Raw genomic sequence first — 229,062 nt, 5'->3', positions numbered from 1 at the left:
GGAAAACCGCTTCAACTACGAAATCATCGTCGCCGAGCGCACCGGGCCCGTGAATTACACGGCGGAGGAACTGTATTTCGGCCCGCTGCAGATGCAGGCGCGCAGCCCGGCGTTTCTGCTCAAGTGGCAGCGTTTATTGGGCAAGAAAAAGAAAACGCTGAACAACTTCGAAAGAGCACAGAAAGGCGTGAGCGAAGAAAAATGGCAGGAGGTTGCGCAGCAGATTCGCTGGATTAGCGCATTGCTGGCCTGAAAATCGAACTCATGCCCGAACCTGCTCTCAAACCCGCATGATCCGCAGTTCAGGCTTTTATGGCGCCTCAAGCTGGTGGTGTCAAAGTTGCAATGTGTGACGCGGAGCGTCACGAACTGCATTCCCACGTGGAGCGTGAGGAACGAGAGGTGTGCGGGAGATTACTTCTCGTGACCATGCCCGGCGCAGGGCAAATCAGCCTGGCGCGCCTTGTTTATCTCGCGCCAATGCTCTGCGTGAGGAACGAGAGGGGTTCGGGAGAACGCTTCTGGTGACCATGCCCGGCGCGGGCAATCAGCCCGGCGCGTTTTCTGTACAACCATCGAGGGGAGCAACACGACCATGTATTCAGACGTACTTTCCTGGGGACACGGACCTCGTCTGTTCGAAGTCTTCCTTGAGCCAACCTGCCCTTTTTCAGTGAAGGCGTTCTTCAAGCTCGATGAGCTGCTGGCTCAGGCCGGAGAAGACAGGATCACGGTCAAAATCCGCCTGCAATCGCAGCCCTGGCACATGTTTTCGGGCGTTATCGTGCGCTGCATTCTGGCGGCTGCGACGCTGGAAGGCGGAAAGGAAAGCGCCAAGGCCGTCATGACAGCGGTTGCCTCGCACCGTGAAGAGTTCGAGTTTGAACACCACGCAAGCGGCCCGAACATGGACGCGACGCCCAATGACATCATCGCGCGCATCGAGCGTTACAGCGGCCTTGCGCTGGCTGACGCATTCGCCAATCCCGAGCTTGAACAGGCCGTGAAATGGCATGCCAAATACGCTCGCCAGAACGGCATACATGTTTCGCCGACCTTCATGATCGACGGTCTTGTGCAGCCGGGCTTGAGCAGTGGCGACCCAGTATCGAAGTGGGTCGCGGAGATAGGCTGAGAGGCGAGCTCAACCCAGCGCGTCGATCCGCTCATTGATCCACTCGCGGCTGCGCACCAGAGCCTTGCGCGCCAAGGTAGTCGGGAAGTGGATGAAGCCGTGCGGCGACTCGGGCATGAGGTGCATTTCGACCTCTGCCGAGTCGGCCCAGCGCTCGGCCATTTGCAGTGTGTCATCCAGCAGAGGGTCGATCTCCCCGACGAACATCAGTGCAGGCGGCAAGTCAGTCAAGTCGCCATACAAAGGCGATAGTGGCGGCTCGCGGCGTTTATCGTCGCTTCGGTCGGGGGTGAGCGCGCGCATGGCGCCGACCATGCCCGGACCGTCCAGCACCAGCGTCTCCGGCCCTGCGGTACGCACGCTCTTGGTGCCTGTCAGGTCGTAGACGCCGTAGTACAGCACCGTCCCCACTATCCGCTCGAGCAGATCAGGTCGGCTTTTCAATTTCAGAAGCGTGGCTGCGGCAAGATGCCCGCCAGCGGATTCTCCGACCACGATAACCGGCAGGCCGGCGAACTCCTCGCAGTCTTTGCCCAACAGCCAGCAGGCGGCAGAAAAACAATCCTCCATCAGGCCCTCGATGGGGGTTGTTACAGCAAGTCGGTAATCAACCGAAACAATGGCTACGTCGCAGGCCTTGACCATGCCGACGTTGAGATCATCGTTCATCTGGGCATTACCGATCACCCATCCGCCGCCGTGGATGTCGAACACCACGCCCTTGGGTTTACCTTTGGGACGGATGATGCGCACGGGCACCGGTACGTTATCCGAACTGACTGTTCTTTTCTCGATGCGCAGGTCGTGGCCTCCCGGTTTCAGGGCGCTGCCGATCTGAGCTGCACGCAATAACGCCTGAATCAGCCGGGGTGTAACACGATTGCGAATCTGGAAACGCGGCATTCGCGCGAGGGTTTTATTAAACCGTCGCACTTCTGACAACTCCTGCTCACTGCAAGGCCAAGGCTGTTTTGTGTCCAATTTCTGCTCTCTTGTCAGGCTGACGTGTGCGGGGGCCGACAAAGCGCTTGCCCCTACCTGTACCTGAGAGGCTCTTAGTCGTAGAACGGTTCAACGGATGCCCGACTGCCCACGAAAAAACTGTCCGCGACCAGCCGCAACGGTTGCAGGTCCAGGTCACTGGCCTTGTTGCCGATCAACTGTTGGAAGTGTCGATACACCGCCGCGTACTCGCCCTCCTCCGAAACCGTCTGGCGCACGCCATCGATACTCAACAATGCGCCGCCGTTATCCAGGCGCAAGGTGCCTTCGGCGCAACGAATCTCGATGCTCCAGAGTTCGTGATGACCATGATCGAAGTCGAACTCGGCACGAATATCGAGATGGTGCGTGTCGGACATTTTTATAGAAGCGGCAATTGGCGACTGGCAGTTGCTCGGCACGCGCAGTTCGGCAGATTCGACGAACAACGGAAGTGGCAGCAGGTGGGTCACTATCGACAGGGCGTTGATGCCCGGATCGAAAACACCCAGGCCACCGGGCTGCCAGATCCACGCCTGACCGGGGTGCCATTTGCGCACATCTTCCTTCCAGTCGATCTGAACGCTGTGCAGAGTGCGGGTGGACAACCACTCACGCGCCGCTTCGATACCCTGCGCATAACGCGAATGCCAGGCGAACAGACCACTGACGCCCTGCTCCGACACGTGCTCCACCAACGCCATCGCCTCACCCAGCGTTGCACACGGCGGTTTCTCGACCAGCACGTGTTTGCCTACCGCCAGCGCCTGCTGCACAAGCGCAAATCTGCCTTGCGGCGGCGTGCAGAACGCAATAGCGTCAACCTGCACGCCACTCTCGAGCAACTCACCCAGCGACTTGAAGTTCTCCACCCCGGCGCACGGCTGCCCTTGCGTAGCGACAGCCACCAGCTCAAATGCGGGGTTGGCGTGGATCGCCGGGACGTGTTGATCCTGCGCAATCTTGCCGTAGCCCACCAGACCGAGACGAATCGGTTGCATACATGACTCCTGAGTTTTTGTAGTTATCGTGCGGCACAGTAAACCAGATGTTAATCGTGGTCGGTAAGGGGCATCGGCGCGGGAGCTGTTTCTCTGGTCAATCTCATCTTCAGCGCCTGCTCAGGCCCCTTCGTGAGCAAGCTCACTCCCACCACTGCGATGGCTCCGCATCCCATTTGGTTTAACTTAACGGCCGCAGAACCACGCCATCACTCAATAGTCTTAGCCTTGCAGCCATTGCCTTGTATAGTTGCCCTCTTCATCTCAGGAGCTTTCCATGCGCATTCCTTCTCGCTTGATCGGTGGCGTTCTGGTCGCCACGTTGCTGACTCAGATTTCTGCCTGCGGCAGTATTTTCTATCCTGACCGTCGCGGTCAGATTGATGGCAAGGTTGACCCGGCCATTGCGGCGCTGGATGCTTTCGCGCTGCTGTTCTATATCGTTCCCGGGGTGATTGCGTTTGCGGTGGACTTCGCGACGGGCGCTATCTATTACGCGCCCGGCGAGCATGCGCAGATCGATCCGCAGAAGCTGCAAAAGGCGATCAAGGCTGACGGCAGCGTCGACAACACCAAGCTGCAAGCCATCATTGAAACCGAGCTGGGCCGTTCCCTGCCACTGAACGACCCACGCCTGATTCAGCACAAAGGCAGCGTGGAACAACTGGCAGCTTTGGGCCTGGTCCCGGCAGCCTGATATCGATACGGTTCAAGGAAGCGTCATGAGCACCACTGCCGAACATTCCCGACTGCTGCGTCTGGCGACGCGGGCCTCGCTGGCGGTTGCCGTGACGCTGATCCTGGCCAAGGGCGTTGCCTGGTGGCTGAGTGGTTCAGTAAGCCTGTTGGCCGGTCTTACCGATTCGTTACTTGATGGCGCGGCCTCGTTCCTCAATTTGCTGGCGGTGCATTACGCATTGCGTCCAGCCGATGAGGATCATCGCTATGGTCATGGCAAGGCAGAAGCGCTGTCGGGTATGGCGCAGGCGCTGTTCATCACCGTCAGTGGCGTGCTGATCGCGGTTCAGGCGGTCGAACGCATCCAGAACCCGGAACCGCTGGGCGCGCCGCTGTTGGGTATGGTGGTGATGGTTATTTCCATCGCCCTGACGCTGGCACTGCTCACCTTGCAATACCGGGTGATCAAGGCGACAGGCTCGGCGGCCATCCGTGCCGACTCGCTGCACTACCGTTCCGACTTGCTGCTGAACGCCAGTATTCTAGTGGCGCTGACCCTTGCGTATTTCGGCTGGCAACAGCTGGACGCGTATTTTGGTCTGGGCATCGCGCTGTACATCTTGTGGAGCGCTTTGCAGATCGCCCGCGAGACAGTGTCGGTGTTGATGGATGAAGAATTGCCCGCCGATGTCAGCACGCGCATGCTGGCGCTGGCGTGCGACGTGCCGGGCGTGCTTGGGGCGCATGATCTGCGTACACGGATATCCGGCAATCACTGGTTTGTGCAGCTACATCTTGAGTTGCCGGGCACACTGACCCTGTCGGTCGCCCATGCGCTCTGCGACAAGGTCGCCGACGCTATTCACGAGCAATTCCCGAAGGCCGAAGTGCTGGTGCACGCCGACCCTCAGGAAGTCGTCAAGCAGGCCAATGTCTGATCAGCGTCAATTGACGCTGACGTTGTAGCCACGCCCCGCCAGACAGTCGCCCATCGAACGACGATAGGCATCCACCAGATCCGGCGGCGGCTGGCCGCTGACATTGGCCGGGTCGAAGCCGCTCTGCTGCGCAGCCTGCAAGTAGCACTGATAGTGATCAAGCTCGACCTGTTGCGGGCTCTGGCCATTGGCAGGGTAGGCAACCGGATCGTAGCCATTGACCTGCTGTCCAGCAGGGGCCTGATACACCGCCTCGTTCTGCGGCGGGTTGACCACCACGTAGTCCTGACTGTCAGGCTGGTAGGCATAATAAGTACCGGCTGCCAGAAACAGCAGGCTGCTGCCTATCCATACTTCCTGAGAGTAGGACGGTAGTCTGCTGACACGCACACCGTAAGGCGGTGTCACCACGACATAACGCGGGCCTTGCGGGCGATACCAGTAGCCACCCGAGTAGTAATAGTCCTGACCACGATAGGGAATACGCGAGTAGCCACCCGGTACGCGATCTATCGCATAGCCAGGCCGGTATTGCGGGCCGGGTCCCCAGCCGTTGCCACGCCCATCGGGGCGTCCTTCCCAGTGATCATTCGGGCGACCGTTACCGGCCTGCCAGTTGCGATTGTTGCCGCGTGGAATGTCCTGGTAATAGCCCTGACGCGGCGGCTGGGTTTGCCACGCCTCTTTCGGGCCGCTCTGAATCGGCAGGTTGTCCTGAGCCTGGCGCAACTGCTGACGCTGCTGGTTTTGCTGCTGCTGAATCTGACGCTGCTGATCACGTTGTTGCTGCTCGATCTGCTGTTGCTGCTGACGCTCGACGTTGCGCTGCTGGATCTGCTGTTGCTGGATCTGCTGCTGTTGCTGGCGCTCAACCTGACGCTGCTGGTTCTGCTGTTCCTGAATCTGGCGTTGCTGATTGATCTGCTGCTGGTTGATCTGTTGTTGCTGCTGACGCTCGACCTGGCGCTGCTGATTCTGCTGCTGTTGGATCTGACGCTGCTGATTATTCTGTTCCTGGAAGCGCTGCTGCTGCTGCTGACGCTGCTGCCCGTTTTCGCCAGAGCTGTTGTACAACTGATTGCGCGGCGAATCATCACGTTCGTCGGCCAATGCCTGTGCGCTGATGCTCAGACACAACAGACTTACACCCGCAAACTGCCAGATGCCAGATTTCATGCTTTCCTCACTAGAGCGCGGGTTGACGTCATTAAGACTGTTTAAGCGTAGCGCCGTTCTGCGCACTTTATCAGCAGACAAAGAAAAGGGGACCAAATGGCCCCCTTGAGATACTTCGCCCTGGCGCAACGCTTTTGACGTTGGCTCACCTCATGCCGTCTTCTGGACAGTATGTAGCCCGGGGGCCTGGCACACCCTGTTGGGTGGGAGGCCGCGACTGGCCTGATTCGGCGAGTCGCGCTGGACGCTGTGTCCGGGCAGTGATTCTGGTTAAAAGAATAGGCCTGAGGCTAAGGCAGAGGATTGCTAATATTGCGGATTAAAACATTACTTGCGCAATTTTTGACTTCAGATGAATAATCCAGCGCAATTGAATTGATAAAGGGGTGCATCGTGAGCAAGCTCGACAGATACGACCTGAGCATTTTGGCTGAATTGCAACGGGACGCACGCATATCCAACCAGGAATTGGCCGAACGCATCGGTCTGTCACCCTCACCCTGCTCGCGCCGGGTCAAGCAACTGGAGGACGACGGTTACATCGTGCGTCAGGTGGCCCTGCTGGATCGCAAGAAACTTGGCCTGAACCTCACCGCCTACGTGCTGATCGGCATGGACCGGCATACGCCCGAGCGCTTCGAGAATTTCGAGCAGCAAATCCGCAACCTGCCTCAGGTTCTGGAATGCAGCCTGGTGACCGGGATGGACGCAGACTATCAACTGAAGGTGGTGGTGCCGGACATGGATCACTATCAGAAGCTGCTGTTGGGCCATCTGACGCGGATCGAGGGCGTGACCAGCGTCAAGTCCAGCTTTGTGCTCAATCAGGTGCTGGCCAGCACCGAAATGCCGCTGACCCACTTGCGCAACTGAGCCGCTCGACCTCACAGCTTTGCGGCGACTTCCCGGTATTGGCCCTGATCCAGGCCGTCCAGCGTCCAGTCGCCAATTCTGACCCGCACCAGCCGCAGGGTCGGTAAGCCAACGGCAGCCGTCATGCGTCGCACTTGCCGATTGCGCCCTTCCTTGATCACCAGCTCCAGCCAGCTTGTCGGCACACTCTTGCGAAAGCGCACGGGCGGGTTGCGCGGCCACAGTTGCGGTTCATCTAGCTGCCGCGCTTCGGCGGGCAAGGTCGGGCCGTCGTTGAGCAGGACACCGTCGCGCAACTGCTGCAACTGCTCATCGGTCGGCTCACCCTCGACCTGCACCCAGTAGGTCTTGGCCAGTTTGTGTTTCGGGTCGGCGATGCGCGCCTGCAACTGGCCGTCGTTGGTCAGCAGCAATAAGCCTTCACTGTCGCGATCCAGGCGTCCTGCCGGGTAAATGCCGGGGATCTTGATGAAGTCCTTGAGCGTGGCGCGCCCTCCTTCGTCACTGAATTGAGTCAGCACATCGAATGGCTTATTAAAGAGGAACAGCTTCGGCTCGGCCGGTGGCGCTTTGGCGACACGCCGGGCAGCGCCTGCCGGGTTGGAGGCAGGACGGCGGGAAACGGGGCGTTGGGTGCGGGACATGGGGATAGGCAATCAAAAAACAGAAAGGGCCACTTTAGTGGCCCTTTGTGCAAATACCAATCTATTAACGGAATGCTATTAACGGAACGGCGGCTCGTCGAAGCTGCGCAGTTTGCGTGAGTGCAGCGAGTTGACCTCGGTACGCAGCAGGTCCAGCGCAGCGATACCGATTTTCAGGTGCTGGCTGACCGCACGTTCGTAGAACGCATTCGCCGAACCCGGCAGCTTGATTTCGCTGTGCAACGGCTTGTCGGATACGCACAGCAACGTGCCGTAAGGCACCCGCAGGCGATAACCCTGAGCGGCGATGGTGCCACTTTCCATGTCGACCGCGACTGCGCGCGACAGGTTGATCAACGGACGTTCCTGAGCCCAGCGCAGTTCCCAGTTACGGTCGTCATAGGTCAACACCGTGCCGGTGCGCAGGCGCTTCTTGAGCTCTTCGCCGCGCTCGCCGGTAATCTGCGCCGCCGACTCCTGCAAGGCCAGTTGCACTTCGGCAAGCGCCGGAATCGGGATATGCGGCGGCAGTACACGGTCGAGAATACCGTCGCGACGCATGTAGGCGTGCGCCAGTACGTAGTCGCCGATGGTCTGCGACTGACGCAGCCCACCGCAGTGACCGATCATCAGCCAGCAATGCGGACGCAGTACTGCCAGGTGATCGGTGATGTTCTTGGCGTTGGACGGGCCGACGCCGATGTTGACCAGGGTCACGCCATGACCGTCTTCGGCGATCAGGTGGTACGCCGGCATCTGATAGCGGTGCCAGACCACGCTGGCGACGATGGCCTGGGCTTCTTCCTGGCCCATGCTCTTGTCGACTACCACGTTACCCGGCAGGACCATGCGCACGAAACGCGGGTCTTCGCGGAGTTTTTCCAGCCCGTGCAGGATGAACTGGTCAACATAGCGGTGGTAGTTGGTCAGCAGAATCCACGGCTGCACATGACGCCAGTCGCTACCGGTGTAATGCACCAGACGGCGTAGCGAGAAATCCACCCGCGCGGCATCGAACAGCGCCAGTGGCAGCGGATCGACGTTGGCCCAGTCATAAAGGCCGTCGGCAATGCCATCGGTCGCAGCCGACAGGTCGGTACTCGGGAATACCCGCGCCAGCGCCGCTGCGGTAACACCGGTGCCGGCCAGCTCGTCGCCCTGCTCGACCACGTAAGGATAAGGAATGCTCTGCTCGCTCATGCCGACTTCGACCGTCACGGTGAAATCTTTCATCAGCGGGACAAGTTGTTCGAGCAGGTACTTTTTGAAGGCCTTGGGCTGCGTGACGGTAACGCTGTAAGTGCCCGGCAGCTGCACCTTGGCGTAGGCACGAGTGGTTACCGGCACTTCACCCTGGCATTTGTAGACCAGGCGCAGTTCCGGGTAGCTGAATTGCGCACGCTCCTCGGCAGTGGGCTCAACGCGGTCTTTCAGGTAGCGCTTGAGCGCCTGACTCAGCGCACTGGTCGCGCGTTCATGCAGCTCGGCGAGCCGCTCTACGGCCTGCTCGGCGGTGTCGACAACAACAAAGGCTTGGGTCACGATTCATGTCCTGTCTGATCTTGCAGACGTGCATCGTAACGGGTTCGCGTGCTCATGCCACCTGCGGCGAGGCCCTTTGCAGCAATGTTTCTACGTCAACACCCTTGGGCAAAGCGCCATACACCCGCCCGCCAGACACCAGTCGACCGGCAATGAAGCCGTCACTGACCGCTGCGTTACCCGCTTCCAGCAACAACTTGCCCTGCAAAGCGATGGCGATGTCTTCGGTCAGTTGGCGGGCGCGGTACTGAATGTCGCCGGTGTCCTGCAACGCCGCCTTGAGCTTGCCGATATGTGCCGCCAGTTGCCGGTCGCCATGTCCGTCGCCCAGTTCGTCGAACAGCGCATCGAGTGCGCCGGGCTCCTTGGACAGGGTTCGCAGCACGTCCAGGCATTGCACGTTGCCGGAGCCTTCCCATGTCGAGTTGACCGGCGCTTCGCGGTACAGCCGGGGCAGAATGCTGTCCTCGACATAACCGGCACCGCCCAGGCATTCGGCGGCTTCGTTGATCATGGCCGGGGCGCGCTTGCAGATCCAGTATTTACCCACCGCCGTGACCAGACGGACAAAGCGTTTTTCGTGATCATCATCGAGATGGTCCAGCGCACGGCCCATGCGCAGGGTCAGGGCCAGCGCGGCCTCGCTTTCCAGCGCCAGATCAGCCAGCACGTTCTGCATCAACGGCTGCTCGGCGAGCAACCGGCCACTGACCGCACGATGCGCGCAATGATGCGTGGCCTGCGTCAGCGCCTGACGCATCAAGGCGCTGGAGCCAATCATGCAGTCGAAACGGGTCATGGCGACCATTTCGATAATGGTCGGCACACCGCGCCCTTCCTCACCGATCATCCACGCCAGCGCGCCGCGAAACTCGACTTCGCTTGATGCGTTGGACCAGTTGCCGAGCTTGTTTTTCAGGCGCTGGATATAGAACTCGTTGCGGGTGTCGTCCGGCCGGTGGCGCGGCAGCAGAAAACAGCTGAGGCCCTTGTCGGTCTGCGCCAGGGTCAGAAACGCGTCGCACATCGGTGCCGAGCAGAACCACTTGTGTCCGACCAGCTCATAAGCCTGGCCAGGGCCACCTGCGCCTACCGGGAACGCGCGCGTGGTGTTGGCGCGCACGTCGGTGCCGCCCTGTTTTTCGGTCATGGCCATGCCGATGGTTGCGCCACACTTGTGCGCAATGCCCACGTTACGTGGGTCGTACTCAGTCGACAGCACCTTGGGCAGCCATATTTCAGCCAGATCCGGTTGCAGCCTGAGCGCAGGAACACTGGCGAACGTCATGGTCAGCGGGCAGCCGCTGCCCGGTTCTGCCTGCGTATGCAGATAACTCATGGTCGCACGCGCCACGTGAGCGCCGGGCTGCGGATCGGTCCACGGCAGCGACGGGATGCCGTGCTCGATGGCAGCGCTCATCAACTGGTGGTACGCCGGGTGAAATTCGACCAGATCGATGCGGTGCCCGTAACGGTCATGGCTGGCGAATGCAGGCTTGTTCTTATTGGCCAGAAAGCCCGCCTCCATCAGCGGGCCGCCTGCCAGCGCACCGTAAGCGTCGATACGCGGTTGCGCCCAGCCCGCACCGAAGCGGCTGCTCCACTCCTGAAGCGGCACGTCAATACGGTAGAGGTTCGCCCCGTCCAGCGGTGGCGGTTGATTGGTGACTTCGTGGGTTTCGGCGAATTGATTCAGGTTCATGAGTCATCTCCTGCCTGTGTGCACACGCAACATGCAGACAGTGAATCACGCGCCCGACACTTGCAAAAGTGCCGTAGCCGCCGAAATCTCGGCGCTTTTACCTGATGCGCACATCAAACGACGCTTTATATACCCCACTGGGCCTTGAGTTCTGGGGCTCTGCGCACTGCGCCCGGTACAACCATCAGCATCGGGACGTTCAAGGTAAAGCAACTGCCCTTGCCTGGCTCGGAACGATGACTCAGCTCGCCACCCTGCAACTCGACCAGTTTCCGGCAAATCGCCAGACCGATGCCCAGCCCGCCGTATTCGCGAGTCATGGAGCCGTCGACCTGAAAGAAGTGTTGATACAGTTGGGCTTCGTCCAGTCGGCTGAAACCGATGCCGCTGTCCATCACTTCAACCCGCAGGTACATGCGCTCCAGATCCTGCGGGTGCCCGCTGAAGCGCACTTGCACCGCGCCCTTACGGGTGAATTTGATCGCGTTGTCCATCAGGCACTCGATGCACTGGTAGAGCTTGCCGATGTCGCCACGCAGGCACGGCGGCAGCTTATCGTCCAGATCGAGCGTCAAAATCAGCCCCTTGGACTGAGCGGCGCCCAGGAAGCGATTGCGTAGCCTGTCGGCGAGGTCTTCGGGCGAAAAGGCATTGCAGTCGGCATACAGCACACCGGCTTGAAGTTCGGTGAGGGTCAGAATGCCGTTGATCATACTCATCATGTCCCGCGCGGAACTGGCAGCCGTTTGCTGATACATCTCCAGCTCGTCATCCATATCGAGTGTCTGCATCACTTCCAGCGACCCGATCACGCCGTTCATTGGCGTGCGCAGCTCATGGGTAAGCGTGGCAAGGAACTCATCCTTCAGCCGGTTGCTGTTGGCCAGTTGCTGGTTGAGACGCTCCAGATCCTGACCTGCCGCCAGCAGCGTTCGCGCCTGCTGGCACCGGGCATGGTTGATACGGTCGGCAAGCGCCATGGAAAGGAATGCCATTTCCAGCACCGTGCCGATGTGCGAGGCGTACATGGTCAGGAAAGTGTTGGGCAAATAGCCCAGCAGCATCAGCCCGAAGATCAACCCGCTGACCATGAAGACCGACCAGGCCAGCACAAAATAGCGCCCTACCCGCTCGCCTTTCATGATGGCGACAATGCCCGCCAGGTATATGGTCACGGCCCCTGTCATGACCAGTTGAGTGGCCCCGCGCAGGGCTGGCCCGTAACCGAGGAACAAGGCCATGCCCATCACCAGCACAGCAGCGCCGATGACTATCAGCAGCAAGCGGTCCAGCCAGCGCGCCAACTGTGCCGTACCCAGAAAACTGCGGGAAAACTGGCACGCGAACAGCGTGGCCAGCGCCATCAGAAAGGGCGTCGACGCATTTGCCCACCAGGGGCTGTCAGGCCACAGGTATTCAATTGCGACGCCGTTGATCGACATCTGGTAAAGCCCGAACGAGGCGACATACAGCAGGTAGTACAGGTAATCCACCTCACGGACGCTGAGGTAGATGAACAGGTTATAGACCAGCATGCCCAGCAGCACGCCGTAGATCAGCCCGAAGACGTAAACCTTGGTGGGCTGCGCCTCGAGGTAGGCGTGAGTAGACCAGAGATTGAGCGGAGCCTGAACCGACCCTTCACTGCGTATGCGCATGTACAGGGTTCGCGTCTGACCCGCTGGCAGGTCCAGCTGGAAAAGGTAGTTGTTCTGGGCGAACTGGCGGCTGGAGAACGGCAACATGTCGCCGGTCTGCCAGACCCGCCCGGGATTCCCGTCGGCATCCGGGACATAGAAATCAACGTGGTCCATTGGCGGATAGGCCAGTTCCAGCAACCAGTCGTTATGGATGCTGGCGTCTATCGGGCGATAGGTCAGCTCGACTTTCAGCCAGAAGGCGGAACGCGAGTACCCGGCGTTGAAGGTCCCGGCAGGCACGGACTGAAAGGCACCGGCGTGAGCGGCGGCGCTGACGCTTTCAATGGTCGCATCGCCGGTCGGGTCTTCGAATACCTGAATGGCACGACCCAACGGCAGAAAACGAGTGTTTTCATCAAACTCGACTGCATGACTCTGCAACGGCAGCCAAAGAGCCAGAATGATCAACAGATAGCGCATTGAAGCCCCAAGGTAGGTCGTCGCGTTCAATCCATCCATTGATTACGACGCCCCGCAATTTTCTGTCCTTGAAACAGGCTAATGATTCAAACAGACCATTGAACGTAGGGATGACCTGGCTGGCATCGGTATAAAAAACGATGCAAACCGTCGGTAATCGGTCTGACCACACAAGCATAGCCGCTAATAGCGTAAAGACAGTATCGCGATAAAAATCAAGGCAATAGCTCTACATCGGCTATTTCAGGCCAAACATGAGTATTTTTTGCAGGTTTGTCGAATCTGCGACAGTCGCCGACGGACCATCACCAGCAAGAAAAACCTGGCACCCCGCGGCCCGCGAAAGGTTTAGTGATAAGCTCGCGCACCATGAATATCTATAGCTCCCGCCCCGTTGTCCTTTGCCTCTCCGGCCACGACCCTAGTGGCGGTGCCGGTATGCAGGCCGATATAGAAGCCCTGCTCGCCCAAGGCTGTCACGCCGCTCCGGCGATTACTGCGCTCACCGTGCAAGACACTGTAAATGTCAGTGATTTTCGCGTGCTCGATCGCGAATGGGTCATGGCACAGGCCAATGCCGTCCTCAACGATTCGAACGTAGCCGCCGTCAAGCTGGGCATGCTCGGTTCGCTGGAGATGGTCGACACGGTCGTCGACCTGCTTCTCGCTCACCCGCATTTGCCAATGGTCTGCGACCCGGTGCTGCGTGCTGGCGGCGGCGGACGGCTGGGCAAGGACGAAGTCGGCTACGCCATGCGCGAACGGCTGCTGCCATTGTCGACCATCGCGACCCCCAATCTTCCGGAAGCACGCATTCTTGCCGAGCTGCCTGAGGGTACTGCGGACGAGTGCGCCGACAAGCTACTGCTGTTTTGTGAATACCTGCTAATCACTGGCGGTCATGGTGACGAGCAGCAAATCCATAATCGTCTTTATGTGCGTGGCGGCCAGACCCACACTTTCATTTGCGAACGTCTACCCGGCAGCTACCACGGTTCAGGCTGCACACTGGCCAGCGCACTGGCCGGGCGTATTGCCCAGGGAGAAGAACTGGTCAGCGCGGTAAGATCGGCGCTGGACTACACCTGGCGAACGCTCAGGGACGCCGAGCAGCTGGGCCGCGGGCAATTTGTGCCTCGTCGGTTGCCGCTGGATTTTTGCTCGTAACACATCGCCATGAGGCTCGATTCATGAAACTACGTGGCCTGTATGCCATTACCGACAGCCAGTTGCTGTCCGGCAAATTTCTCTCGTACGTCGAAGCTGCGCTGGATGGCGGCGTGACGCTGCTGCAATACCGCGACAAGACCAGTGACGAGTCCCGCCGTCTGCGCGAAGCGACTGAGCTGCTCAAACTCTGCGAGCGCTACAAGACGCGACTGATCATCAACGATGACGCCGAACTGGCGGCGCGTCTGGGCGTGGGTGTGCATTTGGGCCAGACCGACGGCTCGTTGCCGGATGCGCGTGCCCTGCTGGGGCACAAGGCGATTGTCGGTGCCACCTGTCACGGCAGTCTGGAACTGGCCGAGCAGGCAAAGGCTGATGGCGCGACGTACGTAGCATTTGGCAGGTTCTTCAACTCCCTGACCAAGCCTGGCGCCCCCGCAGTACCGCTGGACCTGATTGCTCAGGTGCGTGCCAGGGTTCACTTGCCGATTGCTGTGATCGGCGGCATCACCCTGGAAAACGCCCCGCAACTGGTCGAACATGGAGCAGACCTGCTCGCCGTGGTACATGGCCTGTTCGGCGCTGAAAACACCCAGGAAGTGACGCGCCGGGCAAAAGCCTTCATGGCGTTGTTGTAGAGCAGAATTGCTGTGGGAGTGACCGGGGCGGCGTTCCGCATTGCTCGCGAAGGCGATGGTTCAAAATGCTCTTTTTTCGGGGTCTGCACTGCCCCCTTCGCGAGCAAGCTCGCTCCCACGAGTACGTGGATCCTCCTTCATTTGATATAGTGCGCGCTCCTGCGCCTTCTCTGGCTCATGCCACCCAATAAAGCAGCCCACCCTGAAGCTGCCCGCCTCGGCTGACCCCAGCGTAGACACGAATTCCCCGTTTCAAAGCAGAGACCCGATCATGTCCCGTTCCGAAACACTGTTCGCCAACGCCCAAAAACACATCCCCGGTGGCGTCAATTCGCCGGTTCGTGCTTTCAAAAGCGTGGGTGGCACGCCGCTGTTCTTCAAACATGCTGCGGGCGCTTACGTGACTGACGAAGACGACAAACGCTATGTTGATTACGTGGGCTCCTGGGGGCCGATGATTCTTGGCCATAGCCACCCGGAAGTGCTCGATGCCGTGCGCAGCCAGCTGGAGCACGGCCTGTCTTACGGTGCACCGACGGCCATGGAAACCGAAATGGCCGATCTGGTCTGCGAACTGGTACCGTCCATGGAAATGGTCCGCATGGTCAGCTCCGGCACTGAAGCGACCATGAGTGCGATCCGTCTGGCCCGTGGTTTCACCGGCCGCGACAGCATCATCAAGTTCGAAGGCTGCTACCACGGTCACTCCGACAGCCTGCTGGTCAAGGCTGGCTCCGGTGCCCTTACCCTGGGCGTACCCAGCTCGCCTGGCGTACCGGCGGCGTTCGCGAAACACACCCTGACCGTACCCTTCAACAACCTCGACGCCGTGCGTGACCTGTTGGCTGAAGTGGGTCAGGAAGTGGCGTGCATCATCGTCGAGCCCGTTGCTGGCAACATGAATTGCGTGCCGCCTGCGCCTGGCTACCTGCAAGGTCTGCGCGACCTGTGCGACGAGCACGGCGTGGTGCTGATTTTCGATGAAGTGATGACCGGTTTCCGCGTAGCCCTCGGTGGCGCACAGGCTTACTACGGCGTGACGCCCGACCTGAGCACTTTTGGCAAAATCATCGGCGGTGGTATGCCGGTCGGCTGCTTTGGCGGCAAACGCGAAATCATGTCGCACATTGCACCGCTTGGCCCGGTCTATCAGGCGGGCACCCTGTCGGGTAACCCGTTGGCGATGGCTGCCGGCCTGACCACCCTGCGCCTGATCAGCCGCCCGGGCTTTCACGATGAATTGAGCGACTACACCCGTCGCCTGCTCGAAGGCCTGCAACAGCGCGCCGATGCAGCAGGCATTGCGTTCGTGACGACCCAGGCGGGTGGCATGTTCGGCCTGTACTTCAGTGACGCCCCTGAAATCGTAACGTTTGAAGACGTGATGACCAGCGATGCCGAGCGCTTCAAACGTTTCTTCCACTTGATGCTGGAAGGTGGCGTGTACCTCGCGCCGAGCGCGTTCGAAGCCGGTTTCACCTCCATCGCCCACGGTGATGCCGAGTTGAAACTGACACTCGATGCCGCTGAAAAAGCGTTTGCTGCGCTGAAATAAGCTCGTCAGACTCACCCGCGCCGGGTGTCATTGAACCGGCGCGAGTGATGCCTGTGAATGAAACGGAACGCTAAGTACGTATTTTGCTTCTACAATGCAGGGCGGATGCTGCAAACACAGGTCACTGGAAGTGTTGTTTCAGGTAATGCCCCCCTAAAGAAGGGCGTTTTCAACGCCGTGCAGCAGAAAATCCGTAAAGACTTTGTAAGGTTGGCTCTGCTTATTTCATAATGCGCAGCCAGCACGTTTAGCTGGCCGGGCATGCCCGCACCTTTTTCAGAGGTAAGTCGACTCCCATGAACCGCACCGGCCGCACCCTTGTATTGGGCTGCCTGTTGCTTGTCTATCCCCTGCTGGCGACTGCTGGCGGCAACTCGTTGTTAATCCCGGCGATGGGTCGTTGCACCCTCAATACCCAGCCAGAGAACCTGCCCGCTGCGCTTGAAACGTGTCAGCAGGCCGCCAAGGGTGGGGATGCGCAGGCGCAGTACGAGTTGGGTGAGTTCTATTACGAGGGCAAAAATGCACCTCGCGATTTGCCGCAGGCGCTGAATTACTTCGAGCAAGCCTCATTGCAGGGCCATGCTCAGGCGCAGTATCAACTTGGCTTGATGTTCAGCCGTGGTGAAGGGGTGCAGGCCAATAACATTCAGGCATATATCGTGCTGAAGATGGCCGCAGTCAATGGCTCTGAAGAGGCGCTGGACGCCGCCGACGAGGTGTCGGCAAAGATGCAGCGCGACGAACTGGAAGTTGCCACCCAGGTACTGGGGCAGATCTTCCGCAAATACCTGCTTGAACTGCAGACCGCCGAAGGGCGCAGCCCCTTCTCTCCGCTGCCCTGACCAGCAATAGCTCAGGGCACTTGCGATTCAGACTTATTTTTCCGGCATCGGCATGGGAAACGGCATTACGTTGCTGGTGCCACGCGCTTCGCTGATCTTCGGCGTGCCCATGCGCTCGACTTCGTCGATGCGCACAATCGAATGCATCGGCACGAAACTGCGCACCACGCCTTCGAACTGGGCCTTGAGCTTCTCTTCGCTCGGGTCCACCACAACCGTCGTGCGTTCGCCGAAAACGAATTCTTCAACTTCCAGAAAGCCCCACAGATCACTTTGATAGATCTGCTTGGCGTACATCTCGAACACCTGTCCCTGGTTGAGGAAAATCACCTTGTAGATTGGAGCTTCGCGTTTGGTCATAACGGGCGGGTAACGATCGGAGATGAAAAAGGGGCACGGACTATAGCATGTCCATCGGACAGCCAACGCTAGGAACCCGAGCCCTTCATCCTTATAATGCTCGGTTCACTGATACGGTTGATGATCACGCATGGCCAAGAAGCTTTATATCGAAACCCACGGTTGCCAGATGAACGAGTACGACAGCTCGCGCATGGTCGATCTGCTGGGCGAACATCAGGCCCTGGAAGTCACCGCTCGCGCGGAAGACGCCGACGTGATCCTGCTCAATACCTGCTCGATTCGCGAGCGCGCCCAGGACCGGGTGTACTCCCAGCTTGGCCGCTGGCGTGAACTGAAGCTGGCCAATCCGGAAATGGTGATCGCTGTCGGTGGCTGCGTTGCCAGTCAGGAAGGCGCAGCCATTCGTGATCGCGCGCCCTATGTGGACGTGGTGTTCGGCCCCCAGACCTTACATCGCCTGCCGGAAATGATCGACGCAGCGCGTATCACCCGCTTGCCGCAGGTTGATGTCTCGTTCCCGGAAATCGAAAAATTCGACCACTTGCCCGAGCCGCGCGTCGATGGCCCGAGCGCTTATGTATCGGTGATGGAAGGCTGCAGCAAATACTGCACGTTCTGCGTGGTGCCCTACACCCGTGGCGAGGAAGTCAGCCGGCCGTTTGACGATGTGCTGAGCGAAGTCATCCACCTCGCCGACAACGGCGTGCGTGAAGTCACCCTGCTGGGGCAGAACGTCAACGGCTATCGCGGCACCACCCACGACGGCCGCGTTGCTGACCTGGCGGACCTGATCCGCGTGGTTGCCGCCGTCGATGGCATCGACCGTATTCGCTACACCACCTCGCACCCGCTGGAGTTTTCCGACAGCCTGATTCAGGCCCATGCGGAAGTGCCGGAGCTGGTCAAACACCTGCACTTGCCGGTGCAGTCGGGTTCCGACCGCATTCTGGCGGCCATGAAGCGCAACCACACCACGCTGGAATACAAGTCCCGCTTGCGCAAGCTCAGGGCGGCCGTGCCGGGCATCAGCATCAGTTCCGACTTCATCGTTGGCTTCCCCGGCGAGACCGAAAAAGATTTCGACAACACCATGAAGCTGATCGAGGACGTGGGTTTCGACTTCTCGTTCTCGTTCGTCTACAGCCCGCGCCCGGGTACGCCTGCCGCAGATCTGAAAGACGACACGCCAGAAGCCCTCAAGAAAGAGCGCCTGGCCGCGCTGCAACACCGCCTGAACCAGCAGGGTTTCGAGATCAGCCGGCAGATGGTGGGCAGCATCCAGCGCATTCTGGTAACCGACTATTCGAAGAAAGACCCTGGCGAACTGCAGGGCCGCACCGAGAACAACCGGATTGTGAATTTTCGCTGTAACAACCCGAAACTGATCGGGCAGTTTGCCGACGTACACATTGATGATGCGCAGCCTCACTCTCTGCGTGGCTCGCTGCTACAGTAAACCTTGAATGTCGCCGCAGAAACGAATCGCCGAATGAATTCGGTTCTGCGCGGTCCCTACCATTGAGCACGGTGAATCCCTGGCGCGGCCTTTAACACGGCAAAGCTTTCACACAACCAGCGCCAGGGGTATTCTTCAATACATCTCAATTGCCGCCGGACGGCCATTAAACGACCTTGAACGCACCCATAGAACCTCATCGCTTCACCCTCGAGCCTTTCGAGGCCCATCGTTTCGCCAACCTGTGCGGGCAACTCGACGAGCACTTGCGCCTGATCGAGCAACGCCTGGACATCGAGATCCGCAATCGCGGCAATCAATTCGAGCTCATTGGCGACTCAAAACAAAATCACTCCGCCGAGAATCTTCTGCGCCGCCTGTACCGGGAAACCAAAGGTACCGAGCTGACGCCGGACATGGTCCACCTGTTCCTTCAGGAATCAGGCGTGGACGGCCTCGACAACCACCCTGCCGCCGAAGTCGGCGTCTCGCTGCGCACCAAAAAGGGCATGATTCGCCCGCGCGGCCTGAACCAGCAGCGTTACGTCAAGGAAGTCCTCAGCAACGACATCAACTTCGGCATCGGCCCTGCGGGTACTGGCAAGACGTACCTGGCGGTTGCCTGCGCGGTGGATGCGCTGGAACGCGAGCAGATTCGTCGCATCCTGCTGGTGCGCCCGGCGGTCGAAGCGGGCGAGAAACTGGGCTTCTTGCCCGGCGATCTGGCGCAGAAGATCGACCCGTACCTGCGCCCGCTGTATGACGCGCTGTACGAGATGCTCGGTTTCGAATACGTCGCCAAGCTGATCGAGAAGCAGGTCATTGAAGTGGCACCGCTGGCTTACATGCGCGGACGCACCCTTAATAACAGCTTCATCATTCTCGACGAGAGTCAGAACACCACTGTCGAGCAGATGAAGATGTTCCTGACCCGTATCGGCTTCGGCTCTACCGCCGTGATCACCGGCGACATCACCCAGGTCGACCTGCCCAAGGGCACCCGGTCGGGGCTGACGCATGTCATCGATGTGCTCAAGGACGTGCCGGGCATCAGCTTCACGCACTTCAAACCCAAGGATGTGGTTCGCCACCCGCTGGTGCAGCGCATTGTCGAGGCCTACGAGCGCTTCGATGATCAGCTCAGCGACGGTTCGTCGGGCAACAGCAGTTACCCACGGGACAAGAACCGCGATGCTTGAGCTGGACCTGCAGATTGCAAGCGAAACAAGCGCCCCCGACGAAGCCCGATTCCGCCTCTGGTGTGAAATGGGCTTGCGTCAGCGCAGTGCCGATTCCGAGCTGACCATCCGCCTCGTCGACGAAAACGAAGGGCGCGAGCTCAATCACACCTGGCGACATAAAAATTACGCTACAAACGTGCTTTCATTCCCGGCGGATGTTCCGGACGACATGCTGGACATCCCGTTGCTGGGCGACCTGGTCATCTGCGTCCCGGTGGTCAACCGCGAAGCCGCTGAACAAGGCAAGTCCGTTGACGCGCACTGGGCACACATGGTCATTCATGGCTGCCTTCATCTGCTGGGTTACGACCACATCGATGATGAAGAAGCCGAAGAAATGGAAGCACTGGAACGAACGTTGCTTGAGGAGCTGGGCTACCCCGATCCTTACGCCGAAGATGAAAGTGCCGACCACCCCCATTCAGACACACCAAGCAAGGACCACGAGTAAGGGCTATGAGCGAAGACCGATCGAGCAACGGGCAAAAGTCATGGTTGGGTAAACTGACCCAGGCCTTTGTCCATGAGCCGAAAAACCGCCAGGAGCTGCTTGAGCTGCTGCGCGAAGCCCACCAGAACAAACTGCTGGACAGCGAAGCGCTGGCCATCGTCGAGGGCGCCATTCAAGTGGCTGACCTGCAAGTACGCGACATCATGGTGCCGCGCTCGCAGATGATCAGCATCAAGGCGACCCAGACACCCCGTGAATTTCTGCCTGCGGTCATCGATGCTGCGCACTCGCGCTATCCGGTGATCGGCGAGAGCCACGATGACGTGCTCGGTGTGCTGCTGGCCAAGGATCTGCTGCCACTGATCCTTAAAGCCGACGGCGACAGCGACGACGTCAAGAAGCTGCTGCGTCCGGCTACGTTCGTGCCCGAATCCAAGCGCCTCAACGTGTTGCTGCGCGAATTTCGCGCCAACCACAACCACATGGCCATCGTCATTGACGAATACGGCGGTGTGGCAGGTCTGGTGACCATCGAAGACGTACTGGAACAGATCGTCGGCGATATCGAAGATGAGCATGACGTCGAGGAAGACAGCTATATCAAACCACTGCCCAGCGGTGACTTCCTGGTCAAGGCCCTCACGCCGGTCGAGAATTTCAACGAATTCTTCGACAGTGCGTTCTCCGACGACGAGTTCGACACAGTGGGCGGTCTGGTAATGAATGCCTTCGGCCATCTGCCCAAGCGCAACGAAATCACTGAAATCGGTGCATATCGTTTCCGCATCCTGAGCGCTGACAGCCGCCGCATTCATTTGCTGCGCGTGACTCCCATTTCACGTCCGTAACCACTTGATGCTGCTTTAAGGAATCTACATGCGCTGGATAACCCGCCCCGGCTGGCCCGGTAACCTGCTGGCCCTGGCGGCTGGCGGGCTCACGACCCTGGCCCTGGCACCATTCGACTTCTGGCCGCTGGTGCTGGTGTCGGTGGCCCTGTTCTATCTGGGGCTGCGCGAGCTAAGTCCGCGCCAGGCACTGGCTCGTGGCTGGTGTTACGGCTTTGGCCTGTACGGCGCGGGCACCAGCTGGATCTACGTCAGCATCCATACCTACGGTGGTGCTTCGGTACTGCTGGCCGGGCTGCTGATGCTGCTGTTCATCGCTGCCATTGCCCTGTTTTTCGCCCTGCCCGCCTGGGTCTGGGCGCGCTGGCTACGCCGCAACGAAGCGCCGTTGGCCGATGCACTGGCGTTTGCAGCGCTATGGCTGTGGCAGGAGGCATTTCGCGGCTGGTTCCTTACCGGTTTCCCGTGGCTCTATTCCGGTTACAGCCAGCTTGACGGACCACTTGCCGGGCTCGCCCCGGTCGGCGGTGTATGGCTTATATCGTTCTCACTGGGCCTGACTGCTGCACTGCTGTGCAACCTGCACCGCTTGCGGGCACGCAAATCGTTTCTGGCGACGGGCGTGGTGCTGTTGCTGGCGCCGTGGATTGCTGGCCTGGCACTCAAGGATCATGCCTGGACATCACCGTCCGGCCCGCCGCTGAAAGTCGCGGCGATGCAGGGCAACATAGAACAAAGCATGAAATGGGACCCGCAAAAGCTCAATGATCAGCTCGCGCTGTATCGGGACATGACCTTCCGTTCGCAGCAGGCTGACCTGATCGTCTGGCCGGAAACCGCCGTACCGGTGCTCAAGGAAAGCGCAGAAGGCTATCTGGCGATGATGGGCAAGTTCGCTTCGGACCGCGGCGCAGCGCTGATCACCGGCGTGCCGGTGCGTGAGCCGACCGGGCGCGGTGAGTATCGTTATTACAACGGCATCACGGTTACCGGCCAGGGCGACGGCACCTACTTCAAACAAAAGCTCGTACCATTCGGCGAGTACGTGCCACTGCAGGACCTGTTGCGCGGGTTGATTTCCTTCTTCGACCTGCCGATGTCGGACTTCGCCCGCGGCCCGAACGACCAGGCGCTGTTGCAGGCCAAGGGTTATCACATTGCGCCGTTCATCTGCTACGAAGTGGTCTATCCAGAGTTCGCCGCAGGCCTGTCGGCGCAAAGCGACCTGTTGCTGACCGTGAGCAATGACACCTGGTTCGGCACCTCGATTGGTCCGTTGCAACACTTGCAGATGGCCCAGATGCGCGCCCTTGAAGCGGGCCGCTGGATGATCCGCGCCACCAACAACGGCGTGACAGCACTGATCGACCCGTTTGGCAGGATTACGGTACAGATTCCGCAGTTCGAACGCGGCGTGCTGTACGGCGAAGTGGTGCCGATGCACGAACTCACGCCTTACCTGCGCTGGCGCTCATGGCCACTGGCAATTGTCTGCCTGCTGCTGTTCGGCTGGGCATTGATGGCCGCACGGATTGCCAAAACCGTCTGATTGCATGAAGCCGGTATCGCCTGTTTTCAGGCGATACCGGTTAAGGAGTCAGTGGCTGGCCGGATAAATCCAAGGATAAACCAGCCAGCCTGCCGCTTCGTTAAGCAACACGCCGCTTTGCGTGAACACACGACTTTCAGGCAGCCAGCCACCAAAGGGTCGGGCGTTGTCGACACCGAGAAAGCCGACCGGCGCACTCACCACGGTAAAACCCGCCTGTTCGAAACTCCAGCGCGCTCGTGGCATGTGCCAGGCTTGCGTGACCAGCACCACGCGCTTGATACCTAGCGGTTGAAGAACCGCAGCGGTCATTGTCGCGTTTTCCCATGTTGTACGGCTCAACCCTTCCTGCCAGCGTACCGTCACACCAAAATCATCGTGCAGCGACTGCGCCATGATCGACGCCTCGCTGGGCGGCTGGTCAAAGTGCAAGCCGCCGGTGGTCAGTATTGGCAGCCCGGACGTTTTCGACAACCGCGCCGCCAGACGCAGTCGCTCCAGCCCCAGCCCGGTCGGTGTATCTGTGCCCCACGTCGGAGAATTGCGCTCACGGCCATTGCCCAGCACCACAATGGCGTCCGCCTGCTGCGCCAGTGTTGCCCATTGCTGCTGCGGCAAGGGCGGGACCTGCTCAATTTTTCGGGCAGCGAATTCCACCGCCACCGGCAGGCTCATCAGCCATAACCCGCCGAGACCGACGGCAAAAAATGCCGTTGCCAGGCGCGGACGGGAGCGACGCAACCACCAGCCAAGAATGAGCAGAACAAACAGGATACCGGGCGGCAACAGGAGGGTTTTGAGCAGGTAGCGCAAAGGCATCGGGACATCTCCATGGATGTCCGCAGCCTAGAATGTTTGAAGGCAGGCGACAACGCCCGAAGTAAGCAGGCCCTTCGCCTGCGCGCAGAAGCGAGATTTTAAGTACTTAACTGTGGCGACCCAACCGTGCCAGGCCCCCGCCTCGTCGCCTGTCTTTCAGCCAGATGATAGTCGCTGACGCTCTGGAAGGCCTGCCGAGATCCGGCTGGAACACCAGGCGCTCCCTGACAGCGACGTCCGCAGCCCTCAGGCCTTTTTCCAGATAGGCTTCGATCAGCTGGAATTCGGCACTGCTCAAGCCCTTGAGCTCAAGCTCGGCTGGCGACTCGTTTCGTAGCCTGACTGAAGTACTTGCCGTCTCGAGCGCAAGCCCGAGGCGGTCGATCAGACGTTCATACAGCTCGGACAGGCTTATTACATGCTGCAACTCGGTCATCCGCTCACCTCATCGAAGATAATCATCACCCTCGAAATTGAGCTTAGCGCTGCTGTGCAAACCGGCATGGAACTGCGACCAACGGGCAGATGGGGCTGTCAGCCGGGCTTTGAGCCCCGCGAGGCGCAATCAGGGTTTCCCTCGATAGACAGCCCTCATGTATGCTACTGCGCTTCCTGTAATTCCACTTCCGTGCTCTTGAGCCCGAACGCACCGCACAGACAGTTGCAATTGTCCGCCACGCGGTGCCGACCTGACTCGGCGAAGCAATGAAGAGGTCAAGGGTCACTAATCTTTAGTAAAAAGTAGCCATGCACGAACTCTATCAGCCCCGCGAAATCGAAGCCGCTGCCCAAACATTCTGGGATGAGCAAAAGTCTTTTGAAGTCAGTGAACAGCCAGGCAAGGACACTTTCTATTGCCTGTCGATGTTTCCTTACCCGAGCGGCAAGCTGCACATGGGTCATGTGCGCAACTACACCATTGGTGACGTGATCTCCCGTTACCAGCGCATGCTGGGCAAGAACGTCCTGCAGCCGCTGGGCTGGGACGCGTTCGGCATGCCGGCCGAAAACGCCGCCATCGACAACAACGTCGCGCCGGCCAAGTGGACCTACGAAAACATCGCCTACATGAAGAACCAGCTCAAGAGCCTGGGTCTGGCGGTTGACTGGTCGCGCGAAGTTACCACCTGCAAGCCTGATTACTACCGCTGGGAACAATGGCTGTTCACTCGCCTGTTCGAAAAAGGCGTGATCTACCGCAAGAACGGCACCGTCAACTGGGACCCTGTCGACCAGACCGTACTGGCCAACGAGCAGGTCATCGACGGCCGTGGCTGGCGTTCCGGCGCGCTGATCGAAAAGCGCGAAATCCCGATGTACTACTTCAAAATTACCGCCTACGCCGACGAGCTGCTGGAAAGCCTCGACGAGCTGCCGGGCTGGCCTGAACAGGTCAAGACCATGCAGCGCAACTGGATCGGCAGGTCGCGCGGCATGGAAGTGCAGTTTCCGTACGATCAGGCCTCGATCGGCGAAGCCGGTGCACTGAAAGTCTTCACCACCCGCCCTGACACACTGATGGGCGCGACCTATGTCGCCGTTGCCGCCGAACACCCGCTGGCAACCCTGGCCGCTCAAGGCAACCCTGAGCTGCAAGCGTTCATCGATGAATGCAAAGGCGGAAGCGTTGCCGAAGCCGACGTTGCCACTCAGGAAAAGAAAGGCCAGCCGACTTCGCTGTTCGTCGAGCACCCGCTGACCGGCGAAAAACTGCCGGTGTGGGTCGCCAACTACGTGCTGATGCACTACGGCGATGGCGCTGTCATGGCCGTACCGGCACACGACGAGCGCGATTTCGAGTTTGCCACGCAGTACGGTCTGCCGATCAAGCCCGTAGTACGCACCAGTGCTGGCGACCAGACGCCTGCCCCATGGCAGCCGGCCTACGGCGAGCATGGCGAGCTGATCAATTCCGGCGAATTCACCGGCCTGAATTTCCAGTCCGCATTCGATGCCATCGAAGCGGCACTGGTGAAAAAATCCCTCGGCCAGTCGCGCACCCAGTTCCGCCTGCGTGACTGGGGCATCAGCCGCCAGCGTTATTGGGGCTGCCCGATCCCTATCGTGCATTGCGATACCTGTGGCGACGTCCCGGTTCCTGAAGACCAGTTGCCGGTTGTCCTGCCTGAAGACGTAGTGCCCGACGGTGCTGGCTCGCCTTTGGCGCGCATGCCCGAGTTCTACGAATGCAGCTGCCCGAAATGCGGCGCACCGGCCAAGCGCGAAACCGACACCATGGACACCTTCGTCGAGTCCTCGTGGTACTACGCTCGCTATGCTTCGCCGCACTACGAGGGCGGTCTGGTCGAGCCGAACGCTGCCAACCACTGGTTGCCGGTGGACCAATACATCGGCGGCATCGAGCACGCCATTTTGCACCTGCTCTACGCGCGCTTCTTCCACAAGCTGATGCGTGACGAAGGCCTGGTGACCTCGAACGAGCCGTTCAAGAACCTGCTGACCCAAGGCATGGTCAACGCCGAAACCTACTTCCGCATGGAAACCAGCGGCAAGAAGACCTGGATCAACCCGGCCGACGTGACCCTCGAAAGAGACGCCAAGGCCAAGGTGATCAGCGCGAAACTGACCAGCGATGGCCTGCCGGTGGAAATCGGCGGCACTGAAAAGATGTCGAAGTCGAAGAAAAACGGCATCGACCCGCAAACCATGATCGATCAGTACGGTGCCGATACCTGCCGTCTGTTCATGATGTTCGCCTCCCCGCCCGACATGAGCCTGGAATGGTCCGACTCGGGCGTTGAAGGCTCGCATCGCTTCCTGCGCCGCGTGTGGCGTCTGGCTCAGGCGCATATCGCTCAAGGCCCGTCGACCGGCCTGGACGTTGCGGCATTGTCCGATGAGCAGAAAGTCATCCGCCGCGCAATTCATCAGGCGATCAAACAGGCGAGCCAGGATATTGGCCAGAACCAGAAATTCAACACCGCTGTCGCGCAAGTGATGACGCTGATGAACGTGCTGGAAAAAGCCCCGCAGGACACACCGCAGGATCGCGCGCTGCTGCAGGAGGGTCTGGAAACGGTCACCCTGTTGCTGGCACCTATCACGCCGCACATCAGCCACGAGCTGTGGACGCAACTGGGCCACAATGAGCCGGTCATCGACGCTGGCTGGCCTGCATGCGATGCAAATGCGCTGGTTCAGGACAGCCTGCAACTGGTGATTCAGGTCAACGGCAAACTGCGCGGCCATATCGAAATGCCCGCCAGCGCCAGCCGCGAAGAAGTCGAAGCGGCCGCACGTATCAACGAGAACGTATTGCGCTTCACTGATGGCCTGACCATTCGCAAGGTGATCGTCGTGCCTGGCAAGCTGGTCAATATCGTCGCAAGCTGATTGGATCGGGCGCCAGGCAAACGCCGGGCGCCGAACATATTTCCAGGGTACGCACTGGCGGCCCAAACGGATTCAAGGGGAGCATCAAGATGATCAAACGCAATTTGCTGGTGATGGGCCTGGCTGTTCTGTTGAGTGCCTGTGGCTTCCAGCTGCGTGGCACCGGCACCACCGAGCTGGCGATCAAGGAGCTGGATGTCAGCGCGCGTAACGCTTATGGCGAAACCGTGACTCAACTCACTCGCCTGCTGACCAGTTCCGGCGTCAAGGTCTACACCGGCGCGCCTTACAAGCTCATGCTGACCAACGAAGCCGAAACCCAGCGCACCGTCAGCTACTCGGGCTCGGGCCGCTCGGCTGAATACCAGCTGACCACCACCCTGACCTATGAAGTGCATGGCGACAGAGATCGCTTCCTGCTCGGCGACAAGGTCAGCACGGACCGCTCCTACGTTCACGATGGCAACAACCTGACCGGTTCCGATCAGGAAGCCGCCCAGGTTCGTCAGGAAATGCGCAACGACCTGATCCAGAAATTGATGGCGCGCTTGCAGCAGATGACGCCGGCACGCCTGGAACAGCTGCAGGCCAAGGCTGACGCAGTTGCCAAGGCTGAAGCCGACGCACAGGAAGCCGCTCAGCGGATCCGTGACGAGACGCCTCAGCAGTCGCCTGTCGAAGTACCGGCCAGGTAAGTGTCCGGGGCCAGTCAGCTGGCCCCGACATGCTCTGACTCATGAAACTCGCCCCCGCCCAACTGGGTAAACACCTGCAAGGTGCACTTGCGCCTGTCTACGTGATCAGCGGCGACGACCCGCTGCTCTGCCAGGAAGCGGCTGACGCCGTGCGCGCCGCTGCGCGCCAGCAAGGCTTCGATGAGCGACAGGTGTTCAGCGCTGACGCCAGTTTCGACTGGGGTACGTTGCTTCAGGCCGGCGCCAGCATGTCACTGTTCGCCGAGCGCCGTCTTCTGGAACTGCGTTTGCCCTCCGGCAAACCCGGTGACAAAGGCGCTGCGGCGCTCATGGAATACTGCGCAAGGCCGGCCGAAGACACCCTGCTACTGATCAGTCTGCCCAAGCTCGATGGCAGTGCGCAGAAAACCAAATGGGGCAAGGCACTGGTTGAGGGTGCGCAAACCCAGTTCGTGCAGATCTGGCCGGTAGACATTGGCCAACTGCCGCAATGGATTCGCCAGCGCCTCTCTCAGGCAGGGCTTGCTGCGACCCAGGACGCTGTCGAATTGATCGCTGCCCGGGTCGAAGGCAACCTGCTGGCAGCCGCGCAGGAAATCGAAAAGCTCAAGTTGATGGCCGAAGAAGGCCAGATCACCGTCGAGACAGTACAGGCGGCCGTGGCCGACAGTGCGCGCTTCGATGTATTCGGTCTGACCGATGCAGTGCTCAACGGCGAAGCAGCCCATGCGTTGCGCATGCTGGAAGGCCTGCGCGGCGAAGGGGTCGAAACCCCCGTGATCCTCTGGGCCCTGACCCGCGAGCTGCGCGCACTGGCCAACATGTCCCAGCAGTTCAGCCAGGGCGTGCCGCTCGACAAAGTGTTCAGCTCAGCCCGCCCGCCAATCTGGGACAAGCGCAAGCCGCTGATGAGCAAAGCCCTGCAACGCCATTCGGCAAAACGCTGGAGCCAGCTGCTCATGGATGCACAGCGCATCGATGCGCAGATCAAGGGTCAGGCGGCAGGCTCGCCCTGGAGCAGCCTGAGCAGGCTGGCGCTGCTGATGGCCGGGCAACGGCTGGCATTGCCTGCGGAGTAGGCAGGTGCTGTCGACTCTCGTTCCCACGCTTTGCGTGGTAATGCCCTTCAGGACGCTCTGCGTCCTCTTGTGACGCGGAGCGTCACGAACTGCATGCCGACGCAGAGCATCGGCACGATAATCAAAGTGAGGCGCCTGCACTGCCCCCTTCGCGAGCAAGCTCGCTCCCACAGGTATTGCATTCAAGTCCGCGCTCAGCGTCATAGCACACGACTATTAGACACAAGCGCCGTTCTGCCCGATGATTTGCATCGCTTTACAACACCCATCAGGAGCACCCGCCATGAGCAAGCCAAAGCGGCCGAACAAGGCCAAATCCATTATCGCCCAGCCATTGTTCCGCAGTCGTCAGGAACAACCCGCCAAGGGCAAAGGCAGCTACCGCCGCGAAGCCTTCCAGTCTAAAAGCTGGGAGGCTTCCTGCTTTATGGCGGCCTGATATCGAGCAACATCTCCGAGGCGCTTTCAACCGCTTAGCCGTGTTATGGTCTGCACCTAACGGTAATACCCTTGGACTCAAGCATGCCTTCTCGTTTTACCCATCGCCCGCAGCTGCGCCAACTCATCGCTGCCTCCAGCCTTATTGCCTTGGTAGCCTGCGCAGAAAAACCCACTGCAGCCGATGCCACGCCTCTTCAATCCAGCAAAGCACAGACAAACGCTCCTGCCGTAGCCCCTACGCCTGCGCTGGTCGTTGATGACACCCTCACGATTCAACCCGCCGTCAGCTTCAGCGAATGGCAGGCCGGTTTTCGTGTTCAGGCGTTAAAGGCAGGTATCCGGGCGGATGTATTCGATCTGGCATTCGCCGGTGTCACTCCAGACATGAGCGTGGTCAAGGCCGACCGCAGCCAGCCTGAGTTCACCCGTCCGATCTGGGAATACCTGGACGGTGCCATCTCCGCCGCACGCGTGCGCAAGGGGCAGGCGCTGCTTTCGCAGTACGCTGACGACCTGCAGAAGATCGAGCAGCAGTATGGCGTGGATCGTCAGGCGCTGGTCGCGGTATGGGGCATGGAAAGTAATTTCGGGTCGTTCCAGGGCACGCAATCCGTCATTCGCTCGCTGGCTACGCTGGCCTATGAAGGCCGTCGTCCGGGTTTTGCACAGAGCCAATTGCTGGCCGCGCTGGAAATCATCCAGCATGGCGACATCACACCGGACAAGATGCTGGGTTCGTGGGCCGGTGCGATGGGCCAGACCCAGTTCATCCCGACCACCTACAACACCCACGCCGTCGACTTTGACGGCGATGGCCGCCGTGACATCTGGAACACTCCCGCCGATGCCCTGGCCTCCACTGCGCATTACCTGCAAAGCTCTGGCTGGCAACGTGGTCAGCCCTGGGGCTTTGAAGTGGTGCTCGGCTCCGGGTTTGATTACTCGCTGGCAGATTCGACAACCCGCAAGAGTCTTGCGGAGTGGCAGCAGTTGGGCCTGAAACAGCCGGACGGCTCGGCGATTCCAGTCGCAGCCAGCCAGCAGCAAGCCGCCTTGCTGTTGCCAGCCGGTTATCGCGGGCCAGCCTTTCTGGTGCTGGATAACTTCCGCGCCATTCTCAAGTACAACAACTCCACCTCCTACGCACTGGCGATCAGTCTGCTTTCTGACCGCTTCAAAGGGGCTGGCTACGTAGTAGGCGCATGGCCACGCGGGGACACTCCGCTGAGCCGCTCTGAACGCATTGAACTGCAAACCCTGCTCTCGGCACGCCAGTACGACGCAGGCGCACCAGACGGCATTATCGGTGCCAATACGCGCAAGGCCATTCGTAGCGCGCAGCAGTCATTCGGCTGGCCAGCCGATGGTTACCCGACGCATGAATTGCTGGAGGCCCTGCGCAAGCCTGCGGGGCAGTAATCGGGAGGACGCAGAGCGTCCAGAACGGCATGCCAACGCAGAGCATTGGCACGATAGTCCGCAGAGCATCGGCACGATAATCAACCGCAAAAAAAGGGCCAGGTATCGCTACCTGGCCCTTCTTCGTTTCAACGCTCGCTATCTATCAGAGCATCGCCTTGGCAATCTTGGCCTGTTCGTCAGCATGGTACGAAGAACGCACCAGCGGCCCGGATGCGACGTTCTTGAAGCCCATCTTGTAACCTTCCTCGGCGAACCAGGCGAAGGTGTCCGGGTGCACGAAGCGCTGCACCGGCAGGTGGTTACGCGATGGCTGCAGGTATTGACCCAGCGTCAGCATGTCGATGTCGTGCTCGCGCATGCGCTGCATGACTTCGATAACCTCTTCGTCGGTCTCGCCCAGGCCCAGCATAAGCCCGGATTTGGTCGGTACATGCGGGACCATCTGTTTGAAGCGCTGCAACAGGGTCAACGACCACTGGTAGTCCGAACCCGGACGCGCAGCCTTGTACAGACGCGGCACGGTTTCCAGGTTGTGGTTGAACACATCCGGCGGCTCGGCGGCGGTGATTTCCAGCGCCACGTCCATCCGGCCACGGTAATCCGGCACCAGCGTTTCGAGCTGTACGCCCGGCGACAGCAGGCGGATCTCGCGAATGCAGTCGGCAAAGTGCTGAGCGCCGCCGTCACGCAAGTCGTCACGGTCCACCGAGGTGATGACCACGTACTTCAGACGCAGGTCGGCAATTGCGATGGCAAGGCTCTTCGGTTCGTTGACGTCGAGCGGCTTCGGACGACCATGGCCCACGTCGCAGAACGGGCAGCGACGGGTGCAGATGTCGCCCATGATCATGAACGTTGCGGTGCCACCGGAGAAGCATTCGCCCAGGTTCGGGCAGGACGCCTCTTCACAGACGCTGTGCAGCTTGTGCTTGCGCAGCAATTGCTTGATACGGTCGACTTCCGGAGAAACGGGGATGCGCACGCGAATCCAGTCGGGTTTCTTCGGCAGATCTACCGTTGGAATGATCTTGACCGGGATGCGCGCAACCTTTTCCGCTCCGCGAAGCTTGACGCCCGCTTCGACTTTCGGACGGGCCACTCGCTCGGAAACATCCAGCGTCGGGATCAGGGTTTGCACGGTGTCAGTCATAATGGTTTATTCCGCCCGTAAGGGTCGCCTGCTCAGCGTAGTCGAGGTGTTTGACGAGCTGCGCACGCAGTCGGGCACTTACCTCGGAAAATTCTATCTGCCCTGCCTGATCGCTCAGTTGGGTCATGGCCAACCCAGCGTATCCGCAAGGGTTGATGCGGCGGAACGGCTCAAGGTCCATGTCGACGTTCAGCGCCAGACCATGAAACGAGCAGCCGTTGCGAATGCGCAGACCGAGCGACGCGATTTTCGCGCCGTCGACGTATACACCCGGTGCATCGGCCTTGGCGGCTGCCTTGACGCCGTAGTCGGCGAGCAAGGCAATAAGGGTGTTCTCGATCCGGGTTACCAGATCGCGAACGCCGAAACCAAGGCGCCTGACGTCCAGCATCAGGTAAGCCACCAGTTGGCCCGGGCCATGATAAGTCACTTGGCCGCCACGATCGACCTGTACGACAGGAATATTGCCCGGCAGCAGCAAATGTTCGGCCTTGCCGGACTGTCCCTGGGTGAAAACCGGGGGGTGCTGGACCAGCCAGACCTCATCGGCAGCCTCGCGGCCACGCCCATCGGTAAAGCGTTGCATGGCGTGCCAGGCAGTTTCGTAATCGATCAGGCCCAGATCACGAAAACCCAGCGCAGCCGTCATCAGAGCACCATGTGCACGAAACCCGTAGCGCGAAGGGCACTATTGATATCGCGCAATTGATCTTCGCCTGTAGCGACGATGTGCAACTGGACGGTGGTGTATTTGCCGTTGCTGCTCTGACGCTCGGCGAGCGTCTTGAGGTCGACCTGTGCGTACTTGTGCAGGACTTCCATGACAGCAGCAGTAAAGCCCACGCTGGTATCACCGATCACCTTGATCGGATAGTCATCGCAGGGGAATTCGATTTTGTGCGACTTGATGTCGGTATCAGTCATGGCAGTAAAGGTCTCACAAGCCGTGACGACGGACACGCAGCCCGCTCAGATCATGAGCAGGCCGCGAGAAGGTCGGCAGTAGTTACTGGAAGGTCAGTTGAACAAGCCGTAGAAGAACAGGCGGATGCTATCCCACACGCGGCGGAAAATGCCACCCTCCTCAACTGCATCAAGGGCAATCAGATTGGCGGTGTGAACCACCTGATCGTCTTTCTTGACCTCGACCTTACCGATCACGTCGCCCTTGGCGATTGGCGCAACCAGTTGCGGGTTCATGGTCATGCTGGCGGAAAGCTTCTTCATGTCGCCTTTTGGCATGGTCATGCTCAGATCTTCAGCCAGACCGGCCTTGACCTGACGCTCGGTGCCTTTCCAGACGGTTGCCTGAGCCAGCTCGGTGCCCTTCTGATAGAAGTTCTGGGTTTCGAAGAAACGGAAGCCATAGGTCAGCAGCTTCTGGGTTTCAGCCGCGCGGGCCTGCTCGCTGTTGGTGCCGAACACTACCGCGATCAGACGCATGCCGTCACGTACAGCCGAAGACACCATGCAGTAGCCGGCTTCGTCGGTGTGGCCGGTTTTCAGACCGTCAACGGTCTTGTCGCGCCACAGCAGCAGGTTGCGGTTAGGCTGCTTGATGCCGTTCCAGAAGAACTCTTTCTGCGAGTAGATCGCATAGTGAGCCGGGTCTTCGTGAATGATTGCACGCGCCAGGATCGCCATGTCGTGAGCCGACGAGTAGTGCTCGGGGTTCGGCAGACCGGTCGGGTTCATGAAGTGGCTGTTGGTCATGCCCAGGTCGCCAGCGGTCTTGTTCATCATGTCGGCAAATGCATCTTCGCTGCCGGCAATGTGCTCGGAGATCGCAACACTGGCGTCGTTACCCGACTGGATAATGATGCCGTGCAGCAGGTCGCTGACCGTCACCTGGCTGCCCACCTTGATGAACATCCGCGAACCGCCCGTGCGCCAGGCGTTTTCACTGATGGTCACCGGATCGTTCTCGCCGATCTGGCCGCGACGAATTTCCAGGGTCGCGATATAGGCGGTCATCAGCTTGGTCAGACTGGCAGGCGCCAGACGCTGGTCACCGTTGTTCTCGACCAGAACGTTACCGCTGGTGGCATCCATCAGTACGTAGGACTTGGCTGCCAGCTGCGGTGCAGCAGGCGTCATCTGCTCTGCCGCCCAGACGGTCGGGGTGATAATCAGTGGAACAAGCAGGCACAAACGTTTTGCAAAGGTGGTGATGTTCATCCGTCTCTCTAGAATCCTAATGGGCAAACATGCCCTTGCGGGCAAAACTGAACAGACCGGCGAGGCGAAAACGCCTCGGTACGGCTCGTGGCGCCAGGCTGTAACCCTGGCTGACAAAGTCGCCTGTTCGACACACGACCTTGTGGGCAGTTACCTGCAACGCGTGCCCTGATGGCAAAGCTGCGCCGCCTGCGACTGCATACCGTCCTCTATTGTTGCCGGAGAACGATTGTCGATAAAACTTACTGATCCGATGTCACTACGCTTGGCTGACCAAGATTGGCCGACCTGACGCTGTTTTGCAGTTGCTGGGCTTCACCCGGCGTGTCGATCGGTCCCATCCGGACCCGATAGAGCGTTTGCTGATTGCGAGCTATCGAGCTGACGAATACCGGCGCTCGAACCATCCCGCTCAGTTTCGACCTCAGGAGCTCCGCAGCGTCCGGGTTGGCGAAGGCTCCCACCTGGAGAAACAGCCCAGCGGCTTGTCCTGAAGCGTTTTTTTTTGCGTCAACCTGCAACGGCACGACAGGTGCGGCGTGTTGCTGCGGTGGCGGCGTGTATTGCTCGACGGTTCCGGTCGATGTCGACAGCGCGGGCGGCGTGGCCTGGGCCATCACTTGCGGCTGATTGAGCATCAGCGGTGCCGGACGGCCACGTTGGGCCCACCATTCCTGCGGGTCGATACCTTCGACCTTGACCCGGGCGGTGCCGGTTTCGGCATAGCCCAGCTTTTTGGCGGCAGCATAGGACAGGTCGATGATGCGGTCCGAATAGAACGGCCCGCGGTCGTTGACGCGCAGAATCACCGTGCGGTTGTTGTCCAGGTTGGTCACTTTGACATAGCTGGGCAGCGGCAGGGTCTTGTGCGCGGCGCTCATGCCATACAGGTCATACACCTCGCCGTTGGCGGTGTTCTGGCCATGAAACTTGGTGCCATACCAGGAAGCGGTGCCCGAAGCGACGTAACGCTTTGAATCGCTCATCGGGAAATAGGTCTTGCCCAGCACCGTATACGGGTTGGCCTTATAGGCACCGGTGTGCAGGGTCGGCGTCGCATCGGGGATGCGCGAGACATCCACATCCCACCACGGCGCGCCGTCCTTGTGGGCACGGTTGATGTCCAGCCCCGGCATCGAGCGCACGGCGGCACCGCCTTTTGGCGACTGCGACGAGGTTGTGCGTGACGGCGACGAGCAACTGGCAACCAGCACTGCGAGGCCGGTCAACGCCAGAAGCTTGAATGTTTGCAGAATCGGCAATGCCCGCATTACTTGACGCCTCGAGCTTGAACCAACGATTCAGACAGCTGATACACGGCCATGGCGTACATCACACTGCGGTTATAACGGGTGATTGCATAAAAATTGTTCAAACCCAGCCAGTATTCAGGACCATTGTCGCCTTCCAGACGGAACGCCGTCACCGGCATATCGTCGCGCAGCGCATCATGACTCGCCCAGCCCAGCTGTCGCAACTCCCCGACCGACATTACCGGATCAAGCGCAGGGCTCAACCCTTCGTCAACCCGGTCGCCACGTGCGGTCGCGCGGCTGACTACCGGCTGCCCGGCTACCCAGCCATGACGCTTGAAGTAACTGGCAACGCTGCCGATGGCATCGTCCGGATCGGTCCAGATGTTGATATGGCCGTCGCCGTCGAAATCCACTGCATAAGCGCGGAAACTGCTCGGCATGAACTGCGGCAGGCCCATTGCCCCGGCGTACGAGCCTTTGAGGGTCAAGGGGTCAACCTGTTGTTCGCGCGCCAGCAGCAGAAACTCGCGCAACTCCTTGCGGAAGAACTGGGCGCGTGGCGGGTAATCGAAACCGAGCGTCGACAATGCATCGATCACCCGGTAATTGCCGGTGTTGCGGCCGAAAAAGGTTTCCACGCCAATGATCGAAACGATGATCTGCGCCGGAACGCCATATTCCTGCTCGGCACGGGCCAGCGCGGCCTCGTGCTGACGCCAGAAATCGACACCGCGGGCGATGCGCGTATCGGTGATGAACATCGGCCGATACTCTTTCCACTGCTTGACCCGTTCGGCCGGGCGGGAAATGGCATCGAGAATGGCCTGCTTGCGCTCGACCTCACGGAACAGGCTCATCAACTGCTCACCGGCAAAACCGTGATCGCGGGTCAGCTCACCGACGAATTCCGCTACCTGGGGCGAACCTTCATAGTCGCCGGCCAGTGCCTCTTGCACCGATCCAAGGATGCCCACCAGACCGACCACCGGAGCATATCGAGCCCAGTTACGCATTGCTTGCATTGAATAGTTCACCTTAATCAAACTTGAGCAATCCATTTACGGTGTGTATGGATCGACATCAAAACCCCAAACGCTGACAGTAGGGTCACCAGCGAAGTTCCGCCGTAGCTAATGAAGGGCAATGGCACCCCCACCACTGGCAGCAGGCCACTGACCATACCGATGTTGACGAAAACGTAAACAAAAAACGTCATGGTCAACGCTCCGGCCAGAAGTTTGCCGAATAATGTCTGCGCCTGCGCAGTGATCACAAGCCCGCGGCCGATCAGCAGCATATAGATGATCAGCAGCGCGCAGATGCCTACCAGACCGAACTCTTCACCCAGCACCGCGATGATGAAGTCGGTGTGGCTTTCCGGCAGAAAGTCCAGGTGAGACTGAGTGCCCAGCAGCCAGCCTTTGCCGAAAACGCCGCCCGAACCGATGGCTGCCTTTGACTGAATGATGTTCCAGCCGGTGCCCAGCGGATCGCTTTCCGGGTCGAGGAAGGTCAGCACGCGCTGTTTCTGGTAGTCGTGCATAAAGAAGAACCACATGGCCACCGCCGCAGGCACAGCGGCCGCCAGCACACTGATAATCCAGCGCCAGCGCAGGCCGGCCATGAACAGCACAAAGGCACCTGAGGCCAGAATCAGCAGTGACGTCCCCAGGTCAGGCTGGCGAACGATCAGAATGAACGGCACACCGACCAGGGCGAGACTGACCGCTACATGCTTCAAATGCGGGGGCAGCGTGCGTTTGGACAGATACCAGGCGATGGTCGCCGGCATGATGATCTTGAGAAACTCCGAAGGCTGGAAGCGGATCACCCCGGGAATGTTGATCCAGCGCGTCGCGCCCATGGCGTTGTGACCCATGACATCCACCACTACCAGCAGCAGGACGCCGATGACATACAGTACCGGCACCCAGCGCGCCATGAAGCGCGGCTCCAACTGGGCGATCACCACCATCGCCACCAGACCGATACCAAACGAGCTGGCCTGCTTGATGAGCAGGTCCCAGTTTTTGCCGCTGGCCGAATACAGGACAAACAGGCTGCCAGCCGCCAGGGTCAGCAACAGGATCAACAACGGGCCATCGATATGAATGCGCTGCAAAAAAGTGGCACGGCGACGCATCACGTCTTCGCTGGACAGGATGCGGTCGAAATTACTCTTCACGGGCCGCAGCCTCCAGATTCAGGGAACCGGCATACTCAGGCTTGAGATGGCCGTTTTCGTCGAGCAGCCAGGCGTCCATCACCTGACGCACAACGGGTGCAGCAACGCCGGAACCGGACTCGCCGTTCTCGACCATCACTGCAACAACGATTTTCGGGTTGTCGGCCGGTGCAAAGCCGACAAACAGGGCGTGGTCACGGTGACGCTCCTGAACCTTGGTGCGGTCGTATTTCTCGCCCTGCTTGATGGCGACAACCTGAGCCGTACCGCTCTTGCCCGCGATCCGGTATTGCGCACCAATGGCAGCCTTGCGCGCCGTACCACGCGCGCCGTGCATCACTTCCTGCATACCATGGTTGACTCGCCCCCAGTTGGCCGGATCACGCAGCACGATATCCGGCATCGGGTTTTCATCCACAGGCGCCTTGCCTTCGATGGTTCTGGCCAGATGCGGACGGTTCCACACACCCTTGTTGGCTACCAATGCGGTCGCCTGGGCCAGTTGCAACGGCGTGGCCTGCATATAGCCCTGCCCAATGCCGAGAATCAGCGTTTCGCCAGGGAACCACGCCTGACGACGGGTCGCGCGCTTCCATTCACGGGACGGCATCAGACCGGGGGATTCCTCGAACATATCCAGCGACACTTTCTGCCCGATGCCGAACTTGTTCATGTAGGTGGAAAGCCGGTCGATGCCCAGTTTGTGCGCCAGATCGTAGAAGTACGTGTCATTGGAACGCATGATCGCGGTATCCAGATCCACCCAGCCATCGCCGGTGCGGTTCCAGTTACGGTACTTGTGATCGTAATTGGGCAGTTGGTAATACCCCGGGTCGAACACTCTTGAACCGGGCGTTACCGCACCGGCGTCCAGCCCGGCAATCGCCACGGCAGGCTTGATGGTCGAACCGGGCGGGTAAAGGCCGCGCAGAATGCGGTTGAACAGCGGTCGGTCGATGGAATCGCGCAGCTCGGCGTAGGCCTTGAAGCTGATACCGGTGACAAACAGGTTCGGATCGAAACTCGGCGCGCTGACCATCGCCAGCACTTCTCCGGTGGCCGGGTCCAGCGCCACTACCGCGCCACGACGCCCACCCAGTGCGGCCTCGGCAGCTTCCTGAAGGTTGATGTCCAGGCTAAGAACGATGTCCTTTCCAGGGATCGGGTCGGTGCGCTTGAGCACACGCAGTACGCGACCACGGGCGTTGGTCTCGACCTCTTCGTAGCCGACCTGACCATGCAGCTCGGGCTCGTAAAAGCGCTCGATACCGGTCTTGCCGATGTGGTGCGTGCCGCTGTAATTGATCGGGTCGAGGCTCTTGAGCTCTTTCTCGTTGATCCGTCCCATGTAGCCGACCGAGTGAGCAAAATGCGGCCCTTGCGGGTAATGCCTGACCAGTTGCGCAACCACTTCGACACCTGGCAGGCGGAACTGGTTGACCGCAATCAGGGCGATCTGCTCTTCGCTCAGCTCGAACAGGATAGGCACCGGCTCGAACGGCCGACGCCCCTGCTTCATACGCTTTTCGAAGATGATGCGATCATCCGGGGTGAGCTGCAGGATCTCGACAATGGTGTCGAGCACACTGGACCACTCGCCGGCACGCTCACGGGTCATGCTGAGACTGAAACTGGGCCGGTTGTCGGCGACCACAACGCCATTGCGATCGTAGATCAGCCCACGACTAGGTGGAATCGGCTGAACGTGAACGCGGTTGTTTTCCGAAAGCGTGGAGTGATACTCGTACTGGATGACCTGCAGGTAATACAACCGGGCAATCAGCACGCACACCAGCAACACCACCGCCACGGCACCGAACACGACCCTGCCGCGCACCAGGCGTGCGTCCTTTTCGTGGTCTTTGAGGCGGATCGGTTGAGACATTTAGGCCGTATTCACAGTAAAGACGATGCTACTTGTGATAAGGGTGCCCGGACAGGACCGTCCAGGCGCGATACATCTGTTCGCCGATCAGAATGCGCACCAGTGGATGCGGCAGGGTCAGCGGCGACAGAGACCAGCGTTGCTCACTGCGGGCACAGACTTCAGGTGCCAGCCCCTCGGGGCCGCCGACCATCAGGTTGACCGTGCGCGCATCGAGGCGCCAGCGATCGAGTTCGACCGCCAGCTGTTCGGTACTCCACGGTTTGCCATGCACTTCAAGCGTGACAATCCGCTCGCCCGGCTGCACTTTCGCCAGCATCGCCTCGCCTTCCTGACGGATGAAGCGCGCGACATCGGCGTTCTTGCCTCGGGTATTGAGCGGGATTTCCACCAGTTCCAGCGCAAGCTCGGAGGGCATCCGCTTGGCGTACTCGTGCCAACCTTCCTCCACCCACTTGGGCATGCGCGAACCCACAGCAATCAGACGCAGACGCACATCAAGGCCTTATTCGTTGCCTGGAGTGTGATGCGCAGCGCTGGCGGCACGGCTTTGTTCGGCACCCTGCCACAAGCGTTCCAGGTCGTAGAACTGGCGTGCAGCAGCGGTCATTACGTGAACGATCACATCGCCCAGGTCCAGCAGAACCCAGTCGCTGTCGCCTTTGCCTTCTTCGCTCAGGGATTTGAGGCCGGCCGCCTTGACCTTGTCACGGACGTTATCGACCAGTGCGTTCAGCTGACGGTTGGACGTGCCGGTGCAGATCAGCATGTAGTCGGCGATGCTGGTCTTGTCACGCACATCGATGGTCAGGATGTCGGCACCCTTGACTTCTTCAAGGGCTGCAATCGCAACATTGATGACTTCTTCACTGCTCATTTTTTGCTTTGTCATATAAAACTCATTCAGCTCGTATGTGTGGGACCGTTCAAACGCTTATCGATCAAAGCAGTTTCAGGACGACCCATCAGTGTTCGGCGCACGGTAAAGCCCGCGCGCATCGATATAGGCCAGTACCGCGTCTGGCACCAGAAAACGTACCGACTTACCGCTGGCCAGCAGTTGACGGATCTGGGTGGCAGACACCGATAAAGGCGTCTGCCAGACGAATGTAATGTGTCCACCCGGCCCTTTCAGGGCCTTGGGGTCGCTGACCGCACGTGCCGCCAGCAGATTGCGCATGGCATCCGGCGACTCGCTGTCCGCGTCCGGGCGTTGCAGCACCACGATATGGCAGTGCTCCAGCAGTTCTTCCCACCTGTGCCAGGTCGGCAGCCCGCAAAAGGCATCCCAACCCAGCAACAGGAACAACTGGTCCTGAGGCGCCAGTTCGGCGCGCATCGATTCCAGTGTGTCGAGGGTATACGACGGTTTGTCCCGCTTCAGTTCACGGTCATCCACCGTCAAGGGCGACACACCCGCAACCGCGCTCTGAACCATCGCCAGACGGTCCTCGGCAGTGACACTCGGCATGTCACGATGCGGAGGCCTGGCGCTGGGCGTCAGGCGCAACTCATCGAGTTCCAGCAGTTCGGCCACTTCGAGCGCACCGCGCAAGTGACCGATATGAACCGGGTCAAACGTACCCCCAAGCATACCGATACGTCTGGGCAGCGCTGTCGTGGGGTTGTTCAAGTCAGGCTTGTCCGCGCAATTGACCATCACCGATCACGATGTACTTCTCGCAGGTCAACCCTTCAAGCCCGACAGGACCGCGGGCGTGCAGCTTATCAGTAGAAATGCCGATCTCGGCACCCAATCCGTATTCGAACCCGTCCGCGAAGCTGGTCGGCGCATTGACCATGACCGAACTGGAGTCGACCTCGGCCATGAACCGGCGAATCTGGCTTTGATGGTCGGAAACGATGGCATCGCTGTGATGCGAACCATAATGGTTGATGTGCTCGATGGCTTCGTCCAGCCCTGAAACGACGCGAATCGACAGGATTGCAGCCAGGTATTCGGTGTGCCAGTCGTCTTCGGTGGCCGGAATAACGTCGATCAGGTCACGAGTGCGCTCGCAACCGCGCAACTCGACGCCCTTCTCGCGAAACTGCGCGGCCATGGCGGGCAGGAAATCGGCGGCGATGGTTTGATCGACCAGCAGGGTTTCCATCGCGCCGCAGATGCCGTAGCGGTAGGTCTTGGCATTGAAGGCAATCTTCTGCGCCTTGGCCAGATCGGCGTGAGCGCTGACATACACATGGCAGATGCCGTCCAGATGTTTGATGACCGGCACACGCGCATCGCGGCTGACCCGCTCGATCAGGCCCTTGCCGCCACGCGGAACGATGACGTCAACGTACTCGGGCATGGTGATCAAAGCGCCAACTGCTGCACGGTCGGTGGTTTCAACCACCTGCACCACGGCAGCAGGCAGCCCGGCCTCGGCCAGACCACGCTCGATGCAGGCGGCAATGGCACGATTGGAGTGAATGGCTTCGGAACCGCCGCGCAGGATGGTCGCGTTACCGGACTTCAGGCACAGACTGGCCGCATCAATGGTCACATTCGGACGCGACTCGTAGATGATTCCCACAACCCCCAGCGGCACGCGCATCTTGCCGACCTGAATACCCGACGGCCGATAGCTCATGTCGCGGATCGCACCGACCGGGTCTGCCAGACCGGCTACCTGACGCAACCCGACGATCATGCTGTCGATACGCGCGGGGGTCAGGGCCAGTCGTTCCAGCATTGCCGGCTCAAGGCCGTTGGCCTGACCATTGGCCAGGTCCAGCGCATTGGCGGCAGACAGCTCGGCGCGCGCCTCGTCCAGAGCGGCGGCAGTGGCTTGCAGGGCGCGGTTCTTCTGCGCAGTGCTGGCACGACCGATCACTCGCGAGGCTTCGCGGGCGGCGCGACCCAGGCGGGTCATGTAGTCAAGAACGGACTCAGTCATGGTCTCAGAGGTCTTGGCAAAGAGGAAAGCGACTGATTATAGCTGTCGTGCCGCACGAACGACAGCGCAGACAGGCGGATGGTCGATATCAGTGCGCAGATTTATTGACCGGCGACTGGCATTGCAGCACGCCATGCGCATGCAGACATCGCGCATGGCGCTGAATGGCTTGTCATGATTCAGTCACGTTCAGAAACAACAAAGCCGCTAATCCAGACACATTCAGCTGCAATTAAAGTTGCGCTTGTTATTATCGGGCACCTTCTCAACGTGCCCGCCTGACTATGCCCGCTGCCCTTCCGGATCATTTCTTCCATCGCGATGCCCAGTTGCTGGCCCGCGACCTGCTGGGCAAGGTCATTCGGCATAAGGTGGGCGAGCTGTGGCTGGCCGCCCGAATCATCGAAACCGAAGCGTACTACTGCGCTGAAAAAGGCAGCCATGCTTCGCTGGGCTATACCGAAAAGCGCAAGGCACTGTTCCTCGACGGCGGGCATATCTATATGTACTACGCGCGCGGCGGTGACTCGCTGAATTTCAGCGCCGAGGGGGCGGGCAATGCAGTGCTGATCAAATCGGCATTTCCCTGGACCGACGCAACCAGCGACGAAAACGCCCTGGCCCAGATGCAGTTGAACAACCCCGACGCCAGCGGCGCAATCCGCCCGCCGCAACGGCTCTGTGCTGGCCAGACGCTGCTATGCAAGGCGCTTGGCCTGAAAGTACCGGAGTGGGACGCCAGGCGCTTCGACCCCCAGAGAATGCTGGTCGAAGACATCGGCCAGACACCCGAGCGCATTATCCAGACCACCCGTCTGGGTATCCCTGCCGGGCGCGATGAGCATTTGATGTATCGCTTCGTAGATGCCGGTTATGCCCGTTTCTGCACACGGAACCCTCTCAGACGCGGTCAGGTCGAAGGCCGCGACTACTTATTTTTCGATCAAGGAAACTGACCGATGGGCGATCTGCTCAATGGCATGACCGGCTGGCTGACCGCAAACCCTTCCTGGGTGGCTGTCGCGATCTTTTTGGTGGCCTTCACTGAATGCGTCGCGATCGTCGGGATCGTCGTGCCGGGCACGGTCATCATGTTTGCCATCGCCGCCTTGGCGGGCAGCGGCATACTGCCGTTGAGCGAAGTGCTGTTACTGGGTTTTCTCGGTGGGCTGCTGGGTGACGCGGTGTCGTACTTCATAGGTCGGCGCTTTCATCAGAATATCCGTCAGTTGCCCGGCTTGCGCACGCACCCGGAGTGGATGGAAGGTGCGGAAAAATACTTCCACCGTTACGGCATCGCCAGTTTGCTGGTCGGGCGCTTCATCGGCCCGCTACGCCCGATGCTGCCAATGATTGCCGGCATGTGCGACATGCCGCTGCCGCGCTTTGCGGCCGTCAGTGTATTGGCCGCGGCAGGCTGGTCGATTGCCTACCTGATGCCGGGCTGGGCGGCGGGCGCGGCCATTCGCCTGCCGCTGCCGGAAGGCTTCTGGCCTGAGGCGGCAGTGGTCGGTGCCGGTCTGGCGATTCTGTTCGGGCTGAGTATTCAGAGCAGCATTCGCCAAAAGCGTTATGCAACCAAACTTATTTCCGTGCTCAGCCTGACGCTGGTCGCGGCGCTGTTCATCGGCTGGCCCTATCTGGCAGACTTCGACAACGGCCTGATGACGCTCATTCAAGAGCATCGCAGCGAGGCCGCACAGAACATCGTGATCTTCGTCACCAGCATCGGCGACTTCAAGGCCCAGTTGCTGGCGGCCTCCCTGCTGATCATCGTGCTGGCCGTTGCCAGACAATGGCGTCACGCAGCCTTTGCCCTGACCGCAACACTGGGTACCGCGATTGCCAATGGCACCCTGAAAACGTTCTTCGCCCGCGCTCGTCCGGAGGTGCTGGTAGAGCCGCTGACCACTTACAGCATGCCCAGTGGCCACAGTTCTGCGGCCTTTGCGCTGTTCATGACGCTGGCGGTGCTGGCCGGGCGCGGCCAGCCCGTGCGCCTGCGCCTGAGCTGGATGCTGGTCGGCGGCATTCCGGCACTGGCCATCGCGCTTTCCAGGGTTTATCTGGGCGTTCACTGGCCAACGGACATCCTCGCAGGAATGCTCCTGGCGTTCTGTGTCTGCGCCGCCAGCCTGGCATTCATTCAGCGCAACGACCCCTTGCCCGCCATGTCGGTCCGGGTCTGGTGGCTCATCGTCCCGGCAATGACCGCGCTGCTAGGCATTTTCGCAGTGCGCGCCCTCTCCCACGCGGTACTGCGTTACCAGTACTGATCGGCATACCTGATCGCGCCCGTACGAAACGGGTGCGACACTTCTCAAATCTGGCACCTTGCCAGTGCTCTTTCGAGGCGTTGACTACACTCCCCTGAAGCAGGTGAGTGAGCAACGGCGTGGCCGAAGGAGTGCTGATGTCCCCACTGGATGGTTATGCGGCAATGCCCACCCGGCAACGCGGCGCGATCGGCATGATGGCCGCGCTGACATTGGGATTGGCGCTGCTTTGCACGCTGATAGTGGTCGACAGCGGCAGGCTGTATCTGGAAAAACGCTCGTTGCAGCGGATCGCGGACATCGCCGCCCTGGAAGCTGCGGGGCGCAGGGGGACATGCAGCGATGCGGCCACCGCCGCTGGCTTCGCCACGCAGAGCGCCACGCGTAACGGCTTTACCCCGAATACCGGAGGGCGAACGCTAACGACCCTCTGCGGCACCCTTACGGTGGGCCTGCAGAGCCAGCGCGTATTTGTCGCGGACTCCACTCAGGCACTGGCCATTCAAGTGGTCGCGGCGCATCCGGTGCCACGAAGTATTGCTGCCGGTATTGTTGCCCTGTTCGAAAAAACGCCCTCCCCTGCGAACATCACCATCAGCGCCACGGCCGTGGCTGCCAGTGCCGCGCCACTGGCGGCGCTGACCATTCGCAGTGCGGCCGTGACGGTGGACAGCACACGGGCGGCCATTCTGAATCCGCTCATCGGCAGCCTGCTCGGTGGCACGCTCAACCTGAGCGTAGCGAACTGGCAGGGCCTCGCCAGCACCGACCTCAGCCTGTTGAGCTATCTGAACCGACTCAAGACCGACCTTAACCTGACTGCGGTCGGTTACAGCGAGGTGCTCAACACATCGGTTTCTGTCAGCCAGTTGATCCAGAGTGCTATCAATGTGCTCGACCCCGGCGCGACCTTGAACGGTACGGCTACCATCGCGGGCCTGCAGGCATTGAAGCTGGCGGCTGGCGCAACCACTGTGTTGCTCGGTGACTTGCTGTCGATACAAGGCAGTTCGGACCTCGCTGCATTGAACACCAATCTGCGCCTTCTGGACCTGGTCCAGGGCATTGCGCAACTGGCCAATGACAAGACCGGCATATCCACAGCTGCGCAGATAAATGTCGGCACCCTGGCACAGGTCACCACACGATTTCAGGTGGTTGAGCCGCCTCAGTTATCGGCCATCGGCGACCCGAGCAAGATTGATCCGCTCAATCCCAAAACCGGTGCCAACCGGATCTACGTGCGCACCGCGCAGATGCGCGCGCTGGTGTCGATCAATCTGCCAGTGCTGGGCACCATTACGTCGCTGGCTAACACTGCGGGCTCGGTGGTGGGCAGCCTGACACCAATCCTCAATAGCGCGTTGAGCCTGAACATCGCGGGCGTACTGGGCTCCACCACTTGCGCGCTGGGCCTGACCAGTTGCATGGTCACCGATGTGAAGTTTCTGACCTCTGGTACATCGGGCCCCAGAATCGATCTGAGCCTGTCGCTGGCCAGCGCCGACACCTACGTGACCGGCTTCACCTGCACCAGCAATACCAACAAGACCCTCAGCGTCAAAACAGATGCAGGACTGCTCAGCGCCAAGGTCGGCTTGATCAATGACGGTTTTCCTGCAAGCACCGATCCATCGGCAATAGCCCCACTGCCCCTGCCAGTGATTGATATAGGCACTCAGACCTGCCAGAAAGTCCTCGGCTTGCTAGGCAACTGCACCGCCCGTACCCCCTTCGGCGGTGGAGGCATAGGTCTCACGTTCGATACGGTAAGCCAGTCGCCGCTGGGCAGCTCAACGGTCGTCAGTACAACCTTCAGCTCGCCCAATCTGCCGGAAATCAACAGCGCGCCCTATTTCCTGACAAGCGTTGCGCACACCAAACCCAGTACGTTGCTGAACGGCACGGTTTCCAGCGTAAAGGTGAATGCCTATAAACCTGCGACCAGCAATGTGCTAGGCAACGTCATTACTGGAGCAGCTGCAACGCTGAACAGCCTGACCGTTGCGCTGGACGCTATTGTGGAGAACACGCTGACCGGCTTGCTGACATCAGTCGTCGACCCGCTGTTCGAGTCACTTGGCCTGAATCTGGGTGCCACCGATGTGGGTGCCAATTTAAGCTGCAACATCGGTCAGGCGACGCTGATTATCTAACTGGCATTGAATATCGGCAGCTCGATCTGGAAACAAGCGCCCTCCCCGACGTTGCCGACGCTGAGCTGGCCGCCCATCTGATCGACGATGCCGTAGCTGACAGACAAGCCCAGTCCGGTGCCGACGCCCACCGGCTTGGTGGTGAAGAAAGGCTCGAAAATGCGCTCCAGCAAACGCGGATCAATCCCCCCGCCGTTGTCCTGAACCGCCAGCCTGATGATGTTTTCATCCCGCTCGGCCTCGACGCTGATCCACGGTTCGAAATCCCGGTCTTTTTCCCGGCGCGACAACAACGCATCACGGGCGTTGACCATCAGGTTGATCAGCACCTGCTCAAGCTGATCGACATGCCCGCGAACCTGCACGTCTTCGATCATGGTGCCGACCCGCAACTGCACACCCTTGCCCTTCATGCCTTCGGCCAGCATCGAGATAGTGCCTTCCACCGCCTGCGCCGGATCGAACAGCTGCTCCTCCACTTCGGAGCGCCGCCCGAATACCCTCATGTGGTCCACCACGCGGGCAGCGCGCTGTACCTGTGTGTCGATACGGTTGAGTTTTTCGGTGAGGTATTCGATGTCCACGTCACCGCGCCCCAGACGCTTGAGGACATTGACTACCGCCATGCGCATGACGTTGAGGGGCTGATTGATCTCGTGGGCAAGGCCTGTGGACATTTCGCCAAGCGTGGCCATTTTCGCACTCTGGTTCAATTGCATCCTGGAGCGGCGCACATCGGTGTTATCACGGCCTACAGCCTGAACCTCGACCAGCGTGCCGTGCTCGTCGAATATTCCCCGGTCAGCCCATACCCACCAGGCGTACTCACGGCCGGGCAGTTCGATACAGATTTCTTCGGTGCTGACCGGCGCTTGCGGGGTGAGTTGACCGATACGCCGAATGAACGCCTCGCGCTGCTCGTCAGAAAGCCAGTCCCCCAGATTGATCCCGGTCAGTTGTTCCGGCGTGCATTCCATGTAATTGGCCAGTGGCCGGTTGCCGAAACTCAGTACCAGCTCCGGAGAGTAGCGGCAGATCATGGCCGGTGAGTCTTCAACCAGAATGCGGTAGCGCTCTTCGCTCTGACGCACATGCTCGGCCGCCAGAGTGGCTTCGGTCACGTCCAGCCACAGGCCGACCGCCTCCACCGGCATGCCGAGGTCGTCACGCAGCAATCGCGCTTCGTCCAGCAACCAATGGTAATGGCCGTTCTTGTTGCGCAACCTGTAACGCCGACTGACAACGCCTTCGCGCAACAGCTGCCGGTTACGCTCGAACCAGATGTCGCGGTCTTCGGGGTGAATGTATTCCGCCAACTGGCCGTCTACGCATTCAGCCAGCGTCCAGCCCAGCAAGGGCGTGAGGCTGTCACTGAAAAAGGTTGGCTCAAGGTTGCCGTGATCGTAGCGCTGCACGTAAATCACGGCCGGCGAGCTGGCAATCAGGTTATCCAGCCGGGCGTGAGCGGCCGCTGCTTCGGTTTCCTGATTCTTGATATCACTGACATCGAGCATGAAACCCAACACCCGCTGAACCTGACCACTGATCAGCGCCTGACCCTGAATACGAAACCAGAGGGTTTCCTGGGCAGGGTCGCTTTGCGCCAGACGCACGCAAAGCATCAGCGGCGTGCCTTTGTCACGCAACTGCGCCAGACGACTGGAAAGTTCTTGTCGATCGACCGGATGAATCAACGCCAGCCAGTCCTGACGTGACAGGCTTTCGACCCGATCACTCAGACGTAAACTGCGCGCCAGTTGCGGTGCCAGGAGGATTTCGTCACGCGCAGGCATCAGCTCCCACCAACCGGTGCCCAGCAGATCCTGAAGCACCGCCAGGCGCTCTACATGGTGACGGTTGTGCTGCTCGGACAAGCGAAAAAGCACCGGCCCGGCCAGCGCCGAACACAGGTTGAGCCACTCGCGCTCTCCCAGGTCTGGAGCCTGCTGTTGCGGGTTATAGAAGCCGAACATCAGCCACGCCTTGGCAACGTTGTCGCGGCTGTGCGGAATCAGAAAACCGTCCGCGTTGCCGAAGGCACTCTGCAGCGGCCCTTGGTCGACGCCGCCGCCAAACCTCAGTTGATGGGTAATGTTGGCGTCGAATCGATCCAGCGCATTACCCAGTCGCTGCCCGACCTGCCATAACTCCGGCGCGGTGTGGGCACTGTACTGACAGTAGACACGCCAGCCAGTGCCGCTGACTTCCGGCAATACCAGCGCCAGACAGGGAACGCGCCATAGCTGCGCCAGTTCCTCGAGCTGCTCGGTCACCACGGCAGTCAGCCGGTCCACGTTGCACACGCGCACACGCTCGGCCATCTGCCCGGCGAAGCGCAGGCATTGCTGGCGGCTGCGGGCGGCACTGGCCTCTTCCATCAAGTCGCTGATATCCAGCAGTTGCAACAGCCAGCCCTTGCCATGCGCCTGCACCCAGCCACGAGCGTGCAAGGTGTGCGCATCGGCACTCTTGAAGTCCAGGTCCAGCATGTGCCCCAGCCAGTCATGCGGCACGCCTTCAATGACCAGCGCGCTGTTTGGCAGCAACAGGTTCATCAACCGCTGCGCAGCCGACAGCGGAGCAGCAATACCCAACCGCGCAAGCAACTGCGGGCTGATGCTCTCTATCCGCCCTTCGTCATCGAGCAGCACATAAAGGTCGACCCCGACCGGGCCCGGCTCGCTTGACACGGGCACAGCCTGGGATACCGGCGGCGCTTCACCACGGCCCAGCCAACGGCTCAGACGATTTTTTTCAAGGGGCAAGTTGCAGACTCGCTTGTGCAGTAAGGTTGGTCGGCAAGCGCGGAACCTCGCCGATGCCAGGGAGCGTCAATAACGGGAGTACCTGGGTCAATCGGGTCTTGGGGTACTGGATGGTCACCGTCAGAACACCGGCGGTGTAGGTCACGTTGGTATAACTGGCGTTGAAACCCAGCGCAGGTGGCATCCATGACAGCTGATTCATGACGACACTCTGTGCCTGGCTGACCAACAGGGTGTTATAGCCAGTTACTGTCGGGCTAAGGGCAACACTTCGGCGCACGGCTTCACTCGCCGCCGCATTGAAAGACTGCATCATGAGCAACGGCAGGCTATAACTCACCATGCCATAGAACACAGCAAAGAAAACAACGAACACCGCAGCGAACTCAATAGCGGCGGCACCCTGTTGCCGATGGGGCAAGGCATGCTGCAGAACGGTTTTCATATCAACGTCTACCCTGACATTTACTGCTTCAACAGAGCATAGATTCTTTCCGGAAAACAGGATGTTTTTTGCTTGATAAAACTATTTCTTCTGCTTGTCTGGTTTGCAATTTGCGCCGAACAGGACGCGCGACGCAAGCAAATTTCAAACAGCCTGACACTGGGCGCAGCAGCACTGGCCGCTGCCTGGCTGGCAGGCACAGGAACAACCTGGCTGGGCGCCGCACCGCTGGAAGCCGCGCAGACACTGGCGCTGGCACTGGGCCTGACGTTGCCTGGTTATGCGCTCGGCAAGCTGGGCGCCGGAGACGTCAAGCTGATGACCGCACTCGCGCTCGCCTCCAACAGCGCCTATTTGCTGTGCACGTTTATCGGCGCAGGCGTCGCCGTGCTGATCTGGGCGTTGCTTGCCAGGAAAGTACAGCGTCATATAAACCAACAGGTTGCGCGGCGTTACGCCTATATGTTCGCTGATGCGTCAGATAAATATCCCTTTTCACCTTTTTTGTTGGCTGGCTCGCTGCTGACAGTCGCGTTGCTCCATTAGTCGACTCTCGGCCAATTGGAAGTTTAATGCTATGTACATAGTCAGAAAGTACGACTACGGTTAATACATCGCTGTGGCGTACTGTCATCGGAATACCCGAGACGGTTCATACAACGCTTAATCATGTTTGCTGAATGGATAAAGGTTCCGGTCTGCCGGCCTTACAGCATGGAGTTGCATGTGGATAACTACCCGGTCACGAAAGTTCTGGTGGTCGATGACCAGCCTCTTATCGTTGAAGAACTCTGTGAGTTTCTGGAGAGCAGCGGCTATGAGTGCGTGCGCTGCCATTCAAGCCTTGAGGCCATCGAGCATTTCAGCAGCGACAGCGCTATTGGCATCGTAGTGTGCGACCTGGAAATGCCAGGCATGAACGGGATCGAGATGGTCGAGGCAATGAAGATGGCTGGCGGCAAGACGCATTTGTTCGAGGCCATCATGCTGACCGGACAAGCCGAGAAAAAGGATGTCATCAAGGCCCTGCGAGCCGGCATTGCCGATTACTACCAGAAGCCGGTGAACCTTGAAGAGTTGCTTGAGGGCGTCCAGTTGCAGGTGGAAGCGCTGAACGAACGGCAGAAAAATCGTCAACAATTGGGCCTGCTCAACGAGAAGCTTCAGTTTCTGGCCGCCTCCATAGACGACCTCTATCAGAATCTGGATAACGTTCAGAACAGGGCGCAGTCGGAGCGCAAAACCAGCCCCGAAAGTGATGCGCAGATGCCCGTGGCGCTGGCCAAATTGTCACCCCGCCAGCTTGATGTGGCGCGGCTGGTCAGCAAGGGGCTGACCAATTATCAGATTGCCTGCGAACTGGGCATTACCGAAAACACCGTCAAGCTCTACGTTTCCCAAGTGCTGCGCTTGACCCACATGCATAACCGCACCCAACTGGCCTTGGCATTTTCACCCGGCCAATCGGCAGAGCGGCAAAAGCTGATCGAAAGCCAGGGCTAAAAACGGAATCAGGCCTCGATTTCCGTCAACACGACGTGATAAGGCACATCCACGAGGGCCGAATGCACCTGATTGCGGCCCGCGTGCTTGGCGCAGTACAACGCCGTATCCGCCTGTGACGCAAGGCTCAGGCTGTCGTCATTCGCCCCCAGAGAAACCACCCCGGCGCTGAAAGTGCAGAACAGATCAGTCGGCTGCGCGGGATAATGGATCTCCGCAAAGCGATGGCGAATCTCATCAAGCACTTTATGGGCACTTTGAATGTCGGTGTCCGGCATGACGATGGCAAATTCCTCACCACCGTAACGACCGATGAAGTCGGTTTTGCGCAGGCGCTGCTTGAGAAACAGCGCCAGGCTCTTGATGACGCGGTCTCCCATCGGGTGACCGTGGCTGTCGTTGACCTTCTTGAAGTGGTCGATATCGAGCATGGCAAAGCACAGCGGCTTCCCCTCGCGTCGTGAGCGAAAGCTGCAATCTTCCAGCAGTTGCAGAATGTGCGTGTGGTTGTAGAGCCCGGTCAAGCTGTCACGAACCATGCGCGACTTGAGGCTGCGGGCCCTGGCGGCGCGGTTGCGAACCGTGGTGATCAGATGACGTGGCTTGATCGGCTTGGTGAGGAAGTCATCGCCGCCCTCGCTCATGGCGTCAAGCTGCTTGTCCTGATCATCTTCGGCCGACAGGTAAATGATCGGCACGCTGACGTAGCGGTCGTTATGGCGAATGACCTTGGCCAGCTCAGTGCCGGTGCAACCGGGCATGTACATATCGAGAATGATCAGATCCGGCTGGAACTCCGCCAATTCGGACATTGCCTGAATCGGGTCGAGCAGAACCCGCGTAACAATTCCCGCTGCATTCAGAATGCGTTCGGTGTGCATTGCCTGAGCGCGGGAATCGTCGATGATCAGCACCTTATAGGGCTCGTATTGAGCAACGCAGGTCAGGACTTCGATTTTTTCCAGCAGACTCGACGCTTCCAGCGCGCCGGTCAAAAACTCCTCGCCACCGGCTCGCACCGCTGCCAGGCGGGTGGGCGTATCGGTTTCGTTAATGCTGAAAAACAACAGCGGAAGCTTCTGCTCCAGGCCTTCCTGAGCCTGAGAAGCCAGCTTCAGACCCTGACCAGGCCCGCTGAAATCCACATCCATGACAATCGCCGCCGGGTGCCGCTGCGCCATTGCGCGCTGAAACTCGGCAACACTGTGCAGCGACAGGGCGGCCAGACCGAAAAACTCCAGTTGCTTGGCCAGACGCTCGGCCCGCTCATGGTCCTGAAGCACCACATAGACCGGCTTGCGCAGCGGAGGCAGCGACGTTTGCTCAAGCTGGTCGCCATGCCGCAGCCCGGTGCGGGAAAGACGTTGCATCAGACGATTGAGGTCAGTGATGACGCTGCTGTTGAGGCGACCGCGATTGGCTTCGACAGCATCGAGTGCCTGGCTGATGTCATGCGCCAGCGAAATGTGTTCAACCTGCTCGAAGCGCTCGGCAAAGCGCAGTAAGCGTAACGTCGATTCCTTAAGCTCAGCCATGTCGCCAGCCGACCACTCGGCCTTCTGCAGACGTTGCCACGTCTCCAGAATCTGGCGTGCCTGGTGGATAACCCTTTGGGCAAAGTGATGCTTCAGGCGATCTCGGCTAGGGTCTTCTGGCTCGGTCATATTGAGGCTACTGTGGTTTTACTGAGCAATACAGCTGATGGCGCTATGCTAGCACCTCCTATACAGCAGAACAGTGCCGTAAGTCACTTATTTGACAACATTTTGATGGCGCTTAGCCATTACTCAAAATCAATCGACTGATAGAGCTTGGCTATAGGCTTTAAACTGCAATCTGCACGTTAAAAGCGTTTCGCTTTTGGCTTGCAGCGTGAAGCTTGCAGCGGCCCCAATCGCACCTTAGGGTAAGGTTGCGGTCGAACCCCACGTGAAGCATTCAACTCAAGATCGAAAGGACCCTACCATGCTGGATTGGAAGAACCGCGCAGGCAGCGCGGGTGAGCGCACCGTTGATACTTCATCGGTCAAACGCCGCGGTTACCTGGGTAACCTGTTCTATAGCCGCGCTCTGGGCGCCTTGATCTTGATTTACCTGCTGGTTGCACTGGTAGTCGGCTGGTACTGGAGCAAAGAGCCTGCACTGTTCCCGGTACAACAGAACGCTCAAGCCGCCGCCGAGCGCGAAGGCAAGCCAATGGTTATTGGCTACACGACCGTTGAAACGCTCAAGACCGTGGCCGGCACACTGCTCAACAAGCGCGGTGGATACCTGTCCAACGACCGCATGCCTCCGGGTTTGTGGCTGGACAACATTCCAAGCTGGGAATACGGGGTACTGGTTCAGGTGCGTGACTTGAGTCGTGCGCTGCGCAAGGACTTTGCCCGTTCCCAGTCTCAATCTGCCGAAGATGGCGATCTGGCTCGCGCCGAGCCGCTGTTCAACTTCAACAATCGCAGCTGGATCCTGCCTTCCAGCGAGTCGCAATACGCCGAAGGTATCAACTCTCTGAGTCGCTACCAGGCACGTTTGTCCGACCCGAACCAGAAAGGCGCGCTGTTCTATGCCCGCGCCGACAACCTGAACAACTGGCTGGGTGATGTCGGCACCCGCCTGGGCTCGCTGTCGCAACGCCTTTCGGCCAGTGTCGGTCGGGTCAAACTCAACAGCACGCTGAAAACCGAGGCCGCTGTTTCGGTCAAGCCTGGCGAAGTACCGCAGGTAGACGAGGAAATCGTCGAGACCCCGTGGCTGGAAGTGGATAACGTGTTCTATGAAGCACGCGGTCAGGCCTGGGCTCTGTCGCATCTGCTGCGCGCCATCGAGGTCGACTTCGCCGATGTACTGGCCAAGAAGAATGCGACCGTCAGCGTGCGTCAGATCATTCGTGAGCTGGAAGCGTCCCAGGAACCGCTGTGGAGCCCGATGATTCTGAATGGCAGCCCGTTCGGTGTGTTCGCTAACCACTCGCTGGTCATGGCCAACTACATCTCGCGTGCCAACGCCGCGGTCATCGACCTGCGCCAGTTGCTGAATCAAGGCTGATGCCTATTCCTGCCAACGAGGCCGCGCACCGCGCCGCCTCGGATGCCGAGCAGATCGCCTGGGTCGACGAACAGGACCAACTGCTCGGCTCACAGGTCCGCGCCGACTTGCGTGAACGCGGATTGATCGGGCGCGGCACCTATATCCTGCTGTTCAACAGTGCCGGTGAGCTGTGCGTGCACCGGCGCACACTGAGCAAAGCGATTTATCCCGGTTATTGGGATGTCGCGGCGGGCGGCATGGTGCAGGCGGATGAAAGCTATGACGAGTCCGCTGCCCGGGAGCTGGAAGAAGAACTGGGCGTCAGTGGCGTGCCGTTGCAGGCCCACGAACGGTTTTTCTTCGATCAGCCGGGCAACCGGCTCTGGTGCGCCGTGTTTTCGGCCGTGTGGGACGGCCCCTTGAGACTGCAGCCCGAAGAAGTGCTGGAAGCGCGCTTCATGCCCATCGCCGACGTTCTGCATCAGGCTGAAGAAATCCCTTACTGCCCGGACTCGCTCGCGGCGCTGAAACGCTACCTGCAGCAGATAGAGAATGCTCAGTAAGCCAGTGTTCAGAAATTGGCGCATCCAGCCCCTTAGCAACCGGTCTGTTTGCCGTTACACTGCGCGACCTTTTCAAACTGGACCGGCCCTGCCGTTCCAGTAGCGCTGCCCCTGCCAGAGTGGGGCTTCGCGGTCGATGGCTCGTGTGAGCCCGACCCATCTTCAGTCCTCAACAAGAGGATTTTTGCGTGGCTAAAAAAGCCGCTTCTCTCGCCGCCCTCGGTGGCCTGGTGTTTTCAACCGACGCAGGGCGTCACTGCCCGGATTGTCGTCAGCCCGTTGCCGACTGCACCTGCAAACAGACCGCCATCCCCGAAGGAGACGGTATTGCCCGCGTGCGCCGGGAAAGCAAAGGCCGTGGCGGCAAGACCGTCACCACCATCAGTGGTGTCCCGCTGGCCGAAGAGCCGCTCAAAGACCTCGCCAAGGCCCTCAAACAGCGCTGCGGCACAGGCGGATCGCTCAAGGACGGCGTGATCGAGATTCAGGGCGATCACGTCGAACTGCTATTGGCAGAGCTGATCAAAAAAGGCTTCAAGGCTAAAAAGTCCGGCGGCTGAACCCGCGTAGCGGGCAGCGAATCAAATCGTCATTTCAACTCATTACACTGCGCCCAGCTGGCTATTGGCTGGCGCAACGACTTCTTTATAGGGGACTTCGATGTCCGTACGACGCACACGCAAAGACGATGGCAGCCAATGGACAGTTGCGGACAGCCGCAGCGTTTATGGTATTCGCCATTGGGGCGCGGGTTATTTTGCAATCAACGAAGCAGGTCGCGTTGAAGTCCGTCCCAATGGGCCGGACAGCTCGCCCATCGACCTTTACGAACAGGTCGACAACCTGCGCAAGAGCGGCCTGTCGCTGCCCTTGCTGGTGCGCTTCCCCGACATTCTACAAGACCGTGTGCGTCAACTGACCGGTGCATTCGACAGCAACATTGCGCGCCTGGAATACCAGAGCCAATACACCGCGCTGTACCCGATCAAGGTCAACCAGCAAGAAGCGGTGGTAGAAAACATCATCGCCACGCAGAACGTCTCTATCGGCCTGGAAGCGGGTTCCAAACCGGAGCTGATGGCTGTGCTGGCATTGGCGCCCAAAGGCGGCACCATCGTCTGCAACGGTTACAAGGACCGTGAGTTCATCCGTCTGGCGCTGATGGGTCAGAAGCTGGGCCACAACGTGTTCATCGTCATCGAGAAAGAATCCGAAGTCGAGCTGGTCATCGAAGAAGCCGCCGAGCTGAAGGTCGCCCCTCAGGTGGGCCTACGCGTGCGTCTGTCCTCCCTGGCGTCGAGCAAATGGGCAGACACCGGCGGCGAGAAATCCAAGTTCGGTCTGTCGGCCGCACAATTGCTGTCGGTGGTCGAACGCTTCCGCAAGGCTGGGCTCGATCAAGGCATCCGCCTGCTGCACTTCCACATGGGCTCGCAGATCGCCAACCTGGCTGATTACCAGCACGGCTTCAAAGAGGCTATCCGCTATTACGGTGAGCTGCGCAAACTCGGCCTGCCGGTGGATTACATCGATGTCGGCGGCGGTCTGGGCGTCGATTACGACGGCACACACTCACGCAACGCCAGTTCGATCAACTACGACATGGACGACTACGCAGGTGTAGTGGTCGGTATGCTCAAGGAATTCTGCGATGCACAGAGCCTGCCGCATCCGCATATTTTCTCGGAAAGCGGCCGCTCGCTGACCGCCCACCACGCCATGCTGGTGGTTCAGGTGACCGACGTCGAAAAACACAACGACGAAGTCCCGGAAATCGCCGACAAGGCCAGCCTGCCGGAAACCGTGCAATGGCTGGTGGACCTGCTGGGTCCGACCGACATCGAGATGGTCACCGAAACCTACTGGCGCGCCACGCACTACATGAGCGACATCGCGGCCCAGTATGCCGATGGCAAGATCAGCCTGTCGGAAAAGGCACTGGGCGAGCAATGCTACTTCGCCGTCTGCCGCCGCCTGTACAACTCGCTGAAGGCACGTCAACGCTCACACCGTCAGGTACTCGACGAACTCAACGACAAGCTGGCCGACAAGTACATCTGCAACTTCTCGGTGTTCCAGAGCCTGCCCGATACCTGGGCCATCGGCCAGGTGCTGCCGATTCTGCCCTTGCACCGTCTGGACGAAGAGCCGGTGCGCCGCGCCGTGCTTCAGGACCTGACCTGCGATTCCGACGGCAAGATCAAGCAGTACGTCGATGAGCAGAGCATCGAGACCAGCATGCCGGTGCACTCGTTGAACGAAGGCGAAGACTATCTGCTGGGGATCTTCCTGGTAGGCGCCTACCAGGAAATTCTGGGGGACATGCACAACCTGTTCGGTGATACCGACTCGGTGAACATCTACCAGAACCCGGACGGCAGTGTTTACCACGCAGGCATCGAAACCCACGACACCATCGAAGACATGCTGCGCTACGTGCATTTGTCGCCGGAAGAACTGATGACCCATTACCGGGACAAGGTCGCCAGCGCCAAGATTACCCCGCGCGAGCGTACCTACTTCCTCGACGCCCTGCGCCTGGGGCTGACACGTTCTTCGTACCTGTCGTCCTGATTTGAGGATTTGCGATGGTGCCTGCAATCGGGCTCCATCTACTGTGACTGTCGTGCCAATGCTGCGCGTTGGCGCGATGGTCATGCGCACATCGTAAGCCGCTACCAACATTCCTTGTAGGCAACGTCCTGTTCTACCTGCAGCCCTCTACCCTGCCCGTTTTCTGCGCCAGAATTCGCGGTCGCATTCCCGGTAGAGAAGCACTCCATCATGCCCGACCCCACCAGCGCGCCGCTCTTTCGTCTGGAAATTGCCCGCCTGCAGCGCTGCTTCACTGTCATATCGTTCAGCGCAAGCGAGGCGATCAGCCAGCCTTTTGCCTTTGAACTGGACATTCTTGGCGACGGCCTGGATCTGGACCTGACCGGCCTGATGTACAAGCCTGCCTTGCTGAGCTTCGGAAGCCGGAAGAACTTTCACGGTCAGATTCAAGGCGCGACACGCAAGCATTACCAACCCGGCCCGGCTTGTTACACGCTGATAATGGGGCCTCGGCTGGCCTGCCTCGGGTTACGCCACCAGTCGCGTATCTTTCAGCACATGACCGCCACCCGGATCATCGCCCAGGTGCTCGAAGAACATGGTCTGAAGAACTGTTTCCGTTTTGACCTGCCGACCGAGTGCCGCGAACGCGACTGTTGCGTGCAGTATCAGGAATCCGACCTGCAACTGGTCCAGCGCCTGTGCGCAGAAGAAGGCATTCACTACCACTTTGTCCATTCACGACGTCGCCACGAACTGGTGTTCGGTGCCAACCTGCACGGGTTTGCGCGCAGCCCTGTCGCACGCTGGCGTCAATTCGCGCAACAGTCCGGTGTCACCCGGTTTGCCGTCACCGAGCATGCAACGCAACTGCCCGGCAGCCGCGCAGGCCAACACGCAACCGGCGAGAGTACCTTGCCGTTCGTGACCTGCGCAGAACTGCTGCCGCTGGCCGACCATCCCGAGAAGCACTGGAACCACATGTGGCTGATAACCGAAGTCCGGCATCGCTTTGGCCTCGTTGATGGCAATGACCGCGGGGCATCAGATCGCTACTCCAACCAGCTCAAGGCCATACCCTGGGAAGTCGGCTTCAGAACGCCTGCCCCGGTGCCGCGACCGCCCATTGCGCCACTTCAGCGCGGCTGGATCATCGGCATCAACGGTGAACCGGCAAGGCTTGATGCGGCAGGCCGGGTGCGCGTCCGGCTGGAATGGGAGTGGCAGCACCCGAATGATCCGGGCAGTGGCTGCTGGCTGCATCTGGCACCGGGGCTGGATATCGAATGTCGCGTCGGTATGTCAGTGGCGGTGAGCTTTTCTGAGGATGACACACACCCACCACTGATCATCGGCTGTCTGCCGGCGCAGGAGACGCGTCGCGAGAATGATCCAGCGCCTGTCGATAACGTTCAAATGCACATCGACCGGCAAATGTTCATCGGGCCTGACCGACAGCTGCAACTGGCAGACGGGGTCCGCCTATACCTTGGTGAAGGCAGCAAAGTCACGCTGGATGCGGGGTCCAGCACGGTGCAGATCGACGATGATGGCCTGACACTGAGCAGCCCGCGCATCAGCTTTGCCAGCAAGGCGAATGGCCGTTCTTCGGGTGATCCGGACGCTATTGAATGACGTAGCAGTAACTATGCGGCACTGGGGCGAAGCGCGACGGTCTCAGGCATATCCGACTTATCTGCCAGAGCCCTTCCCTTATGATACGAGTGATTTTCCTGACACTGATGACGGGGGCCGTACTGGCAGCATTGTCCGGTTGCTCGCCCTTGAAGCTGCTCAACACGTTGAATCCGACCGGCCCTGTCGATCATGTCTACGGGTTGGCTTACGGGCAGGATCCACGTAACACGCTGGACGTTTACACCCCGCAGGCTAAACCGGCCAACGCGCCAGTCGTGGTGTTTTTCTATGGTGGCAGCTGGAACACCGGTTCGAAAGCCGATTACGCCTTCGTCGGCGAGGCTCTGGCTGCACGTGGCATGGTCGTCGTGATTGCCGACTACAGGCTCTATCCGCAGGTGCGCTACCCAAGCTTTCTGGAAGATTCAGCCAAGGCACTGGCCTGGGCGCACAAGCATGCAAAAACCTACGGTGGCAATCCTGACCGCTTGTACGTGATGGGCCACAGTGCAGGTGCCTACAACGCTGCGATGCTGGCGCTCGACCCGCGCTGGCTGGCCCGTGAAGGCTTGTCGCCGTCCATTCTCAGCGGCTGGATCGGGCTGGCCGGGCCGTACGACTTTCTGCCTATCGAGAACGCCGATGTGAAACCGGTATTCTTTTTCCCCGACTCACCGCCTGACTCGCAACCCATCAACCACGTCAGTTCCAGCGCGCCCCCTGCGTTGCTGATGGCCTCGAATACGGACTCGCTGGTCAACCCCAAACGCAACACCGGTGGCCTGGCGCGGGCATTGCGCGAGGCGGGTGTGCCGGTACGCGATCTGTATTTCTCGCGCACCAATCACGGCACGCTGGTCGGCGCATTTGCCAAGCTGTTAAGCGGCCTGGCACCGGTGATCGACGAGGTCGACATGTTCGTCAATCACACCCCGCAAAGGCTCGCGGAAAAGAACCGTGCGGTCTTGAAGACTCAGTGAACGAACCAGCCGTCGCGGCGCGTCAATCGCCAGGCAATGGCGCCAAGGCTCAGGCCGCGCAGCAGGGTAAAGGCCAGAAACGTCAGCCATAGCGCGTGATTGCCGTGGCTAGAAGCCAGATAAGCCAGCGGCGCGATGCCTGCTGCGCTGAACAGCATCGCGTTGCGCATTTCACGCGCACGGGTGGCACCGATGAACAGCCCGTCCAGCAGGTAACTCCAGACGGCCAGCAGTGGCATCAGCGCCAGATATGGCAGATAGGTCATGGCCGTTGCGCGAACCTCGGGAATATCGGTCTGCACGCTGACGAACCCATGCCCGCCCACCAGAAACAGCAGCGCAAATGCCACGCTGGCAATCAGTGACCAGCCTCCCGCGACCACCAGCGAGCGCCGCAGCGTATCCCGGTCACGCGCACCAATGGCATGGCCGCACAGAGCCTCGACTGCATGCGCCAGCCCGTCCAGTGCATGGGCAGTCAACAGCAGGCCGTTGAGCAACAATGCGTTGGCGGCAACCGTTGCGTCACCCAGACGAGCGCCCTGCACGGTGATCAGGAACATCACCGATTGCAGCGCCAGTGTGCGCAGAAAGATGTCTCGATTGACCGCCAGCAAGGGTCTCCAGTTACTCCATAGCCTCAGGGCTGACCAGACGATCTGCCCCGGCCAGGCGCGCAAGGTCTTGCGGGCCAGCAGCAGACCGAGCACTACGCCGGTCCACTCTGCCAGCACCGAGGCACGCGCCGAACCGACCACGCCCCAGTCCAGGCCGATGACGAACCACAGGTTGAGCGCGATATTGACCAGATTGGTGATGAGCAGAATGGCCAGTGGCGCTCTGGCGTTCTGCGCGCCGAGAAACCAGCCGACCAGCGCATAACTGGCCAGCGCCGCAGGCAGGCCAAACAGCCGGGTGTGGAAGAAATCCAGGGTCATTTGCTGCAGATCGGCAGACGGCTGCATCATCGCCAGCGCCAGATGGCTGAACGGCAAGGCGATCACACCCAGCAACAACGCCAGCCCGACGGCCAGCAACAGCCCCTGCAACAGGATCCGGCGCAGCGCAGCACTGTCATTGCGCCCTGCCGCCTGCGCGGCAAAACCGGTGGTGCCCATGCGTAGAAAACCCATGGCCCAGGCAAGGAAGGTGTAAAGCGTCGACCCGACCGCGACGGAACCCAACTGATGCGCGTGCGGCAGATGACCGATCACTGCGCTGTCGACCAGCGCTACCAGCGGAACGGAAATATTCGACAGAATCATCGGCGCAGCCAGCGCCCAGACACGACGATGGGTTGAGCGATGACGCCAATCGTTGAGCAACGTGGACATGAGAACTCCCGGCAAGGCGAGCATTGTAGCCAGAGCGCCAAGGCTTTGCTGTTCAGATGATGGTGGCCAGGTCATGAATGTGCAGCGCAGCGAACAGTTGTGACGCGGAGCGTCACTCAAGGCATTCCCACGCTGGTGAGCGTTAGGAACGATCGCCGCGCTCTGTGTCTTGCGCTGGCGTGCGAGGAATGCGAGGGGCTACCTGTTCAATCTGACAGTAATACTTGTCATCACGACTGTTATATAGTCGCACCCTCTCTACCGTTGCCGATGAGTGCCACCATGTTCAACAAAGGATTGTTTCTGGCTTGCGCGCTTGCGTTGCTGAGCGCCTGTGATTCCTCCTCTCAGGATAAGCCTGTGCCAGCCGCGGCACCCACGACTCAGGCAGCGGTTACCGATACAAAGCCCAAACCCGCAGTCGACCTCGCCGCGCTGAGCAAGCGCTACGCAGGACGCGAACTGACCGTCATCGACGTGTCGGAAATCCAGATCGACGGTGCAAGCGCCTTGTCGGTGAGCTTTTCCGTGCCGCTCGATCCGGAACAGAAGTTCGGCGAAAAACTTCATCTGGTGGACAGCAAGAACGGCAAGGTCGACGGTGCCTGGGAGCTGTCGGACAACCTCATGGAATTGCGCCTGCGCCACCTGGAGCCGCAGCGCAAGCTGGTGCTGACCGTCGATGCCGGTCTGCAGGCCGTCAACAAGGCCACACTCGCGGCCGAATACATCAGCCGTCTGGAAACCCGTGACCTGCAAGCCACCGTCGGCTTCGCCAGCCGTGGCAGCCTGTTGCCGACGCGGCTGGCCGAGGGCTTGCCGGTCATCGCCCTGAACGTCGACAAGGTGGATGTCGAATTCTTCCGCGTCAAACCCGACTCGATGCCCAACTTCCTCGCCCAGTGGGACGGCGCGTCGAGCCTGTCCAGCTACAGCTCCGAAGAGCTGTTGCCTATGGCCGAACTGGTCTACAGCGGTCGTTTCGACCTCAAGCCTGCGCGCAATACCCGTGAGACCCTGCTGCTGCCGATTGCCGGTATCAAACCTCTGCAACAGCCGGGTGTTTATCTGGCAGTGATGCGCGCGTCGGGGACCTACAGCTACTCGCAGCCGGCTACCCTGTTCACCCTCAGTGATATCGGCCTGTCGGTACACAGTTACAGCAACCGTCTGGACGTCTTCACTCAAGCGCTCGAGGGCGGCAAGGCCCTGAGCGATGTGAGCATCGACGTGTACGACGACAGCGGCAAGGTTGTCGCCCAGGGCAAGACCGACAGCGACGGCCACACTCAACTGCCGCTGCCAGCCAAGGCCGCAGTGGTGCTGGCGCACAAGGACGAACAGACCAGCATGCTGCGCCTGAACAGCTCGGCGCTGGACCTGGCCGAGTTCGACATCTCCGGCCCGCAGGCTCACCCGCTGCAATTCTTCATTTTCGGCCCGCGTGACCTGTATCGCCCCGGTGAAACCGTGCTGCTCAACGGCCTGCTGCGTGACAGCGACGGCAAGAACGTCAAGCCACAACCCATTACCGTCGAAGTGCGCCGCCCTGATGATCAGGTCAGCCGCAAATTCGTCTGGGAGGCCGACGGCAGCGGTTTCTATCAGTATCAATTGCAACTCGCCGACGAAGCGCCCACCGGTCGCTGGCAACTGGTGTTCGACCTGGGCGACGGCAAACCGCAGCTTTATGAATTCAAGGTTGAAGACTTCCTGCCCGAGCGCCTGGCTCTGGAACTCAAGGGCAGCGACACACCGGTTGCGCCTGCTGACAACCCCGAGTTCGATATCACTGGCCGCTACCTGTACGGCGCGCCCGCCTCGGGCAATACCCTGACCGGTCAGGTCTACGTGCGTCCGCTGCGCGAAGCCGTGCCGAAACTGCCGGGCTATCAGTTCGGTTCGATCACCGAAGAAGACCTCAAGCATGACCTGGAGCTGGAGCCCGTTACGCTCGACGCAGAAGGCCACTCGACGCTTGCCGTGCAGAGCGAATGGGCGCAAGCCAAATCGCCACTGCAACTGATTCTGCAAGCCAGCCTGCAAGAGTCCGGCGGGCGTCCGATCACCCGTCGTCTGGTGCAGCCGATCTGGCCTGCCGAGCACTTGCCCGGCGTGCGTGCGTTGTTCGGCAGCAGTACAGGCAGCGATGACTACGACGACGAAGCCGGCAAGGGCGAAGCGCAGACCAACGGCGACGGCCCGGCCGAATTTGAAATCGTGATGGCCGATGCCGCTGGCAACAAACTGGCCGCAGATAATGTAAAAGTCCGGTTGATTCGTGAGCGCCGTGACTACTACTGGAATTATTCGGCCAACGATGGCTGGAGCTACCACTTCAACGAGAAATTCCTCAACCTGAACGAGGAAACCCTCAACATCACCAAGGACTCAACGGCCAAAATCAGCTTCCCGGTCGAGTGGGGCCCTTACCGTGTCGAAGTGGAAGACCCGTCCACCGGTATGGTCAGCAGCCTGCGCTTCTGGGCGGGCTATCGTTGGCAGGACAACACCGATGGCGGCGCGGTCAGGCCGGATCAGGTCAAGCTGGCGCTGGACAAACCGGCCTACAACGACGGCGACACCGCCACTGTGACCGTCACGCCACCCGCTGCGGGCAAGGGCTATCTGCTGGTCGAGTCCAGCGAAGGCCCATTGTGGTGGAAGGAAATCGACGTGCCGGCCGAGGGCAAATCGTATGAAATCCCGCTGGATAAAAAGTGGGCGCGCCACGATCTGTACGTCACCGCTCTGGTCATACGCCCCGGCGAGCGCAAGGCCAACGTCACACCGAAACGCGCAGTGGGAGTGCTGCACCTGCCGCTGGATCGTGCGCAACGCAAACTGGCGCTGACGGTCACCGCACCGGAGAAAATGCGCCCCAAACAGCCGCTTAAACTCAAGATTGTCGCCAAAAATGCCGATGGCAGCGTGCCAAGGCAGGTGCAAGTGCTGGTGTCGGCAGTGGACGTCGGCATTCTCAACATCACCCGCTACGCCACGCCCGACCCGTTTGCCAGTCTGTTTGGCCGCAAGCAGTATGGCGCGGACCAACTGGACATCTACGGCCAGTTGATCGAAGCCGGTCAGGGCCGTCTGGCCAGCATGGCATTCGGTGGTGATGCGCTGGCCAAAGGCGGTAAGCGTCCGGACACCAGCGTGACCATCGTGGCACTGCAAAGCGCGCCGGTTACCCTGAACGACGCGGGTGAAGGCGAAGCGAGTGTCGACATTCCAGACTTCAACGGCGAACTGCGGGTCATGGCTCAGGCCTGGACTGACGACCGCTACGGCATGGCCGAGGCGAAAACCGTGGTGGCTGCGCCGATCATCGCCGAGCTGTCGACGCCGCGTTTTCTGGCCGGTGGCGACCAGACCAGCGTCGCGCTGGACATCTCCAACCTGTCGGGCAAAGCACAGAAACTGGACGTGAAGATCAGCGCTGAAGGCCAGTTGAGCATTCCTGGCGGCGATCAGAGCAAACCCTTGCAACTCAAAGAGGGGCAGCGCGTCACCCTTAAAGTGCCGGTACTGGCGCAGGGTGGACTGGGTCAGGGCAAAATCAAAGTGCTGGTCGAAGGTCTGGACCTGCCCGGTGAAACCCTGCCCGCCTTCACTCGCGAGTGGAGCATCGGTGTACGCCCTGCCTACCCGGCGATGCTCAGGCATTATCGCGCCACTCTCAACGAGCAAAGCTGGAGCCTGCCGGACGGTGCACTTGAAGCCTTCGAGCCTGCCGGTCGCGAAGCCATGCTGTCGCTGGCGAGCCGTCCGCCGCTGAACATCGGTGAACAGATTCGGGCATTGAAGGCCTACCCGTACGGTTGCCTGGAGCAGACCGCCAGCGGCCTGTATCCATCGCTGTATGCCGACGCGGCGACCCTCAAGCGTCTGGGCCTGAGCGGCGAACCGGATGCCGAACGCAAGCGCAAGGTCGAGATCGGCATCGAGCGCCTGCTGGGCATGCAACGTTACAACGGCAGCTTTGGCCTTTGGGGTTCGGACAGCGACGAGGAATACTGGCTGACTGCCTATGTCACCGACTTCCTGCTGCGCGCCCGCGATCAGGGCTTTGCCGTACCACCGGACGCGCTGAAGAAAGCCAGTGAACGCCTGCTGCGCTATTTGCAGGATGCCGGGCAGATTCAGGTCAATTACAGCCAGAACGCCGAACATACGCGCTTCGCCGTGCAAGCCTATGCGGGGCTGGTGCTGTCACGCAGCCAACAGGCTCCACTTGCGGCCTTGCGCAGCCTGTTCGACCGACGCAGTGACGCCCGCTCCGGGCTGCCGCTGGTGCAACTGGCGGTCGCGCTGGAAAAGATGGGCGACAAACCGCGTGCCGATCTGGCCCTGAGCGCCGGCCTGGCAGTCAGCCGCAAAAATGAATGGCTGGCCGACTACGGCAGCTCGCTGCGTGATCAGGCACTGATTCTGGCCTTGCTGGAAGAAAATGATCTCGCCAGGGAAAGGCGTGACGAGCGCCTGTTTGCCCTGGCCGATGAAGTGGCCGCCAATCGCTACCTGTCCACTCAGGAAAGCAACTCGCTGTTCCTTGCCGGTCGTAACCTGCTGGGTAAAGCGGAGAAGGACTGGACCGCCAGCCTCACCAGCGGCACTCAAACCCGCGAGTTGAGCAACAAACAGCCGGGCCTCAAGCTGGACGGTGGGCTGCTGGCCTCGCCGCTTTCAGTACACAATCAAGGCAGCGAACCGCTCTATCAGCAACTGACCGTTTCCGGTTATCCAACCCAGACGCCTGCAGCCGGTGGCGAAAACCTGAGCATTCGTCGCGAATACCTGAGCCTGAGCGGCGCGCCACTGAACGTCGGCGCCTTGAAAACCGGGCAACTGGTGCTGGTGCATCTGGAGATTGGTGCCAAACAGCGCGTACCGGATGCGTTGGTGGTGGACTTGCTGCCTGCGGGCCTGGAGCTGGAAAACCAGAACCTGGCGCAAAGCTCGGCAAGCCTGGAAGACGCCAGTGAAGAAGTGAAGACGATCCGCGAATCGATGGAAAACGCCGGGATCAAGCATCAGGAATACCGCGGTGATCGTTACGTGGCGGCGCTGGATATCGACGGCAGCAGCACCGTGCACCTGCTCTACCTGGCCCGCGCAGTCACGCCGGGAACATACCGCGTGCCGCCGCCGCAGGTCGAATCCATGTACCGCCCGAACTGGCAGGCTCTGGGTGATGCACCTGCGCAGATGGTGGTAAAGGGCAAATGATCGCTGACTGATTGGTTGGTTGGAATGCGTACCTGTGGGAGCGACCGGGGCGGCGATCCGCATTGTTCGCGAAAGGGCCGGTACATTCGCTGAAGATGTATCGTCAGGAATAAAGCCTTCGCGAACACGTTCGCTCCCACAAAGGCACGCGCTTACAGCGTGGGGGCGGAGTTAGCGCATCAATGAATGATCCAGCTCAGCAACCACAGGCCCAGCGCCAGCCAGATGATCCCGAGGATGATCGAGGCGCGCATGAATGCCCGGACAGCCGAGTAAAGCAGCATCAGGCCGATGATCAGTGCGACGATGCTGATCAGTGAAGTGTCCATGCCCAGCGTGCGGGACAGGCCATCGACAAAATTTCCTCCAGCATGGGTAAACCCGTTGAACAACCACGCCAGACCGTCGACGAAGAAGCGAATCACCGCGCCGATGGCCTGCCCGAGCCATTCAAAAAAGCCTTCTACCTGCATATGTACGTCCTGATTGGGGTCGTGAAGAAAATGATCTGTCCGCTTTGGCCGTCGCAAGGCGTGTCAGGTTCCGTGGATCATAAAGGCTCTTTGCGTTGAAACCTGAATTTCTTCTGCGTCTGCGGCAAAAACTCAAGTGGCTGGCAGGCGCGATCATGCTGCTGATCGCCCTGCTTTGGCTGGCGGATCGCCTGTGGCCGTTGCCACTGCCCAAAGACGATCTGGCCCGCGTCGTGCTGGCCGAGGACGGCACACCGCTGTGGCGCTTTGCCGATGCCAATGGCGTGTGGCGCTATCCGGTCAGCAACGAGCAGGTTTCGCCTTATTACCTTGAAGCACTGCTGACCTACGAAGACCGCTGGTTCTACAGCCATCCTGGCGTAAACCCGCTGGCGCTGGTGCGCGCCACCTGGCAAAACCTCAGTGGCGCGCGCGTGGTATCCGGTGGCAGTACGCTGTCAATGCAGGTGGCGCGGCTACTCGACCCGCACTCGCGTACGTTATCCGGAAAGTTTCGCCAGTTGTGGCGCACCTTGCAGCTTGAGTGGCACCTGTCCAAGGATGAAATCCTCAGCCTGTACCTCAATCGCGCACCATTCGGCGGCACCTTGCAAGGGGTGGCGGCCGCCAGCTGGGCGTATCTGGGCAAATCCCCACACAATCTGACTCGCGCAGAGGCTGCATTGCTCGCGGTGCTGCCACAGGCACCCAGCCGTCTGCGTCCGGACCGTCATCCACAACGGGCGCAAGCTGCCCGCGACAAAGTTCTGAGGCGTCTCGCCGAGTTTCAGGTATGGCCGCAAACCAGTGTGGACGAGGCTCTGGAAGAGCCGTTATGGCTGGCACCGCGACAGGAACCCAGCCTTGCGCCGCTGCTGGCCCGACGCCTTAATCGCCCCAACAGCCCGCCGCTTATCCGCACCACGCTGGATGCCTCACTGCAACGGCGCATGGAAGACCTGCTGATGGGCTGGCGCGCGCGCCTTCCGGAACGGACCTCGGCAGCGATTCTGGTAGTCGAGGCAGAAAACATGGCCGTGCGCGCTTATGTGGGTTCTGTGGACATCAACGACGCCAAACGTTTCGGGCATGTGGACATGGTGACAGCGCTGCGTTCGCCCGGCTCCACCCTCAAGCCATTCCTCTACGGCATGGCGATGGATGCCGGGCTGATCCACTCCGAATCACTGATGCAGGACGTCCCGCGGCGCTATGGCGACTACCGGCCGGGCAACTTTTCGACCGGTTTCGGCGGGCCGGTCGCCGCCAGTTCGGCGCTGTCGATGTCGCTCAACCTGCCTGCCGTACAGTTACTGGAGGTATATGGACCGAAGCGCTTCGCCGCCGAACTGCGCAATGGAGGCGTACCGCTGACCCTGCCGCCGCTGGCCGAGCCGAATCTGGCGCTGATTCTGGGAGGTGCGGGCAGTCGGCTGGAGGATTTGGTGACGGGATACAGCGCCTTCGCTCGTGGCGGGCGAAGCGCCGATGTTCGATTGCAACCGCAGGACCGATTGCGCGAACGGCGGATGATGTCGCCAGGGGCCGCATGGATCATCCGGCGCATCCTCAGCGGCCAGTCGCGTCCGGACATAGACCCGCGCGCCGAGCTGGTACAGCGCCCGCAACTGGCCTGGAAGACCGGCACCAGCTATGGCTTCCGCGATGCCTGGGCGATTGGTGTGGGGCCGCGTTTTCTGGTCGGTGTATGGATCGGTCGCCCGGACGGCACACCGGTGCCGGGGCAGTTCGGGCTGGCGTCGGCAGCGCCACTGATGCTTCAGGTTCATGATGTGCTGGTCAATCGCGACAGCCAGCGCGGGATCGCTGCGCCGGTGCAACCGGTGCCGCTGAATGTCGGCGTGGCAGCGATCTGCTGGCCGCTGGGTCAACCGATGAGCAAAAGCGACCCGAACTGCCGTCGCCAGCGTTTCGCCTGGACACTGGACGGCACCACGCCGCCAACCTTGCAGGCGGCCGATCAGCCGCTCGGCCTGGGCTTGCAGGAACGTGTCTGGATCAACGCCAAGGGGTTAAGCGTGGCGGCCGGTTGCCCGGACGCTCAAGCGCAGGACATCGCGCTTTGGCCTGCCCCTCTGGAACCCTGGCTGCCCAGGGCTGAACGACGCGAAGCCCGCCTGCCACCCGCCGACCCTGACTGCCCGCCACAAAACCTCAACCTGGCACCGCCGCTTAGCATCGTCGGCGTGCGCGAAGGCGATAACCTGCGCCTGCCAGCGAGCAGCCGTCAGGCGCTGCGCCTCAGACTCTCGGCCCTGGGCGGCAGCGGACATCACTGGTGGTTCATTGACGGCGCGCCACTGGCGGACACCGACACCCGGCAAGACTTCACCCCGACCCTGAGCAAGCCGGGCCGTTATCAATTAAGCGTACTGGACGAAAGCGGCCAGACCGCGAGGGTTGAATTCAGCGTGGTGGAGTGAAGGTTACGAAAACGCTGTGGTCACTGAACCTGAAAGATTTTCGGCTCGGGGAACAGGTTGTTGAGCGTTTCCAGCAGACGAACGTGGTAGATGGGTTTGCGGAACAGGTCCAGCACATGCAGGCGCAACAGGTCGCTGACGTCGTCCATGTCGGCGTGCCCAGAGGTCACGATGACAGGCAGGTGCTGACGCGACGTGTGCTCGCGCAGGTGTCGGATCAGCTGGATACCGCTTTCCTCCGGCATCCGCAGATCGGTAATCACCAGCGCGATATCCGGATGGGCTGTCAGCTGGTGCAGGGCCATTTTCACGGACGACGCCGTGAAACAGCAGAACCCCTCGCCTTCGAGCAGTTCTGCAAGCTCCTCGTTCGCGTCCTCTTCGTCATCAACCAACAGCAACTGTTGGCGGGTAGGATGGACAGCCATTTTGACACCTTTAAACGTGAATAAATGCGATCAGGATATCCAGATTACTCCTGTTGAAAAAGGCTATCTACTGACATATCTCCATCTGTGCTCAACTCACAACGCATTCTGAATAGTTGTAAACATTGCAGTGATCCTGCCGCTTATCGTGGGAACAAAAGCGACGATAGCCACTGCAACCATCGCTGCGATCAAGGCGTACTCTATACCCGAAGCAGCTTCACGGTCTTTGATAAAGGATTTAACCCGGATATAGGTACCTACGTATAGCCGTGTAAGGGACATCTCATTTCTCCTTGTGCCTTCTAGGCGCGAACATGCGTATCACATGCGAAACCGTCTGCCTGCACAGCATTGTCTCCAATACGTAAACCCACAATCTCAATAAAGCATTAACCGGAAAGTTATAAGACTGGCCATCCCCTGCGTCTGGCGTGGTCAAACGCTATGTTGTTCACGCAACAGCATTTTTATACCAAAGCACAATGGCATTCTGAGTGTCTTGAGCTAACGTCACATAACGGACGGGAACGTCGTCCGCCGCGCCACATTGCGAAGTTGTCGCACCGGTTTGAAGTTGTCCTGCAATGACAAAGGGAACGTTGCCATGAGCAGTCGCATTACCATGGTGCTTGCTGTCTTGTTTTTGCTGGGGGCGTTGATTGCCGGTTATCTGGGAATCGCCGTCAGCAAACCGGCCGAAGCACCTGCAGTTGTCACTCCGCCCACGGTGCCTGACGCCACCGAAATATCGCCCCAAACGCCCCCGACTCCGCCCGTCGAGGATGCGCTGCGCCACAACGTCGTGGTTTTGGCCCGGGACGTACCGGCCTATACCCCCATCACGGCTGAAGACCTGACCGTAGAGCGCCTCAAGGTCGCTCCGCCTGGAAGTTTCGAGCACATCGACAAACTGGTGGGCCGCAGCACTTGGCGAACACTGACGGCCGGAACCTGGCTTAGCGAGAACAGTTTTGAAGCAGGCGGCACACTGGCGCGGATGATTCGCCCTCATGAACGAGCGCTGGCGTTGCAGGTTGACGAGGTGATTGGCGCATCCGGGCAGCTCAGCCCAGGCGACTATGTGGATGTGCTGCTTTATCTGCCCGAGGACACCAGCAACCTGAATCGCTCCAGCCAGGTGGTCGTACCCGCCCTGCGAGTTCTCGGGGTTGGCGGGCTGCTCGGCCCGGATCGCAACGGCAAGCCGGTGCAGGACATCAACGCTGACGAACGCCTTAAACAGGAACAGCTGCGGATCAACGCGCGAACCGTCACCGTCGCGGTACCGGAAGCCTTGCTGGCACGGCTGATGCTGGCGTCGCAAACCGGTGTCCTGCGTCTGGCCGTGCGCAGCGCCGACGAGGGCAACCTTCAGAATTACTGGGCGAGCGAAGCCGGTAGCCGTGATGCCGCCGAACGACTGGACTCTGCCAACCGCCAACTGGTCAGCTTCAGACAATTGAGCCTGGGCCCGGCCAACTCGCCGACACAGGGCGCAGCCACTCGCACGCCTCGCGCAGTCGAGGTCATACGCGGTAACCAGATCACGCAACAAACTCCCTGATTGAGCAAGGATTGCATTTGATGAGCTGTTGTTCCGTGCCAGTAACAAAACCCCGGCTGCTGGCGTTAGCCTTGGCGGCGCTGTCTGCACAATCAGCCTGGGCCGCTTCCGGCAGTTGTGCAGGACTTGCTGCAATGCCAGCGGCGGTGGAAATCGATCAAGGCATTCAGCAGGAAGTGCGCTCACCTGTGGCCATCACCCGCATTGCCGTCGGCGACCCGAAAATTGCCGATGTGCATGTCAACGGTACGGATGGTTTTCTGTTGACGGGCGTTGCGCAGGGCACGACCAGCCTGATGGTCTGGACCGCCTGCGCCACCGCCCCGCGCCAGAGCATGGTATTCGTACGCGGCCGGGCCACGGCGTCGATGGTAGAGACCGTCCCTGCGCCATCTGCTGATGCCGAGTTACCCAGCCAGGTGCAGACCGACATCCGCTTTATCGAAGTCAGCCGCACCAAACTCAAGGAGGCCAGTACCTCGATATTCGGCAAGGGCTCGAACAACTTTCTGTTCGGCGCGCCTGGCACGGTTCCCGGCGTAAACGTCACCCCCGGTACAGTGAGTGGCACAAGGCCGAGCATTCCGCTGAACAACAGCAATTTCAATATTGTCTGGGGCGGCGGCAGCAGCAAAGTGCTGGGCATGCTCAACGCCATGGAAAACAGCGGCTACGCCTACACCCTGGCCCGCCCCAGCCTTGTTGCGCTCAATGGGCAAAGTGCAAGCTTTCTGGCAGGGGGCGAGTTCCCGGTGCCTGTGCCCAATGGCGAGGGCAATGGTATTTCCATCGAGTACAAGGAGTTTGGCGTACGCCTGACCCTGACGCCGACAGTAGTGGGCCGTGACCGAATCCTGCTAAAAGTTGCCCCCGAAGTCAGCGAACTGGATTTCTCTGCCGGTATCACCATCGCCGGCACAAACGTGCCGGCGCTTAACATACGGCGTACCGACACCAGCATTGCGCTTGCCGACGGAGAAAGCTTTGTGGTCAGTGGGCTGATCAGCTCCAGCAACGTCGGCTCGGTAGGCAAATTTCCCGGTCTGGGTGACATCCCCATTCTCGGCGCGTTTTTCCGCAACTCGCAAATCCAGCGCGATGAACGCGAACTGCTGATGATCGTCACCCCGCACCTGGTTCAACCGCTGGCCGCCAACGCGCAATTGCCCTCGCTGCCGGGTGAGGGGCTGCGCACCTACGACCCAAGCTTTCCGCGCCTGTATTTTCTGGAAAACGGCGACTTCGACCGCCGCGACGGGTTATCCAAATGAGCCAGAGCCTGAGCCAGACCTTCCTGGCAATCACCCGCAACAACACTGATCTGGAATGGCTGCAAAGTGCCTTGGGCTCACTGGGCCAGGTGGTCAGCGCAGGCACCGGCAGCCTCGACGATCTGCTCGCGCTGGTGGACGTGACCTTTGCCAGCGTGGTGTTCGTCGGGCTGGACCGTGAGCATCTGATGACCCAGAGCGCCCTGATCGAGAGTGCGCTGGAGGCCAAACCGATGCTGGCCATCGTTGCGCTCGGCGATGGTATGGATAACCAGCTGGTGCTCAATGCCATGCGTGCCGGGGCGCGGGATTTCGTCGCCTATGGCTCTCGCTCCAGTGAGGTCGCCGGCCTGGTCAGACGCTTGAGCAAGCGCCTGCCTGCCGTGACACCCAACCCGAACATGAGCGGCCTGTCAGTGCTGTATGGCGCGCAAGGCGATGACGACGGAGCCTTGATCGCGACGCACTTGGCGATGGTGGTGCACAAGACCGGGCAACGCACGCTGCTGCTGGACCTCGGCCTGCCGCGCGGCGACAGCCTGCTGATGCTCGGCCTTGAATCCACATTCAGCTTTGGCGATGCCCTGCGCCACTTGCGCAGGCTCGATGCAACGCTGATCGACAGTGCGTTCACCACCAGTGAAAGTGGTCTGCGCATTCTGGCGTACAGCGAAGCCGACGATCATCTGGAGCAGTCCAGCGCAGCGGAGCTTTATATGCTGCTCAGCGCCCTGCGCCAGCATTTTCAGCATGTGGTCGTGAACCTCGTGGGCCAGCCGGACAGCGAGGCACTGCGCTCGCTGGTCAGCCATTGCGATCAGTTGCTGTGGTACGCCGACCAGAGCGTACTGGGCTGTCGACGCAACCTGACGGTGCTTAATAACTGGCGTGAGAAAGGCATGAGAATGCAACACGCCAGCCTGCTGATTGATCGCTATCAGCGCTCGGTCGCACCCAATTCGGAAACCGTGGCCAAGACCTTCGGCCTGCCGGTGCAGGCCGTATTGCCACTGGCACCAGAGCTGCGCCTCAACGCCAAAAACCAGGGAGTGACGCTGTTCGAGCTGGCCTCACGCGACGCGTTGTGTTCCGGGCTGCGTCGGCTTGGCGAGCATCTGGCACGCAATGCCGAGGCTCACGACAAACCCGATCAGGGCTGGCTCGCTCGACTGTGGGGGAACAGGTAATGGCGGAAAAACTGTTTGGTATCTCGTCGCGTGGCAGCGGGCAGGCCGATGACGGCCAAGGCCTGAAACTGGTGCTGCACCGTTACATCATCGACGGCATCGAAGAAAGCGGCAAAAACCTGCTCGAAGGCTCACGACCGGCGCTGGCGCAATTTGTCATCGACAAGGTGGCCGAATACGTCGCGCGATTGCGGCTGGCTATTTCGCGCTACGAAATGGAGCGACTGGCCGAAGAGCTGGTCGATGAGCTGACCGGTTTCGGCCCGCTTGAAGTGTTGCTGCGCGACACGTCGGTCACGGAAATTCTGGTCAACGGGCCGGGCAAGGTATTTGTCGAACGTGATGGCGTGCTGCACCACACCGACCTGCGCTTTATCGACTCGCACCACGTCGAGCGCGTGATGCAGCGCATCCTCGCGCCACTCGGGCGGCGCCTGGATGAATCTTCGCCTATGGTCGATGCGCGTCTGCCCGACGGCAGCCGGGTCAATGCCATCATCCCGCCGATTGCGCTGGATGGCCCTTGCCTGTCGATCCGGAAATTTCGCAAGGACATGCTCAAGAGCGCAGATCTGGTGGCCATGCAAACCATCGATCAGTCCATTTTCGAGTTTTTTCAGGAAGCGGTCGGCAAACGCTGCAACATCCTCGTCAGCGGCGGTACCGGCACAGGCAAGACCACCATGCTCAACGTGCTGAGCCAACTGATCGACAGCAACCAGCGCCTGGTCACTATCGAGGACGTTGCCGAGCTGCAGCTCAGCCACCCGCACGTGGTGCGTCTGGAAACCCGCCCGCCCAATGCCGAGGGGCATGGCGAGGTGCGCGCCAGCGACCTGATTCGCAACTCGCTGCGGATGCGCCCGGACCGCATCATCCTCGGCGAGATCCGTGGTGTCGAAGTGCTCGATGTATTGACGGCGATGAACACCGGCCACGACGGTTCCATGAGTACCGTTCACGCCAACAATGCTCAGGATGCTCTGCTGCGCCTGGAAACGCTGGTTGGCCTGACCGGGCGACTGATACCGGAAAAAACCCTGCGCCAGATGGTCTGCGCGGCGCTGGATGTGATTATCCAGCTGGCGCGCCTGCCTGATGGCCGACGCTGTGTCAGCGAAGTGGTGGAGGTAGTCGGCATACGCGATGACATCTATGTCACCAATACATTGTTCCGCCTTGATCGCCGCACCGGGGTCGGCTTCATGCGCGAAGCTGCACACGCCGCAGGCGACAAGCTGCGGCCAGGCTACTGACGTGCTCAGGGAGGCGGCGCAATGAATGCATCACTGGTACTCGGCCTGATCTCCTTGCTGCTGCTGACTGCGTCCATTCGCATGTTCTACCTCGCGCTCAATCAGGGCGCCAGTGAACGGGTCAGGCAGCGTCTGACCGCCGGACAGGTTCAGCCTGTGGTTGAAAAGGCTGGATGGACCTACCTGGATCGGGCCTTTTTGCGTGCAGGGTTGGGCCGACCGACCGAGCGCATGGGCTTGGCTTTGTCGCTCTATGCCTTGTTGATTCTGATCGGCTACGGACTGGGCGGCGGCATCGGCGCGGTCAGCGCGCTGCTGGCGGTGCCGCTGACCCTGCGCCTGTTTGTGTCGTGGCGCTATGAGGTGCGTGTGCGCCGCATGATCCAGCAATTGCCGCAACTGCTCGACCATACCGTACGCAGCCTCAAATCAGGCAGAACCCTCGCCGACGCGGTGCTGCACGGCATCGAAGCAACGGATCAGCCACTCAAGGACGGCATGAGCCGCATCGAGCGGAACGTGCAACTGGGCGTCAGCCTGCCGGATGCCGCGAGGGATTTCGCCGAGCTGTATGAACGCGACGAGTTTCATCTGTTTGCCCTTGGCTTGAGGGTCAATCATCGATATGGCGGCAATGCCAGCGAGCTGATGGAAAACCTGATCAAGCTTATTCGTGACCGGGAACAGGCCGGTCGCCAATTGCGCGCAATGACCGGTGAAACCCGCATGACAGCGCTAGTGCTGGCGCTGCTGCCGGTCGGCATGGCCGGCTACTTTCTGACCGTGAACCCCAGCTATCTGTTGCATATGTGGAACGATGACAGCGGGAAGATCATGTTGAGCATGGCCTTCGTCCTGCAGGCAACAGGGTGCGTGGTGCTGTGGCGCATGTTGAGGAGCATTTAGATGGAATTGTTACTCGCTGCCGTGATGCTCGCCGCTGCCGCATTTCTGCTGCTGTCCGGCATGGCTCGGCAACGCCGTAACGAACGCTTGGTGGCAAGACGATTGAGGGGCCAGGTGATTCGCGAAAGCCGCATCGGCAGCCTGTTGCGGTTGCTCGGCGATACCCGCATTGGCCAGCGCAGCATCAGCCTGGACTCGGAAACCCAGATGTTGCTCAATCGAATCGGCTGGCGGCGCGCCAGCAAACGCTCATTGTTTGCCGCATGCCAGGTCGGCGTTCCGGTCGGCCTGATGGTCGTGGTCATTGTGGCCCAACTGCTGCTTTTCAAAGGCGTCGAGCAGCCGCTCATAGCGCCGGTATTTGCCTTGGGAATCGGTTATCTGCTGCCCAAACGAATTCTCGCGGCCGTCGCTCAGCGCCGCCAGAAACAGGTGGTGGTGGAAATTTCTACGTTTATCCCGTTGCTGCGCATCCTGTTCGAGTCCGGCATGGCCGTCGAGCAGGCGCTACGCGTGCTGAGTCTTGAAGGTAAAGACTTGCTGCCGGTGCTCTCCGAGGAAATTCGTGTGGTGCTGGTGCGGGTCGACTCCGGCCTGGAACTGGGCGAAGAACTGCGAAAAACCGCGGCCTTGCTGGCCGTCGACGAATTGAGTGACACATGTGTGATCCTCAATCAGTTGATTCATCAGGGCGGCGGCGCATTGAAGTCTCTGCTCACGCTCAAGCAACTGATTGACGACCGACGCCTGACCCGCCTGCAGGAATATATTTCCAAACTGTCGGCAAAGATGTCGGTGGTCATGATGGTGTTTCTGTTTCCAGCCCTGCTGATCGTGTTGGCGGGCCCTGGATTTATCGCCATAAGTCGCGCACTGGGCAGTTGAATCCAGTGTTACCCGTGCACGAAAGGACGCATTGCAATGAAACCAGTGATCGCACTACTCGGGCTGCTGTTGCTGAACGGATGTACCAGTGATGGCAGCGCGCTCTGGACACAAGCCACGGCTCAGTCCGGCCAATGCCCCAAACTGACATCGGATCAGGAGTTCTCCCTGAATCTGGCTCAGACCATGGCAGATGAGGGACGCTTGCATGCCAGCCTCGCCAATCTGGAAAGCCTGCCGGACAGCCTGGGCGAGGTTCGCCTGCGCAAGGCACGGGTATTGCGGCTGTTGGGCAGCAACGAAGCCGAGCCGCTGTATCGCAGCCTGCTGGGCACCTGTCGGGCAGCCGAGGGTGAGCATGGGCTGGGACAACTGGCTGCGGCGCGTGGCGACAATGCGCTGGCTCAGCAACATCTGCTCATGGCCAGCAAACTGCAACCGACTGACGAAAAAATCCGCAACGACCTGGGCGTTGTCTATCTCAATCAGTTGAAACTGGAACAGGCGCGCTTCCAGTTCCTCACCGCCATGGAGCTCAAACAGTCCGATCCGCTGGCGGCAATCAATCTGGCCACCTTGCTGATCTACCAGAACAAATGGACGCAAGCAGCCGAACTGGCCTCTCGAGCCGGACTGACGCCCGAGCAGATCACCGAGGCCCAGTCGCGAGCCGAAAAAATCGGAAAAACCCGCGCCACACCTCTCGCGTCCGCCAGTACAACAGGAGCACAACCATGAAAGGCGCACTCGTCGGCAGCATTTTCACACTGTTTATCGTCAGCAGCGCCTGGGCTGCGAGCGACGAGCAATCACCTTACGCGCAGAAACAGACTGAAACCTGGCTGCAACTGCAAGCCAGCGGCAAGGCTGCATCGCCGACGCCACAAATCAATACCGCCGCCGAGCGTGACCTGAGCCTGCAACGATGGCTGGAAACCTATAAGTACAAAATCCCCGAGTACTACGAACAGGAGGCTGGCGGCAAGTTTTCAGCGGGTAGCAAGTAGCCTTGCGGGGTGGTTCTGTTACCTGAATGACACCGCACCTTACAAACCTCCTGTCAGCAGGCCGCGAAACACTCCGCTATCATGCGCGGACTTTCGAGATTCGAGACTGCCATGCGCCGTTTGTTATGCCTGATGTTATTGATCCTGGCCCTGCCCGCCTTCGGTGCCGGTCTGCTGGACAGCCGCCCATCGTCAACCCTGGGCGGCGGCTCGCTGGATAACAGCAAGGACTTCCTGCCCGTGCGGCAGGCTTTTCAGTTGAGCCTGATCGAAACCACGCCAGAATCGATCAAGCTAAGGCTGGTCGCCACCGATGGCTATTATCTGTATCGCCATCGTTTCCAGTTTCGCACCGAGCCTGCTGATATCGGCCTGGGTGAAGCACAACTGCCCAAGGGCGAACAGAAACACGACGAATACTTTGGCGATGTCGAGGTCTATCACGGCATTCTCGACATCGACCTGCCACGCAAACCCGGTGAACAACGCCCTTTCACGCTCGCTGTCACCTATCAGGGCTGCGCCGACAAGGGCCTGTGCTACCCGCCTGAAACCGAGCGTTTGAACATTGGCGATGTGGCCGCCAGCCCTGCCGTCTCGGCATCCGCCACTACAGCAGCCACCTCAGCCGCCTGGAGCTGGAAAGAACTGGCGCTGTTTTTCCTCGCAGGCGTAGGTCTGACCTTCACCCCCTGTGTACTGCCGATGCTGCCGATTCTGTCCGGCGTGGTGCTGCGCGGCAAAGTTGGCGGCCTGCGCGGCCTGAGCCTGTCACTGGCTTACGTACTGCCGATGGCGGCCTGTTTTGCCTTGCTCGGCGCGTTGATGGGTATGTTTGGCGCGAGCCTGAATCTGCAGGCACGCCTGCAATCGGCCTGGGTTCTGGTGCCGTTTTCAGCGTTTTTCGTGATCTTTGCCATCGCCATGTTTGGCGCTTTCGAACTGCGTCTGCCGCAGTCGATCAGTTCTCGTCTGGACCGTATCGCCGGCAAGACCGAAGGCGGATCACTCTGGGGCGCAGCCGTGCTGGGCGTGGTTTCCAGTCTGCTGGTCTCCCCCTGTGTTTCCGCCCCTCTGGCCGGTGCGCTGCTGTATATCAGCGCCAGCGGCGACGCCGTTGGTGGCGGGTTGAAACTGTTTGCGCTGGGCCTGGGCATGGGCGCGCCATTGCTGTTGATAGCCACCGGTGGTGCTGCATGGCTGCCGAAAAGCGGGCCTTGGCTGGTCACGGTGAAAAATGCAATCGGTGTACTGCTGCTGGCGCTGGCCATCGGTTTGCTGAGCCGCGTTTTGCCGGGCCAGGTCACCTTGTTGCTGGTCGGCCTGCTGTCTGCGGGTGTTGCGCTGTTTCTCGGCGCACTGGAGTTCACTGAAAAGACCACTCGGCAAAAGCTCGCTCAACTGCTCGGTCTGGCGCTGTTGGTTTATGCGCTGGCCAGCTGGTATGGCGCGCTGTCCGGACAAACCGACCCGCTGCGTCCGCTGGGCCGCGAATACGCCACGGCAAACAACCCAACAGTCACATCAAGCTCGAACCAGTGGCAAACCATCACCACCTCAGCCGAACTGGACCGCGTGATGCAGGAAGCGCAAAACGCAGGCAAACCGCTATTGCTCGACTGGTACGCTGACTGGTGCATCAGTTGCAAGGTCATCGAGCACGAAGTTCTGCCCGATCCTGGGGTCGTTGCCGGATTATCGGGTTACAGCCTGGTTCGCTTCGACATGACAGACAGCAGTGCGGAGCAACGCGCCCTGCTCGACCGCTACAAGCTGTTCGGTCCTCCCGCGCTGCTGTTTTTCGCTAAAAACGGCGAAGAGCTGCAAAATGTGCGAGTCGTCGGCGAAATCAACGCCGCAGGCCTGATTGAACGCTTGAACAGGGCAAATGACCAAAACTAAACGGTGAGTCACAAACTTTGCGCGAATATCGCTCATCGTGCTGGCTACTGTTGTTAACTGGACAGTCCATTGCCCTTCCGGCATAGTCGCCGGGCGTAAACCGCTCGCAGACAATAAAAGGAACACGCAATGGCGACTATCCTGGTCCTTCACGGGCCCAACCTGAACCTGCTGGGCACTCGGGAACCCGGGGTCTACGGCACCATCACCCTGCCCCAGATCAATCAGGACCTGGAGCAACGCGCGCGCGATGCCGGTCACCACCTGATGTATCTGCAAAGCAATGCCGAGTATGAACTGATCGACCGTATTCACGCCGCGCGCGGTGAGGGTGTGGACTTTATTTTGATCAATCCGGCTGCTTTTACGCACACAAGCGTTGCAATACGTGACGCGCTGATGGGAGTGAGCATCCCATTCATCGAAGTGCATTTATCAAACGTGCACAAACGCGAACCTTTCCGCCATCACTCCTACTTTTCAGATGTCGCTGTAGGAGTGATCTGCGGCCTGGGAGCCAGCGGATACCGCCTGGCCCTGGAAGCCGCCCTGGAACAACTGGCCGCCAGTGCCAAGCCATGACGAGTCCAGCCTGACGCTGACCACATCGCTTGAAACGGCCGACAAATTGCCCTTACAGAACCTTGGGAGTTGATTAATGGATATTCGCAAAGTCAAGAAGCTGATCGAATTGCTGGAAGAATCCGGCATCGACGAGCTGGAAATTCGTGAAGGCGAAGAATCCGTACGGATCAGCCGTCACAGCAAGACTCCAGCGCAGCCTTACTACGCGCCAGCCCCGGTTGCTGCGCCTGTTGCAGCACCGGCGCCTGCAGCCGCTCCGGCCGCAGCAGAAGCACCATCGGCTCCGAAACTGAACGGCTTTGTGGTCAAGTCGCCAATGGTCGGTACGTTCTACCGCACCCCGGCACCTACTTCGCCTGCATTCGTCGAAGTGGGTCAGACCGTCAAGAAAGGCGACACCATCTGCATCGTTGAAGCGATGAAAATGATGAACCACATCCAGGCAGAAGCCAGCGGCGTGATCGAATCCATCCTGGTAGAAAACGGTCAGCCGGTTGAGTTTGACCAGCCGCTGTTCACAATCGTTTGACCCGGGGAGAGCCTGCGATGTTGGAAAAAGTTCTAATCGCCAACCGCGGCGAAATTGCCTTGCGCATCTTGCGTGCCTGTAAAGAACTGGGCATCAAGACCGTCGCTGTACACTCCACGGCAGATCGCGAGTTGATGCACCTGGGCCTGGCAGACGAAACCGTCTGCATTGGTCCGGCACCAGCCAATCTGTCCTACCTGAACATTCCGGCGATCATCTCGGCTGCCGAAGTGACCGGTGCCACGGCGATCCACCCTGGCTACGGCTTCCTCGCTGAAAACGCCGATTTCGCCGAACAGGTCGAAAAATCGGGTTTTGCCTTCATCGGCCCGAAAGCAGACACCATCCGCCTGATGGGCGACAAGGTTTCTGCCAAGGACGCCATGAAGCTGGCCAACGTGCCAACCGTTCCGGGCTCCGACGGCCCGCTGCCGGAAGACGAAGCAACCGCTCTGCGCATTGGTCGTGAAGTGGGTTACCCGGTGATCATCAAGGCCGCCGGTGGCGGTGGTGGTCGCGGCATGCGTGTGGTTCATCGCGAAGAAGACCTGATCGAAGCCGCCTCCCAGACCCGCGCCGAAGCTGCGGCCTGGTTCAGCAACCCGATGGTCTACCTGGAAAAATACCTGACTAACCCGCGTCACGTGGAAGTCCAGGTCATTTCCGACGGCCAGGGCCAGGCGATTCATCTGGGCGACCGCGACTGCTCGCTGCAGCGCCGTCACCAGAAGGTTCTGGAAGAAGCACCGGCACCGTTCATCGACGAACAGGCGCGTGCGGATGTTCTGGCTGCCTGCGTCAAGGCGTGTATCGATATCGGCTATCGCGGCGCGGGTACTTTCGAGTTCCTGTACGAGAACGGTCGTTTCTACTTCATCGAGATGAACACCCGTGTTCAGGTGGAGCATCCGGTATCCGAAATGGTCACCGGTATCGACATCGTCAAGGAGATGCTCAGCATCGCCGCCGGCAACAAACTGTCGTACACCCAGGATGACGTGGTCATCAAAGGGCATGCGCTGGAATGCCGGATCAACGCCGAAGACCCGAAAACCTTCGTTCCAAGCCCAGGTCTGGTCAAGCACTTCCACGCACCGGGCGGCAACGGTGTGCGGGTCGATTCGCACCTGTACAGCGGCTACAAGGTTCCGTCCAACTACGACTCGCTGATCGGCAAAGTGATCACCTGGGGCGCGACCCGCGAAGAAGCCATGGCACGCATGCGCAATGCCCTGGACGAAATCGTGGTCGACGGGATCAAGACCAATATCCCGCTGCACCGTGATCTGACCCGTGATGAAGGCTTCTGCGAAGGCGGAGTCAACATCCACTACCTGGAGCACAAACTGGCCAATCAATAAGCCAGTGTGTTTCAGAACGACAAAGCCGCAGCGATGCGGCTTTGTCGTTTGCAGCGCATAGCAGTAAACTTGCCCGCTTCCTGCGGCCGCGCCGGCCGTGCAAGCCGCACCTAATTTCCAAATCGAAGGTAATCCGCCATGCCTTGGCTGCAAGTCCGTCTCGCCATCAGCCCAGAACAAGCCGAAACCTACGAAGACGCCCTTCTTGAAGTCGGCGCCGTGTCCGTGACATTCATGGACGCCGAAGACCAGCCGATTTTCGAGCCTGAACTCAACACCACGCCGCTATGGACACACACCCATTTGCTGGCGCTGTTCGAAGCCGACACCAATGCCGAAATGGCTTTGGCACACCTGAGCCTGCTGACCGGCGAAGAACTGCCCGAGCACAGCGCCGAAGTCATCGAAGATCAGGACTGGGAGCGCAGCTGGATGGATAACTTCCAGCCAATGTGTTTCGGCAAGCGCCTGTGGATCGTGCCAAGCTGGCATGCTGCACCGCAACCGGATGCCGTGAACCTGCTGCTTGATCCTGGCCTGGCATTCGGCACCGGCACCCATCCGACCACCGCACTGTGCCTTGAATGGCTGGACGGCCAGGACCTCAAAGGCTGCAACGTGCTGGATTTCGGCTGCGGCTCGGGCATTCTGGCCATCGCCGCTCTGCTGCTGGGTGCCGAACAGGCCGTGGGCACTGACATCGACGTGCAGGCACTGGAAGCCTCTCGTGACAATGCCGGACGCAATAACATCGCTGCCGAGCGCTTCCCGCTGTACCTGCCCGAGGACCTGCCACATCAGCAAGCCGATGTGCTGGTCGCCAACATTCTGGCTGGCCCGCTGGTTTCCCTGGCACCGCAACTGGCATCGCTGGTCAGAACCGGCGGTCGCCTGGCGCTGTCAGGCATCCTGGCCGAACAGGGTGAGGAAGTCGCTGCGGCCTATGCTGACAGCTTTGATCTGGACCCGATCGCAAACCGAGATGGCTGGGTACGCATCACGGGACGCCGCCGTTAACCGCCGCTTCAACCGGACAGCCGCATGACCGACAGTTTTGTCACCCAGTGCCCGCACTGCCAGACCAGTTTCAGAGTCAGCCACGCTCAACTGAGCGTGGCCCGCGGCGTGGTGCGATGTGGAGCCTGCCTGCAGGTTTTCAACGCAGCCCGGCAGTTGCTGGAGCAACGCGCCATAGTCGACTCCGAAAAGGAGGCCCTGAGCGCCGCACCGGTGGTCATAGCCCCGCCCCAACCAGAGCCTGCGTCGACGCCCGAACCCGAGCTGAAGCCAGAACCGGAAAAGGCACTTGAAGACGATGCCCCCTGGCAGGTCAGCGAGCTGGATCTGGACAATCTGAACCTGGACGAAGAACTGGCTCGCCTCGAACAGCGCGAGACTCGACGACCCGACACCTTCGCCCGCCCGGCCAGCGATGACGGCACTGACGATGAGAGCCTTACCGCGAAGCGTGACAACCGCCAGACCGACGAGGCTGCCTGGGTCGGCACGCTGCACAACGACGATGTCGAACGTCTGCCCGAGCTGCACGCCGAGGTCATCCCCGACCCGGATTCGCCCGAAGACCCGGAGCCGTTGCCCGACGACAAAAGGACCGAGCCCTCGCTGTCACTGGACAAGCACCTGGACGATGACGAACCCGTCGTGCTTGTTACCACACCGCGCAAGGCCCTGCCTGCCGAGAAAGTGCAACGCTGGTCAGCCGTGGATGACGACGAAGATCAGGACGACGACGAACCAGAACCTGAACCCCGTGGCAGACGCAGCCGTAACGAACCTGCAGTGCGCGAGCAGGCACTGCTTGACCTGACTGACGACCCTTTGCAACTGGACTGGCAGCCGCCCAAACCGCGCTGGGGCCGACGCCTTGCGTGGGGCCTGTTGATCGTACTGGCTCTGGCGGGTCTGGCCGGTCAATACGTCTGGTACCATTTCGATCAACTGGCTCGCCAGGATCAATATCGCCCGTGGTTCCAGCAGATTTGCCCGCAAATCGGCTGCAAGGTGCCGACCAAGGTCGATATATCCCAGCTCAAGAGCAGCAATCTGGTGGTACGCAGCCATCCCGAGTTTCAGGGGGCTCTGGTGGTGGACGCGATCATCTACAACCGTGCCTCGTTTTCCCAGCCGTTCCCGCTGCTGGAGCTGCGTTTTTCCGATACCGGCGGTCAGTTGATTGCCAGTCGTCGGTTCAAGCCCGGTGAATACCTGAGCGGCGAAATGGCCGGCAAGGAAGAGATGCCACCGCAAACGCCGATCCATATCGCGCTGGATATCCTTGATCCAGGCGCCAAGGCCGTGAATTACAGCCTGAACTTCCGTTCGCCGGAATGACAGGCCCACTGCCATAACGTCGGCTTTACTTGATCCAATACAGGCTCGTTATGCCAGGGAACGCTGCATGATCGCAGAATTTACAGTGCTAAATGCCGTGTAATCGTTCCCTGCAAGCGCCGCAACGAGCTGTTCAGATTTTATCCAATTCAGCCTTTATCCAGTCATCGAGAGCGGGTATCATGCCAACCCTTTTTCAAACTCTCGGTTCGATCTGACGGTGGCGCAAGCGGCTGGTGGGACGGGCCGTTGCAGACCGGGTGAAACGGTTTTTTACACGGCCTGCGGATGATTTGGCCTCCACAACAGGTAAGGCTATGTCGGCAGTACGCATCGGCCCATATACAGTGCAAAACGGCTTGGTCCTCGCCCCGATGGCGGGCGTCACCGACCAGCCTTTCCGTCAGCTGTGCCGACGACTCGGTGCGGGCCTGGTGGTTTCGGAGATGGTCACCAGTGACATGAGCCTGTGGAACAGCCGCAAATCGCGTCTGCGCATGATCCACGAAGGTGATCCCGAGCCACGCTCGGTACAGATCGCCGGTGGTGATCCGCAGATGCTGGCAGACGCAGCACGTGCCAATGTCGAACTGGGTGCCCAGATCATCGACATCAACATGGGTTGCCCGGCCAAGAAGGTCTGTAACAAGGCAGCAGGCTCGGCGCTGTTGAAAGACGAGCAACTGGTGAACGACATCCTGCAGGCCGTCGTGGCTGCTGTCGATGTGCCGGTCACGCTGAAGATCCGCACCGGATGGGATCGCGACAACCGAAATGGTCTGACGGTGGCGAAAATCGCCGAGCAGGCCGGTATTCAGGCACTGGCGGTACACGGGCGAACCCGTGCCGACCTTTACACCGGCGAAGCCGAGTACGACACCATTGCCATGATCAAACAGGCAGTGTCGATACCGGTGTTTGCCAACGGCGACATCGATTCACCCGAAAAAGCCCGGCGCGTGCTACAGGCCACCGGCGCAGACGGGTTACTGATTGGCAGGGCCGCCCAGGGGCGTCCCTGGATTTTTCGCGAGATAGAACACTTTCTGCGTACCGGAGAAAAACTCCCGGCGCCGCAGTCGAGTGAAGTGGAACGTATTCTGCTTGAGCATCTGGCAGCGCTCCACGTTTTCTATGGAGATGTGATGGGCGTGCGTATTGCACGCAAACACGTCAGTTGGTATCTCGCAACCCTGCCGGGCGCCAGAGAGTTTCGCGCCCACTTCAATCGTTTGGAAGATACGGAAGCACAGTGCGCCAACGTCCGGGAGTTCTTCAGCCAAGGCTGCAAGGGCCCGGATAACGAGAATGATAAAGAGGTGGCCGCATGACGATGATGACCGAGACTTTAGTGAGTGGAACAACACCCGTGAGCGACAACGTCAATTTGAAACAGCACCTCAACACGCCGAGCGAAGAGGGTCAGACCCTGCGCGGAAGTGTCGAGAAGGCGCTGCACAATTATTTCGCCCACCTCGAAGGCGCATCCGTCACTGACGTCTACAACCTGGTGTTGTCGGAAGTCGAGGCTCCGCTTCTGGAAAGCGTGATGAACTACGTCAAGGGCAACCAGACGAAGGCTTCCGAGCTGCTGGGACTGAACCGCGGCACGCTGCGCAAGAAACTCAAACAGTACGATCTGCTTTAAAGCATTCAAAACAGAAAAGGCGACCTTGCACCGCGGTCGCTTTTTTTTGCTGACTTCTTTTGCTTTTGATGGAAATCGAGATGACCGACCAGACTACCCGCCTGCCTATCCGTCGCGCCCTGATCAGCGTATCCGACAAGACAGGAATCCTTGAGTTTGCCCGCGAGCTTGAAGCGCTGGGCGTCGAGATTCTTTCCACTGGCGGTACGTTCAAACTGCTCAAGGACAACGGCGTCGCGGCAGTCGAAGTGGCTGACTACACCGGCTTTGCTGAAATGATGGATGGCCGGGTCAAGACTCTGCACCCCATGATCCACGGCGGTATTCTGGGTCGTCGCGGCATCGACGACGCCATCATGACCGAGCACGGCATCAAGCCGATCGATCTGGTTGCCGTCAATCTGTATCCGTTTGAAGCCACTGTCTCCAAACCGGGCTGCGACCTGCCGACCGCCATCGAAAACATCGATATCGGCGGCCCGACCATGGTCCGTTCCGCTGCGAAGAACCATAAAGATGTCGCAATCGTGGTCAACGCCAGTGACTACGGCCAGGTATTGGAAAGCCTCAAGGCTGGCGGCCTGACCTACGCACAGCGCTTCGACCTGATGCTCAAGGCGTTTGAGCACACCGCCGCCTACGACGGTATGATCGCCAACTATCTGGGCGGCGTCGATCAGACTGCCGAAACCCTGAGCACCGAAGGCCGCAGTCAGTTCCCGCGCACCTTCAACACCCAGTTCGTCAAGGCCCAGGAAATGCGCTACGGCGAGAACCCGCACCAGAGCGCGGCGTTTTACGTTGAAGCCAAACCTGCCGAGGTCGGCATTGCCACGGCCACCCAGTTGCAAGGCAAGGAACTGTCGTTCAACAACGTCGCCGATACCGACGCCGCGCTGGAATGCGTCAAGAGCTTCGTCAAACCGGCCTGCGTGATCGTCAAACACGCCAACCCGTGCGGTGTCGCGGTCTGCCCGGATGATGAAGGCGGCATTCGTCAGGCGTACGAGCTGGCCTATGCCACCGACTCCGAATCGGCATTTGGCGGCATCATCGCCTTCAACCGCGAGCTGGACGCAGCAACGGCCAAGGCCATCGTCGAGCGCCAGTTCGTCGAAGTGATCATCGCGCCAAGCGTCAGCGCCGAAGCGCGTGCCATCGTGGCCAGCAAAGCCAATGTGCGCCTGCTGACCAGCGGCCAGTGGAGCGAGCGTCTGCCTGCCTGGGACTACAAACGCGTGAATGGCGGTTTGCTGGTACAGAGCCGCGATATCGGCATGATCACTCAGGCGGACCTCAAGGTCGTTACCCAGCGTGCCCCTACCGAACACGAAATGCATGACCTGATCTTTGCCTGGAAAGTCGCCAAGTACGTCAAGTCCAACGCCATCGTCTACGCCCGCAACCGCCAGACCGTCGGCGTCGGCGCAGGTCAGATGAGCCGCGTGAACTCGGCACGCATCGCCGCCATCAAGGCCGAGCATGCCGGGCTGCAGGTGCAGGGCGCGGTCATGGCCTCCGATGCGTTCTTCCCGTTTCGTGACGGTATCGACAACGCGGCCAAGGTCGGCATCACTGCCGTCATCCAGCCCGGCGGTTCGATGCGTGACAACGAAGTGATTGCAGCAGCAGATGAAGCAGGCATCGCGATGGTCTTCACCGGCATGCGCCATTTCAGGCACTAATCAGAAAAACGGCCGCACTGGCGCAGGCGTCTGCTGCGCCAGTGCGGTCTCGTACGGCGGTTGGGTCGCCTCAGGCACACCGCGTACTCCAGAATCAGCGTCATCGAGGTTTTTGAAATGAATGTTTTGATCATTGGCAGCGGCGGTCGTGAACACGCCCTGGCATGGAAAGTCGCTCAGGACCCACGTGTGCAGAAGGTGTTCGTCGCACCGGGCAACGCAGGCACGGCGATCGAAGCCAAATGCGAGAACGTGGCTATCGACGTTCTGGCACTGGAGCAACTGGCGGATTTCGCTGAAAAGAACGTTTCGCTGACCATCGTCGGTCCTGAAGTGCCGCTGGTTGCAGGCGTTGTCGACCTGTTCCGCAGCCGTGGTCTGGACTGCTTCGGTCCGACCGCCGGCGCTGCGCAGCTTGAAGGTTCCAAGGCGTTTACCAAGGACTTCCTGGCGCGCCACAAGATCCCCACTGCCGACTATCAGAACTTCACCGAGATCGAGCCTGCCCTGGCCTATCTGCGTGAAAAAGGTGCTCCGATAGTCATCAAGGCCGACGGTCTTGCGGCAGGCAAGGGCGTGATCGTCGCCATGACCCTGGCAGAAGCCGAAGATGCCGTACGTGACATGCTGGCTGGCAACGCCTTTGGCGAAGCCGGTTCCCGCGTTGTCATCGAGGAGTTTCTCGATGGCGAAGAAGCCAGCTTCATTGTCATGGTCGACGGCAAGAATGTGCTACCCATGGCCACCAGCCAGGATCACAAGCGCGTCGGCGACGGCGACACCGGCCCGAACACCGGTGGCATGGGGGCCTACTCCCCTGCCCCGGTGGTCACCGCCGAAGTTCATCAACGTGTCATGGATCTGGTTATCTGGCCGACCGTCAGGGGCATGGCTGATGAAGGCAATGTTTACACCGGATTCCTCTATGCTGGTCTGATGATCGATAAAGCTGGCAACCCGAAAGTCATCGAATTCAATTGCCGCTTCGGCGACCCGGAAACCCAGCCGGTCATGCTGCGCCTGCAATCGAGTCTGGTACTGCTGGTTGAAGCTGCGCTGGCGCAGGCACTGGACAAGATCGAAGCACAGTGGGACCCCCGTCCAAGCCTGGGAATCGTCCTGGCCGCCGGTGGCTACCCTGGCGACTACGCCAAAGGCGCAGTCATCGAAGGTCTGGACGCTGCTGCACAGCTGGAAGGCAAGATATTCCACGCGGGCACTGCCTTGCAAGATGATCGTGTCGTGACCGGCGGCGGTCGTGTACTGTGTGCTACAGCACTGGGTGACAGTGTTGGCAATGCGCAGCAAAATGCCTATGCGTTGGCTGCCAAGGTTGATTGGCAAGGATGTTTCTATCGCAAGGACATTGGCTACCGTGCCATTGCCCGTGAGCGTGGCGAAGAGCTGGAATAATCAATCAGGCCTGTCTCTTCAATCAGAGGCAGGCCGATTTGACCCGGCATTCGCGGTTTTACCCGGCATTCACTCACGAAGGGATTTCATTGTGCGCTGGCTCAGGATTGCCATAGCCTCAATCGCTGGACTGCTGACCCTGCTGTTCATGCTTTCGGCACAGGCCGAGCATGGCGCAGGTTGGTCGACGCTGCTCGACGAAAAGGCCCACCTGACGCTGGATGAAATTCGTTCGGCGCGCTACCAGAATCAATTCAGTCCTATCGAGCTGGAACGAGTCACTGCAGCGGAACGTGACAGTGCGGTATGGCTGCACTACCGCCTGCTGCCTACCCAGCACGAGCAGCTTCTGCGCATCTTCGCTCCGGACCTCGCCAGCGCGGACATGTATGTCATGGACGGCGATCAACAGATCGATCACCTGCGCACCGGCAACGAGGTGCCCAAGGAAGATCAGCGTCTGCCTTCGAACGATTTCCTGCTGCCGATCCCCCAGAGTTCGAACACGCTGGATATCTACCTGAAGCTGGTCTCCACCCAGAAAATGCGCCCCAGCATTACCCTGGAGCCGGCCATCAAAAGCGCCGCCGACGAGACCGAGCCGTTCCTGTTCGGGCTGCTTTTCGGTGCGCTGTCGATGCTCATCGTGCAGAACCTGACGCGCTACGGGCATACACGTTCGCGTAGCAATCTATGGCTCGCCGCCTGTGAAGCACTGCTCGGGCTCAGTGCCCTGTTGCTGCTTAACCTGCTGCGCCCGATTGACCCGTGGAATATCGCACAGACCCCCAGTGCGCACATTGCGCTGTTGCTGGCGGCTGTCGCAGGCCTGATCTACACCTACTGCTTCTTCGTCCATCGCAACGCCCGCAAACTGGATCGTCTATTGCTGGGCAACGCCGTGCTCATGGGCATCGGTACTGTGCTGGTACTGCTGGACGACAGACTGCCGATCAATATTCTGACTTTCGGCCTGGTCTCGTTGACGACGTTGAGCATTCTGGCGGTGTCGATGTGGCACTGGCAGAAAGGCTATCGTTCGGCGCGCCTGTTTGTCCTCGGGATGATCATTTTCAACATTGGTTACATGGTGGTTCTGCCGGGCCTGCTGTGGCTGAGTCTGGTGCCGCCACAGTGGCTGATACTCGCGCTGCTCAGCGTGTTCTGCATCAGCGGTCTTTCGATGAGCCTGGCCCTTAGCGAACGCCATCGCAGCATCACCGAAGACCGTTTCAGCCTCAGCCGCGATCAGGCTGCGAGTACCGCCGAAATCAACGCCAAAGCCGAATTTCTGGCCAAGATCAGTCACGAGATTCGCACACCCATGAATGGCGTGCTGGGCATGACCGAACTGCTGCTCGGCACGCCGCTGTCAGTCAAGCAGCGCGACTATGTGCAGACCATTCACAGTGCCGGTAACGAACTGCTGACGCTGATCAACGAGATTCTGGACATCACCAAGCTCGAGTCAGGGCAGATAGAACTGGACGATGTGCAGTTCGACATCGGCGCGCTGGTCGAGGACTGCCTGAATATCTTCCGCGCCAAGGCCGAGCAGCAGCAGGTCGAGCTGATCAGCCAGATCCAGCCCCAAGTGCCACGGGTTATCAATGGTGACCCGACTCGCCTGCGCCAGACGCTGTTGAGCCTTCTGGAAAATGCCCTGAAGAAGACTGACGAAGGTGAAATTCTTCTGGCCGTCGCCCTTGAGTCTTCGAAAAACGGAAAGACGCGTTTGCGTATTTCGGTGCAGGACAGCGGTGAATCGCTTTCCGACGAAGAACGTGAAGAGTTGCTGCACGCCGAACTGCACAGCCGGAATTTCCTGGCCAGTAGCAGGCTCGGTGGTCACCTGGGGCTGGTCATCGCCCGCCAGTTGATCATCCTGATGGACGGTGAATTCGGTATTCAGAACAGCGGCACCCAGGGCAACACGTTATGGCTGAACCTGCCGCTGGACGCAAAGCTGCTGGAGCAGCCGACCATCGATCTGGACAGCCCGCTGAAAGATGCCAGAGTGCTGGTGGTTGACGACAACGATACCTGCCGCAAGGTGCTGGTCCAGCAATGCAGCGCCTGGGGCCTGAATGTCAGTGCAGTGGCGTCCGGCAAGGAGGCACTGGCCTTGCTGCGGACCAAGGCGCATCTGCGCGACTATTTCGATGTGGTCCTGCTCGACCAGAACATGCCCGGCATGACCGGCATGCAACTGGCCGCCAAGATCAAGGAAGACCCAAGTCTGAATCATGACATTCTGTTGATCATGCTTACCGGTATCAGCAATGCCCCAAGCAAGATCATTGCTCGCAACTCCGGTATCAAGCGCATTCTGGCCAAACCGGTGGCGGGCTACACGCTCAAGACGACGCTGGCAGATGAACTGACCCAGTTGAACAAGGGCGTTGCTGCACAAAAGCCTGGCCCGGTCATCAATACGCCGGTCAGCGTACCGGGCGACTTCCGGATCCTGGTAGCCGAAGACAACAGCATTTCGACCAAAGTGATCCGCGGCATGCTCGGCAAGCTCAACCTGAATCCCGATACGGCGAGCAACGGCGAAGAAGCGCTGCGTGCCATGAAGGCACAGCGTTATGACCTGGTACTGATGGACTGTGAAATGCCGATACTCGACGGTTTCTCGGCAACCGAGCAATTGCGTGCCTGGGAGGTCGGCAATCAGCGGGTGCGCACACCGGTCGTTGCACTGACTGCGCATATTCTCACTGAGCACAAGGATCGTGCACGCCAGGCAGGTATGGACGGTCACATGGCCAAACCTATCGAGCTGTCGCAACTGCGCGAACTGGTCGAACACTGGGTAGCACACCGCGACAAGGCTCGCGGACTGTCTTCGGACAGCGAGCAGTATCGACAAAACTGACAGCAACGGGAAAGGCACACAGTGGCCTGATAGACTGGCACTGCCATCCACCTGCTGCTGTGAGTCGAAGCCATGCTTCACGTGTTGTTCAGCGTCTACCTGAAAATGCTGGTGCTTTACAGCCCGTTTTTCGTCCTTTCCTGCTTCATCAGCCTGACCCGCGGTCACTCGCGCAAGGAGCAGCGGCGTCTGGCCTGGAAGGTAGCGCTGGCGACACTGGTTTCCAGCGTCTTGCTGTATCTGTTCGGTAGAGTGATTTTCGATGTATTCGGAATCACGGTCGATGCATTCAGGATTGGGGCTGGCAGCGTGCTGTTCATATCCGCACTGGGCATGGCCCAAGGCAAATCGGCAGTCCAGACCGACAATATCCAGCAGGATGTGACCATTGTTCCTCTTACCATTCCCCTTACCGTCGGCCCCGGCACCATCGGCGCGCTACTGGTCATGGGCGTCAGTCAGCCTCATTGGGATGACAAACTCACCGCCATCCTGAGTATTGCACTCGCCAGCCTTACGGTTGGCGTAGTGCTTTACCTCTCCAATCGTATCGAACGTATCCTGGGCGATCAGGGTTTGCAGATTGTCAGCCGCCTGATGGGGTTGTTCGTCTGTGCGTTGGCGGCACAAATCATCTTTACCGGTATAAGGGGCTATCTGCTGCCCTGATACAACTCAGATACGTGCAGCCCGCACCAGCCCTTGCGCCCTGCCGTCCAGATACCGCGTTACATCATTACGATATGCGGCGTAAATCTTGCGGTCAAAGGTGTAACTGCCGCCCTTGAAGTGAAACAGCAGCCGTCGGCTACCTGCCGCGTGCTCGTCCACGCTCAGATGCAGACTGCACAGCAACAGCAGTACCCGATCAGGTTCATACTTCTCGCAGGGCACTACCTGGAAGCTGCCCAGACGGCCTTGTTCAAAGCCGTTTTTAAAGTAAGACTCTGCCGCCTGATTCACTCCCAATGCTGCGACAGCGCGCTGCACCATGTCGCCAAGGCGCTTGCGGTCCGCTGGATTGCTGACCTTGAAGGTCGCCTGCAACAAATCGTCGACATTGCTTACGACCAGTGAGTCGCCCAGAACCACGCCTTTTTGCTGTATTCCACGTGTCTTGAGCCGGCTGCGGTAGTAATGCATCCAGCTGCTCCACTGCGTCTTGAAATCAAACTGCTTACCTGCGAACAACTGCGCATCCAGAAGTACATCCTGAATGTCCGTGCGCTCCTCACTTGTAAGGCCCGGAAGAAACGTCACCATACTGGGGATATCGCCCAGATACGCTGCATTGCCTGTACCTGCTTTCATTTGAGTGACTCCCTTCCATGGGAACTTGACCGTCGTTATAAATTGATGATTTCAGCGGCAGCACGATCAGCCAGCATGTCCTGAACAGTCTGGCGAAAAGGTTCGAAGCTCTGGCGACTGAACCGAAACGCAGTACCAACAGCATGTACTTGCATTTCTCCGCCAAGAATCTGCCAGAAATAAAGCGCGGGCCTCGACGCAATGGTTGTCATCTGCAGGCTGCACAACAGGATCATCACCTCGTCTTCGCTGTGCATCGCACAAGGCATGAGTTGAAAGCTTTCAGAACGTCCCGACGTAAACCAGCTGCTGAAAAATGTCTTCGCATGATCACTGCCCAGCAGCCTGTCGAGTGAGCTGCGATAGAGCCGGCGAAGCTCGACGGAGTTATTGACGATTGGAAGCTGCAATTTGCCAATGTCCCTGAAACTGTGAATTCTCAAGCGCACGTCGTTAATCACCGCGCTGCGCCGTCCACCCGTTGCAAGAATGGCTTGCTGGTAAGCGTCCAGCCATGGACGCCAGGCCATGCGCGGGGAATGCTGGTCATCCGCAACAAGTTGCGCATGATGCAGACAGTCCTGTACGTCCTGACGCAAACCGGGCTCTACATTACGGGCGAACGACAGGAGATTGGCCCCTGCCAGCAGAGTCTCATCCAGATCAGACATAAGGCGTTGCCCCAAGCGACATGATCATACCGGGACGCCTGCTCGACAACGCCGTGTCGATGTCATCGCGAAACTGCGAATAGACCTGTTCAATCAATTGCATTTTATAAACGGTCACAGCGATGTTGCCGTAGACACTTTGCGGTTCGAGTACTTCGAAAAGAAAACCGGATGGCAACGGCTGACGTGTGGCGAACTGCAGCTGCGCCAGTGTCAGGTTGTGCCGATCGTCGAAGAACCCCAGTTGCAGGACCACGCTGACCTGCAACTTTCCCGCATGATTCAAACCGCTCTGTACGGTCTGGCTACGCAGCAACTGAAGCGCCGTGTTACTAGCCGATTGCTTGCACACTTTACGCATCAATGTTTCCGCGCCCTGCAGGGTCTGCGCTGCCACTGACGGTGCAAGGGCACGCTCGAGGCAACTCCATACGGTCCGGACAGCATCTACCGGCAAAGGCTCGTTGACATGTTCGCTGGCATTCAGCACCCAGCCGAAACGCAGAGCCGCAGCAAGGCGGGTTTCATTCCATTTTTCGAACTCGGCAAACCTGGGGTGCTGCTTCGATGCGGCCAACTGCACGTACAGCATCGAGTCCAGCACATCGTTTTTCGGAGCGACCTGCTGCGAGGTGGGGAAAAACAGCAAACAGCCGGCATTGACGACTGCGGCATCCAATTCCTGCTTCATGGGAGAAATTCCTTTTTATCCCGAAAGCGGAGGCAACCCCTGCCTCCGCAAATAACCCGATCAGATTTCAAACTCTTCGATCGCGCTCTTGGCGTTGTCGCTCAGCTTTTGCTGGATCAGGTCGCGATGGCGTGAATACAGGCTCGTGTTGAGCACCAGGTTGTCCTCGCCTTTCCAGGTTTCAACGTTTGTGTCCTGCCATTCCCAGAACAGGACATTGGTGACATCACTGTCGGTATGGAAGCTGACCGCGCCCATGGACAGAGTCACGGTCTTGTCATCGGACTCGATGCACGAGGCAATACGGAAACTGCCTCCGCGGTGGTTTTTTGTCTGGCCTTCAAACAGGCGCAGAGGCTCTTTTTTAGCTTTCAGTGCAGCGATGGCATCCGCAGCGACCTTGAGCATCAGCAGCGATGCAGGCCCAGGCAAAGCGGCAGCCGCAACAGCCGAGCCAAGGATCTCAAGGCCGACTTCGTCCATGGTGAAACGCTGCTGGGTAGCACGATAGCGGGCATAGTTCCAATGGGTGGAAAGCCAGCCAACCTTCGAGAGTACTTCGTTGAATTTGTCGTACCACTGATCACCCTGGGTTTCAGGGCTGAACGCCTTGTTGGCCACAAGGGTGGCAAACAGAAAGGAGTCCATGACGTCTTGCTTGCTCTGCAGCGAAACGCCCTCGGCAAATGCCACCAGACTGCTTGCAACCACGGCCCCCTTGGCAGGTTCATCGCCTGGGGCGGAGTCAGTCTCGTCACTGGCCAGAAGCAATTCAGGCTTTATGACTGCTGCGTGGGCGATGGACGAAGCAGGGCATTGAGCCAGCTCACAAGCGGCAATGTAATCAAGGTTGTCGGTCATGCTCATCGTATTGTCCTGTTTCATTTCATTTAGTCCTTTAATTCGTGAGTCCTTGTGGACAGATACGAGACTAATCAAATAAATCAGGCTGTTTTTCCGAAACTTTCGAGCGGTTCATTGATGGCTTTTCGAACTGCCGCGGCAACACTTTATGGCCCGCGCAAAACTCAAGCTGCGCTAAGCCCCCGGTAAACAGCGGGCGAAAGAACAATCCGTGGCAGGACAGAGAAAAAAGCCACAAGCCTGGCAGCTTGAAGAACACCCGTTCGCTCAAGCACCCAAGCCGAAAACTCGGCCTGAATGCCTGTTACTACGCAGAGGTTTCAGCACTTTCCCACAATAAATTCAATACAGGTACGACAAGCCTGTGAGCTCAGGCTGTAGGTTTCGCGCCATACCAGCGCGGCGTATAGACCCAATTGCCGCCTTCGTTGCGAGGGAAGGTGCAGGTCAGAGAAGAGCCGATCAGCACCATGGTTCGCATGTCCACCTGCTCCGGCGTGAGCTCACCCAGCGTAATGACGCGCAGGGTCTGGCCAGGACGACCGATGTCGCGCCCAAGCGTGACGGGCGTTTCAGGAATGCGGTGCTGGCGAACGATCTCCAGCGCACGCCCCAGTTGCCAGGGTCGTGAACGGGAAATCGGGTTGTAGAAGGCCAGCGCAAGGTCTGCCTGACAGGCAAGGTCCAGACGCTTTTCGATGATCTCCCAAGGCTTGAGGTTATCGGACAGCGACAACACACAGAAATCATGCCCCAACGGCGCACCAGCCTGAGCGGCGGTTGCCAGAGAAGCCGAGACACCCGGGAGAATCTCCAGCTCGACAGAGTGCCAGTGCGGGTTGCCGGACTCGTGCAGCGCTTCAAGCACTGCCGAGGCCATGGCGAACACGCCCGGATCACCGGACGACACCACAACCACCGAACGACCTTGCGCGGCCAGTTCGAAGGCATGCCGGGCACGCAGCATTTCTTCGCGATTGTCGGTGCAATGCAGCACCTGATCGGCACGAAACGGCCCGGCCATGCGCACGTAGGTTTCGTAACCCAGCACATCATTGGCGCGTGCCAGTTCAGCCTTGACCGCAGGCACCATAAGGTCCGCTGCGCCGGGGCCCAGGCCGATGACTGCAAGCCGGCCACGCCCACGGCCGATGTTCTGCACATCCAGCGGTTGAGTCGCGACGGCAATCGCCATGTCGTCGACGCTGAGTGGCGGCAACCGTTGCGGCACGCAGCGGGAGGCCATTTCGCTGGCCGCCCCAGCCTTGTCGAAGCGCACCGGGACGCCCAGCTCGCTGGCTGCCTGATGCAACTGCGCGTTGGCCATCTGCTCTTCGCTGGTCAGCAGACAAGCCAGCGATTGCTCGGCAATGCTTGCGTCGTGCAACGCCGAGCGGACCCGCATAGCCAGTTCAGCGGTTATTTCGCTGACGGCGACCAGTACACTGCGCGGGTAGATCAGTAATTCATGGGGAGCGGGCTCACGTAGGGCGCAGCCGACATGAATCGTCAGCTCAGCCTGCGGATCTTCGGGCAGTTGTGCTTGCTCCAGCCAGGGTGCCTCGCCTTCAATGCGCACCGGCTCGCCGGAGAGCAAGTCGGAAACAAAACGCTTGCCCAGCTCCAGGTCGCCCAGTGCATAGCCGCTGGGCGGGTTGAGCAGGCAGGTGCCGAAGCGCAATTCGCCGCTGGTGGTGATTGCCGGTGCAACGCCAAGCCCGTTGGCAATGCTGCGCGCCATGACATTGACCCCGCCCAGGCCACCAAGCAGTGGCACCACTGCACTACCGTCCTCAGCTACGGCGAGTACCGGCGGCTCGACGCCCTTCTCCAATAGCAGCGGGGCCAGGGTGCGAATCACTATGCCAGCGGCACACAGGGCGATAATAGGGGTGTTCTGCTGATACAACTGACGCAGCGTGCTACCGAATTCGCTGTAGGTAATGTCAGCGTTCTGCACACGCTCGGCCAGGCCATGAATCTGCGCATCGGGAAACAGCTGCTGAATGCGCCGCGCAGTAGCCAGGCTGCCATTGCCGAGAATAACGATGGCTGGAATGTTGAGAGTCATCAGCCTTGCCACCTGTCACCCGGAACGATAATCAGCGAAAAATACGGCGAAGACATCGGGTCTACCTGATCCAGCGGTACTATTTTCTGGTTGCTCATGGTCGCGCGCTCGACATACAGCGCACGCCCGGCCATGCCCAGCTCGGTCAGCACTTCACGAACCTTGTGAAAGTTGCGACCCAGTTTCATGATCACCGCGGCGTCGGCATCAGCCAGCTTGCGTTTCAGGTCCTCGTGGGACAGCACGCCGGACAGCACCGACAGGCTCTGGTTGCGATACACCAGCGGCGCGCCCAGTACAGAAGCACCACCAAGCATCGAACACACACCCGGAATCACTTGCGCCTCGTAGCGCTCGGCCAGGCGGTCGTGCAGGTACATGTAGGAACCGTAGAAGAACGGGTCGCCTTCGCAGATCACCGCTACGTCACGCCCGGCATCCAGATGCGCCGCAATGTGCAGGCTGGACTCGTCGTAGAAGTCGCTGATGACTTTTTCGTAGGACAGCGGCGCTGGCAAGGCCTCGGTGGTGACCGGATAGACCAGTGGCATCAACGTTTGAACGTCCTGCAAGTGCGCTTCGATAATGCCGAATGCGTTGCCCTTTTTACCCTTGGCCACGAAGTACGCCACCACAGGCGACTCCCGCAGCAGGCGCAGCGCCTTGACGGTAATCAGCTCCGGGTCGCCGGGGCCGACGCCCAGGCCAATCAATCGACCGCGTGCCTGCATCATTCGATCTCCGTGGCCAGTGCATTGACAGCGGCCACGGCCATGGCGCTGCCGCCACGACGACCCTGCATGATCACAAATGGCACGCCACGGCTGTCTGCGGCAAGCATGGCCTTGGACTCGGCAGCGCCGACAAAGCCAACCGGAAAGCCGAGAATCAGCGCTGGTTTCGGCGCGCCTGCATCGAGCATTTCGAGCAGATAGAACAGCGCAGTCGGCGCATTGCCGATGACCACTACGCTGCCTTCCAGGTACGGACGCCACAGCTCCAGCGCCACCGCAGAGCGCGTATTGCCCAGTTCGAGCGCCATTTCCCGCACGCCTTCATCGTGCAATGTGCAGATGATCTGGTTGTTGGCGGGCAGCCGGGTACGGGTGATGCCTTCTGAGACCATGCGTGCGTCGCAGAGGATCGGTGCACCGGCGGCCAGGGCATTGCGCCCGGCTGTACCGGCACCCGGCGAGAAGCGCAGGTCTTCGATGACTTCGACCATCCCGCAGGCGTGGATCACGCGCACGGCGAGTTTTTCCAGGTCGGCGGGGATCGTGTCCAGGCGCGCTTCGGCGCGAATGATCGAGAAAGAGTTGCGATATATCTCCTGACCATCGCGGATGTAATCAATCATGCAATGTTGCTCCGTGAGTCGGCGTTCAACTGCGCACCGACTGCTTCAATAGTAAGGTCACGCGCACGCAGCACACCGAAACCGGCATGCGCTGCGTCGCGAAAATAAAGGTCGTAACGGCCGGGCGAAACGGCCAGCAAGGTTACCGGCGCTACGTGAGCAGCGGCGCAGGAGCGCGTGCAACCACTTAAATGAACGGCCTGACTGGCAACCAGGCCGTTAGCCAGTTGCAGCGCATCGGCCTTGGTATCGGCCAGCCCTTTTGCACAGCCGGCAGAACCGGTACACGCCACAATCTGCGCCAGTGGCTGTTCGGCCGAACAGATCAGACCCGCGGCCTGCAACGCCGTCATCACTGTTGCAGCGCGCTCGACCGGCACATTGGGCAACAGCAGGCTCTGCCAGGGCGTCAGGCGCAAAGTGCCGTCGCCCTGCTCTTCTGCCAGTTGCGCGACGATGGCGAGCGTGGCGGCATCAAGACGCCCCAGCGGAACCACCGCCCCCACCGCAACCCGCGCAGGCTCGGCCTGTGGATAAATACCGATATGCCGATTGCCCTGAATGGCCGGGCGCTGCCAGCCGGTGACGGCTTGATCCACCCGCAACGCGCAGTCCAGCCGGGTAGAAAGCTCGCGCAACACATCGTCGGTCGACACCTCGGCCAGCAGATGCCGCATCCGGGTGTGCTCCGGGCGGGCCAGATCGAGGAACAATTCCAGCAACCCGACAACCAGCTTTTCTCCAGCCGCCAGCGGCACAGCGGCCAGCGGTCGATCATTGGCCGGGCAACCGGCCAGCCCGAACGCCAGCAGCACTTCGCCGTCGAGGTTCAGCGCCGACAGCCACACATCATGCGCGTGTTCTAGCATCACCAGCGCTTCACCAGCATCCAGCGACAACGCAAATTTGGGTGACAGTTCATGGAAGCGCGGATGATTTTCCAGCGCATCGAGAACCTGCGCCGCCAACGGTCGGGCATCGAACAGCATGCGCGAATCCAGCCCCGCGGTCGGGCTGAGCATCAGGTTGCGCACATCGTCACTGGCAGGGTTGGCCGGGCCGAGTCCTGCCGCCATCAATGCCTTGATCAACCCATCGTGATCAGCGCCGATGCCGCGAATTTGCAGGTTGGCGCGGTTGGTGGCTTCGATAACGCCCTGTGCATAAGTCTGCGCAGCCTCTGCAACCGCCATTGCCTGCACACTGCTGATGACCCCGCCCGCCAGCTTGATCCGGCAGATCCCGCCGTCCAGTGCCGAGACGATACGCAGCAACCCCGGACAGGCCGAGGGGCGTAGCGTTGCAGAGGATGTGCGAGCGGACTGCGGCTCGTTCAATGGATCACCCGGTATGAACTGGACGTGGATTAGAGCACTTGTACCCCGTCGGGCGCGGTATTATGCCTGCTTTGTCCGCAGGCATGAAAAGGCGCTCTGTCGGAAGTTCGGATTGAGGTAGGTACATGTCGCCGTGGCTGACAGTCGTGGGAATCGGAGAAGACGGTTACAAGGGCCTGGGCAAGAACGCCCGGCACGCTCTGCTGCACGCTGATCAGGTGTTCGGCGGTCCGCGCCAGCTGGCATTGCTGCCGCCGTGCATTCGCGCCGAGCGGCGTGCATGGCCGAGTCCGTTCTCGCTGAACCCGGTGCTGGAACAGCGCGGTGCCGAAATCTGCGTACTGGCCAGTGGCGATCCGATGCTGTTCGGCGTCGGCGCCAGTCTGGCACGCGTGGTCGCCATCGACGAAATGCGCATTCTGCCCGCCCCTTCTTCTTACTCTCTGGCCGCCGCTCGTCTGGGCTGGCCGTTGCAGGAAGTCGTTACCTTGTCAGTGGTTGCCCGGCCGGTGGCCGCTCTGAACGCCCATTTCCATCATGGCGTCCGTCTGTTGGTGCTGAGCAATGACGGCAGCAGCCCCGCAGTAATTGCCGGTTTGTTGCGCGAACGAGGCTTTGGCCCTAGCCGCATGACGGTCCTGGAGCATCTGGGAGGTGAAGCCGAACGGCGCGTCGAGGGGCTGGCCAGTGAATGGGGCAATCCCGAGATTGCTGCGCTGAACTTGGTTGCCGTCGATTGTCGCGCCGACGCCAGCGCCATTCGCCTGAGTACAGTGGCCGGTTTGCCAGACAGCGCTTTCGAGCATGACGGCCAGTTGACCAAACGCGACGTGCGGGCCATCACCCTTGCCCGCCTTGCTCCGGTGCCGGGTGAACTGCTTTGGGACGTCGGCGCGGGCTGCGGTTCCATCGGCATCGAATGGATGCGCGCGCACCCAACCTGCCGGGCGATGGCCATAGAAGCGGACGAAGGCCGTCAGCAACTGATCGAATTCAATCGCGATGCGTTGGGCGTGCCGGGCCTGCAATTGGTCCGTGGCAGCGCGCCACAGGCGCTGAGCGGTCTGGAGCGTCCGGATGCGATTTTCATCGGCGGTGGCGTGACCCGTATCGGCGTGCTGGAAACCTGCTGGGAGCAGTTGCGCTCCGGCGGGCGGCTGGTCGCCAATGCAGTAACCCTGCAAAGCGAGGCTGCACTCATGGCCTGGCGCGATCGGCATGGCGGCGAACTGACGCGTATTCACGTCGCCCATGCTCAGCCTCTTGGCGAGTTCGATACATGGCGTCAGGCCTTGCCGATCACTCTGCTGGATGTAGTCAAACCCTGATGCGCGAAGAAACCGCCGAACAGCCTGCTCCGCTGCGCAGTGGCCTGACCACCGGCAGCTGCGCCACAGCAACCAGCCTCGCGGCAGCGCGGCTGTTACTCAGCGGGCAAATCAGCGATGCGGTAGAGATTGTGTTGCCCAAGGGCAAACAGGTGCAGATGCGCCTGGAATTCTGCCGCCTTGTGGATAACTTCGCCGAAGCCGGAACACTCAAGGATGCCGGGGACGATCCCGACGTTACTCACGGCGCGCTGGTGTTTGCGCGCGTCAGGCTGGAAATGGCACCCGGCGTGCGCTTCGTGGCAGGCGCAGGTGTAGGCAGCGTGACCCGCCCCGGCCTGGTGTTGGCGGTGGGCGAGCCCGCCATCAACCCGGTGCCTCGACGCATGATGACCGAACACTTGCTGCAGCTGGCGGAAGAACTCGGCTACAGCGGTGGTTTCGAGGTTACGATTGGCGTCGAGGGCGGCGAAGCGCTGGCGCTCAAAACCATGAATCCGCGCCTCGGTATTCTCGGCGGGCTGTCGATTCTCGGCACCAGCGGGATTGTCCGGCCCTTCTCCTGCGCGGCGTACATCGCGTCGATCCATCAGGGCATCGACGTCGCCACCACCAACGGCTATCGGCATATTGCCGCCTGCACCGGCAACGCCAGCGAAGACACCATGCGCCGCGTGTACAACATCCCGGATATCGCCCTGATCGAAATGGGCGATTTCGTCGGCGCAGTGCTCAAGCACCTGCGCAAGGTGCCTGTGGATAAGTTGAGCCTGTGCGGTGGCTTCGGCAAGATCAGCAAACTGGCCGCAGGCCACATGGATCTGCACAGCCGCCATTCGAGCATCGACCTGCCGCAACTGGCGCTGTGGGCTGCGGATACAGGCGCGGACGCAGACCTGCAACAGCGTATTCGCGATGCCAATACCAGCCAGCAGGCGCTTGCGATGAGCGCTGCGGCGGGTGTGCCGCTGGGTGATGAGGTGTGTCGTCATGCGCTGGCTTTTGCCCGTAGCGTGGTGCCTGCACAGGTTCAGGTCGAAGTGTTCGCCATCGACCGCCAGGGCGGAATTGTCGGTCAGGCGGGCGTTGCGTTATCGAAGGAACACACATGAAACGAATTCTGCTGTTGGGCGGCATTACCGAAGCGCTGGCGATTGCACGCAGGCTCGGGCCTGAGCACATCTATAGCCTGGCAGGTGTGGGTCGAGTGCCGGCAGATCTGGCCTGTCAGTTGAAAGTTGGCGGCTATGGCGGCGCAGAGGGCATGGCGCAGTACATTCGTGACCAGGGCGTCGATTTGCTGCTGGACGCAACCCATCCGTATGCTGCACAAATCAGCCGCAACGCTGCATGTGCGGCCCGGCTGACTGGAATTCCCTGCTGGGCCTTGCGCCGCACTGCCTGGCAGGCTGGTGCGGGTGATGACTGGCGTGAAGTGGCCGACTGGTCAGAACTGGTCACGGCACTGGCGCCCTTCAAGCGCCCACTGTTCACCCTGGGGCGCGAGCCTTTGCAGCATCTGCACGAGATTCCGGAGCATCAATTCTGGACGCTTCGGGCATTGGACAGCTACCCCGGCAATGACCACTGCGAAGTGATCGGCGCGCGCGGCCCGTTTGCACTGGAAAACGAACGTCAGCTGTTTGAACAACGCGATATTGATGTGCTGATCAGCAAAAACAGCGGCAGCAACTCCACCGAACCCAAGCTTGAAGTCGCCCGCGAGCGCGGCCTGCCCGTCCTGATCCTGAAACGCCCGGAGTTGCCTGAGGTGGATCGGATTTTGTGGAGCGTGGATGAGGTGCTTGAGGCGTTGGGGCTTGTTGACGATCAGATTGACAATGCCTGAAATCTGGTTCCTTAGAGGGCCTTTCTTCATTTTCTGAGGGAAAATTCCGAACATCCCAGAGTCTCTTGTTTAGGACAAACTTGATAACTAGCCTGCGCGACCAACAGCTGGTAACTTATCGAGGTGTATCCCAAGGGATACTCGAAAATATGAATCGCTTTGAACAGACACCCGCTTTTGCGGAGTGGTTAAGGTCGTTGAAGGACTCCATTGGCAGAGCTCGAATTCTGGCTCGAATAAGAGCAGCAGAGCTCGGTAACTTCGGGGACTGCGATGCTTTAGGTCAAGGCGTCAGAGAGCTACGAATACACCATGGACCAGGTTATCGGGTGTATTTTGCCCGACGCACGGGTGTGGTTTACCTGCTCTTGATCGCTGGTGACAAATCGTCTCAAAAGCGCGACATAAAATTTGCCAGACAGCTGGCGAGAGAGCTCTGTGAGAGGGAGTAACCATGAACAACGAGACGACACCGTTCGATACCGTCGACTATTTGAAGACACCTGAAGATATGGCCAATTATCTGGATGCGTGTCTTGAAGAGGATTCAGGAGACGGGCTGCTCATAAGGGCCGCGCTGAACGACATAGCAAGGGCTTATGGAATGACACAAATCGCACGTGATACAGGTCTTGGTCGTGAGAGCCTCTACAAAGCGCTGGGTGCAAACGGTAATCCAGAGTTCACGACCATCATGAAAGTCGTGAGGGCGATGGGGATCAAACTACACGCAAGTACGCGCTAAAAAACTCGAAATAGCACGCTTGCCCGCCTCTCTCACCTCAAATACCTGAACGTCACCGGAGAATCCCCGCATGCTCAAAAACGCACTCCTGCTGACCGCATTACTGCTGCCATCCTGCTTCGCCCAGGCCCATGAGTACAAGGCTGGGCCGTTGCTGATTAGCCATCCCTGGTCAATGGAGCTGCCGCCCAATGCACCGACGGTCGCGGCGTATTTCACTGTCGAGAACAAGGGCGACAGCGCAGATCGTCTGATCAGCGTCGACAGCCCCATCGCCGGGCAAGCGCAGTTGCATGAGCATATACACGCCGACGGGCTGATGAAGATGCAGCACGTTCAGGCGGTCGACATCCCGGCCGGTGCGAAGGTGAGTTTCGCGCCGATGGCCTGGCACGTGATGCTGCTGGACCTCAAAGACCGTTCGAAGCTGGTTACAGGCCAGCGCTTCCCGATGACCCTGCACTTTGAAAAGGCGGGAGATGTCGAGGTGCAGGTCGTGGTACAAAAGCAGGCTCCGGAACACCAGCACTGAGTCGTTTTACAGAGTGAGCACATTGCGCCGCGTTCGCGACAGATCAGCCACCCGTAACAAACGGGGCGCATGGCTGAGTCTGTTCGCCATGTTGATGATCTTTATCGGTCCACTGGTTTCCCAGTCGATGCCGATGGATCATCACGCCGGCATGTCGATGTCCATGCCAGCCAGTATGGATATGTCGGCAGACAGCCACGCCCATCACGGCGGCGAGCATTCCATGCCTGCCGACGCGGGCATGAGCGATCACGCGCTGTGGGCAAAATGCGGCTATTGCACACTGCTGTTCAGTTGCCCGGCGCTGCCCCATGTGCTGGAACTGGTCGCAGCCCCGCCGCCAAGGCCGGGTGATTTCTTTGCCTCGCAGCCGCTGCCGGGGCATGCACACAAGGCTATATTCCCCAATGCCCGAAGCCGGGCACCGCCAGCGCTCACCACGGCATAACCCGAAAAAAAGATTCCACGACGGCGCGCAGCTCAAGGCTGCGCGCCATTCGTGCTGTGTTATCCCTATTGGGGAGCGTTGAACGTGTCCAAACCTGATGTCTCTTTTTACAACCTTGCCTGGCGATGGCATTTCTATGCAGGGCTGTTCGTCGCGCCGTTCATGATCCTGTTATCGCTGACCGGCATCATTTACCTGTTCAAGCCGCAACTGGACAACCTGATGTACCACGACCTGCTCAGCGTGGCACCGGCCGAGCACCGCCTCACTGCCGACGAGCTGCAACAGCGGGTAAAGAGTGCTTACCCACAGGCAGCCATTGGCAAGTATTTCCCGCCGTTAAGCGCCGAGGGCAGTGCGCAGTTTGTGATCAGCGAGCAGGGCCGGGAGGTGAATGTCTTCATTGACCCCTATCGCGGCGAGATTCTTGGCACTCAGGACGCCAAAAAGAACCTGCAGGCGATTGCCCGCGCACTGCATGGCGAGCTGATGATCGGTACGCTGGGTGACCGGCTTGTCGAGCTGGCGGCTGGCTGGGGGATTGTGCTGGTGGTCTCCGGCCTTTATCTATGGTGGCCCCGAGGCCGCTCGGCCGCCGGCGTGTTCTGGCCACGCCTGACCGCCAAGGGGCGCGTGCTGTGGCGTGATCTGCACGCGGTGACGGGTTTCTGGGGTGCGTTGTTGCTGCTGTTCATGCTGTTGAGCGGCATGACCTGGACCGGGCTATGGGGCAAACAATACGCGGCGGTGTGGAACACCTTTCCGGCAGCCATGTGGACAAACGTGCCCAAGTCCGACAAGCAGGCTGGCGAGTTGAACAGTGCCAGCGTGCAGACCGTGCCGTGGGCCATGGAAAATACGCCGATGCCGGTTTCAACCGGCGAGCACGCCGAGCACATGGACCACATGCATATGTCCAGCGCACCGGCAGCGCCAACCGTGTCATTGCAGCGAGTTGTCGACATTGCACGCGCCAGAGAGATCGTACCGGGCTACAGCATCACCCAGCCTAAAACAGCTGATGGCGTGTTCACCGTGTCGGTGTTCGCCGACGACCCGCGCGATGACGCGACGCTGCATATCGATCAGTACACCGGCAAGGTGCTGGCCGACGTGCGCTACGTCGATTACAGCGCAGTTTCCAAGGCCACCGAGCTGGGCGTGATGCTGCATGAAGGCAAGTTTTTCGGCTGGATCAATCAGTTGCTGATCCTGCTGGTCTGCCTGATGGTACTGCTCAGTTCGGTCAGTGGGCTGGTGATCTGGTGGAAGCGCCGACCTCGGAGCGGGCTGGGTGTACCGCCATTGCGCCACGACCTGCCACGCTGGAAAACCGCGGCGGTGGTCATGATTGCCCTGGGCGTCATATTCCCTCTGGTGGGTATTTCGATGCTGATTGTCTGGGTGCTTGATCGAATAGTGCTTTCACGCTTTGCCAAAACAGTGGCAACAGCTTAGATTGCTCGCTGCGGGACCTGAAACCATTGAGTGGCGTTGTGATGAATTCCTCCTCATACCCGGTTTCAGGTCCCGCCCTGCCTTGAATCGCTCCTGCCCCCCGAACCTTCCTACCGATTAGATCGCCAATGCTGCCTTCACCGACCTGCGCTGGCCGATAGCGGTGCGCCGTCAGCCCTGACTACAAGGACCACTTCAGTCAGCCGGATATCGAAAGCCGTACTTACCTCACGCGCTTTATCGACAAGCAACTGGATAAAGTGCTGAAACAGCCATCCGTAATGCCCGAGCACAACTGACCAGCCTGACAACTGCCTGGCCTGCATCCTTGCAGGAAGCAAACAGCGCTGAGCGTTTGAAGTTCGAGTCGCGTGCAACTGGGTGCGACAACACGGGTCAACGGCCAGCTGTTCGTCTGGTTCGATGCTCCCGAGCGACTCGTTGACCAGACCTACGATCTTTACACCGGAGCACAGGAGTTCTGGGTATGAGGCGCTTGGCCGTTTGAACACAAAGACAGTAGAGACAATCCTGGTATTTCATGGCCCGCACCATTGCAGCGCATAGCGCACGCCCTCTTCCTGCCCCTGTTCCAGGTTGGTGCGCATACCCTTTACTGCGCGACACATTCGTTCCGTTTTGCGACGCGCTTACGTTGGCCCAGACCTTGCTAAAGCCTGAAAGAACAACGTAATGCACCGCCGCAGACCCATCAAAAAAATGAACCAAGGGAGCTAGTCAATGAAGCGTCGCAGCCTGATCAAAGCCTTTACCCTGTCCGCATCGATCGCCGCCATGGGGCTGACCTGGACCGTTCAGGCTGCCGAAACCATCAAGGTCGGTATTCTGCATTCGTTGTCCGGGACCATGGCGATCTCCGAGACATCGCTCAAAGACATGGCCTTGATGACTATTGACGAAATCAACGCCAAAGGCGGCGTCAACGGCAAGATGCTCGAAGCAGTGGTTGTCGACCCGGCTTCCAACTGGCCACTGTTCGCCGAAAAGGGCCGCCAGTTGCTGACCCAGGACAAGGTAGCGGTGGTCTTCGGTTGCTGGACATCGGTATCGCGCAAATCGGTGCTGCCGGTCTTTGAGGAACTCAACGGCTTGCTGTTCTACCCTGTGCAGTACGAAGGCGAAGAGATGTCGCCCAACGTGTTCTACACCGGTGCCGCGCCTAACCAACAGGCGATCCCTGCGGTCGAGTACGTAATGAGTGAAGAAGGCGGTTCGGCCAAGCGCTTCTTCCTGCTCGGCACCGACTATGTCTACCCACGTACCACCAACAAGATTCTGCGTGCATTCCTGCACTCCAAAGGTGTAGCGGATAAAGACATCGAAGAGGTCTACACTCCGTTCGGTCACTCCGACTATCAAACCATCGTGGCCAACATCAAGAAGTTCTCTGCGGGTGGCAAGACAGCGGTTATCTCCACCGTGAACGGCGATTCCAACGTACCGTTCTACAAGGAACTGGCCAACCAGGGCCTGAAAGCCACCGACGTACCGGTTGTAGCGTTTTCGGTAGGCGAAGAAGAACTGCGCGGCATCGACACCAAACCACTGGTAGGCCACCTCGCCGCCTGGAACTATTTCCAGTCGGTGGAAAACCCGGTCAACAAGAAGTTCGTCGCTGACTGGACTGCCTACGCCAAAAAGAAAAACCTGCCAGGCGCTGACAAAGCGGTAACCAACGACCCGATGGAAGCTACTTACGTCGGTATTCACATGTGGGCACAGGCAGTCGAAAAAGCCAAATCCACTGACGTGGACAAGGTACGCGAGGCCATGGCCGGACAAACCTTCGCAGCACCGTCGGGATTCACCCTGACCATGGACAAAACCAACCACCACTTGCACAAGCCGGTAATGATTGGCGAAGTGGAGGACAACGGTCAGTTCAACGTCGTCTGGCAGACCAAAGAGCCGATCCGCGCCCAGCCATGGAGCCCCTACATTCCTGGCAACGACAAAAAGCCTGATCATCCCGTGAAGAGCAACTGACCTTCGATTGATGATGATCGCTCCCACGCTCCAGCGTGGGAGCGCAGTTCTGGACGCTCTGCGTCCGATCCTGAGCGCGCGGCTCGGTGCATGATTGACGCAGAGCGTCACGAAAGGCATTCCCACGCAGAGCGTGAGGAACGAGCAGTGTCAGGGCAAACAGCCACGAGCGCTTTGTGGAACGCCACAACAGATCAAGGCCATATTGATATGCCTTCTTATCTCTACCGTATGATCCTCGCCATCAGCCTGCTGCTGCCCCTTGCAGCTCAGGCCGGCGATGCCAGTGATTTTGTCGCAGCCAGTTCTGCGCAACAGGCAGAACTGCTGGAGAGCTGGGCAGCCAAGCCGACAACCGAACGCGTCGAACTGCTTGAAGCTCTGCGCGATGGCCGTGTTGCCGCCGACAGCAGCAAGCGCGCCTGGATCGAAAACAACGATCAATACGTGCCGGCCGATGCACAAGCCCCTGCAGCAGCCGACGCCCCAAACCCTGACGAACCGCGCAAACTGCGCCTGAACAACCGGCTGCGTGGTCTGGTTGAAACAGCGCTGGCCAGCCACCAGTTGCTGGCAGCCGATACGCAACTGCGCATGGCAGCAGCCCTGCAATTGCAAAAAAGCGCTCGCCCTGCACAACTGGAACTGCTGACCGAACGTGTCGCCAGCGAAACCGATTCCAGCGTCAAAAGCGCGCTGACCCTGGCGCTGGCCAACCTGCAAATGGTCGACTCCAGCCCGACAGTACGTCTGGCTGCCGTGCGACTGCTGGGTGAAACCGGTGACCCGCTGGCGCGTACCCGCCTTGAATCATTGCTGGCGCCCGGCGTGGAAACCGACGCTTCGGTACGCGTGGCGGCTGAAACCAGCCTGGCACAGGTGAAGCGCAAGCTGATGATCGGGGAAATCCTCGGTCAGGCGTTCAGCGGCATGTCGCTGGGGTCGATCCTGCTGCTGGCGGCGCTGGGCCTGGCGATCACCTTCGGCCTGCTGGGCGTGATCAACATGGCCCATGGCGAGATGCTGATGCTGGGCGCCTATTCAACCTATGTCGTGCAACTGATGCTGCAGCGCTACGCGCCAGGTGCCATCGAATACTATCCGCTGATCGCGCTGCCGGTGGCGTTCTTCGTCACCGCCGCTATCGGCATGGCCCTGGAACGCACAGTGATTCGTCACTTGTATGGCCGCCCACTGGAAACCCTGCTCGCCACCTGGGGCATCAGCCTGATGCTGATTCAGGCCGTGCGTCTGGCCTTCGGCGCGCAGAACGTTGAAGTCGCCAACCCGCAATGGCTGTCTGGCGGTATCCAGGTGTTGCCTAACCTGGTATTGCCCTACAACCGCATCGTAATCATCGCCTTCGCGCTGTTCGTGGTCGTACTGACCTGGCTGCTGCTGAACAAGACCCGATTGGGGTTGAACGTGCGCGCCGTGACCCAGAACCGCAACATGGCCGCCTGCTGCGGCGTGCCGACCGGGCGCATCGACATGATGGCATTCGGTCTGGGTTCGGGTATTGCAGGTCTGGGCGGCGTCGCCCTGAGCCAGATCGGCAACGTCGGCCCCGACCTTGGCCAAAGCTACATCATCGACTCATTCCTGGTGGTGGTGCTCGGCGGTGTCGGGCAACTGGCCGGTAGCGTGATGGCGGCCTTCGGGCTGGGCATCGCCAACAAGATTCTCGAACCGCAAATCGGCGCTGTATTGGGCAAGATCCTGATCCTGGCGCTGATCATTCTGTTTATCCAGAAACGTCCGCAAGGCCTCTTCGCATTGAAAGGACGGGTGATCGACTGATGAGCCAGCCATTGATGGTAACTGCCGCGCAAAAAGTCGGGCCCAAGGGCACGCTGACCGCAGGCATTGTGATATTGGCTGTGCTGTTGGCACTGCCGTTGCTGTCGTTGTTGCCTGCCGATAACAGCTTTCAGGTATCGGCCTACACCCTGACCCTGGTGGGCAAGATCCTCTGCTACGCCATTGTCGCCCTGGCGCTGGATCTGGTCTGGGGCTATGCGGGGCTATTGTCGCTGGGCCACGGCCTGTTCTTCGCGCTGGGCGGTTATGCCATGGGCATGTACCTGATGCGCGAGGCCGCAGGCGACGGTTTGCCTGCGTTCATGACTTTCCTGTCGTGGACCGAACTGCCGTGGTACTGGGCAGGCACCGACAATTTCCTCTGGGCGCTGTGCCTGGTGGTCCTGGCGCCGGGGTTGCTGGCGCTGGTGTTTGGTTTCTTCGCCTTCCGCTCGCGGATCAAGGGCGTGTATTTCTCGATCATGACCCAGGCCCTGACGTTTGCCGGCATGCTGCTGTTCTTTCGCAACGAGACCGGCTTTGGCGGTAACAACGGGTTTACCAACTTTCGCAGCATTCTGGGTTTCAGCATCAGTTCCCAAGGAACCAGAGCGACGCTGTTTCTGGCGACGGTCGTGTTGCTGGTTGCCAGCCTGTACATCGGCTGGCGTCTGGCGCAGAGCAAGTTCGGCCGGGTTCTGACGGCGTTGCGTGATGCGGAAAACCGCCTGATGTTCTGCGGTTACGATCCGCGCGGCTTCAAGCTGTTTGTCTGGGTCTTGAGCGCCGTGCTGTGCGGCCTGGCCGGGGCCCTGTATGTGCCGCAGGTCGGCATCATCAACCCCAGCGAAATGTCCCCGACCAACTCCATCGAAGCTGCGGTTTGGGTAGCATTGGGCGGCCGTGGCACGTTGATCGGCCCGTTGTTGGGCGCGGGTCTGGTGAATGGCATGAAAAGCTGGTTCACCGTGGCTTTCCCGGAATACTGGCTGTTCTTTCTCGGCGCGCTGTTCATCATCGTCACGCTGTACCTGCCCAAGGGCGTGATCGGCTTGCTGAAGAAAAGGAGCGAGCAATGAAAACCACTCCTACCCCGTCGTTCATGCTTGAACCGGTTCTGGCACCCAACTCCGATGCAGGCACCAGCCGCGATGCGGTAGGCCTCGGCAAAAGCGCTGGCAAAGGGCTGAACACGCGGCACGGCACGATCCTAACGCTGGAAGACATCAGCGTCAGCTTCGACGGCTTCAAGGCACTGAACGACCTGAATCTGTACATCGGCGTGGGCGAACTGCGTTGCATCATCGGCCCCAACGGCGCTGGCAAGACCACGCTGATGGACGTCATCACCGGCAAGACCCGCCCCAGCCACGGCAAGGCCTGGTTCGGTGAAACGCTGGACCTGACGCAGATGAGCGAAGTGCAGATCGCTCAGGCCGGGATTGGCCGAAAATTCCAGAAGCCGACGGTGTTCGAAGCCTTGAGCGTATTCGAGAACCTCGAACTGGCCCAAAAGACCGACAAATCGGTATGGGCCAGTTTGCGTGCACGGTTGAGCGGCGAACAGCAGGACCGGATACACGAAGTGCTGGAAACCATTCGCCTGACCACCTCCATGCACCGTCCGGCAGGCTTGCTGTCCCACGGCCAGAAGCAGTTTCTGGAGATCGGCATGCTGCTGGTTCAGGACCCGCAACTGCTGCTGCTCGACGAGCCGGTGGCGGGCATGACCGACGCCGAAACCGAATTTACCGCCGAGCTGTTCAAGGGCCTGGCCGGCAAGCATTCGCTGATGGTGGTCGAGCATGACATGGGCTTCGTCGGCTCGATTGCCGACCACGTCACCGTGCTGCATCAGGGCAGTGTATTGGCCGAAGGCTCGCTGAACGACGTGCAGGCCGACGAACGCGTAATCGAAGTGTATTTAGGGCGCTGACGCAACGAACTGATCGGCGCGCGGCACGGAAATACCTGTCCAGACGCCCCGCGTCCCAACATTACGATTACGCTGCAACCGACGAGAACATTCACCATGCTCCAGGTCGAAAAGCTTCATCAGTATTACGGTGGCAGCCACATTCTTCGTGGTCTGTCGTTTGATGTGAAGGTCGGTGAAGTCACCTGCCTGCTGGGCCGCAATGGCGTAGGCAAGACCACGCTGTTGCGTGTGCTGATGGGCTTGTTGCCGTCGAAGGAAGGCTCGGTGCAATGGGAAGGCAAGACCATCACCCAGTTCAAGACGCATCAGCGGGTGCATGCCGGGATTGCTTACGTGCCGCAAGGCCGGGAAATCTTCGGCCGGCTGACGGTCGAGGAAAACCTGTTGATGGGCCTGTCACGTTTTCCGGGCTCCGAAGCCAAGGAAGTGCCGGCATTTATCTACGAGCTATTCCCGGTGCTGCTGCAGATGAAACATCGGCGTGGCGGCGATCTGTCCGGCGGTCAGCAGCAGCAATTGGCGATAGGCCGGGCACTGGCGAGTCGTCCACGCTTGCTGATTCTCGACGAGCCTACCGAAGGTATTCAGCCCTCGGTGATCAAGGAGATCGGCGCAGTGATCAAAAAACTGGCCGAGCGCGGCGACATGGCGATTCTGCTGGTCGAGCAGTTCTACGACTTCGCGGCGGAACTGGCCGATCAATACCTGGTGATGTCGCGGGGAGAAATCGTCCAGCAGGGCCGTGGCGAGAACATGGAGACCGACGGGGTTCGCGGTCTGGTGACTATTTAATTAATGCGCCAATCCGTTATCGTGCCGCACTCGACAAGCCAATGAAGACACCATGAATCTGCCTGCCAACACCGCCCTTTTCACCCCCAGATGGCATGCCGAGCTGGAATTGGGTTATGGCCGTTTCGATGACAGCACACGCCCGACCCAACGGCGCCACAAAGGACCGCTGCGGGTGCAAAAGCATCTGTATGCCGAAGGGCCGCAGGTGTGCCAGCACATCATCGTTCACCCACCGGGCGGTATCGCCGGGGGAGACCGGCTGGATATTTCGGCCACGGTCGGTGCCGATGCCTGGGCACAACTGACCAGCCCCGGCGCAGCGAAATGGTATCGCGCCGCCAGCCCGGCCTTTCAGCAACTGGAGCTGCATGTCCAGCCCGGCGCGACACTGGAATGGCTGCCGCAGGAAACCATCGTCTTCAGCAATGCCCAGGCAGAACTCACCACCCGCATAGAACTGCACGGTGACGCGAAGCTATGCTACTGGGATGTAGTAGCACTGGGCCGTCCGGCCAGCGGCGAGTGTTTCGAGCAGGGGCATTTTCAGTCGCATCTGGATATCCGTCGCGACGGCACATTGCTCTGGCACGAACGGCAACGCATCATCGGTGGCGACGGGCTGCTGGACTCGCCCATCGGTCTGGACGGCAAAACGGTATTCGCCACCCTGCTACTGACCGGTGAAGTGAGCAGCGATCTGCTTGAAGCCTGTCGCTCACTGTCGATGCCCAACCCGGTGCGCGGTGATCTGACCCAATTGCCGGGCCTTGTGGTGGCTCGCTGCCTGGCAGACGAAGCGCTGCACGCGAGGGCCTGGCTGATAGAACTCTGGAAACGACTGCGCCCGGCAGTGCTGGGCCGAGAGGCAGTAACGCCGAGAATCTGGAATACATGATGGCTGGACGCACAGTATTCAGGGCGGCATTTCCGGGCACAAGCACGGGAAAGACATCTACTTGAAGACACGGAAACCCCATGGACCTGACACCACGCGAAAAAGACAAGCTGCTGATCTTCACCGCCGGACTGGTTGCCGAACGGCGTCTGGCGCGCGGCGTGAAGCTCAATTATCCGGAAGCCATGGCTTACATCTCTGCGGCACTGCTGGAAGGCGCGCGTGACGGGCAGACCGTCGCTGACCTCATGCACTACGGCACGACCCTGCTGACCCGCGATCAGGTCATGGAGGGCATTGCGGAGATGATCCCGGAGATTCAGGTGGAAGCCACCTTCCCGGACGGCACCAAACTGGTCACCGTGCATCAGCCGATTGCCTGAAGGAGTGATCATGCAAGACGTGATTCGCGATGCCCTGCCGGTCGATCTGCCAGGCATTCTGGCCATCTACAACGACGCAGTGCTCAACACCACGGCTATCTGGAATGAACAACCGGTCGACCTGGCCAACCGCCAGGCCTGGTACGCAGCTCGCCAGAGTCAGGCGTATCCAATTCTGGTGGCCGTCGATTACGCAGGCGAAGTGCTCGGCTATTCATCGTTTGGCGACTGGCGTCCCTTCGAAGGGTTTCGCCATACGGTGGAGCATTCGGTCTATGTTCGCGCAGACCAGCGCGGCAAGGGGCTGGGGCCGCAACTGATGGCATCGCTGATCGAACGGGCCAGAGCCTGCGACAAGCACATGATGGTAGCCGCCATCGAAAGCGGCAACGCGGCCTCCATCGCCCTGCATGAACGCCTTGGCTTTCAGACCACCGGACAAATGCCGCAAGTCGGCACCAAGTTCGGCCGCTGGCTGGACCTGACCTTCATGCAACTGGATTTGTCGCCCGGTGTTCCGGCACCCGCGTCACAAGCACCCAAGCCCCTCTAGAGAGCACGCCATGAACCATGCACAACTGCGACGTGTTACCGCTGAAAGCTTCGCCCATTATCGCCATGGCCTGGCGCAGTTGCTGTTCGAAACGGTTCAAGGCGGCGCATCGGTGGGGTTCATGGCTGATCTGGATATGCCGCAGGCGTACGCCTGGTGCGATAGCCTGAAGGCCGATATCGCCGCGGGCAGTCTGCTGCTGTGGGTGGTGGCCGAAGACGATAACGTGCTGGCCAGCGCGCAGTTGTCACTGTGCCAGAAGCCCAATGGCCTGAACCGCGCCGAAGTGCAGAAACTGATGGTGCTGCCCAGCGCCAGAGGTCGTGGTCTGGGCAGGCAACTGATGGACGAAGTCGAGCAGGTTGCAGTGAAACACAAGCGCGGGTTGCTGCACCTGGACACCGAGGCGGGCTCGGTGGCTGAAGCGTTCTATAGCGCGCTGGCCTACACCCGCGTCGGCGAACTGCCAGGCTACTGCGCCACACCGGACGGTCGACTTCACCCGACCGCCATTTATTTCAAAACCTTGGGGCAACCGACATGATCCCTGGTCAATACCAGATCCAGCCCGGCGATATCGAACTCAACGCCGGACGCCGCACCCTCAGCCTGACCGTCGCCAACAGCGGCGACCGGCCGATTCAGGTGGGCTCGCATTTCCACTTTTTCGAAACCAATGACGCACTGACCTTCGATCGCGCCGCCAGCCGAGGCATGCGCCTGAATATTCCCGCCGGCACCGCAGTGCGCTTCGAACCGGGCCAGTCCCGTGAAGTCGAGCTTGTGGACCTGGCCGGATTGCGCAAGGTCTACGGCTTTGCCGGACGGGTAATGGGCAATCTGGATTGAAGCCTTTTTGAATATCGTTCCGACGCTCCGTGGGAATGCAGTTGGTGACGCAGGGCGTCGCCGGATGCATGCCAACGCGGAGCATTGGCACGAGAATCAGTCAGGTTTGCGTACAACGATGCATAAGGAATCACCATGAAGATTTCCAGACAAGCCTACGCCGACATGTTCGGCCCCACCGTTGGCGACAAGGTTCGGCTGGCGGATACCGAGCTGTGGATCGAGGTCGAAAAGGACTTCACCACCTATGGCGAAGAAGTGAAATTCGGCGGTGGCAAGGTCATCCGTGACGGCATGGGCCAGGGCCAATTGATGGCCGCTGACGTGGTCGACACGCTGATCACCAACGCCCTGATCATCGACCATTGGGGCATCGTCAAAGCGGATGTCGGCATCAAGAATGGGCGCATCGCAGCCATCGGCAAGGCCGGGAACCCGGACATCCAGCCAGACGTGACCATTGCGGTCGGCGCGGCCACCGAAGTCATTGCCGGTGAAGGCATGATCCTCACCGCTGGCGGCGTCGACACGCACATCCACTTCATCTGCCCACAGCAGATCGAAGAAGCGCTGATGAGCGGCGTGACCACGATGATCGGCGGCGGCACCGGCCCTGCCACTGGCACCAACGCCACCACAGTCACGCCCGGTCCTTGGCACATGGCGCGCATGCTCCAGGCTTCGGATTCGTTTCCGATGAACATCGGCTTCACCGGCAAGGGCAACGTCAGCCTGCCCGGTCCGCTGATCGAGCAGGTCAAGGCGGGCGCTATCGGTCTGAAGCTGCACGAGGACTGGGGCACCACGCCTGCGGCCATCGACAACTGCCTGAGCGTTGCCGATGAATACGACGTGCAGGTCGCGATTCACAGCGACACGCTGAATGAGTCAGGTTTCGTCGAAACCACCCTCGCCGCATTCAAGAACCGCACCATCCACACCTACCACACTGAAGGCGCAGGTGGCGGCCACGCGCCGGATATCATCAAGGCCTGTGGTTCACCGAATGTGCTGCCCAGCTCGACCAACCCGACCCGGCCCTTCACCCGTAACACCATCGACGAACACCTGGACATGCTCATGGTCTGCCACCACCTGGACCCGAGCATCGCCGAAGACGTGGCCTTCGCGGAAAGCCGCATCCGCCGCGAAACCATCGCCGCCGAGGACATTCTTCACGACCTGGGCGCCTTTTCGATGCTCAGTTCAGACAGCCAGGCCATGGGCCGGGTTGGCGAAGTGATCATGCGCACCTGGCAAACCGCCGACAAGATGAAGAAACAACGCGGCCCCCTGCCGCAGGACGGTCCCGGCAACGACAACTTCCGCGCCAAGCGCTACATCGCCAAATACACCATCAACCCGGCGATCACCCATGGCATCAGCCATGAAGTGGGCTCCGTCGAAGTCGGCAAGTGGGCGGACCTGGTGCTGTGGCGTCCGGCGTTCTTCGGTGTCAAACCGACCCTGATTCTCAAGGGCGGCGCCATTGCCGCCAGCCTGATGGGCGACGCCAACGCTTCGATCCCGACCCCGCAACCGGTTCACTACCGCCCGATGTTCGCCAGCTACGGCAGCTCGCTGCATGCCACCAGCATGACCTTTATCAGCCAGGCAGCATTCGACGCAGGCGTACCGGCGTCACTGGGCCTGAAGAAGCAGATCGGTGTGGTCAAAGGTTGTCGCACCGTGCAGAAGAAAGACCTGATCCACAACGACTACCTGCCGGACATCGAAGTCGACCCACAGACCTATCAGGTCAAGGCCGACGGCGTGCTGCTGTGGTGCGAACCGGCCGATGTGCTGCCGATGGCACAGCGGTATTTTCTGTTCTAGCAAAGCGCTCGAAAGTGGGGGGCTCTTGTTGAGCCCCTGCTGCTCGACGTACAAACTGGATTAAAGCCCTAAGGCTCAAGACGCCCCAGGAATGTCTCTTTAGAGTTCAGTATCTGCAACGACTGCAGCGAGTCGTTGATGGCGTCGAGCATGCCCAGATCCTGTTCAGTCGATTTACCCTGCAACACCCGATGCAGAGCAAGAAATACGCTGAGTTTGCCTCCAGCCATATAGTCCCGTTTGCTTACTTTTGCATCTGCCAGTATCTCCCCCGCCAGCGCGATTTGCTCTTCGACGAACGCTGCAAACTCTGTCTTCAACATGTTGAATCTCCGGTTATGAGGTGAGTAGCAACTCATCCAGCACTTGCACCATCCGCTCCCTGGTTTGCTGCCCTACAAGGTCTTCCCGTACTCTTTTGCCATCCTTGAAAAAAACCATCGTCGGACCGTGATTTATCTCGTACTCGTTCGAAGTCACGGGGTTCAAAGAGTCTTTGAGATCCGAATCCAGCTCGATCTCTACTCTGATCAGGCTTACCTTTTCGGCGTATTTCTCTTCCAGCGCATCAAAAATGGCATCCATTCTGGCGCTGGCGTTTTGATCACCTCGTTTACTGACTTTTCCTTTCGTCGAGAACTCCACCGCCACAAGCCTGTGGCAGCTGGCATCGACAACCTCTTTCTGGAAGGTTGAATCGGTAGCAGTGATGACACTCATGTTCAGGCCCCTCATTCAATTAATCGCTGATTGAACATAGGCCTGCAAAAAAAGGGCGTCTACTGACAGAAATGACAGTGAACGCCCTGTTTGTCGTGTCATGCAAAGGAGGTAATATGCGCCCATCTTCCGTCACGCTCCTCCAACAAGGTAGTCGGCCATGCGCCTTTCCGAGTTCATCGTTGTTCATGTGGATCGCATTGTCGATGAATGGGAAGACTTCGCCAGGACTCTGAAACCTGCCGCCGACTCGATGAGCAAGCTGGAGCTACGCGATCACGCCAAATCGATTCTGCTCGCAGCTGCACGGGACATGAAAACCGCGCAGAGCAAAATCGAGGAGATTGCCAAGGCCAGAGGCGAGGAGCTTAATAAGACGCCAAGCCTGGACGAGGCCGCCAGCAGCCATGGCGAGTTGCGCCATGAAGTCGGCTTTGATCTGGTGCAGATGACTTCGGAATTCCGCCACCTGCGTGCCAGCGTTATCCGTTTATGGGTAGAAAGCCTTGCAGCACCACAGCTGGCCGATTTTCAGGACGTGATTCGCTTCAACGAGGCCATTGACGAAGCACTTGCCGAGTCCACTGCCGCCTATGCCGAACGGGTCGGTCGCTCGCGGGACATCTTCCTCGCCATTCTGGGTCATGACCTGCGCGCGCCGCTTCAGGCCGTCAGCATGTCCGCCGAGTTGCTGGCGCGCAAAATAGCGCAGGATGAGAAAACCCATTCATATATCTCGCGCATTCAGATGAGCACTCGTCACATGGGCGCGATGGTCAGCGATCTGCTTGAGTTTGTGCGCAGCCGTCTGGGCGCGGGCCTGCCGGTGGAGCGTAAGTACATGGACCTGGCGCATGCCTGTCGCGAAGCCATCGAGGAAGCCTGCGCCGGACATCCCGGCGCTGTTCCGGTTCTGGAAGTCGAGGGCGACACAAAGGGCCACTGGGACGCCGCGCGGATGGGCCAACTGCTGCAGAACCTGATCGGCAACGCCATGCAGCATGGCGCGGCCGCCCACGAGATCAGGCTCAGGGTCAGCGGCAATCAGAACACTGTCGAGCTGATTGTGCATAACGAAGGCAAGCCGATTGCCGAAGACGCAATAGGTACCATCTTCGACCCGCTGGTGCGCAGCACCCATGAGGACAGCGATACGCGCAACACCACTACCAGCCTCGGGCTGGGCCTGTTTATCGTCAAGGAAGTGGTCAACGCCCACAGCGGCAGCATCACCGTCACCTCGACCATAAACGAAGGCACCACGTTTACTGTGGTACTGCCCAGAACCTGACTCAGGCTGTTGATCGCGCAGCCACGCAGTCAGCTCAACCCTTCCACTGCGCCCGGGGATCAAACGAGGAGCTGTCTGCCAGTTTCTGCCAGAGTGCCCGGGTTGCCTCGTCGGTGTGCTTGGGCACGACGATTTTCAGCTGGGCGTAAAGGTCGCCCCGCTCGCCGCTCTTGTTCATCAGGCCGTTACCCTTGATCCGCAGGCGCTGACCGTTCTGACTGTCCGGGCGGATGGTCAGGTTGATCCTGCTGTTCAGCGTCGGTACCGCCACCTTGGTGCCCAGCACTGCTTCCCAGGGCGCCAGTGGAACGGTAATGACCAGATCATGGCCCTCGACCTCGAACAGAGGGTGCGGTGCCAGGCGAATGATCAGGTACAGATCGCCATTGGCACCCCCGCCCACTCCAGGCGCGCCCTGGCCCTTGAGACGAATGCGCTCGCCGTCAACGACGCCCGCTGGAATCTTCACATTCAGGGTCTTGGTGATATCGCTCATGCGCTGCCCGTTGGGGCTGTGCTGAGGCACCTTGAAACTGACCTGCTTGGATTCACCCGACAAGGTCTCCTCAAGGAAGACTGCCAGCTCCATCTCTACGTCCTGCCCGGTACGCCCCGGGTTGCGGGTACGGCCGCCCTGCTGTGGCCGACCACCGAAAATGGAGCTGAAAAACTCTGAAAAGTCTGCCGTTTCCTCGAATCCGCCAGCGCCTGCGCCAGCCCGGCTTTGCCAGCCTGGCGGGGTCTGGAACGGACGGCCCTGCCGACCGTACTTGCGCAGTTCATCGTACTCGGCGCGCTTGTCAGGGCTGCTGAGCACCTCGTAGGCTTCGGACGCTTCCTTGAACTTGTCTTCGGCGCCTGCTTCCTTGCTGACGTCAGGGTGATACTTGCGCGCCAGTTTGCGATAGGCGGTTTTGATCGCCTTGTCGTCCGCAGTCGGCTCAACGTCAAGTATCTTGTAGTAGTCTTTGAAATCCATGTAACGATCACCCATCCGAATTATCCGGCAAAGCCAGATACGCTGGCGTCACGCGCCCAGCTCCCTCTGTTCACGAGGTATCTGGATTACCTAACGTCGAAAATTTATAGATAGCCGGCCGTCTTTGCAGACGGGTCGATAGCTCGACAACATCGTGTTCGACAGCCAGGTCTACCGAGAATCCCTTCAAGATTGGGGGTAACGGGCTTCAGTTCAAGCCTTGACGGTAAATACAGTCAGGTAAATATAAGCGACGTGTCGCGCTACGCAATTGGCGCGCGCTGACATAAACTGCGCGGCCGTTTTTTGACTGGAACGTAAAAGACATGAATGACCAATCCCCGGCCCGTGCCTGCGGCATCGATTTCGGCACGTCCAACTCCACCGTCGGCTGGCAACGACCCGGCGTGGAATCGTTGATCGCGCTGGAGGACGACAAGATTACCCTACCGTCGGTGGTGTTCTTCAATATGGAGGAACGCCGCCCGGTGTATGGCCGTTTGGCGCTGCACGAGTATCTGGAAGGTTATGAAGGCCGCCTGATGCGCTCGCTCAAGAGCCTGCTGGGCTCAAAGCTGATCAAGCATGACACCAGCGTGCTGGGCACGGCGATGCCGTTCAAGGATTTGCTGGCGCTGTTTATCGGCGAGCTGAAAAAACGCGCCGAGCACACGGCCGGACGCGAGTTCGAGCAAGTGGTACTGGGCCGCCCGGTGCATTTTGTCGATGACGATGCACTGGCCGATCAGGAAGCCGAAGACACTCTGGCCGAAGTGGCCCGCAAGATCGGCTTCAAGGACGTGTCGTTCCAGTTCGAACCTATTGCTGCGGCATTCGACTACGAGTCCACCATCAAAGACGAAGAGCTGGTACTGATTGTCGACATCGGCGGCGGTACGTCGGACTTCTCGCTGGTGCGCCTGTCACCCGAGCGACGCCAGCACGATGATCGCCAACAGGACATTCTTGCCACGGGCGGCGTGCACATTGGCGGCACCGACTTCGACAAGCAGCTGAGCCTGCAAGGCGTGATGCCGCTGTTCGGTTACGGCAGCCGTATGAAAAGCGGTGCCTACATGCCGACCAGCCACCATATGAACCTGGCGACCTGGCACACCATCAATGCGGTGTACTCGCAAAAGTCGCAGCTGGCGCTGGGCAGCATGCGTTATGACATTGAGGACACGGGTGGCATCGACCGCCTGTTCAAGCTGATCGAACAGCGCGCCGGGCACTGGCTGGCCATGGAAGTGGAAGAAACCAAAATCCAGCTGACCCACGCTGAAAACCGCCATCTGCCAATGGACCGGGTGGAAGCAGGATTGAGTGTGGACCTGAGCCGGGTGATGTTCGAGGCGGCAATCGACGCTCAGCTTGAGCGCGTGCGCAACAGCGTGACGAACTTGCTCAGCGACGCGGGCGTGAGTGTCGAACAGGTCAACACGGTGTTCTTCACCGGCGGCTCCAGCGGCATTCCCGCCCTGCGCAACAGCGTCTCGGCTATGCTGCCCTACGCCCGCCACGTCGAAGGCAACATCTTCGGCAGCATCGGCAGCGGCCTGGCGATTGAAGCGAAGAAGCGCTACGGCTAGTGGTATGACTCGGAGCGCAGGCACGGTAGTTAAAGAACTATCGTTCCTCACGCTCCAGCGTGGGAATGCCGTTCGTGACGCTCTGCGTCACAGATTCCAGCCGCAACGCAGACTCTAGCCAGTCAGATATCCACGCGCCCTAGACCAACCCTTCCTTCTGCAGTTCGCTCTTCAAATACGCATAGTAAATCGGCCCTGCCACCACACCCGGCAGGCCGAATGCGGCTTCGAACAGCAGCATCGCCAGCAGCAACTCCCACGACTTGGCATTGATCTGTCCGCCGACGATGCGTGCATTGAGGAAATACTCGACCTTGTGAATCACGATCAGGTAACCCAGCGCAGCCAGCGCTACCCAGATCGAGATCGACATGCCGACAATGAAAATGAGCGTATTCGACATCAGGTTACCCACCACCGGCAACAGGCCGAGCAGGAAGGTCATGATGATCAGGGTCTTGGTCAGCGGCAGGTGAATCCCGCACAACGGCAGGACGATGGCCAGGAATACCGAAGTAAACGCCGTGTTGAGCAGGGAAATCTTGATCTGGGCGAAAACGATGTTGCGAAATGCGCGACTGACTAGATACAGACGATCAAACAGTGCGGCCGCCAGCGGCTTGCGCGCATGGACATCGGAAATACGCTGCAAGGCGATGATTGCCCCCAGCACCATGCCGATCAGCATGGTAACGAACATGTGTGCTGCGCCCTTGCCGATCAACTGCAACTCGCCGACGTGCTTCTGCAGCCACTGCCCAAGGGAGACCTGAAACTCCGCAGCACTGGCAGGCAGATAGGCATCAATGAACGGCGGCAGCTGACCGCGCGCGCGATCCACCAGGGTCATGAACTTGTCCAGCGAGGCCCCGGGGTTTTCGGCTTCGTGCAGCACAAAGCTGATGACACCGGCAAAAATCAGTGTCAGCAAGCTGACCACCACAGTGCCCAGCAGCGCTACAGCCAGCCAGCGGGCGCGTTCGCCGGAGATCAGACGCTGCAACTTGGGGGTCAGCATGTTGACCAGTTCGAACACCAACAGTCCGGCCAGCAGGCTGGGCAGCAACTTGAATGGCAACACCAATAACAGACCGCCAAATACAAGAATCCAGCTGGCTATTAACACCTGACGCGCAGAAAACGTTGGCATAGACCCTCAACGGGCAACACAAGGAAGGTGGGCAGTCTGCCAGCCTTCTCAGTCGAGAACCAGTGATCCGAAAGCTGGAAAAAGTGCGGCGCAATCATCTGCCCGATGATCGGCTCGATAACGGAGCCAAAGTGCAGTGTTTACTGCACCCGCGCGCCTTGTCTGTAACGATGGCTCTGGCTGGAAAATTATTTCTTCTTGAGACAATCGCTCATGAAACTCTTGCGAGCGTCGCCCTTGAGTGCCTGAGTACTGGCGGTCGCATTGCAGGTCTTCATCTTGTCCTGCTGGGTAGCTGCCGGCGTTGGTGCCGCTTTCAGGCAAGTGCTCATGAACGCCTTGCGCTCATCGCCCTTCAGCGATTTGGCGCTGGCGTCGGCATTACAAGTGGTCATTTTGTTCTGCTGCGCAGTCGCCGCGAACCCATGAGCAGACAGCATCAAGCCAACGAGCAATAAAGGAATACCGAGCTTCTTCATCGATCCACTCTCCAGAACCACCGCACCGGACGGCGCAGGCTGTGATTCAGTGTAGTCAAATGTTGCGACCCATGACGGGGCACACTGCATCGCCGCTGGCATTCTCGACCAACAGGCGGATAATTACGCCTCGCTTTAACGATGATTCCCTCATGCAATACGCTTTTCCACTGATTACAGTCCTTATCTGGGCGATCAATACGGCCGTCACCAAGGCGTCTGCCGGAGTGATCTTTCCGGCTGAAATAGGCTTTTATCGCTGGGCGCTGGCAGGCTTGCTGTTCACACCCTTCATACTCAGGCCTGTCTGGGCGAACCGTGCCGCGATCAAACCGGTGCTGGGTAAAATTTTCATTCTTGCCGTGCTCGGCACTGCGATGTATCAAAGCCTGGCGTATTTCGCTGCAAGCCTGACGACCGCCACCAACATGGGGATCATTCAGTCGCTGGTGCCCATGATGGCGCTGGGGCTGTCGATAGCCTGCCTGGGCAATCGCCTGACCCGTGGCGCACTGCTGGGCGCTGTGCTGTCATTCGTGGGAGTGGTAGTCGTGGTGTCGGCGGGCAATCCCGCTGGGCTGATCGATCATGGCGTCAATCGGGGCGATGCGATGGTGCTGGTGGCCGCAGCGTCGTACGCGGTCTACAGCACGCTGCTCAAGAAGTGGCAGTTGTGCCTGCCGCCCCTGCAATTGCTTTACGTACAGATTCTGCTGGCGCTTATCGTATTGCTGCCGCCTTTTATCCTGTCGGCAAAAACCGGCTTGAATGCCAGTAACATTCCGATGGTGCTGTATGCAGCCATTCCGACTTCCATGCTTGCGCCATGGTTGTGGATGACCTCGATCATGCGTCTGGGGCCCAGCCGCACGACGCTGTTCTTCAACCTGATGCCGATCGCCACGGCATTGATTGCCGCGGCGACGCTGGGCGAACAACTTGCGCTCTATCACCTGTTCGGCGGAGCGCTGACCCTGTGCGGCGTCATCCTTGCAGAACGCTGGACGACCCCGCTGCGGTCAAAGACGAGTTAGGCAGTCGCGCTGCCCTCACTGCCCTCCACACTATGAATTGACACATCGGTGATTCCGGCGGCGTGAGCCATGCCGGCTTCACCGACTGCAAGATCGTCCAGCTCGACATGGTGCTTGAGCGCCAGCTCGTGTACCACTTCGATGATGGGCACATCCAGATTCTCGATGACGTCTACGTGGTGCTCGCCCAGCAAGGTGTACTCGATTTCATACAGTTCTTTATCGCTCATCGCATCTTCCTGGCCGTCACTGAGGAGCGGCTGATTAACGAACTACGGTCCGACAACCGATGACCGAGCCCAGGGCCGGACCCTAATGTCCGACCGTGCCATCAGATTGACCTCGCGGTTTCGGGAACGTGCTGGCGAATATTCAAAGGGCCACCTCGCGGTCAGGGATTGTCGTGAGAGGTACTGCCGTATCGCCATCTTTTTTTTCGAACTCTTACCCCGGTTTCCTGCTCAAAGTGCTACCGGGCCAAGACCGGCTCTGACATGTGGAGCAATAACGATGTACAAGAAAATCTTCGCGGCGACTTTTGTATTGGCGACGATGGCCGGCTGCAGCAACACAACCGTGCAGAACCCGGTGGATTACGTCACTTATCGCAACGAACCGCTGGTCAAGCAGGTTGAAAACGGCATGACACGCCAGCAGGTCCTGACCATCGGCGGCGAGCCGTCGAGCACTATCGAGCGTAAGGTCAACCCAGGCACCTGCAACAATTACGTTCTGGCCAAAGATGGCCACAAACAGGTTTACCACGTCAGCTTCAACAGCGACGGCCGTGTCACCAACAAAGGTTTCATGACCTGCGAACAACGCGAGAAGAACGAAAAAGCGATGTAACGGAAATAACTTACAGACGCCCGACGCGCAATGCGACGGGCGTTTCTATTTTGATGTTTAAGTATTAAACCCGCCACTAGACATTGCGTTTCAAACCACCGCCTGCGCCTTGAAACCCATGTAAAAATTTGCTGCCATAGCACTCATCTTAAAATCACTACACCGCATCACTGATGACCAAGGAGAGGTTCATATGGCTTTCGACGCTTTTATTCAGATCGCAGACATTCCCGGCGAGGCGCTGGACGAGAAGTACAGCAAGTGGACCGAAATCACCGGCTATAACTTCGGCGTCAGCCAGAGCACTTCTGCCACCGCCAGCTCCTCGGGCGGCGCTTCATCCGGTCGTACCACCATGACCAACTTCACCTTCACCAAATACCTCGACAGCGCCAGTTGCAAGCTGATGGAAGCCAGCTGTGCAGGCCAGCACCTCAAAGAAGTGAAGCTGGTGCTGTGCCGCGCAGGCACCGACAAACTCAAATACTACGAAGTGGTTCTCGAGGAAGTCATCATCGCCGACTACACCCAGAGCGCAAGCGCCGGCATCCCCATCGAAATCGTACAGCTCAATTACGGCCGCATCAAAACCACCTACACCCTGCAGAAACGTGTCGATGGCACAGCAGGCGGTAACGTGGCTGGCGGCTGGGACCGGATCAATAATAAAAAGTACTCGTGAGGCACGACCATGGCCGAAGCACGATCCTTCATCAACTCCAGAACACAGACCTTCGATTCTTTGAAAGCCAACCTTGCGCTGCCAAAGAATGCCAAAGCCAAATTCGTCGCCCTCAATTCCCACATCTCGGGCGGCGTCGTACTGGCCGGTGAGTTGGTCATCGTCGGCGACGCGTCCACGCCCTCGTCTACCGCCCAGGAAGCTTTCCTGATGGCCAAGGCTGCGGAAGTGCATACAGCGTTGCTGGTGAATGGCGCTGGAGGGGATGACTTTTTCCTTGAGAACTTTGAGTTGCTAAAGCAACTGATCAGTCATAGTTCCATGGGCGTAGGCGCGATCAGTGAAAGCTGGGCAAAACATCTTGATGCCATAAAAGCTACACTTCAGGATATTGAAAAAATGTATCGGGACTACTTGGGCTCCGGCACTATGACCAACCGCGATGCATTCTATGCCAAGCGAACATCGCTGTTTATTAAGCTTGAGCAACAGCTTGACAATATAGCGTCATTTGGTTCTGGATTACGAAATGAAGGCTCAATTAAAAGGCTGCTAGGTCTTTCTACCACAAGTTACCTACAGACTGGGGAAATAGCAGGCTACGCCGAAAAGGTATCAGGCGTTGCAAAAGCAGCAACGTGGGTAAAAAGAGGAACCTACATCGGTATCGCGCTTGATGTAAGTTCTACCGCCCTCTCTATCCACAAAGCCTGCACCACAGGCCGAGAAGAGCAGTGCAGGAAGGCGAAGTATGTTGAAGGTGCATCTCTTATTGGTAGCTTAGGCGGCAGCGCTTTGGGTGGAGCCCTTGGAAGTTATGCTCTGGGCACTGTATGCGTTGCAGTAGGCCTTCCCACAGCAGGGATAGGTACGCTAGCCTGCGTTGTCGTTGGGGCTGCTGCTGGAGGGGCATTAGGTGGCGCGGCGATAGGCAGTGGCGGTGAGTTCATTGGAGAATATATTTATGGGAAGACAACACAATGATGGGTATAGAGCTAGGCCTTATAGGGGTGATTTTATACGCCCTCATGATACTTATCATTGCTGCATCACTCTATATAGCACATAAGTATACACGTACATTTGAATCCCACTTACCCAACTGCAAACTTATAACAGACAACCAAGCGACTTACCGCGAAGCAGGATTACCTGGAAAAATCGTGAGGTGCGGCATGATGTATATATTTTTAATATTCCCAACTCTGGGCAAGAAACGTGGACTTATGGACTTAGGAGAAGCCAAGAGCTTCCCTACGAAAATGAAATACCTGCTGTTCATTCCCTGGACAGCGCAGATCTTAGTATTCATAGCATTAATTTGGTTTACTCAGTTTGCCATACCCCGCGCATAAACTCAATAGTGATCAGCTTTAACAACTCACTTATAGAGGTGAACATTTGATACACATAGAGCCAACGCTAGTAGGCATTATCATCTTTACAACGATGACGCCCAGCGTGCTATTATTTATGTATCGCACACTTACGCAGATAGAATCGAAGCGCAGCTATATCCTCATTCGTATCATCAAACCGAAAAGCACTGTCCGCAGGTGGCCTGTCCGGCAAATTTATACGCATCAGCTCCATTGCTTTTCTATTAATATCCCCCAATTTCTCTGCACCCAGAAGGATGACTGATGCTTGGTCCATTCTGAAAACAATCGCCGCGCCCCGAATAATTCTTCAGAGCGCAGCACCAATGCCACCTCTCAGGCGACCTTAGAAAACCAGCTTGAACAGGGCGATGACCACGACCAGGCCGATCAGAAAGATGATACCGACGGTGCTTCCCAGAAACTTGAGCATTGTGTATCTCCACGATTTATTTGGGTCTCATGGTTGGGACCGCAGCGTTCTGCACTCGTTTCTTATATTTTTACATTCAGTCACAACCGTCCGCACCGGCGAAAATCCGATAAAACTTTTCCCCTCCTCCAGCACTCACAACCTTTGCTGATCCTGCCGGGCAACACACAGAGCGGGACAGCAAAACCTGATGAACCCTGGAGATAAATGATGATTTCTGCACCGCAATCACAGCTTTCCGATGTAAATACTCTGCGCCAGCGTGCGCGCCAGAACGTTGAGAATGGTGCTGTGACTGAAGGTTACAGCGCTGACCGCGAAACCGTACTGCGCCTGCTCAATGAGTCGCTGGCCACCGAGCTGGTCTGTGTGCTGCGCTACAAACGCCACTACTACATGGCGTCGGGCCTCAAGGCGAGCGTGGCGGCAGCCGAGTTTCTGGAGCACGCCGAACAGGAAGCACAGCACGCCGACAAACTGGCCGAGCGTATCGTGCAACTGGGCGGCGAGCCGGAATTCAACCCGGACCTGCTGTCGAAGAACTCCCACGCACAATACGTTGCGGGCAATACGCTGAAGGAAATGGTCTACGAAGACCTGGTTGCCGAGCGCATCGCGGTCGACAGCTATCGCGAGATCATTCAGTACATCGGTGACAGCGATCCGACCACCCGCCGCATCTTTGAAGAGATTCTTGCTCAGGAAGAAGAGCACGCCGACGACATGTCGGACATCCTCGAAGGCCTGTAACAAGCGGCGACAAGTGAAAAGCCAGGACCTGTGTCCTGGCTTTTTTGTGGACAACTGGAATGCGTGACTGCTGCACAACTATCGTTCCGCACGCTCCAGCGTTCGTCGCACGTATTTTTTGTGGGAGCTAGCTTGCTGGCGAAGAAGCCATTACAGCCCCCTGAAAACAGGGCGCGTGGACCATCGCTTTCGTGAGCAAGCTCACTCCCACGGGAATCGCCACTCAGCCTGATGCCACGGTGCCAGCCCCGTTTTTTCCGGGATCTTCAGGACTTGTGTATAACGCTGACAACTCCAGCGCGACAGTACATTTCTGGAAATCACTTCACCGTCTTCGGCGCCTTGCCGGTGCGCATCTGCTCCAGCAGCGGGCCGCATTGGTTCGGTGCGCTATCGCCGGTCGCGACCAGCGCCAGCAAACCGGCCACCGGGCCTACGGTCGCACCGAGCAGGACCATGCCGGCGCCGCGCAGCAGTAACGGGCCGGACTGCACGCCTGCGTTGGGCTTGGCGAACGGGCCGTTGACATACAGTGGCGAGCGCAGCGAGAACACGCGGAAGCCCTTGGACTCCGGGTTGACCTGCAGGTCCAGCTGCTCTGTCTTCATGTTTGCGGTGCCATTGATGTAGATGATGGCGTTCTCGGTATCGAAGACGAACAGCCGACTGGTCGCCAAGCCGTCCTTGATGCCAAAGTCAGAAGCCGCGCAATTGATCTTCACGTCCTTGTCGCCAAACAACTTGCCCCCACGTAGTTGCCTACGTTGAGCCCGGCGATCTCCATCAGGCCACGGCTGATCGCGCCGTCGTTGACCAGCATTTTCATTTCACCGTTGGCGGTGCCGAGCAAAGCGGCAACCGAGTTGCCTCGGCCACTGATGTCGGCATCGCCGTTCAGCTCACCGAAGCTGGTTTTCATCGGTTCAAAGGTCGGGAACAGCTGCTTGAGCTTGAAGTTGCGCGCCGACAGCTTCGCCCTGCCCTGCAACGGTTTGTTGCGACCGTCGAGGCGGATATCAGCATCCAGCTTGCCGCCTGCCACACCAAAGCGCAGCGGCTCCAGGCTCAATTGCCCATCGTTGAGAATCAGATGGGTATACAGGTCGGTGAACGGCAAGTCCGGGCTTTGCACGATGCGCTTGCCGGTGAACTCCACGTCGGCATCCATCGCTCGCCAGCGGTCGGTCTGAAATTCTTCTACGGGCAGGACCTTGCCCGACGGCTGCTTGCTCTCGCCACCGCGTTTTTTCTGAGCGGCATTCGAGTCGGCACCAATCAACGGCGCGAGGTCGCTGAACAACAACTGATTGGACACCAGCACGCCACTCAGCTTCGGCCGTGGCTGGCTGGCGACGTAACCCAGATCGCCGTGGATATCGCTGTTGCCGATCTTGCCGTTGAAGCCTTCGTAACGAAAGTTGGCTCCTGCCGGGTCATGCAGTTTGGCGATCAGGCGGCCATCAGTGGAGTAAGCCGGAGAGTCCGGCAGGGTAACGCCGGTCAGCGGGTACAGATTGCTCAGGCTCGCGCCGGAAAGTTTGAGGCGCAGATCCAGCGCACCCAGGTTCTGTGGGTCGGTCAGGGTCCCGGCGATGACCGCGTGGGTATCACCAACCTTCACATCGGCCTGCACCGGGAACGGCTGACTGGCATCCTTGAGCGCCAGAAGGCCACCCACCTTGCCGGTGCCGCTCAGTTTCTGACCATGGTACTGGCCTGTTACAGCCAGACCAAACGCATAGTCCTGCGGTACTGCGCCCTTTTCCTGGGCCTTTTGCGCTTCCTTGCTGCCAACGATTTCGCCAAACGGGATCGGCTTGCCGAGCAAGTCGATCACCACATCCAGATTGGCATTCAGTGTCTGGTCATTGAAACTCACCAGTCCCTTGTCGAACTTGATGGCTCCGATATCCACCACCCACTTGGAAGGTTCAGCGTTCGGGTCGGATTTGGGCAGGTCGAACACCCAGTTGGCGCGACCATCGGCCAGCCGCTCAAGCTTTGCCTCGGGGCCGGTCAAATCGATACGCGGGATGACCACTTGCTGAGTCAGCAGTGGCAACAGCGACAGACGAAACTCAACGTGCTTGAGAGTGACCATCTGCGGAGTTTTCGACCACTCGGGATTACCCAGTGTCAGGTCATCGGCCACGAAGTGCGGCGACGGCACCCAGGCACGCCAGCCACCGAGCTCGGGCTCGCGCGTCCAGCGCACATCCAGGTCACCATTGATGGCGAACGGGCGATGCAGCGCTTCGCTGACTTTCTCATTGAGGGTAGGTTTGATGCGATTCCAGTCGAACGTGACAAGCACAATGACCAGTATGGCCAGCACCACCAATAACGTGGCACCTGTCCAGGCGAAAATCTTGCGGCTGCGCGTCATGCGTGACTCTCCAGAAAACAGCGCCCCGACCCTGGCGCGCTGAATACGACATGAATGTTCGACTGACAAACGCGCCGAGGGTTTGATTTGAATACGAAATCGCACCAAAGGCCAGCACCCGCGCTGCAGCGCACGTAAAAGAGTCTGAATGAAAACCCTTTCGACGCAGGTAAAGCGCATTTGCTAAAGTGCAGTCCAGCCTAATCCAAGAATCGTTTGAGCCATGCTGCCCCGCGCCGAACAGAAACAACAGACCCGAAGAGCCTTGCTTGATGCTGCCCATCAGTTGATGGAAAGCGGACGCGGCTTCGGCAGCCTGAGCCTGCGGGAAGTGGCGCGCACGGCGGGCATCGTGCCGACCGGGTTTTATCGCCACTTCGAAGACATGGACCAGTTGGGCCTGGCGCTGGTGAGTGAGGTCGGCCAGACCTTCCGCGAAACCATCCGGCTGGTACGCCACAATGAATTCGCCATGGGCGGGCTGATTCGCGCGTCGGTGAAGATATTTCTAGAGCGTGTAGCGGCCAATCGCTCGCAGTTTCTGTTTCTGGCCCGTGAACAGTATGGCGGCTCTCTTAAAGTGCGTCAGGCGCTGGGGGCTTTGCGCGAGGGCATCAGCGCCGACCTGACGGCCGACCTGGCAAAAATGCCCAAATGGCAGCACCTGAACGCTGACGCGCTGTCGATCATCGCCGACCTTGTGGTCAAAAGCGTGTTCGCCATGCTGCCGGAACTGATCGACCCTCCACCCGCTTCGCTTGCACCGCACCTGACACCTCAGGCCAAGATTACCCAGCAACTGCGCTTCATCTTTATCGGCGCACGGCACTGGCGTGGGCTAGGTAGTCACGATTGAGCGTCAGTTGAAGCCAGATAGAGCACCAAAATAGATCACTTTTTTCGTTGCGCACCATTAGTGATCACGTCAAGGCCGTGCACAATTAAAAAGTCAGGCATTTCCGCCAGCGATTTCCTACAGCCTGCCCTGTTGGCAAGCCCCTTGCTCTGATTTGAAGCATCGCAATTGGCTGGAAGCTATCTAATGCTGGTGATTCACAACCGAATCGAACCTCAGGCCGAATGGGCCGCCGAGCTGCATTTGAATTTCGAGGCACGCAGCAAGAGTCGCCTGCGCTGCTTCAGTGCGGAAAACGAAGACGTCGGCCTGTTTCTGCAACGCGGTCAATCGCCCCTGCGCGATGGCGAGTTTCTACAGGCCGAAGATGGCCGCGTGGTACGTGTCTGCGCTCGCCCGGAAAAGCTGATGCACGTTACTTGCAGCAGCACCTTCGAACTGACCCGCGCGGCCTATCATCTCGGCAATCGTCACGTAGCCCTGCAGGTCGGCGACGGCTGGTTGCGCCTGCTCGATGACTACGTGCTCAAGGCTATGCTCGATCAACTCGGTGCCACCGTCGAAACCATCGAAGCGCCGTTCCAGCCGGAACATGGTGCCTATGGCGGCGGGCATCACCACTCGCGTGCAGGCGAAGAGGATTTCAACTATCCGCCCCGCATGCACCAGTTCGGCGTGCGCAAGTGAACAGCGCCTGGGCGCTTTTGCGTCTGGCCAGCCCGCAGCTGCCGATTGGCGGCTACAGCTATTCACAAGGGCTGGAAATGGCCGTGGAGCAGTCCATCGTGGTGGACCCGCAGACTGCAGGGCGCTGGATAAGCGATCAGCTGTTGCTCAATCTCGCTCGCTTTGAGGCACCCTTGCTGCTGGCCCATTGTGAAGCAGCGTCAGCCGGTGACTGGGGCCAACTGCTGCAAGTCAGCGAGCAACACCGCGCCAGCCGCGAAACGCGCGAGCTGCATCAGGAAAGCCGGCAGATGGGTTATTCCTTGCAACAACTGCTCAATGGCCTGCCTGAGCTGGATCGCGATGCACGCCACTTTCTTGAACAGACTGCAGAGCCGCATCTGGCCCTGGGCTGGGCGCTGGCCGCACGTGCCTGGCAGATCAGCCCGCAAGACGCACTGGCCGCATGGCTGTGGAGCTGGCTGGAAAACCAGCTGGCCGTGCTGATGAAAACCCTGCCACTCGGCCAGCAAGCTGCGCAACGCCTGACCAGCGAGCTGTTGCCGTTACTGCAGCAAGCGCAGGTCAATGCCTCCCGACAAGATACCCACCATGCCGGCAGCGCGGCCTTCGGCCTGTCCCTGGCGAGCATGGCGCATGAACGTCAATACAGCCGGTTATTCCGGTCCTGATCAGTATTTATGGAGAACTCAATGAACAGCCAACCTCTGCGCGTCGGCATCGGTGGCCCGGTAGGGTCCGGCAAGACAGCCCTGACCCTGGCGCTGTGCCTGGCATTGCGCGACCGCTATAACCTGGCGGTCGTGACCAACGATATCTATACCCGCGAAGACGCTGACTTTCTGGTGCGCAACGAGGCACTGGCCCCTGAGCGCATCATCGGCGTTGAAACCGGTGGTTGCCCGCATACCGCCATTCGTGAAGACGCGTCGATCAACCTGGAGGCGGTTGACCAGCTCAATCGTCGCTTTGAGGGCCTGGACCTGATCATTGTCGAATCCGGTGGCGATAACCTTTCCGCGACCTTCAGCCCGGAGCTTTCCGACCTGACGATTTACGTGATCGACGTGTCGGCCGGCGACAAGCTGCCGCGCAAAGGTGGCCCGGGTATCTGCAAGTCCGATCTGCTGGTGATCAACAAGATAGACCTCGCACCGCTGGTGGGCGCGTCACTGGAGATGATGGACAGCGACACGCGCAGGATGCGTGGCGAAAAGCCTTTCGTGTTCAGCAACCAGAAAACCGGTCAGGGTCTGGAGCAGATCATTGCCTTCATTGAACGCCAGGGTCTGCTGACTGCAGCCGCCTGAATTCACAACCAAAAGGAACCCGTCGATGAACTACAAAAAAGCCCTTGGCGCCCTCGCGCTGCTGCTGATCCCGACTCTGGCGATGGCCCACCCCGGTCATGGCGATAACGGCCTGATAGCGGGTATCAGCCACCCGATTGGCGGTCTGGATCATTTGCTGGCAATGCTTGCCGTCGGCTTGTGGGCCGCACAACAGCAAGGTTCCGCACGCTGGGCGCTGCCCTGCACCTTCGTCGGCACCATGCTGATCGGTGGCGTGCTGGGCTTTGAAGGTCTGAACCTGCCAGCACTGGAAAGCGGCATTGCCGCGTCGGTACTGGCGTTGGGTCTGGCTGTGGCACTGGCAGTGCGTCCGCCCTTGGCACTGGCCGTTGCAGCGACAGCACTGTTTGCGTTGTTCCACGGTGTGGCGCATGGCCTTGAGCTTCCTGACATGTCCAGCCCATGGGCTTACGCAGCAGGCTTCGTGGCAGCAACTGCAGCCTTGCATGCGGCAGGTTATGCCGTGGTTCGCGTATTGCCTCAGGCGGCAGCACCGCTGGTGCGCATCGCAGGTGCAGCTTCTGCGGCAACGGGTGTGTGGTTGCTGGCGGGCTGATCGGATTTCCGGCTGATCGTGCCCACTTGGCCTGGAACAATCAGCCGGGGACGATCAGCGGGAAAGCGCAGGAATGCGGTACAGGTAGAGCAGCACTGCGCTGGCAAACGCCAGCAGGCAGACCGGCAAAGGGTGCAAGCCGAACAGCACCGCGATGGCGGCGATCCAGGCGGGCAGCCCGGCAGCGAGAAAGGCCACACGGCGGACAGCAGCCAGTTTGAGCCATGCTGCCGGTTCTTCCGGCGTGTCGAGTGCAGCCTGGGTAGCCGTTAACGCGCGCTTGTAAGCCCCGAAGGGCTTCAGGCTGACGAACATCGAGCCTATCCCGGCAATGAACAGCGGTATCGCCAAAACAGGGATGAGCGGCTCGCTGGCACCGAAAAACACACAGACCACAAGCAATGGCGCCAATGTCAGACCCAATTGACGCCACCAAGCCATTTCCAGCTTTTGGCGCACCTCGCTGCGTGTCACGCGGGGCCGACCTCACTTTGATGCTCGTTACCCATCATGTGCCCCAGCTTGCCCGCCTTGGTCGCCAGATAAAGGCGGTTGTGCGGGTTTTGTCCGGTGTGCAACGGCACACGCTCGGCGACCTTGATGCCCATGTCGGTCAAGGCTTTGACCTTGCGCGGGTTATTGGTCATCAGACGCAGCGACTGAACGCCCAGATGTTGAAGCATCGGCAGGCAGATCGCGTAATCGCGCTGGTCGGCGGCAAAGCCCAGACGCTCATTGGCCTCTACCGTGTCGGCACCGCCATCCTGCAGCTCGTAGGCGCGGATCTTGTTCATCAGGCCGATACCGCGCCCTTCCTGACGCAGATACAGCAATACGCCGCGCCCTTCGGTAGCAATGGCGCGCAGGGCGGCCTCAAGTTGTGAGCCGCAATCGCAACGCTGGCTGAACAGGGCGTCGCCTGTCAGGCATTCGGAATGCACGCGGCCAAGAACCGGCGCACCGTCCGCCACATCGCCCAGACTCAGGACGACATGTTCACGGCCGGTTGCCGACTCGATAAAGCCGTGCATGGCAAACTCTGCAAAGGGGGTGGGCAGTTTGGAAGCGGCGACAAATACGACGGGCACCGTGTGCTCCTGATCAGTATGAAGACTGGAAATTCGCAAGATTCGCATTGTAACAGCAGGTTCCTGCGGACGCTCAGGCTGAATTCTCGGGCGTTTAGATCATAAAGTTCGATAGATAGATGCAGTGCATCGCTTCACTGCGCACTGCCGAAATGCTGGTAGCCACGCGTATCGGGCGTGACATCCAGCCCTGCGCCGTCGACAACAATGACACCCTGGCCCTTCTCTACCCGGCCAATCACATGCACCGGCCAGCCTTCATCCAGCAAGCTGGCAAGGTGCCCGGACGGCAGCGTGAAAGCCAGAATGTAATCGTCGCCACCGCTAAGCGCAGCCTGCCGGGCAGACGGCAGATCGAACAACGTCAGCAACTGATCAGACATCGGCAGCCTGTCACGCTCGACGACCAGCCGGACGCCTGATGCACGGGCAATGTGTCCGCAATCAGCCAGCAGCCCATCGGAGATGTCCAGCGCCGACGTCGCCCTGCCCCGCAATGCCTGCCCCAGCGCCAGTTGAGGTTGCGGCGACCAGTAGCGGGCCAGCAACGCCTCGGCAATCGAAGCCTCGGTGCTGCGTTGCTTCAAGACCAGCGGCAACGCACCTGCGCCATCACCCAGCGCGCCGCCAACGCAGAGCAAGTCGCCCGCGCAAGCGCCGCTGCGCGTCAGGGCCGAGCCGGCTGGAACAGCGCCAAACACCGTCAGCGTCAGGCTCAAGGGCCCGCGTGTGGTATCGCCGCCGATCAAACGCAGCGAACAGCCCTGCGCCATGTGATTGAGGCCGCGAGCAAATGCCTGCAGCCAGTCGGCATCGACCTGCGGCAGGGTCAAGGCAAGGGTAAACGCGACAGGACGGGCGCCCATGGCCGCCAGATCACTGGCAGACACCGCCAGCGCACGCTGGCCGAGCAGGAAGGGGTCACAGACGTCAGGAAAATGCACCCCGGCAACCAGGGTATCGGTCGAGATCGCCAACTGCTCGCCGGGCGGTAACGCCAGCAGCGCGCAGTCGTCGCCGATCCCCAGAGCAACTTCCCCGCCTGCTTGCGCACAGCGCGCGGCGGCGAAGTAATTGCGGATCAGCTCGAACTCTCCCATAAAGGTCAGGCGCGAATCAGCGCTTGTGGGCCTTCACTTCGACTTCACGCAGGCGCGGTGCCAGCTTGTCCAGCACACCATTGACGAACTTGTGGCCGTCAGTAGAACCGTAGACTTTGGCCAGCTCGATGCCTTCGTTGATTACAACGCGGTAAGGCACGTCGATGCGCTTGAGCAGCTCGAAGGTGGACAGGCGCAGGACGGCCAGTTCAACCGGGTCGAGTTCTTCGATGGTCAGGTCGAGGCAAGGCGAGAGCGCGGTGTCGATCTCGGTCTTGTTGGTGGCCACACCGTGCAGCAGTTCACGGAAGTAGGCGCCGTCGACATTGCTGAAATCGTTGTCGACACGAAACTGTGCTTCGATCTCGTTCAACGCATGGCCAGCCATGTGCCACTGATAAAGGGCCTGAGTAGCCATCTGCCGCGCTTCGCGACGTTTGGCACTTTTGCCCTTGGCAGCTTCCGGCGATTTGGCGTCGCGCGGGTTGAACTGGTCGGTATCGTCGGAAATCACTTGGCCTCCAGCTGCGACAGCAGGCTTACCATTTCAATGGCGGACAGAGCAGCTTCAGCGCCCTTGTTACCGGCCTTGGTGCCGGAACGCTCGATGGCCTGCTCGATGGAGTCGACGGTCAGTACGCCGAAAGCGACCGGAACGCCGAACTCCATGGACACCTGAGACAAGCCTTTGACGCACTCGCCTGCAACGTATTCGAAGTGCGGAGTACCGCCACGGATCACCGCACCCAGCGCGACGATGGCCGCAAATTCGCTGCGCTGGGCAACTTTCTGCACGACCAGCGGAATTTCGAACGCACCCGGCGCACGGATGATGGTGATGTCGCTTTCGCTGACACCGTGGCGTACCAGCGCATCAACGGCACCGCTAACCAGGCTTTCCACGACGAAGCTGTTGAAACGGCCCACTACCAAGGCGTAGCGGCCTTGTGGGGCGATGAAGGTACCTTCGATGGTCTTCAAGGTCATTCGGTGAGTCTCGTATTAAAGAGCAAGCCCGCCTTGGGGCGGACTTTGAGGGATATTAGGCCACGAATCGCAACTGTCAGGCCAAAAGCTGCGAAAAAACCGTCTTTCGCACGCCCCGACCTGCCGGTATTTATTCGGAGGGCACGTATTCTACAACTTCCAGATCGAAACCGGATATCGCATTGAACTTCATCGGTGAACTCATCAGGCGCATTTTGCGCACGCCGAGGTCACGAAGGATCTGCGAACCGGCACCCACCGTGCTGTAAGTGGTCGGCGTCTTGATCGGTTGCTGCCCTGCCGTTTCGCGAATGTGAGCCAGCAGCACATCGCCATCCAGCGGATGACCGAGCAACAGTACGACGCCGCTGCCAGCCTCGGAAACCGCTCGCATGGCGGCGCGCAGGCTCCAGCGGCCGGGCTGGCTGACCATCAGCAGGTCGCGCAGCGGGTCCATGTTATGAACGCGCACGAGGGTTGGTTCTTCTGCGCAGATCTTGCCCAGGGTCAGCGCCAGGTGCACATCACCCTCGACCGAATCGCGATAGGTCACCAGGTTGAAACTGCCCAGTTCGCTGTCCATCGGCTGCTCGGCAATCCGCTGAACGGTACGTTCATGGATCATCCGGTAGTGAATCAGGTCGGCAATGGTGCCGATCTTGATGTCGTGTTGCCGGGCAAACTCTTCAAGTTCGGCGCGACGCGACATGGTGCCGTCGTCGTTCATGACTTCGCAGATCAGCCCCGTCGGTTCAAAACCGGCCATGCGCGCCAGGTCGCAGGCCGCTTCGGTATGACCGGCGCGAGCCAGAGTGCCACCGGCCTGAGCCATCAGCGGGAAGATGTGCCCCGGGCTGACGATGTCTTCGGCTTTGGCTTCTTTGGCAGCGGCGGCCTGAACGGTGCGTGCACGGTCGGCTGCGGAGATACCGGTGGTCACGCCTTCCGCGGCTTCAATGGAAACGGTGAACTTGGTGCCGAAGCCGCAGCCGTTACGCGGTGCCATCAGCGGCAGTTTGAGAGTTTCGCAGCGCTCGCGGGTCATCGGCATGCAGATCAGGCCACGGGCGAAGCGCGCCATGAAGTTGATGTGCTCGGGCTGCACGCATTCGGCGGCCATGATCAGGTCGCCTTCGTTCTCACGGTCTTCGTCATCCATGAGGATGACCATCTTGCCCTGGCGAATGTCTTCAACCAGTTCTTCGATAGTGTTGAGCGCCACGCGGCACCCCCTTGATTCAGGATTTGAGGTAGCCGTTTTCGGCCAGAAAGCTTTCGGTGATCGTGCCGTGGCCAGGCTCGGCGGCCTTGTCGCCCAGCAGCAGGCGCTCCAGATAACGCGCCAGCAGGTCGACCTCCAGGTTGACCTTACGGCCGGGCTGGTAGTCGGCCATGATCGTTTCGCTCCAGGTATGAGGCACGATGGTCAGTTCGAACTCGGCGCCGTTGACCGAGTTGACCGTCAGGCTGGTGCCGTCGACCGTGATAGAGCCTTTATGGGCGATGTATTTGGCCAGCTCGCGCGGGGCACGCACCGTAAACTGAATGGCGCGGGCGTTATCGGCACGGGAAACAATTTCGCCCACGCCGTCGACATGGCCGCTGACCAGATGACCGCCCAGACGCGTAGTCGGGGTCAGGGCCTTTTCCAGGTTGACCCGGCTGCCGCTCTTGAGGTCGACAAAGGCGGTGACGGTCAGGGTTTCACGGCTGACGTCAGCCCAGAAGCCGTCGCCGGGCAATTCGACGGCGGTCAGGCATACGCCATTGACGGCAATGCTGTCGCCGAGCTTGACGTCGCTCAGGTCGAGCTTGCCGGTTTCCACGTGAACGCGGACGTCGCCACCCTTGGGAGTCAGGGCGCGGATGCTGCCGATGGATTCGATAATGCCGGTAAACATGGGTCCTCCGGGAGAACAAGGGCTGCGCGCAAGGCGAAAGCCGGGAATTATACGCCGGGTGCGCGCACAGGGAGAGCGATGACTCGCCAGTCATTACCGACGGCACGCATTTGCACGATGTTCAGCTCCAGCGCTTCGCTCATCTGCGCCAGCGGCAGGTCGAGCAGCGGCCGGGCCGATGAGCCGAGAAACTTGCCGGCAATGAATATCTGAAACTCGTCGACCAGCCCGAGACGCGCAAAGGCACCCGCCAGCCGCGGACCGGCTTCGACCAGCACTTCATTGACGCCACGCGTGGCCAGTTCGCTCATCAGCTTGCGCAGGTCGACATGACCGGCGCTGTCAGCCAGTGCCAGCATCTCGTGGCCTTCTTCCTGATAGCGACCTCGCGCCGACGCCGCAGCACAGGTAACGACCAGCGCACTGCCCGCCTGAAAGAACGGCGCGTCCAGCGGCACGCGCAGACGACCGTCAATCAATACCCGCAGGGGCGGACGCGCAGCGGCCAGCGCGGTCAATTCTGCATTGAGCCCCAACTCATCGGGGCGCACGGTGAGACGAGCCTTGTCGGCCAGCACCGTATCGGCACCGGTCAGCACTACGCTCGACTGCGCGCGCAGACGCTGAACGGCAGAACGCGCCTCGGGACCGGTGATCCACTGGCTTTCGCCGCTGGCCATAGCGGTTCGGCCATCCAGGCTCATGGCCATCTTCACGCGTATGTAGGGCTGTCCGGTTTCCATGCGCTTGAGAAAGCCTTTGTTCAGCGCTCGCGCTTCGCTTTCCAGCACGCCGCATTGAACGCCGATACCGGCATTCATGAGGCGCAACAGGCCACGGCCGGAGACTTCGGGATTGGGGTCCTGCATCGCAGCGACAACCCGCGCCACTCCGGCTTCGATCAGTGCATCGGCACAGGGCGGTGTGCGCCCCTGATGGCTGCACGGTTCGAGGGTGACATAAGCGGTCGCGCCTCTGGCCAGCTCGCCAGCCTGGCGTAAGGCATGCACTTCGGCATGCGGCTCGCCAGCCCGGACATGCCAGCCCTCGCCGACGATCTGGCCGTCACGCACAATGACGCAGCCGACGCGCGGGTTGGGGTGCGTGGAGTAGAGCCCGTTACGCGCCAGTTCCAGCGCACGCGCCATGTAATGAACGTCGAGAGCCGCCTGTTCAGTCAGCAATGCACTTATTCCTTACCCGGCTCGCGGGCCAGACGGTCGATTTCTTCACGAAATTCGTTGAGGTCCTGAAAGCGGCGGTACACCGAAGCAAAGCGGATATAGGCCACTTCGTCGAGCTTCTGCAGCTCGGCCATGACCAGTTCGCCAACCACCAGCGATTTGACTTCGCGCTCGCCGGTCGCTCGCAGCTTGTGCTTGATGTGCACCAGTGCCGCCTCGAGGCGCTCGACACTTACCGGACGCTTTTCAAGCGCACGTTGCATACCGGCGCGCAGTTTTTCTTCATCGAAAGGCTGACGACTGCCATCCTGTTTGATCAGACGCGGCAAAACCAGCTCGGCAGTTTCGAACGTCGTGAAGCGCTCGCCGCAGGCCAGACACTCGCGTCGGCGGCGTACTTGCTCGCCTTCGGCGACGAGGCGGGAGTCGATGACTTTGGTGTCATTGGCACCGCAGAAGGGACAGTGCATGGTGGCTGGCAACGAAAGAATGAGGAGCGCCATGTTAGCGCATCCTGCTGGCAAGACAAGGCTGAGGGTTTACGGTATATAGACGCGCATTAAAGCGATGTGAAATTGCCTGCGCTCGGTAATACTGCATGCATGGCGTCACTCAGCCTTTCGATTTTTGTCTTGTGGAGCTCTTGATGACGTTACGCCCCGTTATTCTACTCGGCCTCATTGGCTTGCTGGCCGCGTGCAGCAGCAATGACGCGCCAAAACCGGCTGCTGCACCGCCCGTCGCCCCGGCAATCAAAGTGCCTGCCGGGCCCGGCCCGCTGCAACCGTACCAACGTGAACTCAGCGGGCAACTGCTCGGCGTACCGGCCGGGGCCGAGGTCGAGCTGGCGATGCTGGTGATCGACGAGCGCGGCCGTCCACAGAAGCTGCTGACCAACACCTTGCTGAAGGGCAACGGCCAGTCATTGCCGTTCCAGTTGCGCTTCAACCCGGAAGCCTTTCCGGTAGGCGGGCGTGTCGAACTGCGCGGCCGAGCGAGTCAGTCGGGGCAATTGATACTGCACCTGCCGTCGATGCGCATCGACCAGCCCACCACTCAGGCGCTGGGGCAATTGCAATTCGTCAAGGCGCCATGATTGCTCCGCGACACCTTCAAGACGCGCTGAGCGAACTGCTCGGCGACGCCCGGCTGGTTGTCACAACGCTGCCGGGCACTGAGCTGAAACTGTGGCTGATCGACGATGCCAACATGGACCGTGCCTTCAGCCCGGATGAAACGCGCCGTATTCTGGAAGAGCCACCGTACTGGAGCTTCTGCTGGGCCAGTGGCCTGGCTCTGGCGCGTTTTCTGGCCGAAAACCCGCACTGGGTGGAAGGCAAGCGGGTACTGGATTTCGGTGCAGGTTCGGGTGTGGCAGGTATTGCTGCGCTCAGGGCCGGAGCACTTGAAGTGGTGGCCTGTGATCTCGACCCGTTGGCGATCGCTGCCTGCCGGGCCAATGCCGAACTCAACCAGGTGCAGTTAAGCTACTCGACGGATTTTTTCGCCGAAGCGGATCGCTTTGATCTGATTCTGGTTGCCGACGTGCTGTACGACCGCGCCAACCTGCCGCTGCTGGATCAATTTCTGTCCCGGGGCCGCGAAGCACTGGTGGCAGACTCCCGCGTGCGCGACTTCAAGCACGCTGCCTACCGGCGCCTGACAATGCTGCATGCACACACCCTGCCGGACCTGGCAGAACCCCATGAGTTTCGGGATGTGAGCCTCTATCACGCGGCGCGGTGAGCGCTAAATAACAGCCCAGAATCGCTCAGCTAAACGGTTTCTGTAGGAGCGAACTTGTTCGCGAATACGGTTGTTCGAACGATAAATTTCCAGAGAATTTTCCGTCCCTTTCGCGAACAAGTTCGCTCCCACGGCCTTCGGCCAGAATCAAAAGCAAATGTGTGGATAGCGCTGAGCGTGCGGGGCAAGGATGATGCCCCACCGCCGACGCCGCTTTCAGCATTGCCCTGCGGGCTTTATAGTTGGCGGCATTCAGATTCTTCGAGACGTGCAATGAGCCAGGAAACTGCTTACATCTTCGACGCAACCGCCGCGAACTTTGATCAACTGGTGATCGACAAATCGTTCGACCAGCCTGTACTGGTCGATTTCTGGGCCGAGTGGTGTGCGCCCTGCAAGGTCTTGATGCCCCTGCTGCAGCAAATCACCGAGAGTTATCAGGGCGAATTGCTGCTGGCCAAGGTCAATTGCGACATCGAGCAGGACATTGTTGCGCGCTTCGGCATTCGCAGCCTGCCGACCGTGGTGCTGTTCAAGGACGGCCAGCCGGTGGATGGTTTTGCAGGAGCCCAGCCTGAATCGGAAATCCGCAAGATTCTCGAACAACATGTCGTCATGCCGCCTCCTCCGGCCGCCGATCCATTCAAGCAGGCGCAAGAGCTGTTTGCAGAAAGCCGTTTTGCCGAAGCCGAAGCACAGCTCAAGGTGCTGCTGGGCGAAGACAACACCAATGCCGCAGCGCTGATTCTGTATGCGCGCTGCCTGGCAGAACGTGGCGAGCTGAGCGAAGCCAAGGCGGTGCTGGATGCCGTCACTGGTGATGCACACAAAGCCGAGCTGGCGGGTGCCAAGGCGCAACTGACGTTCCTGGCACAAGCGGCCACTCTGCCGGATGTGGCCGAACTGAAAAGCCGCCTGGCGCAAAATTCTCAGGATGACGAAGCGGTGCATCAACTGGCGATTCAGCAATTGTCGCGTCAACAGTACGAAGCCGCGCTGGATGGCCTGCTCAAACTGTTCATTCGCAATCGCAATTACGCCGAGGGCCTGCCGCACAAGACGCTGCTGCAAGTGTTCGACCTGCTGGGCAATGAGCACCCACTAGTAACCGCATACCGTCGCAAGCTGTTCGCCGCGCTGTATTAAGGCAACTTGCCACCGGCACCGCACCGGTGCCGGTGGCTGAACCGCCAGGTCAGATCACGTCGCGGCGACCCAGCTGTACAGCGGCGCATCCCCGCCACTCTCGACCTTCACGTTCGCAGAGTGACGCAAGCGCACCAGTAAATGCTTGCCTGCCGCAGTACTGCCGGCCAGCCCTTCCAGTTGCCCCAGCAGATCCGGCCCACTCATCTGCCCGGCCTTTTGCAACAATTCCTGTGCGACCTGCCACAGCCTGTCGTCCTGATTAAGCGGCTTGCTCTCGACCACGGCGGCCGATACGTCGGGAGCTGCGGCCTTGAGCTGCGCGCCCAGTTGCGCCCAGTCGCCTTCGTCCAGTTCAAGGGTCAAATCCACCGGCCACTGGCCTACGGTTCCACGAATACGCAACATGATGTGTACCTGCTGACAGTCAGGCGTACATGCTCCCACAGGCTGGCGCGCATGCCCATGATCAACCGTAAAGCCACTGGCTGATGACCGGCTCTTTGCCGTTCATGAAGTTGCCAAGCGCCCGCACGTCATAGACATTTTCCCAATGCTCGACAATTCTGCCATCACGAAACCGCCACAGGCCGCAAAACGGCATGATGATCTTCCGGCCCTCGCAACTGGCGCGCATCTCCCCCAGCACCGAGCCATAGTGCTCGTTGGCAATGATGTCGTGGACATCCATGTACAGGGTCTGACGTGTGCGCCTGAGCAGATTGATCTCGTGGGAAAGCACTGCGTCCTTGCCAATGGCTATGGACAAGCCACCACCAGCGCCCTGATCGGCTTTGTGCAGCACAATGTCAGCGTCGGCGAACTCGGTAATTCGTGTTGGATCCTTGTACACCGCACGCAGGATTTCTCTATTCGGATGGAGCTTGTTCATGAGTATCTTCCCTGATGTCGCACTCGGCTGGCGATGAAAACCCTCCCGGCGCATCCGGCGCAGGTACGGCGATTTTCACTCTCCAGAGTAGGAGCTGCTGACGCGAAGGCTGAGACTACTTCAGCATAAGCACGGGCTGGGGTATTCCAGATAACACCCTCAGGTAACGTCCCATGGAGACCAGATCGTCCAGCGCTCGAACAAAAACCCGTCCACGCACACCGACACTTGTTATAAGATCACATAACAGATTTTTTCGAATATTACCCCCGGAGTCCGCTATGCGCCGTTTGCTACTCGCCCTGCCTTTCGCCCTGTTGCCACTCGTAGCTGCCCACGCATCCGAAGTACATGACCATGATCACGGCGATGAACACGGCAGTCTGGGTGCCCACGAGCATGGCGTCGGACGTCTGGATGTAGTGCTGGAAGGCAAGACGCTGGAGTTTGAATTCGACAGCCCGGCCATGAACATCGTCGGTTTCGAGCACGTTGCGACCTCGGATGAAGACAAAGCCAAAGTCGCCAAGGCGCGAGAGTTGCTACTCAAGCCAAACGCGTTGTTCAGCATCGCCGATGCCGCCAACTGCTCGGCCACTTCGGTGAAACTGGAAAGCCCGCTGTTCGGCGACAAGGATGACGATCACGATGAGCACGCAAAGGGCGGCGATGCCGATCATCATGAGCACAGCGAAATTCACGGCCACTACAAGTTCGTCTGTGACGCACCGGCCGTTCTGAAGAAGCTCGACCTGTCGCAAATCTTCAAAACCTTTCCCGACACCAAGAAGCTTCAGGTACAACTGATCTCGCCAGGCGGCCAGTCGGGCGCAGAAGTGATCGCAGCCAACCCAACGCTGAAATTCTGATCGCACTCTGCGGTACAACGACCGGGCCTGGCCCGGTCTTTTAATTTCCAACCGAGCGTGAGTCAGCCCATGACCCAAGCACTGATCGAGCTATCGAACCTGAGCTTCAACTGGCCAGGCCACCCACAGTTACTGGACATCCCCGAGTTTCGCCTGCAAACCGGCGAAACCCTGTTTCTCAAAGGCCCCAGCGGCAGCGGTAAAACCACCTTGCTGGGCCTGCTGGGCGGTGTGCAAAAGCCTGTCAGCGGCAGTATTCGACTGTTGAATCAGGACCTGTCGACACTGTCGGCGGCAGCACGTGATCGCTTCCGAGTCGATCACACCGGCTATATCTTTCAGCAGTTCAATTTGTTGCCGTTTCTGTCGGTGCGGGAAAACATCGAGCTGCCCTGCCACTTTTCCAGCGTCCGCGCCGAGCGTGCGAAGCAACGCCACGGCAGCGTCGAAAAAGCGACCACCACCCTGCTCGCCCACCTGGGACTGAAAGACCCGGCGATGCTGGCACGCCGCGCCGACTCATTGTCCATCGGCCAGCAACAACGCGTGGCCGCGGCCCGTGCGCTGATCGGTCAGCCTGAGCTGGTGATCGCCGACGAACCCACTTCGGCGCTGGACGCCGACTCTCGAGAAGCGTTCATTCGCCTGCTGTTCGCCGAATGCCGCGAGGCCGGGGCCAGCCTGCTGTTTGTCAGTCATGACCAGAGCCTGGCACCGCTGTTTGATCGCAATCTGTCGCTCAGCGACCTGAATCGCGCCGCCGTCGCCGTGGAGATTTGAGATGTATCTGTTTCGTCTGGCCATGGCCAGCCTGGCCAACCGCCGTTTCACCGCGTTTCTCACTGCCTTCGCCATTGCGCTGTCGGTGTGCCTGTTACTGGCCGTAGAGCGAGTGCGCACCGAAGCGCGCTCCAGCTTCGCCAGCACCATCAGCGGCACCGACCTGATCGTCGGCGCACGTTCCGGCTCGATCAACCTGTTGCTGTATTCGGTATTTCGCATCGGCAACGCCACCAACAACATTCGCTGGGACAGCTTTGAGCATTTTGCCCAGAGCAAACAGGTCAAATGGGCGATTCCGGTTTCGCTGGGCGACTCCCATCGTGGCTATCGGGTGATGGGCACCAACGAGGCGTATTTCGAGCATTATCAGTTCGGTCGCCAACAGCATCTGGAAATGGCCGAAGGACGCGAATTCAAGACCGATCCTTTCGAAGTGGTGCTGGGCTCGGAGGTCGCCAAGGCGCTGCATTATAAATTGGGCGACAAACTGGTATTGGCGCACGGTGTCGCGGCGATCAGCCTGGTCAAGCATGACGACAAACCGTTCACCGTGGTCGGCATACTCAAGCCGACCGGTACACCGGTGGACCGCACGCTGCATATCAGCCTGGGTGGCATGGAAGCCATTCATATCGACTGGCACAACGGCGCACCGGCGCGAGGCAACGAGCGTATCTCTGCCGATCAGGCACGCAATATGGACCTGACGCCGACTGCGATCACCGCCTTCATGCTGGGTCTGAATAGCAAGATCTCGACCTTCAGCCTGCAACGCGAAATCAACGAATACCGTGGCGAGCCCATGCTGGCGATTCTGCCCGGCGTGGCGCTGCAAGAGCTGTGGAGCCTGATGGGCACCGCGGAAAAGGCACTGTTCGTAATTTCGCTGTTCGTGGTGCTGACCGGTCTGATCGGCATGCTGACCGCGATTCTCACCAGTCTCAATGAACGACGCCGGGAAATGGCCATCCTGCGCTCGGTCGGGGCGCGGCCCTGGCATATCGCAAGTCTGCTTATACTCGAAGCCTTCGCCCTGGCTCTTGCGGGTGTCATCAGCGGCCTTGCACTGCTCTATATCGGCATCTTCGTGGCCCGCGACTACGTGCTCGACAACTACGGCCTGTACCTGTCGTCTATGCCACCTGGCCAATATGAATGGACCCTGCTCGGTGCCATTCTCGGTTGCGCGCTGTTGATGGGAACCGTGCCAGCCTGGCGAGCCTACAGGCAGTCACTGGCCGATGGACTGTCGATTCGTTTATGAGGACCTTCATGATGCGGCGCATGCTACTCACTCTGCTGCTCTCGGTTTCCACTCAACTGTGGGCCGCCGAGCCGCGTGAACTGACCTGGAATGACATGATTCCGCCCGATGCACCCGTGGTGAAGCCGGTAACGGCTCCGATACACGATATGTCCAAGCTGTCCGATGCACTGGCCATGGAGGCAGCGCCTGCGGCCCATCAACTGGCTCCGCATGCGCCAGTGGTCAAGGCACTGGATGGCAAGCTGGTGCGTTTACCGGGCTACATCGTGCCACTCGAGGTCAGTGAGGAAGGCAGAGTGACGGAGTTTTTGCTGGTGCCGTATTTCGGTGCCTGCATCCATGTGCCGCCGCCGCCAGCGAACCAGATCGTGCATGTCACGAGTGAGCTGGGTGTGAAGGTCGATGAGCTGTATCAGCCGTACTGGATCGAAGGACCGATGCAGGCCAAATCGTCTACCAGCGAACTGGCAGAAGCGGGTTATCAGATGCAGGCAGACAAGATATTTGTCTACGAGTTGCCGGATTCATAAGGATGAAGAGGTTCCCAGCGATTTCATTGAGCTGAGTCAAAGTCGCCGCTCGACAGCGCTTTAACATTATGCCCATAAATTTTGACTGATCTCTGGAGCCTCCATGAACAAGCACTTGCTACGCGCGTCTATTGTCGCGCTTGCCCTCACCGCCCCGGTCGCGGCACACGCGTACCAGTCCGGCGACTTCATCGTTCGCGCCGGTGTTGCGCACGTCCAGCCCAATGAAGACAGCGGCGAAGTGCGCCTCGACGGTGCCAAGGTTTCCGGCACTAAAGCGACTGTCGACGGCGAAAACCAGCTCGGCCTGACCTTCGCCTACATGCTGACCCAGCATGTAGGCATCGAGTTGCTGGCTGCTACACCGTTCAGCCACACCGTTTCAGTAAAAGGCCTGGGGCCAGGCCTAGACGGCAAGCTGGCTGATATCAAGCAACTGCCGCCGACACTTTCGTTGCAGTACTACCCGATGGAGCCTTCGTCGAAGTTCCAGCCGTATGCGGGCGTGGGTATCAACTACACCACCTTCTTCGATACCGACCTGACCGGCAACCGCAAGGATCAGGGTTTCAGCAACCTCAAGCTCAAGGACTCGGTTGGTCTGGCCGCTCAGCTGGGCATGGACTACATGATCACTGACAACGTACTGGTCAACGCCTCGGTCTGGTACGTCGACATCGATACCAAAGCGACCGTGGACGGCCCTTCTGCCCTGGCCGTCGGCAAGACCAAGGTCGATGTTGATATCGACCCGTGGGTGTACATGGTGGGCGTGGGTTACAAGTTCTGATCTGCACACCTTCAAACGCCACAGACACAAAGGCACCCTCAGCGGGTGCCTTTGTGTTTTGTGGTTTGAACTCTGCGTGCCGGATTCCTGATTATCGTGCCGTGATTTAACCCGCGCCCCGGTTCCTGGCTATCGTGCCGATGCTCCGCGTCGGTATGCAGTTCGTGACGCTCTGCGTCACAAATAGGCGCTGCACCGCACGCTCAAGAGCGGACGCAGAGCGTCCACAAATGCATTTCCACGCGGAGCATGGGGACGATCAGCACTTACAGTCGATGCGGGGCTCATTGCCCCATCAGCAACTCAAGCCCACGAACCAGTGGTGTCGGCTCATCAATGCTGAAGTGCTCCAGCAGACGCTGGTTACTGGCCCGGGAATGCTTGATGTCGCCCGAGCGCGGTGCCTGATAGCTGACTTCCGGCTGTTTGCCGACCACTTGCGAGAGCGCCGACAGCAGCTCGTTGAGCGACGTGGTCTTGTTCAGACCGACGTTGATCGCGCCCTCAATGGCGCTTTCCCGTGACAGGGCCTGTAGCAACAGCTTGAGCAGGTCGCCCACGTAGAAGAAATCGCGCGTTTGCTCGCCATCGCCAAACACGTTGATCGGCAGGCCTTTCTGGATGCGTTCGGCAAAGATGCTGATCACGCCCGAATACGGCGACGACGGATCCTGGCGCGGGCCGAAGATGTTGAAGAAGCGAAAGATCACCGGCTCCAGACCATGCTGACGGCGGTAGAAGTCCAGGTAGAACTCGCTGGCCAGCTTGTCCGATGCGTAAGGAGTCAGCGGTGCTTTGGTGGTGTCTTCGGTGATTGCTTCACCTTCGCCGTTGTTGCCGTATACCGCCGCGCTGGAAGCAAATATCACGCGTTTGATGCCCGCTTCGCGCATGGCCTCACAGACATTCAGTGTGCCGATGAAGTTGCTTTGATGAGTGCGCACCGGGTCGTCGACTGACGCCTGAACCGAGGCCACCGCCGCCAGATGCACGACGGCCTTACAGCCTTGCGCAGCGCGCTTGACCAGTTCGGCATCGGCTACGTCGCCTTCGATCAGTTCAACGCGCGGGTTGTCGAGCGGCAAATTGCTGCGCTTGCCCGCCGAGAGGTTGTCGAGGATGCGCACGCAATGCCCGTCGGCAAGCAATGCATCGGTCAGGTGCGAGCCGATGAAGCCGGCACCTCCCGTAATCAGAACAGGGGCGTCAGACATGTCGATAATACCGGTCCAGCAGGCTTGGCAAGCCGGCCCGCCAGGCGCGGGGCTTGATGCCGAAAGTGTGGAGAATTTTCTTGCAGGCCAGCACCGCGTGCTGCGGTTCCTCGGCTGCATCGGGACGCGCGGCGTGAGCCTGTGCGGTGGGCGATTCAATGGCCAGCGGGTGCAGCAGACGCGCTTCGGTGAGCACCGCCTGACCCAGCGCCAGTGGCGTGGTCGCTTCGTGTCCGGCGTAGTGGTACGTGCCCCACAGCGGCGCTTCGCAATCGAGTTGCTTGACGATTGAAATAATCACCCGCGCCGCATCATCGATCGGCGTCGGGTTGCCGCGTCGATCATCGGCCAGCAGCAGCTCTCCGGGTTCTTTGGCGCGCGAAAGAAAGCGGCCAAGCACGCCATCGGCGCTGTCATCCAGCAACCAGCCAAAACGCACAAGCACATGTTGCGGGCAGGTGGCGCGCACGCTTTGCTCAATACGCCACAGCGCCTGACCGCGCAGCCCCAAGGGCACTGGCTCGTCTTTTTCGCTGTAGGCGGTCGCGCGCGAGCCATCGAACACACGATAACTGGAAGGCTGGACCAGCGTGATGTTGTGGTGCTGACACAGTTCGGCCAGGCGCTCGACAGAGCGCTCCTGATGGGTCAGGCGCGCTGCGCTCACGGTCTCCGCCTGAAACCAGTCGAAGTAGTAAGCGAGGTTTATCAGGGCATCGGGGCGGGTGTCATCAAGCAGTTGCGTGAGGCTCGCCACGTCCCAGCCGTCTTGCGGTGGACGTGGTGCGAGGAAACCAATGTCTTCCTCGGCACCCAGACGAATCAGCGCCTGCCCGAGTGCATTCCCGCCGCCCAACAGCATAAGGCGCATTCGCATAGAGTCAGCAGGCTCGGTATCAGATAATCAAACGAACAATTGAAAAACGCCTGCAAACATAACACGTTGCCTGCCAACCCCCAACAGTTGCGCAGCCTGGCGGGTCAATGACGCCGCCACAACGCGTTGCAGCGTCTCATCGCGCCCCATTGATTACTGAGCTGCCGGCCCTGGCGGGCTGTTGCCCTTGGGCAGACCAAGCGGTGCAGGTGCCGGCGCGGAAGGTGTCGCAGCAGCTGGGTCCGAAGGCGCAGGAGGCCCCTCGGCTTCAACGCCAGCCTGCGGGTTGTTGAAGCCCGGTCCCATGACCATCTGTGGATAAGTCTGCGCAAAACGCACGTTCGGGTTTTTATCCACAAGGCGCTTGAGGCGCTCGTTGAAGGCGCGCCCCACTGCGTACTGCCCGCCGGAAGAGGTACGGAATTGCGCGGTCAACACCATGCCGTTGAGGTTCATGCTGTCGACGCCGAACACCTCCAGCGGTCCTTGCAGGTTGTGCTTGAGCAGAATGTCATCGCTGATCGACTGCCCGGTTTCGCGGATCAGCGCCAGCGCATCATCAATATCCGAGTCGTAAGTGAACTGCACCGAGAAGAAGGCATACGCGAACTGCCGTGACTGGTTGGTGACCGCCTTGATCTGCCCGAACGGCACGGAATGGACAAAACCCTTGCCATCACGCAGGCGCACGGTACGGATGGTCAGGCTTTCCACCGAACCGGAATGGCCGGTACTGAGCACCACCCAGTCGCCCACCGAGAAGGTGTCTTCGATGATGATGAACAGACCGGTGATCACGTCCTGCACCAGCTGTTGCGAACCGAAACCGATGGCCAGACCGACAACCCCGGCACCCGCCAGCAGCGGTGCAACGTTGATGCCCAGGTTGGCCATGGTGGTGATCGCGCAGATCACCACCAGAATGATTTTCACCGCGTTGCGCAGCAGCGGCAGAATGGTCTTGATTCGCGTGCTCGGTTGGCGGCCACTGCGATGGTTCGCTGGTGGTTTGAGGGCTTCCTGAATGGCCGTGTCGAGCACCACCCACAGCAGCCAGGTGACCACAAATATCAGGCCGATGCTGCTCAGCGAATCGCTGATCACGCGCCCCAGCGTATTGCGCTGGGCAAACTCGAACATCGAGAAGCCCCAGATACGCCCCAGTATCTCGATGAACCCGATGGCCAGCGCAATGCGCAACACCGCGTACACCAAGCTCAGCAGACGCGCCTTGTAAACATGCCCGCCGCGCCCCAGAGATTCGGTCGGTTTGAACAGGTGCTGGAACACTGTGCTCAAAAATACCGTGGCGATCAGCAGAATGGTGGTGAACAACGCACAACGCAGCGCTTCCTGACTGTCTTCACCGGCTCCGATCAGGTTGATCGCCGAAACCAGAATCATCAGCAGGATCGGCAGGTGCCACAGGTTGGAGAAGATTTTCAGCGACTGCTGCAGCGCTGGCCGTTGCAGGCGACTACTCAAGGAACGGTTACGAATCAGGTGCGCCACCGGGCGGCGCACCTTGATGATCAGCATGCAGAACACCACCGAGGCAAACAGCCCGGTGAACACTGCAACGCTGGTGGTGACGTTGCTGCCCAACTGACGGGCGATCTGCGGACTGGTCAGTGCATCGCTCAGCGCCGCCAGAAAACCGACCACAAACAGTGGCCTCGGCGCGTAGCGGCGAATCATGCGTACCGCAGCGCGCTTGTGCCCGGAGTTGAACATCACAATCACACAGAGCAGCACCGAGGTCGACACGATGCCGCTGCTGGTCGCATAGGCAAAGCACAGCGCCAGCGCACGGCCGACCGACGAAGGCATGAAGTGGCTGACGTAGAGAGTCAATGGCAGGCAGACAATGGCTGGCAAGGTGAACGGCAACACGTATTTGAGCAGCGCCTGACTGCGCTCGCGCACCCGCATGAATGGCGTTCGGCACAAGCGCACCGCCAGAAAACGACCCAAAGTGGTCAGAACGGCAAACGAGCCGATCCAGACAAACGACAAGGCGAGGAAGTCCCCGGCAACACTCCACGGAGAACGTGTAGTGCGCTTGTTGACCAGTTTCTCCAGTTCGTCGGCTGCACGGTCGGCGCGCAATTGCCAGGCGTCGAAGAGGTTGTCGTCAAGATTGAGCTTTTCCTGGACGTCATCAATGCTGGAACTGATGGCACCGAGCAACCCGCCCTGCACCAGAAGCTCCGGGGCCTCGGCCGCTGCTGGCTCCCCGCCGTCTGCCGGTTTCGCATCCGCCTTTTCAGCGGCCTTGTCATCCGCTTTCGCCGCGGGTTTGTCAGCTGCTTTGGCATCGGCTTTTTCTTTGCCATCGGCCTTTTCGGCCGCTTTGTCGTCGGTCGGCACCGCAGCGCCCATTGGCAGCGCAGGTACATCGGCTGCCTGGAGATTGAAACTGCCTGCGAATAGCAGCAGACCCGACAGGATCAAGATTTTCAGCTGAGACGCCACGCAGTTCTCTCCTTCGATGGACAAATACAACCATGCACAGGCCAAAGCGCGCTTTGATCCCAAGGAACTGATTCCCTTATGCCCGGCAAGTTCGGTTCCGGCAGGGAAATACGATGAGCCGATGTTTCAGAAAATTGCGCCAGAACAGTACGCTCATTCTTCCCGACTGAACTATGCAAAGCGCCAACTGCCGGAATTATCGGCAGCTGCCGAAGGCGTGCATGAGCCTGTGCGCCACAGCGCTTGACCGATCAACCCGACATCGAGAGGAATCTGCATGAGCACGTTCAACGCAAAAGATGGCACCGAGATCTATTACAAGGACTGGGGCACGGGCAAGCCGGTACTGTTCAGCCACGGCTGGCCGCTGGATGCGGACATGTGGGAATACCAGATGGAATACCTCAGCAGCCGGGGCTATCGCACCATTGCCTTCGACCGCCGAGGCTTCGGTCGCTCCAGCCAGCCGTGGACCGGTTATGACTACGACACCTTCGCTGACGATATCGCCGAGCTGATCGAACACCTCGATCTGCGCGAAGTGACGCTGGTGGGCTTCTCGATGGGCGGCGGCGATGTGACGCGCTATATCGCAAAATATGGTAGCGAGCGAGTTGCCAAACTGGCCTTGCTGGGCTCGGTCACACCGTTTTTCCTCAAGACTGACGACAATCCGGAAGGCGTCGACAAATCAGTGTTCGATGGCATCAAGGAAGGTCTGCTCAAGGACCGCGCGCAATTCATCAGTGATTTTGCCACGCCGTTCTACGGCCTGAACAAAGGCCAGAAGGTTTCCGAGGGCGTAAAAACCCAGACCTTGAATATCGCCCTGCTCGCCTCGCTCAAAGGCACGCTGGATTGCGTGACGGCGTTCTCCGCAACCGACTTCCGTGCGGACATGGCGAAAATCGATGTGCCGACCCTGGTGATTCATGGCGATGGTGATCAGGTTGTGCCGTTCGAAGCATCAGGCAAGCGCGCCGCCGAGCTGATCAAGGGTGCCGAGTTGAAGGTCTATTCCGGCGCGCCGCACGGTTTTGCCGTGACCCATGCCGAGACACTCAACAAAGACCTGCTGACGTTCGTGCAGGGCTGATATTTTTGTGTAACAGGGAGCCGATTACCGACTCCCGGCAGGCAGCGAATCAGTCGGCCTGAACGGTCAGCTGATTCTGCTCGCCCAGCCCCGCAATCCCCAGGCGCATGCGTTGCCCTGCGCGCAGGAAGACCGGCTCTGGCTTGACGCCCAGGCCCACACCCGGCGGCGTACCCGTGGAGATGACATCACCCGGTTGCAGGCTCATGCAACGGCTCAGGTAGGCGATCAGTTGCGGCACGCTGAAAATCAGCGTGCGCGTATTGCCATTCTGATAACGATGACCGTCGACCTCCAGCCACAGGTCGAGGGCGTGAGGGTCGGCAACCTCGTCGCGGGTCACCAGCCACGGGCCTATGGGGCCGAAGGTATCGAAGCCTTTACCCTTGTCCCAGGTTCCGCCGCGCTCAAGCTGCCACTCGCGCTCGGACACATCGTTGACCACGCAATAACCGGCAACGTGCTCCATGGCAACGGCTTCGTCGATATAACGCCCGCCCTTGCCGATGATTACGCCCAGCTCGACTTCCCAGTCAGTCTTGAGCGAACCGCGAGGAATTTCGACGTTATCATCCGGGCCGCAAATTGCGCTGGTCCACTTGTTGAATATGATGGGTTCCTTGGGCACTTCCATCCGCGATTCGGCTGCGTGGTCGGCGTAGTTCAGGCCTATGCAGATAAACTTGCCGACCTGCCCGACGCACGCCCCGATGCGCGGTCGGCCCGCAACCAGAGGCAGACTTTCGGGATCAAGCGCAGCCAGGCTGGCAAGGCCTGCCGGGCTCAACACCTCGCCAGCGATGTCCGTGACATGTGCGGACAGATCGCGGATCTGGTAGGCAGCATCAAGCAGACCTGGCTTTTCCTGGCCCTTTTCACCGTAACGAAGCAATTTCATCGAGTTCTCCCGTTTCTGTCCAAGGTGCAAACCGCGGATTCAGAGGGTGACGCCCTGTTGCCCGGCCTTCGGAAATACGTATTCACGATCGGGCTGAACCCACTGAATCTGGACAGATAGCATCGCAACGGACGCCTTGCCTAATGAAATTTACGACCAACTGCCCAGCACGCCGGTTGGCATTGACTGGCAGAAAAATCGGGATAACACGCCACTGGTCATAATTAATACACACAGTGAGTATTAATATCACCCCCAGTTCAAACGAGCCCTTTCGTTGAAACGAGCGCCCCTCGAAAACACGACGGACTCGTACGCCTTCAAGGGCCGGCTGAACTCATGTCAACGCTAATACGTCCTGCAGATTCCCCGTCGCAAGCGCGGCGCCCTGACGCCCCAGGAAAACCTTTTCATGAACAATCGATCGATACCGCGTGCTTCTCGATTCCCGATAACGCGCCTTGCGCTGCTGGTTTCATTGAATTCACTGTGCCTGATCAGCCCGTTCATTCAGGCCGACGACGATGTGCCCACCTCAGTGACGGCGCCCGCCAGCGACGACACCGCTGCCGTGACACTGGGCACGGTGTCGGTGATTGGCCAGGGCGAAACCCGGCAGGTGCAACGCGTCACGCAAAAGGACGTAAGCGCTTATTCCGCAGGTACCAGCCCGTTGAAAGTTCTGCAACGGCTACCGGGGGTCAACTTCCAGTCCGGCGACCCGCTGGGTCGTGAAGAAGGCAGCCAGCGCATCAGCCTGCGCGGTTTTGACATGCACCACTTGGGCTACACGCTGGACGGCGTCACGCTTGGCAACATGAGCTTCGGCAACTTCAACGGCCTGAGCATCACCCGGGCGATCATCGCGGAAAACATCGCTGCCAGCGAAGTGGCTCCAGGCATCGGGTCGCTGGGCACGGCATCGAACAGCGATCTGGGCGGCACCATCCAGTTCACCAGTTCCAATCCGGACAAGGAGTTCGGCGCGCGACTGTCACAGACCCTGGGCAGTTACGACACCTCGCGTACTTTCATGCGCGTCGACACGGGCGAATACAACGGTCTGTCCGCTTATGTGTCGGGAGAAAAGTACGACGCCGATGCCTGGAAAGGCCACGACAACCCGCAAAAATCCGACGCTGTGAACGCCAAGGTCAATTACAACTTCGGCGAAAACCGCGTGAGCTTTTTCCACAGCACCTCGTCTCACGACGAGGCCAATCTGCCCAGTCTGTCGAAGAGCATCATCCAGCGTCTGGGCTACAACTGGAGTTACTACACGCCGGACTGGACCCGCGCGGTCAATGCAGCCAACGGCATCTACACCGGCGGCGTAACCAGCGCAAGCGATGCGACCTACAACGCCAGCAGCCTGCGCGACGACGAACTGGACATCCTCAGCGGCAATTTCTCGCTGACCGATGATCTGGTGCTGGACGCCACGGCCTATCACCACCATGACTCGGGCCGGGGCAATTCGTATTATCCGTTCATCTTTACCAGCGGCTCGACCACTGTCCCCAGCAACTCGATTCGCAGCACGGTGTATGGCATTGATCGAACCGGCTTCCAGAGTTCGCTGACGTACTTCCTGGGCCAGCATGAAATTCAGGGCGGGTTCTGGATTCAATCGAACAAGAACGACATCGCCCGTTACCTGTTCGATACCACCAATGCGACGCCGCAAAACCACATCGTCAAAACCAATGGCCTGAGGCAAGCGGCTACGGTACTGGACCAGAGCTACAACGACCTGACCCGGCAGTTCTACCTGCGCGACACCTACACCCTGCTCGATGACCGCCTCAAGCTTGAGTTCGGCGCAAAGAATACCGTCACCACCTCCACTGCCGAAGGGAAAGGCGGCGGTTATGCCAGCGGCTCGCTGGAAGCACGGAACAGGTTTTTGCCGCAAGTGGGCGCGACCTACAAACTCAATGACAGCGATGAAGTGTTTACGTCTTATTCGGAAAACATGGCGGCCTTTCCGAGTGGCGGTTACAGCCCGTTCTTCACCACGCAGACTGCAGTGGATGCGCAGAACGGCTTCAAGGACCTCAAACCCGAAACATCGAAAACCGTTGAACTGGGCGTGCGCCGCAGCACAAAGCTGTACTCGGCATCCGCGGCGGTCTACAACACCAAATTCGACAATCGCCTGGTGGCCATCACCAACTGCACCGGCATCGTCATCTGCCAGAACGGCGTCGCCAACGTCGGCTCCGTCACCAGTCGGGGCCTGGAACTGTCATTCGGCCTGACGCCCGACGAGCACTGGCGCTGGTCCAACTCCATGTCCTACAACCACAGCACTTATGACGACGACTACGCCAGCGGCGGCAGCACCGTTCATGTGAAAGGCAAAACCGTCGTCGATACGCCCAAGCTGATGTATTCCAGCAACCTGGACTGGAATTGGGAGCACTGGAATGCCGGCATGCAGGGCAACTACATCAGCAAGCGCTATTACACTTACACCAACGACTCCAGTGTCAGCGGCTACTGGGTAGCGAACGCCAACCTCGGCTACGACTTCGGCAAACTCGGTGCCGTCAAAGACACCACCGTCTCGCTGAACATGGTCAACCTGTTCGACAAACGCTACATCTCCACCCTCAACACCGACGCCAGCGCAGCGACCGACCCTGCGGGCAATTTGCAGATTCTGCAGGTGGGCACGCCACGCAGTGCGTTTGTGACACTGGGCGTGAAGCTTTGATTTTGGAGACAGGCTCTTGTGGGAGCGAGCTTGCTCGCGAAGGCAATGTACCTGTCTCTGCACGACCGCGTGGGTTGCCAACCTCAATGGCGACGAATACCCCATCGTGCTGCATACTCCCCTGACATACAGCGCCTGACCTTCATCTGGACACCCCATGACACCCAACGCAGAACTCTATAACCCGTCCACCGAATATGCCGACAAGCTGATTTCGCGCATCGGACAAACACCTTCGTGGATCGCAAAACGCATTGGTGTGACTGACAAGCGCATTCGCTACATTCTGGATGGGGAAAGGACCGTCAAAGGCGAAACCACGCCGATTCAGATGACCTATACCGAGCAGTTTGCACTGGAGTGTCTTGTGGCAGAGGCTATAGCGCTGAGGATGTAGGACCCGCTGGCTATCAAGCATTGCCCTTGAATCTGAGGTTCCTGATAATCACGCCCTCAAATAACTCAGGCAAGGAAATGCAGTGAAAGGAAATCTAGTATTGGTGGCGTTGCTTGCCCAAGCTTGAGTGCGGTTAAGTCTTTACTACGAATAACTCTCATGCTCGCGGTTCTCAAGCAGGTATGTCCAACAGTTTCAGACTACGTGACGATTTAATCATAGAAGCACACTCTTCAATGATGACAGGCTTACTAAAAAGATAACCCTGCATTTGATCGCAGCCATACGTCACAAGCAGCGCTAACTGGTCGACTGTTTCGACGCCTTCTGCAATGACTTTAAGACCCAATTCGTGCGCCAACACGATGACCGCTCTGGTGATAGCGGCGTCCTCATGATTGCTCGTTATATCTTTTATGAACGCCCTGTCAATTTTGAGGGCGTCAAGAGGGAATCGTTTCAAGTAAGCCAAACTCGAATAGCCCGTTCCGAAATCATCGACCGAAAGGCTTATACCATGCGATTTTATATCTCGAAGTATTTCAACCGCCGACTCGGGATCGATCATCAGCATCGACTCGGTCAATTCGAACTCTAAAAGAGCGGGGTTGATACCGTACCCTTCAACGATATGTTTGACGGTCTCCGCCAGGCCTTTTACCTGAAGCTGCCTGACGGACAGATTGATGGCGATCGGTACCTGCCTGATATTATTCTCTCCCCAGCTTTTTATGGTTTCACACACGTTGCGGATAATCCATTCGCCGACAGGAATAATCAGGCCAGTGTCTTCAAGAATAGGGATAAACTCAGCCGGAGAAACCATACCCTGCTCCGGGTGATTCCACCGCAACAAAGCCTCCAAACCACTTATCCTGCCATCGGTGAGGCTGACCTTTGGCTGAAAATGTAGAATAAACTCATCACGGTCAAGCGCACCCCGCAATAGCGTTTCAGTTTGCAAGCGCTTGACTAAACTTTCGTTCATCGTGGCCTTATAAAACTTATAATTATTACGGCCACTTTTTTTCGCATGGTACATGGCGGTATCCGCATTCTTCAGGATAACGCCAGTGTCTCGCCCATCAAACGGATAATTAGCGATGCCGACACTCGCTGAAACAAATACATCCTGACCGCCCAGATTGAATGGTTTCCCCAACGCTTCAACAACATGGGTCGCAAGGGTTTTTATAAGGCTTTCGGAATAAACATGATGGGTAACGACGATAGAAAACTCGTCGCCTCCCAGCCGCGCAACCACACTGTTTTCATCAATGCAGTCTTTCAAGCGTCGACCCGCCTGGATAAGCAATTGGTCGCCCACTGAATGCCCCATGGTGTCATTCACTGCTTTGAACCTGTCCAAATCGATGAATATGACACTGACTGCATCTGGCACTGACGTTTTCCGACTGATTATCTCGCGCAGATAATTGCTGAGAAACCAGCGATTAGGCAGATGGGTGAGCGAATCATTTTCGGCCAGATAGATTAGCTTTTTCTTGGCATCATACCGCTCAAGCGCGGCGGCCAACAGGTTAGCAAGTGTTTGAAGGTAGCTGACATCTTCACGTGTAAAGGAGTAGTCAGTGCTGGCATACACCCCAAGAACACCCTTGAAAACCTCCCTGCAGGATATCTCAATCTCTAGACCACTTCTAATACCGCAAGCCTCCACTGTTTCGTCCGGCAGCAGCGTGTACCTGTTATCAGGTGTATCAGAATTAATGACACACCCAGTGGAAGCAGCAGTACCGTTCAAAAAATCATTGTGATAACCACCGCGGACTTCCACGTGGTTCAAGCCAACCTCCGCGTTGAGGATGACCCCATGACTCACTCGATCAACGACTAATAAAGCCACCTTGCACAATGTTAATCCTTGCGCCGCGTTCAATGCTGCCAGTCCACCCAGCGCACTGACGTTTTCTTCTGTCAATGCCTGCTGACCAAACAAGGCAATAAGGTTTTGCCTTCTGGAGTTATCCAGAATCGCGACCTCAAACTCCTTTCGATCAGTAATATCGATATCGATGCAAATATATTTTTCAACGCCACCCATGTCATCGAGAATAGGTATTATGGTGCGTCGATGCCATGCATCCTTACCGGTACGACCCGAAAGCCTGAGCTCACCGTTCCACACCTCATTTTCAGGAGCCCATCGCCACGGTTCAGAAGTTGAAGAGATGCCGGTCCAGACTTCATCGATCGTCAACTCTAAAAGCTCGGCTCGCGAATGCTGTGAGCTTGTTACGAATCGTTCGTTAACGTAGGTGATACGTCCGGAGGCCGAAACTTCGCAAACGATTGAAACCTCGTCCAGGGCATTTTTATGCTGCACCAAGGTATTCATCAACGATTCGATACGCAGGCCAAAGTGATTGCGCATACTGGCGGCAGTGCGGTTTACCGCTTTTATAGCCTCCTGTATTTCCATGGGAGCATCAGCGACCAACATCGCTTCTGCTGCCACTGCACCTGAAGCAATTTCCGCCTCATAAGAGTGAAGTTTGCCTAGGTGAGCAAGCGAACGCTTGATCATGAACCCCATCAACATCAAACTTATCAACAGAAAAAATACCGCAAACAATGTAGCCTGGATCACAAGACTATAGAGTTCGGCAGCAATTCTCTCGGCATTAAAAGACAAACGCATCACGCCATAATCTTTTCCGCCAATAGTGATCGGGCGATTGACATCGAATAATCTTGCAGCGACTTCAGACTCTATCCACGCAGGCGCTCTTCCAACAGGCGCACTGGCTGCCTCAAGGCGAATCACGCCACCCGACAGGTCAATAAATATGGCCGACTTGAACGGCGAGCGAGCCAGGGTTTTTTCGAGGGTTCTTTTGATGGTGTCGTAATCGCCGATGACGACACTTTCTTCAACCGCTTGCGCCGCCACCTCAATGAGCATGTTAGCGGTGTCTTGTATCTCTTCAATATGCTGAAGCAGCTGGTTTTTATAAAACAGTCCCAGCCCTGTCGTCAAAAAAGTCAGTATCAGAATGGATAACATCGCCAGTATTCGCGACGTCAGTGATTTGGGCAGCAGGCTTTTAAAGAAATTCATTAACAGCCTCTCCAGCTAAAGTTGAAATTATTTACTTAAGGTTTGCTGGCAAACTGTTATAAAAATCACGATAGGACGCATAATCCGCTTCCGTCGCAGGAATGAAGGTAATCGGTGCCGGTGCATGGACCAGCTCGGTCGCCTCACGAAGAACCCTGCTACCGTCGGGATCGTTTTGCATATTAAAAAATGCGTTGGCTACCGCATCACGTTCTTTTTTAGAAACCCGAGGGGATGCCATGAGGGCCAAATCATTGAACGAGGCTGAACTCCACAGTACGCGGAACGACTTCCCTTCTCTCTCCGTGTAGCCGCTCACCAGCTGTGAATTGGCTCCCATCGCCTGAGCCTTACCACTGAGGAGTTGGCTGAAAGCACCGTCCATATTCCCTGCAAACACAGTAGACGTGTTGATCCCTTTCTTGACCAATTCCGAGTTTGTGACTTTATAAGCGATGAACGCTTCCGGTCCCGGATACACGACTTCCTTGCCTTCTAACTCTGAAAGGCTATGAATGGGCGAGTCGGCAGGTACCACGATTTGCCCCACGATAGCAGGCGCGTCACGGCGACCAAACACCTTCCAGCCCATCTTGTCGCGTTCCGGGCTAAAAAGATGGTTGGTGAACGCGAAGTCAACTTCTTGCGCGAGCACATAACTTGTCGTATCAGAGGAGGTCCGCCCTAATTTCAGCGTGAGGTTCACGCCGCTTTTTTCGGACACATACTTTATGATTGGATTCCAAAAACCGGCTGAAAGATTAAGATTGTACTGATTGACAGGCGAAAAGTTGTAGACTTTCAGCTCTTCAGACGCGGCCATATTCGACAAGGCAAAAGACAGGGCGATCATTATAGCTTTGCAGCCTAGGCGTAAGTTCACTTGTCCACTCCACAGGTATAATAACTTCTTAGTCAACGGTGATGAGCGCCAACTTAAGCCCAGCCATCTAATATGATCGGCCGAGGCTCTTGAATCTTAAGCAAAGACCGCATGAAGAAATATTAATTGGCCAGCCAATGCACCTGACTGCTGCATCCGCGCGATAGTCTCGAACTGTGCAGGCCGAGGTGTCTTTTGCTGCATGACCATTGCCTTGGTCGCAACGTGCAGTACCGGTCAAGGAGCGATCGCAGACAACAGATCAAACAAAAAACCGCTCCTTCAACGGCACCAGTGCCGCCCCGATAGCCGCCGCATCGCCATTGGTCTCACTCAGCAATAACTGAGGCCGAGGCGGTGGCGCGTTGTAGCGGTGGGCTCCCCAGAAAGCCGTCGCCGCAATCAGGCGTCTGCCCAGCTCTGGCGGCAATTGCCCGCCAAACACCACCGCCTGTGGATCGAACAGGCCCGCCAGCGCGTTAACCAGACGATCCAGGGTTGGTTTGACGCGTGCCAGCCAGGTGTCCACGCCGGGCCAGTCGGGGTCGAAGCGCAGGCGCAGGTCTTCGATTGAGTCCACCTGTATGCCGTTCTGATGCAATTCATCCAGCAGGTAACGCAAGGCCGGACGGTTTATCGACTCTTCGTCGCTGTAGAGGGTGATCTCGCCCGCGTTGCCGTGACTACCGAAATAAGGTTTGCCGTTGATCACCACGCCTGCACCGAAACCAAAGTTGAACGACAGGTAGATGAAGTTGCTGGCCCAGGCCCCCACGCCCACCAGGCTTTCACCGATGGCCGCAGTGGTGGCGTTGTTTTCCAGCCAGACCGGCATGCCGAAGCGCTCTTCGAGTATCGGTTGCAAGTCAATCAATGACCAATCGCGCAGCGGTTCGGGTGCGTTGATCTGGCGGTTCTCAAGAAAAAAACCGGCGATGGCGAAGCCCATACCAATCACTCGTTGCGCCTCGATGCCATTGCGCTGAAGCATGCGTTCGATGGTCTGATCCAGCGAATCCAGCGTGCTGTTACGGCTCAACGGCGGCGTACGCAAGGTGACCTGTTCCAGCACATTGCAGCCCAGATCAGCGACGCAGACCACTGCCGAGTCGGTATTGATCGATACGCCGATGACATACACCGCCTCGTTGACCAGCTCAATGCGCGGGCTGGGCTGACCACGGCCGTTCTTCACTCGCTCGCCGCTACGCAGCAGGCCTCGGCTGATCAGTTCTTCGATCAGGCGGTGCACCGACTGCTGAGCCAGGTCCATCTCGGTCGAAACCGTGGCGCGGGTGATCACGCCTCGACGGCGAAGGATATCCAGCAATTTGCGTTCATTCAGGCTCAGCGGTTGGTGCGCATGAAGTGGCGTATCGAGGTCGAGGGGCATGGAATCTACAAATCAGGGGAGGATTAAAACAGTGGGCGTGTAAAGCAGTGTATCGCCCGCCACTCATTGCACACTTCCATCATGAAAATTTAATAAAAGTCGCGCAGGTCACAAATACTACACACAAGCTGTATTAAATAGCACTGAGTTCTCGTGGGTGTCCTCATGCCTTTCATCAGTAAGACGCTTTCCATGCTGGCACTGCTGCCGCTCGCTGCTCAGGTCTTCGCCGCCCCCGCCGAGTTCTGGTATAGCCACGGCGGCGCGGCCGGAAGTGCCATCGCAGATTTGTGCAGAAGCTTCAATGCGCAGCGTGAGGATGGGGACCGCATGCGCTGTATCCGCCAGGGCAGTTATGAGCAGACGCTGCAGAAGACCGTCGCCGCGTACCGCGCAGGCATAGGCCCGGCGCTGGTCGAAATTTACGATGTGGCTACGCCTGACATGCTGCTGGGCGGTGCCACTCTGCCTGTCGAGGCCATCATGGCCGATCATCAAAGAGCCTATTCCGACGACACTTTTCTGCCAGCCTTGCGGCGCTATTACTCCGATGATCACGGCACTCTGGCGGCCCAGCCTTTTGCGGCGTCCACGGCCTTGCTCTATACGCACCGAAATGCCCTGGCCGCAGCCGGTATCAGCGAGCCACCCGCCACTTGGGAAGCATTTGCTACTGCCTTGCGGGCCTTGAAGAAAAACGGCCACACGTGCCCTGTCGTCAGCGAATTTTCGCCGTGGATCTGGCTGGAGCAGACCAGTGCAGCGCAAGGTACCGAAGTCGCGGTTCGCGCCGCTGGCACGGAGCGCTATCAGTTCGACAAAGGCGCCCACCTGCGGCTGATGAACGATCTGGCGCAATGGACCGCTGAAGGTCTGGTTGTGCACGAGGATTCGACGCGCAGCGGCCAGCAGGCGCTGGCGTTCGCCACCGACGACTGCGCCATGCTGATCGACTCTACCGGTGCCTGGAATATCGTGCACAGCACGCTCAAATCCGATATCGACGTCACAGCACTGCCGATTTACGCCAACACCCAACGCCGTACCAACGCTCCCGGGGGTTCCTCGCTGTGGGTGATGCGTGGGCATGCCGCGCGGGATTACCGGCTGGTCTCGGAGTTTCTGGCGTTCGTACTGCAACCGGATAATCAGTTGGTATTCAGTGCCCGGACCGGCTACCTGCCAGTCACTCAGGCGGCCGCAGCAAGATTGCAATCCGCAGGCAGAGAGCCGTCGGCCGTGATGGTCGGGCTTGCTGCACTTCACGACATCGACGGCCAGCCCTCTGCGCCTTTGCGCTGCGGTTTTATCACGCTGATGCGTCTTATCTGGTCGCAGGAAATGGAAAACGCGCTCGCCGGTCGCCAGAGCGTTGAGCACGCCCTGCGTCAGACAACGCTGCGCGCCAACGAATTGCTCAGCCTGTTTCAGCAGATGCATCAGGCCCAGGCCAGCAACGAGTCAGACGGGGCAACGCCATGAAGCCTCGTGCGCATTTTCCGCAACCGCGCCTGGCGCTGCTGTTTGCCCTGCCCCAATTGCTGGCACTCGGGTTGTTCTTTTATTGGCCTGCAGTCCAGGCAATCTGGTGGTCGTTTCATCTGGTGCCGCCCTTCGGCGGTAACGAAATCTTTGTCGGCCTGAGCAACTATTTGCGGGTATTGAGAGACCCTGGTGTGCTCGCGTCGCTAGGCTCGACGCTGGTGTTCAGCCTGTCGAGCGTTGTGCTTTCGATCCTCATCGCACTGGTGCTTGCGCTGTGCCTTGAACTGAAACTGCGCGGCAACGCAGTGTTTCGCAATCTGCTGATCTGGCCCTACGCCGTATCGGGCGCCACCATCGGCATTGTCTTTCACGTGCTGGCCAATCCGGTGATGGGCATTTTCGCCTGGCTCAACGCGATTGCCCCCGGAACCTGGGCACCCTACGCCAGCCCGATGCAGAGCATGTCGTTGCTGATCGTGGCGTATGCGTGGTGCCTGGTGCCGTTCAACTTCGTGATGTTGGTCGCCAGCTTGAAGTCCGTCCCCGATGACTACCTCGCCGCCGCCGCACTGGATGGGGCAGGCCCGTTGCGACGCATGCTCGACATACAGCTGCCGCTGATTGCGCCCTATCTGCTGTTCGTGTTTGTCATCGACCTGCTGGAAAGCCTGTCGAACAGCTTTGGGCTAGTCGACACCCTTACCCACGGCGGGCCCGGCGATACCACCAATGTGCTGGCCTACAAGATTTACACCGACGGTTTCATGGGCCTGGATCTGGCAGGTTCGTCGACACTGTCAGTGCTCATGTTGCTGGCAGTCGTAGCGCTTAGCATCGCTCAGTTCAAACTCTTGTCCCGCTTCCAGCGCCGTGGGGTGAAAGCATGATCGAGCGTCATCGTTTGCTCGATACGGGCGCTTATCTGCTGCTGACGCTCGGGTTGGTGTTCGCGTTGGGGCCGCTGTACGTCGCAGTCTGCTCGGCAACGGTCAGCAACCCACAACTGTTCGCCCACGGCCTTGCGCTGATACCCGGCGACCAACTGCTGGAGAATCTGCAACAAGTCACCCGACGTCTCGACCTGCTGCGCTTGCTGGGCAATAGCCTGCTGGTCGCCACGCTGGTGGTGATCGGCAAGCTGACACTTTCGGCGCTGACGGCATTTGCCGTGGTGTACTTTCGCAGCCGCTACACCTCGGTGATCTTCTTTGCCGTGCTGGGCGCTCTGCTGCTGCCGCTGGAAGTACGCATCATCCCCACGTATGCGGTGGCCAGCGACCTGCTCGGACCGCTACGCAATCTGTTGCAATGGCTGGGCATCCAGTGGCTGCCGGTGCCGACCATCAACCTGCTCGACAGCTACACAGGGCTCGCCTTGCCGCTGATCGCCTCAGCCACCGGCACCTTTCTGTTCCGGCAGTTTTACCAGACGCTGCCCGCCGAACTGGTCGAGGCCGCACGTATGGACGGTGCCGGGCCCTGGCGTTTTTTTGTCGACATTCTGCTGCCGCTGTCGAAGACCAACTTCGCGGCGCTCGGCACGCTGGTGTTCATCGGCGCGTGGAAAGACTACCTGTGGCCGCTGGTCGCGACCAATCGCGAGGACATGCGCACGCTGGTGCTGGGCGTCGCCAGCTTTCTGCCGACCGATGCAACCCAGGTCCCCGAATGGAACCTGCTGATGGCCGCCGCCGTGGTCAGCATGCTACCCCCCATCCTCGTCATTGCGCTCATGCAGCGATGGTTTGTCAAAGGTCTGATCGGAGTCGGTAAATGAACGCGCTCACCCCTATTGCCTGCGCGCCGGATATCGTCCTCAAGGGCCTGCACAAAACCTATGGCTCTGGGCACATCCTTCACGGGCTCGATCTGGTTTTCAAGGCGGGCGAGCTTAACGTCATCCTCGGCCCGTCCGGGTGTGGCAAGTCTACGTTGCTGCGCATGGTCGCCGGGCTGGAGGACGTCACCCAAGGGCAGATTCTGATGGGTGGCCGCGACGTGACGCGCCTGCCGCCCAAGGAACGTGGCTGCGCCATGGTGTTTCAGAACTACGCGCTCTATCCGCACATGAGCGTCGCCGACAACATCGGTTACGCGCTGAAGCTGGCACGCATCTCACGCAAGGAGCGCGAACAGCGTATTCGCGAGTGTGCCAGTTCGCTGGGGCTGGAGGAGTTGCTGCAACGCAAGCCCGGAGAGCTTTCCGGCGGTCAGCGTCAGCGCGTTGCGATCGGTCGGGCGCTGATCCGCAAACCGCCGGTGCTGCTATTCGATGAACCGCTGTGCAATCTGGACAGCGCGCTGCGCCATGAAATGCGCCTGTTGATTCGTAACCTGCACCAGCAGACCGGGGCGACGATTCTGTATGTCACCCACGATCAGACCGAGGCCATGACCCTGGCCGAGCGTGTGGTGATTCTCAACAAGGGCCATGTCGAGCAGATCGGCACGCCCACCGACATCTACGATCAGCCCGCCAGCACATTTGTCGCCAGCTTCATCGGCACCCCGCCCATGAACCTGCTGCCTGTGCACTGCCTGGACGACAACGTTCTGATCCTGGCCGACGGACAACGCCTGCCCATCAAACTCGGCATTGCCAGCAACCGGACAGGCAAATGGCTGATGGGCCTGCGCCCTGAGACCGTCGCGCTCGGCCAGACAGGCGTCACCGCCACCGTTGAATCTTCGGAAAATCTCGGCAGCCACAGCCTGCTGTATTGCCAGTTGGCCGGAACACGCTGTGTTGTCAGCCTCGCCGAACGGCAGCATCTGATGCCCGGCACCCAGGTTCGAATCGCCATCCATCCCGCGCCCTTGCTGTTCGATATCGAGAGCGGCCAACGCCAGCTCGTTTCCTTCTCCCAAACCACCAAGTGACCCGCCATGCTCAAACCTGCGCCCCTCGTCCGCTCGTCCCTGATTGCCCATCGTGGTGCCAAGGCTTACGTACCGGAAAATACCCTGCTGGCCCTGGAGAAAGCCGCCGAGTGCGGCGCCGAGTGGGTCGAGATCGACGTGAAGCTGACCCGCGATGGCCAGCCTGTCGTGATTCACGACGACTTGCTGGACCGAACCACCAACGGGCGCGGCGCTGTCGTGCTTCACGAACTTGAGGCCATCCGCAAACTGGACGCAGGCAGCTGGTTCGCACCTGAATTCGCGGGCTTGCAGATCCCGACCTTCGAAGAGATCGTGGCATGCGCGCTGCGCCTCAACCTGGGTTTGCAGGTCGAACTCAAACCGACCATTGGCGACGATATCGAGACGGCGGAAGTGGTGATGCCGATCCTCAAAAATCTGTGGCCCGCCGACAACGATCGGTTGTTCGTCTCCAGCTTTTCGGTGCGCTCACTAACGGCCGCGCGACGCTTGTGGAACGATGTACCGCTGGCCATCGCCTGCGTGGTTGCGCCTGCTGACCCGGTCGCTTTGCTGGCCGAATATGACTGCCGAATACTTCACGTACTTGACGACATGCTCGATGACCATCACCTTGTTCGCCTGAAAAGCAGCGGCGTCGAATTCGCCGTGGCTACCATCAACAGCCCGAAGCGTGCGCATTACCTGCTGGAACACGGCGCGCAGTCGATTCTCAGTGATTACCCGGACTTGTTGAACCTGCCGAACGGAGGCTGTCTGCAATGAACAAACGACTCAGCGTCGCCATGCACGCCGTAGAACAGGCCACCGGCCTGGCCATGGCGTATTTCAACGACCGCCACACCCTCGACATCACCACCAAAAGCGCACAAGACCTCGTCTCCCGCGCCGACTTCGAAGTGGAGCAACTGCTCCGTGCAGAGCTGAGCAAACACTTCCCCGACGATGCAATTCTTGGCGAAGAAATGGGCGGCGAATTCATCACCGACGGCTGGGTTATCGACCCTATCGACGGCACCGGCAACTACCTGCGTGGCACACCGCTGTGGGGAATCGCCGTCGCCTACATGTCCGCAGGTGAACCCGAAATCGGCGTCGTCGCCTACCCGGCATTGGGTTACACCCTGGCAGCGCGCACGGGCGATGGCCTGCTGCGCAACGGCATCCCTTTCGTCCGCCCGCAACCGCCAGAGCATTTGCGTATTGCCGGCGTAGGCGAAAACACCCGATGGGACGCTGAAGAGTTGGGACGACTACAACTGACCTTGCGCCAACAAGGCTGGGGCCTGGCAGGCTATCGCTGCGCAACCATCGGCCTGGCGTTCGCCGCGCTGGGGCAAACGGATGGGTACATGGAGAAATTCACCAGCCTGTGGGACATCGCGGCAGGCGCGGTTATTTGTCGAGAAGCTGGATTGCTGTGCACGATTGAAGGCGAGCAGAAGCAAGGATCAATGACCGTGATGGTCGGGCGTGAGGAGTTGATGGGGATCTTTGGTGCGTAATGCGCCGGGCTAGTCGACGCAGTTTTCTGACTGCGTTTGTCCGCTTGCTGGCGTGCCTGCCCTTCGTCAACAGCAGGCTGCTGGCGGCAGAACCCTTTCCCGCATTGCGCCAGCCTGCAGCCGAGAAAGGTATCCGGTTCGGCTTTGCGGTTGATCCGGTGAAGCTGAATGACGATGCGGCCTATCGGCAACTGGTCGCCCGTCAGGCCAGCATCGTAGTGCCAGAAAACGCCTTGAAGTGGCAGACCGTCCACCCCGAACCAGAGCGTTACAACTTCGCGCCCGCCGACGCAATCGCGGCGTTTGCGAAAGCGCATGACCAGCGTATGCGCGGCCACACTTTCTGCTGGTATCGCTCTTTGCCCGACTGGGTTCACCAGACCGTCACCCCGACGAACGCCGAAGCGGTGCTGACGGCGCACATCAGTACCGTCGCCAGCCATTATCGTGGCCTTATCAGCGCATGGGACGTCGTCAACGAAGCCATCCAGCTGGAGGACGGCCAGCCTGACGGGCTGCGCAATTCATTCTGGTATCAGATGCTCGGGCCTCGCTATCTGGACATAGCCTTCAAGGCTGCGCACAAGGCCGACCCGGACGCCCTGCTCTGCTACAACGATTACGGCCTGGAAAAGGATGCCCATTACGGCGAAAGCAAACGCACTGCCGTGCTCGCCCTGCTGCGCGGGCTCAAGCAGCGGGGCATTCCGATACACGGCCTTGGCATTCAGTCCCACCTGCGTGCAGGCGACACATTTGGTCCGGGCCTTTCCCGCTTTATCCTTGCAGTGCGTGATATGGGGTTGTCGATCCACATCACGGAACTGGACGTCGACGACAGCCACTTGACGGGGTCTATCGCAGAACGCGATGGATCAGTTGCAGCGACTTATAAGCGGTATCTCGACGTGGTGCTTGCCACGCGCTCGGTATCTACCGTTATTACGTGGGGTGTATGGGACAGCCCGCATGTTGCAGGCGCCACGGCCAGCAACGGGCCGTTGGCACAAAGGGCATTGGCGTTTGGCCCACGAGGTGAGGTGAAGCCGGCGAGCTGGGTGATCGCGCATTGTTTCGAAAACGCGCAAACACAAAAGGATGCGCGGTTTTAGGCGTACAGCAGCCTTCATGGCAGCAGTACCGCCAGAGCGGTTCAGCGCTTTCTGACGCCTGAAAACGACGAAGCCCCCAATAAACGGGGGCTCCGGTTCTGGACCTGAACAGCAGGTTCCAGCGATATCCTAGAACGGGAAAGGGTAGCTGAGACACCTGATTTAAAATTTTTTCCCTTACGCCTCAAGGGTTTGCTATGAATCTGTTATACCATTTTTGGAGCTAATGTAAAGTATTCAGCAAAAAGTAGGCCAAAATTTTACACGCATATCTGAAACCCGCTCCGCTAACCTCTAGCGTAGCTGAAGTCTCCCACGCTGCATCACCCTTCCCGCTGCGTGGTCAGCCACCAGTGGCCTGTCTTGGATGGCATTGACTCGTGCAGGGCACCTTTACAGCACCCAGCTAAGGGCGGGCCGACAGCAATTTTGACATCACCCTCTGAGCGCTCGGATTCTCGCAGTAAGGTCTACCTCCAGTTGCGCTATCCCTTCGCCATTTCCTAGATATCTAATGTGCCGTAGGTGCGTAATGTCGAATGGAATATCAGCGGGATTTTGAGTGATGATGATTACTTCCTTACCATAGGCGTGAGCAATGCCCATCTCGTAGAAGACGTTGGCATTCTTGCCGGTGCAATCACAAATTACTATGGCAGCTTCATCAATAAGAGCAACAACATCCTGAATAATCGCCGGGTGATCCCATCTGTTGTCAGCGCGACCACTCTCCATTTCATTTGCTGTAGCGGCTCGCTGAATCGCCTTCCAGACCTCGGTGAATCCAGCAAAAGGCATCATCGCTGACAGCAAATCAGGGCGAACGCGCTGAGCGGCAGGCAACTGGAACACTGTAGGCTGACGAACAGGCTGCCTCCACTCGGTGAGCAGCACCTTAAACAGATCAGCATCCTTTATCGCCCAATGACTGTGCTCAAATGGTCCAAATCCCCTACGTGGAATCTGAATCCCCAACGCAGGCGCAAGAGCGATTAGCTCACTCAGAGGGATCGGAGGAATGTCTGGGTCGTAGCGATACTCGACTACAACAGTGCCGCCCTGCACACGCGTGCTAGTGATCTCACCGACACGAGCTACCTGGTGATCAATTTCCTCCCTGGATTGCTCTGGGGAGAAAACAGCAGGCAGCCCTCTCATGAGATCGAAATTGGGGTGTTCCCCATTACGCCACTGCGCTCCCAAAGCTGCGTCGATATAAACACGTCCTAGGGGAACGTCGTCGCGCCTACCACTCCAGCCACCGCTCATAACAAGCAAGTTAAACATAGGCCACTTCCCTATCTAGAAATCATCCATCTAAAAACTAATGTGCTCTATCAAGTCCACAGCACGTCAGGTGCGCCGCCCCTCAACTGCACTTTTTATCGCTTTAATCTCATCATACCAAGTGCCAAATTGATAGATCGATTTGGTAGAGTAGTAATTTCGTACATCATCATGCTCAAGCGGGCTTAGATTGGCGTACAAATCTTTGAGCCTATCGGCTTCTGTCGAAAGCAATGGCACCAGCTTTACAAAGTCTCTAAAGTTTGAGACCTGCAAAGTCCTAATTTTGTACTGATGACGCTGCTCATTAAATACATAGCCGTTGGTGAGCCTTTCCACCAGACGCCTCAACAGTGCAGAAAGCTTGGACTTCTCATCAGGACTGATTTCAACTTGTGGCGTAATGTAACCATCAATTTGAATGCACAGCTCCTCCCATTTGTCTACGTACTCGGATACCGTCGCACAGTCCTCCAGAACCTGCACGGAGAAGGCACCACTTAGGCCTGAGCCATTTAAGGTAGCCTGAAGGTTCGCAAAGAAATCCCAATTGTGTGTCAGGACGATCAGCTGGGACTGCGCATTATCCTTCGCATAGTCGCGCAGGCGCTCACAAAAGTTAGAGATATAGTTGTAATCGAAGCTAGTGACGGGATCATCCAGAATTAGAACTTGGTGCGGTGCGACGCTCGCCTCACACATAAACAGGGCAAGCGCGTGAACCTTTAGCTCACCTTCGCTCAGCACGCGATTCACCAGCTCATCGCCGATCTTCGGAAGGACGATTGCATCGGCCCCTTGGTTCGCCAGGCGAACGCCAATTTGCTCAAGTGAGGCGCCGCAGAGGCGACGATACTCCCCATCCAAGTGCGGTAGAAACGACCCCAAGACGAGTGCTGTGTGCGCTTCCTTCTTTCGTGCGGTCAGCGCGGCCAAGCGTGATGTGAAGTTATAGGACTCCACCACCTGGGCGACGCGAGCGAAGGCAGTCGCATCTTGACATATCGTTTCGATTTGTGGCCGAACGGAGGATGCTGCCTCGTCGATATTCAGCACGCCAATTTCGTTTGTCAGCTTCTTAATTTCCTCGTTAAGAACTTGCAAACCACTCGACGCTAGCATCAAAGCTGAATCCGCCTTGCCATACTCTGCATTTACCGCTTCAACATAAGCACTCAGTTCGGCATAACGAGAATACGCAGCGAGCGCAGCCTGGTCAATAAATGGTGCTTGCAATGAAAGCTTTACTGACTTTATTAGATCTGCTGCTGCACGCAAGAAATCAACATTCAACACTCCAGAATATTGGGAATAATTTATCTCTGCAAAATTTTCGACCAAACCTTTCTTAGCCTGCTCAGACTGCTGCTGAGCATTTAACGCGACTAAGTCGGCTTGAACCGTTGAAATTAAGTGCTTATGGAAAGCCAAGAATAGAGCCTGAGCTTCACGCTCTAGCTTCTGACGGCACAGTGGACAATTATCAGCAGGAACAAATGGACGCAATGCAACAGCGGCAGACAACAGCCGTTGCTGGCCTGCCACATCCAATTCTTTGGAAAATACAGCACCTGCCAGTTCAACGCTTGCAGCCTGTTTTTGCTGGAGTGAGAGCAAAATTTGACTGTAGGCTGGATATGAAAAACCTTTGCATTGCCGAACGAAGTTTTCCAATGATTGCTTGACTTGGCCTAGCAAGCTTTTTTTCAAACTGAGGACTTGTTGACCCTCTGAGCTCGTCGCCCCCTTAAGCTGCTCTAGTCGCGCCTGTTTTTCTGACTTTTGTAGACGCTCGTCTTCACCATAGCTGACAGTTTCTACCCAGGAACGCATATGTTCGCAATTGGTTGCACTCCAGTCCTTAAAAAAACCTGAATTGGTATCTATGACAGCATGGACGCTCAGCTTAATTTCAGAAATCTTTCTGTCAGTATTCTGCCGATACTCCGAAATTTTTGAGTTAGCATATATCTGAAACTGCTTCAAATACTCGCGAACATACTCAAAGCACTCCAATCTGAACGCGCTCAACTCCACCACAGATTCTGGTGATATAGAACTGTTGATGTGTTTATGTGCTACTGCGGAGTCGAAATACTTCAACGCTTGAGCCTGACCACCAAAGCCGTCAAGCTCCGTCCAGTTTTGTGTGGAGTCCCCTCGTAGTTTATAACTAAAGGATGGAAGAACCTTACTGGAAGATCGAACGTTATTTAGGGGTTCTTTTGGCTTCTCAGGGTTAGCTAGAATTTTAAATGCCTGGCATAGGCTTGATTTCCCTGCACCATTCCGACCAAAGACTAAGGTTATACGTTTGGATAAATCCAACCTCAGCGTATTACCCAGTTTTTTGAATCCAGAGAAGTCCGACAGACTCTCCAGATGAAACGGTTGAACCGCGTTGCGTGAATTTACCTTCAGCGCAGGCGGAGTGGCTGCCGCAGGTGCATAGGTTTCTAATCCGCAAAAAAGTCTCCAGAGACGCTCAAGCTCATCAGAGGACAGTCTACCCCCCTCTGAGTTTATCGCGGCTTCACACACGGCGTGAAACCACGCTTCGTTGACCGAATCTCGGTGAGCTAAAAGGTAACCTGTAGCATCACTGTGCGGTGCCATTTTGACCTCCCTTTCTTGATTACCAAATCACTATAGGAGCACATTGCCATTAGCGCTATGGCTCACGGTCTCCCCCATGTGGTGGGATACTGCGCGGCGCAATGGCGATCTGCCGTTAGCCCCTCAACCCCTAGAGCATTTATGGCCGATATGACTTCAAGACACGAGAGAATGAGCGTTCTGAACGAAATGATTGGGATGACCATGCGGCATCTACAGCTGCTGGAGGGCTCCGTCGCCCAGTTTTTTGTGCTCACAGAAAAAGCAGAACAGGGCATGGGGGAAGAGAAAGGAAACGTGCTCCTAGAGAAGGCTCAGCGCGATACGTTCGGGGGAAGCGTTAAAAAGCTAATCGCAGCCAGAAGCTTGCCCGATGATGTCACCGGCAGATTCGAGGCGCTGGTGAAGGAAAGAAATTGGCTGGTACACACCTCCCTGGAAGAAAACCGCAAGGCATCAATCAATGACGGATGTTTCGAAGCGTTCCTTCTGCGGCTGGAAGCAATGGTGAACGAGACCAATGCGCTGATGAGGGAGCTGTTGGTTCGCGCGGAAGCGTTTGTGCTGAGGTGTGCGGGCTGATCAGATTGAAGCCAAAACCGCTGAGATCCTCAAGCTATGGAGAGGGTGATAGAGATCAGCCACTCAGAGATCAGTACACCCTTCAGGTGGCAGCCGATCATGCCACGTAGCCATTAGGCCCTGATCTCGATACATTCGCATCATGGACGACATGGATTTACGATCATGAGAAGGAAAGCTCGCATTCTGATTCTGTGCAAAACATACCCAACGCCCAGCGCTGCGCACTCGGAGACATCGTGCGTCGCAGGCATGGACCAAGACGGCAATCTGGTACGGCTCTATCCGGTCCCTTTTCGCCTGGTCACCGAAGAGCAGAAATTTGCGAAATGGCAGTGGATCGAAGCTTCGATTGAGAAAAGCCCCGGTGATCATCGGCCAGAAAGCCACAAGATAGGGGTTGATACGATCAGGGGACTGGAGACGGTTCCTCCAGAAAAAAATTGGGGCAAACGTCGCGAGATGTTGAACAAGCTGCCGGTCTACGACAGCTTTGAGTCTCTGGATAAGGCTCGCCTTGAGTCTGGTGTCACACTTGGACTGATTCGGCCTGGAAGAATTTTGGGCCTGAATATCAAAAAGGCATCTTCTGAAACCTGGACAGAGGAAGAGCTAGAGAAGCTCGAAAAGCTACAGCGCCAGCCAGGGCTGTTTGACCAAGACGATGTAAAGTCGAGCCTCAAGCGTCTAGAGAAGGTGCCTTTCGATTTTTACTACTCCTATGAGTGTACAGTGGATGGAGCGCCCACAGTTCGCATGCATAAGATTGTGGACTGGGAGGCGAGCCAGCTTTATCGGAATCTAAGGCGAGCCCATGGTGCGAATGGATGGGAGGCGCCTTTCAGGAATAAGCTGGAGACAGAGTTGCCCTCCAAGGATCTGATGCTCCTGATGGGGACAATTCACCGATTTCCCCATCAGTGGCTCATCATCAGCCTGATCTACCCACCTAAGCAACCGCCTGAAGCAGATCAGCAAATGTCTCTATTTTGAGCGGCAAGTGCCGGGTTACAGAGGTCGCATCCAGTTCCTTGACGGCCTCTGCAATCAAGCTCCGGTGGCAGTAATTTGGATCTGCCTCATAGCACACCATGCAGATACGCTGCCCTTTAGCATCAGCGGCCAAGCTGAGCAGAACGTCGTTTAGGGTTCTGACATACGCCCTAAAATCCTGGGCGTACTGCCCCCAATCCCCGTCAACCTTGTAACGGTTACGAATAGGCTTAGGGCAGCCCAACGGCGGGCTGTGCTCGTATGCAATACCGGCATCTGCCAAGCGCTGAGTAAATGCTTTCTTGGAAAAGCCCGGCTTGCGAGACACTGGGTATTCCCGTACGTCCAGTACCTTATCGATCTGCGCGTGTTTGAGATGTGCCAAGAAGGCATCGAAGGTCAGACCTTCGTAGCCTGCTGTGTAGAGAGCCATATGTCGTTTCCCAGATGCGTCCTGCAAAAATCAGCCAAAATAATCCCTTACTATAACACTGCCGTGCAGCTCTACCGTGACAGCCAGATAGGTGGTGGCAGTCTGGAGCAGGCTGATGCATGGTTGACCAGCTCTAAACCGTCACAAAACGCGGTGCATCCAGGAGCAGCGCAAGCGCTGAAGGATCCAGTGGTTGTAGGTGTGTTGTCCCAAGAAAAATGTCCCGCAAAATACGCTCAACTCTAAAGTGCTCACCGCAGCTCGCAGCGTGCTCAGCAAAATCTGGAGCGTTTGGCGAAGGCTATTATGGCCATGTAATAGCCAGCTGCCATCCTGCTGCTTTCGCTGAGTGACGACTTCGCTCATGATGTGTACCTGTCGTGCATAGATAAACAAGGAGGAATCACATGGCCAGTGACGTGAAATGGATCATTAAAAAAGCTGATGGCCAGCTGCTGCAAAGCTTTTCAATTGACCCTAGAGAAATCCGTATTGGATGGTTTTCCCCAGATGCACCAGGGAAAACAAATGAAGGAAAAAAAGGCCCGCTCACTTTGCGGGATGAAACGCGAGCCCTTGCCCTTCTGGCTGCGTTGGCCGCAAATCTTCCTTCGGAATTTCTGCACGCAGAAGTGACTACCACTTCGGTCATGGAAATGCAGGCCTCAAAATGATTACAGAAATTCCCACCAGTGATGATTTCGGTTCGGCTGCCTACGCTCAGTTAGATTTTGCTTGGGACATCGTCATCTCGTTTATGACGACTCTGGATGACGCAGGTCAGTACGTTGAGGTCGAACAAGATGACGAAGTACAGTTCTGGGAAGCAGCCAGGCAGCGGATCCTGACCTCACTAATAATTGCTCAACAGGGCGTCGAGCTGGCCATCAAAGGTAAACTGGTTGCATTCAGCCCATACCTGCTGATTGGGGCTCCGTCAGATTGGCCCAAGGACAAAACCGGCAAAGGGGTTGAGTTCTCGGAATTCAAGACCATTGACGCTCAGGACCTAATTAAGGCTTACAACATGGTGAGCCCTGCTCCCTTCGACCTAAAGTTCGTGGAACTTTTCGAGCGAGTTCGAAAACTTCGAAACTCAGCAATGCATTCCGTGAATGCGAAGCTAAAAATCTCACCAAAAGATGTAATCTTAATTATTCTCGAAACCCACGAGCAACTTTATCCTAGCCAAAGCTGGGTTAAGGCTAGAAGGGAGTTCCTATTTGCAGCACCAGCAGCTCAAGTTTATTTCGACAACGATCACCTTGACGGTATGCTAGTACGTGAATTCTGGGCAGTTTTTAATCTGCTATCCAAGTCTGAGGGAGAACGCTTCTTCAACGTTACTGCGAATGCCCGAAAGTATATTTGCCCGGCTTGCAAATATCATTCTCTAGAGATTGACGGTCCGATACCCCAGTATGCGGTACTACAACCAAATGAACCTGAATCCACGACGCTGTGGTGCTTCGTCTGTAACGATACGCATCTGGTAGATCGGGCTAACTGCTCTGACGCAGAATGCAAAGGCAATGTCATCAGTGAAGAGTACGGTTATTGCTGCACTTGTGGCGAAGACCAATAACTGATTTTTAATTGGGAAATTGCATTCCAGTTGCCCACGCATCGGCATGTCCACTGGAGAGCCATTTGCGTACCCGTCCGGTCAAGCCATCTAGGTAGCCGGGGTGGTGGCGCAGATCGCAGCAGCGATGAGCTGAAAGTGGCAGCTTCTGCAAGCGCACCTTTGACCTGTCTCCTGATCGTTAACGTATTTTATCGTTAACCTTTCACCTCGACGAAAAAATACGTTAACGATGCGCCTCTCTGTCCTGCGACTCGCGGGCTAGAGTCCCACGATGGAAGCCTGCCTGGCCGGTGCGCTTGTTCGATTACAACCATCGAGCAGGATTAGCCCTCGCCGGATCGCCGCTTCTTGAATTGTTCAAAACGATCCCGGTACGAGAACAGGTAGTCGAGAATCGCGTTGGTAAATTCAATAGTGTCTCTCGCGTCTGGCTGGCCGATGGAAACACCCACTCCATGGGCGGCCTCGTTGCCGACAACCCGCAGCGCATCGGACCACTCAAATAGACGCTCGTCGATCAGGCCTACCTCCTTCATTTTCTTTAATGAAAGGCTGAGATTTCTTTCCGTGACACCGTGCTCAGCGCATACTCCTTCAATTGTCTTGCGACACATAATTGCGGATGCTGTGTAGGCTTGAGATCGATAACATGCGCATGCTTCCTCGAAGGCGGCGCGGATCTCTTTTGGAGCATTGGGGTTGACTCTGATATCCGTTTGGGGGAAGACAACGAATGGCGTATCCCATTTATCGCCTTCTGCCATATTTCCGATATTTGTCTGTCGGACCAGTATGGGAGACTTGCAGGCAGTGCACGCCAGGAGCGTATAGCGGCAAGAGGGCTCCTTGCCCTCAAAGGGACGCCAATATCCACCAGTTGCTTCCGCCTCGACGTATTGTCGACATTCCGCGCATTGAATGATCATCAGTTTTGGCTACATCCTTTCGAATCTGAGTACACGTCCCTATCCCCTGCACTGATGCCTGTCAGCTGACACATCTCTCGGCCTTGCTTTGTGATGACGAAGCAGTGACCGAGAGCGGCTAGAGCCATGAGCCTCCGGAGCCGACGCCGGGCCTGGCTAAGAGGGAAAGTAGTCCGCATCTTTGTTCACCAAGAGATGATGGTTGTATCCCCAACGGCTGCCGCCCCCCACCCGCTGGCCTGTTCCGCGTAGCGGTTTCCGAGTGCTGAAACCGCGCCCTGCAATCTATAACCTGTAAGTGGTATGGGCGCTAGGCTATGCAGTTTTAACAGAAACGACTTCGACAAAACGGTATTTCTTGCGTGCGGCTTTCACTGCTTCCTGATCCGCAAGGAGCGTGCTCAGCGTATTGGCATCGTGTAAAAGCTCGTATGTTTGCCCTTCGTACTCATTTCCGACACGCAGAGTGACTCGCAGCCTTGGAGCGACGGGTCTTGGGGCTTTTGCCTTGGCCTTGGCCTGAACTGGAAGGTCGATACCGGCATCCATGGCAGGCAGCGCATCGGGCTTCGTGAGCGCATCGGCGTTACCGAAAAGCGCCCGACGCATCTCCTCTTCTAAATCATTCATGGTGCATCCCAATGAGCAGTCTACGGCTGATCCGATTCTACCAGTCTTGCTCATCACCCAAGGCGGGGATTTTGTCCGCTATGACGGTTTTGCGGTGCCACTGAGCGGTTCCCGTGCCGAGACGCAAGGCGTGGTGTTGTGCTATCAACTCCGCACAGTTGATCTTGAGGCCCATGGGGGCAAGCGTGTAGAGGCGGTCCCCGAAATGGTGATGAACGATGTACTGGCCCGCATTCAAGTGTTGATTGAGTAATGAAAACGCCGCCGATCTACGGCCCGTCATGTGAGGGCCTTGCCGATAGGAAAAGTTGTGGAGCGTAGAAATGGATGAAGAGGTAGTAGAGTTTTTGCGGGCTCAGCAGGCGGAGTATGAGGAACGTACCTATTTCCTCACCCACTCGCTAGGTGCTGAGAATCATTGGCTGTTTGCCCAAGCCTATGAAGCAATGACGCAAGGTCTGTACTTGCCAGCTTGCACAGGCTTTATCACGGGAATCGAGGCATCGATACGCAACACGATGGCGCAAATCAAAAAACCGAATCGTGTAGAAAATGTCGATGACGTTTCGACCCTAAGCAATGGTTTACTGCGAGCGGCACGGGCCCAGGGTTTACCAGTAGAATGTCTCATTTTTCCAGGCGAGGAGCACTTTGAAGCCAATCTCCAGACGAAGACCCATGTAGAAATTGTCAGAATTCGTCACAACCTGTGCCATGGAAACATTCTTGAATACGTGAACACTGAGTTGGGCGAGGGCAACGCATTCTTCACGCCAGAATGTTGCCGCGACCTAGCCCACATGCTCTACGCGATCTCGCGCAATTGGGCTGCGGGCCTTGGTCAGTTTAGAAAGCAGCTTTTTAGCCCAGCTTGACCAGAGAAAAGAGGCGCCATGACGATTTCACCACCCATCACTGAGCCAGTCGCTCAATTCGTTTGGCACTGTGTTGAAGGGCGAGTCTGGCCGATCACACTGATCGTGGGCAGCAACTGGGTTACAGCTACTGACCCACACACCTACGTGGTCAACGCGGACGAGCTAGCTACTTATGAACAAGTCCAAGCGATGCTGATAGAGGCTGGTGGCGTAGGGCAATGGCACCCAAGCGAATAGAAAGGGACAAATCTTGAACGCAATCAGAACAGAGCTTGAGGGAGTAGCGGTCGCGTGCCGAGCTGGGCTTATCAGCCTCGTTGATTCAAAAGGCTCAACCTTTAACGGATTTCCAAAAGGCGCGTGCGGAGTCGCTTCTGACATTTTGGGGCGAATAATTTGGGAAACGCTGCAATATGAGGGGGAGTACGTATGCGGTACACGTCACCCGAAGCTGAAAGGAGCGAGCCACGCATGGTTTGAGGTTGGCGGTTACATCATCGACGTTACACATGATCAGTTCCAAGCTACTGGACTATCCGGCTGGGTTTTCGAGGTTAACGATGGCTGGCATGCGCAGTTTCGATCCCTGGAGCGGCGTCAGGGATTTTGCAAACCATCCGGGTGGCCTGCGTACCCATCGGATGGCAACGAGGCTTCCCGGGAAGAAGCCAAGAAATTAGGCCTGATCTTTCAGCCGGATTGAATAGGAAAACGACTAGGCACACCCCAGGGCCCGGCCAAACCCGGGCCGAGGACGTAGCTAAGGGTGCGATTTTCGCGTACAGAAACGAGCAGGGAACGCCTCATCAAATGGACATTACCAACGCCGCTGGCGAACAGAAGCAGAGATTGTACGAACGCCTCTACGTCGCCGCAGAGGATCTGGGTCATGCGCGCCAATATGCCCAACATCTGCTAAAAAAAGGCTGGCACTCAGCACCTTGGCAGCGTCGGGGCTCTATCTATATGCAGCAATCCGCGTTTGTTACAGCGCTCGTTGTTAGCTACGCCAGAGCATTCACCAAAAGCTACGGATGGCAAATGCTTCCAGAAGGTACTTTGCCTGAAGATGAAGGCGCAATAGCTCTGCATAAGCGGTTGATGGACCTTCGCCACGAGGTATACGCACATTCGGACAGCAAGCATCATAAAGTTCAACCATGGCGCATTTATTCTGAAGCGCTAACAGACATACGCGGTGCACCATTTTTGCGTTTTACGGAGGATGAATGTGAGCAGATAACCCAATTGATCGACGAAATTCTGAAACGGCTCTTGCCGAGGATAATCACCATGAGAGCCGAAATCGCTGATGCATAGGAAAAGTCTCATGACACTCATGAAACAAACCTTGATTGGCTTGACGCTAGCTCTCGCGCTCGTGGGTTGCTCTGATCCCGAAGCAACCGTGAGTAGCTCCAGTAAGTACGTCGGCGTCTGGAGCAATGAGCGTAGCGGAGGCGGATTGAAGCTAGTTATCGATCAGGATGGCAATCACTTCACCGTCAAGGAGCTTTATGCAAAAAACAACGCGGTACTTGGGATAAGTGTCGGAGAGGTCGAAGACGGCTTCTTGAAAGCGAAGACTGGAATTGGTTTAAAAATTTTCTATTCAGCGAAAGATGACGCTCTGATCATCGAGCCTTCAATCACGATGTTCAACCGTCTACCATAATAACGGAAGTCACGTACCGCCCAAGCCAAGTCCTCGCACTGGGACGAGAACGTAGAAAACCATGCCTTCACTCCCCCATGATTGAGCAGGACAAGAACATGGCGACACAAAAAGTTGATGACCAGCACAATGTAACCATCAGACCAGTCGACAAAGTTGCTCCAGGGCATTACCAGTGTGAAGCCATTATTGGCCTAACGGATGGATCACTGACGAATTCACGCTTCATGGGAACAGGCTCGACAGCAGCGCAGGCTGAGCGGGATGCAATGAGCCAAGCAACATCGGCTATCCATGCTGGAAAAGTCCAGTATCGGATACCTCGCACAGGCGCCTAGGAAAACCGCCGCGAGTGCAGCGCTGACGTTGGGAGTAACTCGCAAACCGGCTTCGCCGAAAGATGCCAGTGGGGGTTACAGTGGCTGCTCTGCCTCGATAGATCTGTATATCGTCGAGCGATGAACCCCAAAAAGTTTGGCTACTTCCGCGATTGGTTTGCCTGCATCACAAAGCTCCCGAGCATGAGCGATCTGCGATGACGTGAGCGCCGGTTTCGGCTCGAAACGAACACCGCGAGCTTTAGCTGCTTGTCGTCCCTGACTGGTTCGCTCGACGATAAGTGACCTTTCAAAGTCTGCGATGCCAGCGAAGACGGTGAGGATCATTCTCCCCGCAGGAGTGGTGGTGTCGGCCCAGGGCTCTGCAACTGATCGCAGGCCCGCCCCTCGCTCACGTAGTAGCTCTGCAATTTGGAGAAGATCGGCAGTGGAGCGAGCAAGGCGATCAAGGCAAGTTACAAGAAGTACGTCACCTTCACGTAGGTGATCCAGCATCCGGGAAAGCTCGGGGCGCTCCCGTTTAGCCCCACTGATTTTTTCTTCAAAAATTCTAATGCACCCCTGCTCTGAGAGTTGGGCGGACTGCTGGTCAAGACTTTGCGTCACCGTGGATACTCTTGCATATCCTATCAAGTGGTTCATGAATAATACTGCGCAAGTTATGCCTCTAGCTTACCATACAATGCAACAATGTTATGCAACACCAAAAGAATCACCCAAAACAAAAAAATATGTCGCACAAGTATGAAGATGCGCAACATTTTCAACCCCTCACCAAATCAGCGCCTCAGACAATAAATCTCAGTATCTACTCACACATTTTTTGTGCGCCACACTATATTCCAAGACTTGATCAGTAATTTAAACTCTCCGACATCACTCAGAAGAGCGCGCTGGAAAATTAGCATCTGGGGCGTGTATACTCGGATAGACTTCACAACCGAGTCATACTAGCGAATAAAGGATTTAAATATGGCTTTTGACAACCAGACAAGGATCACAGCAATTCTAAGATGCGGCGGGGTATGTCCAAACCCATCTTGCAATAAATATTTACTAGGTCCAACCCAAAGCGATACGTCCCATGCAAGTATCGTCGAAGGGGCTCATATAATATCAAATCGCGTCAACGGCCCTCGCTATGCCATCATTGATAGCTATGACCATCTAGAAAACTGCATACCTCTTTGCAACAACTGCCACTTTGAGGTTGATCATGGCCAGAATGCATTTCACTACACAGCCATAATGCTTAGAAAATGGAGGGATGATGCTGAACAAATGGCACACTTAAGAAAAGGCACGCCAGTTCAAGTCCCGTACTACGACCCAGACAAAGCGCAAAAAATAAAGACAGACTTTAACATCAAGCTCGGCGAAATACTTGATGCGATGTGGAATGACAACTTTGCAAATACAGACGTAATTACCAGCAAGGGCATTCTAGGCATCGCTTATGGTAGCAGAGGCTTCAACTCTGGCGGCTGGAGCCATCATGCACCCACTCGTTCTCCAGATAACCGAATTGCATTTCTTCAAGACGACCTTGTCAATGCAATGCGCTATGTGATGGAAGTCTACCGAAAACGGCAATGGGGCTCATACACTTGGATTGGGGTTTACGACGTCGAGAGCTTTAAAGAAAGCCGATTTGAAAGCTCACACGGCCAGCAAGCCGACATGATATATCGAACCGAATTCGCAAACGCCTTAGAACGCTTCAAACACCTGGCCTATCAATTTATAAATCTTAATTAGCCAGCAACATATCTGGATGGGCAAACATTCAAAAAATATTTCACCACTTACGAAAAGCATAAGGTAATTTAGCTATCACCCTATCCCGGGTGGTAGCCGATTACTGCGCAAAGGCAGTAAAAGCAAGCATTTCAACACGAGCGTAGGCGGGTTGCAGAAGAAGGATAAAACTCCCACCGGATCGAAAAAGCACACCTGAATATAGCTGAAACCTGAAGCTTTGCGAAAAACTATACACCCCAACAACTCCCACTACTCCCTGCAGGAATATTAGAGAGGAATTTATATGTAATATTTCCCCGTCGACCTCAACGCCTGAAGCCGTTTGCCGATGCGATTACGCACATCGTTGAAGCGAACGAGATTCTCAGGAATGTCCCCAACCAAAAAATACCTATTGAAGTACTTATTGAGAAAATAATGCCTATTCCTTTTAGAAAATATGCGCTTTATATAGCCTTTACTCCACCTCAGCTGCTTTGCTTTCGCATACCGAAAATATCTTTTCATTCGCACGTCGCCAGCACGAATTGAACAATGCTGCTCAATGTAACCTACAACCAAGCGTTCAAACCATTCTTCCGCAACAGTGCAAACCCACCCTCCGTGGTTCAGCTTGTATTTTAATAATGATTTAAATGCCAGGGATACGCTTCTGCTAACCAAAAGATTGCTGTAAAACTCCCTAAACGCCTCCATTATCTCATACTCGTAAACTTTCGACGAAGGAGCAACCAAGCACCAGCATGGCGCGCGCTCAATAGCTCCCATTTTTTCAACAAAATAAAAACCAAAACAAGCAGAAAAAACGGCCATCAAATTAAAGCGCGTAGCAATATTTAATTTTACTAAAACCTCAGCAATTAGCTCCCAACTCAGGTCACTACCGTCACTGAAATCCAAACCGCTATTCGGATCACCATGACACTCTACATGGAGCAAGGGAATTGTGCCCGCATAGGCTTCGGCAACCAAGCTTTCGATTAGCGAAAGAAAATCAGAACCACTGCCACAATTAATCAACTGAATGGGCAAGTCAATATTTTCTACATCACAGATACTGGAAAGATAGCTGAGAAGGACATCCCCTGTTAAGGTATCCGCACCACCTAAAGACTGAACTATAACTATTTTATCAAAAGAGAAGCCAGAACTCATAAGACACCTTCCGAAACCAACACTAATAAAGATCCATTTAGCAAATAAATCTTATTGAAATATACATATCGACCTAGAAGCTCGCCCCCTCTAAAAACCAAGACATACGACTTACACCCTATCGCCTCCACTATGACCATTGACGTACAGTTGTTCCTCAATACCCTGAGTAAACCCCCTCAACAGTGCTATAAGCGCAAACACCTCCTCTTTCTGGATCGGTTTAATCACGCCCTGCTTGTCCTTACCGCCCCGATGGACAATATCATGTCTGATTTCTACAGCTTTATACAAGTCACTTAGGTCGTCGGGAAACTCCACCTGAAGAACCGAAAGATACATCATCTTAACCTTAGCTAAATTATGAAACAGCACATCTACCAGATAATTTCTCACCTCTGCCGCCAGAGAACTAGCCCGCAGGAATATTTCAGAAAGCTGAAACTTTCTTGATTTAAACTCAGGATCCGTTTCAACACAGCGCCTGAGCAATAGCTCATCACCTGTCACCTTATTAATAAATGTATCTGACAGATAAGTCTCCATAGATGTAATTGCTGACGCAAAGGAGATTTTTGCCACGCTGGAATCAAGCTTAACATCTGGCAATTTGACTTGAAGCAAAACCTCAAGCTCATACATTGACTCAATAAAATTAGAGTAGGGCTCCTTATTGTTTGATACGGAGTACACTTTGTACTCAAGATACCGGCGTGCAGCTTCGTGTTTGCTGCACTCAGCACACACCAAAAGGGCTCCATTGGCCTTGCTGCCATCGAGAAACTTAGGCTGAATATGCTCGCGCACTTTCAGCCCATCTGGGATTGCACATTGGCAGTGAAAGCAACGACTGCGTAAACTCATAGAACTCACTTATCTACCTTGTAAAAACCGTGCTCATCAATGGACAAGTCCCAGAGTTATCTGGACCCGCCTAGTCATAAATCTGAACCAAACAAAAATAACAGGAAAATTTCTGCATCAGTAATCATGATGACAGACAACTTCCAGACATTACTTCTTTCTACCAGTTGGTGTAGATCTGACAAGTTTAGGACGCAGTGGCTCATCAGACCGTTCTCGGTCGATTTTAGGCAACGGCTTATCTAACTGAGATTCATTCATTCCCTTATTGGCTGCATTATACTGCCAGCGAAGAAACCTTTCTAACAACGCTGCATTTTGTGTTTTCAGCGCTTCGATCTCGGACTCAAGTCTGGAGATACGCGCTGAAGCGATTGACAACCCTGAAGGAGCAGGCAGCTTTTTTTCAATCGGAGCATTACGCTTAGCCTGGTGGAACGCCATCTTTATCTCTGGGATCATAGACAGCGATTGACGTGTAGGCCGCTTGCCTACGAAAGCACTTACTCTATCGCAGACAGTTTCCCATTTCAGCTCCCCCTCCCAAGCATAGAGAGTGTTAGCAATAGCCCTGATATCTTCGCTGGTGAGATGTTTTGCCACGTTACATTTCCCCCATAAGCTTTGATATCCTGGTTGCCTCCTCCATTGCCTGAAGAAAGGCACATAAGTGACCTCCCAAATTGGTCACCGACGAGGCAGAGAGGCTTCGATTTCTGGCATGGGTTGTGAGGAACAGATTGGGATAGAACAAGGGCATGCCATGCAAATCAACGAGTATGCAGGCTCGCTCTCCGTCTGCGAAAACGAACTGCTTGGTTTTGGCTACTCTGACCGGCAAATCCATCAGTGTATTTTTTACATCTATCTCTAACTATGCTCCTATACCCTACAGCGGGCGAGAATTTAACGTTTCTCCGGGCATAAAAAAAGCCCCGAAGGCATAACCTTCGGGGCTTCTAAGGAAATATTTTACAATTAGGGTCTAAACCATATCCTAGAACGGAATATCATCATCAAAGCTATCAAAGTCAGCAGCTGGCTGCGGCGCTTGTTGTTGCGGCGCCGGGCGCGAGTCGCGTTGTGGCGGCTGCTGGTTGTAGTTTTGCTGAGGTGCGGACTGCTGCGGCGCCGATTGCTGAGGGCGCGACTGCTGTGGACGAGGTGCGGACTGGTTGTAGTTGCCGCCGCCCTGACCTTGTTGGGAGTCGCCTTGTGGACGGCCGCCCAGCAGTTGCATGGTGCCCTGCATGTCGACGACGATTTCAGTGGTGTAACGCTTGATACCGTCTTTTTCCCATTCGCGGGTCTGCAGCTTGCCTTCGATGTACACCTGCGAACCCTTGCGCAGGTATTCGCCAGCGATTTCGGCGACCTTGCCGAACATCGATACGCGATGCCATTCGGTCTTTTCGACTTTCTGACCGCTCTGCTTGTCAGTCCATTGTTCGCTGGTTGCCAGACTCAGGTTGGTCACGGCGTTACCGTTAGGCAAGTAGCGAACTTCGGGATCCTGGCCGCATGTACCGACCAATATGACTTTGTTAACCCCACGGGCCATAACGTTCTCCTAGGCTTCGCACGCTTCTGACGCTGGATTGACCAGCTTTTCGAGAGAGGCACGATCCAATAATTTTGTGTCGAGTTTTATGTAGATGGCCGCCTCTTCAGCAACCACCACTGCATCTGTCACGCCTGCTACGGACATCAAACGCTCTGCCAGGCCTGCTTCACGCTGCGCCTGCGGCGACAACGGCAGACGTAGGCTGGTCACGTAAGGCGGTTCTCGCATGGTCACTGCGAAGGCGAGCCAGACGGCGGCCATGGCTGCACCACCAAGGAACACCACATCGAGCCCACCGTGCTGGAACAACCAGCCGCCCAGTATCCCACCTGCGGCCGAACCAAGAAACTGGCTGGTGGAATAAACTCCCATCGCCGTGCCTTTTCCGCCAGCCGGTGAAACCTTGCTGATCAGCGACGGCAACGACGCTTCCAGCAGGTTGAACGCGGTGAAGAATACCACTGTCCCGATGACCAGTGCCCGCAACGTGTCGCCGTATGCCCAGAAGAATAGCTCAGCCAGCATTAAAACTGTGACGGCGCCCAGCAGAACGCGCTTCATTTGACGTTTCTTCTCGCCATAGATGATGAACGGGATCATCGCGAAGAAGGAAACCAGCAAGGCGGTCAGGTAGACCCACCAGTGCTCTTCCTTGGGCAAACCGGCTTTTTCGACCAGCGCCAGCGGCAAGGCCACGAAGCTGGACATGAGCATGGCGTGCAACACAAAGATACCTAAATCCAGGCGTAGCAGGTCGGGATGACGCAAGGTTGCCCCAAGGGCCTGTCTGGCAACGCCGGATTCGCGGTGCATCAACGGGCCATTGGCCTTGGGCACCACAAACGCGACGATCAGAAGCCCCAGCAAGGCCATACCGCCTGTGGCCAGGAACAATCCCGAAAGACCGAACATACCGGTGATCACTGGGCCGACCACCATGGCGATGGCGAACGACAGACCGATGGTCATGCCTATCATGGCCATGGCCTTGGTGCGATGCTGTTCGCGGGTCAGGTCAGAGAGCAAGGCCATGACCGCGGCAGAAATCGCACCGGCACCCTGCAGGATGCGCCCGGCGATGATTCCCCAGATCGAATCGGCATTTGCCGCCACCACGCTGCCAATCGCAAAAATGATCAGGCCGAGATAAATAACCGGTCGCCGTCCGATACGGTCGGAAATGATCCCGAACGGAATCTGCAGCACAGCCTGGGTCAGGCCATAAGCGCCAATCGCCAGACCGATCAGTGCAGGGCTCGCGCCCGCCAGGTCCATGCCGTAGGTTGCCAGAACCGGCAAAACCATGAACATGCCAAGCATGCGGAACGCGAACACCAGGGCCAGACCGCCTGCTGCGCGGGTCTCGCCGCTACTCATACGCTCGCTGTGGGTATCGTGCATGGAATAACCTCGTGTGAACCGGCGGCGATTCTACCAGTCCCATCGTTGTACAGCACATACGCGACGCTTTGCCGCGTAATGGCTCGGAGCCTTATACTCCGTCGTTTATGCCCGCCAAGCGAGGCCGCAGTGGACAAGATCCTGATACGTGGGGCACGAACCCACAACCTGAAAAATATTGACCTGACACTTCCCCGCGACAAACTGATCGTTATCACCGGACTCTCCGGTTCAGGCAAGTCTTCGCTGGCTTTCGATACGCTGTACGCCGAAGGGCAACGCCGCTATGTCGAATCGCTGTCGGCCTATGCCCGCCAGTTTCTGTCGATGATGGAAAAACCGGACGTCGACACGATCGAAGGTCTATCGCCAGCGATTTCCATCGAGCAGAAGTCTACTTCGCACAACCCGCGCTCGACTGTGGGGACGATCACCGAAATCTACGACTACCTGCGTCTTTTATACGCACGAGTCGGACAGCCTCGCTGCCCGGACCACGATATCCCGCTGGAAGCGCAGACCGTCAGCCAGATGGTCGATCTCGTGTTGACCCAGCCCGAAGGCAGCAAGTTGATGCTGCTTGCGCCGGTTATCCGTGAGCGCAAGGGTGAGCATCTCTCGGTCTTTGAAGAGCTGCGCGCGCAAGGTTTTGTCCGCGCGCGGGTCAACGGCAAGCTGTGCGAGCTGGATGAGCTGCCGAAGCTGGACAAGCAGAAGAAGCACTCGATTGATGTGGTCGTGGACCGTTTCAAGGTCCGCGCCGATCTGCAGCAGCGTTTGGCCGAGTCCTTTGAGACCGCCCTGAAGCTGGCCGACGGTATCGCCCTGGTTGCGCCAATGGACGACGAGCCGGGCGAGGAAGTGATCTTCTCCGCCCGCTTCGCCTGCCCGATCTGTGGCCATGCGATCAGCGAGCTGGAACCGAAGCTGTTCTCCTTCAACAACCCGGCCGGCGCATGCCCGACCTGTGACGGTCTGGGCGTAAAGCAGTTCTTTGATATCAAGCGACTGGTAAATGCCGAGTTGACGCTTGCCGAAGGCGCGATACGAGGCTGGGACAGGCGTAACGTCTATTACTTCCAGATGCTGGGGTCGTTATCCAAGCACTACGGTTTCAGTCTGGAAATGCCCTTCAAGCAGATCCCGGCCGACATGCAGAAGATCCTGCTCAACGGCAGCGGCTCGCAGAGTGTCGATTTCCGCTACCTGAATGACCGTGGCGATATCGTCAAGCGTGCGCACCCGTTCGAAGGCATCGTGCCGAATCTGGAACGTCGCTACCGGGAAACCGAATCAGCGACCGTGCGTGAAGAGCTGGCCAAGTTTCTGGGCACGCAGCCCTGCCCCGATTGCCGAGGCACCCGCTTGCGTCGTGAGGCGCGCCATGTGTGGGTAGGTGAAAAGACTTTGCCTGCGGTGACCAATCTGCCGATTGGCGATGCCACGCATTACTTCGAAACGCTCAAGCTGACCGGACGGCGCGGCGAAATTGCCGACAAGATTCTCAAGGAAATTCGTGAGCGTCTGCAGTTTCTGGTCAATGTCGGGCTGGATTACCTGACACTGGATCGCAGCGCGGACACTCTGTCCGGCGGTGAGGCTCAGCGTATCCGCCTGGCCAGCCAGATCGGTGCGGGTCTGGTCGGGGTGATGTACATCCTCGATGAGCCGTCCATTGGCCTGCACCAGCGCGATAACGATCGTTTGCTGGGCACGCTCAAGCACCTGCGCGACATAGGCAACACCGTGATTGTGGTGGAGCACGATGAAGATGCGATTCGCTTGGCCGACTATGTGGTCGACATCGGCCCGGGCGCGGGTGTGCATGGTGGTCATATCGTTGCCGAAGGTACGCCGGACGAAGTGATGTCGCATCCTGACTCGCTGACCGGCAAGTACCTGTCGGGCCGTGTGAAGATTGCTGTACCCGCCAAGCGCACGCCGCGTAACAAGAAGCTGTCGCTGACGCTCAAAGGTGCGCGTGGCAACAACCTGCAGAACGTCAATCTCGATATTCCGATTGGTCTGCTGACCTGCGTGACGGGTGTTTCCGGGTCGGGCAAGTCGACGCTGATCAACAACACACTGTTTCCGCTGAGCGCTACGGCGTTGAACGGTGCCACGACGCTTGAGGCGGCCGCCCACGACAGCATCAATGGCCTGCAGCATCTGGACAAGGTCGTCGACATTGACCAGAGCCCTATTGGTCGTACGCCGCGCTCCAACCCGGCGACCTATACCGGACTGTTCACGCCGATTCGTGAACTGTTTGCCGGTGTACCGGAATCGCGTTCACGGGGCTACGGTCCGGGACGGTTCTCGTTCAACGTCAAGGGCGGACGCTGCGAGGCGTGCCAGGGCGACGGGCTGATCAAGGTCGAGATGCACTTTCTGCCGGACATCTACGTGCCCTGCGATGTGTGCAAGAGCAAGCGTTACAACCGCGAAACGCTTGAGATCAAGTACAAAGGCAAGAACGTACACGAAGTGCTGGAGATGACCATCGAGGAAGCGCGTGAGTTCTTCGACGCCGTTCCTGCACTGGCGCGCAAGCTGCAAACCCTGATGGATGTAGGACTTTCCTATATCAAGCTGGGGCAATCGGCGACAACCCTGTCAGGCGGCGAGGCGCAGCGGGTCAAGCTGTCGCGTGAGCTGTCCAAGCGCGACACTGGCAAAACGCTGTACATCCTCGACGAGCCGACCACTGGCCTGCACTTCGCGGATATTCAGCAGTTGCTGGATGTATTGCATCGCCTACGCGACCACGGCAACACAGTGGTGGTGATCGAGCACAACCTGGATGTCATCAAGACGGCCGACTGGCTGGTGGACCTGGGGCCGGAAGGCGGTTCAAGAGGCGGGCAGATCATTGCGACCGGCACACCTGAACAGGTCGCCGAGATGGAGCAGTCTTACACCGGGCATTACCTGAAGCCTCTGTTGATCAGAGACAGGGCTTAACCGGCGTTGTGAAAACGGGTCTGGTTTCGGTCAGACCCAGGTACAAAAAAGCTCCTGTCACGCAAGTGCAGGAGCTTTTTTTATGGCTGCCGAATCAGAACTGCGATTGCAGGTAGTTTTGCAGGCCGATGGACTTGATCAAGCCCATCTGCTGTTCAAGCCAATAAGTGTGGTCTTCTTCCGTATCGGCCAGTTGCACACGCAGGATTTCACGGGTCACGTAGTCACCGTGCAGCTCACAGAGCTCAATGCCCTTGCACAGCGCAGCACGAACCTTGTATTCCAGACGCAGATCGCTGGCGAGCATCTCAGGCACTGTGGTGCCGACATCCAGATCATCCGGACGCATGCGTGGCGTGCCTTCAAGCATCAGGATACGACGCATCAGCGCATCAGCGTGTTGTGCCTCTTCTTCCATCTCGTGGTTGATACGCTCATAGAGCTTCGAAAAGCCCCAGTCTTCGTACATGCGTGAGTGAACGAAATATTGGTCACGAGCCGCCAGTTCGCCCGTGAGCAACGTGTTGAGATAATCGATTACTTCGGGGTGGCCTTGCATCGCACCAGACTCCTGCTTCAAAGCCGATAGTTTGAACCAAGCGCCGCGCGAGGTCACTGAGAAAAACGCAATAAACCGACGAAAAGTGGCGAAACTACGCCGTTAAGAAGCGAAAAACCGCCCAAATGAGGGCGGTTCTGTTTCTCACTTCGACTCAGCCCAGTTTTACACCCAAAGCGTTGGCGATGCCTTCCCCGTAGGCCGGGTCAGCCTTGTAGAAATGCTGCAACTGACGCTGCACGATGTCACTGGAAACACCCCCCATCGCGCCGGCAATGTTACTGATCAGCAGCGCTTTTTGATCAGCGCTCATCAGGTTGAACAACTTGCCCGCCTGACTGTAGTAATCGCCATCCACACGATGATCATGACGACCTGCGGCACCACTCAAAGCCAGCGCAGGTTCTGCGTAGCGGGGATCTTCCTTCGGCGCATCCGAATAGCTGTTTGGCTCATAGTTCGGAGCCGCCCCGCCATTGGTACCGAAGGCCATCGACCCGTCACGCTGGTAGCTATGCACTGGGGTTCTCGGTGCATTGATCGGCAATTGCTGATGATTGGTACCTACGCGATAGCGATGTGCATCGGCGTAAGCAAACACCCGCCCTTGCAGCATGCGGTCCGGTGACAAGCCAACCCCGGGCACCATATTGCTAGGACCAAACGCTGCTTGCTCAACCTCGGCAAAGTAGTTGAGCGGGTTACGGTTCAGCTCCAGTTCACCTACTTCAATCAGCGGATATTCCTTCTGCGACCAGGTCTTGGTCACGTCGAACGGGTTCTCGTGGTGGTTCGCAGCCTGGGCTTCGCTCATCAGCTGAATGCAGACCTGCCACTTGGGGAAGTCACCCCTCTCGATAGCAGTGAACAGATCGCGCTGGGCGTAATCGGGATCAGTACCCGCAATGCGCGCAGCCTCGGCTGGCGTGAGGTTCTTGATGCCCTGCCGGGTCTTGTAGTGCCACTTCACCCAATGACGCTCACCTGCTGCGCTGATCAGGCTGTACGTATGGCTACCAAAACCGTGCATGTGACGATAGCCGTCCGGAATGCCTCGGTCCGAGAACAGAATAGTGACCTGGTGCAGCGCTTCAGGCGAATGCGACCAGAAATCCCACATCATTTGCGGGCTTTTCAGGTTGGTTTGCGGAAGACGTTTCTGGGTGTGGATGAAGTCAGGAAATTTCAGAGGGTCACGGATAAAGAACACTGGCGTGTTGTTACCCACGATGTCCCAGTTACCTTCCTCGGTGTAAAACTTGATTGCAAAGCCGCGCGGATCACGTTCAGTATCCGCCGAACCACGCTCACCACCTACAGTGGAGAAACGCAGAAAAATCGGGGTCTGCTTGCCGACCGTGTCGAACAGCTTGGCGCTGCTGTATTGGCTGATATCACGGGTAACGGTGAACGTTCCATGAGCACCCGATCCTTTGGCGTGGACACGACGCTCCGGAATATTTTCACGGTTGAAATGAGCGAGCTTTTCGATCAGGTGGAAATCATCGAGCAGTAAAGGACCACGCGGGCCTGCCGAGCGAGAATTCTGATTGTCGGCGACTGGTGCACCGCTGGCGGTCGTAAGGGTCTTCTGACTCATGTAAGTCTTCCTCTGGTTGTATAGCCGGTTGATTGGCTTGAGAGGAAGTATTGTGGAAAACTATTGCAGCGTCGAATTCATTAAACCATGACTATCGATAGGTTTTTTAAATCCCAGACAACAAAAAACCGGGCGCAAGGCCCGGTTTCTTGTTCAAACTGATGTCTTATTCAGCGGCTTCTACAGAGCCACCGACAGGACGATCAACCAACTCGACGTACGCCATTGGCGCGTTGTCGCCAGCGCGGAAACCGCACTTGAGGATACGCAGGTAGCCGCCCTGACGGGTTGCATAGCGCTTGCCCAGATCGTTGAACAGCTTGCCGACGATTTCTTTCGAACGAGTACGGTCGAAAGCCAGACGACGGTTAGCAACGCTGTCTTCCTTGGCCAGGGTGATCAGCGGCTCGGCAACGCGACGCAGTTCCTTGGCTTTCGGCAGGGTAGTTTTGATCAGCTCGTGCTCGAACAGCGACACCGCCATGTTTTGAAACATGGCTTTACGGTGAGAGCTGGTACGGCTCAGGTGACGTCCACTTTTACGATGACGCATGGTTCATTCCTTACCAAACTCGCGTTCGGTGATTACGACGATCAGGCCGTAGCCTTGTCGTCCTTCTTAAGACTTGCCGGCGGCCAGTTGTCGAGGCGCATGCCGAGGGAGAGACCACGAGAAGCCAGAACGTCCTTGATCTCGGTCAAGGATTTCTTGCCCAGGTTCGGAGTCTTCAACAGCTCTACTTCGGTGCGCTGAATCAGATCGCCGATGTAGTAGATGTTCTCCGCCTTAAGGCAGTTGGCCGAACGCACGGTCAGTTCCAAATCGTCAACCGGACGAAGCAGGATCGGATCGATCTCGTCTTCCTGTTCGATTACCACTGGTTCGCTGTCGCCTTTGAGGTCCACGAACGCAGCCAACTGCTGTTGCAGGATGGTTGCAGCGCGACGGATAGCCTCTTCAGGGTCCAGAGTACCGTTGGTTTCCAGATCAATAACCAGCTTGTCCAGGTTAGTACGCTGCTCGACACGGGCGTTTTCAACCACGTATGCGATACGGCGAACCGGGCTGAACGAAGAATCAAGCTGCAAGCGACCAATGCTGCGGCTTTCGTCTTCATCGCTTTGACGCGAGTCTGCCGGCTCATAACCACGACCACGAGCTACGGTGAGCTTCATGTTCAAGACGCCGTTAGACGCCAGGTTAGCGATTACGTGATCGGGGTTAACGATCTCGACATCATGATCCAGCTGAATATCGGCAGCGGTAACCACCCCCGAACCCTTCTTCGACAAGGTCAGCGTAACTTCGTCTCGACCGTGCAGCTTGATAGCCAGACCTTTAAGGTTCAACAGGATTTCAATGACGTCTTCCTGTACACCTTCGATGGCGCTGTACTCATGGAGTACACCGTCAATCTCGGCCTCGACTACTGCACAGCCGGGCATGGAGGACAACAAAATGCGGCGAAGCGCGTTGCCCAGGGTATGGCCGAAACCACGCTCGAGAGGCTCGAGAGTGATCTTGGCGCGGGTTGGACTGACAACCTGCACATCAATATGGCGGGGTGTCAGGAACTCATTTACCGAAATCTGCATGGATGCACCTATTTTCTAGCCCTTACTTGGAGTAGAGCTCGACAATCAGGCTTTCGTTGATGTCGGCGGATAGATCACTGCGAGCTGGAACGTTCTTGAAAACGCCCGATTTCTTCTCAGTGTCTACTTCTACCCATTCTACGCGGCCACGTTGGGCACACAGATCGAGAGCCTGGACAATACGCAGCTGATTCTTAGCTTTTTCGCGGATAGCAACAACGTCGCCAGCACGAACCTGATAAGAAGGAACGTTAACGGTTTTGCCGTTTACGCTGACCGACTTGTGCGAAACCAATTGACGGGATTCGGCACGCGTCGAGCCGAAGCCCATGCGGTATACAACGTTGTCCAGACGGCATTCGAGCAGTTGCAGCAGGTTCTCGCCTGTTGCACCTTTCTTGCCGGCGGCTTCTTTGTAGTAGCCGCTGAACTGACGCTCGAGAACGCCGTAGATACGACGGACTTTTTGCTTTTCACGCAGCTGAGTACCGTAATCGGACTGGCGACCGCGGCGTTGGCCGTGGATACCTGGAGCTGCTTCGATGTTGCACTTGGATTCGATAGCGCGAACGCCGCTCTTCAGAAAGAGATCGGTGCCTTCACGACGAGCAAGTTTGCATTTTGGACCAATGTAACGAGCCATTTCTTACAGTCTCCTGGATTACACGCGGCGCTTCTTCGGCGGACGGCACCCGTTGTGCGGGATTGGCGTCACGTCGGTGATGCTGGCGATCTTATAGCCACAGCCGTTCAATGCACGGACAGCGGATTCACGACCTGGGCCTGGACCCTTGACATTGACGTCGAGGTTCTTCAGACCGTACTCCAGCGCAGCTTGACCAGCACGTTCAGCAGCTACTTGAGCAGCGAACGGAGTGGACTTGCGCGAACCACGGAAACCCGAACCGCCGGAGGTAGCCCACGAAAGAGCGTTACCTTGACGATCGGTAATGGTGACGATTGTGTTGTTAAACGACGCGTGGATGTGGGCGATGCCATCAACCACTGTCTTTTTAACTTTTTTACGAGGACGAGCAGCAGGTTTTGCCATGACTAAATTCCTGTCGTTGCGCTGGTGCGATTACTTGCGGATCGGCTTACGCGGACCTTTGCGAGTACGCGCGTTGGTCTTGGTACGCTGACCGCGTACTGGAAGACCACGACGATGACGCAGACCGCGGTAGCAGCCCAGGTCCATCAAGCGCTTGATTTTCATGTTGATTTCGCGACGCAGGTCACCTTCAGTGGTGAACTTCGCCACTTCGCCACGCAGCTGTTCAATCTGCTCGTCGCTCAGATCTTTGATTTTCACCGCCGGGTTTACACCGGTGGTTGCACAAATTTTCTGTGCAGTGGTGCGACCAACACCATAGATGTAGGTCAGCGAGATAACAGTATGCTTGTTATCTGGAATGTTAACGCCTGCAATACGGGCCATTCAGTGGGACTCCAATTGACAGCTACCTACGCCCCGGAAGCCAAGAAATAGGGCGCAAGATAATATCGCTGTAGTAACAAATAATCAACCCAGCAGCGCACTAGCTGCTGGGCTTAAGCACAAATCACAATCAGCCTTGGCGCTGCTTATGACGTGGTTCCGCGCTGCAAATTACTCGAACCACACCTTCGCGGCGAATAATCTTGCAGTTACGGCACAGCTTTTTCACCGATGCACGAACTTTCATCACCAACTCCTCGAACCTTAGGGGTGCTTCAGCGCAGCATACCGCCGCTGCCACCGTAGCCCTTCAGGTTGGCTTTCTTCATCAGGGATTCATACTGGTGCGAAACGAGGTGAGATTGCACTTGCGACATAAAGTCCATCACAACCACGACCACGATCAGCAACGAGGTCCCGCCAAGGTAGAACGGTACGTTTGCCGCAACCACCAGAAACTGGGGAAGCAGGCACACGGCCGTCATATATAGAGCACCGAACATGGTCAAGCGAGTCAAAACGCCATCAATATAGCGCGCCGACTGCTCGCCTGGACGAATACCCGGAATAAAGGCACCGGACTTCTTCAGGTTTTCCGCTACGTCTTTCGGATTGAACATCAACGCCGTATAGAAGAAGCAGAAGAAAATAATCCCTGCACTAAACAGCAGAATATTCAACGGCTGACCAGGAGCGATCGACTGCGAGATGTCCTGCAACCAGCCCAGACCTTCAGACTGACCAAACCAGGAACCCAACGAAGCCGGAAACAGCAAAATGCTGCTCGCGAAGATGGCTGGAATAACGCCAGCCATGTTCACTTTCAGCGGCAAGTGGCTTGTCTGTGCAGCGAAGACCTTGCGGCCCTGCTGACGCTTGGCGTAGTGAACAGCAATACGACGCTGACCACGCTCAATAAACACCACGAAACCGATGATCGCTACCGCCAGCAAACCGATAGCAACCAGAGCGAAGATGTTGATATCACCCTGACGCGCAGACTCGAAAGACTGCCCAATTGCTCTCGGAAGACCAGCGACGATACCTGCGAAGATCAACATCGAGATACCGTTGCCGACACCGCGCTCGGTAATCTGCTCGCCCAGCCACATCATGAACATCGCACCTGCCACGAAGGTAGTTACGGCCACAAAGTGGAAACCCAGGTCCCCAGAAAACGCGACGCCCTGACTCGCCAGGCCAACGGACATGCCGATAGCTTGAACAAGAGCCAGGACAACAGTGCCATAGCGGGTGTACTGGCTTATCTTGCGACGGCCAGCTTCACCTTCCTTCTTCAACTGCTCCAGTTGCGGGCTGACGGCGGTCATCAACTGCATGATGATCGATGCCGAAATGTACGGCATGATCCCCAATGCAAAGATGCTCATCCGTTCCAGCGCGCCACCGGAAAACATGTTGAACAAGCTAAGAATGGTCCCCTCATTCTGTCGAAACAGTTCTGCGAGTCGGTCAGGGTTAATACCTGGAACCGGGATGTGTGCGCCTATTCGGTAGACGATAATCGCTAGGAACAGAAAACGCAGACGAGCCCAGAGTTCAGACATACCGCCTTTGCCGAGCGCAGAGAGAGCACCTTGCTTAGCCATTTATTCCTCGAACTTGCCGCCAGCTGCTTCGATAGCCGCACGCGCACCTTTGGTGGCGGCGATACCCTTGATAGTGACAGCGCGAGTAACTTCGCCCGACAGCATGATTTTCACACGCTGAACGTTCTGGTTAATCACGTTGGCATCTTTCAGGGACTGCACAGTTACGATGTCGCCTTCCACTTTAGCCAGCTCGGACAGACGCACTTCTGCGCGGTCCATGGCTTTCAGGGAAACGAAACCGAATTTTGGCAGGCGACGATGCAGCGGCTGTTGGCCGCCCTCAAAGCCCGGAGCAATAGTGCCACCGGAGCGGGAGCTTTGACCTTTGTGGCCACGGCCACCGGTCTTGCCCAAACCGCTACCGATACCACGGCCCGGACGATGCTTTTCGCGACGGGAACCCGGCGCTGGACTCAGATCATTGAGTTTCATCGATTAACCCTCGACTCGCAGCATGTAGTAAGCCTTGTTGATCATCCCGCGATTTTCGGGAGTATCCAGGACTTCTACAGTGTGACCGATGCGACGCAGACCCAAACCCTTAATGCACAATCTGTGATTAGGGATGCGGCCGGTCATGCTTTTGATCAGCGTTACTTTAACGGTAGCCATGATCAGATGATCTCCTCAACACGCTTGCCACGTTTGGCAGCGATCGACTCAGGAGACTGCATGCCCTTCAAACCCTTGAAAGTGGCGTGAACCACGTTTACCGGGTTAGTCGAACCGTAGCACTTGGCCAATACGTTCTGGACACCAGCAACTTCCAGCACTGCGCGCATAGCGCCGCCAGCGATGATACCGGTACCTTCAGAAGCAGGCTGCATGTACACCTTCGAGGCGCCATGAGCAGACTTCATTGCGTACTGCAGGGTAGTGCCGTTCAGATCAACCTGAATCATGTTGCGACGAGCAGCTTCCATCGCCTTCTGGATAGCAGCAGGCACTTCACGTGACTTGCCACGGCCGAAGCCAACGCGCCCTTTACCATCACCCACTACGGTCAACGCAGTGAAAGTGAAGATACGGCCGCCTTTTACGGTTTTGGCCACGCGGTTAACTTGAACCAGCTTCTCGATGTAGCCTTCGTCGCGTTTTTGGTCGTGATTTGACATAACTTAGAACTCCAGCCCGCCTTCACGAGCAGCATCAGCCAGCGCTTTGACACGGCCGTGGTACTTGAAGCCAGAACGGTCGAAAGCGACTTGCGATACACCCGCGGCTTTCGCGCGCTCGGCGACCAGCTTGCCAACCTTAGTGGCCGCGTCGATGTTGCCAGTGGCGCCATCACGCAGTTCTTTGTCCAAAGTCGAGGCGCTTGCCAGGACTTTGCTGCCGTCGGCCGAGATGACCTGGGCATAAATGTGCTGCGAAGAGCGGTGCACGCAGAGACGCACGACTTCTAGCTCGTGCATTTTCAGGCGTGCTTTGCGAGCGCGACGCAGTCGGGTAACTTTTTTGACGGTCATTTGCTATGCCCTACTTCTTCTTGGCTTCTTTACGGCGGACGACTTCGTCTGCGTAACGCACACCTTTGCCTTTGTAAGGCTCAGGACGGCGGAAGTCGCGGATCTCAGCGGCCACTTGACCAACCAACTGCTTATCGATACCGCGAATCAGGATATCGGTCTGGCTGGGGGTCTCAGCGGTGATGCCATTCGGCAATTCGTAGTCCACTGGGTGCGAGAAGCCAAGTGCAAGGTTCAGTACCGTGCCTTTTGCTTGCGCCTTGTAACCAACACCGACCAGCTGGAGCTTGCGCTCGAAGCCTTGGCTCACGCCTTGGACCATGTTGTTTACCAGTGCACGAGTGGTGCCTGCCATTGCGCGGGTTTGTTGATCGCCATTGCGAGCAGCGAAACGCAGCTCACCAGCTTCTTCAACAATCTCAACGGACGAATGGATGTTCAGTTCTAGAGTGCCCTTGGCACCCTTCACCGAAAGCAGCTGGCCGACGAGTTTGACTTCGACGCCGGATGGCAGCTTAACGGGGTTCTTAGCGACGCGTGACATGCTTATCCCCCCTTAGAACACAGTGCAAAGCACTTCGCCACCGACACCGGCAGCGCGCGCAGCACGATCCGTCATCACACCTTTACTGGTGGAGACGATAGACACACCAAGACCGCCACGAACTTTCGGCAGATCATCGGAGGACTTGTACTGACGCAAGCCTGGGCGGCTGACGCGCTTAACCTCTTCGATGACCGGACGGCCTTCGAAGTACTTAAGCTCGATGGACAGCAAGGATTTAACTTCGCTGCTGATCTGATAACCCGCAATGTAGCCTTCGTCCTTCAGGACTTTTGCTACAGCAACCTTCAACGTGGAAGATGGCATGCTTACGACGGGCTTTTCAGCCATCTGGGCATTACGGATACGAGTTAGCATGTCCGCTAACGGGTCCTGCATACTCATGGGCTAGACGCTCCTAAAACAAAATAATTAGCCTTGCGGCTACAGCTTGATCGCAGAGAACTTCCGGGCAAGTAAAAACACGGGCTCAGGCGAGCCGGCAATTCTAGTCCTACGCCGGAAATGAATCAAGCCCCAAAAGGGGCTTGATTCAAATTCAGGCGCCATCCCGACCGGTGACTTGCGTAGCCGGCGGGAGGACGCGAGAGGTGTCGCCTTACCAGCTGGCTTTAACCAGACCTGGAACGTCGCCACGCATAGCTGCTTCACGCAGCTTGTTACGGCCAAGGCCGAACTTGCGGTAAACGCCGTGCGGACGACCAGTGATGCGGCAACGGTTACGCATGCGCGCAGCGCTTGCGTCACGTGGTTGCTTCTGCAGGGCTACGGTCGCTTCCCAACGTGCTTCTGGACTTGCGTTCAGATCAACGATGATAGCTTTCAGCTCTGCACGCTTCTTGGCGTACTTGGCAACGGTGAGCTGACGCTTCAGCTCACGGTTTTTCATGCTCTTCTTGGCCATTTTCCTACTCCAATCAGTTGCGGAACGGGAATTTGAAAGCACGCAGCAATGCGCGGCCTTCATCATCGTTCTTGGCAGTGGTGGTCAGGGTAATGTCCAGACCGCGGAGAGCATCGATCTTGTCGTAGTCGATTTCCGGGAAAATGATCTGCTCTTTTACGCCCATGCTGTAGTTACCACGACCATCGAAGGACTTGGCATTCAGGCCGCGGAAGTCGCGAACCCGAGGCAGGGAGATCGACAGCAGACGATCCAGGAATTCATACATACGATCGCGGCGCAGAGTCACTTTGACGCCGATCGGCCAACCTTCGCGGACTTTAAAGCCAGCGATGGATTTCCGAGCGTAAGTCACAACGACTTTTTGACCGGTGATCTTTTCCAGGTCAGCAACAGCGTGCTCGATGACTTTTTTGTCGCCGATCGCTTCGCCCAGACCCATGTTCAGGGTGATTTTGGTAACGCGCGGAACTTCCATCACGTTCGAAAGCTTAAGTTCTTCCTTAAGTTTCGGAGCGATTTCCTTCCGGTAAATCTCTTTTAGTCGTGCCATGGTCTTCTACCTAGCAGTGTTCAAGCATCAACCGCTTTTTGGGTCGACTTGAAGACACGAATTTTCTTGCCGTCTTCAACTTTGAAACCAACGCGGTCAGCCTTGTTGGTTGCGCCGTTGAAAATGGCGACGTTGGAAGCGTGCAGTGGCGCTTCTTTCTCGACGATACCGCCCTGTACGCCCGACATCGGGTTTGGCTTGGTATGACGCTTCACCAGGTTGATCCCACCAACGACCAGACGGTCGTCAGCGAGAACCTTGAGCACCTTACCGCGCTTACCTTTGTCTTTGCCGGCGATCACGATGATCTCGTCGTCACGACGAATCTTTTGCATGTCGGATCTCCTTAAAGCACTTCAGGGGCGAGCGAGACGATCTTCATGAACTTCTCAGTACGAAGTTCACGGGTCACTGGCCCAAAGATACGGGTACCGATCGGCTCTTGCTTGTTGTTCAACAGAACAGCAGCGTTGCCGTCAAAGCGGATGATGGAGCCGTCTGCACGACGAACACCGTGGCGAGTGCGGACTACAACTGCAGTCATCACTTGGCCTTTTTTCACCTTACCGCGCGGAATTGCTTCCTTGACGGTCACTTTGATGATGTCACCGATACCAGCGTAACGACGATGGGAGCCACCCAGCACCTTGATGCACATAACGCGGCGTGCGCCGCTGTTATCGGCCACATCGAGCATGGATTGAGTCTGAATCATATAATTTCTCCGACCCCTAGCCCTTAGACTTCCACAGCGCGTTCGAGGATATCAACCAACGCCCAAGACTTGGTCTTGGCTACCGGACGAGTTTCACGAATCGTGACCTTGTCGCCGATATGGCATTGGTTGGTTTCGTCGTGCGCGTGCAGCTTAGTCGAACGCTTAACGTATTTACCGTAGATCGGGTGCTTTACGCGACGCTCGATCAGAACGGTGATGGTCTTGTCCATCTTGTCGCTGACAACACGGCCAGTCAGCGTACGGACAGTTTTTTCGGCTTCAGCCATGATTACTTACCTGCCTGCTGGTTGAGCACAGTTTTCACGCGAGCGATGTCACGCTTAACTTGCGAGAGCAGATGAGACTGCCCCAACTGGCCAGTTGCTTTCTGCATACGCAGATTGAACTGGTCGCGCAGCAGGCCGAGCAGTTGCTCGTTCAGCTGCTGTGCTGATTTTTCACGAAGTTCATTCGCTTTCATCACATCACCGTCCGCTTAACAAAGGAGGTGGCGAGCGGCAGCTTTGCAGCAGCCAGGGCGAAAGCCTCACGCGCCAGCTCTTCAGTAACACCCTCGATTTCATACAGGACTTTGCCTGGCTGAATCTGGGCAACCCAGTACTCCACGTTACCCTTACCTTTACCCATCCGAACTTCGAGTGGCTTTTTGGTTACAGGCTTGTCCGGGAACACACGGATCCAGATCTTGCCGCCACGTTTAACGTGACGGGTCAGAGCACGACGCGCTGACTCGATCTGACGAGCGGTGAGACGACCACGAGCAACAGACTTCAGCGCGAACTCGCCGAAGCTGACTTTGCTACCGCGCAGTGCCAGACCACGGTTGTGGCCGGTCATCTGCTTGCGGAACTTCGTACGCTTTGGTTGCAACATTTGGCGTACCCCTTACTTAGCAGCTTTTTTACGAGGCGCTGGTGCTTGTGGTTTCAGTTCTTCTTGGCGACCACCAATTACTTCGCCTTTGAAGATCCAAACCTTTACACCGATCACACCGTAAGTGGTGTGAGCTTCGTAGTTGGCATAGTCGATGTCGGCACGCAGGGTGTGCAGTGGCACACGACCTTCGCGATACCATTCAGTACGTGCGATTTCAGCACCGCCGAGACGACCGCTCACTTGGATTTTGATGCCTTTGGCACCAATGCGCATGGCGTTCTGAACAGCGCGCTTCATAGCGCGACGGAACATTACGCGACGCTCCAGCTGCTGAGCTACGCTCTGCGCAACCAGCATACCGTCGAGCTCCGGCTTACGGATCTCTTCGATATTGATGTGCACAGGCACACCCATTTGCTTGGTCAGGTCCTGACGCAGTTTCTCAACATCTTCACCTTTCTTCCCGATAACGATACCTGGACGAGCGGTGTGGATGGTGATACGTGCTGTCTGAGCCGGACGATGGATATCGATACGGCTGACGGACGCGCTTTTTAATTTGTCTTGGAGGTACTCACGCACTTTCAGATCAGCGAACAAATAGTCCGCATAAGTCCGACCGTCTGCGTACCAGACGGAGGTGTGCTCCTTGACGATTCCCAGGCGAATGCCAATGGGATGTACTTTCTGACCCATCTCTTCGACTCCGTTACTTGTCAGCAACCTTGACAGTGATATGGCAAGACCGCTTGACGATGCGATCAGCACGGCCTTTAGCACGTGGCATGATGCGCTTCAGCGAACGCCCTTCGTTGACGAAAACGGTGGAGACCTTAAGGTCATCAACGTCTGCGCCTTCGTTATGCTCGGCGTTGGCTACAGCCGACTCCAGCACTTTCTTCAGGATCTCGGCGGCTTTCTTACTGCTGAAAGCCAACAGGTTGAGCGCTTCGCCCACCTTCTTCCCGCGGATCTGGTCGGCGACCAAGCGGGCTTTCTGGGCGGAGATTCGAGCGCCCGACAACTTAGCGGCTACTTCCATCGTTCCTTACCCCTTAACGCTTGGCTTTCTTGTCTGCCACGTGCCCACGATATGTGCGGGTACCGGCAAACTCGCCTAGTTTATGGCCGACCATGTCTTCGTTCACGAGAACTGGAACATGCTGGCGACCGTTATGCACTGCAATGGTCAGACCGACCATTTGTGGCAGGATCATCGAACGACGCGACCAGGTCTTAACTGGTTTGCGATCGTTCTTTTCCGCCGCCACTTCGATCTTCTTCAGTAGGTGAAGATCAATAAAAGGACCTTTTTTCAGAGAACGTGGCACTGTCGTATCCCTCTATTTACTTGCGACGACGGACGATCATTTTGTCGGTACGCTTATTACCACGAGTCTTCGCGCCCTTAGTCGGGAAGCCCCACGGCGATACCGGATGACGACCACCAGAGGTACGACCTTCACCACCACCATGTGGGTGGTCAACCGGGTTCATGGCAACACCACGAACGGTTGGGCGAACGCCACGCCAGCGTTTGGCACCCGCTTTACCCAGCGAACGAAGGCTGTGCTCGGAGTTCGAGACTTCACCCAGCGTTGCACGGCACTCAGACAGTACTTTACGCATTTCACCGGAGCGAAGACGCAGGGTAACGTACACACCTTCACGAGCGATCAGCTGTGCCGAGGCACCAGCGGAACGAGCGATCTGTGCGCCTTTACCTGGCTTCAGTTCGATGCCGTGTACGGTGCTACCAACTGGAATGTTGCGCAGTTGAAGAGCGTTGCCCGGCTTGATTGGTGCCAGAGCACCTGCAATCAGCTGGTCGCCAGCACTCACGCCTTTAGGGGCGATGATGTAGCGGCGCTCGCCGTCTGCGTAAAGCAGCAGAGCAATGTGAGCAGTACGGTTTGGATCGTATTCGATACGCTCGACGGTGGCAGCGATGCCATCCTTGTCGTTGCGACGGAAGTCGACCAGACGATAATGCTGCTTATGGCCACCACCGATATGACGGGTAGTAATACGACCATTGTTGTTACGACCACCAGACTTCGATTTTTTCTCGAGCAGCGGTGCGTGAGGAGCGCCTTTATGCAGCTCCTGGTTGACCACCTTGACCACAAAACGGCGGCCAGGGGAAGTCGGTTTGCATTTAACGATTGCCATGATGCACCCCTTCCTTACTCAGCACTGCTGCTGAAATCGAGATCTTGGCCTGGCTGAAGGGAGATAACTGCCTTCTTCCAGTCATTACGCTTGCCCAGACCGCGAGCAGTGCGCTTGCTCTTACCCAGAACATTCAGGGTAGTAACACGCTCTACTTTCACGCTGAACAGGCTTTCGACGGCCTTCTTGATTTCCAGCTTGGTTGCGTCAGTAGCAACCTTGAAAACGAACTGACCTTTTTTGTCTGCAAGAACCGTAGCCTTCTCGGAAACGTGCGGGCCAAGCAGAACTTTAAATACGCGTTCCTGGTTCATCCCAGCAGCTCCTCGAATTTCTTCACGGCCGACACAGTGATCAACACTTTGTCGTATGCGATCAGACTAACTGGATCGGAACCTTGAACGTCACGTACATCAACGTGCGGCAGGTTACGAGCAGCCAGGTACAGATTCTGGTCAACAGCGTCAGACACGATCAGGACGTCAGTCAGGCCCATGCCAGTCAGCTTGTTCAGCAAATCTTTGGTTTTCGGTGCTTCAACAGCGAAGTCCTGAACCACGACCAAACGATCAGTACGAACCAGTTCAGCAAGGATGGAGCGCAGAGCAGCGCGATACATCTTCTTGTTGAGCTTCTGAGTGTGATCCTGAGGACGAGCTGCGAAAGTGGTACCGCCGCCACGCCAGATTGGGCTACGGATAGTACCGGCACGAGCACGGCCAGTACCTTTCTGACGCCAAGGGCGCTTACCGCCACCACGAACGTCGGAACGGGTCTTTTGCTGCTTGCTACCCTGACGACCGCCAGCCATGTAGGCCACGACTGCCTGGTGAACCAGCGTCTCGTTGAATTCGCCGCCAAATGTCAGTTCGGAAACTTCGATTGCCTGAGCGTCATTTACATTTAATTGCATGTCAGCTTCCCCTTAACCGCGAGCCTTGGCTGCCGGACGTACAACCAGGTTGCCGCCAGTAGCGCCAGGAACAGCACCCTTGACCAACAACAGATTGCGTTCAGCGTCCACGCGCACTACTTCCAGGGACTGCACGGTCACGCGCTCAGCGCCCATATGACCGGACATTTTTTTGCCCTTGAATACACGACCAGGAGTCTGGCACTGGCCGATAGAGCCTGGGACGCGGTGGGAGACGGAGTTACCGTGGGTATTGTCTTGACCACGGAAATTCCAACGCTTGATCGTACCCTGGAAGCCTTTACCCTTGGACTGACCGGTTACATCAACCAGTTGACCAGCGGCGAAGATTTCAGCGTTGATCTGATCGCCAGCCTGGTAGTCGCCTTCTTCAAGACGGAATTCCATGACAGTACGACCGGCGGCAACGTTCGCCTTGGCGAAGTGGCCAGCCTGAGCGGCTGTAACACGCGAAGCGCGACGCTCGCCGACAGTGACTTGCACTGCACGATAGCCATCGGTTTCTTCGGTTTTGAACTGAGTGACGCGATTCGGCTCGATCTCAATGACCGTGACCGGAATGGAGACACCTTCTTCGGTGAAAATACGGGTCATACCGCATTTACGACCGACTACACCAATAGTCATGTTGTAAACCTCATGAGTGTACGGGGCTTTCACCCGCTATGGCCGCCCATTTCAGAGCGTTACACGACTAAGACCCAAGTCTTAGCCGAGGCTGATCTGAACTTCCACACCGGCCGCAAGATCAAGCTTCATAAGCGCATCAACGGTTTTTTCCGTTGGCTGAACAATGTCCAGAACACGCTTGTGAGTACGGATCTCATACTGGTCGCGCGCGTCTTTGTTGACGTGCGGAGAAACCAGAACGGTGAACCGCTCTTTACGAGTCGGCAGTGGAATCGGACCACGCACCTGTGCACCAGTACGTTTCGCGGTTTCCACGATTTCCTGGGTTGATTGGTCGATCAGGCGATGGTCAAAAGCCTTCAACCTGATACGGATTTGCTGGTTTTGCATTGGATTCAGACTCCAGATTGCTGTTCCCACCGAGCGCAATACGCCCGTTAAAAGGAGGCGCAATTCTATAGACGACCTCACTAGGTGTCAACCCAATAAAAAAGCCCCCGCGTTGCGGGGGCTCTTTTTGGGAATCAACGCTTACGCGATGATTTTGGCCACGACGCCAGCGCCGACGGTACGACCGCCTTCACGGATTGCGAAACGCAGACCATCTTCCATTGCGATTGGCTTGATCAGGGTAACGGAAACTTTAACGTTATCACCTGGCATAACCATTTCTACGCCTTCCGGCAGTTCGCAGCTACCAGTTACGTCGGTAGTACGGAAGTAGAACTGTGGACGGTAGCCTTTGAAGAACGGAGTGTGACGACCGCCTTCTTCTTTGCTCAGAACGTAGATTTCAGCTTCGAACTGAGTGTGCGGCTTGACGGTACCTGGCTTGACCAGAACCTGACCACGCTCAACGTCGTCACGCTTGGTACCACGCAGCAGAACGCCGCAGTTCTCGCCAGCACGACCTTCGTCGAGCAACTTACGGAACATTTCAACACCGGTGCAGGTGGTGACGGTAGTGTCACGCAGACCAACGATTTCCAGTGGATCCTGAACCTTGACGATACCGCGCTCAATACGACCAGTCACAACAGTACCGCGACCGGAGATCGAGAACACGTCTTCGATTGGCATCAGGAACGGCTTGTCGGTCAGACGAACTGGTTCTGGAATGTAGGAGTCCAGTGTTTCAACCAGTTTACGAACGGCAGTGGTGCCCATTTCGTTGTCATCTTTACCTTCCAGAGCCATACGAGCAGAACCGATGATGATCGGAGTGTCGTCGCCTGGGAAGTCGTAAGTGCTCAGCAGATCGCGCACTTCCATCTCAACCAGTTCCAGCAGCTCAGCGTCGTCTACCAGGTCGGCCTTGTTCAGGAAAACCACGATGTACGGAACGCCAACCTGACGGGACAGCAGGATGTGCTCACGGGTTTGTGGCATCGGACCATCAGCGGCCGAACAAACCAGAATAGCGCCGTCCATCTGGGCAGCACCGGTGATCATGTTCTTCACGTAGTCAGCGTGACCTGGGCAGTCAACGTGAGCGTAGTGACGGATCAACGATTTGTATTCGACGTGCGCGGTATTGATGGTAATACCACGAGCTTTCTCTTCAGGTGCGCTGTCGATCTTGTCGAATTCAACAGCAGCCGAACCGAAAACTTCGGAGCAGACGCGAGTCAGAGCAGCGGTCAGCGTGGTTTTACCGTGGTCAACGTGACCAATGGTGCCAACGTTGACGTGCGGGAGGGAACGATCAAATTTTTCTTTAGCCACGACAAATAACTCCTAGCCTAAAGGCGCTGAATCAGCCTTGTTTTTTGGTTACAGTTTCGACGATGTGCGACGGAGCTGTATTGTATTTTTTGAATTCCATAGAGTAGCTTGCGCGACCCTGAGACATGGAGCGAACGTCGGTCGCATAACCGAACATCTCACCCAACGGAACCTCGGCACGAATTACTTTGCCGGAAACCGTATCTTCCATACCCAAGATCATGCCGCGACGGCGGTTAAGGTCGCCCATCACGTCACCCATATAGTCTTCAGGCGTAACAACCTCTACCGCCATGATCGGCTCAAGCAACTCACCACCGCCCTTCTGGGCCAGTTGCTTGGTCGCCATGGAAGCAGCCACCTTAAACGCCATCTCGTTCGAGTCGACGTCATGGTAGGAACCATCAAACACGGTAGCCTTCAGGCCGATCAGCGGATAGCCGGCAACAACGCCGTTCTTCATCTGCTCTTCGATACCCTTCTGGATAGCCGGGATGTATTCCTTGGGAACAACACCACCTACCACTTCGTTTACGAATTGCAGACCTTCCTGACCTTCGTCAGCAGGTGCAAAACGGATCCAGCAGTGACCGAACTGGCCACGACCGCCGGATTGACGAACGAACTTGCCTTCGATTTCACAATTCTTCGTGATGCGCTCACGATAGGAAACCTGAGGCTTGCCGATGTTGGCTTCGACGTTGAACTCACGGCGCATCCGGTCAACCAGGATGTCCAGGTGCAGCTCGCCCATGCCAGAGATGATCGTTTGACCAGTCTCTTCATCAGTCTTGACGCGGAAAGAAGGGTCTTCCTGAGCAAGTTTGCCCAGAGCGATACCCATTTTTTCCTGGTCATCCTTGGTTTTTGGCTCAACGGCAACCGAAATAACCGGCTCCGGGAAGTCCATGCGAACCAGGATGATTGGCTTGTCAGCGTTGCACAAGGTCTCACCAGTGGTGACGTCCTTCATGCCGATCAAGGCCGCGATGTCACCAGCGCGAACTTCCTTGATTTCTTCGCGGGCGTTTGCGTGCATTTGCACCATACGACCCACACGCTCTTTCTTGCCTTTCACCGAGTTGATCACGCCGTCGCCGGATGCCAACACGCCCGAGTAAACGCGGACGAAAGTCAAGGTACCCACGAATGGGTCGGTAGCGATCTTGAACGCCAAAGCCGAGAACGGCTCGTTGTCGTCTGCATGACGCTCCATCAGGACTTCTTCGTTATCAGGATCGGAACCCTTGATAGCTGGAATGTCGGTCGGAGCCGGCAGGTAGTCGATCACGGCGTCGAGAACCAGGGGAACGCCCTTGTTCTTGAAGGAAGAACCGCAAACAGCAAGAACGATCTCACCAGCGATAGTACGCTGACGCAGAGCGGCCTTGATTTCCTCGTTGGTGAGCTCTTCACCTTCGAGGTATTTGTTCATCAGCTCTTCGCTGGCTTCGGCAGCAGCCTCAACCATGTTGCTGCGCCACTCATCAGCCAGTTCCTGCAGCTCGGCAGGGATAGGCTCACGACGTGGAACCATACCCTTGTCGGCATCGTTCCAGTAAACAGCTTCCATGGACATCAGATCGATCTGACCCTGGAAGTTGTCTTCGGCACCAATGGCCAACTGGATCGGTACCGGGGTGTGACCCAGGCGCTGCTTGATCTGAGCGATTACGCGCAGAAAGTTTGCACCAGCACGGTCCATCTTGTTCACGTAAACGATACGTGGAACACCGTACTTGTTGGCCTGACGCCATACGGTTTCGGACTGCGGCTCTACGCCGGAAGTGCCACAGAACACAACGACCGCGCCATCGAGTACACGCAGGGAACGCTCAACTTCAATGGTGAAGTCAACGTGGCCCGGGGTGTCAATAACGTTGAAACGGTATTGGTCTTTGTGTTGCTTCTCGGAACCCTGCCAGAAGGCAGTAATAGCAGCAGAAGTAATGGTAATACCACGCTCCTGCTCCTGAACCATCCAGTCCGTGGTCGCGGCGCCGTCATGCACCTCGCCCATTTTGTGGCTTTTGCCGGTGTAAAAAAGGACGCGCTCGGTGGTGGTGGTTTTACCAGCATCCACGTGAGCAACGATACCAATGTTACGGTAGCGGCCAATCGGAGTAGTACGAGCCATAAAGCCCTCGCAAAATTAGTGACGCTGAAATTAGAAGCGGTAGTGCGAGAAAGCCTTGTTGGCCTCAGCCATACGGTGCACGTCTTCACGCTTCTTGACCGCAGCACCTTTACCTTCGGCGGCGTCCAGCAGTTCGCCAGCCAAACGCAGCGCCATTGACTTCTCACCGCGCTTGCGCGCGAAGTCTACCAGCCAACGCATTGCCAGAGCATTACGACGGGACGGACGAACTTCGACAGGAACCTGGTAAGTGGCACCGCCTACACGGCGCGACTTTACTTCGACCAGCGGAGCGATGGCGTCGAGAGCTTTCTCGAAGATTTCCAGGGGGTCGCTGTTCTTGCGTTCTTTAACCTTTTCCAGCGCGCCATAAACGATACGCTCGGCAACGGCTTTCTTGCCGCTTTCCATAACGTGGTTCATGAACTTGGCCAGGATCTGGCTGCCGTATTTTGGATCGTCAAGCACTTCGCGCTTGGCTGCTACGCGTCTTCTTGGCATGGATAAGCCCTCAAACGGTCTTCAGGTTAGCTCGGGACCACCATCCTGCAAGGGATGCGCCCGACCTTACTCTTATCGACTCAGAAAAATAGAAATCTGCAATTTCACACAGAAGCCAAAAACTACTTAGGCTTCTTGGTACCGTATTTCGAGCGACCCTGGTTACGGCCTTTAACGCCGGAAGTATCCAGAGAACCACGAACGGTGTGATAACGAACACCTGGCAAGTCTTTTACACGACCGCCACGGATCAGTACCACGCTGTGCTCATGCAGGATGTGACCTTCACCACCGATGTACGAGGAAACCTCGAAACCGTTGGTCAGGCGCACACGGCAGACTTTACGCAATGCCGAGTTAGGTTTTTTCGGCGTGGTGGTATACACACGAGTGCACACACCGCGACGTTGCGGGCAGTTCTGCAGCGCAGGCACGTCGGATTTCTCGACGATACGCTTACGCGGCTGACGTACCAGCTGGTTGATAGTTGCCATCTACTAGCTCCACTGTTGTCTTGCGACGCTATTGTCTTACAAGAAAAGCAAATGACAGGGCACAAGCCCCGCCAAATTTAGGGGTACAAGAGTCTAAAGAGGATCCCGCCCCCAGTCAAGACAAAGCCCCGACATCCTCAAGAGGCAAACGACACGAAAACGTGCTGTCTGCCAGATGAAAATGCCGAGGCTTTAGTCTCAATTACCGCTGGAGTTCAACGCTTCAGTCAGAGCGGCTTCTACTTCGCTCGCGCTGACACGGGTCGGTTTGTCCATTTCACGACGACGCTTGCGCTCGCTGTGATAAGCCAGACCGGTACCGGCCGGGATCAGACGACCCACAACCACGTTTTCCTTCAGGCCGCGCAGATAATCGCGCTTGCCAGTCACAGCCGCCTCGGTCAGTACGCGGGTTGTCTCCTGGAAGGAGGCCGCGGAGATGAACGACTCGGTGGACAGCGATGCCTTGGTGATACCCAGCAACACGCGAGTGAACTTGGAGACAAACTTGTCTTCCGTGCTCAAACGCTCGTTTTCTACCAGTACGTGAGTCAATTCCATCTGGTCGCCCTTGATGAAACTGGAATCGCCAGACTCGGCAATTTCAACTTTGCGCAGCATCTGACGCAGAATCGTCTCGATGTGCTTGTCGTTGATCTTCACGCCTTGCAGACGGTATACGTCCTGAATCTCGTTAACGATGTACTTGGCCAGCGCACTCACACCCAACAGACGCAGGATGTCGTGTGGATCGCTAGGACCGTCGGAGATAACTTCGCCGCGGTTCACTTGCTCGCCTTCGAAGACGTTCAGGTGACGCCACTTCGGAATCAGCTCTTCGTACGGATCGCTACCGTCGTTCGGGGTAATGACCAGACGGCGCTTGCCTTTGGTTTCTTTACCGAATGCGATGGTACCGCTGACTTCTGCAAGGATCGACGCCTCTTTCGGACGACGGGCTTCGAACAGGTCGGCAACACGCGGCAGACCACCGGTGATGTCACGAGTCTTCGAAGTTTCCTGCGGAATACGAGCGATAACATCACCGATCGCGATCTGCGCACCGTCAGCCACACCGACCAGGGCGTTGGCTGGCAGGAAGTACTGAGCAGGTACGTCAGTACCCGGCAACAGCAGATCCTTGCCATCCAGACCAACCATCTTCACAGCAGGACGGATGTCCTTGCCGGCAGCCGGACGGTCTTTGGCATCAAGCACTTCAATGTTGGTCATACCGGTCAATTCGTCTGTCTGACGCTTGATCGTGATGCCTTCTTCCATGCCGACGTAGGTAACAGTACCTTTCATCTCGGTGACGATTGGGTGAGTGTGCGGATCCCACTTGGCCACGATAGAGCCAGCGTCGACCTTGTCGCCTTCCTTCACCGAAATCACTGCACCGTATGGCAGTTTGTAACGCTCACGCTCGCGACCGAAGTCATCAGCGATGGCCAGCTCACCGGAGCGGGATACCGCAACCAGGTGACCGTCAACACGCTCAACGTGCTTCAGGTTGTGAAGACGGACAGTACCGCCATTCTTCACCTGAACGCTGTCGGCTGCCGAGGTCCGGCTTGCCGCACCACCAATGTGGAACGTACGCATTGTCAGCTGGGTACCCGGCTCACCGATCGACTGTGCAGCGATTACGCCGACAGCTTCACCGATGTTGACCTGGTGACCGCGAGCCAGGTCGCGACCGTAGCACTTGGCACAGATGCCGTAGCGCGTTTCACAGCTGATTGGCGAGCGAACGATCACTTCGTCGATGCTGTTCAGCTCGATGAACTCGACCCACTTCTCGTCTACCAGCGTGCCAGCAGGAACGATGACGTCCTCTGTACCCGGCTTGAACACGTCACGGGCGATAACTCGACCCAGTACGCGCTCACCCAGCGGCTCTACAACGTCACCGCCTTCAATGTGCGGAGTCATCAGCAGACCGTGCTCGGTACCGCAATCCACCTCGGTAACCACCAGATCCTGAGCAACGTCTACCAGACGGCGAGTCAGATAACCGGAGTTAGCGGTTTTCAGTGCGGTATCCGCAAGACCCTTACGAGCACCGTGAGTGGAGATGAAGTACTGAAGTACGCTCAAACCTTCACGGAAGTTCGCAGTGATCGGCGTTTCGATGATGGAGCCGTCAGGCTTGGCCATCAAACCACGCATACCTGCCAGCTGGCGAATCTGGGCAGCAGAACCACGCGCACCGGAGTCAGCCATCATGTACATCGAGTTGAAGGATTCCTGGTCAACTTCGACGCCATGACGATCGATGACCTTCTCTTTCGAGAGGTTCGACATCATTGCCTTGGACACTTCGTCGTTGGCCTTGGACCAGAGGTCGATCACCTTGTTGTACTTCTCGCCCTGGGTTACCAGGCCGGAGGCGTACTGACTTTCGATCTCTTTAACTTCTTCGGTGGCCGCGTCGATGATGCGAGCTTTTTCATCCGGGATAACGAAGTCGTTAACGCCGATGGAAACACCCGAAATGGTCGAGTAGGCAAAACCGGTGTACATCAACTGGTCAGCGAAGATCACGGTCTCTTTCAAACCAACCACGCGATAGCACTGGTTGATCAGCTTGGAGATCGCCTTCTTCTTCATAGGCTGGTTGACGACGTCATACGACAGGCCGGCCGGAACCACCTGGAACAGCAACGCACGGCCAACAGTGGTGTCGACGATACGGGTGTTCTTGACGCTGCCACCATCACGGTCGTTGACCGTTTCGTGGATACGAACCTTGACCTTGGCATGCAGAGCCGCTTCGCCGGCGCGGAATACGCGGTCGACTTCCTGCAGATCCGCAAACACACGACCTTCGCCCTTGGCGTTGATCGCTTCACGAGTCATGTAATACAGACCCAGTACAACGTCCTGCGAAGGAACGATGATTGGCTCACCGTTGGCTGGCGACAGGATGTTGTTGGTCGACATCATCAGTGCACGCGCTTCGAGCTGAGCTTCCAGCGTCAGAGGTACGTGAACGGCCATCTGGTCGCCGTCGAAGTCGGCGTTGTACGCAGCACAGACCAGCGGGTGCAGCTGAATAGCCTTACCTTCGATCAATACTGGTTCAAACGCCTGGATGCCCAGACGGTGAAGAGTTGGCGCACGGTTCAGAAGCACTGGGTGTTCGCGAATGACTTCAGCAAGAACGTCCCAGACCTCTGGCAGCTCGCGCTCGACCATCTTCTTGGCAGCCTTGATGGTCGTGGCCAGGCCACGCATTTCCAGCTTGCCGAAGATGAACGGCTTGAACAGCTCGAGAGCCATTTTTTTCGGCAGACCGCACTGATGCAGACGCAGGGTCGGACCTACGGTAATTACCGAACGGCCCGAGTAGTCAACGCGCTTACCGAGCAAGTTCTGACGGAAACGACCTTGCTTACCCTTGATCATGTCAGCCAGGGACTTCAGAGGACGCTTGTTCGAACCTGTGATCGCACGACCGCGACGACCGTTGTCGAGCAATGCATCGACCGCTTCCTGCAGCATGCGCTTTTCGTTACGCACGATGATGTCGGGAGCAGACAGATCCAGCAGACGCTTCAGACGGTTGTTACGGTTGATCACCCGACGATACAGATCGTTGAGGTCGGACGTCGCGAAACGGCCACCGTCAAGCGGAACCAGAGGACGCAGATCTGGCGGCAGAACCGGCAGAACGGTCAGCACCATCCACTCAGGGAGGTTGCCGGAACCCTGGAAGGCTTCCATCAATTTCAGACGCTTGGACAGCTTCTTGATTTTGGTTTCGGAATTGGTTTGCGGAATTTCTTCACGCAGACGGCCAATTTCGTGCTCCAGATCAATAGCGTGCAGCAGTTCGCGGACAGCCTCGGCACCCATGCGGGCGTCGAAGTCATCACCGAACTCTTCGAGGGCTTCGAAGTATTGCTCGTCGTTCAGCAGCTGACCTTTTTCAAGGGTAGTCATGCCTGGATCGATAACGACATAGCTCTCGAAGTAGAGAACACGTTCGATATCACGCAGGGTCATGTCCATCAGCAAGCCGATACGGGACGGCAGCGATTTCAGGAACCAGATGTGAGCAACCGGCGAAGCCAGCTCGATGTGAGCCATGCGCTCGCGACGAACCTTGGCCAGTGCTACTTCAACACCGCATTTTTCGCAGATGACACCACGGTGCTTCAGGCGCTTGTACTTACCGCACAGGCACTCGTAATCTTTTACCGGGCCAAAGATCTTGGCGCAGAACAGACCGTCACGCTCAGGCTTGAACGTACGGTAGTTGATGGTTTCCGGCTTTTTAACTTCACCGAACGACCAAGAGCGGATCATCTCAGGCGATGCAAGTCCGATACGGATTGCGTCGAACTCTTCGACTTGACCCTGGTTTTTCAGCAAATTCAGTAGGTCTTTCAAGGCTTTTCCTCCTGGCGGAGCAGGGAGCAGGCAATACCGCCCTGCCCCCGATTCGCGTCACGTGTTATTCGGTTTCCAGATCGATATCGATACCGAGCGAACGGATTTCTTTGATCAACACGTTGAAAGACTCGGGCATGCCCGGCTCCATACGGTGATCGCCGTCCACGATGTTTTTGTACATCTTGGTACGACCGTTCACATCGTCCGACTTCACTGTGAGCATTTCCTGCAGAGTGTACGCCGCGCCGTATGCTTCCAGCGCCCACACTTCCATCTCCCCGAAACGCTGACCACCGAACTGTGCCTTACCACCCAGCGGCTGCTGGGTAACCAGGCTGTACGAACCAGTGGAACGCGCGTGCATCTTGTCGTCCACCAAGTGGTTCAGCTTCAGCATGTACATGTAGCCAACCGTTACAGCACGTTCAAACTTGTTGCCGGTACGACCGTCGAACAGCTGCATCTGGCCGCTTTCCGGCATATCTGCCAGCTTGAGCATTGCCTTGATTTCGCTTTCCTTGGCACCGTCGAAAACCGGGGTAGCCATCGGTACGCCGTTACGCAGGTTCTTGGCGAGGTCCAGGATTTCGTTGTCGCTGAGGTCTTCCAGAGTTTCCTGACGACCGCCGATTTCGTTGTAGATCTCGTTAAGGAACTTGCGCAGCTCAGCAACTTTACGCTGCTCTTCAAGCATGCGGTTGATCTTCTCGCCCAGACCTTTGGCCGCGAGGCCCAGGTGGGTTTCGAGAATCTGACCAACGTTCATACGCGAAGGTACGCCCAGCGGGTTGAGGACGATATCCACCGGCGTGCCATTGGCATCGTGCGGCATGTCTTCAACCGGCATGATCACGGAGACCACACCCTTGTTACCGTGACGACCGGCCATCTTGTCGCCCGGCTGGATGCGACGACGGATTGCCAGGTAGACCTTGACGATTTTCAGAACGCCTGGAGCCAGGTCATCGCCTTGCTGCAGTTTGCGTTTCTTGTCTTCGAACTTGTCATCCAGAAGACGGCGACGATCAACGATGTAGGCCTGAGCTTTCTCAAGCTGCTCATTCAGAGCGTCTTCAGCCATGCGCAGTTTGAACCACTGACCATGCTCAAGACCATCAAGCACTTCGTTGGTGATTTCCTGACCTTTCTTGAGGCCAGCACCGCCTTCGGCTACACGACCCACCAGCGCAGAGCGCAGACGTTCGAAAGTAGCGCCTTCGACAATACGGAACTCTTCGTTCAGATCCTTGCGGATCTCGTCGAGTTGCGACTTCTCGATGGACAGGGCACGTGCATCACGCTCGACGCCATCACGGGTGAAGACCTGAACGTCAATGACAGTACCCTTGGTGCCTGTAGGCACGCGCAGGGAGGTGTCTTTAACGTCGCTGGCTTTCTCACCGAAAATCGCGCGCAACAGTTTTTCTTCCGGAGTCAGCTGGGTCTCGCCTTTCGGAGTGACCTTACCGACCAGGATGTCGCCGGCGCCTACTTCGGCACCTACATAAACGATACCCGCTTCGTCCAGCTTGTTCAGAGCCGCTTCACCCACGTTCGGGATGTCGGCGGTGATCTCTTCAGGCCCAAGCTTGGTGTCACGTGCCACACAGGTCAGTTCCTGAATGTGGATCGTGGTGAAGCGGTCTTCCTGAACAACACGCTCAGAAAGACAGATCGAGTCTTCGAAGTTGAAACCGTTCCAGGCCATGAACGCGATGCGCATGTTCTGACCCAGAGCCAGCTCACCCATATCGGTGGACGGGCCGTCGGCCATGATGTCGCTACGCTGAACACGGTCACCCTTGCTGACCAGCGGACGCTGGTTGATGCAGGTGTTCTGGTTCGAACGGGTGTATTTGGTCAGGTTGTAGATATCTACACCTGCCTCACCTGTTTCTACTTCGTCATCGGCAACGCGAACAACGATACGGCTGGCGTCAACCGAGTCGATCACACCACCACGACGGGCCACGACGCAAACGCCGGAGTCACGGGCAACGTTGCGCTCCATGCCGGTACCTACCAGCGGCTTGTCGGCACGCAGGGTCGGTACAGCCTGACGCTGCATGTTGGAACCCATCAATGCGCGGTTGGCGTCATCGTGCTCGAGGAACGGAATCAGCGACGCGGCTACCGAGACAACCTGCTTGGGCGAAACGTCCATGAGGGTGACATCGGCTGGCGCCTTGACGGTGAATTCGTTCAAGTGACGCACAGCAACCAGCTCGTCGATCAGCTCTTGCTTGTCGTTCATTGCGGCCGAAGCCTGAGCAATGACGTGGTCCGCTTCTTCGATCGCCGAAAGGAAGACGATCTCTTCGGTGACCAGACCTTCCTTGACCACACGGTACGGACTCTCGAGGAAGCCGTACTGGTTGGTGCGGGCATAGGCCGCCAGGGAGTTGATCAGACCGATGTTCGGACCTTCAGGCGTCTCGATCGGGCAGACACGGCCGTAGTGAGTCGGGTGAACGTCTCGAACTTCAAAGCCGGCACGCTCACGAGTCAGACCGCCAGGGCCGAGTGCAGAAACACGACGCTTGTGAGTGATCTCGGAAAGCGGGTTGTTCTGGTCCATGAACTGGGAAAGCTGGCTGGAACCGAAGAACTCCTTGACCGCCGCCGCAACAGGCTTGGCGTTGATCAGGTCCTGAGGCATCAGGCCTTCGCTTTCTGCCATGGACAGACGCTCTTTGACAGCGCGCTCGACACGGACCAGACCTACACGGAACTGGTTCTCGGCCATCTCGCCAACGCAACGAACGCGACGGTTACCGAGGTGGTCGATGTCATCGACGATGCCTTTGCCGTTACGGATGTCAACGAGGGTCTTGAGGACCGCTACGATGTCTTCCTTGCACAACACACCCGAACCTTCGATTTCGGTACGACCGATACGACGGTTGAACTTCATCCGACCTACAGCAGAAAGGTCATAACGCTCAGGACTGAAGAACAGGTTGTTGAACAGCGTTTCGGCTGCATCCTTGGTCGGAGGCTCGCCAGGACGCATCATGCGATAGATCTCGACCAGCGCTTCCAGTTGGTTGCTGGTGGAGTCGATCTTCAGCGTGTCAGAGACGAACGGACCGCAGTCGATATCGTTGGTGTACAACGTCTCGATGCGAACGACCTGAGCCTTGGCGATCTTGGCCAGGATTTCAGTGTTCAGCTCGGTGTTGCACTCGGCAATGATCTCACCGGTTGCCGGATGCACGATGACCTTGGCAGTGGTACGACCCAAGACGTAGTCCAGAGGTACTTCCAGCTCTTTGATCCCGGCTTTTTCCAGCTGGTTGATGTGACGAGCGGTAATACGGCGACCCTGCTCGACAATGACCTTGCCCTTGTCGTCCAGAATATCCAGAACGGCAATTTCACCACGCAGGCGCTGAGGCACCAGTTCCAGGCTCAGGTTTTCGCCGCGCACATGGAATACGTTGGTGGTGTAGAAAGCATCGAGCACTTGCTCGGTGGTGTAACCCAGAGCGCGCAGAAGTACGGACGCAGGCAGCTTGCGACGACGGTCGATACGGACGAATACGCAGTCTTTCGGATCGAACTCGAAGTCCAGCCACGAACCACGGTAAGGAATGATACGAGCGGAGTAAAGCAGCTTACCGGAGCTGTGCGTCTTGCCACGGTCGTGGTCGAAGAATACGCCAGGCGAGCGGTGAAGCTGAGACACGATAACGCGCTCGGTGCCATTGATTACAAAGGTACCGTTTTCAGTCATCAGGGGGATTTCACCCATGTAGACTTCTTGCTCTTTGATGTCCTTGATCGCTTTGTTCGACGATTCTTTGTCGAAAATGATCAGACGGACCTTGACCCGCAGAGGTACTGCGTAAGTCACACCGCGCAGCACGCATTCCTTGACATCAAATGCCGGTTCGCCCAAGCGATAACCTACATACTCCAGCGCAGCATTGCCGGAGTAGCTGATGATCGGGAAAACGGATTTGAAGGCTGCATGCAGACCGACGTCGCGGAACTGATCTTTGGTCGCTCCCGCCTGCAGGAATTCGCGATACGAATCCAGCTGGATGGCCAAGAGATACGGCACATCCATTACGTCCGGCAACTTGCTAAAGTCCTTGCGGATACGTTTTTTCTCAGTATATGAGTAAGCCATCAGCGTTCCCCAGCTTGGTCACCTGCTTGTTTGGCTCCCTCCCGACGGAAGCAGCCAGAAAATCTTGCAAACCCCTTGGTTTGCGCCACCGCCATCGGTGGATACCGCACATTACAGACGTTGACAGCGCCAATCGTCTATAACGGAAAAAGGCCGGTGGCAAAAGCCACCAGCCATCAGCCTTTCGCTAATCGCGTGGGCTGGACACTCAAAGTCGGTGCTTATTTCAGCTCGACTTTAGCGCCTGCTTCTTCCAGAGTAGCTTTGGCTTTGTCAGCTGCGTCTTTGGCAACAGCTTCCAGAACCATTGCTGGCGCGCCGTCAACGACTGCCTTGGCTTCTTTCAGGCCCAGACCGGTCAGTTCACGTACTGCCTTGATGACGTTAACTTTCTTCTCGCCAGCTTCCAGCAGCATGACGTTGAATTCAGTTTGTTCTTCAACAACAGCAGCAGCAACAGCTGGACCAGCCGAACCGGCAGCAGCGGTAACGCCGAACTTCTCTTCGAACGCCTTGATCAGCTCTACAACCTGCAGAACGGACATTTCAGCTACGGCGTTAAGGATATCGTCTTGAGAGATGGACATGACTCAATTTCCTGAATTGGGGGACGGCCTACGCGACCATCAAAATAAACAAAAATACGCGAAAAGATCTGACTCAGCCTTAGGCTGCAGCTGCTTCTTTTTGGTCGCGAACAGCCGCCAGAGTACGAGCCAACTTGCTGGTAGCGCCTTGAATCACGCTCATCAGCTGAGAAATTGCTTCGTTACGGGTCGGCAGGCTTGCCAGTACATCGATCTGATTAGCTGCGAGGAACTTGCCCTCGAACGCAGCTGCCTTGATCTCGAACTTGTCCTGACCTTTGGCGAATTCCTTGAACAGACGGGCAGCAGCGCCAGGATGTTCGTTGGAGAACGCAATCAAGGTCGGGCCAGTGAACACGTCGTTGAGGACACTGAATTCAGTGTCAGCAACAGCGCGCTTGAGCAGGGTGTTACGTACAACGCGTACGTAAACGCCAGCTTCACGAGCCTCTTTACGGAGTCCGGTCATAGCGCCGACCGTCACACCGCGGGCATCAGCCACGACAGCGGACAGACCAGCTTTGGCAGCCTCGTTGACTTCAGCGACGATGGCCTTCTTGTCTTCGAGTTTAATTGCCACGGGTTTAACTCCTGCTTGTTACCGTTTCATCCGACCGGAGTCAGATGTCGTTTTGGTGTCTGATTCGGTAAGGAACCGGGAGCACCATCTGCGTAGGCTTGAGGTTTAAGACTTGCGTCGCCTACGGTCTTGGATAGCCCCCGCCAGGCAGGGACCCCAATCTTTCAAACGGTACGGCGTAAAACCGCACAGTTTCTGTCTTACGCTTCCAACGAACCCTGGTCGATGACCAGGCCTGGGCCCATAGTGGTGCTCAGGGTGATGCGCTTGACGTAAATACCTTTCGAAGAAGCAGGCTTGATACGCTTGAGATCAGCGATCAGGGCTTCAACGTTTTCCTTCAGCTTGACAGCGTCGAAACCGACCTTGCCAACGGAAGTGTGGATGATGCCGTTTTTGTCGGTGCGATAACGAACCTGACCAGCCTTGGCGTTCTTGACGGCGTTAGCCACGTCAGGAGTAACGGTGCCGACTTTCGGGTTAGGCATCAGACCACGAGGACCGAGAACCTGACCCAGCTGACCCACAACGCGCATTGCGTCCGGGGAAGCGATAACGACGTCATAGTTCAGATCGCCCGCTTTCATTTCAGCAGCCAGATCATCCATACCAACGCGATCAGCACCGGCAGCCAGAGCAGCTTCAGCAGCAGGACCCTGAGTGAACACTGCAACGCGTACAGTTTTACCAGTGCCGTGCGGCAGTACGGTAGCGCTACGAACAACCTGGTCGGACTTACGAGGATCAACACCCAGGTTAACAGCAACGTCTACAGACTCGCTGAACTTGACGGTCGACAGCTCGGTCAGCAGGGCTGCGGCGTCTACGAAATTGTAAGACTTACCAGCTTCGATCTTGCTGGCGATTGCCTTTTGACGCTTGGTCAGCTTAGCCATTACACACCCTCCACGTTAAGGCCCATGCTACGAGCGGAACCGGCGATGGTACGCACGGCCGCTTCCATGTCAGCTGCAGTCAGATCCGCATTTTTTGCTTTAGCGATATCTTCCAGCTGAGCACGAGTCACGGTGCCAACTTTAACGGTGTTCGGGCGAGCCGAGCCGCTGGTCAAGCCTGCAGCTTTCTTCAGCAGAACCGATGCAGGAGTACTTTTTGTTTCGAAAGTGAAGCTACGGTCGCTGTATACAGTGATGATCACTGGAGTCGGCAAGCCTGGCTCAATACCCTGAGTACGGGCGTTGAACGCTTTGCAGAATTCCATGATGTTCACACCGTGCTGACCCAGAGCAGGACCAACTGGCGGGCTTGGGTTAGCCTGAGCGGCTTTCACTTGCAGCTTGATGTATGCGGTTATCTTCTTGGCCATGAGGCACTCCAATTACGGGTTCAAGCGCCAATAAAGGCTCCCCGGTTACTTACGCGTATATCCCAGTGACGAAAAAACCCCACAGCCTTGGGCTGCGGGGTATGGGATTCCAGCTCAGTTATGCCTTTTCGACCTGACTGAACTCCAGCTCTACCGGGGTAGAGCGTCCGAAAATGAGCACCGCCACTTGAATCCGGCTCTTTTCGTAGTTAACTTCTTCAACCGTGCCGTTGAAATCAGCGAACGGACCGTCGGTGACACGAACAACCTCACCCGGCTCGAACAGAGTTTTCGGCTTCGGCTTGTCGCTACCGTCAGCAACACGACGCAGAATCGCTTCTGCTTCTTTGTCAGTGATCGGAGCAGGCTTATCTGCGGTACCGCCGATGAAGCCCATGACACGCGGGGTGTCCTTGACCAAGTGCCAAGTACCCTCATTCATGTCCATCTGGACAAGCACGTAACCTGGGAAGAACTTGCGTTCGCTTTTGCGCTTCTGGCCATTACGCATTTCAACCACTTCTTCAGTGGGAACCAGAATTTCGCCGAAGCCATCTTCCATGCCTGCCAGCTTCACACGCTCGATCAACGAGCGCATGACATGCTTCTCGTAACCCGAGTAAGCATGCACTACGTACCAACGCTTAGCCACGGGACACCCTTAGCCAACTATCAAGGAAACAAGCCAGCCGAGCAGGGAATCAAGCCCCCACAACAGCAACGCCATAACCAGCACAACTGCCACAACGATCAACGTGGTTTGAGTGGTTTCTTGGCGAGTAGGCCATACGACTTTACGAATCTCAGCGCGAGCTTCTTTCGCCAAAACGAAGAAGGCTTTACCCTTACCGGTCTGGAGCGCGACAAATGCAGCTGCAGCAGCAATCACAAGGAGAGCAAGAACGCGGTACAGGATCGGCTCAGCAGAATAATACTGATTACCGACAACACCCACGACAACCAAAACGACTACCAGGAGCCACTTCAGCATATCAAAGCGAGAGTCTGATGCTTCAGCCTTGGGATTCATCTACGGAGATCCTGTGAAAAGAAAGCCAGATTACATCTAGGAAATCTGGCAGGTCAGGAGGGAATCGAACCCCCAACCTACGGTTTTGGAGACCGTCGCTCTGCCAATTGAGCTACTGACCTAAAAGCAAAATCAGGCCGACCATTATGCGGACCTGACGAGAGTTTTTCAACACCTTATTCAGGGAGCGCCTTACAGGTGACGCACTCCGAACAAGCTTCAAGCGGATCACGCACAGCGCAACCACCTAAAACAAAGGCAGATATTTTCATATCTGCCTTTAGCAATGGAGCTCTTGAGCGGATTTGAACCGCTGACCTCACCCTTACCAAGGGTGTGCTCTACCAACTGAGCTACAAGAGCAAAACACAATGCATGAACCACAAACCTGGAGCGGGTAGCGGGAATCGAACCCGCATCATCAGCTTGGAAGGCTGAGGTTCTACCACTAAACTATACCCGCGCAATTTGCAGATCGCGCTAAATCTGGTGGAGGGGGAATGATTCGAACCTTCGAAGTCGTAGACGTCAGATTTACAGCCTGATCCCTTTGGCCGCTCGGGAACCCCTCCTAAGCGAGGCAGCATTCTCAACTCATGCTGCCCTTCTGTCAACCTTTTTCTCAGTAAAAACCTGAGGTTACATGCGTTGACTACTACCACCCCGTTCGCGAGACTTTCACCTCGCTGCGAAGCGGGCGCCATTCTATGTAAACTACTCAGCAGTTGCAATGCCCTCGCACGACATTATTTGATTTTTTAATTGTGGGAAATCCTGACTCAATTGATTGATCACACCTGCCTCCACAAGACGTCGACTTTCCGGGGCAATTCTTAACCAGTAGGCCGTCGCCCCGCTCGTTTGCAGTGACTGAAATTGAGACTGGATATCCAGACTGTTCAAGCGCTGCTCCACCAGCCGAGCATCCTCTTGCCTGGCAAAGCCACCGACATACAGACACCTCGTGTCAGCATCACGCGACGCGCGCCCCGCATCCGACTCGCTAAGCAGACGAATATCCTGCTGGGAAGCGCGATGCAACGACAGTGGCATGACCTCTTTGGCCCTGAGCGGAGCCTCCTGCTGATGCCAGAGGTAATAAAAGGCATTAAGCATCAACAGCAGAAGAAATAACCAACGCATAGAGACCTCAACGCAAAGGGCAAGCCAGAGCCAGACCCACGAAGACCAGATCAGGAACAATACGAGCCCCCGGCAGTACATCCGCAACCAGCGCAGCATCCCCGCCAGTCACAAAAATAGCAAAATCGTTGCCCCAGTACCCCTGCGCTATCTCAATCTGAGTCAATGCAAAACCGCGAAGCATCAACGAGCAGCCGCGCTCTACAGCCTCTGCAGTCGCACGCCCAGGAACAAGACGGGCCAGGGCTTTTTCAGCCTCTGTGTCGTCATATCTGATGCGACGGGTATGGGTACGCAACTGATTGCGCATCAAGGGCATTCCAGGACAGATGAAGCCACCGAGATGGGCGCCACCGGCGTCGACAAAATCAGACGTCACAGCGGTTCCCAGATCGATCACCAGGCACGCACTCCTGGCGAGATGGTAAGCACCTACAAAAGCCAGCCAGCGGTCCAGCCCCAGACGCGCAAAGTCGTCATAGCCATTAATCACGCCAGCAAGCTCTTGAGCAGGTTCCGCGCAGACAGGCGCAACGGAAAAGGTGTCAGCCAGCAAAGAGACAAGCCTCGCGGTTTCTTCGGCGCTACGCACACTCACCAGACGGCAGTCAGTGAATGATGTGTCAGGCAGATTGCTCAAGTGCGTCAGCAAGGCAGCATCGGAGTCCACAACCCCGCCGCTAATCACTGTTGCATCACCTTTCGCTGTTATCCGCCACTTGATGAAGCTGTTGCCACAGTCGAGCTCAAGAATCATCTCGCAACCTCAGGCTGAGCTCGCCACCACTAAAGCTCTTTTCTACCCCATTCACTTCCAAACGCAACGCTCCAAGCGAATCGACTCCCAAGACCACCCCTTCAACTGCCTCAGCTCCTGAAAGCAATCTGACGGTAGCTCCCTGCCACAAATGCCCGCGCTCCCACTCATCCTGAAAAGCCACGAAGCCTTCCTTGCGATGAACTGCCAGAAGAGACTCAAGCTGACTGCTTATAAGGGCTGCAATCCGATTTCGATCAGCAAGGCTGCCGGTTTCGAGTCGAATCGACGTCCATAGCTGATCCACTTCGCTCGATGACCGCATGTTCACGTTCACCCCTATTCCGATGATCACATGACAAACATCTGCCGGATCACCAACAAGCTCAAGCAAAATGCCGGCAATCTTCTGCCTCCCTACCAGCACATCATTAGGCCATTTCAGGCCAGCTCCTTGAACCCCAATATCACGCAGTACTTTCATCACAGCCAATCCGACCAACAGGCTGAGACCTTCCAGCTGACGCATTCCACCATCAATGCGCAGGACCAGACTGTAATACAGGTTCTCGGCAAATGGACTTACCCACTTTCGACCACGCCTGCCCCTTCCTGAGGTTTGCTGCTCGGCCACCACCAGCAAAGGCATGGGAGCCCCTTGAGCAATCAGGCGCGCGGCCTCTGCATTGGTTGAGTCGATAGTGTCGTAGGTGCGTACAGACCAGTTGGCAGGGAGTCCACACTGGGCTATGCCAGCGGGGCTTAAAAGCGAAATAGGCGTTGCCAGTCGATAACCCCGTCCGCGCACTTTGTGCACCTCTATGCCGAGGTCAGCTTCAAGTTGCTGAAGCTGCTTCCAGACCGCACTGCGGCTTATGCCGAGGGCACTGCCTAATACCTGTCCAGAATGAAATGCACCATCGGCAAGAAGCGTTAACAAGGTCAGCATTTGGAGTCGCCTGGCAATGAGGCACGCATAATAGCCACGCAGGAGCATGCTGCATAGAAACGAAAATGTATTTTCATGGTGGCTTTTGTGCAGCAGAAAAACAAAAACCCTCAACGCGTAAGCGATGAGGGTTTCTGGAATTTAATCTTGACGATGACCTACTCTCACATGGGGAAACCACACACTACCATCGGCGATACATCGTTTCACTACTGAGTTCGGGATGGGATCAGGAGGTTCCAATGTTCTATGGTCGTCAAGAAATTCGGGTA

233 protein-coding genes, 4 tRNA genes, 1 rRNA gene and 1 pseudogene (1 of these 239 only partly in view) are annotated in these 229,062 nt (G+C 57.9%); 115 read left to right on the top strand and 124 right to left on the bottom strand.

The genetic code is table 11. The features are described from left to right. Positions 1-253, top strand: the end of a protein-coding gene (locus RYC17_RS09285) for a tRNA (adenine(22)-N(1))-methyltransferase (protein ID WP_306824538.1). 443 nt of this gene lie to the left of the window's left edge; 253 of the gene's 696 nt are visible here — the last part of the coding sequence; the start codon falls outside the window, past its left edge; the stop codon is at positions 251-253. 342 nt (positions 254-595) lie between these two features. Beyond that, a complete protein-coding gene (locus RYC17_RS09280; RefSeq protein ID WP_316902805.1) occupies positions 596-1,135 on the top strand; it encodes a thioredoxin in 540 nt (179 codons plus the stop codon). 9 nt (positions 1,136-1,144) lie between these two features. On the opposite strand, the gene RYC17_RS09275 is transcribed toward RYC17_RS09280, so the two are convergent. Together RYC17_RS09275 and RYC17_RS09270 are read right to left on the bottom strand one after the other, a co-directional pair. Next, entirely contained in the window at positions 1,145-2,116 is a 972-nt protein-coding gene (locus RYC17_RS09275; protein WP_316902802.1) for an alpha/beta hydrolase, read from the bottom strand. 74 nt (positions 2,117-2,190) lie between these two features. Next, the gene (locus RYC17_RS09270; RefSeq protein WP_316902800.1) at positions 2,191-3,117 is read right to left on the bottom strand and encodes a Gfo/Idh/MocA family oxidoreductase; all 927 of its coding nucleotides are present in this window, start codon (positions 3,115-3,117) and stop codon (positions 2,191-2,193) included. Between the two features lie 277 nt (positions 3,118-3,394). Here RYC17_RS09270 and RYC17_RS09265 point away from each other — a divergent pair, with 277 nt between their 5' ends. Together RYC17_RS09265 and RYC17_RS09260 are read left to right on the top strand one after the other, a co-directional pair. Further along, entirely contained in the window at positions 3,395-3,814 is a 420-nt protein-coding gene (locus tag RYC17_RS09265) for a hypothetical protein (RefSeq protein ID WP_002555302.1), read from the top strand. Positions 3,815-3,839: 25 nt separating this feature from the next. Next, positions 3,840-4,733, top strand: coding sequence for a cation diffusion facilitator family transporter (locus RYC17_RS09260; RefSeq protein ID WP_002555303.1), 894 nt, complete (start codon positions 3,840-3,842; stop codon positions 4,731-4,733). A gap of 6 nt (positions 4,734-4,739) precedes the next feature. Here the strand turns inward: RYC17_RS09260 and RYC17_RS09255 are convergent, their stop codons facing one another. Next, on the bottom strand, positions 4,740-5,462 hold the full coding sequence (locus RYC17_RS09255; protein WP_058402696.1) for a DUF6515 family protein: 723 nt from the start codon (positions 5,460-5,462) through the stop codon (positions 4,740-4,742). On the opposite strand from RYC17_RS09255, the gene RYC17_RS09250 reads away from it, so the two are divergent. Both RYC17_RS09250 and RYC17_RS09245 read left to right on the top strand, forming a co-directional pair. Next, positions 5,454-5,954, top strand: a complete 501-nt coding sequence (locus RYC17_RS09250) for a hypothetical protein (RefSeq protein ID WP_316902893.1) — start codon at positions 5,454-5,456, stop codon at positions 5,952-5,954. The genes RYC17_RS09255 and RYC17_RS09250 overlap by 9 nt on opposite strands. 348 nt (positions 5,955-6,302) lie before the next feature. Next, positions 6,303-6,782 carry an Lrp/AsnC family transcriptional regulator gene (locus RYC17_RS09245; RefSeq protein WP_002555305.1) on the top strand — a complete coding sequence of 160 codons (480 nt, stop codon included), beginning with the start codon at positions 6,303-6,305 and terminating at the stop codon, positions 6,780-6,782. Positions 6,783-6,793: 11 nt separating this feature from the next. Here RYC17_RS09245 and RYC17_RS09240 read toward each other — a convergent pair whose 3' ends face one another. The 4 genes from RYC17_RS09240 to RYC17_RS09225 form a co-directional block, all read right to left on the bottom strand. Continuing rightward, the gene (locus tag RYC17_RS09240) at positions 6,794-7,426 is read right to left on the bottom strand and encodes a pseudouridine synthase (RefSeq protein WP_058408696.1); all 633 of its coding nucleotides are present in this window, start codon (positions 7,424-7,426) and stop codon (positions 6,794-6,796) included. Between the two features lie 78 nt (positions 7,427-7,504). After that, positions 7,505-8,968, bottom strand: a complete 1,464-nt coding sequence (gene amn, locus RYC17_RS09235; RefSeq protein WP_058408695.1) for an AMP nucleosidase — start codon at positions 8,966-8,968, stop codon at positions 7,505-7,507. 52 nt (positions 8,969-9,020) lie between these two features. Further along, a complete protein-coding gene (locus RYC17_RS09230) occupies positions 9,021-10,670 on the bottom strand; it encodes an acyl-CoA dehydrogenase family protein (RefSeq protein WP_316902798.1) in 1,650 nt (549 codons plus the stop codon). 125 nt (positions 10,671-10,795) lie between these two features. Beyond that, positions 10,796-12,790, bottom strand: a complete 1,995-nt coding sequence (locus RYC17_RS09225) for a 7TM diverse intracellular signaling domain-containing protein (RefSeq protein WP_058408693.1) — start codon at positions 12,788-12,790, stop codon at positions 10,796-10,798. Positions 12,791-13,159: 369 nt separating this feature from the next. Here RYC17_RS09225 and RYC17_RS09220 point away from each other — a divergent pair, with 369 nt between their 5' ends. From RYC17_RS09220 to RYC17_RS09205, 4 genes are all read left to right on the top strand, one after another. Next, positions 13,160-13,957, top strand: coding sequence for a hydroxymethylpyrimidine/phosphomethylpyrimidine kinase (locus RYC17_RS09220; protein WP_005745399.1), 798 nt, complete (start codon positions 13,160-13,162; stop codon positions 13,955-13,957). Between the two features lie 23 nt (positions 13,958-13,980). Beyond that, entirely contained in the window at positions 13,981-14,598 is a 618-nt protein-coding gene (thiE, locus tag RYC17_RS09215; protein WP_044318441.1) for a thiamine phosphate synthase, read from the top strand. Positions 14,599-14,869: 271 nt separating this feature from the next. Then, positions 14,870-16,153, top strand: a complete 1,284-nt coding sequence (gene hemL, locus RYC17_RS09210; RefSeq protein WP_058408691.1) for a glutamate-1-semialdehyde 2,1-aminomutase — start codon at positions 14,870-14,872, stop codon at positions 16,151-16,153. Positions 16,154-16,449: 296 nt separating this feature from the next. Continuing rightward, positions 16,450-16,998, top strand: a complete 549-nt coding sequence (locus tag RYC17_RS09205) for a tetratricopeptide repeat protein (RefSeq protein ID WP_316902796.1) — start codon at positions 16,450-16,452, stop codon at positions 16,996-16,998. Positions 16,999-17,031: 33 nt separating this feature from the next. Here RYC17_RS09205 and RYC17_RS09200 read toward each other — a convergent pair whose 3' ends face one another. Further along, entirely contained in the window at positions 17,032-17,358 is a 327-nt protein-coding gene (locus RYC17_RS09200) for a DUF1820 family protein (protein ID WP_003313868.1), read from the bottom strand. A gap of 130 nt (positions 17,359-17,488) precedes the next feature. On the opposite strand from RYC17_RS09200, the gene miaB reads away from it, so the two are divergent. The 5 genes from miaB to lnt all read left to right on the top strand — a co-directional run bounded on the left by miaB (position 17,489) and on the right by lnt (position 22,906). Next, entirely contained in the window at positions 17,489-18,817 is a 1,329-nt protein-coding gene (miaB, locus tag RYC17_RS09195) for a tRNA (N6-isopentenyl adenosine(37)-C2)-methylthiotransferase MiaB (protein WP_316902794.1), read from the top strand. Between the two features lie 176 nt (positions 18,818-18,993). Continuing rightward, positions 18,994-20,016, top strand: a complete 1,023-nt coding sequence (locus RYC17_RS09190) for a PhoH family protein (protein ID WP_316902792.1) — start codon at positions 18,994-18,996, stop codon at positions 20,014-20,016. Further along, positions 20,009-20,509 carry an rRNA maturation RNase YbeY gene (gene ybeY, locus RYC17_RS09185; protein ID WP_002555317.1) on the top strand — a complete coding sequence of 167 codons (501 nt, stop codon included), beginning with the start codon at positions 20,009-20,011 and terminating at the stop codon, positions 20,507-20,509. Before RYC17_RS09190 ends, ybeY begins: the two co-directional genes overlap by 8 nt. 5 nt (positions 20,510-20,514) lie before the next feature. Beyond that, complete coding sequence (locus RYC17_RS09180) at positions 20,515-21,357, top strand: HlyC/CorC family transporter (protein WP_002555318.1); 843 nt, start codon at positions 20,515-20,517, stop codon at positions 21,355-21,357. A gap of 28 nt (positions 21,358-21,385) precedes the next feature. Then, on the top strand, positions 21,386-22,906 hold the full coding sequence (lnt, locus tag RYC17_RS09175; protein ID WP_316902790.1) for an apolipoprotein N-acyltransferase: 1,521 nt from the start codon (positions 21,386-21,388) through the stop codon (positions 22,904-22,906). A 48-nt stretch (positions 22,907-22,954) separates the two neighbouring features. Here the strand turns inward: lnt and RYC17_RS09170 are convergent, their stop codons facing one another. Both RYC17_RS09170 and RYC17_RS09165 read right to left on the bottom strand, forming a co-directional pair. After that, positions 22,955-23,725 (bottom strand): YdcF family protein, encoded by a 771-nt coding sequence (locus tag RYC17_RS09170; protein ID WP_316902788.1) that lies wholly within the window; start codon positions 23,723-23,725, stop codon positions 22,955-22,957. Between the two features lie 106 nt (positions 23,726-23,831). After that, the gene (locus RYC17_RS09165; RefSeq protein WP_058402600.1) at positions 23,832-24,161 is read right to left on the bottom strand and encodes a hypothetical protein; all 330 of its coding nucleotides are present in this window, start codon (positions 24,159-24,161) and stop codon (positions 23,832-23,834) included. Between the two features lie 311 nt (positions 24,162-24,472). On the opposite strand from RYC17_RS09165, the gene leuS reads away from it, so the two are divergent. The 5 genes from leuS to RYC17_RS09140 all read left to right on the top strand — a co-directional run bounded on the left by leuS (position 24,473) and on the right by RYC17_RS09140 (position 30,713). Continuing rightward, positions 24,473-27,079 (top strand): leucine--tRNA ligase, encoded by a 2,607-nt coding sequence (leuS, locus tag RYC17_RS09160; protein WP_058408688.1) that lies wholly within the window; start codon positions 24,473-24,475, stop codon positions 27,077-27,079. A gap of 89 nt (positions 27,080-27,168) precedes the next feature. After that, positions 27,169-27,774 (top strand): LPS assembly lipoprotein LptE, encoded by a 606-nt coding sequence (gene lptE, locus RYC17_RS09155; RefSeq protein ID WP_002555323.1) that lies wholly within the window; start codon positions 27,169-27,171, stop codon positions 27,772-27,774. 41 nt (positions 27,775-27,815) lie between these two features. Continuing rightward, entirely contained in the window at positions 27,816-28,853 is a 1,038-nt protein-coding gene (gene holA / locus RYC17_RS09150; protein WP_057402161.1) for a DNA polymerase III subunit delta, read from the top strand. A gap of 283 nt (positions 28,854-29,136) precedes the next feature. After that, positions 29,137-29,292, top strand: a complete 156-nt coding sequence (gene arfA, locus RYC17_RS09145) for an alternative ribosome rescue factor ArfA (RefSeq protein WP_002555325.1) — start codon at positions 29,137-29,139, stop codon at positions 29,290-29,292. Between the two features lie 83 nt (positions 29,293-29,375). Further along, positions 29,376-30,713: a lytic murein transglycosylase gene (locus RYC17_RS09140; protein WP_058402601.1), complete on the top strand. Its 1,338-nt coding sequence runs from the start codon at positions 29,376-29,378 to the stop codon at positions 30,711-30,713. Positions 30,714-30,858: 145 nt separating this feature from the next. Here RYC17_RS09140 and lipA read toward each other — a convergent pair whose 3' ends face one another. The 12 genes from lipA to RYC17_RS09080 all read right to left on the bottom strand — a co-directional run bounded on the left by lipA (position 30,859) and on the right by RYC17_RS09080 (position 42,270). Then, positions 30,859-31,866: a lipoyl synthase gene (gene lipA, locus RYC17_RS09135; protein ID WP_002555327.1), complete on the bottom strand. Its 1,008-nt coding sequence runs from the start codon at positions 31,864-31,866 to the stop codon at positions 30,859-30,861. Beyond that, positions 31,859-32,515 carry a lipoyl(octanoyl) transferase LipB gene (lipB, locus tag RYC17_RS09130; RefSeq protein ID WP_005745386.1) on the bottom strand — a complete coding sequence of 219 codons (657 nt, stop codon included), beginning with the start codon at positions 32,513-32,515 and terminating at the stop codon, positions 31,859-31,861. Before lipB ends, lipA begins: the two co-directional genes overlap by 8 nt. Continuing rightward, on the bottom strand, positions 32,515-32,790 hold the full coding sequence (locus RYC17_RS09125) for a DUF493 domain-containing protein (protein WP_002555329.1): 276 nt from the start codon (positions 32,788-32,790) through the stop codon (positions 32,515-32,517). The genes lipB and RYC17_RS09125 overlap by 1 nt, the downstream gene beginning before the upstream one ends. Before the next feature lie 93 nt (positions 32,791-32,883). Then, positions 32,884-34,044 carry a D-alanyl-D-alanine carboxypeptidase family protein gene (locus RYC17_RS09120; protein WP_002555330.1) on the bottom strand — a complete coding sequence of 387 codons (1,161 nt, stop codon included), beginning with the start codon at positions 34,042-34,044 and terminating at the stop codon, positions 32,884-32,886. A gap of 242 nt (positions 34,045-34,286) precedes the next feature. Continuing rightward, a complete protein-coding gene (locus tag RYC17_RS09115) occupies positions 34,287-35,315 on the bottom strand; it encodes a septal ring lytic transglycosylase RlpA family protein (protein ID WP_002555332.1) in 1,029 nt (342 codons plus the stop codon). Continuing rightward, on the bottom strand, positions 35,315-36,322 hold the full coding sequence (gene mltB / locus RYC17_RS09110; protein WP_002555333.1) for a lytic murein transglycosylase B: 1,008 nt from the start codon (positions 36,320-36,322) through the stop codon (positions 35,315-35,317). Before mltB ends, RYC17_RS09115 begins: the two co-directional genes overlap by 1 nt. 17 nt (positions 36,323-36,339) lie before the next feature. Then, positions 36,340-37,443, bottom strand: coding sequence for a rod shape-determining protein RodA (gene rodA / locus RYC17_RS09105; protein ID WP_003368803.1), 1,104 nt, complete (start codon positions 37,441-37,443; stop codon positions 36,340-36,342). A gap of 31 nt (positions 37,444-37,474) precedes the next feature. After that, entirely contained in the window at positions 37,475-39,370 is a 1,896-nt protein-coding gene (gene mrdA, locus RYC17_RS09100) for a penicillin-binding protein 2 (protein WP_058402603.1), read from the bottom strand. A 28-nt stretch (positions 39,371-39,398) separates the two neighbouring features. After that, positions 39,399-39,866: a 23S rRNA (pseudouridine(1915)-N(3))-methyltransferase RlmH gene (gene rlmH, locus RYC17_RS09095; protein ID WP_002555336.1), complete on the bottom strand. Its 468-nt coding sequence runs from the start codon at positions 39,864-39,866 to the stop codon at positions 39,399-39,401. Between the two features lie 9 nt (positions 39,867-39,875). Continuing rightward, a complete protein-coding gene (gene rsfS / locus RYC17_RS09090) occupies positions 39,876-40,262 on the bottom strand; it encodes a ribosome silencing factor (RefSeq protein ID WP_002555337.1) in 387 nt (128 codons plus the stop codon). A gap of 60 nt (positions 40,263-40,322) precedes the next feature. Beyond that, on the bottom strand, positions 40,323-40,982 hold the full coding sequence (nadD, locus tag RYC17_RS09085) for a nicotinate-nucleotide adenylyltransferase (RefSeq protein ID WP_161794688.1): 660 nt from the start codon (positions 40,980-40,982) through the stop codon (positions 40,323-40,325). A 22-nt stretch (positions 40,983-41,004) separates the two neighbouring features. Continuing rightward, positions 41,005-42,270, bottom strand: coding sequence for a glutamate-5-semialdehyde dehydrogenase (locus RYC17_RS09080; protein WP_002555339.1), 1,266 nt, complete (start codon positions 42,268-42,270; stop codon positions 41,005-41,007). Positions 42,271-42,554: 284 nt separating this feature from the next. Here RYC17_RS09080 and RYC17_RS09075 point away from each other — a divergent pair, with 284 nt between their 5' ends. The 3 genes from RYC17_RS09075 (at position 42,555) to RYC17_RS09065 (ending at position 46,702) form a co-directional block, all read left to right on the top strand. Further along, positions 42,555-43,226, top strand: a complete 672-nt coding sequence (locus RYC17_RS09075; RefSeq protein WP_316902785.1) for a DNA-3-methyladenine glycosylase — start codon at positions 42,555-42,557, stop codon at positions 43,224-43,226. Between the two features lie 3 nt (positions 43,227-43,229). Further along, positions 43,230-44,546 (top strand): bifunctional DedA family/phosphatase PAP2 family protein, encoded by a 1,317-nt coding sequence (locus RYC17_RS09070; RefSeq protein WP_058402605.1) that lies wholly within the window; start codon positions 43,230-43,232, stop codon positions 44,544-44,546. Positions 44,547-44,683: 137 nt separating this feature from the next. Then, entirely contained in the window at positions 44,684-46,702 is a 2,019-nt protein-coding gene (locus RYC17_RS09065; protein WP_316902783.1) for a pilus assembly protein TadG-related protein, read from the top strand. On the opposite strand, the gene RYC17_RS09060 is transcribed toward RYC17_RS09065, so the two are convergent. Both RYC17_RS09060 and RYC17_RS09055 read right to left on the bottom strand, forming a co-directional pair. Next, positions 46,699-49,467 carry a PAS domain-containing protein gene (locus RYC17_RS09060; RefSeq protein ID WP_316902781.1) on the bottom strand — a complete coding sequence of 923 codons (2,769 nt, stop codon included), beginning with the start codon at positions 49,465-49,467 and terminating at the stop codon, positions 46,699-46,701. The two genes, RYC17_RS09065 and RYC17_RS09060, sit on opposite strands and share 4 nt — an antisense overlap. Then, on the bottom strand, positions 49,457-49,912 hold the full coding sequence (locus tag RYC17_RS09055; RefSeq protein ID WP_058402608.1) for a TadE/TadG family type IV pilus assembly protein: 456 nt from the start codon (positions 49,910-49,912) through the stop codon (positions 49,457-49,459). The genes RYC17_RS09060 and RYC17_RS09055 overlap by 11 nt, the downstream gene beginning before the upstream one ends. Before the next feature lie 75 nt (positions 49,913-49,987). Here RYC17_RS09055 and RYC17_RS09050 point away from each other — a divergent pair, with 75 nt between their 5' ends. Continuing rightward, on the top strand, positions 49,988-50,458 hold the full coding sequence (locus tag RYC17_RS09050) for an A24 family peptidase (protein ID WP_058402698.1): 471 nt from the start codon (positions 49,988-49,990) through the stop codon (positions 50,456-50,458). A 168-nt stretch (positions 50,459-50,626) separates the two neighbouring features. Next, positions 50,627-51,415, top strand: coding sequence for a response regulator transcription factor (locus RYC17_RS09045; protein ID WP_058408679.1), 789 nt, complete (start codon positions 50,627-50,629; stop codon positions 51,413-51,415). An 8-nt stretch (positions 51,416-51,423) separates the two neighbouring features. On the opposite strand, the gene RYC17_RS09040 is transcribed toward RYC17_RS09045, so the two are convergent. Beyond that, positions 51,424-53,079 carry a PleD family two-component system response regulator gene (locus RYC17_RS09040; RefSeq protein WP_058402609.1) on the bottom strand — a complete coding sequence of 552 codons (1,656 nt, stop codon included), beginning with the start codon at positions 53,077-53,079 and terminating at the stop codon, positions 51,424-51,426. A 301-nt stretch (positions 53,080-53,380) separates the two neighbouring features. Between RYC17_RS09040 and RYC17_RS09035 the strand changes: the two genes are divergently transcribed. From RYC17_RS09035 to RYC17_RS09010, 6 genes are all read left to right on the top strand, one after another. Continuing rightward, positions 53,381-54,460: a DUF2333 family protein gene (locus RYC17_RS09035; protein ID WP_058402610.1), complete on the top strand. Its 1,080-nt coding sequence runs from the start codon at positions 53,381-53,383 to the stop codon at positions 54,458-54,460. Then, positions 54,460-55,005 carry an NUDIX hydrolase gene (locus RYC17_RS09030; RefSeq protein ID WP_058402611.1) on the top strand — a complete coding sequence of 182 codons (546 nt, stop codon included), beginning with the start codon at positions 54,460-54,462 and terminating at the stop codon, positions 55,003-55,005. The genes RYC17_RS09035 and RYC17_RS09030 overlap by 1 nt, the downstream gene beginning before the upstream one ends. 188 nt (positions 55,006-55,193) lie before the next feature. Beyond that, positions 55,194-55,565, top strand: coding sequence for a translation initiation factor Sui1 (locus tag RYC17_RS09025; RefSeq protein ID WP_004655683.1), 372 nt, complete (start codon positions 55,194-55,196; stop codon positions 55,563-55,565). A gap of 100 nt (positions 55,566-55,665) precedes the next feature. Then, on the top strand, positions 55,666-57,579 hold the full coding sequence (gene speA, locus RYC17_RS09020) for an arginine decarboxylase (RefSeq protein ID WP_058402612.1): 1,914 nt from the start codon (positions 55,666-55,668) through the stop codon (positions 57,577-57,579). A 210-nt stretch (positions 57,580-57,789) separates the two neighbouring features. After that, positions 57,790-59,196, top strand: coding sequence for a type VI secretion system Vgr family protein (locus tag RYC17_RS09015; RefSeq protein WP_058402613.1), 1,407 nt, complete (start codon positions 57,790-57,792; stop codon positions 59,194-59,196). Between the two features lie 80 nt (positions 59,197-59,276). Next, positions 59,277-60,179: an alpha/beta hydrolase gene (locus RYC17_RS09010; protein ID WP_316902776.1), complete on the top strand. Its 903-nt coding sequence runs from the start codon at positions 59,277-59,279 to the stop codon at positions 60,177-60,179. Here the strand turns inward: RYC17_RS09010 and RYC17_RS09005 are convergent. After that, positions 60,173-61,513 (bottom strand): MATE family efflux transporter, encoded by a 1,341-nt coding sequence (locus RYC17_RS09005; RefSeq protein WP_057425077.1) that lies wholly within the window; start codon positions 61,511-61,513, stop codon positions 60,173-60,175. The two genes, RYC17_RS09010 and RYC17_RS09005, sit on opposite strands and share 7 nt — an antisense overlap. A gap of 282 nt (positions 61,514-61,795) precedes the next feature. Between RYC17_RS09005 and RYC17_RS09000 the strand changes: the two genes are divergently transcribed. Next, positions 61,796-66,745, top strand: coding sequence for an alpha-2-macroglobulin (locus tag RYC17_RS09000; protein WP_316902773.1), 4,950 nt, complete (start codon positions 61,796-61,798; stop codon positions 66,743-66,745). Between the two features lie 179 nt (positions 66,746-66,924). On the opposite strand, the gene RYC17_RS08995 is transcribed toward RYC17_RS09000, so the two are convergent. After that, the gene (locus RYC17_RS08995) at positions 66,925-67,218 is read right to left on the bottom strand and encodes a hypothetical protein (RefSeq protein WP_002555356.1); all 294 of its coding nucleotides are present in this window, start codon (positions 67,216-67,218) and stop codon (positions 66,925-66,927) included. A 95-nt stretch (positions 67,219-67,313) separates the two neighbouring features. On the opposite strand from RYC17_RS08995, the gene pbpC reads away from it, so the two are divergent. Further along, entirely contained in the window at positions 67,314-69,662 is a 2,349-nt protein-coding gene (pbpC, locus tag RYC17_RS08990) for a peptidoglycan glycosyltransferase PbpC (RefSeq protein WP_316902771.1), read from the top strand. A 20-nt stretch (positions 69,663-69,682) separates the two neighbouring features. Here the strand turns inward: pbpC and RYC17_RS08985 are convergent, their stop codons facing one another. Beyond that, positions 69,683-70,090, bottom strand: a complete 408-nt coding sequence (locus RYC17_RS08985; protein ID WP_002555358.1) for a response regulator — start codon at positions 70,088-70,090, stop codon at positions 69,683-69,685. A gap of 96 nt (positions 70,091-70,186) precedes the next feature. Next, positions 70,187-70,375 carry a Flp family type IVb pilin gene (locus RYC17_RS08980; protein WP_002555359.1) on the bottom strand — a complete coding sequence of 63 codons (189 nt, stop codon included), beginning with the start codon at positions 70,373-70,375 and terminating at the stop codon, positions 70,187-70,189. Between the two features lie 322 nt (positions 70,376-70,697). Here RYC17_RS08980 and cpaB point away from each other — a divergent pair, with 322 nt between their 5' ends. From cpaB to RYC17_RS08880, 20 genes are all read left to right on the top strand, one after another. Further along, the gene (gene cpaB / locus RYC17_RS08975; RefSeq protein WP_219170292.1) at positions 70,698-71,657 is read left to right on the top strand and encodes a Flp pilus assembly protein CpaB; all 960 of its coding nucleotides are present in this window, start codon (positions 70,698-70,700) and stop codon (positions 71,655-71,657) included. A 20-nt stretch (positions 71,658-71,677) separates the two neighbouring features. Next, positions 71,678-72,928 (top strand): type II and III secretion system protein family protein, encoded by a 1,251-nt coding sequence (locus tag RYC17_RS08970; RefSeq protein ID WP_219170294.1) that lies wholly within the window; start codon positions 71,678-71,680, stop codon positions 72,926-72,928. Next, complete coding sequence (locus tag RYC17_RS08965; RefSeq protein ID WP_002555362.1) at positions 72,925-74,115, top strand: CpaE family protein; 1,191 nt, start codon at positions 72,925-72,927, stop codon at positions 74,113-74,115. Before RYC17_RS08970 ends, RYC17_RS08965 begins: the two co-directional genes overlap by 4 nt. Continuing rightward, positions 74,115-75,371, top strand: a complete 1,257-nt coding sequence (locus RYC17_RS08960) for a CpaF family protein (protein WP_005746717.1) — start codon at positions 74,115-74,117, stop codon at positions 75,369-75,371. Before RYC17_RS08965 ends, RYC17_RS08960 begins: the two co-directional genes overlap by 1 nt. A 21-nt stretch (positions 75,372-75,392) precedes the next feature. Further along, positions 75,393-76,277, top strand: coding sequence for a type II secretion system F family protein (locus RYC17_RS08955; RefSeq protein WP_002555364.1), 885 nt, complete (start codon positions 75,393-75,395; stop codon positions 76,275-76,277). Next, the gene (locus RYC17_RS08950; protein ID WP_002555365.1) at positions 76,278-77,162 is read left to right on the top strand and encodes a type II secretion system F family protein; all 885 of its coding nucleotides are present in this window, start codon (positions 76,278-76,280) and stop codon (positions 77,160-77,162) included. Positions 77,163-77,198: 36 nt separating this feature from the next. After that, positions 77,199-77,900, top strand: a complete 702-nt coding sequence (locus RYC17_RS08945) for a hypothetical protein (RefSeq protein ID WP_057403566.1) — start codon at positions 77,199-77,201, stop codon at positions 77,898-77,900. Next, on the top strand, positions 77,897-78,169 hold the full coding sequence (locus tag RYC17_RS08940; protein WP_005753139.1) for a DUF3613 domain-containing protein: 273 nt from the start codon (positions 77,897-77,899) through the stop codon (positions 78,167-78,169). Before RYC17_RS08945 ends, RYC17_RS08940 begins: the two co-directional genes overlap by 4 nt. A 111-nt stretch (positions 78,170-78,280) precedes the next feature. Next, positions 78,281-80,071, top strand: coding sequence for a protein-disulfide reductase DsbD (locus RYC17_RS08935; RefSeq protein ID WP_316902769.1), 1,791 nt, complete (start codon positions 78,281-78,283; stop codon positions 80,069-80,071). 129 nt (positions 80,072-80,200) lie between these two features. Beyond that, entirely contained in the window at positions 80,201-80,653 is a 453-nt protein-coding gene (gene aroQ, locus RYC17_RS08930; RefSeq protein WP_002555369.1) for a type II 3-dehydroquinate dehydratase, read from the top strand. Positions 80,654-80,729: 76 nt separating this feature from the next. Next, positions 80,730-81,185, top strand: coding sequence for an acetyl-CoA carboxylase biotin carboxyl carrier protein (gene accB, locus RYC17_RS08925; protein ID WP_002555370.1), 456 nt, complete (start codon positions 80,730-80,732; stop codon positions 81,183-81,185). Positions 81,186-81,202: 17 nt separating this feature from the next. Then, positions 81,203-82,546, top strand: a complete 1,344-nt coding sequence (accC, locus tag RYC17_RS08920) for an acetyl-CoA carboxylase biotin carboxylase subunit (RefSeq protein ID WP_002555371.1) — start codon at positions 81,203-81,205, stop codon at positions 82,544-82,546. 138 nt (positions 82,547-82,684) lie between these two features. Further along, the gene (prmA, locus tag RYC17_RS08915) at positions 82,685-83,563 is read left to right on the top strand and encodes a 50S ribosomal protein L11 methyltransferase (protein WP_005746710.1); all 879 of its coding nucleotides are present in this window, start codon (positions 82,685-82,687) and stop codon (positions 83,561-83,563) included. Between the two features lie 24 nt (positions 83,564-83,587). Beyond that, complete coding sequence (locus RYC17_RS08910; RefSeq protein WP_316902767.1) at positions 83,588-84,898, top strand: DUF3426 domain-containing protein; 1,311 nt, start codon at positions 83,588-83,590, stop codon at positions 84,896-84,898. Between the two features lie 317 nt (positions 84,899-85,215). Next, entirely contained in the window at positions 85,216-86,229 is a 1,014-nt protein-coding gene (gene dusB / locus RYC17_RS08905; protein WP_004666305.1) for a tRNA dihydrouridine synthase DusB, read from the top strand. Next, entirely contained in the window at positions 86,226-86,546 is a 321-nt protein-coding gene (fis, locus tag RYC17_RS08900; protein WP_002555375.1) for a DNA-binding transcriptional regulator Fis, read from the top strand. Before dusB ends, fis begins: the two co-directional genes overlap by 4 nt. Positions 86,547-86,626: 80 nt before the next feature. Then, the gene (purH, locus tag RYC17_RS08895) at positions 86,627-88,231 is read left to right on the top strand and encodes a bifunctional phosphoribosylaminoimidazolecarboxamide formyltransferase/IMP cyclohydrolase (RefSeq protein ID WP_005732154.1); all 1,605 of its coding nucleotides are present in this window, start codon (positions 86,627-86,629) and stop codon (positions 88,229-88,231) included. 117 nt (positions 88,232-88,348) lie between these two features. Further along, positions 88,349-89,644, top strand: a complete 1,296-nt coding sequence (purD, locus tag RYC17_RS08890) for a phosphoribosylamine--glycine ligase (RefSeq protein ID WP_058402629.1) — start codon at positions 88,349-88,351, stop codon at positions 89,642-89,644. Positions 89,645-89,735: 91 nt separating this feature from the next. Beyond that, on the top strand, positions 89,736-92,525 hold the full coding sequence (gene retS, locus RYC17_RS08885; protein WP_058402630.1) for a hybrid sensor histidine kinase/response regulator RetS: 2,790 nt from the start codon (positions 89,736-89,738) through the stop codon (positions 92,523-92,525). 72 nt (positions 92,526-92,597) lie between these two features. Beyond that, positions 92,598-93,194, top strand: coding sequence for a MarC family protein (locus tag RYC17_RS08880; RefSeq protein WP_003313945.1), 597 nt, complete (start codon positions 92,598-92,600; stop codon positions 93,192-93,194). A gap of 6 nt (positions 93,195-93,200) precedes the next feature. Here RYC17_RS08880 and RYC17_RS08875 read toward each other — a convergent pair whose 3' ends face one another. The 8 genes from RYC17_RS08875 to cobG form a co-directional block, all read right to left on the bottom strand. Beyond that, positions 93,201-93,836, bottom strand: a complete 636-nt coding sequence (locus tag RYC17_RS08875; protein WP_316902762.1) for a hypothetical protein — start codon at positions 93,834-93,836, stop codon at positions 93,201-93,203. Positions 93,837-93,871: 35 nt separating this feature from the next. Further along, positions 93,872-94,507: a hypothetical protein gene (locus tag RYC17_RS08870; protein WP_316902760.1), complete on the bottom strand. Its 636-nt coding sequence runs from the start codon at positions 94,505-94,507 to the stop codon at positions 93,872-93,874. Then, complete coding sequence (locus tag RYC17_RS08865) at positions 94,500-95,198, bottom strand: hypothetical protein (protein ID WP_316902758.1); 699 nt, start codon at positions 95,196-95,198, stop codon at positions 94,500-94,502. Before RYC17_RS08865 ends, RYC17_RS08870 begins: the two co-directional genes overlap by 8 nt. A 60-nt stretch (positions 95,199-95,258) precedes the next feature. Beyond that, entirely contained in the window at positions 95,259-96,083 is an 825-nt protein-coding gene (locus RYC17_RS08860; RefSeq protein WP_316902756.1) for a hypothetical protein, read from the bottom strand. Positions 96,084-96,432: 349 nt separating this feature from the next. Next, on the bottom strand, positions 96,433-98,133 hold the full coding sequence (gene cobJ / locus RYC17_RS08855; protein ID WP_316902754.1) for a precorrin-3B C(17)-methyltransferase: 1,701 nt from the start codon (positions 98,131-98,133) through the stop codon (positions 96,433-96,435). After that, complete coding sequence (locus tag RYC17_RS08850; RefSeq protein ID WP_371875197.1) at positions 98,133-98,867, bottom strand: precorrin-2 C(20)-methyltransferase; 735 nt, start codon at positions 98,865-98,867, stop codon at positions 98,133-98,135. The genes cobJ and RYC17_RS08850 overlap by 1 nt, the downstream gene beginning before the upstream one ends. Beyond that, the gene (locus RYC17_RS08845; protein WP_002555383.1) at positions 98,864-99,490 is read right to left on the bottom strand and encodes a precorrin-8X methylmutase; all 627 of its coding nucleotides are present in this window, start codon (positions 99,488-99,490) and stop codon (positions 98,864-98,866) included. Before RYC17_RS08845 ends, RYC17_RS08850 begins: the two co-directional genes overlap by 4 nt. Beyond that, on the bottom strand, positions 99,487-100,827 hold the full coding sequence (cobG, locus tag RYC17_RS08840) for a precorrin-3B synthase (protein WP_316902752.1): 1,341 nt from the start codon (positions 100,825-100,827) through the stop codon (positions 99,487-99,489). Before cobG ends, RYC17_RS08845 begins: the two co-directional genes overlap by 4 nt. 125 nt (positions 100,828-100,952) lie before the next feature. Between cobG and cbiE the strand changes: the two genes are divergently transcribed. The 19 genes from cbiE (at position 100,953) to ureC (ending at position 118,244) form a co-directional block, all read left to right on the top strand. Beyond that, on the top strand, positions 100,953-102,155 hold the full coding sequence (gene cbiE, locus RYC17_RS08835) for a precorrin-6y C5,15-methyltransferase (decarboxylating) subunit CbiE (RefSeq protein WP_316902750.1): 1,203 nt from the start codon (positions 100,953-100,955) through the stop codon (positions 102,153-102,155). Then, positions 102,155-103,267 (top strand): cobalt-precorrin-5B (C(1))-methyltransferase, encoded by a 1,113-nt coding sequence (locus tag RYC17_RS08830; RefSeq protein ID WP_058402638.1) that lies wholly within the window; start codon positions 102,155-102,157, stop codon positions 103,265-103,267. Before cbiE ends, RYC17_RS08830 begins: the two co-directional genes overlap by 1 nt. Next, positions 103,264-104,004, top strand: coding sequence for a cobalt-precorrin-6A reductase (locus RYC17_RS08825; protein WP_058402639.1), 741 nt, complete (start codon positions 103,264-103,266; stop codon positions 104,002-104,004). Before RYC17_RS08830 ends, RYC17_RS08825 begins: the two co-directional genes overlap by 4 nt. Positions 104,005-104,153: 149 nt before the next feature. Beyond that, entirely contained in the window at positions 104,154-104,456 is a 303-nt protein-coding gene (locus tag RYC17_RS08820) for a type II toxin-antitoxin system RelE/ParE family toxin (protein WP_005746690.1), read from the top strand. Positions 104,457-104,458: 2 nt separating this feature from the next. Then, complete coding sequence (locus tag RYC17_RS08815) at positions 104,459-104,749, top strand: addiction module antidote protein (RefSeq protein ID WP_054076832.1); 291 nt, start codon at positions 104,459-104,461, stop codon at positions 104,747-104,749. 70 nt (positions 104,750-104,819) lie between these two features. Further along, the gene (locus tag RYC17_RS08810) at positions 104,820-105,281 is read left to right on the top strand and encodes a copper chaperone PCu(A)C (RefSeq protein WP_058408656.1); all 462 of its coding nucleotides are present in this window, start codon (positions 104,820-104,822) and stop codon (positions 105,279-105,281) included. Between the two features lie 13 nt (positions 105,282-105,294). Beyond that, a complete protein-coding gene (locus RYC17_RS08805; protein WP_044320604.1) occupies positions 105,295-105,729 on the top strand; it encodes a DUF2946 domain-containing protein in 435 nt (144 codons plus the stop codon). Between the two features lie 84 nt (positions 105,730-105,813). Continuing rightward, entirely contained in the window at positions 105,814-107,187 is a 1,374-nt protein-coding gene (locus RYC17_RS08800; RefSeq protein ID WP_316902749.1) for a PepSY domain-containing protein, read from the top strand. A gap of 741 nt (positions 107,188-107,928) precedes the next feature. After that, on the top strand, positions 107,929-109,194 hold the full coding sequence (urtA, locus tag RYC17_RS08795) for an urea ABC transporter substrate-binding protein (protein ID WP_230016915.1): 1,266 nt from the start codon (positions 107,929-107,931) through the stop codon (positions 109,192-109,194). A gap of 210 nt (positions 109,195-109,404) precedes the next feature. Continuing rightward, complete coding sequence (urtB, locus tag RYC17_RS08790; RefSeq protein ID WP_316902748.1) at positions 109,405-110,994, top strand: urea ABC transporter permease subunit UrtB; 1,590 nt, start codon at positions 109,405-109,407, stop codon at positions 110,992-110,994. Continuing rightward, complete coding sequence (gene urtC / locus RYC17_RS08785; protein ID WP_058402642.1) at positions 110,994-112,073, top strand: urea ABC transporter permease subunit UrtC; 1,080 nt, start codon at positions 110,994-110,996, stop codon at positions 112,071-112,073. The genes urtB and urtC overlap by 1 nt, the downstream gene beginning before the upstream one ends. Beyond that, complete coding sequence (urtD, locus tag RYC17_RS08780; protein ID WP_058402643.1) at positions 112,070-112,930, top strand: urea ABC transporter ATP-binding protein UrtD; 861 nt, start codon at positions 112,070-112,072, stop codon at positions 112,928-112,930. Before urtC ends, urtD begins: the two co-directional genes overlap by 4 nt. A 96-nt stretch (positions 112,931-113,026) precedes the next feature. After that, complete coding sequence (gene urtE, locus RYC17_RS08775; RefSeq protein ID WP_003368879.1) at positions 113,027-113,725, top strand: urea ABC transporter ATP-binding subunit UrtE; 699 nt, start codon at positions 113,027-113,029, stop codon at positions 113,723-113,725. Between the two features lie 52 nt (positions 113,726-113,777). Continuing rightward, entirely contained in the window at positions 113,778-114,623 is an 846-nt protein-coding gene (locus RYC17_RS08770; protein ID WP_316902747.1) for an urease accessory protein UreD, read from the top strand. 80 nt (positions 114,624-114,703) lie between these two features. Further along, a complete protein-coding gene (gene ureA, locus RYC17_RS08765; protein WP_002555400.1) occupies positions 114,704-115,006 on the top strand; it encodes an urease subunit gamma in 303 nt (100 codons plus the stop codon). A 10-nt stretch (positions 115,007-115,016) separates the two neighbouring features. Then, positions 115,017-115,559 (top strand): N-acetyltransferase family protein, encoded by a 543-nt coding sequence (locus tag RYC17_RS08760; protein ID WP_316902746.1) that lies wholly within the window; start codon positions 115,017-115,019, stop codon positions 115,557-115,559. A gap of 10 nt (positions 115,560-115,569) precedes the next feature. Beyond that, a complete protein-coding gene (gene ttr / locus RYC17_RS08755) occupies positions 115,570-116,103 on the top strand; it encodes a tabtoxinine-beta-lactam acetyltransferase Ttr (protein ID WP_122259636.1) in 534 nt (177 codons plus the stop codon). Beyond that, on the top strand, positions 116,100-116,408 hold the full coding sequence (locus RYC17_RS08750; protein WP_122259635.1) for an urease subunit beta: 309 nt from the start codon (positions 116,100-116,102) through the stop codon (positions 116,406-116,408). Before ttr ends, RYC17_RS08750 begins: the two co-directional genes overlap by 4 nt. 135 nt (positions 116,409-116,543) lie before the next feature. Continuing rightward, entirely contained in the window at positions 116,544-118,244 is a 1,701-nt protein-coding gene (gene ureC, locus RYC17_RS08745) for an urease subunit alpha (RefSeq protein WP_058408647.1), read from the top strand. A 68-nt stretch (positions 118,245-118,312) separates the two neighbouring features. Here the strand turns inward: ureC and RYC17_RS08740 are convergent, their stop codons facing one another. Both RYC17_RS08740 and RYC17_RS08735 read right to left on the bottom strand, forming a co-directional pair. After that, a complete protein-coding gene (locus RYC17_RS08740) occupies positions 118,313-118,567 on the bottom strand; it encodes a hypothetical protein (RefSeq protein WP_058402648.1) in 255 nt (84 codons plus the stop codon). A 13-nt stretch (positions 118,568-118,580) separates the two neighbouring features. Then, positions 118,581-118,964 (bottom strand): thioredoxin family protein, encoded by a 384-nt coding sequence (locus tag RYC17_RS08735; protein ID WP_031597718.1) that lies wholly within the window; start codon positions 118,962-118,964, stop codon positions 118,581-118,583. 160 nt (positions 118,965-119,124) lie between these two features. Here RYC17_RS08735 and RYC17_RS08730 point away from each other — a divergent pair, with 160 nt between their 5' ends. Further along, entirely contained in the window at positions 119,125-120,255 is a 1,131-nt protein-coding gene (locus tag RYC17_RS08730; RefSeq protein ID WP_058402650.1) for a sensor histidine kinase, read from the top strand. Positions 120,256-120,289: 34 nt separating this feature from the next. Here RYC17_RS08730 and cbpA read toward each other — a convergent pair whose 3' ends face one another. Continuing rightward, complete coding sequence (gene cbpA, locus RYC17_RS08725; RefSeq protein ID WP_002555407.1) at positions 120,290-121,234, bottom strand: curved DNA-binding protein; 945 nt, start codon at positions 121,232-121,234, stop codon at positions 120,290-120,292. Between the two features lie 326 nt (positions 121,235-121,560). On the opposite strand from cbpA, the gene RYC17_RS08720 reads away from it, so the two are divergent. Continuing rightward, positions 121,561-122,826 (top strand): Hsp70 family protein, encoded by a 1,266-nt coding sequence (locus RYC17_RS08720; protein ID WP_316902745.1) that lies wholly within the window; start codon positions 121,561-121,563, stop codon positions 122,824-122,826. Between the two features lie 139 nt (positions 122,827-122,965). Here RYC17_RS08720 and RYC17_RS08715 read toward each other — a convergent pair whose 3' ends face one another. Continuing rightward, positions 122,966-123,976 (bottom strand): AI-2E family transporter, encoded by a 1,011-nt coding sequence (locus RYC17_RS08715; protein WP_002555409.1) that lies wholly within the window; start codon positions 123,974-123,976, stop codon positions 122,966-122,968. 188 nt (positions 123,977-124,164) lie between these two features. After that, positions 124,165-124,455 (bottom strand): PsiF family protein, encoded by a 291-nt coding sequence (locus RYC17_RS08710; RefSeq protein WP_122281238.1) that lies wholly within the window; start codon positions 124,453-124,455, stop codon positions 124,165-124,167. A 152-nt stretch (positions 124,456-124,607) separates the two neighbouring features. Here RYC17_RS08710 and RYC17_RS08705 point away from each other — a divergent pair, with 152 nt between their 5' ends. Then, positions 124,608-125,489: a DMT family transporter gene (locus RYC17_RS08705; RefSeq protein ID WP_122281239.1), complete on the top strand. Its 882-nt coding sequence runs from the start codon at positions 124,608-124,610 to the stop codon at positions 125,487-125,489. On the opposite strand, the gene RYC17_RS08700 is transcribed toward RYC17_RS08705, so the two are convergent. Then, the gene (locus RYC17_RS08700; RefSeq protein WP_005732119.1) at positions 125,486-125,719 is read right to left on the bottom strand and encodes a hypothetical protein; all 234 of its coding nucleotides are present in this window, start codon (positions 125,717-125,719) and stop codon (positions 125,486-125,488) included. The two genes, RYC17_RS08705 and RYC17_RS08700, sit on opposite strands and share 4 nt — an antisense overlap. 280 nt (positions 125,720-125,999) lie before the next feature. Here RYC17_RS08700 and osmE point away from each other — a divergent pair, with 280 nt between their 5' ends. The 5 genes from osmE to RYC17_RS08675 all read left to right on the top strand — a co-directional run bounded on the left by osmE (position 126,000) and on the right by RYC17_RS08675 (position 129,582). Continuing rightward, the gene (gene osmE / locus RYC17_RS08695; protein ID WP_002555413.1) at positions 126,000-126,338 is read left to right on the top strand and encodes an osmotically-inducible lipoprotein OsmE; all 339 of its coding nucleotides are present in this window, start codon (positions 126,000-126,002) and stop codon (positions 126,336-126,338) included. Between the two features lie 193 nt (positions 126,339-126,531). Further along, entirely contained in the window at positions 126,532-127,020 is a 489-nt protein-coding gene (locus RYC17_RS08690; RefSeq protein ID WP_058402652.1) for an Hcp family type VI secretion system effector, read from the top strand. Positions 127,021-127,029: 9 nt separating this feature from the next. Continuing rightward, on the top strand, positions 127,030-128,004 hold the full coding sequence (locus tag RYC17_RS08685) for a hypothetical protein (RefSeq protein ID WP_122259630.1): 975 nt from the start codon (positions 127,030-127,032) through the stop codon (positions 128,002-128,004). A gap of 663 nt (positions 128,005-128,667) precedes the next feature. After that, on the top strand, positions 128,668-129,039 hold the full coding sequence (locus RYC17_RS08680) for a hypothetical protein (RefSeq protein ID WP_193601040.1): 372 nt from the start codon (positions 128,668-128,670) through the stop codon (positions 129,037-129,039). Positions 129,040-129,042: 3 nt separating this feature from the next. Then, entirely contained in the window at positions 129,043-129,582 is a 540-nt protein-coding gene (locus tag RYC17_RS08675; protein ID WP_004655820.1) for a bacterioferritin, read from the top strand. Between the two features lie 320 nt (positions 129,583-129,902). On the opposite strand, the pseudogene RYC17_RS08670 reads toward RYC17_RS08675, so the two are convergent. Further along, positions 129,903-131,968, bottom strand: a pseudogene (locus RYC17_RS08670) (AsmA family protein). A 223-nt stretch (positions 131,969-132,191) separates the two neighbouring features. On the opposite strand from RYC17_RS08670, the gene RYC17_RS08665 reads away from it, so the two are divergent. The 5 genes from RYC17_RS08665 to RYC17_RS08645 all read left to right on the top strand — a co-directional run bounded on the left by RYC17_RS08665 (position 132,192) and on the right by RYC17_RS08645 (position 135,419). After that, entirely contained in the window at positions 132,192-132,824 is a 633-nt protein-coding gene (locus RYC17_RS08665; RefSeq protein WP_002555418.1) for a TetR family transcriptional regulator, read from the top strand. Between the two features lie 186 nt (positions 132,825-133,010). Then, positions 133,011-133,511 carry an urease accessory protein UreE gene (gene ureE / locus RYC17_RS08660; RefSeq protein ID WP_002555419.1) on the top strand — a complete coding sequence of 167 codons (501 nt, stop codon included), beginning with the start codon at positions 133,011-133,013 and terminating at the stop codon, positions 133,509-133,511. Further along, positions 133,508-134,182 carry an urease accessory protein UreF gene (locus RYC17_RS08655; RefSeq protein ID WP_058402656.1) on the top strand — a complete coding sequence of 225 codons (675 nt, stop codon included), beginning with the start codon at positions 133,508-133,510 and terminating at the stop codon, positions 134,180-134,182. Before ureE ends, RYC17_RS08655 begins: the two co-directional genes overlap by 4 nt. A gap of 21 nt (positions 134,183-134,203) precedes the next feature. Further along, entirely contained in the window at positions 134,204-134,821 is a 618-nt protein-coding gene (gene ureG / locus RYC17_RS08650; protein ID WP_003368915.1) for an urease accessory protein UreG, read from the top strand. Between the two features lie 25 nt (positions 134,822-134,846). Then, complete coding sequence (locus RYC17_RS08645; RefSeq protein WP_058402657.1) at positions 134,847-135,419, top strand: HupE/UreJ family protein; 573 nt, start codon at positions 134,847-134,849, stop codon at positions 135,417-135,419. Positions 135,420-135,473: 54 nt separating this feature from the next. Here RYC17_RS08645 and RYC17_RS08640 read toward each other — a convergent pair whose 3' ends face one another. The 9 genes from RYC17_RS08640 to nrdR all read right to left on the bottom strand — a co-directional run bounded on the left by RYC17_RS08640 (position 135,474) and on the right by nrdR (position 142,149). Further along, a complete protein-coding gene (locus RYC17_RS08640; RefSeq protein WP_122259627.1) occupies positions 135,474-135,893 on the bottom strand; it encodes an MFS transporter in 420 nt (139 codons plus the stop codon). Continuing rightward, the gene (gene ribA / locus RYC17_RS08635; RefSeq protein ID WP_024675310.1) at positions 135,890-136,507 is read right to left on the bottom strand and encodes a GTP cyclohydrolase II; all 618 of its coding nucleotides are present in this window, start codon (positions 136,505-136,507) and stop codon (positions 135,890-135,892) included. Before ribA ends, RYC17_RS08640 begins: the two co-directional genes overlap by 4 nt. A 134-nt stretch (positions 136,508-136,641) precedes the next feature. Then, positions 136,642-137,607, bottom strand: coding sequence for a thiamine-phosphate kinase (thiL, locus tag RYC17_RS08630; protein ID WP_122259626.1), 966 nt, complete (start codon positions 137,605-137,607; stop codon positions 136,642-136,644). 16 nt (positions 137,608-137,623) lie between these two features. Continuing rightward, positions 137,624-138,121: a transcription antitermination factor NusB gene (gene nusB / locus RYC17_RS08625; protein ID WP_002555426.1), complete on the bottom strand. Its 498-nt coding sequence runs from the start codon at positions 138,119-138,121 to the stop codon at positions 137,624-137,626. Next, positions 138,118-138,594, bottom strand: coding sequence for a 6,7-dimethyl-8-ribityllumazine synthase (gene ribE, locus RYC17_RS08620; protein ID WP_002555427.1), 477 nt, complete (start codon positions 138,592-138,594; stop codon positions 138,118-138,120). The genes nusB and ribE overlap by 4 nt, the downstream gene beginning before the upstream one ends. Positions 138,595-138,724: 130 nt before the next feature. Then, positions 138,725-139,816, bottom strand: coding sequence for a bifunctional 3,4-dihydroxy-2-butanone-4-phosphate synthase/GTP cyclohydrolase II (gene ribBA, locus RYC17_RS08615; RefSeq protein ID WP_316902744.1), 1,092 nt, complete (start codon positions 139,814-139,816; stop codon positions 138,725-138,727). A 16-nt stretch (positions 139,817-139,832) separates the two neighbouring features. Then, positions 139,833-140,495, bottom strand: a complete 663-nt coding sequence (locus RYC17_RS08610; RefSeq protein WP_316902743.1) for a riboflavin synthase — start codon at positions 140,493-140,495, stop codon at positions 139,833-139,835. 47 nt (positions 140,496-140,542) lie between these two features. Next, positions 140,543-141,643 carry a bifunctional diaminohydroxyphosphoribosylaminopyrimidine deaminase/5-amino-6-(5-phosphoribosylamino)uracil reductase RibD gene (gene ribD, locus RYC17_RS08605; protein ID WP_316902890.1) on the bottom strand — a complete coding sequence of 367 codons (1,101 nt, stop codon included), beginning with the start codon at positions 141,641-141,643 and terminating at the stop codon, positions 140,543-140,545. A 41-nt stretch (positions 141,644-141,684) separates the two neighbouring features. Next, entirely contained in the window at positions 141,685-142,149 is a 465-nt protein-coding gene (gene nrdR, locus RYC17_RS08600) for a transcriptional regulator NrdR (RefSeq protein ID WP_002555431.1), read from the bottom strand. 176 nt (positions 142,150-142,325) lie between these two features. Here nrdR and RYC17_RS08595 point away from each other — a divergent pair, with 176 nt between their 5' ends. From RYC17_RS08595 to trxA, 3 genes are all read left to right on the top strand, one after another. Further along, positions 142,326-142,775 (top strand): hypothetical protein, encoded by a 450-nt coding sequence (locus RYC17_RS08595; protein ID WP_002555432.1) that lies wholly within the window; start codon positions 142,326-142,328, stop codon positions 142,773-142,775. After that, on the top strand, positions 142,772-143,425 hold the full coding sequence (locus RYC17_RS08590) for a class I SAM-dependent methyltransferase (RefSeq protein ID WP_316888212.1): 654 nt from the start codon (positions 142,772-142,774) through the stop codon (positions 143,423-143,425). Before RYC17_RS08595 ends, RYC17_RS08590 begins: the two co-directional genes overlap by 4 nt. Positions 143,426-143,698: 273 nt before the next feature. Further along, positions 143,699-144,571: a thioredoxin gene (gene trxA, locus RYC17_RS08585; protein WP_316902742.1), complete on the top strand. Its 873-nt coding sequence runs from the start codon at positions 143,699-143,701 to the stop codon at positions 144,569-144,571. Between the two features lie 54 nt (positions 144,572-144,625). On the opposite strand, the gene RYC17_RS08580 is transcribed toward trxA, so the two are convergent. Then, positions 144,626-144,979: a hypothetical protein gene (locus RYC17_RS08580; protein WP_058402665.1), complete on the bottom strand. Its 354-nt coding sequence runs from the start codon at positions 144,977-144,979 to the stop codon at positions 144,626-144,628. A gap of 61 nt (positions 144,980-145,040) precedes the next feature. Then, positions 145,041-145,463 carry a nuclear transport factor 2 family protein gene (locus RYC17_RS08575; protein WP_122281245.1) on the bottom strand — a complete coding sequence of 141 codons (423 nt, stop codon included), beginning with the start codon at positions 145,461-145,463 and terminating at the stop codon, positions 145,041-145,043. Positions 145,464-145,744: 281 nt separating this feature from the next. Between RYC17_RS08575 and RYC17_RS08570 the strand changes: the two genes are divergently transcribed. The 5 genes from RYC17_RS08570 (at position 145,745) to RYC17_RS08550 (ending at position 149,702) form a co-directional block, all read left to right on the top strand. Then, positions 145,745-146,332 (top strand): DUF2796 domain-containing protein, encoded by a 588-nt coding sequence (locus RYC17_RS08570; protein WP_122281246.1) that lies wholly within the window; start codon positions 145,745-145,747, stop codon positions 146,330-146,332. Positions 146,333-146,401: 69 nt separating this feature from the next. Then, on the top strand, positions 146,402-147,112 hold the full coding sequence (locus RYC17_RS08565) for an ABC transporter ATP-binding protein (RefSeq protein WP_058402668.1): 711 nt from the start codon (positions 146,402-146,404) through the stop codon (positions 147,110-147,112). A gap of 1 nt (position 147,113) precedes the next feature. Further along, the gene (locus RYC17_RS08560) at positions 147,114-148,379 is read left to right on the top strand and encodes an ABC transporter permease (RefSeq protein ID WP_004666332.1); all 1,266 of its coding nucleotides are present in this window, start codon (positions 147,114-147,116) and stop codon (positions 148,377-148,379) included. 8 nt (positions 148,380-148,387) lie between these two features. Continuing rightward, complete coding sequence (locus tag RYC17_RS08555; RefSeq protein ID WP_058402703.1) at positions 148,388-148,912, top strand: DUF3299 domain-containing protein; 525 nt, start codon at positions 148,388-148,390, stop codon at positions 148,910-148,912. A 103-nt stretch (positions 148,913-149,015) separates the two neighbouring features. Next, a complete protein-coding gene (locus tag RYC17_RS08550; protein ID WP_058402669.1) occupies positions 149,016-149,702 on the top strand; it encodes an OmpW/AlkL family protein in 687 nt (228 codons plus the stop codon). Positions 149,703-149,986: 284 nt separating this feature from the next. On the opposite strand, the gene RYC17_RS08545 is transcribed toward RYC17_RS08550, so the two are convergent. The 3 genes from RYC17_RS08545 to RYC17_RS08535 all read right to left on the bottom strand — a co-directional run bounded on the left by RYC17_RS08545 (position 149,987) and on the right by RYC17_RS08535 (position 154,268). Then, positions 149,987-150,916, bottom strand: a complete 930-nt coding sequence (locus tag RYC17_RS08545) for an NAD-dependent epimerase/dehydratase family protein (RefSeq protein ID WP_058402670.1) — start codon at positions 150,914-150,916, stop codon at positions 149,987-149,989. After that, positions 150,909-151,793 carry a sugar nucleotide-binding protein gene (locus RYC17_RS08540; protein ID WP_058402671.1) on the bottom strand — a complete coding sequence of 295 codons (885 nt, stop codon included), beginning with the start codon at positions 151,791-151,793 and terminating at the stop codon, positions 150,909-150,911. The genes RYC17_RS08545 and RYC17_RS08540 overlap by 8 nt, the downstream gene beginning before the upstream one ends. 153 nt (positions 151,794-151,946) lie before the next feature. Beyond that, positions 151,947-154,268: a mechanosensitive ion channel family protein gene (locus RYC17_RS08535; protein WP_058402672.1), complete on the bottom strand. Its 2,322-nt coding sequence runs from the start codon at positions 154,266-154,268 to the stop codon at positions 151,947-151,949. Positions 154,269-154,284: 16 nt separating this feature from the next. On the opposite strand from RYC17_RS08535, the gene RYC17_RS08530 reads away from it, so the two are divergent. Further along, entirely contained in the window at positions 154,285-154,515 is a 231-nt protein-coding gene (locus tag RYC17_RS08530) for a hypothetical protein (protein ID WP_058402673.1), read from the top strand. A gap of 30 nt (positions 154,516-154,545) precedes the next feature. Next, positions 154,546-155,364, top strand: coding sequence for an alpha/beta fold hydrolase (locus RYC17_RS08525; protein WP_058402674.1), 819 nt, complete (start codon positions 154,546-154,548; stop codon positions 155,362-155,364). A gap of 49 nt (positions 155,365-155,413) precedes the next feature. On the opposite strand, the gene RYC17_RS08520 is transcribed toward RYC17_RS08525, so the two are convergent. Then, on the bottom strand, positions 155,414-156,262 hold the full coding sequence (locus RYC17_RS08520; protein WP_058402675.1) for an ureidoglycolate lyase: 849 nt from the start codon (positions 156,260-156,262) through the stop codon (positions 155,414-155,416). Between the two features lie 412 nt (positions 156,263-156,674). On the opposite strand from RYC17_RS08520, the gene RYC17_RS08515 reads away from it, so the two are divergent. Continuing rightward, on the top strand, positions 156,675-158,981 hold the full coding sequence (locus RYC17_RS08515) for a TonB-dependent receptor (protein WP_058402676.1): 2,307 nt from the start codon (positions 156,675-156,677) through the stop codon (positions 158,979-158,981). A gap of 157 nt (positions 158,982-159,138) precedes the next feature. Further along, complete coding sequence (locus tag RYC17_RS08510; RefSeq protein WP_003317071.1) at positions 159,139-159,378, top strand: hypothetical protein; 240 nt, start codon at positions 159,139-159,141, stop codon at positions 159,376-159,378. Between the two features lie 172 nt (positions 159,379-159,550). Here RYC17_RS08510 and RYC17_RS08505 read toward each other — a convergent pair whose 3' ends face one another. The 3 genes from RYC17_RS08505 to RYC17_RS08495 form a co-directional block, all read right to left on the bottom strand. Further along, the gene (locus tag RYC17_RS08505; RefSeq protein WP_316902741.1) at positions 159,551-162,460 is read right to left on the bottom strand and encodes a putative bifunctional diguanylate cyclase/phosphodiesterase; all 2,910 of its coding nucleotides are present in this window, start codon (positions 162,458-162,460) and stop codon (positions 159,551-159,553) included. A 31-nt stretch (positions 162,461-162,491) separates the two neighbouring features. Continuing rightward, positions 162,492-163,313, bottom strand: a complete 822-nt coding sequence (locus RYC17_RS08500; RefSeq protein WP_058402678.1) for a phosphate/phosphite/phosphonate ABC transporter substrate-binding protein — start codon at positions 163,311-163,313, stop codon at positions 162,492-162,494. A gap of 292 nt (positions 163,314-163,605) precedes the next feature. Continuing rightward, on the bottom strand, positions 163,606-164,736 hold the full coding sequence (locus RYC17_RS08495; RefSeq protein WP_316902740.1) for an ROK family transcriptional regulator: 1,131 nt from the start codon (positions 164,734-164,736) through the stop codon (positions 163,606-163,608). Positions 164,737-164,901: 165 nt separating this feature from the next. Here RYC17_RS08495 and RYC17_RS08490 point away from each other — a divergent pair, with 165 nt between their 5' ends. Genes RYC17_RS08490 through RYC17_RS08460 form a run of 7 tightly spaced genes read left to right on the top strand, consistent with a single transcriptional unit; the run spans position 164,902 to position 171,721 of the window. Continuing rightward, a complete protein-coding gene (locus tag RYC17_RS08490; protein WP_316902739.1) occupies positions 164,902-166,218 on the top strand; it encodes an extracellular solute-binding protein in 1,317 nt (438 codons plus the stop codon). Then, a complete protein-coding gene (locus tag RYC17_RS08485; protein ID WP_316888223.1) occupies positions 166,215-167,108 on the top strand; it encodes a sugar ABC transporter permease in 894 nt (297 codons plus the stop codon). The genes RYC17_RS08490 and RYC17_RS08485 overlap by 4 nt, the downstream gene beginning before the upstream one ends. Continuing rightward, entirely contained in the window at positions 167,105-167,998 is an 894-nt protein-coding gene (locus RYC17_RS08480) for an ABC transporter permease subunit (RefSeq protein ID WP_002555449.1), read from the top strand. Before RYC17_RS08485 ends, RYC17_RS08480 begins: the two co-directional genes overlap by 4 nt. Continuing rightward, complete coding sequence (locus RYC17_RS08475; protein ID WP_230016936.1) at positions 167,995-169,101, top strand: ABC transporter ATP-binding protein; 1,107 nt, start codon at positions 167,995-167,997, stop codon at positions 169,099-169,101. The genes RYC17_RS08480 and RYC17_RS08475 overlap by 4 nt, the downstream gene beginning before the upstream one ends. Positions 169,102-169,107: 6 nt before the next feature. Beyond that, a complete protein-coding gene (locus RYC17_RS08470) occupies positions 169,108-169,869 on the top strand; it encodes a glycerophosphoryl diester phosphodiesterase (protein ID WP_122259611.1) in 762 nt (253 codons plus the stop codon). Next, positions 169,866-170,609 carry an inositol monophosphatase family protein gene (locus RYC17_RS08465; RefSeq protein WP_058408621.1) on the top strand — a complete coding sequence of 248 codons (744 nt, stop codon included), beginning with the start codon at positions 169,866-169,868 and terminating at the stop codon, positions 170,607-170,609. Before RYC17_RS08470 ends, RYC17_RS08465 begins: the two co-directional genes overlap by 4 nt. Continuing rightward, the gene (locus tag RYC17_RS08460; protein WP_316902738.1) at positions 170,609-171,721 is read left to right on the top strand and encodes an endo-1,4-beta-xylanase; all 1,113 of its coding nucleotides are present in this window, start codon (positions 170,609-170,611) and stop codon (positions 171,719-171,721) included. The genes RYC17_RS08465 and RYC17_RS08460 overlap by 1 nt, the downstream gene beginning before the upstream one ends. A 435-nt stretch (positions 171,722-172,156) precedes the next feature. On the opposite strand, the gene RYC17_RS08455 is transcribed toward RYC17_RS08460, so the two are convergent. Next, a complete protein-coding gene (locus RYC17_RS08455; protein WP_316902737.1) occupies positions 172,157-173,008 on the bottom strand; it encodes a hypothetical protein in 852 nt (283 codons plus the stop codon). A gap of 66 nt (positions 173,009-173,074) precedes the next feature. Next, positions 173,075-175,624 (bottom strand): AAA family ATPase, encoded by a 2,550-nt coding sequence (locus RYC17_RS08450; protein ID WP_316902736.1) that lies wholly within the window; start codon positions 175,622-175,624, stop codon positions 173,075-173,077. Between the two features lie 171 nt (positions 175,625-175,795). Here RYC17_RS08450 and RYC17_RS08445 point away from each other — a divergent pair, with 171 nt between their 5' ends. Continuing rightward, entirely contained in the window at positions 175,796-176,206 is a 411-nt protein-coding gene (locus RYC17_RS08445; protein ID WP_316902735.1) for a hypothetical protein, read from the top strand. Positions 176,207-176,458: 252 nt separating this feature from the next. After that, positions 176,459-177,199, top strand: coding sequence for a hypothetical protein (locus RYC17_RS08440; protein WP_316902734.1), 741 nt, complete (start codon positions 176,459-176,461; stop codon positions 177,197-177,199). Here the strand turns inward: RYC17_RS08440 and RYC17_RS08435 are convergent. Both RYC17_RS08435 and RYC17_RS08430 read right to left on the bottom strand, forming a co-directional pair. Then, positions 177,156-177,632 carry a DUF488 domain-containing protein gene (locus RYC17_RS08435; RefSeq protein ID WP_316902733.1) on the bottom strand — a complete coding sequence of 159 codons (477 nt, stop codon included), beginning with the start codon at positions 177,630-177,632 and terminating at the stop codon, positions 177,156-177,158. The two genes, RYC17_RS08440 and RYC17_RS08435, sit on opposite strands and share 44 nt — an antisense overlap. Before the next feature lie 141 nt (positions 177,633-177,773). After that, positions 177,774-177,998: a hypothetical protein gene (locus tag RYC17_RS08430; RefSeq protein ID WP_316902732.1), complete on the bottom strand. Its 225-nt coding sequence runs from the start codon at positions 177,996-177,998 to the stop codon at positions 177,774-177,776. 41 nt (positions 177,999-178,039) lie between these two features. Between RYC17_RS08430 and RYC17_RS08425 the strand changes: the two genes are divergently transcribed. Both RYC17_RS08425 and RYC17_RS08420 read left to right on the top strand, forming a co-directional pair. After that, a complete protein-coding gene (locus RYC17_RS08425) occupies positions 178,040-178,306 on the top strand; it encodes a hypothetical protein (protein ID WP_316902731.1) in 267 nt (88 codons plus the stop codon). After that, positions 178,303-179,217, top strand: coding sequence for a hypothetical protein (locus tag RYC17_RS08420; protein WP_316902730.1), 915 nt, complete (start codon positions 178,303-178,305; stop codon positions 179,215-179,217). Before RYC17_RS08425 ends, RYC17_RS08420 begins: the two co-directional genes overlap by 4 nt. Before the next feature lie 326 nt (positions 179,218-179,543). Here the strand turns inward: RYC17_RS08420 and RYC17_RS08415 are convergent, their stop codons facing one another. Together RYC17_RS08415 and RYC17_RS08410 are read right to left on the bottom strand one after the other, a co-directional pair. Then, positions 179,544-180,146, bottom strand: a complete 603-nt coding sequence (locus tag RYC17_RS08415; RefSeq protein WP_316902728.1) for a DUF4145 domain-containing protein — start codon at positions 180,144-180,146, stop codon at positions 179,544-179,546. A 315-nt stretch (positions 180,147-180,461) separates the two neighbouring features. Next, complete coding sequence (locus tag RYC17_RS08410) at positions 180,462-180,776, bottom strand: hypothetical protein (protein WP_316902727.1); 315 nt, start codon at positions 180,774-180,776, stop codon at positions 180,462-180,464. Here RYC17_RS08410 and RYC17_RS08405 point away from each other — a divergent pair. From RYC17_RS08405 to RYC17_RS08385, 5 genes are all read left to right on the top strand, one after another. Continuing rightward, positions 180,775-181,029, top strand: a complete 255-nt coding sequence (locus RYC17_RS08405; protein ID WP_316902725.1) for a type II toxin-antitoxin system PemK/MazF family toxin — start codon at positions 180,775-180,777, stop codon at positions 181,027-181,029. The two genes, RYC17_RS08410 and RYC17_RS08405, sit on opposite strands and share 2 nt — an antisense overlap. 70 nt (positions 181,030-181,099) lie before the next feature. After that, positions 181,100-181,651 carry a hypothetical protein gene (locus RYC17_RS08400; RefSeq protein ID WP_316902724.1) on the top strand — a complete coding sequence of 184 codons (552 nt, stop codon included), beginning with the start codon at positions 181,100-181,102 and terminating at the stop codon, positions 181,649-181,651. Positions 181,652-181,904: 253 nt separating this feature from the next. Continuing rightward, complete coding sequence (locus tag RYC17_RS08395) at positions 181,905-182,357, top strand: hypothetical protein (RefSeq protein WP_316902723.1); 453 nt, start codon at positions 181,905-181,907, stop codon at positions 182,355-182,357. Positions 182,358-182,464: 107 nt separating this feature from the next. Beyond that, positions 182,465-182,974: a hypothetical protein gene (locus RYC17_RS08390; RefSeq protein WP_316902722.1), complete on the top strand. Its 510-nt coding sequence runs from the start codon at positions 182,465-182,467 to the stop codon at positions 182,972-182,974. A gap of 10 nt (positions 182,975-182,984) precedes the next feature. Continuing rightward, a complete protein-coding gene (locus tag RYC17_RS08385; RefSeq protein WP_316902721.1) occupies positions 182,985-183,329 on the top strand; it encodes a hypothetical protein in 345 nt (114 codons plus the stop codon). A 413-nt stretch (positions 183,330-183,742) separates the two neighbouring features. On the opposite strand, the gene RYC17_RS08380 is transcribed toward RYC17_RS08385, so the two are convergent. Then, the gene (locus RYC17_RS08380; RefSeq protein ID WP_316902720.1) at positions 183,743-184,309 is read right to left on the bottom strand and encodes a recombinase family protein; all 567 of its coding nucleotides are present in this window, start codon (positions 184,307-184,309) and stop codon (positions 183,743-183,745) included. 330 nt (positions 184,310-184,639) lie between these two features. Between RYC17_RS08380 and RYC17_RS08375 the strand changes: the two genes are divergently transcribed. Beyond that, positions 184,640-185,425, top strand: coding sequence for a hypothetical protein (locus tag RYC17_RS08375; protein WP_316902719.1), 786 nt, complete (start codon positions 184,640-184,642; stop codon positions 185,423-185,425). Between the two features lie 282 nt (positions 185,426-185,707). Here the strand turns inward: RYC17_RS08375 and RYC17_RS08370 are convergent, their stop codons facing one another. The 5 genes from RYC17_RS08370 to RYC17_RS08350 form a co-directional block, all read right to left on the bottom strand. Next, complete coding sequence (locus tag RYC17_RS08370; protein WP_316902718.1) at positions 185,708-186,583, bottom strand: hypothetical protein; 876 nt, start codon at positions 186,581-186,583, stop codon at positions 185,708-185,710. A 111-nt stretch (positions 186,584-186,694) separates the two neighbouring features. After that, positions 186,695-187,456: a hypothetical protein gene (locus tag RYC17_RS08365; protein WP_316902717.1), complete on the bottom strand. Its 762-nt coding sequence runs from the start codon at positions 187,454-187,456 to the stop codon at positions 186,695-186,697. 141 nt (positions 187,457-187,597) lie between these two features. Continuing rightward, positions 187,598-188,050, bottom strand: coding sequence for a hypothetical protein (locus RYC17_RS08360; RefSeq protein ID WP_316902716.1), 453 nt, complete (start codon positions 188,048-188,050; stop codon positions 187,598-187,600). A gap of 394 nt (positions 188,051-188,444) precedes the next feature. Further along, entirely contained in the window at positions 188,445-189,008 is a 564-nt protein-coding gene (locus RYC17_RS08355; protein WP_002555458.1) for a single-stranded DNA-binding protein, read from the bottom strand. Positions 189,009-189,017: 9 nt separating this feature from the next. Then, positions 189,018-190,412 carry an MFS transporter gene (locus RYC17_RS08350; protein ID WP_002555459.1) on the bottom strand — a complete coding sequence of 465 codons (1,395 nt, stop codon included), beginning with the start codon at positions 190,410-190,412 and terminating at the stop codon, positions 189,018-189,020. 129 nt (positions 190,413-190,541) lie between these two features. Here RYC17_RS08350 and uvrA point away from each other — a divergent pair, with 129 nt between their 5' ends. Continuing rightward, a complete protein-coding gene (uvrA, locus tag RYC17_RS08345; protein WP_316902715.1) occupies positions 190,542-193,376 on the top strand; it encodes an excinuclease ABC subunit UvrA in 2,835 nt (944 codons plus the stop codon). A gap of 94 nt (positions 193,377-193,470) precedes the next feature. On the opposite strand, the gene bfr is transcribed toward uvrA, so the two are convergent. The 50 genes from bfr to rrf form a co-directional block, all read right to left on the bottom strand. Then, positions 193,471-193,935 carry a bacterioferritin gene (bfr, locus tag RYC17_RS08340; RefSeq protein WP_002555461.1) on the bottom strand — a complete coding sequence of 155 codons (465 nt, stop codon included), beginning with the start codon at positions 193,933-193,935 and terminating at the stop codon, positions 193,471-193,473. Positions 193,936-194,089: 154 nt separating this feature from the next. Continuing rightward, entirely contained in the window at positions 194,090-195,535 is a 1,446-nt protein-coding gene (locus tag RYC17_RS08335) for a catalase (RefSeq protein WP_316902714.1), read from the bottom strand. Positions 195,536-195,701: 166 nt separating this feature from the next. After that, positions 195,702-196,088: a 50S ribosomal protein L17 gene (rplQ, locus tag RYC17_RS08330; protein ID WP_002555463.1), complete on the bottom strand. Its 387-nt coding sequence runs from the start codon at positions 196,086-196,088 to the stop codon at positions 195,702-195,704. A 41-nt stretch (positions 196,089-196,129) separates the two neighbouring features. Further along, the gene (locus tag RYC17_RS08325; RefSeq protein ID WP_002555464.1) at positions 196,130-197,131 is read right to left on the bottom strand and encodes a DNA-directed RNA polymerase subunit alpha; all 1,002 of its coding nucleotides are present in this window, start codon (positions 197,129-197,131) and stop codon (positions 196,130-196,132) included. Between the two features lie 22 nt (positions 197,132-197,153). Further along, complete coding sequence (rpsD, locus tag RYC17_RS08320) at positions 197,154-197,774, bottom strand: 30S ribosomal protein S4 (protein ID WP_002555465.1); 621 nt, start codon at positions 197,772-197,774, stop codon at positions 197,154-197,156. Positions 197,775-197,792: 18 nt separating this feature from the next. Beyond that, entirely contained in the window at positions 197,793-198,182 is a 390-nt protein-coding gene (gene rpsK, locus RYC17_RS08315) for a 30S ribosomal protein S11 (protein ID WP_002555466.1), read from the bottom strand. 30 nt (positions 198,183-198,212) lie between these two features. Further along, positions 198,213-198,569: a 30S ribosomal protein S13 gene (gene rpsM / locus RYC17_RS08310; protein ID WP_002555467.1), complete on the bottom strand. Its 357-nt coding sequence runs from the start codon at positions 198,567-198,569 to the stop codon at positions 198,213-198,215. A 130-nt stretch (positions 198,570-198,699) separates the two neighbouring features. Further along, a complete protein-coding gene (gene rpmJ / locus RYC17_RS08305; protein ID WP_002555468.1) occupies positions 198,700-198,816 on the bottom strand; it encodes a 50S ribosomal protein L36 in 117 nt (38 codons plus the stop codon). A gap of 28 nt (positions 198,817-198,844) precedes the next feature. Continuing rightward, a complete protein-coding gene (gene secY / locus RYC17_RS08300) occupies positions 198,845-200,179 on the bottom strand; it encodes a preprotein translocase subunit SecY (RefSeq protein WP_002555469.1) in 1,335 nt (444 codons plus the stop codon). Next, positions 200,180-200,614, bottom strand: coding sequence for a 50S ribosomal protein L15 (gene rplO, locus RYC17_RS08295; protein ID WP_002555470.1), 435 nt, complete (start codon positions 200,612-200,614; stop codon positions 200,180-200,182). 3 nt (positions 200,615-200,617) lie between these two features. Then, positions 200,618-200,794: a 50S ribosomal protein L30 gene (rpmD, locus tag RYC17_RS08290; protein WP_002555471.1), complete on the bottom strand. Its 177-nt coding sequence runs from the start codon at positions 200,792-200,794 to the stop codon at positions 200,618-200,620. Positions 200,795-200,796: 2 nt separating this feature from the next. After that, positions 200,797-201,297 carry a 30S ribosomal protein S5 gene (rpsE, locus tag RYC17_RS08285; RefSeq protein WP_003317099.1) on the bottom strand — a complete coding sequence of 167 codons (501 nt, stop codon included), beginning with the start codon at positions 201,295-201,297 and terminating at the stop codon, positions 200,797-200,799. 3 nt (positions 201,298-201,300) lie between these two features. Then, the gene (rplR, locus tag RYC17_RS08280) at positions 201,301-201,651 is read right to left on the bottom strand and encodes a 50S ribosomal protein L18 (RefSeq protein ID WP_002555473.1); all 351 of its coding nucleotides are present in this window, start codon (positions 201,649-201,651) and stop codon (positions 201,301-201,303) included. A 10-nt stretch (positions 201,652-201,661) separates the two neighbouring features. Further along, positions 201,662-202,195, bottom strand: coding sequence for a 50S ribosomal protein L6 (gene rplF, locus RYC17_RS08275; protein ID WP_002555474.1), 534 nt, complete (start codon positions 202,193-202,195; stop codon positions 201,662-201,664). Between the two features lie 12 nt (positions 202,196-202,207). After that, positions 202,208-202,600, bottom strand: coding sequence for a 30S ribosomal protein S8 (rpsH, locus tag RYC17_RS08270; RefSeq protein ID WP_058402689.1), 393 nt, complete (start codon positions 202,598-202,600; stop codon positions 202,208-202,210). Positions 202,601-202,814: 214 nt separating this feature from the next. Further along, the gene (rpsN, locus tag RYC17_RS08265) at positions 202,815-203,120 is read right to left on the bottom strand and encodes a 30S ribosomal protein S14 (RefSeq protein WP_002555476.1); all 306 of its coding nucleotides are present in this window, start codon (positions 203,118-203,120) and stop codon (positions 202,815-202,817) included. A 13-nt stretch (positions 203,121-203,133) separates the two neighbouring features. Continuing rightward, positions 203,134-203,673, bottom strand: coding sequence for a 50S ribosomal protein L5 (gene rplE, locus RYC17_RS08260; protein WP_002555477.1), 540 nt, complete (start codon positions 203,671-203,673; stop codon positions 203,134-203,136). Positions 203,674-203,693: 20 nt separating this feature from the next. Continuing rightward, a complete protein-coding gene (rplX, locus tag RYC17_RS08255) occupies positions 203,694-204,008 on the bottom strand; it encodes a 50S ribosomal protein L24 (RefSeq protein ID WP_002555478.1) in 315 nt (104 codons plus the stop codon). A gap of 11 nt (positions 204,009-204,019) precedes the next feature. Further along, positions 204,020-204,388, bottom strand: coding sequence for a 50S ribosomal protein L14 (rplN, locus tag RYC17_RS08250; protein WP_002555479.1), 369 nt, complete (start codon positions 204,386-204,388; stop codon positions 204,020-204,022). A gap of 23 nt (positions 204,389-204,411) precedes the next feature. Continuing rightward, positions 204,412-204,678 carry a 30S ribosomal protein S17 gene (rpsQ, locus tag RYC17_RS08245; protein WP_002555480.1) on the bottom strand — a complete coding sequence of 89 codons (267 nt, stop codon included), beginning with the start codon at positions 204,676-204,678 and terminating at the stop codon, positions 204,412-204,414. Positions 204,679-204,680: 2 nt separating this feature from the next. After that, a complete protein-coding gene (rpmC, locus tag RYC17_RS08240) occupies positions 204,681-204,872 on the bottom strand; it encodes a 50S ribosomal protein L29 (RefSeq protein WP_002555481.1) in 192 nt (63 codons plus the stop codon). Next, entirely contained in the window at positions 204,872-205,285 is a 414-nt protein-coding gene (rplP, locus tag RYC17_RS08235) for a 50S ribosomal protein L16 (protein WP_002555482.1), read from the bottom strand. Before rplP ends, rpmC begins: the two co-directional genes overlap by 1 nt. A 12-nt stretch (positions 205,286-205,297) precedes the next feature. Beyond that, complete coding sequence (gene rpsC, locus RYC17_RS08230; RefSeq protein ID WP_003176422.1) at positions 205,298-205,984, bottom strand: 30S ribosomal protein S3; 687 nt, start codon at positions 205,982-205,984, stop codon at positions 205,298-205,300. Positions 205,985-205,997: 13 nt separating this feature from the next. Beyond that, positions 205,998-206,330 carry a 50S ribosomal protein L22 gene (rplV, locus tag RYC17_RS08225; RefSeq protein ID WP_002555485.1) on the bottom strand — a complete coding sequence of 111 codons (333 nt, stop codon included), beginning with the start codon at positions 206,328-206,330 and terminating at the stop codon, positions 205,998-206,000. A gap of 13 nt (positions 206,331-206,343) precedes the next feature. Further along, positions 206,344-206,619, bottom strand: a complete 276-nt coding sequence (gene rpsS, locus RYC17_RS08220; RefSeq protein ID WP_002555486.1) for a 30S ribosomal protein S19 — start codon at positions 206,617-206,619, stop codon at positions 206,344-206,346. Positions 206,620-206,635: 16 nt separating this feature from the next. Then, positions 206,636-207,460: a 50S ribosomal protein L2 gene (rplB, locus tag RYC17_RS08215; RefSeq protein WP_003317104.1), complete on the bottom strand. Its 825-nt coding sequence runs from the start codon at positions 207,458-207,460 to the stop codon at positions 206,636-206,638. Positions 207,461-207,474: 14 nt separating this feature from the next. Next, on the bottom strand, positions 207,475-207,774 hold the full coding sequence (rplW, locus tag RYC17_RS08210) for a 50S ribosomal protein L23 (protein ID WP_002555488.1): 300 nt from the start codon (positions 207,772-207,774) through the stop codon (positions 207,475-207,477). Beyond that, a complete protein-coding gene (rplD, locus tag RYC17_RS08205; RefSeq protein WP_002555489.1) occupies positions 207,771-208,373 on the bottom strand; it encodes a 50S ribosomal protein L4 in 603 nt (200 codons plus the stop codon). The genes rplW and rplD overlap by 4 nt, the downstream gene beginning before the upstream one ends. 12 nt (positions 208,374-208,385) lie before the next feature. Continuing rightward, the gene (gene rplC, locus RYC17_RS08200; RefSeq protein WP_002555490.1) at positions 208,386-209,021 is read right to left on the bottom strand and encodes a 50S ribosomal protein L3; all 636 of its coding nucleotides are present in this window, start codon (positions 209,019-209,021) and stop codon (positions 208,386-208,388) included. Positions 209,022-209,102: 81 nt separating this feature from the next. Then, complete coding sequence (rpsJ, locus tag RYC17_RS08195) at positions 209,103-209,414, bottom strand: 30S ribosomal protein S10 (protein ID WP_002555491.1); 312 nt, start codon at positions 209,412-209,414, stop codon at positions 209,103-209,105. A 141-nt stretch (positions 209,415-209,555) separates the two neighbouring features. Beyond that, positions 209,556-210,749 carry an elongation factor Tu gene (gene tuf / locus RYC17_RS08190; RefSeq protein ID WP_003369027.1) on the bottom strand — a complete coding sequence of 398 codons (1,194 nt, stop codon included), beginning with the start codon at positions 210,747-210,749 and terminating at the stop codon, positions 209,556-209,558. A gap of 31 nt (positions 210,750-210,780) precedes the next feature. After that, on the bottom strand, positions 210,781-212,886 hold the full coding sequence (gene fusA / locus RYC17_RS08185) for an elongation factor G (RefSeq protein WP_004666356.1): 2,106 nt from the start codon (positions 212,884-212,886) through the stop codon (positions 210,781-210,783). A gap of 30 nt (positions 212,887-212,916) precedes the next feature. Next, the gene (gene rpsG / locus RYC17_RS08180; RefSeq protein WP_002555493.1) at positions 212,917-213,387 is read right to left on the bottom strand and encodes a 30S ribosomal protein S7; all 471 of its coding nucleotides are present in this window, start codon (positions 213,385-213,387) and stop codon (positions 212,917-212,919) included. Positions 213,388-213,509: 122 nt separating this feature from the next. Further along, a complete protein-coding gene (rpsL, locus tag RYC17_RS08175; protein WP_316902713.1) occupies positions 213,510-213,881 on the bottom strand; it encodes a 30S ribosomal protein S12 in 372 nt (123 codons plus the stop codon). A 198-nt stretch (positions 213,882-214,079) separates the two neighbouring features. Then, a complete protein-coding gene (gene rpoC, locus RYC17_RS08170; RefSeq protein ID WP_002555495.1) occupies positions 214,080-218,279 on the bottom strand; it encodes a DNA-directed RNA polymerase subunit beta' in 4,200 nt (1,399 codons plus the stop codon). Between the two features lie 64 nt (positions 218,280-218,343). Beyond that, positions 218,344-222,417: a DNA-directed RNA polymerase subunit beta gene (gene rpoB, locus RYC17_RS08165; RefSeq protein ID WP_058402690.1), complete on the bottom strand. Its 4,074-nt coding sequence runs from the start codon at positions 222,415-222,417 to the stop codon at positions 218,344-218,346. Positions 222,418-222,638: 221 nt separating this feature from the next. After that, entirely contained in the window at positions 222,639-223,004 is a 366-nt protein-coding gene (gene rplL / locus RYC17_RS08160; RefSeq protein ID WP_002555497.1) for a 50S ribosomal protein L7/L12, read from the bottom strand. Positions 223,005-223,083: 79 nt separating this feature from the next. Then, positions 223,084-223,584, bottom strand: coding sequence for a 50S ribosomal protein L10 (rplJ, locus tag RYC17_RS08155; RefSeq protein ID WP_002555498.1), 501 nt, complete (start codon positions 223,582-223,584; stop codon positions 223,084-223,086). A 200-nt stretch (positions 223,585-223,784) separates the two neighbouring features. Then, positions 223,785-224,480, bottom strand: a complete 696-nt coding sequence (gene rplA / locus RYC17_RS08150) for a 50S ribosomal protein L1 (RefSeq protein WP_002555499.1) — start codon at positions 224,478-224,480, stop codon at positions 223,785-223,787. After that, positions 224,480-224,911 (bottom strand): 50S ribosomal protein L11, encoded by a 432-nt coding sequence (gene rplK / locus RYC17_RS08145; RefSeq protein WP_002555500.1) that lies wholly within the window; start codon positions 224,909-224,911, stop codon positions 224,480-224,482. Before rplK ends, rplA begins: the two co-directional genes overlap by 1 nt. Before the next feature lie 118 nt (positions 224,912-225,029). Next, on the bottom strand, positions 225,030-225,563 hold the full coding sequence (nusG, locus tag RYC17_RS08140) for a transcription termination/antitermination protein NusG (RefSeq protein ID WP_002555501.1): 534 nt from the start codon (positions 225,561-225,563) through the stop codon (positions 225,030-225,032). A 9-nt stretch (positions 225,564-225,572) separates the two neighbouring features. Then, the gene (gene secE, locus RYC17_RS08135) at positions 225,573-225,941 is read right to left on the bottom strand and encodes a preprotein translocase subunit SecE (protein ID WP_002555502.1); all 369 of its coding nucleotides are present in this window, start codon (positions 225,939-225,941) and stop codon (positions 225,573-225,575) included. Between the two features lie 46 nt (positions 225,942-225,987). Continuing rightward, a tRNA-Trp gene (locus tag RYC17_RS08130) sits at positions 225,988-226,063 on the bottom strand. Positions 226,064-226,228: 165 nt separating this feature from the next. Continuing rightward, a tRNA-Thr gene (locus tag RYC17_RS08125) sits at positions 226,229-226,304 on the bottom strand. A 26-nt stretch (positions 226,305-226,330) separates the two neighbouring features. Further along, positions 226,331-226,404, bottom strand: a tRNA-Gly gene (locus RYC17_RS08120). A 24-nt stretch (positions 226,405-226,428) separates the two neighbouring features. Beyond that, positions 226,429-226,513: transfer RNA gene (locus RYC17_RS08115), tRNA-Tyr, on the bottom strand. 142 nt (positions 226,514-226,655) lie between these two features. Continuing rightward, on the bottom strand, positions 226,656-227,084 hold the full coding sequence (locus RYC17_RS08110) for a hypothetical protein (RefSeq protein ID WP_058408616.1): 429 nt from the start codon (positions 227,082-227,084) through the stop codon (positions 226,656-226,658). 7 nt (positions 227,085-227,091) lie between these two features. Beyond that, on the bottom strand, positions 227,092-227,841 hold the full coding sequence (locus tag RYC17_RS08105) for a pantothenate kinase (RefSeq protein WP_122259607.1): 750 nt from the start codon (positions 227,839-227,841) through the stop codon (positions 227,092-227,094). Beyond that, complete coding sequence (gene birA / locus RYC17_RS08100) at positions 227,831-228,790, bottom strand: bifunctional biotin--[acetyl-CoA-carboxylase] ligase/biotin operon repressor BirA (RefSeq protein ID WP_193601038.1); 960 nt, start codon at positions 228,788-228,790, stop codon at positions 227,831-227,833. The genes RYC17_RS08105 and birA overlap by 11 nt, the downstream gene beginning before the upstream one ends. 145 nt (positions 228,791-228,935) lie before the next feature. Then, positions 228,936-229,051, bottom strand: a 5S ribosomal RNA gene (gene rrf, locus RYC17_RS08095). Positions 229,052-229,062 lie beyond the last annotated feature (11 nt).

The organism is Pseudomonas syringae group sp. J248-6 (genome assembly GCF_032586995.1).
GTDB classification, from domain to species: Bacteria; Pseudomonadota; Gammaproteobacteria; order Pseudomonadales; family Pseudomonadaceae; genus Aquipseudomonas; species Aquipseudomonas amygdali.
This window is presented reverse-complemented; position numbering and strand designations above follow the sequence as displayed.

Coding starts and splice junctions, on each gene's coding strand:
- RYC17_RS09280 (WP_316902805.1), top strand. CDS start 596: ATGTATTCAGACGTACTTTCCTGGGGACACGGACCTCGTCTGTTCGAA.
- RYC17_RS09270 (WP_316902800.1), bottom strand. CDS start 3,117: ATGCAACCGATTCGTCTCGGTCTGGTGGGCTACGGCAAGATTGCGCAG.
- RYC17_RS09265 (WP_002555302.1), top strand. CDS start 3,395: ATGCGCATTCCTTCTCGCTTGATCGGTGGCGTTCTGGTCGCCACGTTG.
- RYC17_RS09260 (WP_002555303.1), top strand. CDS start 3,840: ATGAGCACCACTGCCGAACATTCCCGACTGCTGCGTCTGGCGACGCGG.
- RYC17_RS09240 (WP_058408696.1), bottom strand. CDS start 7,426: ATGTCCCGCACCCAACGCCCCGTTTCCCGCCGTCCTGCCTCCAACCCG.
- RYC17_RS09230 (WP_316902798.1), bottom strand. CDS start 10,670: ATGAACCTGAATCAATTCGCCGAAACCCACGAAGTCACCAATCAACCG.
- RYC17_RS09225 (WP_058408693.1), bottom strand. CDS start 12,790: ATGCGCTATCTGTTGATCATTCTGGCTCTTTGGCTGCCGTTGCAGAGT.
- RYC17_RS09220 (WP_005745399.1), top strand. CDS start 13,160: ATGAATATCTATAGCTCCCGCCCCGTTGTCCTTTGCCTCTCCGGCCAC.
- thiE (WP_044318441.1), top strand. CDS start 13,981: ATGAAACTACGTGGCCTGTATGCCATTACCGACAGCCAGTTGCTGTCC.
- hemL (WP_058408691.1), top strand. CDS start 14,870: ATGTCCCGTTCCGAAACACTGTTCGCCAACGCCCAAAAACACATCCCC.
- RYC17_RS09205 (WP_316902796.1), top strand. CDS start 16,450: ATGAACCGCACCGGCCGCACCCTTGTATTGGGCTGCCTGTTGCTTGTC.
- RYC17_RS09200 (WP_003313868.1), bottom strand. CDS start 17,358: ATGACCAAACGCGAAGCTCCAATCTACAAGGTGATTTTCCTCAACCAG.
- miaB (WP_316902794.1), top strand. CDS start 17,489: ATGGCCAAGAAGCTTTATATCGAAACCCACGGTTGCCAGATGAACGAG.
- ybeY (WP_002555317.1), top strand. CDS start 20,009: ATGCTTGAGCTGGACCTGCAGATTGCAAGCGAAACAAGCGCCCCCGAC.
- RYC17_RS09180 (WP_002555318.1), top strand. CDS start 20,515: ATGAGCGAAGACCGATCGAGCAACGGGCAAAAGTCATGGTTGGGTAAA.
- lnt (WP_316902790.1), top strand. CDS start 21,386: ATGCGCTGGATAACCCGCCCCGGCTGGCCCGGTAACCTGCTGGCCCTG.
- RYC17_RS09170 (WP_316902788.1), bottom strand. CDS start 23,725: ATGCCTTTGCGCTACCTGCTCAAAACCCTCCTGTTGCCGCCCGGTATC.
- RYC17_RS09165 (WP_058402600.1), bottom strand. CDS start 24,161: ATGACCGAGTTGCAGCATGTAATAAGCCTGTCCGAGCTGTATGAACGT.
- leuS (WP_058408688.1), top strand. CDS start 24,473: ATGCACGAACTCTATCAGCCCCGCGAAATCGAAGCCGCTGCCCAAACA.
- lptE (WP_002555323.1), top strand. CDS start 27,169: ATGATCAAACGCAATTTGCTGGTGATGGGCCTGGCTGTTCTGTTGAGT.
- holA (WP_057402161.1), top strand. CDS start 27,816: ATGAAACTCGCCCCCGCCCAACTGGGTAAACACCTGCAAGGTGCACTT.
- arfA (WP_002555325.1), top strand. CDS start 29,137: ATGAGCAAGCCAAAGCGGCCGAACAAGGCCAAATCCATTATCGCCCAG.
- RYC17_RS09140 (WP_058402601.1), top strand. CDS start 29,376: ATGCCTTCTCGTTTTACCCATCGCCCGCAGCTGCGCCAACTCATCGCT.
- lipA (WP_002555327.1), bottom strand. CDS start 31,866: ATGACTGACACCGTGCAAACCCTGATCCCGACGCTGGATGTTTCCGAG.
- lipB (WP_005745386.1), bottom strand. CDS start 32,515: ATGACGGCTGCGCTGGGTTTTCGTGATCTGGGCCTGATCGATTACGAA.
- RYC17_RS09125 (WP_002555329.1), bottom strand. CDS start 32,790: ATGACTGATACCGACATCAAGTCGCACAAAATCGAATTCCCCTGCGAT.
- RYC17_RS09120 (WP_002555330.1), bottom strand. CDS start 34,044: ATGAACATCACCACCTTTGCAAAACGTTTGTGCCTGCTTGTTCCACTG.
- RYC17_RS09115 (WP_002555332.1), bottom strand. CDS start 35,315: ATGCGGGCATTGCCGATTCTGCAAACATTCAAGCTTCTGGCGTTGACC.
- mltB (WP_002555333.1), bottom strand. CDS start 36,322: ATGCAAGCAATGCGTAACTGGGCTCGATATGCTCCGGTGGTCGGTCTG.
- rodA (WP_003368803.1), bottom strand. CDS start 37,443: ATGCGTCGCCGTGCCACTTTTTTGCAGCGCATTCATATCGATGGCCCG.
- mrdA (WP_058402603.1), bottom strand. CDS start 39,370: ATGTCTCAACCGATCCGCCTCAAAGACCACGAAAAGGACGCACGCCTG.
- rsfS (WP_002555337.1), bottom strand. CDS start 40,262: ATGACAAAGCAAAAAATGAGCAGTGAAGAAGTCATCAATGTTGCGATT.
- RYC17_RS09080 (WP_002555339.1), bottom strand. CDS start 42,270: ATGACTGAGTCCGTTCTTGACTACATGACCCGCCTGGGTCGCGCCGCC.
- RYC17_RS09075 (WP_316902785.1), top strand. CDS start 42,555: ATGCCCGCTGCCCTTCCGGATCATTTCTTCCATCGCGATGCCCAGTTG.
- RYC17_RS09070 (WP_058402605.1), top strand. CDS start 43,230: ATGGGCGATCTGCTCAATGGCATGACCGGCTGGCTGACCGCAAACCCT.
- RYC17_RS09065 (WP_316902783.1), top strand. CDS start 44,684: ATGTCCCCACTGGATGGTTATGCGGCAATGCCCACCCGGCAACGCGGC.
- RYC17_RS09055 (WP_058402608.1), bottom strand. CDS start 49,912: ATGAAAACCGTTCTGCAGCATGCCTTGCCCCATCGGCAACAGGGTGCC.
- RYC17_RS09045 (WP_058408679.1), top strand. CDS start 50,627: ATGGAGTTGCATGTGGATAACTACCCGGTCACGAAAGTTCTGGTGGTC.
- RYC17_RS09040 (WP_058402609.1), bottom strand. CDS start 53,079: ATGACCGAGCCAGAAGACCCTAGCCGAGATCGCCTGAAGCATCACTTT.
- RYC17_RS09035 (WP_058402610.1), top strand. CDS start 53,381: ATGCTGGATTGGAAGAACCGCGCAGGCAGCGCGGGTGAGCGCACCGTT.
- RYC17_RS09030 (WP_058402611.1), top strand. CDS start 54,460: ATGCCTATTCCTGCCAACGAGGCCGCGCACCGCGCCGCCTCGGATGCC.
- speA (WP_058402612.1), top strand. CDS start 55,666: ATGTCCGTACGACGCACACGCAAAGACGATGGCAGCCAATGGACAGTT.
- RYC17_RS09015 (WP_058402613.1), top strand. CDS start 57,790: ATGCCCGACCCCACCAGCGCGCCGCTCTTTCGTCTGGAAATTGCCCGC.
- RYC17_RS09010 (WP_316902776.1), top strand. CDS start 59,277: ATGATACGAGTGATTTTCCTGACACTGATGACGGGGGCCGTACTGGCA.
- RYC17_RS09005 (WP_057425077.1), bottom strand. CDS start 61,513: ATGTCCACGTTGCTCAACGATTGGCGTCATCGCTCAACCCATCGTCGT.
- RYC17_RS09000 (WP_316902773.1), top strand. CDS start 61,796: ATGTTCAACAAAGGATTGTTTCTGGCTTGCGCGCTTGCGTTGCTGAGC.
- RYC17_RS08995 (WP_002555356.1), bottom strand. CDS start 67,218: ATGCAGGTAGAAGGCTTTTTTGAATGGCTCGGGCAGGCCATCGGCGCG.
- RYC17_RS08985 (WP_002555358.1), bottom strand. CDS start 70,090: ATGGCTGTCCATCCTACCCGCCAACAGTTGCTGTTGGTTGATGACGAA.
- RYC17_RS08980 (WP_002555359.1), bottom strand. CDS start 70,375: ATGTCCCTTACACGGCTATACGTAGGTACCTATATCCGGGTTAAATCC.
- cpaB (WP_219170292.1), top strand. CDS start 70,698: ATGAGCAGTCGCATTACCATGGTGCTTGCTGTCTTGTTTTTGCTGGGG.
- RYC17_RS08970 (WP_219170294.1), top strand. CDS start 71,678: ATGAGCTGTTGTTCCGTGCCAGTAACAAAACCCCGGCTGCTGGCGTTA.
- RYC17_RS08965 (WP_002555362.1), top strand. CDS start 72,925: ATGAGCCAGAGCCTGAGCCAGACCTTCCTGGCAATCACCCGCAACAAC.
- RYC17_RS08960 (WP_005746717.1), top strand. CDS start 74,115: ATGGCGGAAAAACTGTTTGGTATCTCGTCGCGTGGCAGCGGGCAGGCC.
- RYC17_RS08955 (WP_002555364.1), top strand. CDS start 75,393: ATGAATGCATCACTGGTACTCGGCCTGATCTCCTTGCTGCTGCTGACT.
- RYC17_RS08950 (WP_002555365.1), top strand. CDS start 76,278: ATGGAATTGTTACTCGCTGCCGTGATGCTCGCCGCTGCCGCATTTCTG.
- RYC17_RS08945 (WP_057403566.1), top strand. CDS start 77,199: ATGAAACCAGTGATCGCACTACTCGGGCTGCTGTTGCTGAACGGATGT.
- RYC17_RS08940 (WP_005753139.1), top strand. CDS start 77,897: ATGAAAGGCGCACTCGTCGGCAGCATTTTCACACTGTTTATCGTCAGC.
- RYC17_RS08935 (WP_316902769.1), top strand. CDS start 78,281: ATGCGCCGTTTGTTATGCCTGATGTTATTGATCCTGGCCCTGCCCGCC.
- aroQ (WP_002555369.1), top strand. CDS start 80,201: ATGGCGACTATCCTGGTCCTTCACGGGCCCAACCTGAACCTGCTGGGC.
- accB (WP_002555370.1), top strand. CDS start 80,730: ATGGATATTCGCAAAGTCAAGAAGCTGATCGAATTGCTGGAAGAATCC.
- accC (WP_002555371.1), top strand. CDS start 81,203: ATGTTGGAAAAAGTTCTAATCGCCAACCGCGGCGAAATTGCCTTGCGC.
- prmA (WP_005746710.1), top strand. CDS start 82,685: ATGCCTTGGCTGCAAGTCCGTCTCGCCATCAGCCCAGAACAAGCCGAA.
- RYC17_RS08910 (WP_316902767.1), top strand. CDS start 83,588: ATGACCGACAGTTTTGTCACCCAGTGCCCGCACTGCCAGACCAGTTTC.
- dusB (WP_004666305.1), top strand. CDS start 85,216: ATGTCGGCAGTACGCATCGGCCCATATACAGTGCAAAACGGCTTGGTC.
- fis (WP_002555375.1), top strand. CDS start 86,226: ATGACGATGATGACCGAGACTTTAGTGAGTGGAACAACACCCGTGAGC.
- purH (WP_005732154.1), top strand. CDS start 86,627: ATGACCGACCAGACTACCCGCCTGCCTATCCGTCGCGCCCTGATCAGC.
- purD (WP_058402629.1), top strand. CDS start 88,349: ATGAATGTTTTGATCATTGGCAGCGGCGGTCGTGAACACGCCCTGGCA.
- RYC17_RS08880 (WP_003313945.1), top strand. CDS start 92,598: ATGCTTCACGTGTTGTTCAGCGTCTACCTGAAAATGCTGGTGCTTTAC.
- RYC17_RS08875 (WP_316902762.1), bottom strand. CDS start 93,836: ATGAAAGCAGGTACAGGCAATGCAGCGTATCTGGGCGATATCCCCAGT.
- RYC17_RS08870 (WP_316902760.1), bottom strand. CDS start 94,507: ATGTCTGATCTGGATGAGACTCTGCTGGCAGGGGCCAATCTCCTGTCG.
- RYC17_RS08865 (WP_316902758.1), bottom strand. CDS start 95,198: ATGAAGCAGGAATTGGATGCCGCAGTCGTCAATGCCGGCTGTTTGCTG.
- RYC17_RS08860 (WP_316902756.1), bottom strand. CDS start 96,083: ATGAAACAGGACAATACGATGAGCATGACCGACAACCTTGATTACATT.
- cobJ (WP_316902754.1), bottom strand. CDS start 98,133: ATGACTCTCAACATTCCAGCCATCGTTATTCTCGGCAATGGCAGCCTG.
- RYC17_RS08850 (WP_371875197.1), bottom strand. CDS start 98,867: ATGATGCAGGCACGCGGTCGATTGATTGGCCTGGGCGTCGGCCCCGGC.
- RYC17_RS08845 (WP_002555383.1), bottom strand. CDS start 99,490: ATGATTGATTACATCCGCGATGGTCAGGAGATATATCGCAACTCTTTC.
- cbiE (WP_316902750.1), top strand. CDS start 100,953: ATGTCGCCGTGGCTGACAGTCGTGGGAATCGGAGAAGACGGTTACAAG.
- RYC17_RS08830 (WP_058402638.1), top strand. CDS start 102,155: ATGCGCGAAGAAACCGCCGAACAGCCTGCTCCGCTGCGCAGTGGCCTG.
- RYC17_RS08825 (WP_058402639.1), top strand. CDS start 103,264: ATGAAACGAATTCTGCTGTTGGGCGGCATTACCGAAGCGCTGGCGATT.
- RYC17_RS08820 (WP_005746690.1), top strand. CDS start 104,154: ATGAATCGCTTTGAACAGACACCCGCTTTTGCGGAGTGGTTAAGGTCG.
- RYC17_RS08815 (WP_054076832.1), top strand. CDS start 104,459: ATGAACAACGAGACGACACCGTTCGATACCGTCGACTATTTGAAGACA.
- RYC17_RS08810 (WP_058408656.1), top strand. CDS start 104,820: ATGCTCAAAAACGCACTCCTGCTGACCGCATTACTGCTGCCATCCTGC.
- urtA (WP_230016915.1), top strand. CDS start 107,929: ATGAAGCGTCGCAGCCTGATCAAAGCCTTTACCCTGTCCGCATCGATC.
- urtB (WP_316902748.1), top strand. CDS start 109,405: ATGCCTTCTTATCTCTACCGTATGATCCTCGCCATCAGCCTGCTGCTG.
- urtC (WP_058402642.1), top strand. CDS start 110,994: ATGAGCCAGCCATTGATGGTAACTGCCGCGCAAAAAGTCGGGCCCAAG.
- urtD (WP_058402643.1), top strand. CDS start 112,070: ATGAAAACCACTCCTACCCCGTCGTTCATGCTTGAACCGGTTCTGGCA.
- urtE (WP_003368879.1), top strand. CDS start 113,027: ATGCTCCAGGTCGAAAAGCTTCATCAGTATTACGGTGGCAGCCACATT.
- RYC17_RS08770 (WP_316902747.1), top strand. CDS start 113,778: ATGAATCTGCCTGCCAACACCGCCCTTTTCACCCCCAGATGGCATGCC.
- ureA (WP_002555400.1), top strand. CDS start 114,704: ATGGACCTGACACCACGCGAAAAAGACAAGCTGCTGATCTTCACCGCC.
- RYC17_RS08760 (WP_316902746.1), top strand. CDS start 115,017: ATGCAAGACGTGATTCGCGATGCCCTGCCGGTCGATCTGCCAGGCATT.
- ttr (WP_122259636.1), top strand. CDS start 115,570: ATGAACCATGCACAACTGCGACGTGTTACCGCTGAAAGCTTCGCCCAT.
- RYC17_RS08750 (WP_122259635.1), top strand. CDS start 116,100: ATGATCCCTGGTCAATACCAGATCCAGCCCGGCGATATCGAACTCAAC.
- ureC (WP_058408647.1), top strand. CDS start 116,544: ATGAAGATTTCCAGACAAGCCTACGCCGACATGTTCGGCCCCACCGTT.
- RYC17_RS08740 (WP_058402648.1), bottom strand. CDS start 118,567: ATGTTGAAGACAGAGTTTGCAGCGTTCGTCGAAGAGCAAATCGCGCTG.
- RYC17_RS08735 (WP_031597718.1), bottom strand. CDS start 118,964: ATGAGTGTCATCACTGCTACCGATTCAACCTTCCAGAAAGAGGTTGTC.
- RYC17_RS08730 (WP_058402650.1), top strand. CDS start 119,125: ATGCGCCTTTCCGAGTTCATCGTTGTTCATGTGGATCGCATTGTCGAT.
- cbpA (WP_002555407.1), bottom strand. CDS start 121,234: ATGGATTTCAAAGACTACTACAAGATACTTGACGTTGAGCCGACTGCG.
- RYC17_RS08720 (WP_316902745.1), top strand. CDS start 121,561: ATGAATGACCAATCCCCGGCCCGTGCCTGCGGCATCGATTTCGGCACG.
- RYC17_RS08715 (WP_002555409.1), bottom strand. CDS start 123,976: ATGCCAACGTTTTCTGCGCGTCAGGTGTTAATAGCCAGCTGGATTCTT.
- RYC17_RS08710 (WP_122281238.1), bottom strand. CDS start 124,455: ATGAAGAAGCTCGGTATTCCTTTATTGCTCGTTGGCTTGATGCTGTCT.
- RYC17_RS08705 (WP_122281239.1), top strand. CDS start 124,608: ATGCAATACGCTTTTCCACTGATTACAGTCCTTATCTGGGCGATCAAT.
- RYC17_RS08700 (WP_005732119.1), bottom strand. CDS start 125,719: ATGAGCGATAAAGAACTGTATGAAATCGAGTACACCTTGCTGGGCGAG.
- osmE (WP_002555413.1), top strand. CDS start 126,000: ATGTACAAGAAAATCTTCGCGGCGACTTTTGTATTGGCGACGATGGCC.
- RYC17_RS08690 (WP_058402652.1), top strand. CDS start 126,532: ATGGCTTTCGACGCTTTTATTCAGATCGCAGACATTCCCGGCGAGGCG.
- RYC17_RS08685 (WP_122259630.1), top strand. CDS start 127,030: ATGGCCGAAGCACGATCCTTCATCAACTCCAGAACACAGACCTTCGAT.
- RYC17_RS08675 (WP_004655820.1), top strand. CDS start 129,043: ATGATTTCTGCACCGCAATCACAGCTTTCCGATGTAAATACTCTGCGC.
- RYC17_RS08665 (WP_002555418.1), top strand. CDS start 132,192: ATGCTGCCCCGCGCCGAACAGAAACAACAGACCCGAAGAGCCTTGCTT.
- ureE (WP_002555419.1), top strand. CDS start 133,011: ATGCTGGTGATTCACAACCGAATCGAACCTCAGGCCGAATGGGCCGCC.
- ureG (WP_003368915.1), top strand. CDS start 134,204: ATGAACAGCCAACCTCTGCGCGTCGGCATCGGTGGCCCGGTAGGGTCC.
- RYC17_RS08645 (WP_058402657.1), top strand. CDS start 134,847: ATGAACTACAAAAAAGCCCTTGGCGCCCTCGCGCTGCTGCTGATCCCG.
- thiL (WP_122259626.1), bottom strand. CDS start 137,607: ATGGGAGAGTTCGAGCTGATCCGCAATTACTTCGCCGCCGCGCGCTGT.
- ribE (WP_002555427.1), bottom strand. CDS start 138,594: ATGACCTTGAAGACCATCGAAGGTACCTTCATCGCCCCACAAGGCCGC.
- RYC17_RS08610 (WP_316902743.1), bottom strand. CDS start 140,495: ATGTTTACCGGCATTATCGAATCCATCGGCAGCATCCGCGCCCTGACT.
- ribD (WP_316902890.1), bottom strand. CDS start 141,643: ATGGCGCGTGCGCTGGAACTGGCGCGTAACGGGCTCTACTCCACGCAC.
- nrdR (WP_002555431.1), bottom strand. CDS start 142,149: ATGCACTGTCCCTTCTGCGGTGCCAATGACACCAAAGTCATCGACTCC.
- RYC17_RS08595 (WP_002555432.1), top strand. CDS start 142,326: ATGACGTTACGCCCCGTTATTCTACTCGGCCTCATTGGCTTGCTGGCC.
- RYC17_RS08590 (WP_316888212.1), top strand. CDS start 142,772: ATGATTGCTCCGCGACACCTTCAAGACGCGCTGAGCGAACTGCTCGGC.
- trxA (WP_316902742.1), top strand. CDS start 143,699: ATGAGCCAGGAAACTGCTTACATCTTCGACGCAACCGCCGCGAACTTT.
- RYC17_RS08580 (WP_058402665.1), bottom strand. CDS start 144,979: ATGTTGCGTATTCGTGGAACCGTAGGCCAGTGGCCGGTGGATTTGACC.
- RYC17_RS08575 (WP_122281245.1), bottom strand. CDS start 145,463: ATGAACAAGCTCCATCCGAATAGAGAAATCCTGCGTGCGGTGTACAAG.
- RYC17_RS08570 (WP_122281246.1), top strand. CDS start 145,745: ATGCGCCGTTTGCTACTCGCCCTGCCTTTCGCCCTGTTGCCACTCGTA.
- RYC17_RS08565 (WP_058402668.1), top strand. CDS start 146,402: ATGACCCAAGCACTGATCGAGCTATCGAACCTGAGCTTCAACTGGCCA.
- RYC17_RS08560 (WP_004666332.1), top strand. CDS start 147,114: ATGTATCTGTTTCGTCTGGCCATGGCCAGCCTGGCCAACCGCCGTTTC.
- RYC17_RS08555 (WP_058402703.1), top strand. CDS start 148,388: ATGATGCGGCGCATGCTACTCACTCTGCTGCTCTCGGTTTCCACTCAA.
- RYC17_RS08550 (WP_058402669.1), top strand. CDS start 149,016: ATGAACAAGCACTTGCTACGCGCGTCTATTGTCGCGCTTGCCCTCACC.
- RYC17_RS08545 (WP_058402670.1), bottom strand. CDS start 150,916: ATGTCTGACGCCCCTGTTCTGATTACGGGAGGTGCCGGCTTCATCGGC.
- RYC17_RS08540 (WP_058402671.1), bottom strand. CDS start 151,793: ATGCGAATGCGCCTTATGCTGTTGGGCGGCGGGAATGCACTCGGGCAG.
- RYC17_RS08530 (WP_058402673.1), top strand. CDS start 154,285: ATGGACAAATACAACCATGCACAGGCCAAAGCGCGCTTTGATCCCAAG.
- RYC17_RS08525 (WP_058402674.1), top strand. CDS start 154,546: ATGAGCACGTTCAACGCAAAAGATGGCACCGAGATCTATTACAAGGAC.
- RYC17_RS08520 (WP_058402675.1), bottom strand. CDS start 156,262: ATGAAATTGCTTCGTTACGGTGAAAAGGGCCAGGAAAAGCCAGGTCTG.
- RYC17_RS08515 (WP_058402676.1), top strand. CDS start 156,675: ATGAACAATCGATCGATACCGCGTGCTTCTCGATTCCCGATAACGCGC.
- RYC17_RS08510 (WP_003317071.1), top strand. CDS start 159,139: ATGACACCCAACGCAGAACTCTATAACCCGTCCACCGAATATGCCGAC.
- RYC17_RS08505 (WP_316902741.1), bottom strand. CDS start 162,460: ATGAATTTCTTTAAAAGCCTGCTGCCCAAATCACTGACGTCGCGAATA.
- RYC17_RS08500 (WP_058402678.1), bottom strand. CDS start 163,313: ATGATCGCCCTGTCTTTTGCCTTGTCGAATATGGCCGCGTCTGAAGAG.
- RYC17_RS08495 (WP_316902740.1), bottom strand. CDS start 164,736: ATGCCCCTCGACCTCGATACGCCACTTCATGCGCACCAACCGCTGAGC.
- RYC17_RS08490 (WP_316902739.1), top strand. CDS start 164,902: ATGCCTTTCATCAGTAAGACGCTTTCCATGCTGGCACTGCTGCCGCTC.
- RYC17_RS08485 (WP_316888223.1), top strand. CDS start 166,215: ATGAAGCCTCGTGCGCATTTTCCGCAACCGCGCCTGGCGCTGCTGTTT.
- RYC17_RS08480 (WP_002555449.1), top strand. CDS start 167,105: ATGATCGAGCGTCATCGTTTGCTCGATACGGGCGCTTATCTGCTGCTG.
- RYC17_RS08475 (WP_230016936.1), top strand. CDS start 167,995: ATGAACGCGCTCACCCCTATTGCCTGCGCGCCGGATATCGTCCTCAAG.
- RYC17_RS08470 (WP_122259611.1), top strand. CDS start 169,108: ATGCTCAAACCTGCGCCCCTCGTCCGCTCGTCCCTGATTGCCCATCGT.
- RYC17_RS08465 (WP_058408621.1), top strand. CDS start 169,866: ATGAACAAACGACTCAGCGTCGCCATGCACGCCGTAGAACAGGCCACC.
- RYC17_RS08460 (WP_316902738.1), top strand. CDS start 170,609: ATGCGCCGGGCTAGTCGACGCAGTTTTCTGACTGCGTTTGTCCGCTTG.
- RYC17_RS08455 (WP_316902737.1), bottom strand. CDS start 173,008: ATGTTTAACTTGCTTGTTATGAGCGGTGGCTGGAGTGGTAGGCGCGAC.
- RYC17_RS08450 (WP_316902736.1), bottom strand. CDS start 175,624: ATGGCACCGCACAGTGATGCTACAGGTTACCTTTTAGCTCACCGAGAT.
- RYC17_RS08445 (WP_316902735.1), top strand. CDS start 175,796: ATGAGCGTTCTGAACGAAATGATTGGGATGACCATGCGGCATCTACAG.
- RYC17_RS08440 (WP_316902734.1), top strand. CDS start 176,459: ATGGACCAAGACGGCAATCTGGTACGGCTCTATCCGGTCCCTTTTCGC.
- RYC17_RS08435 (WP_316902733.1), bottom strand. CDS start 177,632: ATGGCTCTCTACACAGCAGGCTACGAAGGTCTGACCTTCGATGCCTTC.
- RYC17_RS08430 (WP_316902732.1), bottom strand. CDS start 177,998: ATGAGCGAAGTCGTCACTCAGCGAAAGCAGCAGGATGGCAGCTGGCTA.
- RYC17_RS08425 (WP_316902731.1), top strand. CDS start 178,040: ATGGCCAGTGACGTGAAATGGATCATTAAAAAAGCTGATGGCCAGCTG.
- RYC17_RS08420 (WP_316902730.1), top strand. CDS start 178,303: ATGATTACAGAAATTCCCACCAGTGATGATTTCGGTTCGGCTGCCTAC.
- RYC17_RS08415 (WP_316902728.1), bottom strand. CDS start 180,146: ATGATCATTCAATGCGCGGAATGTCGACAATACGTCGAGGCGGAAGCA.
- RYC17_RS08405 (WP_316902725.1), top strand. CDS start 180,775: ATGGTGCATCCCAATGAGCAGTCTACGGCTGATCCGATTCTACCAGTC.
- RYC17_RS08410 (WP_316902727.1), bottom strand. CDS start 180,776: ATGAATGATTTAGAAGAGGAGATGCGTCGGGCGCTTTTCGGTAACGCC.
- RYC17_RS08400 (WP_316902724.1), top strand. CDS start 181,100: ATGGATGAAGAGGTAGTAGAGTTTTTGCGGGCTCAGCAGGCGGAGTAT.
- RYC17_RS08390 (WP_316902722.1), top strand. CDS start 182,465: ATGGACATTACCAACGCCGCTGGCGAACAGAAGCAGAGATTGTACGAA.
- RYC17_RS08385 (WP_316902721.1), top strand. CDS start 182,985: ATGACACTCATGAAACAAACCTTGATTGGCTTGACGCTAGCTCTCGCG.
- RYC17_RS08380 (WP_316902720.1), bottom strand. CDS start 184,309: ATGAACCACTTGATAGGATATGCAAGAGTATCCACGGTGACGCAAAGT.
- RYC17_RS08375 (WP_316902719.1), top strand. CDS start 184,640: ATGGCTTTTGACAACCAGACAAGGATCACAGCAATTCTAAGATGCGGC.
- RYC17_RS08370 (WP_316902718.1), bottom strand. CDS start 186,583: ATGAGTTCTGGCTTCTCTTTTGATAAAATAGTTATAGTTCAGTCTTTA.
- RYC17_RS08355 (WP_002555458.1), bottom strand. CDS start 189,008: ATGGCCCGTGGGGTTAACAAAGTCATATTGGTCGGTACATGCGGCCAG.
- RYC17_RS08350 (WP_002555459.1), bottom strand. CDS start 190,412: ATGCACGATACCCACAGCGAGCGTATGAGTAGCGGCGAGACCCGCGCA.
- bfr (WP_002555461.1), bottom strand. CDS start 193,935: ATGCAAGGCCACCCCGAAGTAATCGATTATCTCAACACGTTGCTCACG.
- RYC17_RS08335 (WP_316902714.1), bottom strand. CDS start 195,535: ATGAGTCAGAAGACCCTTACGACCGCCAGCGGTGCACCAGTCGCCGAC.
- rplQ (WP_002555463.1), bottom strand. CDS start 196,088: ATGCGTCATCGTAAAAGTGGACGTCACCTGAGCCGTACCAGCTCTCAC.
- RYC17_RS08325 (WP_002555464.1), bottom strand. CDS start 197,131: ATGCAGATTTCGGTAAATGAGTTCCTGACACCCCGCCATATTGATGTG.
- rpsD (WP_002555465.1), bottom strand. CDS start 197,774: ATGGCTCGTTACATTGGTCCAAAATGCAAACTTGCTCGTCGTGAAGGC.
- rpsK (WP_002555466.1), bottom strand. CDS start 198,182: ATGGCAAAACCTGCTGCTCGTCCTCGTAAAAAAGTTAAAAAGACAGTG.
- rpsM (WP_002555467.1), bottom strand. CDS start 198,569: ATGGCCCGTATTGCAGGCGTTAACATTCCAGATAACAAGCATACTGTT.
- rpmJ (WP_002555468.1), bottom strand. CDS start 198,816: ATGAAAGTTCGTGCATCGGTGAAAAAGCTGTGCCGTAACTGCAAGATT.
- secY (WP_002555469.1), bottom strand. CDS start 200,179: ATGGCTAAGCAAGGTGCTCTCTCTGCGCTCGGCAAAGGCGGTATGTCT.
- rplO (WP_002555470.1), bottom strand. CDS start 200,614: ATGAAACTCAATGATCTGAGTCCAGCGCCGGGTTCCCGTCGCGAAAAG.
- rpmD (WP_002555471.1), bottom strand. CDS start 200,794: ATGGCTACCGTTAAAGTAACGCTGATCAAAAGCATGACCGGCCGCATC.
- rpsE (WP_003317099.1), bottom strand. CDS start 201,297: ATGTCAAATCACGACCAAAAACGCGACGAAGGCTACATCGAGAAGCTG.
- rplR (WP_002555473.1), bottom strand. CDS start 201,651: ATGACCGTCAAAAAAGTTACCCGACTGCGTCGCGCTCGCAAAGCACGC.
- rplF (WP_002555474.1), bottom strand. CDS start 202,195: ATGTCACGCGTCGCTAAGAACCCCGTTAAGCTGCCATCCGGCGTCGAA.
- rpsH (WP_058402689.1), bottom strand. CDS start 202,600: ATGAGTATGCAGGACCCGTTAGCGGACATGCTAACTCGTATCCGTAAT.
- rpsN (WP_002555476.1), bottom strand. CDS start 203,120: ATGGCCAAGAAGAGCATGAAAAACCGTGAGCTGAAGCGTCAGCTCACC.
- rplE (WP_002555477.1), bottom strand. CDS start 203,673: ATGGCACGACTAAAAGAGATTTACCGGAAGGAAATCGCTCCGAAACTT.
- rplX (WP_002555478.1), bottom strand. CDS start 204,008: ATGCAAAAGATTCGTCGTGACGACGAGATCATCGTGATCGCCGGCAAA.
- rplN (WP_002555479.1), bottom strand. CDS start 204,388: ATGATTCAGACTCAATCCATGCTCGATGTGGCCGATAACAGCGGCGCA.
- rpsQ (WP_002555480.1), bottom strand. CDS start 204,678: ATGGCTGAAGCCGAAAAAACTGTCCGTACGCTGACTGGCCGTGTTGTC.
- rpmC (WP_002555481.1), bottom strand. CDS start 204,872: ATGAAAGCGAATGAACTTCGTGAAAAATCAGCACAGCAGCTGAACGAG.
- rplP (WP_002555482.1), bottom strand. CDS start 205,285: ATGTTGCAACCAAAGCGTACGAAGTTCCGCAAGCAGATGACCGGCCAC.
- rpsC (WP_003176422.1), bottom strand. CDS start 205,984: ATGGGTCAGAAAGTACATCCCATTGGCATTCGCCTGGGAATCGTCAAG.
- rplV (WP_002555485.1), bottom strand. CDS start 206,330: ATGGAAGTAGCCGCTAAGTTGTCGGGCGCTCGAATCTCCGCCCAGAAA.
- rplB (WP_003317104.1), bottom strand. CDS start 207,460: ATGGCAATCGTTAAATGCAAACCGACTTCCCCTGGCCGCCGTTTTGTG.
- rplW (WP_002555488.1), bottom strand. CDS start 207,774: ATGAACCAGGAACGCGTATTTAAAGTTCTGCTTGGCCCGCACGTTTCC.
- rplD (WP_002555489.1), bottom strand. CDS start 208,373: ATGCAATTAAATGTAAATGACGCTCAGGCAATCGAAGTTTCCGAACTG.
- rplC (WP_002555490.1), bottom strand. CDS start 209,021: ATGACTATTGGTGTAGTCGGTCGTAAATGCGGTATGACCCGTATTTTC.
- rpsJ (WP_002555491.1), bottom strand. CDS start 209,414: ATGCAAAACCAGCAAATCCGTATCAGGTTGAAGGCTTTTGACCATCGC.
- fusA (WP_004666356.1), bottom strand. CDS start 212,886: ATGGCTCGTACTACTCCGATTGGCCGCTACCGTAACATTGGTATCGTT.
- rpsG (WP_002555493.1), bottom strand. CDS start 213,387: ATGCCAAGAAGACGCGTAGCAGCCAAGCGCGAAGTGCTTGACGATCCA.
- rpsL (WP_316902713.1), bottom strand. CDS start 213,881: ATGGCAACTATCAACCAGCTGGTACGTCAGCCGCGTAAGCGTATCGTC.
- rpoB (WP_058402690.1), bottom strand. CDS start 222,417: ATGGCTTACTCATATACTGAGAAAAAACGTATCCGCAAGGACTTTAGC.
- rplL (WP_002555497.1), bottom strand. CDS start 223,004: ATGTCCATCTCTCAAGACGATATCCTTAACGCCGTAGCTGAAATGTCC.
- rplA (WP_002555499.1), bottom strand. CDS start 224,480: ATGGCTAAGCTGACCAAGCGTCAAAAGGCAATCGCCAGCAAGATCGAA.
- rplK (WP_002555500.1), bottom strand. CDS start 224,911: ATGGCCAAGAAGATAACCGCATACATCAAGCTGCAAGTGAAAGCCGCT.
- secE (WP_002555502.1), bottom strand. CDS start 225,941: ATGAATCCCAAGGCTGAAGCATCAGACTCTCGCTTTGATATGCTGAAG.
- RYC17_RS08110 (WP_058408616.1), bottom strand. CDS start 227,084: ATGCGTTGGTTATTTCTTCTGCTGTTGATGCTTAATGCCTTTTATTAC.
- RYC17_RS08105 (WP_122259607.1), bottom strand. CDS start 227,841: ATGATTCTTGAGCTCGACTGTGGCAACAGCTTCATCAAGTGGCGGATA.
- birA (WP_193601038.1), bottom strand. CDS start 228,790: ATGCTGACCTTGTTAACGCTTCTTGCCGATGGTGCATTTCATTCTGGA.